Source organism: Vibrio gangliei, assembly GCF_026001925.1.
GTDB lineage: Bacteria > Pseudomonadota > Gammaproteobacteria > Enterobacterales > Vibrionaceae > Vibrio > Vibrio gangliei.
Genome location: NZ_AP021869.1, coordinates 980,414 through 1,211,099, shown reverse-complemented (window position 1 = coordinate 1,211,099; position 230,686 = coordinate 980,414). Strand labels below are relative to the sequence as shown.

Annotated in this window: 202 protein-coding genes, 1 pseudogene, 1 riboswitch and 1 other annotated feature (2 of these 205 cut by a window edge); of the genes and pseudogenes, 75 read left to right on the top strand and 128 right to left on the bottom strand. The window is 42.7% G+C overall.

Annotated features, from left to right (window positions below; translation table 11 throughout):
* Window positions 1–162, bottom strand: the 5' portion of a protein-coding gene (locus Vgang_RS05490; protein WP_105902680.1) for a LysE family translocator. The gene continues 480 nt to the left of window position 1, outside the view; only the first 162 of its 642 coding nucleotides appear in the window; its start codon is at window positions 160–162; the stop codon falls past the left edge of the window.
* A gap of 145 nt (window positions 163–307) precedes the next feature.
* On the opposite strand from Vgang_RS05490, the gene Vgang_RS05485 reads away from it, so the two are divergent.
* Window positions 308–1,792, top strand: a complete 1,485-nt coding sequence (locus Vgang_RS05485) for a carboxypeptidase M32 (RefSeq protein ID WP_105902681.1) — start codon at window positions 308–310, stop codon at window positions 1,790–1,792.
* A gap of 31 nt (window positions 1,793–1,823) precedes the next feature.
* Here the strand turns inward: Vgang_RS05485 and Vgang_RS05480 are convergent, their stop codons facing one another.
* The 6 genes from Vgang_RS05480 to Vgang_RS05455 all read right to left on the bottom strand — a co-directional run bounded on the left by Vgang_RS05480 (window position 1,824) and on the right by Vgang_RS05455 (window position 9,534).
* On the bottom strand, window positions 1,824–2,363 hold the full coding sequence (locus Vgang_RS05480; RefSeq protein ID WP_105902682.1) for a GNAT family N-acetyltransferase: 540 nt from the start codon (window positions 2,361–2,363) through the stop codon (window positions 1,824–1,826).
* A gap of 81 nt (window positions 2,364–2,444) precedes the next feature.
* The gene (locus Vgang_RS05475; protein WP_105902802.1) at window positions 2,445–2,981 is read right to left on the bottom strand and encodes a DUF924 family protein; all 537 of its coding nucleotides are present in this window, start codon (window positions 2,979–2,981) and stop codon (window positions 2,445–2,447) included.
* An 83-nt stretch (window positions 2,982–3,064) separates the two neighbouring features.
* A complete protein-coding gene (locus Vgang_RS05470) occupies window positions 3,065–3,841 on the bottom strand; it encodes an EcsC family protein (protein ID WP_105902683.1) in 777 nt (258 codons plus the stop codon).
* Window positions 3,842–3,940: 99 nt separating this feature from the next.
* The gene (locus Vgang_RS05465; RefSeq protein ID WP_105902684.1) at window positions 3,941–4,435 is read right to left on the bottom strand and encodes an outer membrane beta-barrel protein; all 495 of its coding nucleotides are present in this window, start codon (window positions 4,433–4,435) and stop codon (window positions 3,941–3,943) included.
* Window positions 4,436–4,765: 330 nt separating this feature from the next.
* The gene (gene hrpA / locus Vgang_RS05460) at window positions 4,766–8,701 is read right to left on the bottom strand and encodes an ATP-dependent RNA helicase HrpA (RefSeq protein ID WP_105902803.1); all 3,936 of its coding nucleotides are present in this window, start codon (window positions 8,699–8,701) and stop codon (window positions 4,766–4,768) included.
* Between the two features lie 143 nt (window positions 8,702–8,844).
* A complete protein-coding gene (locus Vgang_RS05455) occupies window positions 8,845–9,534 on the bottom strand; it encodes a sulfite exporter TauE/SafE family protein (RefSeq protein WP_406708302.1) in 690 nt (229 codons plus the stop codon).
* 183 nt (window positions 9,535–9,717) lie between these two features.
* Between Vgang_RS05455 and Vgang_RS05450 the strand changes: the two genes are divergently transcribed.
* From Vgang_RS05450 to purT, 6 genes are all read left to right on the top strand, one after another.
* Window positions 9,718–10,161: a tellurite resistance TerB family protein gene (locus Vgang_RS05450; protein ID WP_105902805.1), complete on the top strand. Its 444-nt coding sequence runs from the start codon at window positions 9,718–9,720 to the stop codon at window positions 10,159–10,161.
* A gap of 121 nt (window positions 10,162–10,282) precedes the next feature.
* Complete coding sequence (sbcB, locus tag Vgang_RS05445) at window positions 10,283–11,707, top strand: exodeoxyribonuclease I (RefSeq protein ID WP_105902685.1); 1,425 nt, start codon at window positions 10,283–10,285, stop codon at window positions 11,705–11,707.
* Between the two features lie 44 nt (window positions 11,708–11,751).
* Entirely contained in the window at window positions 11,752–12,132 is a 381-nt protein-coding gene (locus Vgang_RS05440) for a CidA/LrgA family protein (RefSeq protein WP_105902686.1), read from the top strand.
* Window positions 12,132–12,818: a CidB/LrgB family autolysis modulator gene (locus Vgang_RS05435; protein ID WP_105902687.1), complete on the top strand. Its 687-nt coding sequence runs from the start codon at window positions 12,132–12,134 to the stop codon at window positions 12,816–12,818. The genes Vgang_RS05440 and Vgang_RS05435 overlap by 1 nt, the downstream gene beginning before the upstream one ends.
* A gap of 275 nt (window positions 12,819–13,093) precedes the next feature.
* Window positions 13,094–13,990: a cytidine deaminase gene (cdd, locus tag Vgang_RS05430; protein ID WP_105902688.1), complete on the top strand. Its 897-nt coding sequence runs from the start codon at window positions 13,094–13,096 to the stop codon at window positions 13,988–13,990.
* A gap of 175 nt (window positions 13,991–14,165) precedes the next feature.
* Complete coding sequence (gene purT / locus Vgang_RS05425; protein ID WP_105902689.1) at window positions 14,166–15,341, top strand: formate-dependent phosphoribosylglycinamide formyltransferase; 1,176 nt, start codon at window positions 14,166–14,168, stop codon at window positions 15,339–15,341.
* A 64-nt stretch (window positions 15,342–15,405) separates the two neighbouring features.
* On the opposite strand, the gene Vgang_RS05420 is transcribed toward purT, so the two are convergent.
* The 6 genes from Vgang_RS05420 to pheS form a co-directional block, all read right to left on the bottom strand.
* A complete protein-coding gene (locus Vgang_RS05420; RefSeq protein ID WP_105902690.1) occupies window positions 15,406–16,053 on the bottom strand; it encodes a thiopurine S-methyltransferase in 648 nt (215 codons plus the stop codon).
* Between the two features lie 110 nt (window positions 16,054–16,163).
* Window positions 16,164–16,460 carry an integration host factor subunit alpha gene (ihfA, locus tag Vgang_RS05415; protein WP_105902691.1) on the bottom strand — a complete coding sequence of 99 codons (297 nt, stop codon included), beginning with the start codon at window positions 16,458–16,460 and terminating at the stop codon, window positions 16,164–16,166.
* 565 nt (window positions 16,461–17,025) lie between these two features.
* Complete coding sequence (locus Vgang_RS05410) at window positions 17,026–18,639, bottom strand: peptide ABC transporter substrate-binding protein (protein ID WP_105902692.1); 1,614 nt, start codon at window positions 18,637–18,639, stop codon at window positions 17,026–17,028.
* Between the two features lie 182 nt (window positions 18,640–18,821).
* On the bottom strand, window positions 18,822–19,394 hold the full coding sequence (locus tag Vgang_RS05405; protein WP_105902693.1) for a hypothetical protein: 573 nt from the start codon (window positions 19,392–19,394) through the stop codon (window positions 18,822–18,824).
* 84 nt (window positions 19,395–19,478) lie between these two features.
* Window positions 19,479–21,866, bottom strand: a complete 2,388-nt coding sequence (gene pheT / locus Vgang_RS05400; RefSeq protein ID WP_105902694.1) for a phenylalanine--tRNA ligase subunit beta — start codon at window positions 21,864–21,866, stop codon at window positions 19,479–19,481.
* An 18-nt stretch (window positions 21,867–21,884) separates the two neighbouring features.
* Window positions 21,885–22,865, bottom strand: a complete 981-nt coding sequence (gene pheS, locus Vgang_RS05395) for a phenylalanine--tRNA ligase subunit alpha (RefSeq protein ID WP_105902806.1) — start codon at window positions 22,863–22,865, stop codon at window positions 21,885–21,887.
* A gap of 363 nt (window positions 22,866–23,228) precedes the next feature.
* Between pheS and Vgang_RS05390 the strand changes: the two genes are divergently transcribed.
* A complete protein-coding gene (locus tag Vgang_RS05390) occupies window positions 23,229–24,395 on the top strand; it encodes a PQQ-dependent sugar dehydrogenase (protein WP_105902695.1) in 1,167 nt (388 codons plus the stop codon).
* Here Vgang_RS05390 and Vgang_RS05385 read toward each other — a convergent pair.
* The 7 genes from Vgang_RS05385 to Vgang_RS05355 form a co-directional block, all read right to left on the bottom strand.
* Window positions 24,377–24,874 carry a 5'/3'-nucleotidase SurE gene (locus Vgang_RS05385; protein ID WP_264923528.1) on the bottom strand — a complete coding sequence of 166 codons (498 nt, stop codon included), beginning with the start codon at window positions 24,872–24,874 and terminating at the stop codon, window positions 24,377–24,379. The two genes, Vgang_RS05390 and Vgang_RS05385, sit on opposite strands and share 19 nt — an antisense overlap.
* 14 nt (window positions 24,875–24,888) lie before the next feature.
* Entirely contained in the window at window positions 24,889–25,200 is a 312-nt protein-coding gene (locus Vgang_RS05380; RefSeq protein ID WP_264923527.1) for a 5'/3'-nucleotidase SurE, read from the bottom strand.
* Window positions 25,201–25,745: 545 nt separating this feature from the next.
* Window positions 25,746–26,240 carry a GNAT family N-acetyltransferase gene (locus Vgang_RS05375; protein WP_105902696.1) on the bottom strand — a complete coding sequence of 165 codons (495 nt, stop codon included), beginning with the start codon at window positions 26,238–26,240 and terminating at the stop codon, window positions 25,746–25,748.
* A gap of 91 nt (window positions 26,241–26,331) precedes the next feature.
* Window positions 26,332–26,718, bottom strand: a complete 387-nt coding sequence (locus Vgang_RS05370) for a tautomerase family protein (RefSeq protein ID WP_105902697.1) — start codon at window positions 26,716–26,718, stop codon at window positions 26,332–26,334.
* A 287-nt stretch (window positions 26,719–27,005) separates the two neighbouring features.
* Window positions 27,006–27,548 carry an NUDIX domain-containing protein gene (locus Vgang_RS05365; RefSeq protein ID WP_105902698.1) on the bottom strand — a complete coding sequence of 181 codons (543 nt, stop codon included), beginning with the start codon at window positions 27,546–27,548 and terminating at the stop codon, window positions 27,006–27,008.
* Between the two features lie 24 nt (window positions 27,549–27,572).
* The gene (locus Vgang_RS05360) at window positions 27,573–28,301 is read right to left on the bottom strand and encodes an SIMPL domain-containing protein (protein WP_105902699.1); all 729 of its coding nucleotides are present in this window, start codon (window positions 28,299–28,301) and stop codon (window positions 27,573–27,575) included.
* A gap of 22 nt (window positions 28,302–28,323) precedes the next feature.
* Window positions 28,324–28,722: a GFA family protein gene (locus Vgang_RS05355; RefSeq protein ID WP_105902700.1), complete on the bottom strand. Its 399-nt coding sequence runs from the start codon at window positions 28,720–28,722 to the stop codon at window positions 28,324–28,326.
* Window positions 28,723–28,837: 115 nt separating this feature from the next.
* Here Vgang_RS05355 and Vgang_RS05350 point away from each other — a divergent pair, with 115 nt between their 5' ends.
* The 3 genes from Vgang_RS05350 (at window position 28,838) to Vgang_RS05340 (ending at window position 32,460) form a co-directional block, all read left to right on the top strand.
* Window positions 28,838–29,557: a tRNA (adenine(22)-N(1))-methyltransferase gene (locus Vgang_RS05350; RefSeq protein ID WP_105902701.1), complete on the top strand. Its 720-nt coding sequence runs from the start codon at window positions 28,838–28,840 to the stop codon at window positions 29,555–29,557.
* A gap of 259 nt (window positions 29,558–29,816) precedes the next feature.
* Window positions 29,817–31,505, top strand: a complete 1,689-nt coding sequence (locus tag Vgang_RS05345) for an NAD-dependent malic enzyme (protein WP_105902702.1) — start codon at window positions 29,817–29,819, stop codon at window positions 31,503–31,505.
* A 262-nt stretch (window positions 31,506–31,767) separates the two neighbouring features.
* Complete coding sequence (locus Vgang_RS05340; RefSeq protein ID WP_105902703.1) at window positions 31,768–32,460, top strand: SanA/YdcF family protein; 693 nt, start codon at window positions 31,768–31,770, stop codon at window positions 32,458–32,460.
* Between the two features lie 8 nt (window positions 32,461–32,468).
* On the opposite strand, the gene Vgang_RS17065 is transcribed toward Vgang_RS05340, so the two are convergent.
* On the bottom strand, window positions 32,469–33,815 hold the full coding sequence (locus Vgang_RS17065; protein ID WP_105902704.1) for a GGDEF domain-containing protein: 1,347 nt from the start codon (window positions 33,813–33,815) through the stop codon (window positions 32,469–32,471).
* A gap of 264 nt (window positions 33,816–34,079) precedes the next feature.
* On the opposite strand from Vgang_RS17065, the gene Vgang_RS05330 reads away from it, so the two are divergent.
* The 4 genes from Vgang_RS05330 (at window position 34,080) to cydC (ending at window position 39,858) form a co-directional block, all read left to right on the top strand.
* Window positions 34,080–34,916 (top strand): DUF2797 domain-containing protein, encoded by an 837-nt coding sequence (locus tag Vgang_RS05330; protein WP_105902705.1) that lies wholly within the window; start codon window positions 34,080–34,082, stop codon window positions 34,914–34,916.
* A gap of 259 nt (window positions 34,917–35,175) precedes the next feature.
* Window positions 35,176–36,138, top strand: coding sequence for a thioredoxin-disulfide reductase (gene trxB, locus Vgang_RS05325; protein ID WP_105902706.1), 963 nt, complete (start codon window positions 35,176–35,178; stop codon window positions 36,136–36,138).
* 221 nt (window positions 36,139–36,359) lie between these two features.
* Window positions 36,360–38,144, top strand: a complete 1,785-nt coding sequence (gene cydD / locus Vgang_RS05320; protein ID WP_105902707.1) for a heme ABC transporter permease/ATP-binding protein CydD — start codon at window positions 36,360–36,362, stop codon at window positions 38,142–38,144.
* Window positions 38,137–39,858, top strand: coding sequence for a heme ABC transporter ATP-binding protein/permease CydC (gene cydC, locus Vgang_RS05315; protein WP_105902708.1), 1,722 nt, complete (start codon window positions 38,137–38,139; stop codon window positions 39,856–39,858). Before cydD ends, cydC begins: the two co-directional genes overlap by 8 nt.
* Window positions 39,859–39,965: 107 nt before the next feature.
* On the opposite strand, the gene serC is transcribed toward cydC, so the two are convergent.
* Both serC and Vgang_RS05305 read right to left on the bottom strand, forming a co-directional pair.
* Window positions 39,966–41,048 carry a 3-phosphoserine/phosphohydroxythreonine transaminase gene (serC, locus tag Vgang_RS05310; RefSeq protein ID WP_105902709.1) on the bottom strand — a complete coding sequence of 361 codons (1,083 nt, stop codon included), beginning with the start codon at window positions 41,046–41,048 and terminating at the stop codon, window positions 39,966–39,968.
* A gap of 211 nt (window positions 41,049–41,259) precedes the next feature.
* The gene (locus Vgang_RS05305) at window positions 41,260–42,522 is read right to left on the bottom strand and encodes a DUF945 family protein (protein ID WP_105902710.1); all 1,263 of its coding nucleotides are present in this window, start codon (window positions 42,520–42,522) and stop codon (window positions 41,260–41,262) included.
* 293 nt (window positions 42,523–42,815) lie between these two features.
* On the opposite strand from Vgang_RS05305, the gene Vgang_RS05300 reads away from it, so the two are divergent.
* Window positions 42,816–43,370, top strand: coding sequence for a hypothetical protein (locus Vgang_RS05300; RefSeq protein WP_105902711.1), 555 nt, complete (start codon window positions 42,816–42,818; stop codon window positions 43,368–43,370).
* A 241-nt stretch (window positions 43,371–43,611) separates the two neighbouring features.
* Here the strand turns inward: Vgang_RS05300 and Vgang_RS05295 are convergent, their stop codons facing one another.
* On the bottom strand, window positions 43,612–44,205 hold the full coding sequence (locus tag Vgang_RS05295) for a TfoX/Sxy family DNA transformation protein (protein ID WP_105902712.1): 594 nt from the start codon (window positions 44,203–44,205) through the stop codon (window positions 43,612–43,614).
* A gap of 498 nt (window positions 44,206–44,703) precedes the next feature.
* Between Vgang_RS05295 and Vgang_RS05290 the strand changes: the two genes are divergently transcribed.
* The 6 genes from Vgang_RS05290 to Vgang_RS05265 all read left to right on the top strand — a co-directional run bounded on the left by Vgang_RS05290 (window position 44,704) and on the right by Vgang_RS05265 (window position 51,575).
* Entirely contained in the window at window positions 44,704–45,609 is a 906-nt protein-coding gene (locus Vgang_RS05290) for a lysine exporter LysO family protein (protein WP_105902713.1), read from the top strand.
* A gap of 193 nt (window positions 45,610–45,802) precedes the next feature.
* On the top strand, window positions 45,803–46,342 hold the full coding sequence (locus Vgang_RS05285; RefSeq protein WP_105902714.1) for a hypothetical protein: 540 nt from the start codon (window positions 45,803–45,805) through the stop codon (window positions 46,340–46,342).
* A 103-nt stretch (window positions 46,343–46,445) separates the two neighbouring features.
* Window positions 46,446–48,092, top strand: coding sequence for a pyridoxal-dependent aspartate 1-decarboxylase PanP (gene panP, locus Vgang_RS05280; protein ID WP_105902715.1), 1,647 nt, complete (start codon window positions 46,446–46,448; stop codon window positions 48,090–48,092).
* 275 nt (window positions 48,093–48,367) lie between these two features.
* Complete coding sequence (locus tag Vgang_RS05275; RefSeq protein ID WP_105902716.1) at window positions 48,368–49,222, top strand: MurR/RpiR family transcriptional regulator; 855 nt, start codon at window positions 48,368–48,370, stop codon at window positions 49,220–49,222.
* 112 nt (window positions 49,223–49,334) lie between these two features.
* Window positions 49,335–49,598, top strand: a complete 264-nt coding sequence (locus Vgang_RS05270; RefSeq protein WP_105902717.1) for a GrxA family glutaredoxin — start codon at window positions 49,335–49,337, stop codon at window positions 49,596–49,598.
* A 294-nt stretch (window positions 49,599–49,892) separates the two neighbouring features.
* The gene (locus Vgang_RS05265) at window positions 49,893–51,575 is read left to right on the top strand and encodes an aspartate:alanine antiporter (RefSeq protein WP_105902718.1); all 1,683 of its coding nucleotides are present in this window, start codon (window positions 49,893–49,895) and stop codon (window positions 51,573–51,575) included.
* A 118-nt stretch (window positions 51,576–51,693) separates the two neighbouring features.
* Here the strand turns inward: Vgang_RS05265 and Vgang_RS05260 are convergent, their stop codons facing one another.
* The 11 genes from Vgang_RS05260 to rsuA form a co-directional block, all read right to left on the bottom strand.
* Window positions 51,694–52,191: an AAA family ATPase gene (locus tag Vgang_RS05260; RefSeq protein WP_105902719.1), complete on the bottom strand. Its 498-nt coding sequence runs from the start codon at window positions 52,189–52,191 to the stop codon at window positions 51,694–51,696.
* A 181-nt stretch (window positions 52,192–52,372) separates the two neighbouring features.
* Window positions 52,373–53,575, bottom strand: coding sequence for an enoyl-ACP reductase FabV (gene fabV, locus Vgang_RS05255; protein ID WP_105902720.1), 1,203 nt, complete (start codon window positions 53,573–53,575; stop codon window positions 52,373–52,375).
* A 212-nt stretch (window positions 53,576–53,787) separates the two neighbouring features.
* Entirely contained in the window at window positions 53,788–56,085 is a 2,298-nt protein-coding gene (locus Vgang_RS05250; protein WP_105902721.1) for an acyl-CoA dehydrogenase, read from the bottom strand.
* A gap of 51 nt (window positions 56,086–56,136) precedes the next feature.
* Window positions 56,137–56,766, bottom strand: coding sequence for a TetR/AcrR family transcriptional regulator (locus tag Vgang_RS05245; RefSeq protein WP_105902722.1), 630 nt, complete (start codon window positions 56,764–56,766; stop codon window positions 56,137–56,139).
* Between the two features lie 429 nt (window positions 56,767–57,195).
* Complete coding sequence (gene nhaA / locus Vgang_RS05240; protein ID WP_105902723.1) at window positions 57,196–58,350, bottom strand: Na+/H+ antiporter NhaA; 1,155 nt, start codon at window positions 58,348–58,350, stop codon at window positions 57,196–57,198.
* Between the two features lie 186 nt (window positions 58,351–58,536).
* Window positions 58,537–59,661, bottom strand: a complete 1,125-nt coding sequence (locus tag Vgang_RS05235) for a lipocalin-like domain-containing protein (protein ID WP_105902724.1) — start codon at window positions 59,659–59,661, stop codon at window positions 58,537–58,539.
* Window positions 59,661–62,114 carry an ABC transporter permease gene (locus Vgang_RS05230; protein ID WP_105902725.1) on the bottom strand — a complete coding sequence of 818 codons (2,454 nt, stop codon included), beginning with the start codon at window positions 62,112–62,114 and terminating at the stop codon, window positions 59,661–59,663. Before Vgang_RS05230 ends, Vgang_RS05235 begins: the two co-directional genes overlap by 1 nt.
* Entirely contained in the window at window positions 62,095–62,766 is a 672-nt protein-coding gene (locus tag Vgang_RS05225; protein ID WP_105902726.1) for an ABC transporter ATP-binding protein, read from the bottom strand. The genes Vgang_RS05230 and Vgang_RS05225 overlap by 20 nt, the downstream gene beginning before the upstream one ends.
* Before the next feature lie 183 nt (window positions 62,767–62,949).
* Window positions 62,950–63,597 carry a DUF2913 family protein gene (locus Vgang_RS05220; RefSeq protein WP_105902727.1) on the bottom strand — a complete coding sequence of 216 codons (648 nt, stop codon included), beginning with the start codon at window positions 63,595–63,597 and terminating at the stop codon, window positions 62,950–62,952.
* Between the two features lie 19 nt (window positions 63,598–63,616).
* The gene (locus Vgang_RS05215) at window positions 63,617–64,807 is read right to left on the bottom strand and encodes a Bcr/CflA family multidrug efflux MFS transporter (protein ID WP_105902728.1); all 1,191 of its coding nucleotides are present in this window, start codon (window positions 64,805–64,807) and stop codon (window positions 63,617–63,619) included.
* Window positions 64,808–64,919: 112 nt separating this feature from the next.
* On the bottom strand, window positions 64,920–65,618 hold the full coding sequence (rsuA, locus tag Vgang_RS05210) for a 16S rRNA pseudouridine(516) synthase RsuA (RefSeq protein ID WP_105902729.1): 699 nt from the start codon (window positions 65,616–65,618) through the stop codon (window positions 64,920–64,922).
* A 644-nt stretch (window positions 65,619–66,262) separates the two neighbouring features.
* On the opposite strand from rsuA, the gene Vgang_RS05205 reads away from it, so the two are divergent.
* The 10 genes from Vgang_RS05205 (at window position 66,263) to Vgang_RS05160 (ending at window position 76,839) form a co-directional block, all read left to right on the top strand.
* Entirely contained in the window at window positions 66,263–67,504 is a 1,242-nt protein-coding gene (locus Vgang_RS05205) for an outer membrane protein transport protein (RefSeq protein WP_105902730.1), read from the top strand.
* A gap of 180 nt (window positions 67,505–67,684) precedes the next feature.
* A complete protein-coding gene (locus tag Vgang_RS05200; RefSeq protein ID WP_105902731.1) occupies window positions 67,685–69,475 on the top strand; it encodes a DEAD/DEAH box helicase in 1,791 nt (596 codons plus the stop codon).
* 349 nt (window positions 69,476–69,824) lie between these two features.
* On the top strand, window positions 69,825–70,838 hold the full coding sequence (locus tag Vgang_RS05195; RefSeq protein WP_105902732.1) for a TRAP transporter substrate-binding protein: 1,014 nt from the start codon (window positions 69,825–69,827) through the stop codon (window positions 70,836–70,838).
* Window positions 70,839–70,912: 74 nt separating this feature from the next.
* A complete protein-coding gene (locus Vgang_RS05190) occupies window positions 70,913–71,464 on the top strand; it encodes a TRAP transporter small permease subunit (protein WP_105902733.1) in 552 nt (183 codons plus the stop codon).
* Window positions 71,457–72,779: a TRAP transporter large permease gene (locus Vgang_RS05185; RefSeq protein ID WP_105902734.1), complete on the top strand. Its 1,323-nt coding sequence runs from the start codon at window positions 71,457–71,459 to the stop codon at window positions 72,777–72,779. Before Vgang_RS05190 ends, Vgang_RS05185 begins: the two co-directional genes overlap by 8 nt.
* 54 nt (window positions 72,780–72,833) lie before the next feature.
* The gene (locus tag Vgang_RS05180) at window positions 72,834–73,340 is read left to right on the top strand and encodes a gluconokinase (RefSeq protein ID WP_105902735.1); all 507 of its coding nucleotides are present in this window, start codon (window positions 72,834–72,836) and stop codon (window positions 73,338–73,340) included.
* A gap of 8 nt (window positions 73,341–73,348) precedes the next feature.
* Complete coding sequence (gndA, locus tag Vgang_RS05175; RefSeq protein WP_406708301.1) at window positions 73,349–74,836, top strand: NADP-dependent phosphogluconate dehydrogenase; 1,488 nt, start codon at window positions 73,349–73,351, stop codon at window positions 74,834–74,836.
* Window positions 74,837–74,936: 100 nt separating this feature from the next.
* Window positions 74,937–75,953 carry a gluconate operon transcriptional repressor GntR gene (gene gntR / locus Vgang_RS05170; RefSeq protein WP_105902737.1) on the top strand — a complete coding sequence of 339 codons (1,017 nt, stop codon included), beginning with the start codon at window positions 74,937–74,939 and terminating at the stop codon, window positions 75,951–75,953.
* Window positions 75,954–76,100: 147 nt separating this feature from the next.
* Window positions 76,101–76,379, top strand: coding sequence for a 50S ribosomal protein L25 (rplY, locus tag Vgang_RS05165; RefSeq protein ID WP_105902738.1), 279 nt, complete (start codon window positions 76,101–76,103; stop codon window positions 76,377–76,379).
* A 250-nt stretch (window positions 76,380–76,629) separates the two neighbouring features.
* Complete coding sequence (locus tag Vgang_RS05160) at window positions 76,630–76,839, top strand: hypothetical protein (protein ID WP_105902739.1); 210 nt, start codon at window positions 76,630–76,632, stop codon at window positions 76,837–76,839.
* Between the two features lie 86 nt (window positions 76,840–76,925).
* On the opposite strand, the gene Vgang_RS05155 is transcribed toward Vgang_RS05160, so the two are convergent.
* Entirely contained in the window at window positions 76,926–77,189 is a 264-nt protein-coding gene (locus tag Vgang_RS05155) for a DUF1289 domain-containing protein (protein WP_105902740.1), read from the bottom strand.
* Between the two features lie 149 nt (window positions 77,190–77,338).
* Between Vgang_RS05155 and Vgang_RS05150 the strand changes: the two genes are divergently transcribed.
* Window positions 77,339–77,788, top strand: coding sequence for an META domain-containing protein (locus Vgang_RS05150; protein ID WP_211294076.1), 450 nt, complete (start codon window positions 77,339–77,341; stop codon window positions 77,786–77,788).
* 165 nt (window positions 77,789–77,953) lie between these two features.
* The gene (locus tag Vgang_RS05145; RefSeq protein ID WP_105902742.1) at window positions 77,954–78,745 is read left to right on the top strand and encodes a hypothetical protein; all 792 of its coding nucleotides are present in this window, start codon (window positions 77,954–77,956) and stop codon (window positions 78,743–78,745) included.
* A gap of 55 nt (window positions 78,746–78,800) precedes the next feature.
* On the opposite strand, the gene metE is transcribed toward Vgang_RS05145, so the two are convergent.
* A complete protein-coding gene (gene metE / locus Vgang_RS05140) occupies window positions 78,801–81,146 on the bottom strand; it encodes a 5-methyltetrahydropteroyltriglutamate--homocysteine S-methyltransferase (RefSeq protein ID WP_105902743.1) in 2,346 nt (781 codons plus the stop codon).
* A gap of 225 nt (window positions 81,147–81,371) precedes the next feature.
* On the opposite strand from metE, the gene metR reads away from it, so the two are divergent.
* Window positions 81,372–82,283: an HTH-type transcriptional regulator MetR gene (gene metR, locus Vgang_RS05135; RefSeq protein ID WP_105902744.1), complete on the top strand. Its 912-nt coding sequence runs from the start codon at window positions 81,372–81,374 to the stop codon at window positions 82,281–82,283.
* A 90-nt stretch (window positions 82,284–82,373) separates the two neighbouring features.
* Here the strand turns inward: metR and Vgang_RS05130 are convergent, their stop codons facing one another.
* From Vgang_RS05130 to elbB, 3 genes are all read right to left on the bottom strand, one after another.
* Window positions 82,374–82,568, bottom strand: a complete 195-nt coding sequence (locus Vgang_RS05130; RefSeq protein WP_105902745.1) for a DUF4250 domain-containing protein — start codon at window positions 82,566–82,568, stop codon at window positions 82,374–82,376.
* 96 nt (window positions 82,569–82,664) lie between these two features.
* Window positions 82,665–83,339 (bottom strand): hypothetical protein, encoded by a 675-nt coding sequence (locus Vgang_RS05125; protein ID WP_105902746.1) that lies wholly within the window; start codon window positions 83,337–83,339, stop codon window positions 82,665–82,667.
* 154 nt (window positions 83,340–83,493) lie between these two features.
* A complete protein-coding gene (elbB, locus tag Vgang_RS05120) occupies window positions 83,494–84,144 on the bottom strand; it encodes an isoprenoid biosynthesis glyoxalase ElbB (protein WP_105902747.1) in 651 nt (216 codons plus the stop codon).
* Between the two features lie 130 nt (window positions 84,145–84,274).
* Here elbB and Vgang_RS05115 point away from each other — a divergent pair, with 130 nt between their 5' ends.
* Together Vgang_RS05115 and Vgang_RS05110 are read left to right on the top strand one after the other, a co-directional pair.
* Window positions 84,275–86,608 (top strand): YgiQ family radical SAM protein, encoded by a 2,334-nt coding sequence (locus Vgang_RS05115; protein ID WP_105902748.1) that lies wholly within the window; start codon window positions 84,275–84,277, stop codon window positions 86,606–86,608.
* A gap of 247 nt (window positions 86,609–86,855) precedes the next feature.
* A complete protein-coding gene (locus Vgang_RS05110; RefSeq protein ID WP_105902749.1) occupies window positions 86,856–87,776 on the top strand; it encodes a 1-aminocyclopropane-1-carboxylate deaminase/D-cysteine desulfhydrase in 921 nt (306 codons plus the stop codon).
* A gap of 172 nt (window positions 87,777–87,948) precedes the next feature.
* On the opposite strand, the gene speB is transcribed toward Vgang_RS05110, so the two are convergent.
* Window positions 87,949–88,884, bottom strand: a complete 936-nt coding sequence (gene speB, locus Vgang_RS05105; RefSeq protein ID WP_105902750.1) for an agmatinase — start codon at window positions 88,882–88,884, stop codon at window positions 87,949–87,951.
* 85 nt (window positions 88,885–88,969) lie between these two features.
* Complete coding sequence (gene speA / locus Vgang_RS05100; protein WP_105902751.1) at window positions 88,970–90,883, bottom strand: arginine decarboxylase; 1,914 nt, start codon at window positions 90,881–90,883, stop codon at window positions 88,970–88,972.
* 254 nt (window positions 90,884–91,137) lie between these two features.
* On the opposite strand from speA, the gene Vgang_RS05095 reads away from it, so the two are divergent.
* On the top strand, window positions 91,138–92,826 hold the full coding sequence (locus tag Vgang_RS05095; protein WP_105902752.1) for a mechanosensitive ion channel family protein: 1,689 nt from the start codon (window positions 91,138–91,140) through the stop codon (window positions 92,824–92,826).
* A gap of 159 nt (window positions 92,827–92,985) precedes the next feature.
* Window positions 92,986–94,476 (top strand): diguanylate cyclase domain-containing protein, encoded by a 1,491-nt coding sequence (locus tag Vgang_RS05090; protein ID WP_105902753.1) that lies wholly within the window; start codon window positions 92,986–92,988, stop codon window positions 94,474–94,476.
* 5 nt (window positions 94,477–94,481) lie between these two features.
* Here Vgang_RS05090 and Vgang_RS05085 read toward each other — a convergent pair whose 3' ends face one another.
* The 22 genes from Vgang_RS05085 to aspS all read right to left on the bottom strand — a co-directional run bounded on the left by Vgang_RS05085 (window position 94,482) and on the right by aspS (window position 117,366).
* Complete coding sequence (locus Vgang_RS05085) at window positions 94,482–95,312, bottom strand: alpha/beta hydrolase (protein ID WP_157946033.1); 831 nt, start codon at window positions 95,310–95,312, stop codon at window positions 94,482–94,484.
* 170 nt (window positions 95,313–95,482) lie between these two features.
* Window positions 95,483–96,697: a 2-methylaconitate cis-trans isomerase PrpF gene (prpF, locus tag Vgang_RS05080; RefSeq protein WP_105902755.1), complete on the bottom strand. Its 1,215-nt coding sequence runs from the start codon at window positions 96,695–96,697 to the stop codon at window positions 95,483–95,485.
* A gap of 20 nt (window positions 96,698–96,717) precedes the next feature.
* Window positions 96,718–99,300, bottom strand: coding sequence for a Fe/S-dependent 2-methylisocitrate dehydratase AcnD (acnD, locus tag Vgang_RS05075; RefSeq protein WP_170066846.1), 2,583 nt, complete (start codon window positions 99,298–99,300; stop codon window positions 96,718–96,720).
* A 53-nt stretch (window positions 99,301–99,353) separates the two neighbouring features.
* Window positions 99,354–100,481 carry a bifunctional 2-methylcitrate synthase/citrate synthase gene (gene prpC, locus Vgang_RS05070; RefSeq protein ID WP_105902756.1) on the bottom strand — a complete coding sequence of 376 codons (1,128 nt, stop codon included), beginning with the start codon at window positions 100,479–100,481 and terminating at the stop codon, window positions 99,354–99,356.
* A gap of 238 nt (window positions 100,482–100,719) precedes the next feature.
* Complete coding sequence (gene prpB / locus Vgang_RS05065) at window positions 100,720–101,625, bottom strand: methylisocitrate lyase (RefSeq protein WP_105902757.1); 906 nt, start codon at window positions 101,623–101,625, stop codon at window positions 100,720–100,722.
* Window positions 101,626–101,654: 29 nt separating this feature from the next.
* Entirely contained in the window at window positions 101,655–102,347 is a 693-nt protein-coding gene (locus Vgang_RS05060; RefSeq protein WP_105902758.1) for a GntR family transcriptional regulator, read from the bottom strand.
* A 260-nt stretch (window positions 102,348–102,607) separates the two neighbouring features.
* Window positions 102,608–103,669 carry a quinolinate synthase NadA gene (gene nadA / locus Vgang_RS05055; protein WP_105902759.1) on the bottom strand — a complete coding sequence of 354 codons (1,062 nt, stop codon included), beginning with the start codon at window positions 103,667–103,669 and terminating at the stop codon, window positions 102,608–102,610.
* 140 nt (window positions 103,670–103,809) lie between these two features.
* Window positions 103,810–104,592, bottom strand: coding sequence for a tol-pal system protein YbgF (ybgF, locus tag Vgang_RS05050; RefSeq protein ID WP_105902760.1), 783 nt, complete (start codon window positions 104,590–104,592; stop codon window positions 103,810–103,812).
* A 14-nt stretch (window positions 104,593–104,606) separates the two neighbouring features.
* Window positions 104,607–105,122 (bottom strand): peptidoglycan-associated lipoprotein Pal, encoded by a 516-nt coding sequence (gene pal, locus Vgang_RS05045; RefSeq protein WP_105902761.1) that lies wholly within the window; start codon window positions 105,120–105,122, stop codon window positions 104,607–104,609.
* Between the two features lie 36 nt (window positions 105,123–105,158).
* The gene (gene tolB / locus Vgang_RS05040; protein WP_245879950.1) at window positions 105,159–106,472 is read right to left on the bottom strand and encodes a Tol-Pal system beta propeller repeat protein TolB; all 1,314 of its coding nucleotides are present in this window, start codon (window positions 106,470–106,472) and stop codon (window positions 105,159–105,161) included.
* Between the two features lie 72 nt (window positions 106,473–106,544).
* The gene (tolA, locus tag Vgang_RS05035; RefSeq protein WP_105902808.1) at window positions 106,545–107,513 is read right to left on the bottom strand and encodes a cell envelope integrity protein TolA; all 969 of its coding nucleotides are present in this window, start codon (window positions 107,511–107,513) and stop codon (window positions 106,545–106,547) included.
* 7 nt (window positions 107,514–107,520) lie between these two features.
* Complete coding sequence (gene tolR / locus Vgang_RS05030; RefSeq protein ID WP_105902763.1) at window positions 107,521–107,970, bottom strand: protein TolR; 450 nt, start codon at window positions 107,968–107,970, stop codon at window positions 107,521–107,523.
* Between the two features lie 2 nt (window positions 107,971–107,972).
* On the bottom strand, window positions 107,973–108,659 hold the full coding sequence (tolQ, locus tag Vgang_RS05025; RefSeq protein ID WP_105902764.1) for a protein TolQ: 687 nt from the start codon (window positions 108,657–108,659) through the stop codon (window positions 107,973–107,975).
* On the bottom strand, window positions 108,649–109,050 hold the full coding sequence (ybgC, locus tag Vgang_RS05020; protein WP_105902809.1) for a tol-pal system-associated acyl-CoA thioesterase: 402 nt from the start codon (window positions 109,048–109,050) through the stop codon (window positions 108,649–108,651). The genes tolQ and ybgC overlap by 11 nt, the downstream gene beginning before the upstream one ends.
* A gap of 495 nt (window positions 109,051–109,545) precedes the next feature.
* Entirely contained in the window at window positions 109,546–109,854 is a 309-nt protein-coding gene (locus Vgang_RS05015; protein WP_105902765.1) for a cyd operon YbgE family protein, read from the bottom strand.
* Window positions 109,847–109,954, bottom strand: coding sequence for a cytochrome bd-I oxidase subunit CydX (gene cydX, locus Vgang_RS05010; RefSeq protein WP_027697179.1), 108 nt, complete (start codon window positions 109,952–109,954; stop codon window positions 109,847–109,849). Before cydX ends, Vgang_RS05015 begins: the two co-directional genes overlap by 8 nt.
* 12 nt (window positions 109,955–109,966) lie before the next feature.
* Window positions 109,967–111,103 carry a cytochrome d ubiquinol oxidase subunit II gene (cydB, locus tag Vgang_RS05005; RefSeq protein ID WP_105902766.1) on the bottom strand — a complete coding sequence of 379 codons (1,137 nt, stop codon included), beginning with the start codon at window positions 111,101–111,103 and terminating at the stop codon, window positions 109,967–109,969.
* 14 nt (window positions 111,104–111,117) lie between these two features.
* Window positions 111,118–112,704, bottom strand: coding sequence for a cytochrome ubiquinol oxidase subunit I (gene cydA, locus Vgang_RS05000; protein WP_105902767.1), 1,587 nt, complete (start codon window positions 112,702–112,704; stop codon window positions 111,118–111,120).
* Between the two features lie 479 nt (window positions 112,705–113,183).
* Window positions 113,184–114,197 carry a Holliday junction branch migration DNA helicase RuvB gene (ruvB, locus tag Vgang_RS04995; protein WP_105902768.1) on the bottom strand — a complete coding sequence of 338 codons (1,014 nt, stop codon included), beginning with the start codon at window positions 114,195–114,197 and terminating at the stop codon, window positions 113,184–113,186.
* Between the two features lie 15 nt (window positions 114,198–114,212).
* Entirely contained in the window at window positions 114,213–114,830 is a 618-nt protein-coding gene (gene ruvA, locus Vgang_RS04990) for a Holliday junction branch migration protein RuvA (RefSeq protein WP_105902769.1), read from the bottom strand.
* A 110-nt stretch (window positions 114,831–114,940) separates the two neighbouring features.
* Window positions 114,941–115,462: a crossover junction endodeoxyribonuclease RuvC gene (gene ruvC, locus Vgang_RS04985; RefSeq protein WP_105902770.1), complete on the bottom strand. Its 522-nt coding sequence runs from the start codon at window positions 115,460–115,462 to the stop codon at window positions 114,941–114,943.
* Between the two features lie 116 nt (window positions 115,463–115,578).
* Complete coding sequence (gene aspS, locus Vgang_RS04980) at window positions 115,579–117,366, bottom strand: aspartate--tRNA ligase (protein ID WP_105902771.1); 1,788 nt, start codon at window positions 117,364–117,366, stop codon at window positions 115,579–115,581.
* Between the two features lie 374 nt (window positions 117,367–117,740).
* On the opposite strand from aspS, the gene cmoA reads away from it, so the two are divergent.
* The 5 genes from cmoA (at window position 117,741) to Vgang_RS04955 (ending at window position 122,974) form a co-directional block, all read left to right on the top strand.
* Window positions 117,741–118,469 (top strand): carboxy-S-adenosyl-L-methionine synthase CmoA, encoded by a 729-nt coding sequence (gene cmoA / locus Vgang_RS04975; RefSeq protein ID WP_105902772.1) that lies wholly within the window; start codon window positions 117,741–117,743, stop codon window positions 118,467–118,469.
* A gap of 74 nt (window positions 118,470–118,543) precedes the next feature.
* Window positions 118,544–119,515 carry a tRNA 5-methoxyuridine(34)/uridine 5-oxyacetic acid(34) synthase CmoB gene (gene cmoB, locus Vgang_RS04970; protein ID WP_105902773.1) on the top strand — a complete coding sequence of 324 codons (972 nt, stop codon included), beginning with the start codon at window positions 118,544–118,546 and terminating at the stop codon, window positions 119,513–119,515.
* Window positions 119,516–119,660: 145 nt separating this feature from the next.
* Entirely contained in the window at window positions 119,661–120,449 is a 789-nt protein-coding gene (locus Vgang_RS04965; protein WP_105902774.1) for an ATP-dependent zinc protease family protein, read from the top strand.
* A gap of 38 nt (window positions 120,450–120,487) precedes the next feature.
* Window positions 120,488–121,996 carry an inactive transglutaminase family protein gene (locus Vgang_RS04960; protein WP_105902775.1) on the top strand — a complete coding sequence of 503 codons (1,509 nt, stop codon included), beginning with the start codon at window positions 120,488–120,490 and terminating at the stop codon, window positions 121,994–121,996.
* 3 nt (window positions 121,997–121,999) lie between these two features.
* The gene (locus Vgang_RS04955; protein WP_105902776.1) at window positions 122,000–122,974 is read left to right on the top strand and encodes an alpha-L-glutamate ligase-like protein; all 975 of its coding nucleotides are present in this window, start codon (window positions 122,000–122,002) and stop codon (window positions 122,972–122,974) included.
* A gap of 216 nt (window positions 122,975–123,190) precedes the next feature.
* Here the strand turns inward: Vgang_RS04955 and Vgang_RS04950 are convergent, their stop codons facing one another.
* Both Vgang_RS04950 and cysS read right to left on the bottom strand, forming a co-directional pair.
* Complete coding sequence (locus Vgang_RS04950) at window positions 123,191–123,769, bottom strand: thymidine kinase (RefSeq protein ID WP_105902777.1); 579 nt, start codon at window positions 123,767–123,769, stop codon at window positions 123,191–123,193.
* Between the two features lie 106 nt (window positions 123,770–123,875).
* Window positions 123,876–125,258: a cysteine--tRNA ligase gene (cysS, locus tag Vgang_RS04945; protein ID WP_105902778.1), complete on the bottom strand. Its 1,383-nt coding sequence runs from the start codon at window positions 125,256–125,258 to the stop codon at window positions 123,876–123,878.
* Between the two features lie 243 nt (window positions 125,259–125,501).
* Between cysS and Vgang_RS04940 the strand changes: the two genes are divergently transcribed.
* From Vgang_RS04940 to Vgang_RS04925, 4 genes are all read left to right on the top strand, one after another.
* Complete coding sequence (locus tag Vgang_RS04940; protein WP_105902780.1) at window positions 125,502–125,996, top strand: peptidylprolyl isomerase; 495 nt, start codon at window positions 125,502–125,504, stop codon at window positions 125,994–125,996.
* Window positions 125,997–126,095: 99 nt separating this feature from the next.
* Window positions 126,096–126,818 (top strand): UDP-2,3-diacylglucosamine diphosphatase, encoded by a 723-nt coding sequence (gene lpxH / locus Vgang_RS04935; protein ID WP_105902781.1) that lies wholly within the window; start codon window positions 126,096–126,098, stop codon window positions 126,816–126,818.
* Window positions 126,819–127,029: 211 nt separating this feature from the next.
* Entirely contained in the window at window positions 127,030–128,262 is a 1,233-nt protein-coding gene (locus Vgang_RS04930; protein WP_105902782.1) for an EAL and HDOD domain-containing protein, read from the top strand.
* A 30-nt stretch (window positions 128,263–128,292) separates the two neighbouring features.
* Window positions 128,293–128,796 (top strand): YchJ family metal-binding protein, encoded by a 504-nt coding sequence (locus Vgang_RS04925; protein ID WP_105902783.1) that lies wholly within the window; start codon window positions 128,293–128,295, stop codon window positions 128,794–128,796.
* Window positions 128,797–129,135: 339 nt separating this feature from the next.
* On the opposite strand, the gene Vgang_RS04920 is transcribed toward Vgang_RS04925, so the two are convergent.
* From Vgang_RS04920 to Vgang_RS04865, 12 genes are all read right to left on the bottom strand, one after another.
* Entirely contained in the window at window positions 129,136–130,650 is a 1,515-nt protein-coding gene (locus tag Vgang_RS04920; protein WP_211294078.1) for an MDR family MFS transporter, read from the bottom strand.
* Window positions 130,651–130,666: 16 nt separating this feature from the next.
* The gene (locus tag Vgang_RS04915) at window positions 130,667–131,743 is read right to left on the bottom strand and encodes an HlyD family secretion protein (protein WP_245879947.1); all 1,077 of its coding nucleotides are present in this window, start codon (window positions 131,741–131,743) and stop codon (window positions 130,667–130,669) included.
* Between the two features lie 11 nt (window positions 131,744–131,754).
* Complete coding sequence (locus Vgang_RS04910; RefSeq protein ID WP_105902784.1) at window positions 131,755–132,177, bottom strand: MarR family winged helix-turn-helix transcriptional regulator; 423 nt, start codon at window positions 132,175–132,177, stop codon at window positions 131,755–131,757.
* A gap of 442 nt (window positions 132,178–132,619) precedes the next feature.
* Window positions 132,620–133,279: a bifunctional phosphoribosyl-AMP cyclohydrolase/phosphoribosyl-ATP diphosphatase HisIE gene (gene hisIE, locus Vgang_RS04905; RefSeq protein WP_105902785.1), complete on the bottom strand. Its 660-nt coding sequence runs from the start codon at window positions 133,277–133,279 to the stop codon at window positions 132,620–132,622.
* The gene (gene hisF / locus Vgang_RS04900) at window positions 133,276–134,049 is read right to left on the bottom strand and encodes an imidazole glycerol phosphate synthase subunit HisF (protein WP_105902786.1); all 774 of its coding nucleotides are present in this window, start codon (window positions 134,047–134,049) and stop codon (window positions 133,276–133,278) included. Before hisF ends, hisIE begins: the two co-directional genes overlap by 4 nt.
* Window positions 134,031–134,768 (bottom strand): 1-(5-phosphoribosyl)-5-[(5-phosphoribosylamino)methylideneamino]imidazole-4-carboxamide isomerase, encoded by a 738-nt coding sequence (gene hisA / locus Vgang_RS04895; protein WP_105902787.1) that lies wholly within the window; start codon window positions 134,766–134,768, stop codon window positions 134,031–134,033. Before hisA ends, hisF begins: the two co-directional genes overlap by 19 nt.
* 54 nt (window positions 134,769–134,822) lie before the next feature.
* Window positions 134,823–135,452 (bottom strand): imidazole glycerol phosphate synthase subunit HisH, encoded by a 630-nt coding sequence (gene hisH / locus Vgang_RS04890; protein ID WP_105902788.1) that lies wholly within the window; start codon window positions 135,450–135,452, stop codon window positions 134,823–134,825.
* A complete protein-coding gene (gene hisB, locus Vgang_RS04885; RefSeq protein ID WP_105902789.1) occupies window positions 135,452–136,519 on the bottom strand; it encodes a bifunctional histidinol-phosphatase/imidazoleglycerol-phosphate dehydratase HisB in 1,068 nt (355 codons plus the stop codon). The genes hisH and hisB overlap by 1 nt, the downstream gene beginning before the upstream one ends.
* 51 nt (window positions 136,520–136,570) lie before the next feature.
* Entirely contained in the window at window positions 136,571–137,611 is a 1,041-nt protein-coding gene (gene hisC, locus Vgang_RS04880; protein ID WP_105902790.1) for a histidinol-phosphate transaminase, read from the bottom strand.
* Between the two features lie 18 nt (window positions 137,612–137,629).
* Window positions 137,630–138,922: a histidinol dehydrogenase gene (gene hisD / locus Vgang_RS04875; protein ID WP_105902791.1), complete on the bottom strand. Its 1,293-nt coding sequence runs from the start codon at window positions 138,920–138,922 to the stop codon at window positions 137,630–137,632.
* A 6-nt stretch (window positions 138,923–138,928) separates the two neighbouring features.
* Entirely contained in the window at window positions 138,929–139,825 is an 897-nt protein-coding gene (gene hisG / locus Vgang_RS04870) for an ATP phosphoribosyltransferase (RefSeq protein ID WP_105902792.1), read from the bottom strand.
* 78 nt (window positions 139,826–139,903) lie between these two features.
* Window positions 139,904–140,031 (bottom strand) — a sequence feature (His leader region).
* Between the two features lie 236 nt (window positions 140,032–140,267).
* Entirely contained in the window at window positions 140,268–141,851 is a 1,584-nt protein-coding gene (locus tag Vgang_RS04865) for a Na+/H+ antiporter NhaC family protein (protein WP_105902793.1), read from the bottom strand.
* A 116-nt stretch (window positions 141,852–141,967) separates the two neighbouring features.
* Window positions 141,968–142,203: riboswitch (Lysine riboswitch) on the bottom strand.
* Window positions 142,204–142,640: 437 nt separating this feature from the next.
* On the opposite strand from Vgang_RS04865, the gene Vgang_RS04860 reads away from it, so the two are divergent.
* Window positions 142,641–143,057, top strand: a complete 417-nt coding sequence (locus tag Vgang_RS04860; protein WP_105902794.1) for an H-NS family histone-like protein — start codon at window positions 142,641–142,643, stop codon at window positions 143,055–143,057.
* 110 nt (window positions 143,058–143,167) lie between these two features.
* Here the strand turns inward: Vgang_RS04860 and Vgang_RS04855 are convergent, their stop codons facing one another.
* From Vgang_RS04855 to Vgang_RS04845, 3 genes are all read right to left on the bottom strand, one after another.
* Window positions 143,168–144,472, bottom strand: coding sequence for an inosine/guanosine kinase (locus tag Vgang_RS04855; RefSeq protein ID WP_105902795.1), 1,305 nt, complete (start codon window positions 144,470–144,472; stop codon window positions 143,168–143,170).
* Window positions 144,473–144,650: 178 nt separating this feature from the next.
* Complete coding sequence (locus tag Vgang_RS04850) at window positions 144,651–145,289, bottom strand: DUF2057 family protein (RefSeq protein ID WP_157946034.1); 639 nt, start codon at window positions 145,287–145,289, stop codon at window positions 144,651–144,653.
* A gap of 75 nt (window positions 145,290–145,364) precedes the next feature.
* Window positions 145,365–146,381, bottom strand: a complete 1,017-nt coding sequence (locus tag Vgang_RS04845) for a porin (RefSeq protein ID WP_105902797.1) — start codon at window positions 146,379–146,381, stop codon at window positions 145,365–145,367.
* Window positions 146,382–147,008: 627 nt separating this feature from the next.
* Between Vgang_RS04845 and dinG the strand changes: the two genes are divergently transcribed.
* From dinG to rsmS, 4 genes are all read left to right on the top strand, one after another.
* Window positions 147,009–149,090, top strand: a complete 2,082-nt coding sequence (gene dinG / locus Vgang_RS04840; RefSeq protein ID WP_105902798.1) for an ATP-dependent DNA helicase DinG — start codon at window positions 147,009–147,011, stop codon at window positions 149,088–149,090.
* 34 nt (window positions 149,091–149,124) lie between these two features.
* Window positions 149,125–149,895 carry a TSUP family transporter gene (locus tag Vgang_RS04835; RefSeq protein WP_105902799.1) on the top strand — a complete coding sequence of 257 codons (771 nt, stop codon included), beginning with the start codon at window positions 149,125–149,127 and terminating at the stop codon, window positions 149,893–149,895.
* Between the two features lie 80 nt (window positions 149,896–149,975).
* Window positions 149,976–150,539, top strand: coding sequence for a primosomal replication protein (locus tag Vgang_RS04830; RefSeq protein ID WP_105902800.1), 564 nt, complete (start codon window positions 149,976–149,978; stop codon window positions 150,537–150,539).
* A complete protein-coding gene (gene rsmS / locus Vgang_RS04825; protein WP_105902801.1) occupies window positions 150,529–150,699 on the top strand; it encodes a pleiotropic regulatory protein RsmS in 171 nt (56 codons plus the stop codon). The genes Vgang_RS04830 and rsmS overlap by 11 nt, the downstream gene beginning before the upstream one ends.
* A 148-nt stretch (window positions 150,700–150,847) precedes the next feature.
* Here rsmS and htpX read toward each other — a convergent pair whose 3' ends face one another.
* Complete coding sequence (gene htpX / locus Vgang_RS04820; protein ID WP_105902341.1) at window positions 150,848–151,714, bottom strand: protease HtpX; 867 nt, start codon at window positions 151,712–151,714, stop codon at window positions 150,848–150,850.
* 388 nt (window positions 151,715–152,102) lie between these two features.
* Here htpX and Vgang_RS04815 point away from each other — a divergent pair, with 388 nt between their 5' ends.
* Window positions 152,103–152,255 carry a hypothetical protein gene (locus Vgang_RS04815; RefSeq protein WP_170066838.1) on the top strand — a complete coding sequence of 51 codons (153 nt, stop codon included), beginning with the start codon at window positions 152,103–152,105 and terminating at the stop codon, window positions 152,253–152,255.
* 119 nt (window positions 152,256–152,374) lie between these two features.
* Here Vgang_RS04815 and bioD read toward each other — a convergent pair whose 3' ends face one another.
* The 4 genes and pseudogenes from bioD to bioB all read right to left on the bottom strand — a co-directional run bounded on the left by bioD (window position 152,375) and on the right by bioB (window position 156,230).
* Window positions 152,375–153,079 (bottom strand): dethiobiotin synthase, encoded by a 705-nt coding sequence (gene bioD, locus Vgang_RS04810; protein ID WP_105902342.1) that lies wholly within the window; start codon window positions 153,077–153,079, stop codon window positions 152,375–152,377.
* Entirely contained in the window at window positions 153,076–153,879 is an 804-nt protein-coding gene (gene bioC, locus Vgang_RS04805; protein WP_105902343.1) for a malonyl-ACP O-methyltransferase BioC, read from the bottom strand. Before bioC ends, bioD begins: the two co-directional genes overlap by 4 nt.
* Window positions 153,880–154,009: 130 nt before the next feature.
* Window positions 154,010–155,176 (bottom strand): annotated as a pseudogene (gene bioF / locus Vgang_RS04800) (8-amino-7-oxononanoate synthase); the annotation flags it as partial.
* Window positions 155,163–156,230: a biotin synthase BioB gene (bioB, locus tag Vgang_RS04795; protein ID WP_105902344.1), complete on the bottom strand. Its 1,068-nt coding sequence runs from the start codon at window positions 156,228–156,230 to the stop codon at window positions 155,163–155,165. The gene bioB and the pseudogene bioF, both read right to left, overlap by 14 nt.
* 119 nt (window positions 156,231–156,349) lie before the next feature.
* Between bioB and bioA the strand changes: the two genes are divergently transcribed.
* The 3 genes from bioA to Vgang_RS04780 all read left to right on the top strand — a co-directional run bounded on the left by bioA (window position 156,350) and on the right by Vgang_RS04780 (window position 158,900).
* Complete coding sequence (gene bioA, locus Vgang_RS04790) at window positions 156,350–157,669, top strand: adenosylmethionine--8-amino-7-oxononanoate transaminase (RefSeq protein WP_105902345.1); 1,320 nt, start codon at window positions 156,350–156,352, stop codon at window positions 157,667–157,669.
* A 171-nt stretch (window positions 157,670–157,840) separates the two neighbouring features.
* Window positions 157,841–158,410 (top strand): ATP-dependent zinc protease family protein, encoded by a 570-nt coding sequence (locus Vgang_RS04785; protein ID WP_105902346.1) that lies wholly within the window; start codon window positions 157,841–157,843, stop codon window positions 158,408–158,410.
* Window positions 158,411–158,558: 148 nt separating this feature from the next.
* Window positions 158,559–158,900, top strand: a complete 342-nt coding sequence (locus Vgang_RS04780; protein WP_105902347.1) for a cytosolic protein — start codon at window positions 158,559–158,561, stop codon at window positions 158,898–158,900.
* Window positions 158,901–159,117: 217 nt separating this feature from the next.
* Here Vgang_RS04780 and serS read toward each other — a convergent pair whose 3' ends face one another.
* The 5 genes from serS to lrp all read right to left on the bottom strand — a co-directional run bounded on the left by serS (window position 159,118) and on the right by lrp (window position 166,652).
* Entirely contained in the window at window positions 159,118–160,428 is a 1,311-nt protein-coding gene (serS, locus tag Vgang_RS04775; RefSeq protein ID WP_105902348.1) for a serine--tRNA ligase, read from the bottom strand.
* A gap of 84 nt (window positions 160,429–160,512) precedes the next feature.
* A complete protein-coding gene (locus Vgang_RS04770; protein ID WP_105902349.1) occupies window positions 160,513–161,862 on the bottom strand; it encodes a replication-associated recombination protein A in 1,350 nt (449 codons plus the stop codon).
* A gap of 26 nt (window positions 161,863–161,888) precedes the next feature.
* Window positions 161,889–162,485 (bottom strand): outer membrane lipoprotein chaperone LolA, encoded by a 597-nt coding sequence (lolA, locus tag Vgang_RS04765; protein WP_105902350.1) that lies wholly within the window; start codon window positions 162,483–162,485, stop codon window positions 161,889–161,891.
* Window positions 162,486–162,526: 41 nt separating this feature from the next.
* Window positions 162,527–165,862 (bottom strand): DNA translocase FtsK 4TM domain-containing protein, encoded by a 3,336-nt coding sequence (locus tag Vgang_RS04760; RefSeq protein ID WP_105902512.1) that lies wholly within the window; start codon window positions 165,860–165,862, stop codon window positions 162,527–162,529.
* Between the two features lie 295 nt (window positions 165,863–166,157).
* Window positions 166,158–166,652, bottom strand: coding sequence for a leucine-responsive transcriptional regulator Lrp (gene lrp / locus Vgang_RS04755; RefSeq protein WP_086961035.1), 495 nt, complete (start codon window positions 166,650–166,652; stop codon window positions 166,158–166,160).
* 154 nt (window positions 166,653–166,806) lie between these two features.
* On the opposite strand from lrp, the gene ald reads away from it, so the two are divergent.
* Window positions 166,807–167,922 carry an alanine dehydrogenase gene (gene ald / locus Vgang_RS04750; RefSeq protein WP_105902351.1) on the top strand — a complete coding sequence of 372 codons (1,116 nt, stop codon included), beginning with the start codon at window positions 166,807–166,809 and terminating at the stop codon, window positions 167,920–167,922.
* A gap of 9 nt (window positions 167,923–167,931) precedes the next feature.
* On the opposite strand, the gene Vgang_RS04745 is transcribed toward ald, so the two are convergent.
* Both Vgang_RS04745 and cysB read right to left on the bottom strand, forming a co-directional pair.
* Window positions 167,932–169,155 (bottom strand): methyltransferase, encoded by a 1,224-nt coding sequence (locus tag Vgang_RS04745; RefSeq protein ID WP_105902352.1) that lies wholly within the window; start codon window positions 169,153–169,155, stop codon window positions 167,932–167,934.
* A gap of 6 nt (window positions 169,156–169,161) precedes the next feature.
* Window positions 169,162–170,136 carry an HTH-type transcriptional regulator CysB gene (gene cysB, locus Vgang_RS04740; protein ID WP_105902353.1) on the bottom strand — a complete coding sequence of 325 codons (975 nt, stop codon included), beginning with the start codon at window positions 170,134–170,136 and terminating at the stop codon, window positions 169,162–169,164.
* Window positions 170,137–170,260: 124 nt separating this feature from the next.
* Between cysB and miaE the strand changes: the two genes are divergently transcribed.
* A complete protein-coding gene (gene miaE / locus Vgang_RS04735) occupies window positions 170,261–171,079 on the top strand; it encodes a tRNA isopentenyl-2-thiomethyl-A-37 hydroxylase MiaE (protein ID WP_211294034.1) in 819 nt (272 codons plus the stop codon).
* 119 nt (window positions 171,080–171,198) lie between these two features.
* On the opposite strand, the gene topA is transcribed toward miaE, so the two are convergent.
* Window positions 171,199–173,826: a type I DNA topoisomerase gene (gene topA / locus Vgang_RS04730; RefSeq protein WP_105902354.1), complete on the bottom strand. Its 2,628-nt coding sequence runs from the start codon at window positions 173,824–173,826 to the stop codon at window positions 171,199–171,201.
* A gap of 304 nt (window positions 173,827–174,130) precedes the next feature.
* Between topA and Vgang_RS04725 the strand changes: the two genes are divergently transcribed.
* Window positions 174,131–174,388, top strand: a complete 258-nt coding sequence (locus Vgang_RS04725; protein WP_105902355.1) for a YciN family protein — start codon at window positions 174,131–174,133, stop codon at window positions 174,386–174,388.
* Window positions 174,389–174,480: 92 nt separating this feature from the next.
* On the opposite strand, the gene focA is transcribed toward Vgang_RS04725, so the two are convergent.
* Window positions 174,481–175,323 (bottom strand): formate transporter FocA, encoded by an 843-nt coding sequence (gene focA / locus Vgang_RS04720; RefSeq protein WP_105902356.1) that lies wholly within the window; start codon window positions 175,321–175,323, stop codon window positions 174,481–174,483.
* A gap of 289 nt (window positions 175,324–175,612) precedes the next feature.
* Complete coding sequence (sohB, locus tag Vgang_RS04715) at window positions 175,613–176,674, bottom strand: protease SohB (protein WP_105902357.1); 1,062 nt, start codon at window positions 176,672–176,674, stop codon at window positions 175,613–175,615.
* Window positions 176,675–176,826: 152 nt separating this feature from the next.
* On the opposite strand from sohB, the gene Vgang_RS04710 reads away from it, so the two are divergent.
* Entirely contained in the window at window positions 176,827–177,579 is a 753-nt protein-coding gene (locus tag Vgang_RS04710; protein ID WP_105902358.1) for a YciK family oxidoreductase, read from the top strand.
* 124 nt (window positions 177,580–177,703) lie between these two features.
* Here the strand turns inward: Vgang_RS04710 and mlc are convergent, their stop codons facing one another.
* Window positions 177,704–178,918, bottom strand: coding sequence for a sugar metabolism global transcriptional regulator Mlc (mlc, locus tag Vgang_RS04705; protein ID WP_105902359.1), 1,215 nt, complete (start codon window positions 178,916–178,918; stop codon window positions 177,704–177,706).
* 271 nt (window positions 178,919–179,189) lie between these two features.
* On the opposite strand from mlc, the gene pyk reads away from it, so the two are divergent.
* A complete protein-coding gene (pyk, locus tag Vgang_RS04700) occupies window positions 179,190–180,635 on the top strand; it encodes a pyruvate kinase (protein WP_105902360.1) in 1,446 nt (481 codons plus the stop codon).
* A 112-nt stretch (window positions 180,636–180,747) separates the two neighbouring features.
* Here pyk and tagH read toward each other — a convergent pair whose 3' ends face one another.
* Both tagH and Vgang_RS04690 read right to left on the bottom strand, forming a co-directional pair.
* On the bottom strand, window positions 180,748–181,818 hold the full coding sequence (tagH, locus tag Vgang_RS04695) for a type VI secretion system-associated FHA domain protein TagH (RefSeq protein WP_105902361.1): 1,071 nt from the start codon (window positions 181,816–181,818) through the stop codon (window positions 180,748–180,750).
* Between the two features lie 211 nt (window positions 181,819–182,029).
* Window positions 182,030–183,211 carry a patatin-like phospholipase family protein gene (locus tag Vgang_RS04690; protein ID WP_105902362.1) on the bottom strand — a complete coding sequence of 394 codons (1,182 nt, stop codon included), beginning with the start codon at window positions 183,209–183,211 and terminating at the stop codon, window positions 182,030–182,032.
* A gap of 709 nt (window positions 183,212–183,920) precedes the next feature.
* On the opposite strand from Vgang_RS04690, the gene Vgang_RS04685 reads away from it, so the two are divergent.
* Together Vgang_RS04685 and Vgang_RS04680 are read left to right on the top strand one after the other, a co-directional pair.
* Window positions 183,921–185,393, top strand: coding sequence for a sodium-dependent transporter (locus Vgang_RS04685; protein WP_105902363.1), 1,473 nt, complete (start codon window positions 183,921–183,923; stop codon window positions 185,391–185,393).
* A 1-nt stretch (window position 185,394) separates the two neighbouring features.
* Window positions 185,395–185,490 carry a MetS family NSS transporter small subunit gene (locus Vgang_RS04680; protein WP_105902364.1) on the top strand — a complete coding sequence of 32 codons (96 nt, stop codon included), beginning with the start codon at window positions 185,395–185,397 and terminating at the stop codon, window positions 185,488–185,490.
* Between the two features lie 143 nt (window positions 185,491–185,633).
* Here Vgang_RS04680 and Vgang_RS04675 read toward each other — a convergent pair whose 3' ends face one another.
* The 16 genes from Vgang_RS04675 to yceD form a co-directional block, all read right to left on the bottom strand.
* Window positions 185,634–186,137, bottom strand: a complete 504-nt coding sequence (locus tag Vgang_RS04675) for a hypothetical protein (protein WP_105902365.1) — start codon at window positions 186,135–186,137, stop codon at window positions 185,634–185,636.
* A gap of 157 nt (window positions 186,138–186,294) precedes the next feature.
* Complete coding sequence (locus tag Vgang_RS04670; protein WP_105902366.1) at window positions 186,295–186,762, bottom strand: RDD family protein; 468 nt, start codon at window positions 186,760–186,762, stop codon at window positions 186,295–186,297.
* Window positions 186,763–186,766: 4 nt separating this feature from the next.
* Entirely contained in the window at window positions 186,767–188,380 is a 1,614-nt protein-coding gene (locus Vgang_RS04665) for a PTS transporter subunit EIIC (protein ID WP_105902367.1), read from the bottom strand.
* 240 nt (window positions 188,381–188,620) lie between these two features.
* Window positions 188,621–189,391, bottom strand: a complete 771-nt coding sequence (locus Vgang_RS04660; protein ID WP_105902368.1) for a TatD family hydrolase — start codon at window positions 189,389–189,391, stop codon at window positions 188,621–188,623.
* 108 nt (window positions 189,392–189,499) lie between these two features.
* Entirely contained in the window at window positions 189,500–190,459 is a 960-nt protein-coding gene (gene holB, locus Vgang_RS04655) for a DNA polymerase III subunit delta' (RefSeq protein WP_105902369.1), read from the bottom strand.
* Window positions 190,459–191,103, bottom strand: a complete 645-nt coding sequence (tmk, locus tag Vgang_RS04650) for a dTMP kinase (protein WP_105902370.1) — start codon at window positions 191,101–191,103, stop codon at window positions 190,459–190,461. The genes holB and tmk overlap by 1 nt, the downstream gene beginning before the upstream one ends.
* Window positions 191,103–192,125, bottom strand: a complete 1,023-nt coding sequence (gene mltG, locus Vgang_RS04645; protein WP_105902371.1) for an endolytic transglycosylase MltG — start codon at window positions 192,123–192,125, stop codon at window positions 191,103–191,105. The genes tmk and mltG overlap by 1 nt, the downstream gene beginning before the upstream one ends.
* Window positions 192,122–192,922: an aminodeoxychorismate lyase gene (gene pabC, locus Vgang_RS04640; protein WP_105902372.1), complete on the bottom strand. Its 801-nt coding sequence runs from the start codon at window positions 192,920–192,922 to the stop codon at window positions 192,122–192,124. The genes mltG and pabC overlap by 4 nt, the downstream gene beginning before the upstream one ends.
* Before the next feature lie 106 nt (window positions 192,923–193,028).
* Window positions 193,029–194,273 (bottom strand): beta-ketoacyl-ACP synthase II, encoded by a 1,245-nt coding sequence (gene fabF, locus Vgang_RS04635; RefSeq protein ID WP_105902373.1) that lies wholly within the window; start codon window positions 194,271–194,273, stop codon window positions 193,029–193,031.
* Between the two features lie 93 nt (window positions 194,274–194,366).
* Window positions 194,367–194,600 (bottom strand): acyl carrier protein, encoded by a 234-nt coding sequence (acpP, locus tag Vgang_RS04630; protein ID WP_004406112.1) that lies wholly within the window; start codon window positions 194,598–194,600, stop codon window positions 194,367–194,369.
* Window positions 194,601–194,782: 182 nt separating this feature from the next.
* Entirely contained in the window at window positions 194,783–195,517 is a 735-nt protein-coding gene (gene fabG, locus Vgang_RS04625) for a 3-oxoacyl-ACP reductase FabG (RefSeq protein ID WP_105902374.1), read from the bottom strand.
* 60 nt (window positions 195,518–195,577) lie between these two features.
* The gene (fabD, locus tag Vgang_RS04620) at window positions 195,578–196,504 is read right to left on the bottom strand and encodes an ACP S-malonyltransferase (protein WP_105902375.1); all 927 of its coding nucleotides are present in this window, start codon (window positions 196,502–196,504) and stop codon (window positions 195,578–195,580) included.
* 69 nt (window positions 196,505–196,573) lie between these two features.
* A complete protein-coding gene (locus Vgang_RS04615) occupies window positions 196,574–197,524 on the bottom strand; it encodes a beta-ketoacyl-ACP synthase III (RefSeq protein WP_105902376.1) in 951 nt (316 codons plus the stop codon).
* 5 nt (window positions 197,525–197,529) lie between these two features.
* A complete protein-coding gene (plsX, locus tag Vgang_RS04610; RefSeq protein WP_105902377.1) occupies window positions 197,530–198,555 on the bottom strand; it encodes a phosphate acyltransferase PlsX in 1,026 nt (341 codons plus the stop codon).
* Window positions 198,556–198,564: 9 nt separating this feature from the next.
* Window positions 198,565–198,735 (bottom strand): 50S ribosomal protein L32, encoded by a 171-nt coding sequence (gene rpmF, locus Vgang_RS04605; RefSeq protein WP_105902378.1) that lies wholly within the window; start codon window positions 198,733–198,735, stop codon window positions 198,565–198,567.
* Between the two features lie 39 nt (window positions 198,736–198,774).
* Complete coding sequence (yceD, locus tag Vgang_RS04600; protein WP_105902379.1) at window positions 198,775–199,299, bottom strand: 23S rRNA accumulation protein YceD; 525 nt, start codon at window positions 199,297–199,299, stop codon at window positions 198,775–198,777.
* Window positions 199,300–199,457: 158 nt separating this feature from the next.
* On the opposite strand from yceD, the gene Vgang_RS04595 reads away from it, so the two are divergent.
* The gene (locus Vgang_RS04595) at window positions 199,458–200,045 is read left to right on the top strand and encodes a Maf family protein (RefSeq protein WP_105902380.1); all 588 of its coding nucleotides are present in this window, start codon (window positions 199,458–199,460) and stop codon (window positions 200,043–200,045) included.
* Window positions 200,046–200,120: 75 nt separating this feature from the next.
* Here Vgang_RS04595 and rluC read toward each other — a convergent pair whose 3' ends face one another.
* Window positions 200,121–201,065, bottom strand: a complete 945-nt coding sequence (gene rluC / locus Vgang_RS04590; protein ID WP_105902381.1) for a 23S rRNA pseudouridine(955/2504/2580) synthase RluC — start codon at window positions 201,063–201,065, stop codon at window positions 200,121–200,123.
* A 648-nt stretch (window positions 201,066–201,713) separates the two neighbouring features.
* Here rluC and rne point away from each other — a divergent pair.
* From rne to cobO, 3 genes are all read left to right on the top strand, one after another.
* Window positions 201,714–204,734, top strand: coding sequence for a ribonuclease E (gene rne, locus Vgang_RS04585; protein WP_105902382.1), 3,021 nt, complete (start codon window positions 201,714–201,716; stop codon window positions 204,732–204,734).
* Between the two features lie 267 nt (window positions 204,735–205,001).
* Complete coding sequence (locus tag Vgang_RS04580; RefSeq protein WP_105902383.1) at window positions 205,002–206,561, top strand: SulP family inorganic anion transporter; 1,560 nt, start codon at window positions 205,002–205,004, stop codon at window positions 206,559–206,561.
* Between the two features lie 90 nt (window positions 206,562–206,651).
* Window positions 206,652–207,254, top strand: a complete 603-nt coding sequence (gene cobO / locus Vgang_RS04575; RefSeq protein WP_105902384.1) for a cob(I)yrinic acid a,c-diamide adenosyltransferase — start codon at window positions 206,652–206,654, stop codon at window positions 207,252–207,254.
* Between the two features lie 67 nt (window positions 207,255–207,321).
* Here cobO and Vgang_RS04570 read toward each other — a convergent pair whose 3' ends face one another.
* The 4 genes from Vgang_RS04570 to apbC form a co-directional block, all read right to left on the bottom strand.
* Entirely contained in the window at window positions 207,322–209,502 is a 2,181-nt protein-coding gene (locus Vgang_RS04570) for an AsmA family protein (protein ID WP_105902385.1), read from the bottom strand.
* A gap of 91 nt (window positions 209,503–209,593) precedes the next feature.
* Complete coding sequence (gene dcd / locus Vgang_RS04565; RefSeq protein ID WP_105902386.1) at window positions 209,594–210,175, bottom strand: dCTP deaminase; 582 nt, start codon at window positions 210,173–210,175, stop codon at window positions 209,594–209,596.
* Window positions 210,176–210,226: 51 nt separating this feature from the next.
* Entirely contained in the window at window positions 210,227–210,868 is a 642-nt protein-coding gene (gene udk, locus Vgang_RS04560) for a uridine kinase (protein WP_105902514.1), read from the bottom strand.
* A gap of 192 nt (window positions 210,869–211,060) precedes the next feature.
* Complete coding sequence (apbC, locus tag Vgang_RS04555; RefSeq protein WP_245879930.1) at window positions 211,061–212,143, bottom strand: iron-sulfur cluster carrier protein ApbC; 1,083 nt, start codon at window positions 212,141–212,143, stop codon at window positions 211,061–211,063.
* Window positions 212,144–212,439: 296 nt separating this feature from the next.
* Between apbC and metG the strand changes: the two genes are divergently transcribed.
* Entirely contained in the window at window positions 212,440–214,488 is a 2,049-nt protein-coding gene (gene metG / locus Vgang_RS04550) for a methionine--tRNA ligase (RefSeq protein ID WP_105902387.1), read from the top strand.
* A 110-nt stretch (window positions 214,489–214,598) separates the two neighbouring features.
* Here the strand turns inward: metG and Vgang_RS04545 are convergent, their stop codons facing one another.
* Entirely contained in the window at window positions 214,599–215,084 is a 486-nt protein-coding gene (locus tag Vgang_RS04545) for a hypothetical protein (RefSeq protein WP_105902388.1), read from the bottom strand.
* 510 nt (window positions 215,085–215,594) lie between these two features.
* On the opposite strand from Vgang_RS04545, the gene Vgang_RS04540 reads away from it, so the two are divergent.
* Window positions 215,595–216,419, top strand: a complete 825-nt coding sequence (locus tag Vgang_RS04540) for a hypothetical protein (protein WP_105902389.1) — start codon at window positions 215,595–215,597, stop codon at window positions 216,417–216,419.
* Window positions 216,420–216,445: 26 nt separating this feature from the next.
* Here the strand turns inward: Vgang_RS04540 and fadR are convergent, their stop codons facing one another.
* A complete protein-coding gene (fadR, locus tag Vgang_RS04535) occupies window positions 216,446–217,285 on the bottom strand; it encodes a fatty acid metabolism transcriptional regulator FadR (RefSeq protein WP_105902390.1) in 840 nt (279 codons plus the stop codon).
* 437 nt (window positions 217,286–217,722) lie between these two features.
* Between fadR and nhaB the strand changes: the two genes are divergently transcribed.
* The gene (gene nhaB / locus Vgang_RS04530; protein ID WP_105902392.1) at window positions 217,723–219,315 is read left to right on the top strand and encodes a Na(+)/H(+) antiporter NhaB; all 1,593 of its coding nucleotides are present in this window, start codon (window positions 217,723–217,725) and stop codon (window positions 219,313–219,315) included.
* A 150-nt stretch (window positions 219,316–219,465) separates the two neighbouring features.
* Window positions 219,466–220,014, top strand: coding sequence for a disulfide bond formation protein DsbB (gene dsbB / locus Vgang_RS04525; RefSeq protein ID WP_406708294.1), 549 nt, complete (start codon window positions 219,466–219,468; stop codon window positions 220,012–220,014).
* A gap of 96 nt (window positions 220,015–220,110) precedes the next feature.
* Here dsbB and Vgang_RS04520 read toward each other — a convergent pair whose 3' ends face one another.
* A complete protein-coding gene (locus Vgang_RS04520; protein WP_406708293.1) occupies window positions 220,111–220,737 on the bottom strand; it encodes a YecA family protein in 627 nt (208 codons plus the stop codon).
* A 202-nt stretch (window positions 220,738–220,939) separates the two neighbouring features.
* Between Vgang_RS04520 and dusC the strand changes: the two genes are divergently transcribed.
* The gene (gene dusC, locus Vgang_RS04515) at window positions 220,940–221,878 is read left to right on the top strand and encodes a tRNA dihydrouridine(16) synthase DusC (protein WP_105902394.1); all 939 of its coding nucleotides are present in this window, start codon (window positions 220,940–220,942) and stop codon (window positions 221,876–221,878) included.
* Window positions 221,879–221,957: 79 nt separating this feature from the next.
* Here the strand turns inward: dusC and Vgang_RS04510 are convergent, their stop codons facing one another.
* The 5 genes from Vgang_RS04510 to yfbV form a co-directional block, all read right to left on the bottom strand.
* Window positions 221,958–223,316, bottom strand: coding sequence for a sensor domain-containing diguanylate cyclase (locus tag Vgang_RS04510; RefSeq protein WP_157946023.1), 1,359 nt, complete (start codon window positions 223,314–223,316; stop codon window positions 221,958–221,960).
* Between the two features lie 535 nt (window positions 223,317–223,851).
* Window positions 223,852–224,646, bottom strand: a complete 795-nt coding sequence (locus Vgang_RS04505) for an ABC transporter ATP-binding protein (RefSeq protein ID WP_105902396.1) — start codon at window positions 224,644–224,646, stop codon at window positions 223,852–223,854.
* The gene (locus Vgang_RS04500) at window positions 224,643–225,545 is read right to left on the bottom strand and encodes an ABC transporter permease (protein ID WP_105902397.1); all 903 of its coding nucleotides are present in this window, start codon (window positions 225,543–225,545) and stop codon (window positions 224,643–224,645) included. Before Vgang_RS04500 ends, Vgang_RS04505 begins: the two co-directional genes overlap by 4 nt.
* Window positions 225,546–225,684: 139 nt before the next feature.
* Window positions 225,685–226,653, bottom strand: a complete 969-nt coding sequence (locus tag Vgang_RS04495; protein WP_105902398.1) for an ABC transporter substrate-binding protein — start codon at window positions 226,651–226,653, stop codon at window positions 225,685–225,687.
* A 197-nt stretch (window positions 226,654–226,850) separates the two neighbouring features.
* Window positions 226,851–227,300, bottom strand: coding sequence for a terminus macrodomain insulation protein YfbV (gene yfbV, locus Vgang_RS04490; RefSeq protein WP_105902399.1), 450 nt, complete (start codon window positions 227,298–227,300; stop codon window positions 226,851–226,853).
* 326 nt (window positions 227,301–227,626) lie between these two features.
* Between yfbV and Vgang_RS04485 the strand changes: the two genes are divergently transcribed.
* Window positions 227,627–228,823 carry an acetate kinase gene (locus tag Vgang_RS04485; protein WP_105902400.1) on the top strand — a complete coding sequence of 399 codons (1,197 nt, stop codon included), beginning with the start codon at window positions 227,627–227,629 and terminating at the stop codon, window positions 228,821–228,823.
* Window positions 228,824–228,912: 89 nt separating this feature from the next.
* A protein-coding gene (gene pta / locus Vgang_RS04480) for a phosphate acetyltransferase (RefSeq protein WP_105902401.1) crosses the window boundary here: on the top strand, window positions 228,913–230,686 show its 5' portion. Its footprint extends 368 nt past the window's final position; only the first 1,774 of its 2,142 coding nucleotides appear in the window; it begins with the start codon at window positions 228,913–228,915; the stop codon falls past the right edge of the window.

The following is a 230,686-nucleotide window of genomic DNA, read 5'->3' as shown; positions in this document are numbered from 1 at the left end:
AACAAACAAACCACAACAAATGCCCAAACTGGTGATACAGCCATCAATACTACCGCTACGAGAGGTATTACGAATCACTAATGCCGTATCTAGCCCCGGCGTCAGCGTTAGAATGGTAATGGCGATTAAGAATGCGCCGGTATTAACAATATAAAAGTCCATGATGTCCTTGCTCAAAAGCCATAAACGTTAGATGAGCTTTCGTTATATCAGTGAAATCAGCCGAAAGAAAGTGTTTTGCAGCCTTCTGTTCAAGATGCTATAAACAATGGAAACCTATGCCCTTAAAAACTGATAAAGGAAGATTATGAGCGACTATCAAAAGCTAGTTCAGCATTCAAAAAAATTAGCTAACTTTAACCACTTAGCCGCAATCTCAGGTTGGGATCAGGCAGCAGTTATGCCTGCAGGTGGTAATGAAGCTCGCTCCAACGCCATGGCGGAATTATCAGTATTAATTCATCAGCTCAGCACCGAGCCACAACTGGCAGACTGGTTTGCCGGTGCCGAGCAAGAAACACTTACATCGCAACAACAAGCGAGCCTAAGGGAAATGAAGCAGCGCTGGCAACAAGCGACCGTTTTACCGGAGAAATTGGTGCAAGCTAAATCGTTAGCGGGTATGAAGTGCGAACACGCTTGGCGCACTCAAAGGAAAGAAAACGACTGGCAAGGGTTTGCTAAAAACTGGCAACAAGTAGTGACATTGTCACAAGAAGAGGCACAAATCCGAGCGGAAAACTTAGGAACGACCCCTTACGATGCCATGCTGTCACTCTATGAGCCAGGAACGACAACAGATTCTTTAGATAATGTTTTCAACGATGTCAAAACTTGGTTACCAAGCTTGGTTGATCAAGTGATAGAGAAACAACGCCAGGAATCTTTTATTCAACCACAAGGTCCCTTTGCTACCTCGCAACAAAAAGCACTTGGGTTAAAAGTCATGGAGTTTCTACAATTTGACTTCAACCATGGACGCTTAGACGAAAGCGTGCACCCTTTTTGTGGGGGGGTTCCTACCGACGTGCGCTTAACGACTCGTTATGATGAGAATGACTTAGTCCAATCCTTAATGGGCACCATTCACGAAACTGGTCATGCTCGTTATGAACAAGGCCTACCAACAGATCTGGCTGGCTTACCCGTGGGTGAAGCTCGCTCAATGGGAATTCATGAATCACAATCGTTGTTCTTTGAAATGCAATTAGGCCGTAGCCCTGAATTTATTAGTCATTTGTCCTCCATGGCACAGCAAGAGTTTCAAGCCAACAGCAACCCAGCCTTTAGTGCGGAGAATTTCCAAAAACTCTACACGCGTGTTGAGAAAGGTTTTATTCGTGTCGATGCCGATGAACTCACCTATCCTGCCCATGTGATTTTACGTTACGAGATTGAGCGCGATCTGATGAATGGCAACATCTCATTTAATGATGTACCTGAACTGTGGGATCAGAAAATGCAGCAATACTTGGGCTTAACCACTCAAGGCAATTTTAAGAATGGCTGTATGCAAGATATTCACTGGACCGATGGCACATTTGGCTATTTCCCAAGTTATACATTAGGTGCCATGTACGCCGCCCAATTTATGGCCTCAATGAAGAAAACCGTGGATGTAGAAAGTGCAATACGTTCAGGCGATTTATCACCCATCTTTAACTGGCTATCAGCAAATATCTGGAGCAAAGGCAGCACACTCAATACAGATGACTTGGTCAAACAAGCAACGGGTGAGACCTTGAATACCAAGCACTTTAAAGCGCATTTAGAAACAAGATACTTGGGCTAATGATCCAATAATTTTCTGGGGCTAGACTAACTTAGCCCCAATTTTCTCGCTGCAAACCATAAACGGCATGATCAACAATACGACCATTGAGGTTTTCCGCTTGAGTAATAACCCCTTCTAACTCAAAGCCTAATCGCTCGCATACTTTTCTACTAGGTATGTTTTCAACAGCAACCGAGATTTGCACTTTGAGCATGTCCAATTCAGAAAATGCCACATTAATCAGCTTTGAAACAGATTTTGTGATAATGCCTAAGCCTTGATAGTCCTGACTCAACCAATAACCGATTTCGACCTTCTTTAATTGATGATTAATCGAGTTAAAACTGATATTGCCAACCAAGTTTTGCTGGTAGAAAACCGTACAGACAAGTGACTTCCCATCAGCATAATCATGCAGAGATTGTGTGATGAAACTTGCAAAGAAAGCCGCGTCTTTTGCGTGGGGTGGCCATGCTAGCCACTGACTTAAATAATCACGCTGTTGCGCCACAATCTCAAAATAATCGGCGGCAAATTTGGCTTCGACTAAAGCCAATTGTATTTCATCATCGACATCCAATGTGAACATGGTTTTTCCTTTCTAAACGCGTGCTTATATGCTTTTGTAACACGTTAAAAGAAACACGAACACCTTGTCTAGAAGAAGCCATCAAAAACCCGATCCCGGCTGCTTTAAAAACTCAATTTCAGCATCGGTTGAAGCTCTACCTAATACGTCATTACGATGTGGGTAACGGCCAAATCTATCAATAATGGCTTTATGTCGGTACTCAAAATCTAAATTGGCAGGCTTACCGAGTGAGGTGAACAGCCCCATAGCAATCTCATGGATAACCGCTGACTCGCTGTGCATATAAGGTAGGTATAAAAATAAACGTTCATCAGGGGTAAGGTGTTGATCAAAGCCTTGGCTTACTGCAACTTGAGCCAAAGCGAGCGCTTGTGCATCACTGGCATACGCTTTTGGTGTATCTCGATATATATTTCGAGAGAACTGATCAAGAATGATGATTTCAGCAAGTGCACCATGCGGTTCAGCGCGCCAAGTATAGAGTTCACCTTGTTCAGCTTGTAGATGCAAATTAGCAAACTTGTATTCAATCAGAGCGTCAAGTTCAGGATCTTTTTGCCACCATTGCTCCTGCTCTAGTTCATGAAACCAAAACTCTAATACTTGATCTTGCATAAATAGCGCCTCCATTTTGATATCCATTCAGTATAGGAAAGAAAATGCGGATGTTATCTAAGCCTTAAGTCGAACAAACTGGATTACAAGCGCTGATATTCCCCCTGAATGCGTTCTTTACCATATTGACGTTCTAATCGACGGACGATGAAATGCCCAGTTGCCATATCTTGATAGTGCCCAATAAAAATGGTATTGATGATAGCACCACCCGCCGCACCAATAGCAGGAATGGCCTGTGCAGCGGCCTTTTCGGTAACTTGAATGCCAAAACGTTTGGCAACTTCCGCCGTGATCTTAACAAGCAGCGGTGAACCTTTATCAGTAATGGCTTTTTTCGCGACAAACTCGGAGGCATCTAACACCGATTTAGCCAAGGCGGTACGCACAGCATAATAGCCGCTTTCACTGCCATCATCGTCTGTACTTTTGCCACCAAGCGCGAAGACTTCAATACACGCCAGTTTAGTGTTTAAATCTCGGATGCATTCCCCTTCAGCGCGAGCAATATCAGCAATCGAGCGCAACATAATCGTGGTTGATATAGGCAACTCAACGGCAATACCGGCTACGCCAAAAAATCCGCCCACACCGCCCGTTACCGCAACTCCGAGTTTATGCAGACGATTAGATGATGCACTACCGCTATCTTTTAATGTAAAAATAGCCGCGTCTGAAGCTTTAATGAGTGCTTTTTGAGTCAGGTCATTAATGCTGCTATTCCAATTTTTCGGTAACAGTTTCAATCCTTGTTCTATCGGTGAGCCTATCGCATTCGACATCTTCGCCGCTAAACCAGGGTTTTCGAGCAGTTGTTTTGCTTGAGCGAGACATTGTCTATCGTGAGAGGATAATTCCATTAGTATTAAGCCTTCTAATAAAAAACCGCTACCTAACGAAGATTAGATAGCGGTTACCATATTTCAACTGGATTCGGTATTAAACCGATTCAGTAGAACTTATAAGAAGTGGAAGGTTGCACTTAATGTATAAGTATTTGCATCCAGTTGGTCGAAACCAAAGTGGTTATAAGCTAAACCAACAGACAAAGATCCAAGAGGAATACCATCTAATACGGTGTATTCAATACCGGCACCGTACATGAAGTCGTAGCCATCGTCGTCTTTAAACTTCTCACCCGCACCTACGTCATATTTGTTGGTACCTAACTTACCATAAAACTCAAACGGACCAACATTGATGCTTGGTTTGATAGCAGCGTAAACTGTTGTTAAATCTGAACCTGCCGCTTTACCAAGATCCCAATAACCCGCTTCAACACCAATAAAAGGAAGAATACCTGTACCAATGTTTACACCATAGGTACCATCACTGCTGGTATCTGATTTGTTGTAATCGGCACTACCGTAGTTTACACCAGCGTAAAGCCAAGAATCTGCCAATGCAGGTGTCGCTGCTCCCATTAAAGCAAGCGCTAAAAGCGTCTTTTTCATTCTATTCCCTTCGAACATATCGAGTTTCAAATATCAAAGCCAATTAACCAGAAACCGTTTCATCGTTTCTCATACTACGCTATGCATCCATTGCTGATAACTAACAGCTGATTGATAACAAAGTAACTAAACCGATTCACCGAAACTAACCATTAGCTAGCTTTATATTAAATAATTATACGCATCATTAGTGAGATGCCCTGCAAAATCAAGAAGTAATTCTGTAAACCTTGCTAAATATGACAATTCCTTACAAAACCCATGTGAAAAATCGTACTTATCGTTGAATTATTAATCACATATTGATAACAAATTATCAGTGCAAACCGCTTAACAAGCATCAATCGCGTTCTTAATTCGCTTATCAGAAACTGGGTATGGTGTACCTAATTGCTGTGCAAAGTAACTCACGCGTAATTCTTCGATCATCCAACGAATTTCTTTCACATTGTCTGGCACTTCAACCCCTTTCGGAATTTTATTCAGCAGTTCTTTATAATCTTTGACCGCCGATTCCACCTTAAGCATATGCAAGCGGTCTTTATTCGGATCGATGGGCAATTTCTCCATACGGCGCTCAATGGCTTTCATATAACGCAGAATATCCGGTAATCGCTTCCAGCCACATTCAGTCGCAAAGCCTTTAAAAATGAGCCCTTCGATTTGCGCTTTAATGTCTGACAACGCAAACGCCATAGAGAAATCCACTTTACCTTTTAACTTCTTATTGATGTTAAACGCCGTCGTCAAAATGGTTTCTACTTGCTGAGCAATGTCGACAACCGTATCACCAAGCTCCGCACGTACATGCTCTTTAAGCGCTTCAAATTGTTCTGGTTGCCAAACTAAGCCGCCCTTTTCTTCGATTAATTTATCCACCCCACAGGCGATACAATCATCGATGAGATCCATCACTTTACCGTATGGATTAAAATACAGGCCTAACTTAGATTTATTCGGCAGATTACTGTGCAAATATTTAATCGGTGACGGTACGTTTAACAAGATCAGACGACGCTGACCAGATCGCATTGCTTGGTGTTGTTCCTGCTCGGTTTCAAACAGTTTGATTTCAACGCTGTCTTTAGCATCGACTAACGCCGGGAAGGCTTTTACCTCAAACCCACCACGTTTTTGCTGATACACCGTAGGCAATTCACCAAAGCTCCACGTATGTAGACCTTGTTGTTCGATATCGTCATCGGCCACTTTCGATAACGTTTCTTGCACTTTATCTTTTAGGCTTTCTTTTAACTCATATAAATCATAATGTTCTTTGAGTTTACGTTTACGATGATCTACCGCTCGGAATGTGACTTTTAAATGTTCAGGTATTTGCTCTAACTGCCAATCTTCACGTTTGATTTCTACGCCCGTCATGCGGCGCAACTCTTTTTCTAACGCATCCAGCAATGGCATTTCCATCGGTGTCACACGAGATAAGAACGCATCCGCGTAGTTTGGCGCTGGCACAAAGTTACGTCGTAACCCTTTTGGCAGCGATTTAATCAAACTCACCACCAGTTCATGGCGCAAACCTGGAATTTGCCAGTCGAATCCATCAGGGCTGACTTGGATTAAAATCGGCAATGGAATATGCACCGTCACACCGTCGTTATCTTGCCCCGGTTCAAACTGGTAGCTGAGTTTGAGTTTTAAGCCGTTTTGATGCCAAAAGTTTGGGTAATCCAAATCAGTGACATGGCTCGCATCGCCCTGTAGCAGCATTTCTTTTTCAAAATCGAGTAGTTCAGGGTTCTCTTTACTGGCTTTTTTCCACCAAGAATCAAAATGACGGCCAGAAACCACATCGGTGCTAACACGTTGATCGTAGAAGTTAAACAACTCATCATCATCGACCAAAATATCGCGACGACGAGATTTATGCTCCAACTCTTCCACTTCACGCAATAGCTTACGGTTTTGGTGGAAGAATTTGTGTTTGGTTTCCCAATCCCCTTCAACTAAAGCACTGCGTATGAAGATCTCACGGCTCACCACGGCATCAATGTTGCCGTAGTTCACGGTACGTTTCGGCACAATTGGAATGCCGTACAGCATGACTTTTTCGTACGCCATGACGGCAGCTTGTTTTTTAGACCAATGAGGCTCGCTGTAACTACGCTTAATTAAATGTGGTGCAAGCGGCTCAACCCATTCAGGTTGAATTTTCGCAATAATACGACCCCATAATTTCGATGTTTCCACCAATTCCGCAGACATCACCCACTTAGGTTGCTTCTTAAATAAGCCCGATGCAGGGAATATATGAAAACGAGCATTGCGCGCACCTTGGTATTCGTTCTTCTCTGCGTCTTTCATACCAATATGAGAAAGCAAACCCACCAGCAATGCGGTATGAACGGACTGATAGCCCGCCGCTTCCGTATTCAGTTTTGCACCCATTTCACGCATCGCTTGATGCAATTGGAAATACACATCTTGCCACTCACGCACACGCAAATAGTTTAAATAATCCTGTTTACATTGCTTACGGAATTGATTGCCTGTTAACGCTTTTTGCTGCTCTTTGATGTATTGCCACAAGTTCACAAATGTTAGGAAATCTGATTCCTCATGGAAGAAGCGTTTGTGCTTATCATCTGAACTTTGTTGTTTATCACTTGGACGTTCACGCGGATCTTGAATTGACAACGCAGAGGTAATAATCATCACTTCTTGCAAACAGTTGTATTTCACCGATTCCAACACCATGCGCGCTAAACGAGGATCAATAGGTAAACGCGCTAAATTGCGACCAATTTGCGTTAAGCGTTTTTTCGGATCTTTGGCATTCGCATTAATCGCGCCGAGCTCTTCCAGTAGACGCACACCATCTTGAATATTGCGTTTATCCGGCGCTTCAACAAATGGGAAGGCTTCAATATCGCCTAAACCCAGTGATGTCATCTGCAAAATAACTGACGCTAAGTTAGTACGAAGAATCTCAGGATCGGTAAATTCAGGGCGAGAATTAAAATCTTCTTCTGAATATAAACGAATACAAATACCTTCGCTTACACGACCACAACGACCTTTACGCTGATTGGCACTGGCTTGTGAAACCGGCTCAATTGGCAAGCGTTGAACTTTGGTTCGATAACTGTAACGACTAATACGCGCTGTACCTGGATCGATCACGTATTTGATACCAGGAACCGTCAGCGAGGTTTCCGCTACGTTGGTTGCAAGGACAATTCGACGCCCCGCATGCGGTTGGAAAATACGATTTTGCTCTGCCGAGGATAAACGTGCATACAAAGGCACCACTTCCGTATCGCGCAACTTTCGTTTCATCAGCGCATCGGCGGTATCACGGATCTCGCGCTCACCATTCATGAAAATCAAAATATCGCCAAGTCCTGGCTCATCACACAGCTCATCAACGGCTTGGAAAATCCCTTCAAGCTGATCGAGATCTTGATCAGCATCATCAGGATTAAGAGGACGATAACGCACTTCCACTGGATAGGTTCTGCCAGAGACTTCAATAATTGGTGCGTTATCAAAGTGATTAGAGAAGCGTTCAGGATCGATAGTCGCTGAAGTAATAATCACTTTTAAATCAGGGCGTTTTGGCAATAACTCTTTGAGATAGCCCATGATGAAATCAATGTTTAAGCTACGTTCGTGTGCTTCATCGATAATAATGGTGTCGTATTGATTCAAAAATCGGTCGTGTTGAATCTCCGCCAGTAAAATACCGTCGGTCATCAATTTGATTTGAGTGTTATCAGAAATTTGATCGTTAAAGCGAACTTTATAACCAACAAACTCACCCATTGGGGTTTGCATTTCTTCAGCAATACGACTGGCAACCGAACGTGCAGCCAATCGACGTGGCTGCGTATGACCAATCAACCCAGCACGACCTCGGCCTAGTTCGCTACAAATTTTCGGGATTTGCGTGGTTTTACCGGAGCCCGTTTCACCTGCAATGATCACCACTTGGTGATTGGCAATTGCCTCGGCAATATCATCACGCTTTTGACTCACCGGTAAATTTTCAGGATATTCAATATGTGGCTTATGCAAACTACGGTTTTGTACCATCATCATGGATTTAGCAATATCCATGGCGATTTCATCAAACACCGCCGCTTGTGATTCTGGCTTTTTAATCTTGCTTGCACCGTGAATACGCTTACTGAGACGAAAACGATCACGAATCATGCAGTCTTTTAAAGCGGCACGTAGGCTCTGAGCCGTATTGGCTTGAGCTTTTGGGGCTTTAGAGTCATGAGAAGTTGAAGATTGAGAGTCCAGTTGATCGCGATGATGAGATTTGGTCAAAACAATTCCTATTTGAAAGCAAGCTGTGGCGCGGTTGAGAATTTCGCACCCGAATCTATAAACAGCAATAATTGTAACACAGCCCGTTTAAGGCTGAATATGGTATATATCGCCCATTATTGTAAACCACGTACAATTGCAGTGGCTGCGCTGATTAAGCAAATAATGAGGGTCAGAATACGAATCCATTCTTTGGAGACATATTTCACAATCACTTGTGCGGCAACATAACCCAGCCAGCCCATTGGTAATAACGGTAAGGTTTTCAGCAACAAATCCCAGTGCAAGTAGCCGATAAAGTATTGCACAATCAAAGAAATCATGGAGCTAAACACAAAGAATGCCGCCAAGTTACCGCGTAACGATGCAGCATCTTGATGTTGCAAAATTAACGCCATTGGAGGTCCACCGATACTCGAACTTGTGCCCATAAAACCGGAGAAAAACCCGGCCACTGCCATGCGATTCGGTGTCGGCTCAAAACGTATAGGCAGTAAACTGATTAACACCGCGAGCAGTACCATCACCCCTAGCCACAAAGATAAGGCCGAGCTGGAAACATACAGCAGCAATACCCCACCAAAGATGGAGCCGGGTACTCGTCCATAAATGGCCATTTTCAAGCCGCCTAATGCAATATTATTTCTATACTTATAAGCATTAAACAATGAATTGAACAGAGCCACCATAACGATAGGCGCAGGTACATAATCGGGTGATACAAGGAACAACAAAGGTGCGGCAACAACGGCCAAGCCAAAACCAATGGCACTTTGAACAAATGACCCTAAAAACACAATTGCCATGGCCAGTAAAACAGTATGATCTAACCCTAACATCGCTTCAGCACCTTTAAAAAAACGCTTATTGTACACCATTGAGAAATCAGAAAGGTATAGTTTGAAATGGCAAACCGCTCATCTCACGGGACTTTTGTTGAAATTCATGGTCAAAAAGGTAGTGTATTAGGAAACTATGCAGAGGTATTTATGATCAAATCGTTGAAGACATTTTTTAATCAATTGATACAAGAGCAGCAACAAGATAAATCTGGCATTGACTCTCACTTAGCCATCGCCTCTTTACTTTGCCAAGTTTCGCAAGCGGATCACTCTGTGGATGAGCAAGAACAAGTCACCAAAACCCAAATGTTAGTCAAACTCTTGTCTATCACGGAAAATGAAGCGGTCAATCTACTGAATCAAGCTGCTCAGCTATCTAAAAACTCCGCTTCATTGTATGAGTTTACCGATCATTTACGTGATTTAGAGCATCAACAACGCTTTGATTTAATTCAGTCTTTATGGCAAGTGGCTTATGCAGACAATCAGCTCGATCCGGTTGAAGAAGCAATTATTCGTAAAGTGGCTGAGCTACTGTATGTCAACCATAGCGATTTTATTCGTGCTAAATTATCGGTCGCTCCAGAGTAATAAAGTACCGTTTTTATACGATACAAGCCTCATTATGGCTAAACTGTTCTCAAGCGTTTCTTTACACCTAGGTTCAAGGTAATATATCGCCTCTTAACCTATTCATATTTTGGAAGTTCCTATGAGCCATGACAACGCCCCAACCTTTTTCTTTTTCGATTACGAAACTTGGGGTGTCAGTCCAGCTAAAGATCGCCCAAGCCAATTTGCTGGCGTACGTACCGATATGGACTTCAACATCATTGGCGAACCTTTGGTGATTTATTGTCAGCCACCGAGCGATTATCTGCCTTCACCGGAAGCGGCATTAATCACAGGCATCAAGCCACAAAAAGCCGTAAAAGATGGATTACCAGAGCCTGAATTTATTCGTCGTATTCACGATCAACTCTCGACCCCCAATACCATTTCATTAGGCTATAACAGCATTCGTTTTGACGATGAAGTCACCCGTTATACGCTTTACCGTAACTTCTATGACCCGTATGCGTGGTCCTGGCAAAATGGTAATTCTCGCTGGGATTTACTCGACATAATGCGTACTTGCTATGCTTTACGTCCTGAAGGCATTAACTGGCCAGAAAATGATGAAGGCTTTCCAAGTTTCAAGCTTGAGCACCTATCCGTTGCCAATGGAATTGAACACAGTAATGCTCACGATGCGATGGCCGATGTGATCGCTACTATCGAGCTGGCGAAAAAACTGAAACAAGCGCAACCGAAATTGTTTAATTATCTCCTTAGCATGCGTCATAAGCGTAAGCTCAATGAGTTAGTCGATATCGTGAACTTAACCCCATTAGTGCATGTCTCTGGCATGTTTGGCGTGCAATGTTCTAACATCAGTTGGATTGTGCCGATGGCGTGGCACCCGACGAACAACAATGCGGTCATTACCGTCAACTTGGCTATGGACCCAACGCCATTGATCGAGCTAGATGTAGAAACATTACATCAACGTTTGTACACCAAGCGTGATGACCTTGCTCCCGATGAGTTACCCGTGCCGTTGAAATTGGTTCACCTGAATAAATGTCCTGTATTGGCACCGGCAAAAACATTAACCGCTGAAAACGCGGAGCGAATTGGGATTGACCGCGAGCAATGCTTAGCAAACCTTGCCAAGCTCAAAGCACATCCAGAAGTTCGAGAAAAACTGATTGGTATTTACAACATTGAACGTGATTACCCGCAAGATAATAACGTTGATACCCAGCTCTATAATGGTTTCTTCTCACCTGCCGACAAAGCAACGATTGATATTATTCGTGAAACTGAGCCAGAGAAACTCGCCGGGCTAGAGCTGTCGGTGAGCGATCCACGCATCGAACCACTATTGTTCCGCTACCGCGCTCGCAATTTCCCATGGACATTAACCGAAGCCGAGCAACAAAAATGGATGGCCCACTGCCGTGAATACTACGAAGACAATATTGAAGATTACATGTTGAACTTAGAAAACCTTGTTCACGAGCATGAAAGCGATGCCGCAAAAATGGATATTCTCAAATCAGTTTATCAATACGTTCAGTCTTTAATATCTTAGGTCCAATATCGATTTATACAGTTAGGAAGTTTGAGGAGTTACCGTTGTTCAGCAAGTTGCTCAATTATGCGCTGTCCTTTGCTCTGATTATGGTGAGCTTATGGGCAGGCAATGCCATTCAACACTTTTTTTCGTTATCGGTCCCCGGCAGTATTTTCGGCATGCTGATTTTGTTCGCCTTACTGGCTTCAGGCATAGTGAAAGTTCGATGGGTTAAACCTGGAGCACAATTTATCATTCGGTATATGATCATTTTGTTCGTACCGATCAGTGTCGGCTTAATGGATCACTTCCCTGTATTGCTTGATAACGCACTGTCCATTTTTGCTAGTAGCATAGGCGCAACGACTATTGTTCTGGTCCTGCTGGCTTTAGGCTTACAAAAAATCTTAACCGACAAGCCAAAGCATAAGGAGAAATCCTAATGTGGTTACTCCTTACCTTCGCCGTTTTTTTTGCTGTACGTTGGTTTGCTAATAAGGTGAAACATCCGCTCGCCAACCCCCTATTACTCAGTATTGTCATCATCATTCCGTTGTTACTCGCACTGGATGTACCTTATGAAGTGTACTACGCACAAAATAGTTGGATGACCTATTTATTACAACCCGCCGTCGTTGCTCTGGCTTATCCACTCTACGAACAACTACCTCAAATTCGCCAAAACTGGAAAATTATCTTTTTAGCTTGTGGCGTCGGCAGTGCAATGTCGATGTTAACCGCTGGGCTTATCGCCGTGGCACTGCATACCGACCCAACGTTAGTGGCGAGTTTAATGGGTAAATCAGTCACCACGCCAATTGCGATGGAAGTCGGTAAAAGTTTGGGCGGAGAGCCCGCCATTGCCGCAATTTTAGTGCTGATTGTCGGTGTGTTTGGCTCGGTGTTTGCCTATCCGATTTATTCAATGTTGGGTGTGACGCATCCGATTGCTCGTGGCTTAACCATGGGCACCGTCTCTCACGCCTTAGGTACGGCGAGTTGCGCTGAGAAAAATGCCGAAGATGCCGCTTTTAGCTCTTTAGCATTGGTAAGCTGCGGCATCATTACCTCCATACTTGCCCCGTTATTCTTCGCTTTTTGTCTTTGGGTTGGCGGTATAATTGGCTGATAGCCGCAGGTCCAGAGCCCTCTTTAATTCCAATTGATGAAATAAAAAAAACGTGACACATTCATTTCATCAGACTCAATAACAAAAAATGGGCATTCAGTTGCCCTTTTTTATCAATTCATAACAACAAATTCGACTCAGCTTGTACTTTTATACATTGATGATAGCTATCTTGTCACCTTGACCCCATAATTTGATTCAAAGCACATTAAAAATGAAATGGATAAATATAATTTCATAAAAGTGAGATATAAACCTTAAAGGAATTTCCTCGTATGACTCAACATATTCACCCTGAATCACTGAAAAACCTACCGCAAGCTGTTGTTTCTCAAATCACGTCTCTTATGCAAGCTGACGGTTTTAGTGGTCATTTTTCAGCACAGCAATACCAAACATTACTCGCCACCTCAAACATGACAGACACTGAATTCAAATTAGCCCTACTGCCTATTGCTGCAACACGAGCATATTGCGGGATTTCTCATTTTCATGTGGGTGCGATTGCTGAAGGACACTCTGGGAATGTGTATTTTGGTGCAAATATTGAAATCCCAGGAGTACAACTGAATCAAACCGTTCACGCCGAACAATCCGCGATCAGCCACGCATGGATGAAAGGGGAAACTGGCATTAAAAACATCACCATCAATCACACACCATGCGGACATTGCCGCCAATTTATGAATGAACTGAATCAAGTTGACGAACTTTCCATTCAACTGCCTAACCGCCCTTCTTATTCTTTAGCGGATTTATTACCTGAATCCTTTGGTCCTAAAGATTTAGACATTGAAGCTCGTCTAATGGATTCAACTCGTCAAAATTACCGCTTTGATAACGCAACATCAACTATTGTCAATGCCATTGAAGCATTAAACCTTAGCCATGCACCTTATACACATAACCACAGTGGTGTCGCTTTGCAAACTCAGTCTGGTGGGCTTTATTCTGGTGCTTACGCAGAAAATGCCGCATTCAACCCAAGCCTACCTCCTCTACAAGTGGCGATTAATTTATTGTTGCTCGCCGGTGAAAAGCTAGAACATATCACTACCGCGGTATTAGCTGAAAATGCGAATGGAAGCATCAGCCACTTAGCGGAAACCCAAACAACATTAGAAGCCATCAATCCCGATATTACGCTCGAGTACCTTTCACTCAGTCAATAAGTCGCACTTAAACCAACAAAGCTGCAACTTCAAGTAAGACAGGTAATAAAAGCCCACTGAACAATCAGTGGGCTTACAAATAAAATGTGACGCAACGCTTGCGCAAACGTTTGCCTGGCAGGTAAAATCCAACACAAATTTTATGTCTTTCTCTTTTCTATACAGGAATACACAAATGTTTGGTACTGCAACAGCTTCTTCTGCAACAAAAATTATGCTTCTAGGCTCTGGTGAATTAGGCAAAGAAGTCGCCATTGAATGTCAACGCTTAGGCTTAGAAGTCATCGCATTAGATCGTTATGCAAATGCCCCAGCGATGCAAGTTGCACACCGAAGCTATACCGTTGATATGCTCGATGGTGATGCGATTGAAGCAATTATTGCTAAAGAAAAACCAGACTATGTCGTCCCTGAAATTGAAGCCATAGCAACTGACAAACTGGTTGAATTAGAGCAAAAAGGCTTAAATGTAGTCCCTACTGCTAATGCCACCAAACTCACCATGAATCGTGAAGGTATTCGCCGTTTAGCTGCAGAAGAATTAAACATCCAAACTTCCCCTTATCGATTTTGCGATACTTTTGAAGAATTTGAGCAAGCGATTGAATTTGTCGGGATGCCATGTGTGGTTAAACCAATCATGAGCTCATCTGGCAAAGGTCAAAGTGTGATTAAAACCTCAGCAGACATGCAAAGTGCTTGGCAATACGCGCAAGAAGGTGGCCGCGCTGGCGCAGGTCGAGTGATCATTGAAGGGTTTGTTGATTTCGATTATGAAATCACGCTTCTTACCGTTCGCGCTGTTGATGGGGTGCATTTCTGTACGCCGATTGGACACCGTCAAGAAGATGGCGATTACCGTGAATCATGGCAGCCACAAGCCATGACTGAAACTGCATTAAAAGCCGCTGAACAAATGGCCGAAAAAGTGGTTAATGCTCTCGGTGGCTATGGTTTATTTGGCGTAGAACTCTTTGTGAAAGGTGATGAAGTCATATTTAGTGAAGTTTCCCCTCGCCCACATGATACCGGCATGGTGACGTTAATTTCACAAGAGCTTTCTGAGTTTGCTCTACATGTACGTGCTTTTACTGGACTACCGATCAATTCAATTGTTCAATATGGCCCTTCTGCATCGGCTGTCGTGCTAGCTCAAGGCACATCAAACAACATCCAGTTTTCAGGACTACAGGAAGCATTAGCGATGTCACAAACTCAAGTACGTTTGTTTGGTAAACCTGATATTGATGGCCGTCGTCGTTTAGGTGTGGCGTTAACCCGCCGTGAAGATATAACAAGTGCGGTTTCTGATGCAGTTGAAGCGGCAAGTAAAGTGAAGGTAAGTTTCTAGCAACTCGAAATTCGAAGGCAGTACCAGCTAGCGACTGCCTTCAAACAACCCCTCGGCCCTATCCTCAATCCGATTCGATTAACCACACTTCCTCAGCAAAGCGAGATAATCCTTTTTGAATACGTGGGTGAGTTTCATCAGCCTCGTCACGTTGTAAGTGAGTAATGTTAAATCCCGCAAACAAAACTTCAATTTCAGATTTGGGCACGCTAAATGGCGGTCCTTGCATTTCGGATTGTGGATAATCCAAGCTGATAAGTAAAATTTTACCGCCTGGTGCAAGCAAAGACTTAATCCGTTCAGCGTAGATAGCGCGCAATTCCGGTGGTAATGCTATTAATGCTGCGCGGTCATAAATACATTGATATTGAGTTAAAGGCGCGGTGAAGAAATCACCCGCGTAAATCGACAGTTCATCAAATTGATACAACTCATGCTGCCCATTGAGTGGGGTAACCATTGGGGTATAGAAATGTTCAGCAAAAAAAGCGCGTACCGCAATGTTGCTAAGTTCAACACCAGTGACTTCTTCATGCTTTTGCGCTAACCAGATAAGATCTTCTGACTTACCACATAAAGGGACTAACACATTATCTTGACGTGCCAGACCTAATTGAAGCCAAAATGCAGTGAGCAGAGGATTAACATCATCAAGATGAAAGCCTATTTGATTTTCCGCCCATTTATTGTGCCAAAACTCCTGATCTTGCATGGTTTATTTTTACTCCATAGATGCATAAACATAATGACGACAGCATAAAAACAAAAAGGCCACCTTAAAGGGCAGCCTTCTTTCTCTATTCCAGTGACTTCAACACAACGTTATTTTTCTATCTTAATATTTTCAACGCGTGCTTTCAGTTTTTGGCCCGGTCTAAATGTTACCACTCGACGAGCTGAAATTGGAATATCTTCACCTGTTTTAGGGTTTCGTCCAGGCCTTTCACTTTTATCACGAAGATCAAAGTTACCAAAACCAGACAATTTAACCTGTTCACCGTTTTCTAAGGCTTTACGAATTTCTTCAAAAAACACTTCAACGGTTTCCTTGGCATCACGTTTACTGTAACCAAGTTTCTCAAACAGGTTTTCAGCCAAATCGGCCTTAGTCAGCGCCATAAAACATCCCTCATTTAACACCACTGTGGTTGTGGCTTTTATAGCATTAGTACATAGTTAGCAAGCGTAAAGCTATTAAGTAACACCGAAAGTGTATGCCAACCGTATGATTTCCGCCAAATTTTTTTAATCATCCGCTCCTACACCCTGAGAGTAGACAGTCTTGAATATGCCAGCACCAGAGAAAAGAGCAAAATAAAATACTATTTAATTCCAATAATTTGGTTTTGAAACAAACAAAAACTTCATCAATCAAGCCATTTATAAAACATTAAACTTTTTTCTTAAAAGTAAAATTTATGCAGTGACTTCATAGATCCAGCAAGCAAGTCTGCAGGAATTATTCATAAAATTTATAATAACTCATATTGATTTTTTTAACCATCTGATTATTTAGTCCTTTTCAAAATTGAAAAGTTCTCCACATTCACCAGTGAGGTACTAAATACTATTCAGACACAGAAACTTGTTTCACCTCTCATCGCAACCCAAAAGAAGAATCTACCTAATCTGATTCTTTTCGTAGCAGAAAAGGTAGAATCCTTCGTGGTTACTTAGTTCGTGATTATTTGGCTAGATACAAATCGCGTGTGTAACGACGATCCGATGCATTATCGGTGCTGTAACCACCTACATGCGGATTCTTCAATACAGCGCGAGTATAGAAATAAACGGGAATAGCCGGCATCTCTTGGGCAAAAACTTGTTCTGCTTTTTGATAAAGTGCCTCACGCTCTTTATCACTTTTCGCTACAGAGGCTTGCTTTAACGACTCATCATAATCGGCATTGCTCCAACCACCATAGTTCAGACCAGAAGAATCGAAATAAGATAAGAATGTTGAGGCTTCATTGTAGTCCCCCATCCATGCATAACGAGCAACGGAAAAGTTTTTCGAAGATAGCGTTTGCAAGAACGTTTTCCACTCTTGGTTAGCAATCGATACCTCTGCGCCTAAATTTTTCTTCCACATCGACGCCATAACAATGGCTAATTTCTTATGTGCTTCACTGGTGTTGTATTCCAGTTCAAATTTCAAAGGATGAGAACTGTCATATCCCGCTTCTTTCAATAATTCTTTGGCTTTTTGATTACGATCTTTTTGTGACCATTCGGCCCAATCCAGTTTTGGAACATCAAAGCCCGCTACAGCAGGAGGAGTGTTGGTATAAGCAGGCAGTTGACCTTGGCCTAAAATTCTTTTGGTAATAACATCTCTATCAATTGAGTAGGCAAGCGCCTTACGGACACGCGGGTCATCAAATGGTTTCTTATTCATATTGAACAAATAGTAATAAGTACCAAGCGATGGCATAGTCAGCAATTCATCAGGGCGTTCTTTCTTGATGGTTTGATACAGCTCAAGCGGTACAACACTAGTAATATCAATTTCGCCGGTACGATAGCGGTTATATTCGGCATTCACATCCGAAATTGGCAAATACGTCACTTTATTGATTACCGTTTGCTTGTCATTCCAATACTCTTTATTGCGCTCTAAAACAATTTTCTCATTAATCACCCATTCAGATAATTTGTAAGCCCCACTAACGACAATATGTTCAGGTTTAGTCCAAGCTTCTTTGTATTGTTTGACCACTTTTTCTGGTAAAGCAAAAGTACTCTCATGAGCAAGCATCTTAGTAAAATATGGAACGGGTTTGGTCAAAGAAATCTGCAGAGTTTTATCGTCCAGTGCTTTTACACCCAATGAGTCAGGGGCTTGCTCACCTTTAGTGATCAAATCAGCATTCACAATGCTAGCCATAGAGACATACCACGAATATGGAGCACCAGTTTTAGGATCGACAATTCTTTGTAATGCAAACACAAAATCGTGTGCAGTAATAGGATCACCATTAGACCAGTTAGCATCACGTAAATGGAAAGTATATTGCTTGCCGTCTTCCGAGATATCCCACTTTTTTGCTAAAGCAGGAATGATATTGCCGTGAAGATCTTCGGTCACAAGACCTTCAAACATATCGCTGATCACGCGTGAACTTGCCGTATCGGATGACATAGTTGGATCCAGTGTTGGCACTTCATCGCCGTTGCCACGAACAATCTCTTGTTTATCTGCTAACTGCACATTATCTGGCACTTGGGCAGCAAAAGCTGAAATAGAAAATAACGCGCTTAACGCAAGCGCGAGACTTGATTTAGTCAATGTATGCATCTGTTTTATATCCTTATTATTGTTGATGTGCATCCTGTAAAATCACTCAGATTTAATTGCACATGTGAATCTCAATAACTCACATGCAATACATGTACCGAATTTATCAATACTTTTCTACAACTTAGAACGAAAAAAACCGCCTAGGTAAGCGGTTTAATGAAAAAGCTTGAAGCTAACCATCAATCTTGAATGCTTTCCACTATGCCTTGGCTGTTAAACAGCACATTCATTTTATTAAAGCGATTCTTCCAATACACCCAAGTATTGAGGTCAGTTGTTGGGGTGACATGTGCTGGTGGATAGCCAATCGCGTTCAATACGCCTTTTTTAGACATGCCTTTATACACTCGCCCTTCCTTAATCCCCTTTTGGTCTGTGCTATTTAAGCCAGTTAAGTTCGGGCATGAGGTACCAAAGTCTCTTAAGATCCCAGATTTAAAATCTCCTGTCGCTTTATGCCAAACATACATATATTCCAAACCCGTCTCTTGGATTTTAAATGTCATCACTTTACTGTTGGCTTCGATAACATCCACTTTAGTGCAACGAGGTATAAAGCCATCTTGTAAATAATTGAGGGTAAACAGTTTCTTTCTGGCTGCATCAGGGTGAAGGTTAACCTGAGTATAAATCGGTTGAGTGGTATTGATTAAATCGACATTATCGCTGGTGACTAAATCCGGGCTAGAAGCACAGCCAAACAGAGATAATGTCGATAAAATCACACTCGCTATAACAGTTTTGTTTTTCATACAGCCTCACAATCAAAAAGATAAAAAAAATCCACTCACCAAGTTTATGGCAAGTGGATTCATATTGCTCAGCTAAATATCACATTAGTCGCGAAGGCTTGCACCAAATTGAGAGCTCAACGCAGCAACAATGGCATCTACTGAAGCAGCAATATCCGCATCTTCTAGTGTACGCTCTGTTGACTGTAGGCTTAGTGCGATTGCAAGGCTCTTCTTACCTTCTTCCACACCTTTACCACGGTATACGTCAAACAATTTCGCGCCAGTTAATAGCTCACCACCGTTTGCTAAACATGCGTCAACTACGTCACCGCTTGCGATAGCGTTATCAACCACAACCGCGATATCACGACGGTTTGCAGGGAATTTAGATAGGCTTACCGCTTCAGGGATCACGCGCGTATCAATTGCAGACCATTCGATTTCAAACACAATAGTGCGACCATTTAGGCCAAACTTGCGCTCTAGTTCTGGGTGAACCGTACCAATCACACCGACAGGTTTGCCGTCAACGATGATAGCAGCCGCTTGACCTGGGTGAAGAGCTGGGTGCGAAGTTGCTGCAAATGAGTATGATTTTTCGTTCGCAGTTAATTCAAGAATCGCTTCCAAGTCACCTTTGAGGTCAAAGAAATCAACCGTATTCGTTTCGATATCCCAATGTTCTTCGCTGCGAGTACCAGCGATCACACCAGCAAGCATTGGCTCTTGGCGCATACCGTTTTCAGCAGTTTCACAAGGGATGAAACGTAAACCGTATTCAAATAGACGAACGCGTGGTTGTTGACGTTTTTGGTTGTGAACAACTGTGTTTAGCAAGCCTTGGATCAAGCCTAAACGCATTGCTGACATTTCCACAGAAATTGGGAAAGGCAGAATTAGTGGCTCAACGTCTGGCACGATCAGTTTTTGTTGCTCAGGCTCAACGAAGCTGTATGTAATCGCTTCTTGGAAACCACGGTCAACAAGCAGGTTACGAACACGTTTAAGAGGCAAGTTTGCTTCTTTGTGATCGTTCATGCTTAGTGCAGCTTTTGGTGCTTGATTTGGAATGTTGTCGTAACCGTAAATACGGCCTACTTCTTCAATCAAATCTTGCTCGATGGCGATATCAAAACGCCATGTTGGCGCAACAGCCGTCCAACCTTCGTTTGTAGACTCAACGGCCATACCTAGACGCTCTAGGATCTCAACCACATCACTATCTGCAATATGGTGACCTAGCAAGTTGTCTAGTTTAGTGCGACGTAGTGCTACTTTGTTTGGCGTTGGTAGATCTGCTTCAGATTCCACTGCAACAACAGGAGCGACTTCACCGCCACAGATTTCAACTAATAGCGCCGTTGCACGCTCCATTGCGCTCACTTGCAATGCGTAATCCACACCACGCTCAAAACGCATTGAAGAATCCGTATGTAAACCATAGCTACGCGCGCGACCACGGATGTGATCAGGTGCGAAGAAAGCACATTCAAGTAGAACGTCTTTAGTTTCAGTTGTTACGCCAGACTCTTCACCACCGAAAATACCAGCGATAGCTAGTGCTTTATTGTGGTCTGCAACAACTAGAGTATCAACGTTTAATTTCGCTTCAGTACCGTCAAGTAGAGTCAGTTTTTCATCTTGCTCAGCCATGCGAACCACGATGCCACCTTCAATTTTAGCGAGATCGAATGCGTGCATTGGTTGGCCTTGCTCAAGCAAAATGAAGTTAGTGATGTCGACCACTGGATCGATTGAACGAATACCACAACGACGCAATTTTTCTTGCATCCAAAGTGGTGTTTCAGCTTGAACGTTCACGTTCTTAACCACGCGACCAAGATAACGAGGACACGCTGCTGGTGCTTTCACTTCGATAGAAACTTTGTCTTCGATTGAAGCTGCAACGGCTTCTACAGAAGGTTCCGTTACGTCAGCACGGTTTAATACGCCAACTTCACGCGCCATACCACGAATGCTGAAACAGTCAGCGCGGTTAGCGGTTAGATCAACATCAACTGTTACGTCATTTAAGCCAAGGAATTCACGGAAATCGGTACCGATAACGGCATCTTCTGCTAGTTCCATGATGCCATCTGATTCCACATCGATGCCAAGCTCAGTAAATGAACAAAGCATACCGTGAGATGGTTGGCCACGTAATTTTGCTTTTTTGATTTTGAAATCGCCTGGTAGAACAGCACCAACCGTCGCAACCGCCACTTTCAAGCCTTGACGGCAGTTTGGCGCACCACAAACGATGTCTAATAATTCTTCTTCGCCAACATCTACTTTTGTGACACGTAGTTTGTCTGCATCTGGGTGTTGACCACATTCAACAACTTTACCTACTTTTACGCCAGTAAAGCTGCCAGCAACAGGAAGTACGTCGTCGACTTCTAGGCCAGCCATTGTAATTTGGTGCGTTAACTCATCGGTCGTAACTGCCGGGTTAACCCACTCACGAAGCCATGATTCGCTAAATTTCATTGTGATTAATCCTCTCGGTTACTTGAATTGTTTTAGGAAACGAAGATCGTTTTCGAAGAACGCGCGTAAGTCATTTACGCCGTAACGCAACATGGTTAAGCGCTCAACGCCCATACCAAATGCGAAGCCCGAGTATTTTTCAGGATCAATGCCAACGCTGCGAAGTACATTAGGGTGAACCATGCCACAACCTAATACTTCCAGCCATTTGCCGTTTTTACCCATTACGTCCACTTCTGCAGAAGGCTCTGTGAATGGGAAGTAAGATGGACGGAAACGCACTTGTACTTCTTCTTCAAAGAAATTGCATAGGAAATCGTTCAAGATGCCTTTTAGCTGTGCAAAGTTTACGTTTTCATCAACCAACATACCTTCCACTTGGTGGAACATTGGCGTATGCGTTTGGTCGTAATCGTTACGGTATACACGGCCCGGAGCAATGAAGCGGAATGGTGGTTTACCATTTTCCATGGTGCGGATCTGAACACCAGAAGTGTGAGTACGTAACATCAAATCAGGGTTAAAGAAGAAGGTGTCGTGGTCAGTACGAGCTGGGTGATCTTCTGCAATGTTCAATGCATCGAAGTTATGGAAAGCATCTTCAATTTCAGGGCCAGCTTCAACGTTAAAGCCAAGCTCACCAAAAAATTGTTCAATGCGCTCAACGGTGCGTGTCACTGGGTGTAGACCACCATTTTCAATACGGCGACCTGGTAGAGAAACATCAATGGTTTCTGCAGCCAGTTTTGCTTCAAGTTCTGCACGCTGCAAAGCCTCTTTACGAGCAGCAATCGCTTGTTGAACCGTGCCTTTCGCTTTGTTGATTTCTTGACCTGCGCTACGGCGTTCTTCTGGTGGAAGTTTACCTAGGCTTTGTAGTTGAAGCGTTAACTCCCCTTTTTTACCTAGTACCTGTACACGGACATCTTCTAATGCCGCAACAGAATCTGCCTGCTCTATTGCTGCCGTTGCATTGGCAATAATTTGTTCTAATTGCATCGTTTCCTCACCTACCATCCGGTAGTCCTGTGGGTAGTTCAGTTCCTAATTGGCCGCTATCAGCCATTTTGCTCAACATCTTACCGCTCAATTCAATAAACAATTAAGCCAACAACGTTTAATGTAAAAAGTTATGCAAAATGGCGACGCTTTACGTCCAATAAAAAGCCAATAAAAATAGCCCTATATAGTAATGAATACCGCCCATAAAGCCAAATCGAAATCCCACCAAATAAAACTTTATTTTGTCTAATATTCAATTTGTCATTTCCATTTACGATTTGGTGCTCGATTTTTGCCCATTCCCTGTCCAAAGTAGTCATATATACCCAAGTGACCTCAATACAAATCAAGGACGGTTCAATGCTGACTTCTCTTCCAAGCCTAAAACCCAGTCTAAAACGTCGCATCTATTCGACTTTACTGGTTGTCAGTGCCATCTCTGGCCTCTCAATGACATCGCACTCACTTTACGCACAAACAGAAACCGATAAGCAATACAACACTCAAATCATGGCAGACAGCTTAGGCGTCATTTGGGGAATGGATTGGGTGAATGATCGCCAATTGATAATGACTGATCGCAATGGCGAAGTGTATCTATTCGATATCAATACTCGCCAAAAAATTAACCTTGCAGGTCTGCCCGACATCAAAGTATCAGGACAAGGCGGCCTGCTTGATGTCGCTAGATATACCGATTCAAATCAGCAAACTTGGTTTTATTTTACCTATGTAAAACCCCTTGATGGTGGTAATTCGGCAACCACGCTTGCTCGTGCCCAATTAGATATCACCAATAAAAAACTGACCCAATGGCAAGATCTACTGGTCACTGATTCTGCCGATAGCAGCAGTAAACACTTTGGTAGTCGTATTACCTTTGACCAGCAAGGCCATGTCTATTTTGGTGTTGGCGATAGAGGCAATCGGGATAATGGGCAAAATAGCCAAAATCAAGCCGCGTCTATTCTGCGCTTAAATGTCGATGGTTCCATTCCTCAAAACAATCCATTTGTTGAAAATAAGAAAGGCAATCCTGCCGTGTGGAGTTTTGGTCACCGTAACCCACAAGGTTTAGTGTTTGACCAAAAGAGAAAAATCCTTTGGGAAGTCGAACATGGCCCGCGTGGTGGCGATGAAATTAACCTTATCAAACCCGGTTTAAATTTTGGTTGGGCGAAAACGTCACACGGCAAAGAATATTGGAACCCAATGGATGTCGGTGAAGCGAAAACCCTACCCGGAATCGAAGCACCCGTGATGGTGTATGTGCCTTCGATTGCGCCCAGCAGTGCGGTGATTTATCACGGTGAGGCGTTTTCAAGTTGGAATGGCAATATGCTCATTGGCGCGCTCGCCGGAACTCATATCAACATGGTGTCATTTGATGAGCAAAACCAACTAAAAGATGAAATTCGCTTAGTGGAAGATCTGAATGAACGTATACGAGACATCATTGTGGATGAAAAAGGCTTGATTTACTTTTCAACCGATAGCGGCAAGTTGTATCAACTCAGCCCTAAATAAAATTTAGATGAGGCATAGCCTTTTTCTAACATAGCTTGAGCAGCGTAAGCCACTAAATCATCGTTTTCAGATAAATCACCTGTAAACAACACTTCCATATTACCGGCATTCCAACCTACATCGGTATATTTATATCCTAGGTTGTGATTCATATCTTTTGGAGTATTAACATTTAAGCCAGTATAAGCAGGAAGCAATGGTTGACCTGCTGGTTGTGTTTCCACCAACTTGGCCACAATATCAACAACCGTCTGCGCAACCAATTTTGACTGCTGATCATCGGAAGCCGTTACTTGATCTGCACTCACCACAATCGCAGGAATACCGCGACTAAGCGCAATCATGGTCGCACCTAATGTCCCTGAGTTATTATTCATATAACCCAAGTCATTACCTTCATTTGGACCCGAAATAACCAGATCGGGTTCTTGCCCCCAAACTTGCTGTGCGGCCTGATCGATACCGTACAACACTGCCATCGCAGGAGTGCCCTCTACATACTCATCAAATCGTTTTGTCCCATCCGTTTCACCGACACAAAACATATTTTAGAGCTACGTGTATCATCCACCGGCACCGATTTCATAAAGATCATCGAACCGCCTTTACCACTTTGTGGGCCACAAGGTGCCGACATCACAACACTGTGCCCAGCAGATTCCAACGCTGACTTTAAGTTTTGAATATTTTGCGTTCTCCAACTGTCATCATTAGTTAAGACGATATTTAAAGCCATGGCAGATGGACTCAGCATTGCGCTTGAAAGTAATGTTGCGGTTAAAAGACGATTAAATGTTATGTTCATTGTTTTCCCTATCAATTTTAATTTTAGTTGTGCTGCATCCGCAGATGAGTAGCACTACTATCAAGAAAAACATGAATTTACTGTGACACATTAATGGCAATATGATGACGATTGATTTCAATGGCTTAGATTGTGAACACACACCAAAGCATCATATTTTGAATAAGTCATACTTGGGCATGAATGAATTGATTCAACTTTATCATCCCAAACATAAAACAACATTGGACAGCATTTCGAGTATTACAGGTAAGCCAACTCGGAGTTGGAAAAATAAGAATCACTCCCAGCCTCGTCATCCCGCACATGAGCCAAAGCGAAGAAGATGCGGGATCTCGCTTTCACGTAAGTTTCATTGGTGTGAGAGATTCCGGATAACTCTTGCCTCGTTTCCGGAATGACAGGTTTTGTGGGAGTCAAAGTTTTCAAACATGAATGAGCTAGAGAGATAATCTATCTCGATATTGGACAGAAATGATTTAGAGTTACTGAGCTAAACCATTTTTATCTGATTAGGTGAAGTATCTTGACAGCTTAAACGCTTGTTATGTGCGTGCTAAACGATATCGCCTTACAGTGCCCTCGCTTTCACTTGTGTAGTTGCCAAGATACTCACCGCCACTGTTTTCGATAACCTTTTGGGACGCTGGATTGTCAATTGAACAAGTAACAATAACTGAGTCAGTAACAACATGCTCTCGCACCCAAGCAAGAAGAAATGAGGCTACACCTTTACCACGAGCTGACGGTCTAGTTTCGTAGCCAACGTGCCCAATGACATTTTCTACGTTGGCATTAGTACCTTTACGAACTCGAATAGCGCCTAAGATTTCAGCGTTAGATACGCAATAATAAGTTGTGCTGGGTAAATAACCGTTTGGTAATTCAGAAGTTGCCTTAGAACGTTCAACCAAACCTGATAAATAAGCTTCAGGATCTTGTTCAACGCCGGAATATTTAGGGATACCCGACTCCAAACATTCTTTCGCGTAACTTGCTAATATTGGAGCCAAATCTGGACTCGCTTCTACTACTTCCATGTCAATTTTTCTCAAAAGCACATAACGCCCGCCATAAACGGCCGAGTGAAACGAGGTCCGACGACCGAAGGGAGCGAATTTAATGGCTTTGTTACACGTTGACTTTGTACTTGAGGTCATTTGCCTCATCCCCTGTCATCCCGCGGAATCCCCACTGATGCGGCTGCTGCTCCTTGATCGTAATTTCAACGTCAATTGGCGGTAAGGATAGCTGCGACTCGAGCTCTTGGAACAGTGACTTGATAAGAGCCTTTTGCGTCTCCGGCTTCCGGCCGGACATCATGTTGATTTCAATGACTGTATAGGCGTCGCTTCTGCCACCAGGGTAATAGAAATCCTCTCGTTCCAAGGGCACAAATCTATGCGCACGCTTATCTTCTGGCATACCTAGAACAGACTGCATGCAGCTATGAATGACATCCGATAGATTGGCCTTTATTGGATTTAGCTGGTCCTTGATTCCATAAACTACAATCATGCTATTTCCTTAATACGTGTAACAATTTAATAGACGGAAAAAATCCGTATAGTCTTTCCGTCTATCATTCCATTCGCTTTTTCAATCAACAAGCTAAATAGTTAAATTTCTTCATAAAGTAGGACTTATCTCATATTCACTCAGCATAAAATGCGGAAATAATCCGTCTAGTTCACCAAAGCCAACTCGTGACAAAGACCTGTGTATTTAACCAGTTCCAAACTAACCTAAAACAGGAACTCTATCTCTGCTTTATACATGCCTAGCTTTCTAACTAAAATGGAAATTTATGTGAGCAACCCCTTCAACTTCGCCAAGCCATAAGCGTTAACAGTGGAAGCATCTTTAATTTCACCCGCGATGATCATTTGCTCGAACGTTTTGAGTGACATTTTTTTTGCTACTAGCCCTTCTTCTTCCGCCTCTAACTCGGTTGATTGCTGAGTTAAATCCGTCGCTAAATAGATGTGGTAGCCTTGATTAGAATAGCCATAAGCTAAGTATTGACAGCCGACGTAAGTCATCTTGCCTGCGACTAGACCGGTTTCTTCTTTCAGTTCACCTGCTGCAAGGAGAACAGGATCAGCGTCTGGGTTACTCTCCCATGCGCCTTGTGGAAACTCTAATAAACGCTCACCGACGGCATAACGATATTGTTCAACTAAATACACATCGTCACCATCAACTGGCAAAATGACCACAAAATCTGGCTTTTCTACCACGCCATAAATGCCCTGCGCCCCGCTTGCTCGCTGGATTTTATCTTCACGCACTGTCATCCATTTGTTTTGATAAACCACTTCCGAACTTAGCGTTTCAATTTCTTTCATACTACAACCTAACGTATTTTTAAATTAATCAGATAAGTAATATTGTACCGTTGAAACTACACGTATTTTCTTGATATAAGGCGTGTTTTTATCACGTGGCAAGATGGTGAATTGCCCCTGAGAAGCACGTTTAATTTTGCCTAACTGACTATCAGAGTCTTTGGCAAATTTCTCCGCTACCACTCGCGCATTTTTTGTCGCTTCTTCTACCATCGCAGGCTTAATATCATTCAATTTGGTGTAAATGTATTCTGGCTGAGTAGCGTAACTGTCACCGCTAAATACAATGCCTTGCTTACCTAACTCCGACATTTCTGCCATCACATTGCGTACCACATCAATTTTATGCGAATACACGGTCACGGTTTGATTAGCAGAATAACGAAACTCGGCGCGAGAATTGTCGCCCCATTGCTGTGCGGATTTGTCGGTAATATTAGGCGCACTAAAGCTCATCTCTTCAGGTGAAACGCCTTTAAGAAGTAAAAACGCTTTAATTTTTTCACTATTTCTATCTACTTGGTTATACAGCTCTTGCAGGTCATTAGTGGCTAGAGTGAACTGAATCGGCCAAATCACTACATCTGCAGTGACTTCTTTTTCCGCCAGCCCTTTCACTGTCACGCTGCGTTCAAACTGTTTATAAGCAATCGCTGCAGACGATAATTGATAGCCTAAAATGGCTAAACCAATACACACAAAGAAACCCAGCAAAGCCGCTGGTATCCATTTTGTCGCCGTTTGATTTGTCATAACCTATCCTTTTTCTGAAAATCTATTTACGGTCGGCCGGATGGTTTACGCCATCACTAGTTTCAATATCGCCCAAATCAAATGGATTCACACCCTCAAGGCAACCCACATTGTAACCGTACTCACTAGGATCTGAACGTCGCTGATGATGAGTATAAATACCACATATAGAACAAAAATAATGTTTTGCTGTGCCCGTATTAAATTGATAAAGACGAAGCGCTTCATGCCCTTTGACTATCTTCAAATTATCCAGTGTCACAGATGCCGCAATGGCACCTCGACGACGGCAAAACGAACAATCACAACGGCGTGGCTTTTCAATGCCATTCGGTAAAGTGAGTTCCAACTCAACCGTACCGCAATGGCAGGTTGCTTTGTGCTTAAGTAAAATCGGTGTGCTCCCGACTTGTTTGATCATTCTTCCTCCTAACCTCGCTAGATAAATGTTATGACAGAGAGCATAACATTCCATTACAATGTCGCGCCTTTAAGTTACCTGCAATAAAAGCAGAAAATAGCATTCAACTGACATCATGAAATTAAGCCAACGTTTACAGCATATCGAACAAATGATCCCAACTCGTTACCAGCATATTTGGGATTGTTGCTGTGACCACGGATTTTTGGGCGCCGCATTATTAGAGCGTCAAGCTGCGCCATACATTCATTTTGTCGATATTGTTCCGACCTTGATAGCCGATCTTACCCAACGGCTTGAGCAATTCTTCCCTAATTCACCGTCGCAATGGACAACTCAATGTCAAGATGTGACGACGCTTGCTTTATCTCAATACCAAGGAAAACAGTTAGTGATTATTGCCGGTGTCGGTGGCGATTTAATGACAGATATGGTGCATGCTTTACATCAGCAGTTTTCTCATCTCGATATCGACTTTTTATTATGTCCGGTTTACCAACAATTTTTGTTACGGGATGCATTAATTAAGATGAATATGAGCCTTATTGAAGAAAAGTTGGTAGAAGATAAAGGTCGTTTCTATGAAGTGATGTTTGTTTCTCAACAAGCCCCTGTCGATTCATCAAATACGATATCCCCTGCTGGTCACCACATTTGGCAGGCCTCAGACGCAACACAACTCGCAATAGCAAATCGCTACTTAAACAAAACCCTAACACACTATCAACGCATGCAATTAAATGCGCCTAAACAGGCAAAAAAAGCGCTGAAACACTACCAAAAACTACTTACCAATAACGTTATGAGCGAGATCGAAACATCAAAACCGACATAAATGTATACAAAATTTAAAAAAATTGTATCGGAATAAAATATCAAATTTCAGCTTATTCAAAATGATAAAATCATTCAAAACAGAACAATAGTTAATCATTTCTCTAACTCTTTACCATTACCCCTTCTATTCTTACCTTTCAATTCTGTGCACTAAAGCCAAACATTTGGGAAAGATTGTTTACAATTATTAGAAGCAATTTATTATTACCCTATACTATGTTTTTCTCATTCTGCACGTTGAAAATAAGAGTCTGCTAATGAATAACGATAAACGTCCCCTGTACATCACCTACGCTGGTCCTGTTTTAATGGCAACACCGCTGCTTAATAAAGGTAGTGGTTTTACTTTTGAAGAAAGAAAAGAATTTAATCTCGAAGGCCTTTTGCCGGAAGCGACTGAAACCATCCAAGAGCAAGTTGAACGTGCCTATCTGCAATATAAAGCGTTTGAAAGCGATATGGATAAGCATATCTATCTACGCAATATTCAAGACACCAACGAAACGCTGTTCTACCGCTTAGTGCAAAACCACATCTCAGAAATGATGCCAATCATCTATACCCCAACGGTTGGCGCTGCATGTGAGAACTTCTCCAACATTTATCGCCGTGGCCGTGGGCTTTTTATCTCTTACCCAAACCGCGACCGCATTGATGACCTGGTGAACAATGCCACCAGCCAAAACGTGAAAGTTATCGTCGTTACCGATGGTGAGCGTATTCTTGGCTTAGGCGATCAAGGCATCGGCGGCATGGGTATCCCTATTGGTAAGTTATCTTTATATACCGCTTGTGGTGGTATTAGCCCTGCTTACACCCTGCCGATTGTTCTCGATGTCGGTACTAACAACCCACAACGTCTCGCGGATCCTATGTATATGGGGTGGCGTCATCCGCGAATTACTGGTGCTGAATACGACAAATTTGTTGAAGACTTCATGCAAGCAATTAAACGCCGCTGGCCTGATGCTCTCATTCAGTTTGAAGACTTTGCTCAGAAAAATGCCATGCCATTACTTGAGCGTTATAAAGACAAGTTCTGCTGCTTTAATGATGATATTCAAGGGACGGCGGCGGTCACGGTAGGGTCGTTAATTGCGGCTTGTCATGCAGCAGGAAGTAAATTATCCGAACAACGCATCACCTTTGTGGGTGCTGGCTCAGCCGGTTGTGGTATTGCCGAAGCCATTATTGCGCAAATGGTGTCAGAAGGATTAACCGATAAACAAGCACGTTCTCAAGTCTACATGGTGGATCGCTGGGGTCTATTACAACAAGGCATGAAAAACCTTCTCGATTTCCAACAAAAGTTAGTGCAAGAAGACAGCAACCTTGAACATTGGGAAGGCGAAGAGCAAGGCTATTCATTGCTGGATGTGATGCGTAATGCGAAACCAACGGTATTGATTGGCGTATCTGGTGTACCAGGTTTATTCAGTCAAGAAGTGATTGAAACCATGCACGCACATTGTGAGCGCCCTATTATCTTCCCATTATCGAATCCTACTAGCCGTGTTGAAGGTACGCCGCAGGACATCTTTGAATGGACACAAGGTAAAGCGTTAATTGCCACAGGAAGCCCATTTACGCCGGTGAAATATGAAGGCAAAGATTACCCAATCGCTCAATGTAACAATAGTTATATTTTCCCAGGCATCGGTCTTGGCGTGCTGGCTGTATCGGCTTCTCGCGTAACGGACGAAATGTTGATGGAATCAAGCCGAGCATTAGCAACTTGCTCTCCACTTGCTTTAAAAGGCAGAGGGGCGTTGTTGCCACCATTGGAAGAAATTCATTCGGTTTCTAAGAAAATTGCCTTTGCTGTCGCCAAGAAAGCCATTGAGCAAGGTGTGGCGCTTTCCATTACTGATGAAGCGATTGAAGCTGCGATTGATAACGGTTTCTGGCAACCAGAATATCGTCGCTATAAACGAACCGCTTTCTAATAAAGTCTGATCTGTTTGAAAATCAAACAAAAATGACAATGCTCTGTAAGCTCACTTTGATATTTTGTTAAAGTGGGCTTTTTTATTTTTCACTCTTCGGTTTGACTGTTATTATCAAAACACGCTTTCAGCAAGACGCACAATCGACATGACATGGAAACGCACATGATGAACACACAAAAAATACCTTCTTTTTTTTGTTTACCATTCACAATATTACTCGGCATCGCTACGCATGTCTGAGGAATTAAGCGTCCATACTATGTCTAGCTCCCCACTCCGACGTCAACTCATCATGAAATGGCTCACGCGCAGTTTAACGGTGGTAGCTATTCTGTTTGTGGTCTTTGCAAGTACGATTGTCCTGATTGATCGAATTATCAGTTGGCAAACACGCAGTTCTATCTACCATGACATCGCTAATGTGCCTAAATACGATGTTGGCTTGGTATTGGGTACCAGTAAATACATAGGCCATACTCTCAACACCTATTACTCACACCGTATTAATGCCGCGATTGAACTGCACCAACAAGGCAAAGTAAAAAACTTCTTACTCAGTGGTGATAATGCCCATCGTTCTTATAATGAGCCTTGGACAATGAAGCGTGATCTATTAAAAGCTGGCATAAAAGAAGAAAACATTCATCTCGACTACGCAGGGTTTCGTACACTCGATTCAATTATCCGCGCCAAAGAAATCTTTCTTGCCAACCATTTTTTGATCATTACGCAAGATTTTCACTGTGAACGAGCGCTATACATTGCACGCTATCATCACATTAATGCGCAATGTCTTGCTGTGCCTGGACCTCAAGATTCATCGGGATTGAGTATTCGGATTAGAGAAGTGTTTGCCCGCAGCAAGGCTTTCTTAGACTTGTATATTCTGCATTCTCAGCCGAAATTTTTAGGTCCAATCAAGCCCATTTGGGAAATAAAAGAAGCCGAATAACTGAACTGTTAAGCCAGTTTCAACATTACCTCTACACGGTTTCGACCATTATTTTTTGCTTTGTATAATGCTTCATCGGCACGCGCTGTCATCTCAATAGCATTTTCTCCAGATACCATTTCCGTAACGCCACAACTGCAAGTCAACGATCCAATTTCAGGCCACTGGTGTTGCTCTACAACCTGTCGAATACGTTCAGCTAATCTTGTTGCCCCTTCCAAAGGAGCATTAGGACAGAAAATAATAAATTCTTCACCACCCCAACGTACCAATTGATCATCATCCCGCAACTGCTCGTGAATCAGGCGTACAAACTCACGTAAAATCAAATCACCAACATTGTGACCAAAGGTATCGTTAATCGCTTTAAAATGATCCAAATCGACATAAATAATCGACAGTTTAGCCGTTCCCCAACGTACTCGTCGACTGACGTTGTCCAACCAATCACGAATACCAAATCGGTTAATCGCACCGGTTAACTCATCCGTCACGGCGAGTGCAGATACTTCCGTATATTTACTTTCTAAATCTTGATTCAATTGATCCAAATGTTTGGCGTGAGCGACGATTTTTTGCATTCTCTGGCGAGAGTGAAGCAATTCATACACCAAGAAAGTCAAAGCTGCGATTACCCAGATTGCAAGCAGACTGTACGCGAACCAACGAGGTTTTAAATACTGTCCTTTAAAAATGATCTTATTGACGGTAATGGTATGTGTGCCCATAACAGAACCCGAATCCGTGGCAATTTGGATCATGGGCACATTATCGAGTTTCACACCGGATTCTTCGATCGGCACATTGTAATCAAACAGCCACCACGTCAGCACTTGAAACTTATCAAAGCCAATATCTTTCCCACCCATACCAAAACCAGGGTGGTACTCAATACCATTATATTTCAGTGTGTTATCATCTTTTTGATTGAATACGGTTGGTTCAAAATTACGAACATTCACTCGTACACGTTCCGTTCCTGATTGAGGTCCTTGATAATCAATATCTAAAAACACGCGGTCAAAACTCGATAAGTCGAGCCCATTTTTAATATCGTCAGTTAAATTAATGGTGATTTCACAATATGGCCACGCATAGTCACTTGCTATTAAAGTACACGACATAATAGCTTTATCTTGATCAATAATTAAACGAGCTTGGCTTCGCCCCCCGACGACTTGATCTGACGCGACTTTGTAGTTGAACTTGTCTGGTGAAATGGTCAATGTTTTATTTTGCCCAACCGTGAAGTAAAAGCCTGCAAGTACAATATTGACGATAAAGAGCACCAATACAATTTTGATATAAGTTTTATTCAACATTGATTGTCCATTCGATTTTTCATTTTTTGCCATACTAACCACCCTACTCAAATTACCACTAAAGGCTTATTGGCAATATTGTTATTATCCAATGCAAAATAACTAATACAACATTTTATAGGTTTCTCTGTGGTGAAACTCCCATACAATGCATTTTATGGTGAATATTTGTTCAATTTTACACAGCAATGCGTTTATAACTGATTCCTATATCAACAGGTACAAAGGGAAAAGAAATTTAGATAGACTACACAAAAACACATACAACAAAGGTCAGCTGACCATAGGCAAAAAAGCATGTCACTAAACATCACTGGAACGCTTCAAAAATTACGCTCTGAATTTACTGTCGACAATGGCAATCAAGTTCAATATGCCATTCCCATCGGTGAACAATCCGTAGCACTTAATCCATATATCGGTCGCAGTATTACGCTTACACACACAGGTAATATTTTTTGCAGCGCTTGTGGTAAGAAAACTAAAAAAAGTTACTCCCAAGGGCATTGCTTTGTGTGCATGAAAAAACTCGCCAGTTGCGATATGTGCATTATGAAACCAGAAACCTGCCATTACGATCAGGGAACATGCCGTGAACCTGAATGGGGTGAAGCCAATTGTATGGTCGACCATTATGTCTACTTATCGAATACTTCGAGTTTAAAAGTCGGCATAACTCGTCACACTCAAATACCAACGCGTTGGGTCGATCAAGGCGCGACTCAGGGTTTACCAATATTCAAAGTGAAAACCCGCCATATTTCAGGCTTAATTGAAGTTGAGCTTGCTAAACATATCGCGGATAAAACCAACTGGCGCACCTTATTAAAAGAAGATGGCGATGATCTTCCCCTTGAACAGCATTTCGCTGAATTACTGCCATTAGTTGAACCCACTATTGCAGAGATAAAGCAACAATTTGGTGAAGATGCGATTGAAGTACTTTCAACCAACATCACGCCAATTGAATATCCCGTTGAACAACATCCCAAAAAGATTGTCTCTCATAACTTTGATAAAAACCCTATCGTGAGCGGTATATTGCAAGGCATAAAGGGTCAATACCTTATCTTAGATACTGGCGTAATCAACATTCGTAAATTCACCTCTTATGAAGTGACATTCTCTGATTAGATCCAAAAGTCTGGTTAGAGCTTAAAGTCTGATTAAATCAAAACTCACGGCTCTCGAAATAAGCTAGAGCTGTGAGTTATTGGATAAGCCAACTTCATTTTTAATGCCCTCGCCTCATACCCTGCTAGAAATTTGTTCGATTGCCACTTTTCTCACTAAATTGGAGCTCGAATCTCATCTATTACTTTCTTTAATGCGACATTTTCCATACAATCCAGACACAATCTATTGACCTTATCGCATTCAAGTTGGAGTTTTCATGAGCAACGTTAAGCATTGTAATTTACTGATCCTTGGTTCTGGTCCTGCAGGTTATACCGCAGCAGTTTATGCCGCTCGTGCCAATCTAAAACCTGTGCTTGTGACAGGTATGCAACAAGGTGGTCAGCTCACCACGACAACTGAAGTTGAAAACTGGCCTGGTGACGCGGAAGGCTTAACCGGTCCTGGCTTAATGGAGCGCATGAAAGAGCATGCAGAGCGTTTTGAAACCGAAATCATTTTTGACCATGTCAACGAAGTGGATTTTTCACAACGTCCATTCCGATTAAAAGGTGACTCAAACGAATACACCTGTGATGCATTAATCATTTCAACTGGCGCATCAGCCAAATACCTTGGCCTAGATTCTGAAGAAGCTTTTAAAGGCCGCGGTGTATCAGCTTGCGCAACTTGTGACGGTTTCTTCTACCGTAACCAAAAAGTCGCGGTTGTTGGTGGCGGTAATACTGCCGTTGAAGAAGCATTATATTTATCTAATATCGCCTCTGAAGTACATTTGATTCACCGTCGTGACACTTTCCGGGCTGAAAAAATCTTAATCAATCGCCTGATGGATAAAGTTGATAACGGCAACATCGTTCTTCACACAGACCGTACGCTTGAAGAAGTCGTGGGTGATGAAATGGGCGTAACCGGCGTTAAAATTAAAGATACTCAATCAGACACAGTGGAAACACTCGATGTAATGGGTGCCTTTATTGCGATTGGTCACCAGCCAAATACGGGAATTTTCCAAGGTCAACTTGAAATGAAAGATGGATACATCGTGGTGAAATCGGGTCTTGAAGGCAACGCAACTCAAACTAGCATTGAAGGCATCTTTGCTGCGGGTGATGTGATGGACCATAACTATCGCCAAGCCATTACTTCAGCAGGTACAGGTTGTATGGCTGCCTTAGATGCAGAGCGTTATCTAGACGCTTTACACACAACAAAATAATTCAATGACAGAGGGTATTTGATGCCCTCTTTTTTCAGCTGAACTCATATAATCCGATGAACCATCTTAATGATATCAATGGTTAAGCTGAACTAAACCCGACCGACTTTGTCATATCACTGCTATGCCTAACTTGGCATCTTCTCTGACCACAGTGTTTGTTTAAGCGGTCATAGGATCTCATCCTGTCCAATTCCACCCTAATGGGGAAAGAGTCTTACATGGATAAACAGCAAAGACGTCATTTAAATAAATGGCTGAAACAACAAGGTAAACTGGCCAAAACTTGGCTTTATGCCACTATCGGACTAGGTCTTCTTTCAACTCTATTTTTACTCGGCCAAGCGGCGTTTTTAGCCTCTATCCTGCACAGCATTGTAATCGAGCATACCGATAAACATCAGCTTATCAGTTCTTTCATTGGTTTAGCGGCCATGATTGCCGGTCGTGCATTGTGTACTTGGGGGCGTGAGATTGCTGGCTACCGTTGTGGTCAAGCAGTTCGCATTTATATCCGTCAGCAAATTTTGGATAAACTTCGTGACCTTGGGCCTGCGTATATTAAAGGAAAGCCTGCTGGTACTTGGGCGGCGTTGTTGCTTGAACAAGTGGAAGAAATGCAAGACTTTTTCTCACGCTACTTGCCACAAATGTCGTTGGCCGTTTTCATTCCTTTCTTAATTTTAGTGGTGGTCTTTCCATCCAACTGGGCAGCCGGGCTGATCTTCTTAATCACCGCCCCACTCGTACCATTATTTATGGCGCTAGTGGGCATGAAAGCGGCTGACGCCAATAAGAAAAACTTTAAAGCACTGCAACGTTTGTCTGGTCACTTTTATGATCGCCTACAATCCATGACCACCATTCGACTGTTTCACCGAGCAGAATCAGAAACTGAGCTGCTGCGTGGTGCGTCAGAAGTATTACGTAAAAGTACGATGGACGTATTACGTATTGCCTTCCTCTCTTCGGCGGTTTTAGAGTTCTTCACTTCAATTTCCATTGCTATCACTGCCGTTTACTTTGGTTTTAGTTACATCGGAGAACTGAATTTCGGTTACTACGGTGCTGGTATTACGTTGTTCACCGGGTTATTTATCCTGATCCTTGCACCTGAGTTTTACCAACCATTGCGCGATCTTGGCACTTTCTATCACGCGAAAGCACAAGCGTTAGGTGCAGCTGAAAGTATCGTGGAATTTTTAGATGCCGATGTTGAAGCGGCTCAATCAGGTCATACACCATTACCAACACCAGAGCGAGTGACCATTACCGCTGATAATCTAGAAGTCTTTAGCTCAGAGAAAACCAAACTGGTTGGCCCTATTTCATTTACGATCGATGCCGATCAAACCACTGCGCTAGTCGGCCCGAGTGGCGCAGGTAAAACCAGTTTAATCAACGCGATTCTAGGTTTTCTACCTTACACAGGCTCTTTACAGATCAATGGCGTTGAAGTGAAATTTCTCGACCTGGCTAACTGGCGTCAAAATATCAGTTGGGTTGGACAAAACCCGCTTTTGATCAACGGCAGCATTTATGAAAATATTGTTCTCGGCCAACAATCCATTTCTGAAGACGCTGTCAAAAAAGCGCTGCACGATGCCTTTGCGGATGAATTTGTTGCCAGCCACGGCCTTGATTATCACATTAGCGATCGTTCTGGTGGCCTATCGGTTGGTCAAGCACAGCGACTCGCACTGGCACGAGCCATGCTGCAAAATGGCCAATTCTGGCTACTAGATGAACCGACTGCCAGTTTAGACGCACACAGTGAAAAACTGGTTGCGAAAGCCATCAGTGACAATACGCAAGGTAAAACCACATTAATGGTGACCCACCAGTTAGATCATTTGCAACAAGTGGAAAAGATTCTGGTAATGCAATCGGGTCAAATCGTTCAGTCTGGTCAATATGATGAGATTAAAGATTCAGGTTTATTTGCTCGAATGCTGTCGTCTAAAGCTCAAAGCGACATCGAGAATAAGGGGAATTTAGATGCGTGAGTTAGCACCTTATCTCAAGTTATATAAGAAACATTGGTTTAGCCTATCACTGGGAATGTTCTTGGCATTTGCCACTTTAGTCACCTCGATTGGGCTGTTAACACTCTCTGGCTGGTTTCTCTCCGCAGCGGCAGTAGCGGGTTTAACCATAGCGCGCGAAACGTTTAACTACATGTTACCGGGTGGCGGCGTTCGTGGCCTAGCTATGGCTCGTACGGCTGGTCGCTGGGGTGAACGCGTCGTCAGTCACGATGCGACGTTCAAACTGCTTGCCGACTTACGCATTTTCTTCTTTAAGAAATTAACCCCGCTTATCCCTGGGCGTTTTTCTAAATTACGCGATGCCGACCTACTCAATCGCCTTGTGGCTGATGTGGACGCGATGGACCATGTTTATCTGCGCCTTATCAGCCCAATCATTGTTGGCGTGCTGGGGATTGTTTCTCTTACACTGTTTATTTGCTGGTTTGATATGACCATCGGGTTAACGCTTGGTGGTATTTTATTGGCACTATTGCTGCTATGGCCGGTCATTTTCTACAAACTGGGTAAACAAAACGGCACTACCTTAACGCAAAATAAAGCCAAATTACGTATCGCGACTTTAGATTGGGTTCAGGGCCACAGTGAGTTGGTTTTATTTGGTGCAGAGCCAAAATACCGTGATGCGATACATCAACACCAAGATGCCCTCATCGAAAATCAACTGAAAAACGCCCACTACACCGGCTTAGCTAGCGCACTCTTATTACTGGCAAACGGGTGGAGTTTAGTTCTGATCATTTGGATGGCAGCGGATGGTATCAATGGCCAACCACCAGGCCCAATGGTAGCAATGATGGCTTTCGCAACGATGGCAAGTTTTGAACTATTAATGCCAATCGCTGGCGCTTTCCAATACTTAGGTCAAACCCTAGAATCGGCTCGCCGCTTAAACGAAGTGCTATCGGCGACACCGGATGTAGTATTTCCTGAAGCAGGCACAGAAAGTGCTAACGACTATGATATTGAATTGGAAAATGTGCATTATCGCTATCAAGGTAGCCAAGCTGATGCACTCAAATCTGTGTCTCTATCTCTTTCAGCCGGCCAAAAAATGGCGATTGTCGGGCAAACGGGTTCAGGTAAATCGACCCTATTACAATTACTCACTCGCCAATTTGACGTAACGTCTGGCACGCTGAATATTGGTGGCTGCTCCATTACCGATTGGACAGAGAAAGGATTACGCCAAAGCATTTCAGTGGTAAGCCAGCGCGTGGATATTCTCAATGGCACGTTAAATGACAACTTACATCTCGCTAAACCTGATGCGACAGATGAAGAATTATCTGTACTCCTTACTGCGGTTGGCCTTGAGCACTTAAACCAAGGTTCAGGTCTTGATAGTTGGCTTGGAGATGGTGGCCGTCAATTATCCGGTGGCGAGAAACGCCGAATTGGTATTGCACGCGCAATTTTGCACGATGCGCCCATTTTATTACTGGATGAGCCAACGGAAGGTTTAGATAAACAAACTGAGCAACAAATCATGCAATTGCTTAGTCAACATAGTCAAAATAAAACCGTTGTGTTCGTGACACACCGTTTAGTCGGCTTAGAACAAATGGATATGATTTGTTTGATGGAACAAGGCGAAATTGTTGAACAAGGTAGCCACTCTGAACTGTTAGCTCAAGGTGGACTCTATCATCGCTTACATCAACGTATCTAACTCGCAGGCTAGTTAACCTTCGTTGAGGTTAGTTAACAAACAGCGATAAAAAACCCGTCACTCTCACAAGTCACGGGTTTTCTTTTATTTCACTTATTAAGTGTCTGTTAAGCGTTTTGTGCTTCAAATTCTTTCATGAAGTCCACTAATGCTTGTACGCCTTCAAGTGGCATTGCATTGTAGATAGAAGCTCGCATACCACCGACAGCACGGTGCCCTTTCAATGCTTGCAAACCACGAGCCTCTGCTTGCTCTAAAAACAACGCGTCTAATTCAGGTTTGGCTAGTTGGAATGGCACATTCATTAATGAACGGTTATTCGAATGCACATTATTACGGTAAAAATCTGACTCATCGATACATTGATAAAGTAAGGCCGCTTTTTCACGGTTTACTTTTTCCATCGCGGCAACACCACCATTGGATTTCAACCATTTAAACACAAGCCCTGATAAGTACCATGCATAGGTCGGTGGTGTATTGAACATCGACTCTTTTTCAAACAGCACTTTGTAATTCAAAATACTCGGCAGCTCATTACAAGCTAAATCCAACAAATCATCTCGTACAATCACAATACATAAACCCGCTGGACCAATGTTCTTTTGTGCGCCGGCGTAAATCACACCGTACTTAGAGACATCAATCTCACGCGATAAAATGGTTGAAGACATGTCAGCAACAATCGGCTTATCAGTGACAGGTAAATCATTAATTTCAATGCCATCAATGGTTTCATTTGGGCAAAAATGAACATAAGCGGCTTGCTCAGACAAAGGCCATTGTGAAGCAGGAAGAATTGCCGTTTTGCCATCAATTTCAGTGGATGCTTTGATCACGTTTGGTTGACAATATTTTTGCGCTTCATCCACTGCGCTTGCCGCCCAGTACCCACCGTCAATATAATCAGCTGTTTTGGCTTCACCGAGTAAATTCATCGGTACCGCTGCAAATTGTGCACGCGCCCCGCCTTGGCAAAACAACACTTTGTAATTGTCAGGAATAGACAATAGATCACGTAAATCTTGTTCCGCCTCTTCGGCTACTTTCAAAAAAGGCTTACTGCGGTGGCTGATTTCCATAACGGACGTGCCTAAACCATTCCAATTTAAAAATTCACTTTGCGCCTGCTGCATAACGGCTTTTGGAAGACTCGCTGGTCCAGCACTAAAGTTATAGACGGGTTCCATGATCAATGTTGCTCCTGCGTGATTAAAATAAAGGGTTTAAGAAAAATGTAACTACAGTAATACCATTTTTTATCAGATTGAGAAAAGCCATTTTTGAATAAATACAAAAAAAGAGGCCGACTTGGCCTCTTTACTGACTTAAGGATGAAAATAAAACAATTTCAGTCTTTTCTAATTGTAGAAATAACGGTAATTGTAGTAATAACGGTAATTATAGAAATAACGGTGCGATCACCATCAGTAAAGGCATAGATTTTCCACCTTTAAAGACCACATTGCCCGACTCAATGGTGCCATTAATATAATAGCCCTCGGCTTGTTGTGTCATAACACCTTGACGCATAAGATCATCTAGCCCTGGCTGAATAAATGGGAATTGTTTCACCATCTCATTTGAAATAAACGCATTCGCTCCACCTTGTACAGAAGACAAAATTTGCATCGGGTTCTTAGTAACTTGCTTGTCTGTTTTTGGGAAATCCAATTTCCAATCTGTATTAAATTTACCCTCTCGGATGGATGCTTTCATCTCGTTTAGCGACAGGTTGAAACCTTTAGCAAACAAGGCATCCACTGAATTCATCGCCTGCTTCATATCTTCAGCGCTAGGCGCTTGAGCCTTATTCTGATAAACACTCAGTAATTGTGAAAATGCCGCAATATCCAAGTTATTAAAAGACGCATCTAAGGCTAAGTCAGACACGGTTTCATCACTCACATTCACACTGTCTGCTGTCACCTTATGATGGCTTGAGAACGTACTGTCTGCCGAGTTTTCTTGCGTATTGAATTCATAATCAAATTGGTGAATATTGACCATACTCTCGCCTTGAGCATCGATCATATTGAACTCACCCATGGCAAGGTTTTGCTTCCCTAACCAAAACCCTTGTTTTTTCTCACCATGACCAGAACCACTCGCTGCATCAATGAGAATCGACTCTCCACTGCTAAAGTGACCATTAAAACCATCGAACTGATAATTGAACTCCACTTCGCCAGAACGAGTTATGTGAGCATTCAACTTGGCAGGAGAAAATTCTAGTTTCGAATTCAAATCGTTGGCAAAGGTAAACGCCATTTTTTGACTCGTTAAATCTAACGCCGTTGAGCCATTAAAATAGGTGACAGAATGAATATCGATTGGCAGCGTTTGATAGTCAACTGGCTTAGTATCGGTTGAAATACTGATTAAGCCATGACTGATATCATGATCAAGTACGAACTCTGTCGGCAAACCATCCATTTGCAGCTGTTGCTTTAATAGTGGATCAATCACTTTGATTTTCGTTTGTGCAGTTGAAGACAGATAGCCACGCTCGTAGTGAACCAATTCAACTTGGACTCCATCTTGATTAAGCTCAGCAACACCATTTTGAATAGTATTTTGCGCAAACTGCCCTACCGCCAATGGCCAACATGCAGCTAAAGCAACAAAACCACCAATAGCAGCAAACTTTTTCACGTTATTCATGTTAATCCTTCAAAAATAAAAATGAGTGCGACTAAGCACCTATCATCTATATAAATTACGATACCAATGTTTCAATCGACATATCATAACGCTAAGATGTCATCGATTCGTCAACTTTGATACGTCTTGTATCATATTCATAGTGACTTTGTTAATTTACATAGGGCTCTACTTCTGAGAAAATCGAGCCTTACAGACATTTATACTCAACATCATTGCCACTACTGCTTCTACGGTAAAGAGTATTTGCATTATTGCCAATAATTGATCACATAAGAAAAGGGTTTTCTTACATGCGCAAGTCTTTGATTCTAACAGGGTTATTACTAGCATCAAGCTCAGCTTTCGCCGCTAGCGATACCAGTGCTGCAAACATGAGCAATTTCAACTACGACTATATCGATGCTCGTATCGGTTTCAGCCCTATGACCTTTGGTGCTGGTATTAGTAAATCTATTCACCCTAACGCGCACGCCATTTTGTCACTTGATTCTGAATTTGATAGTGATTACGACCTATCCGCTGGTTTGGGTTTCCACGCACCGGTTAACAACTGGGCTGACCTAACAGGTGAAATGCTTTTCAAATTAGTTGATGACCGTAAAAAGTACGATAATGATCCAGGTATGGAAGTGAACTTAGGTGTTAGACAATGGCTTGGTCCACAATTCGAAATCGGTGGTAAAGTTGGTTATTACACCATCAATAACGAGCTCGATACCGATGAATGGTACGGTACAATTTCTGGACGCTTCCATGCAACAGAACTTTTCTCAATCGGCTTAGAAGGTAAACTGAACTATATCTATGGCGATCAAGTGATGGTAACGGCTCGCTTTAATTATTAATCACTTTTAATCGTCAATCCTTAGCATTGAGTCTAATTTTATCGATAACTGATTGTTTTTATTAACGGGTTGTTTTTATTAACGGATTGCTTTTATTAACAGATTGTTTTTATTTACGGATTTTCGTTGTTAACTGACTTTTAGATAATTGACGGTTATAGAGCAGATGACTAAAAAATAAGATATAAAAAAGCCTCGCATTCATAACAATACGAGGCTTTTTAATTGCACTTTGACTATCTTAATGATGCACACTGGATAAAAGTTGCTGCTTTCTAGGCTCTTGAATAAGTTTCCAATGACAACCATCAACGGCTCCGGCGAACTTCCATAACAACCGGATATCAACATCACCGCCATAAACTTCTTTGACTTTTTTAAATACATCTTCGGGTCCCATCTGCAAAAAGGTATTCACATCTGGAACGCCTGCTTTTTTCACCATACGCTCTAATGTTAGCTGCATATTTGGTAAGTCTCGTAATCTACGGCTATCGGCGGATTTTTGAAACGCTCGTTCTTGTTTAGAGTGTTCAATTGAACGCTGAACAATATCATCTAACTCTGCATCTCTTTCTGAAAACAGTTGTGTGATATCAAAATAATTTACGGTTGCCACGGTCTGCTTTTTCACATGCTTATATCTTTCACACCCCTTTTCACTCAAGATGGCATCTAACTCTTCACCACCACGAATAAAAATCGTATCATTCGAAAGCAAAGCATACATAGCATCGTCACTAAAAAGTCCAATACCTCCAAACATTGAACGCTTTTGAAATGCGCCAAACTTGGTCACATATTCCAAAAATGACCGTTCCATATTACTGCCCATTGTGTAACCTCCATACTTATGTTTAACCCCCCGATCAATACACAAGCGTCACTAACTGACATATTGTTTTAAAAACCAGCTTACACAACTATTCGTTCTCAATGACAAAGAGCGTTGATGACGTAAGTGGTTATAACTTCCATATTTTTGCGAGCGAGAATAAAAACCAGACATCCATTCACCGATTTTCTATGAACACGCTCTAATATAAATGATACTTCATGATAAAAATTAAGTAAGTACACAGCTCACATCAGCGTAAGAAAAGACTGACAAAAACGAGATGTGCATCGCATTAATTTCTCATTTTTGTCATGAAAGCGTAAAGTTATATCGAGACAAAAAATATCCTTATATTTAATAAGACTATCAATAAGCCGTTTTTAGCTTCTTATTTTCAATGAAAGTTTGACGTTCCTTTTTTTAATGAGGTGATTTTCATTCTCAAAATCATTAAGATAGCCCATCAATTTCTCTACGATCAATTTTGAGGTGTTTATGTATTCCGGCGTATTTATGATTTTTCTGCCGCTCGTGCTTGGTTACTTCATCACTCTCAAAAATGAAGATTGGCACCAAAAAATTAATAAGGCTGTTTCATACCTTATTTATGTGATTTTATTTTTCATGGGATTGAGTTTATCCTCACTGGATAACTTAGGCTCAAACTTGCAAACCATTGCTTTGTTTACTTTTACCTTCTTTATCTGTATTGGTACTTGTAACGTTGCCGCTCTCCCCTTAGTTGATAAATGGCTACCGATTGAAGCACACTCAAAAGCCGCCTCATTACCCATTTATGCTATGGCGTTAGAATCGGCAAAACTCATTGTCGTCGTAGGGGCTGGATTAGTGATCGGCTTGCTGGTTCCTTTCCACATTCCGTTTATTGCACAAATTAGTGAATCAATTTTACTTCTCTTGTTGTTCTTTATCGGTATTCAATTAAGAAACAGTGGGTTAACGCTACGACAAATCATTCTGAATAAACGAGGCATGATCATCGCCACCATTATTGTGGTCACGTCTTGGGTAGGAGGCATCATTGCTTCTTATATTTTGAATATTCCAATGACCAACGCTCTAGCGATGTCTTCAGGTTTTGGCTGGTATTCATTAGCCGGTATTCTCATGGGTGATGCTTATGGACCGGTTTATGGTGGTGCCTCATTTATGTTAGAACTGCTACGAGAGCTGGTTGCGTTAATTACAATTCCGATGCTAATTCGACGTTATCCGTGTACCAGCATAGGTTATGCTGGTGCAACCGCGATGGACTTCACCCTTCCAGTAATACAAAACACAGGCGGTGTGAAGTGTGTGCCTATTGCCATTGTGAGTGGTTTTATCCTGAGCTTATTAGTTCCAATACTCATGCTATTTTTTGTTTCACTCGGCGCTTAACAAACTGAGACAGTTTATGTCCACGAAAAGTGACAAAGGGTGACATCGAGCGCTGACGTTCATGTTCGACTTGTATAATATGTTTTATATAAAACTAATGTCTCTATAACTTGTATCTCTATAACTAATGAGACGTAAACATAGGTTCTACTGTTAGCTCCCTTTCGTAGAAAGTGCATATCAAGGAAAGAAAATGAAAAAATCGGTTCTGGCTTTATTATTTAGTGCAGCACTTGTCACTGTTACCAATACGGCGTCAGCCATTGAGGCAAACACCACCAATACCCGCTGTTTGGTTTCAAAATACGATGCTTATATCGATGCTTCGTTAACTTGGTATCAAGATCTTGTTTCTATCACCACCGACTCAAATCCTGAATTAAAAGAAGTGGGTGATTGGTTTTTACAAGGTAGGACTCACCACTTTGAACTTAATCGAGCCGCCGTTGATTATTATCTTGAGAATGAGCCTGCAAAAGTTGCTATTGATGAACAAGTTGAATCTTGGCTGAAACTCACTCAAGTGGATGTGAAAGCTCTATCCCAACGTGATGATGAATTAGGTTCAATTGCGAAAGCGACATTTGATGATCGTCAATCCATTCCAAATGAAAAGAACTACGAATTACGCTCAGCTTTCGCCGATTTACTCAGCCATCCGAGTAACATCAAGCCTGCACTCGATAAATACAATCAAGCCGTTGCGGCTGCTAACAAGATTCAGTGCCAATAAGCGTTTCAACCTACCGGCCTTATTTGAGCGAGACATGAACGATAATTTAGGCTAAATTGTCTCGCTCAGCTGTTGTATCCATTGAATAGAAGAAAATCGAGTTATGGGATCTGATGACAAAATTGTAGATGTCAATTTTGAGAGTTTGTTACGTATTTTTACCGTACCAGAAGCACCTGATTCAACATTAGGTCACATCGAACAAAAGCTCTCTCAAAATCTGAATGAGTTTCTAAGAGAGCACATCGTTGCAGAAGAAAAACCGTTATCAGAAATTGAAAAAGATTTCTCCGATGCCGCTATTCCTGAATCCCCTACTTTTGTTTCAAAACATACTCAGCATTTGCTTGATACTGTCGTGTCTCATTCTGTTCACACCTCAGCACCTAGTTTCATTGGCCACATGACTTCGGCATTACCTTATTTTTTAATGCCACTGTCCAAGATTATGATCGCGCTCAACCAAAACTTAGTCAAAATAGAAACCTCTAAAGCCTTTACGCCTTTAGAACGACAAGTTTTAGGTATGCTACATCGGCTAATCTATAGCCAAAACGATGATTTTTATCAGCAATGGATGCACAGTGCAGAACATTCTCTTGGTGCCTTTTGCTCAGGTGGCACGATTGCCAATATTACGGCTTTGTGGGTAGCCCGCAATAATGCCTTAAAAGCGGATGGCGAATTCCAAGGAGTAGAGGAAGAAGGCTTATTTAAGGCCATGATGCACTACGGCTACCAAGGTATGGCGGTGTTAGTATCGGAGCGTGGCCACTATTCTTTGAAAAAAGCCGCCGATGTTCTCGGTATCGGCCGTGACAGTTTGGTTGCGGTTAAAACAGATGAACACAACAGAATTTGTCCAAAAGCATTAGAAGATAAAATTGCCGAACTCAAAGCCAAGAACATCAAACCATTTGCCATTGTTGGTGTGGCTGGCACAACGGAAACTGGCAACATTGATCCTCTCAATACCATTGCAGACATTGCTCAGCGCGAAGGTTGTCATTTCCATGTTGATGCTGCTTGGGGTGGCGCAACCTTAATGTCGAATAATCATCGCTATTTACTCGATGGGATTGAAAAAGCGGATTCAGTCACGATTGATGCACATAAACAACTGTACATCCCTATGGGCGCAGGCATGGTGTTATTTAAAGACCCGAGAGCCATGCACGCTATTGAGCATCACGCAGAGTATATTTTACGTAAAGGCTCGAAAGATCTGGGCTCGCATACCCTTGAAGGTTCCCGTTCTGGGATGGCGATGCTTGTCTATTCAAGTATGCACATTATTAGCCGACCAGGTTATGAATTACTTATTGATCAAGGGATTGAAAAGGCACAATATTTTGCAGATTTAATTAAACGACAGCCTGATTTCGAACTCATCTCTGAACCTGAATTGTGCTTGCTCACTTACCGTTATGTACCAGAAAAAACCAAACAAGCATTACAACTGGCTTCTCAAGATCAGAAACAGCTATTGCATCAACTTCTTAACGAGTTGACGCAATTTATTCAAAAAACACAAAGGGAAACCGGCCTGTCTTTTGTTTCTCGTACTCGATTAACCCCACAACAATGGGATCGAATGGAAACCAGTGTTTTTCGTGTTGTATTAGCCAACCCACTGACGACACGCGACATTTTACATTCTGTCATTGAGGAACAACGTCAGATAGCACAAACCAGCCCGGTGGTTTTACCCAAAATTATCGCTCTGACTGAGTCGATTTTATCTTGCTAATTAGAAGCCAATACCTAAAATTCAAAGAGCTAAGGGTCAAATAACGCTCAATCTGTAACTTTGTTTCTGATTTCAGGGAATCAAACTACAGATTGAGCGTTTTTAAGTTCAATAAATTCAATTTATACTTACAAAACTGTAATTTAATTTGAGCTTTGTCATATTCTCACGACAAAATATCACTCCACTACATCCAATCCCATTCTGTCGTGGTTATACTCAGTGTCATACCCAATAAAGTAAGCAGAATTTGCCCCTATCGATTCGAGAGCAGTATGAATATATTAGAAAAAATCCAAAAGAACCTCGATATTTTCAGCAAATCAGAACGTAAAGTCGCGGAAGTGATTATCGAAGCGCCGCAAACCGCGATCCATTCTAGTATCGCCACTTTGGCGAAAATTGCCGATGTGAGTGAGCCAACTGTTAACCGATTTTGTCGTCGACTGGATACCAAAGGTTTTCCTGACTTCAAACTTCATCTTGCACAAAGTTTGGCCAACGGCACGCCTTATGTGAATCGTAATGTGGAAGAATCGGATGGCCCAGATGCTTATACGCACAAAATATTTGAATCGACCATGGCGTGTCTTGATGTGGCCAAAAACAGCATTGACCCATTTCAGATCAATCGCTCGGTTGACTTATTAACTCAAGCCAAACGAATTTCCTTCTTTGGTCTCGGTGCATCTTCAGCGGTCGCCAAAGATGCTCAAAATAAATTCATTCGTTTCAATATTCCTATCATGAATTTTGATGACATCGTTATGCAGCGTATGAGTTGCATTAATTCAACGGAAAATGATGTCGTGGTATTGATTTCTCATACAGGCCGCACCAAAAGCCAAGTAGAAATCGCCCACCTAGCGCGAGAAAATGGTGCCACGGTTATTGCCATCACAGCAAAAGATTCACCACTCGAAAACGCGGCGGATTTAGCCATCACACTCGATGTTCCAGAGGATACTGATGTTTATATGCCAATGGCAAGTCGTGTCGTACAAATGGTCGTAATTGATGTATTAGCAACGGGTTTTACTCTACGCCGAGGGTCAGGTTTTCGTGAAAACTTAAAGCGAGTTAAGGATGTACTCAAAGATTCACGTTACGACAAGATAAACCCAATCTAGACGCGCTTTAGTCCTAGAGGCTATTCATCATTCCTTTTATGACTAAATCACGCCTTTAAAAACGTTCTGACTTCAGGCATAGTTAACGCCATTAAGAACAAAGGAGAATACTATGTTTGTCGTTATTTTTGGTCGCCCTGCTTGCCCATACTGCGTTCGTGCTAAAGAACTTGCAGAAAAACTAAAAGAAGAACGTGATGACTTCAACTACCGCTATGTTGATATCAACGCTGAAGGCATCACTAAAGCGGATCTTGAAAAAACTGTAGGTAAACCAGTTGAAACTGTGCCTCAAATTTTTGTCGATCAAGACCACGTGGGTGGCTTTACTGAGTTTGAAGCATACGCAAAAGAGAACCTTGGTTTATACAGCTAATTAGATTGCTGTCGTCAGTCAGATTTGGCTGATAAAGACTTAAGAACGGTCAGAATTACTGGCCGTTTTTTTATGCACATTAACAATATTGAAATCTTTTTGAAGTAAAAACTTAACAGGTGAAAATTTCATCATCATTTTTCGTTTTTTCTCTTATTTCTTGTCAATTTATCCGATACACTTTGCACTTTAAACACCGACTTTTAGATCATTAGCGTCATTGATGACACGTATATTCGCCAGTATGGAGCAGGCTTTGATCTATTCTTGTATAAACGTCACTTGAGAAATACTGTGAATATAGACGTCTCTGCGCTGTTAAACCAAAACCCAATTTTATTGCTGTTTGTTGTGCTCGCCATCGGATTGTCGATTGGTAAAATTCGTTTTGGTAATTTCCAATTGGGTAACTCCATTGGCGTATTGCTTACCGCCCTATTTATGGGGCACCTAGGATTTGTGTTTAATGCTGAAGCGTTAACCATCGGCTTTATGCTGTTTATTTACTGTGTCGGTATTGAGGCTGGCCCTAACTTTTTTGGCATATTCTTCCGTGATGGTAAACATTATTTCTTCTTGAGTCTGATCGTTTTAGCCACAGCAACAACGCTCACGTACAGCCTTGGGCATTTCTTTGGATTAGATTTTGGCCTAACGTCCGGCATCATGGCAGGTTCCATGACTTCAACGCCGATTCTGGTTGGCGCACAGGATGCATTAAACTCAGGGCTAGGCACTATTCCTGAAAATATGCAGCTTTCTACTGTCTTGGATAATTTATCCGTCGGTTACGCTTTATCCTATTTGATTGGCTTAACCAGCATGATTTTATTCGCAAAATTATTACCAAAACTACAAAGCGAAAACTTAAGTGACTCAGCGCAGCGCATTGCTCAAGAGCGTGGACTTGGTGGCGCAGGTCAAAGAAAAGTTTACCTGCCAATTATTCGTGCCTACCGAGTTGGACAAGAGTTGATTGATTGGACGGGTGGTAAAAATTTACGTGAGCTAGGGATTTACCGTCAAACCGGTTGCTACATCGAACGTATTCGTCGTAATGGCATCCTAGCACACCCTGATGGTGATGCTATTTTGCAGTTAGGTGATGAAATTGCGCTTGTAGGCTACCCAGACAGCCACGCTCGCCTAGATCCAAGTTTTCGTAATGGTAAAGAAGTATTCGACCGTAACCTGCTTGACCTTCGTATCGCAGAAGAAGAGATCGTCGTAAAAAGTGACAGTATCGCAGGTAAAAAATTATCGGATTTGAACATCGCAGAATACGGCTGTTTCTTAAACCGTGTAGTGCGTGCTCAAATCGAAATGCCGATGGATTTGAACATCGTATTGGCTAAAGGTGATGTTCTACAAGTCAGTGGTGAAAAGAGCCGCGTGCTTGGCTTGGCGGAACGAATTGGTTTTATCTCTATTCACAGTCAAATCGCAGACCTATTGGCTTTCTGTAGTTTCTTTATCATTGGCTTGTTATTTGGCTTAATCACCATGACTTTCGGTCAGGTCACTTTTGGCCTTGGTAATGCGGTTGGTTTATTAATTTCAGGTATCACGTTAGGTTACCTACGAGCTAACCACCCTACCTTTGGCTATGTTCCACAAGGCGCGTTAAACATGGTAAAAGACTTGGGATTAATGATATTCATGGTTGGGATCGGTTTAAGCGCCGGTTCCAATATGCTGGAATACCTTAGCCAAATGGGTCTGAAAATTGTTGGAGTCAGCTTTATTATTAGCGTGCTTCCTGTTGTCGTGGCCTATTTATTTGGCGCTCATATTCTGAAAATGAACCGAGCACTATTATTCGGTGCCATCATCGGTGCGCGTACTTGTGCACCTGCCATGGACATTGTAAACGACTATGCGAAGTCAACGATTCCTGCGCTAGGCTATGCGGGTACTTATGCTATCGCCAACATATTGATGACGCTAGCCGGCACATTATTGATAATACTCAGTTAAATCGCTACAAATATTGGATAGAATATAATGCCAGCATCATTGCTGGCATTATTGTTTTCATCTGTCCAATAAGGACTAGTTAACCCGATCTCGGGATAAGAAAGTCCATTAAACACAGTTAGTTAGTTTTTATCTGCCGAACAGTGAAACCTTCATCTGGCTTCGGCGCTTCAAAATATTGAGTGACATACAAGAACATACTTTCCGTATCAAACTGCGCTCTCTCTGGTTGTTCTACTCGACGCTGTTTGAGACATTCCAGGCAGGTTTGGTCAGATACTTCAAGATAGATGAGCTCATGTTCTACTCTGGATGCCTCGGCTAATCGCGCAAACCATTCACGTTGTTTTTTGGTGTTGGCAGGAAAATCTAATACAACGTCAGCTCCAGACTCAAGGATATTTTTTACATGGTTAAACATGAGAGGTTTAATTCTTGAGGCAAATTTTAAATAGTCTTCGAAATTTGCAATAAGATCTGGGTAGAGAATACTGAGCCATTCATCTTCACTAATATGAACAGCATTCAACTCTTGAGAAAGGTGCTGAGAATAAGTGGATTTGCCCGCTCCCATTTTGCCAGCAAAAAAATACAGTTTCCCTAATGATTGCTGCATAGGCCTAACCTCTTAGTATGTGAATGTATACCCAAGTCTTAGGGGCTGTTGACCCTAGGTATAAACCAAGTACTTAGCTATAAACATAATCACTTAAACACACATGCACAACACCAACAACAAAAAAGCCAGCAAACTTATTAGCTGCTGGCTTCATTCAATACAAACAAATTAACTTTGATTAAATATCTTGTACGTCAAAGTTTACTTCTGGGTTGACGTCGGCTTCATAATCCACACCATCAACACCGAAACCAAACAGTTTCAGGAACTCTTCTTTGTACTCAACGTAATCTGTTAACTCTTTCAAGTTTTCAGTCGTCACTTGAGGCCATAGATCACGGCAATGCTGCTGAATATCTTCACGTAATTCCCAATCATCTAGGCGTAGACGGTTTTTCTCATCCACTTCTGGCGCAGAACCATCTTCTTTATATAGACGTTGAGTAAACATACGATGAATCTGCTCCATACAGCCTTCATGTACGCCTTCTTGGCGCATTTTCTTGAACACCATCGCGATGTAAAGCGGCATAACAGGAATAGCAGAGCTGGCTTGAGTAACCACACTTTTCAGTACTGCAACATTCGCTGTACCTTTGATACCGGCTAGTTTTTCATTCAATGCTGCTGCTGCACGATCTAAGTCCATTTTCGCTTGGCCCAGTGCGCCATCCCAGTAGATTGGCCAGGTTAGCTCAGTACCGATGTAGCTGTAAGCCACCGTTTTACAGCCTTCTGCTAGCACGCCAGCTTCAGACAAAGCTGCCATCCACAATTCCCAATCTTCACCACCCATCACGGTGACGGTGTCTTTGATTTCTTGCTCAGTTGCAGGCTCAACGCTTGCTTCAATGATCACGTCTTTATTGGTATCAACCGCTGTTGCTGTGTAAGTTTCACCGATTGGCTTAAGAGAAGAACGGATCACTTCACCGGTTTCTGGCATTTTACGTACTGGCGATGCAAGCGAGTAAACCACCATATCAATCTGACCTAAGTCTTGCTTGATAAGCTCGATGGTTTTTTGTTTTGCTTCATTTGAGAACGCATCACCATTTAAGCTTTTAGAGTATAAGCCTTCTTCTTTTGCGAACTTGTCAAAAGCCGCTGAGTTATACCAACCCGCAGTACCAGGTTTTTTCTCTGTGCCAGGCTTTTCGAAAAACACACCGATAGTTGATGCGCCGCCGCCAAATGCAGCTGCAATACGAGATGACAAGCCATAACCACTAGAAGAGCCTACCACTAATACGCGCTTCGGAGCGTTAGCAATAGGACCTTGCGCTTTGGTATAAGCAATTTGTTCTTTTACGTTTGCTTCACAACCCACAGGATGTGTCGTTGTACAGATAAATCCACGGATTTTCGGTTTGATAATCATATTCAGCTTCCTTTAAAAAACCCCTGTAGGATAAAAGTTTATCCCGTGTTTCGCATCTTATTTCTCAGATTTTTTGTGCCAAATCATGGTGGTTAGACCTCTTCTTGACCAATATTCACGCAAATTTTCATTCGTTATCCGCAGTTAGTTATAAGAAAACGCCACAGTAAAACTATGGCGTTGTTTGGGTAGATGTCAATCGCGCTTAAAACTTAGGCAGCGCTATTTAACTTTTTTGCTGATGTCACCTTTGTATCCTGATCGTGTGTGCGTATTTCACTAAAATCATGGCTAAAGTGATCAACTTGGATTGAGCGGTAACGAATTTCGTCTGCTTTTAAGATTTGGTCGACTTCATCTTGCGTTAAGATGTTTTGTTCTAACGCTGAAGCTAAACGCTCTTTTAGCACACCTGCTTTTGGTAATTTACCGTCTTTCACCGCAGACATGATCTTACGCTCTAAATGCTTCACGCCATACATAGCAATGAATGCACGTTCGATCAAACCAACGCTGTCGTTTTCATCGTCACCGATATAACACAAGTTGGTCAAACGATCGCGATGTTCCCCTGGTGTCATTAAACTTTCAGCCACTTTGGTTTTTTGCTTATCTGACGGCGCTTTAAAACGATTACCTAGTGGGAAAACTAATAGCTTCAGTACATTAGCAGCAACACGACTTGGCAGATTACGGTAGGCTTCAGATAAACCTTCTGCCGCTTTGCTTAGACAATGGTTCATTGCGTAATGCACATAGTCTAAATCGGCTTGCTGACGGCCTTCATCTTCATAACGTTTTAACACCGCAGAACCTAAGTATAAGTAGCTCAGCGCATCACCTAGACGAGCAGACAGCATTTCTTTACGTTTTAGCTCACCACCAAGAGTCAACATCGCAAAGTCTGTTGTCACCGCAAGTGCTTTACTTAGACGCGTCATATCACGGTAGTATTGCTTGGTTGGCCCCGAAGTATGCGACTTAGCAAAACGTGAGCCGGTTAATGCCATGGTAAACGCACCTAAGCTATTTTTAATCGCATAACCCATGTGTTTAAACAATAAATTATCGAATGCCTTCGCACCGGCTTTTTCATCTGGATTCGCTGCGGCTTCCATCTCTGGCAATACAAATGGATGACAACGGGTTGCACCTTGACCAAAAATCATCAAGTTACGCGTTAGGATGTTTGCTCCTTCTACTGTGATCGCCACTGGCGCACCGTAGTAATGATGAGCAAGATAGTTCATTGGCCCGGTTTGAATAGCACGCCCTGAGTGAATATCCATTGAATCATTTAAGATAGTGCGAGCCATTTCTGTCATGTGATATTTGGCAATCGCAGTCACAATCCCCGGCTTTTCACCCATATCAAGAGACGTTGTTGTTAAGGTACGTGCAGCTTCCAGCATATAAGTCATACCACCAATACGCGCCATGGCATCGGCTACCCCTTCAAACTTACCAATCGACATACCAAATTGCTTACGCACATAACCATAAGCACCAGTCGTTCGGCTCGTTAGATGACCAATCGCCGTGCCTAATGCGGGTAATGAAATACCACGACCAGCCGATAGACATTCCACCAGCATACGCCAACCTTTACCGGCGTAATCTGCACCACCAATGAGCCAATCCATTGGGATGAAAATATCTTCGCCACGAGTTGGGCCATTCATAAACGCAAGGCCGAGAGGATCATGGCGCTCGCCGATTTCGACACCTTCGTGATCTGCAGGAATCAAGGCACAAGTAATACCAAGGTGGTCTTTATCGCCAAGCAAATGGTCTGGATCATCCAGTTTAAATGCAAGACCAAGTACTGTCGCCACTGGTGCTAACGTAATGTAGCGCTTGTTCCAACTGAGTCGGATACCAAGTACTTCTTTACCATCATGCATGCCTTTGCACACCACACCTTTATCTGGAATCCCACCCGCATCAGAGCCGGCTTCTGGCCCCGTTAAGGCAAAACATGGAATATCCGTACCATCGGCTAAGCGAGGTAGCCAATAATCTTTTTGCTCTTGTGTTCCGTAGTGCGACAAGAGTTCACCAGGGCCTAATGAATTTGGCACCATAATCGTCACCGCAGCACTGATACTACGTGTGGCAATTTTAGTCACAATGGTTGAGTTCGCATGTGCAGAGAAGTTCAAGCCACCGTAGGCTTTATCAATAATCAAGGCGAAGAATTTTTCTTTACGAATGTATTCCCACACTTCTGGTGGTAAATCACGATCCTCTTGCACCACTTTATAATCATCTAACATGCCTAGCAGAGTTTCGACTTGATTATCAATGAAAGATTGCTCTTCTTGAGTTAACTGCGGCTTCGGATAATTGTGTAGTGTTTGCCAGTCTGGTGAACCAGAAAATAATTGCCCATCCCACCAGACACTGCCCGCTTCCATCGCTTCACGCTCAGTGCTTGAAAGTGGTGGTAATACTTGTTTAAACCATTTAAACGCCGGGTCACTGATCCATTTTTGTCTTAGTGAGCTCATAATTTATTCCTTTTCCACGTTATTTAGTGTCATTGTTATTATTAGATTTTCCTAGTCTTGCGCAGCTACACCGGCAGCTAAGAATGGGATTAATTGTTGAATAAGCACGTCTGAATCGACTTTTTTACCATAAGAGTTATAGGCAATTTCCGCCAATGCCTTACTTGAAGACATGGTGAACACGCATGTACCAAGCGTGAAGTGCAATCGCCAAAACAACGTCTCAGGATCGAGTTTCGGGTTGGCCTTTTGTACCGAACTTGAAAACAAATTCAGCACGCTGCTATAACGCGTGGTGATAAACCAACGCAAGTGCCCTTGTACATCGGTGTATCCACGGCCGGTCAATAACATAAATCGACTGGCACCATTTGGACGTAATTTATCCAAAGACAACAAAGGTTGAATTAACGTGTTAAACACATCCGTCATGGTATAGTTTTCTTGCTGATTCAATTCCGTTAGCGTTTTTTCCAGCGCGGGCATAAACGCTTCTAAGTAACGGTTTAGAACGGCACGAACTAACGTTTTCTTGTCTCCAAAATGGTAGTTCACTGAGGCTAAATTGACATTGGCTTTGGTGGTAATCGTACGTAATGACGTATCATTAAAACCATGTTCAGCAAATAGTGCCTCTGCAACATCCATGATTTTGGCTTTTGTTTTGTTTTTTGCTGTCATTTTAATTGCCTGTATTAAACGCTTGTTTGAAATATTAACAAGAAGTGCTCAACAGACAAGTGCCGTTGTTCACAATTGTGAAGCATTGCACTTACAATTTTTTAATTCCTTTATAATCAACCAGTTAAAAATCATTAAAATTAATTTGAAAAAAGATTGAACCGAATGGATAAAGGCCAGTCCTATATTACGTAGCAAGTGAAGAATGCAAATTTGCAAATCTCTTACTCATAGCTGAAAGAGCTTCACAATAGTTTCTACACCTAATTGCAATTTTTTTCATATACAACTCCTATATTGTTTTAGCCCATATCAAATTGATTTGGGCTTTTTTTTCGTCTGTTTTTTGTCATTCCGATAACTCCCAGATAATAAAAAAGGCCACTGTAATCAGTGACCTTCTACGAATTTTTTTGTTGCTGTTTTACACTAATTAGACTTGACAGACTTAGGTAGGAACATATTCAGCATAATGTAACCGAGTACCGCTGCAGTCGTTGAACCAATGAGTATTCCCAAACGGGCGTAAGTATCGAAGTCGGCATCTACGTTGGTAAAAGCCAATGATGAGATGAAAATCGACATGGTAAAACCAATACCGCACAATACTGATACCGCAAAGATCTGCTTGAAATTAATCCCTTCTGGTAATTTTGCCAGACCCGCTTTCACAGATAACCAGCTGAAACTAAACACACCTAATGGCTTACCAATTAACAAACCTAATGCAATGCCCATTGGAACGGTTGACGCTAGACCAGTCAGTGATACACCTTCTAAAGAGATACCCGCATTGGCAAACGCAAAGATAGGTAAAATAAAGAAGTTCACATATGGATGCAGTGCATGTTCTAGACTTTTCAGTGGTGACTTTTCACCTTCCTTGCCATTAAGTGGAATGGCAAAACCAATTAATACGCCAGCCAAGGTTGCATGCACACCTGATTTCAGTACGCTCACCCACAAAATGAAGCCAACGATTAAATACCAACGGGTTTTAGTCACATTTTTCATATTCATGATGAACAGTATTGCGGTTGCGATAAAGCCAACAAGTAGTGCTAAAGTCGAAAGGTCGCTTGAATAGAACAAAGCAATGATCACAACAACACCAAGGTCATCAATAATCGCAAGTGCCAATAAGAACACTTTTAGACTCACAGGCACACGAGGGCCTAATAACGCCATGATACCAAGAGCAAACGCAATGTCTGTTGCGGCAGGAATAGCCCAGCCGCCAACGGCTACAGGATCATGCAAGTTAAATACAAGGTAGATTAACGCTGGTGCAACCATACCGCCAATGGCTGCAATGGCGGGAAATACAGCTGTCTCTTTTGAACGTAATGCGCCAATCATCAACTCACGCTTTACTTCCAAACCAATCAACATAAAGAAGACGGCCATTAAACCATCGTTGATCCAGTGTGAAGCAGACATGCCTAAAATATAAGAGTGAAGCGCTTCATAATACACATAGCCGAATGATGAGTTGGCAACCAGCATCGCAATAACAGCGGCAATGACAAGAATGATGCCGCTTGCTGATTCCATCTTAAAAAAATTGATAACTTTATCTCGCATAACTTTTCCTTAGTTGGCGTGAAGTCAAATAAAACAAAACATGGTTTTATATTATATGGAAACTTTTAACCGTAAAATCGATTGTTTGGAGACTTTAGTTCGGTTTTTCCGAACATTTATAAGTTCTATAATTCGCATTAAAATAATCAAAAGAAAAAAACCACATAAACAATTGATTATTATAGATTAGTATCCCGTCAATTGCATAAAGCCAACACCTTTGTGGCTTCCTGTCACGACAATTGGGCCCTCCCATGATGGGATCCAGAAAGGTAGCCATAACTCGTTATTTAACGATTCTGTGATCAAGCTAACTTGTAGACGAGGAATTTCAATTACCCATCGCAGAGGTAAATCACGGCCATTAGATACACGATGTTTCTCAAGTGGATAAATTCTTACTTCACCATTCTTCAAATGTATTTTTGAGCCGTCACGGCCAGCGATAGACCCCGAAATATAGCGCATGTTTTGTGGATTGTGATATTGAGTTAGAGACAAAACCCTTCCATCAGAAAGATGAATACTGAAATTATCCCAACGTAAAGATCGGTCAGCAACAAGATGATTGCCCCACTCTTTATCTACCCAAGCAACACCTTCAACTTTAACTTTACGTCCATTCAGGTCTAACACCCCTTTAGTTTTAAGAAATGGTGCGCTGAAGGAATAAGACGCGGTCGACATTAAGTCATGCGTTCTTTTATAGCCATTATCACCATTTAAAACAAAAGGTCCGTAAGCAGCGTTATTCAATTTAAGTGAGAACTCATCTGCTTTAATATTCAGTTGGCTTGGAACTGCATAATTATTATTTGAGACCCAACTCCAATCATCAATCCATAAGCGGAATGGGTACATCATCACACCGGCTTGACCAATGCCACCACGAGATAAGCGCTGCTGTAGCCATGCATGTTCAGGGTTCGAAACCACCACTTGCGCGGTATAAACTTGAGTGTTTTTCCAGCCTAAGCCTTGTGAGTCGCCATTAGCCACACGATAAACAGTCCATTGAACACCGTATTCTTGGCCATCTTCACCTTTTAAATTCGCTTTGTAATGCCACACTTCGTTGTGGAAAGTTGGATGTTCCGCAAAATCTTGACCAAATTTTATGGTGTAATCCGGTAATACAGGATCATAGACCGATTTTGAATTATCTTCTTCAGGCACATATTGAGTCACCGGTTCTATTTCCTTTGCCACAATGTCTTTGACAAAGTGAGGCAAAAGCAGTCCTGCCAATACCACGAGCGATAACACGGCAACAGCACACTTTAGAACTTTATGGTGCTTTTGAGTTTTCATTACAACGAATCCCTCAAGAGTTTCATCGGTGTTGTCTTAACCATTAACCAAACCGGCCAAGCGCCAGCTACAAATAAAGCACTTAAAGACCATAAGAACGTGGAAATATATTGTTCGGGTAACAACGTAATTTGCATTGTCCAACCAAAGGCGCTTTTTAATACCACTTCCACCATAAGCTGAGCCAAAATAATCCCTAACGGCAACGCGATGAATGCCGTAAAGAGACCAATTGCTAATAATTGCAATGCCCCAAGCACAACCAACTCTTTACCTGAGATACCGAGACAGCGCAGTAAAGCAACCTGTTTCTGCCGCGATACCTCTCCTGCAACGGTGGAAACAAATAATCCGAAAACAGCTATAAATAACGTAATTTTGCCCAAGGTATCCGCCACTTTGAACGTCTGATTAAAAGCAATCATGGCTTGAGTATGTATGGCATTATTGTTGTATATACGTTCCGGAGACAAACTGTAACGTTTTTCCATCCTATGAATTAGCGCAGTGGAATCCGCTTTCTCATTCAGCACGACGCCAAGCGCAACATCGCCACTACCATGGAATAGCGCTTGCCATTGGTTTTGCGAAATGATCACCTGATTATAAGGGTTACCATAATCATAATAGACACCTAAAACAGGCCAACCGCCTCCCAAGGGCTCTGGAAGATTAATAATATCACCAGTGTGAAGATGTTCTTTCAGTGACATCGACTCACTGATCATCACACCTCGCTCATGGTGCAAACGATGCCAAAATTGCGGTACCGCCAATTTCACAGTTAGAGATTTACGTTCACCCTCTGACTGACCCGAGCTCACAACTTGAATAGTGTTGTTTTCCGTTTGGAGTGCTTTTTCCCAACGCCACCACACACTATTTACTTCTGGCTGCTCTTCAAGCCAATTCCCCATTCTACCGGCAGAAGAAGTGGTCGGCGTAATATATAAATCAGCCGATAAACGCTGTACTAACCATTGGTCCGTGGTTGCTCGGAAACTGCCCACCATGGTTTCAACCCCAATGTTGGTCGCCAAAGCCAACATAAAGGCCATCGCCGCAACACCGCGATAACTCATACTGGCAGCAATGTCAGCAAAGAACCAACGAACCTTTACCCAAGGCATAGTGAAAGAAAAACTAGAGAACAGCTTCCATAAACAATATGGCATCACCAAGCCGACACTGACGAGCATCAACGCAATTAGGGTAAAACCTTCTTCTTTAGATGATGGCGATTGATATAGCGCCACAGCCGCAACCGTACATACGCAGGCAACAAACGCTTGTAAGCCAAATTCACGCCCGGCAAAGCGAACCAATGATAAACGAGAAGCAAGTCGGATTGGTTGCGAGCGAATCAAACGAATCAGAGGCCAAAAACAAGACAGCAAACATCCAAAAATAGACATCAATAAACTGTATTGAATCCATTCCCAGTTCCAATCAATTTTTAGACCCACATCTGCATTATATAAATCACTCAAACTAGCAGAAACCGATGGCATCAACTTGTTGGCAAGAGCAAGCCCAAGAACGGTACCACTCAACCAGCCGACTAGAATCCAAGCAAAGATTTCCAGCAATAATGCTTTCGTTAACTGCCAACCAGACACCCCCGTTAAACGCAAAATGCCGACTAAAGGTTGCCTTTGAATGAAAGATAAAGACATCGCTTGATAGAAGATGAACAAGCCCACTAAAAATGACAACATTCCCATCGCCGTCAGGTTCATGTGGAACGCTTTTGTTAATGAACCGAGTTCTACACGGGTATTTCGATGCAGAGAAATCCCATTGGGTAAATAATTGCGTAACTGTTCCAGTTTATCGGGAGACATCGCTGCACAAGCGATCATATCAAAACCAGAACTGCGATTAAGTGAGCGAATGAGCGACATATCCGCAACAAGGCGTGAGCCAGAAATACGAGATTTGGTATCGACTTTAATTGGACCGATTTCATCACCAGAATTTAATGAAATGAAATCACCATCGTAGATGTCAAGGTAATTGGATAATTGCGCGCTGATCAAAATCGGATATGGTGGACGCATTAAATCCAACATATCCGCGGTTTTCAGATTCTGTTCCGATTGAAATGACATCATGGTAACAGGGTCAAAGCCGACAATATTCAATTGCATACCATCTTCGGTAACGACTCGGTAAGTATCAAATGGCGCACATTGATGAAAACCATTTCGTCTTAATTGAATATAAAAACCTTGTGGAATTTTGTTGCCAGCCAGTTTTGGCTGAATACGATACGGCAGAGGGTTAGAGAATAACTTCTCCCCTTGCGCATAGCTTTGTTTGGCGTGGTAATTGACAGCTAAAACACCAACGAATAACGATATGCCTAGAGTGAGCCCTAGCCAAACAAGAAGAATTTGAAATGGATGGCGGCGATAATGGCCAAGCAGAGCTTTAGCTACGGGCCATAACATTGAGCACGCCTCCTTGTAAACGCACACAACCATCCAAGTGTGCTGCTACTCGTTCACTGTGCGTTACGAGAAGCAATGTGCAATTCATTTGACTTGATAGGCTTGTCAATAAGCGCATGACCGCTTCAGCATTTTTTTCATCCAAGCTACCCGTCGGTTCATCGGCAAGCAGCAGAGATGGTTCCATGTACAAAGCACGTGCAATAGCCGCACGTTGTTGCTGTCCACCCGACACTTCTTCAGGATAACGTCCGAGTAACGGCATGAGATCTAAAGAAGAGAGAATTTGACGCCACAGTTTGGCATCTTCAGGTAATCCTTTAAGTTGACGACAAAAGCGGATGTTATCGGCAATGTTAAGCGTGGTGAGAAGGTTAAACTGTTGAAAAATCAAACCAATATTATTGCGGCGAAATGCAGTTCTTTCTCGGTCAGGGGCAGAATGCATGGGGAAATTGGAACAAATAATTTCACCAGAATCGCACTTATCTAACCCTGCGATCATGTTCAATAACGTACTTTTACCAGAGCCACTTTCGCCCATTAATGCTAATTGTGCGCCAGGTTCCAATGTCAATTCAGCCCCTTGTAAAACAGGGTTAAAAACGCCCCCGTCAATGTAGCCTTTACAAAGATTTTTTAAATCAAGCATGAAACCTGTACTCACTATCTAGAATAAGAGAAGAAATTTACACTAATTAACCTTAGGTAGAAAGGAATTTGAAGTTGATCATATTAATTGCGATTTTTCATCCATCAAGACAATACTAATACCTTGATTTAGTAACAAACGAACAATAAAAAATTAAATACCAACCGACCTTTCAATGTTTGATCAATAGTTAAACGGAATTTCTGCCAATTTTAAGCCAACATTATTGGGGTATATCAGGTATTCGCCGTGATATTTCACAATCGACTTATAATCCGTTTGCTTATGCAATAAGAACCCGTGTTCGGTCGCTTCAGTAATGAACTCGGCATGATTACCGCGCACATAAAAGCTCATCGGTTTAACGAGCCATTCCCCATCAAAGCAATCGTCACATTGTTTGGCACACAGTACAAATGAATTGGCTTGGTCGGCAAAAATTTGCGTCTTTTCTGTTAATTCAAATTCATTCACCACTTCCCAACCTTTATTTTCCATGTGATCCATAAAGGCTTCAATATCAGCATCTTTGACTGGCTTAGGCTCACCATCAACCGGTAAGAAAGTTTGATACAGTTTGGCAATACGCTCAAAAGTGGCTAACAGCTCACTCGCCGAACCTTTACTGCGACTGGCTTTTTGCCAACGGACCAAATCATCTTTCACACAACGATCAAATTGCTGACTCTTAATACTTTTTGTTACCCAACGCGCAATGAAATGGGTATTGGTGATCGGGGTATTGGCCAATTTGCCATTCTGATGCTGCTGTTTTAATTCGCTTAATGCTGTATTTACAACACGTTGAATTTCTTGTGAATATTGCATAATGAACTCAGATTAAGAAAGATTAAGCATTACGGCTCAGTAGCCAATACATACTAATAGATAACACACCACATAAACACATTGAAACGATCATCGGCCACACATTGCCACTCGGCATGACGGCTATCAACGCACTGATCGCCGCTCCCGTACCAAACCGCAAAGTCCCCGCTAAAGAAGACGCCGTACCAGCCATTTGCGGATAGCTACTTAGTAATAACCCCATTGAGTTACTACCAATGATTGAAATCGTCCCAACGAATAACACGACACATGGCACAATCGCCCATAAACCAAATCCGCATAGCCAGCTAATAAATAATGCAATGCTCGCCAAAAACTGACAACTTAGCCCAAATCTTAGCATCCAATGAGAACCCATTTTACGCACAGCACGGCCATTAAAGCTGGTCATGATCACCATACCCACGACATTAAGAGCGAACAAATAACCGAAATATTCCGGCTTTACTCCATAAATATCGATATAGACAAATGAGCCTGCCGTAATAAATGCAAACATCCCAGCGAAAGAAAACGCGCCGCAGAAAATCAAACCGAATGCTACTGGGTTCGTGATCAGGTGAAAATAATTACGCAACGTAGTACGAAAACGTAATGGTTGTTTGTTCTCTGGCGCTAAGGTTTCTGGAATTTTTATCAATACTGCAAGTAAGACAACAAATGAGACAATGGCGAGAGCAGTAAAAATTGAACGCCAACCAAACCATACGGCGAGATGACCACCTATCATAGGGGCAAGCAATGGAGATATCGTAATCACCAGTGTGATGAACGACATTGCGCGCGCAAATTCTTCTTTGTTAAACATATCCCGCACAACCGCTTGTACAATAACCGCAGCAGCAGCACCAGAAAAACCTTGAGCAAAACGTGTATAGAGCAAGGCTTCAATACTCGTTGTGGTCGCACAAATAACCGAAGCGATAGCAAAAAAAACAATGCCGGTCATTAATACAGGGCGTCGACCATAACTGTCAGCAAGTGGGCCATGTAATAACTGCCCTAATGCAAAACCTGCCGTATAAGCGGTTAATGTCCCCTGCACCATGCCATGATTAACCATGAGATCACTTGCAATAGTCGGCATCGCAGGTAAATACATGTCGATTGCAAATGGGGTTAATAAACCGATTGAGCCTAAAATCAAAAACAATAAGAAATTACTTTTTGGTAAGGCAGACTGTGGCATGAAGTGTCCTTTTAAAAGTGATAAAACAGAAAAGAAAAAAGCACAACAATGACATCTTGAACCAAGAACCCAAACGGTTGACTATGTTAAGGGCGTCATGCCTTTTCAATAATTATAAAATAGAATCAATTTCTTCTTGAGTTAGCGGACGATATTCACCAGGCTCTAAAGTGTCATCTAAAACAATGGCACCAATAGATTCACGGTGCAGTTGTTCAACTTTATTGCCTAAAGCTGCAAACATGCGTTTTACTTGGTGATATTTTCCTTCAGAGATAGTCAGCAGTAGCTCGTTTTGTGAATAGTCCACCACTTCCATTTTCGCAGGCAAAGTGAGATCTTTTTCATTACGCAGTTGAATACCTTGCGCCAATTGCTCTGCATAATCCTCACCGATCGCATCTTCCAACCACACACGATAGGTTTTTTCACACTTATGCTTTGGCGAAGTAATACGGTGTGACCATTTTCCATCATCGGTGATCAACACTAATCCAGTGGTGTCCACATCAAGACGCCCCGCAAAATGCAGCTTATCCATATTGACTTCATCAAGTAATACAAATGCGGTTGGATTGCTGCTGTCTTCATGTGAGCAGACAAAACCATCAGGCTTAAACAACATAAAATAGCGTGGACCCGGCATTGGAATATGGCGCTCTTGCCATTCAACGTGAGACTTGTCATCAACTTTCACAGAAGCAACTTTCACCGTTTGTCCATCCACGGTCACCTCACCACGTCGTAATAAAATGGTGGCTTCTTTACGAGTCACGCCTAAAGTCTCACATAAAAATTTATCTAAACGCATCAATACCTCAAATCTCGGCTAAGTGGTGTGCCATCAAACCCTGCATTATAAAGAAAGTTGCTTCATTAGTTGAGCTATTTCACAAATTTAGTCATTTGAACAGACAAAGAAGTCGCAAACGTGGCTTGATGATGAAACCAACATACCCTATTGATATTTTTAATATTAATAAGCAACCATCGCTCAATAAATAAACAAAATAAATTCCAAAACTCAATCTGGTTATTTATTGCGCGATTTTATCATTTTGTCACAATTTAATTTTAGCTTCTGTTTTGTACGAAATTCGCTCATATGTCGCGCTTAAAATAAGAAAAGATTATTCACGGCATAAATTAACCCCATAGACTTTAGTCTAAAATGAAATCAAATAGTTACAAACTGGTTAGACCAAAGTATTACATTCACTCCTCGCCATAATTCGCACAATAAATAAACAATTTTAAAACACTAAAAATATCAGCAACTTAAACTGGTCATACCTGATTTATTAAAAGAAATAAGATAAATTGCAAAAATATTAAGCTCGTAGCATTTTTTGCAAAATAAAATACAAACTCGCTACTTTTGGTAATAAAACTATTAACAACGCATCAAATACATTCGGTGCGAATAACAAGATTAATAGTGTGTAAGGGATAACCATGAAAAAAACACAATATTCGCTACTAGCAATTTCGATTGCTTTGGCCTCACAAGTACATGCCGCTGGTTTCCAAGTTGTTGAACATTCTGCTTCAGGTCTAGGCCGTGCATTTTCAGGCGATGGTGCTGTCGGTGATAACGCAAGTGAAATGTCTGCCAACGCAGCGTCAATGGTACTATTTGATCGCGCACAGTTTTCTGGTGCTGTGTCTTACATCGAACCTGAAATTGATGTGGAAAGTAATACATTCGGCGATTCTGCCGATGACATCGCACCATCTCAAGTAGTCCCAGCGATTTATTACGTTAGTCCGATCAATGATCAATGGGCTTGGGGTATTGGTATGTACACTGACTACGGTGTATCAACAGACTACCCATCCAACTTCTCTGCTGGTGACGCTTCTGGTCATACAGCATTAACTACATTTAAACTAAATCCAAACATTGCCTACCGTATCAATGACCAGTTTAGTGTTGGTGCAGGTTTAAATGTCACTTACGCGAAAGCAAAACTTGAAAGAAATCTTGGTATCGCGGGTGATATGGCAGGCTTACCTCGTTCTACTTCTCTGATCAAAATGGAAGGCGATACATTCGGTTGGGGTTGGAATGTCGGTGCTCTTTATGAACTGAATAAAAATAACCGTTTCTCCTTGTCTTATAAATCAGCAGTAAAACTAAAATTCAAAGATGGTGATTTTACTGATGGTACAGGTCAAATCACTGGCCAACCGGGTTCGACAAATGATGCCGATTTAAACATTGATCTACCTGATATCGTTGAACTGTCTGGTTTCCACCAACTCAACAATCAATGGGCTATTCACTATAGCTGGCAATGGACAAATTACAGTAAATTTTCTGAGTTAACCGCAACAGGTGATGCGTGTGTTGCAACAGGCGGTACATGTTTCACGAAACAAGAAAGCTATTCAGATAACCAACGGTGGTCTATCGGTACAACTTATGCCGTTAACGATCAATGGCTAGTACGTGCAGGTTTCGCTTATGATGAACAAGCTGGTAAAGCAACTTTAAGCATTCCTGATACCGATCGTTACTGGTATACCGCAGGTTTCACATACCTATGGACACAAGATCTATCAATCGATGCTGGCTTTGCTTACATCGATGGTAAATCAGGTACATTTACTGAAAGCGGTCTAGCTGGCCCACAAGAGTTCAAATCTTCAGGCCCAGCTTACATCGGCTCACTACAGTTGAACTACGCATTCTAAGTTTGACTTAAACGCCCAATCAAAACCCACCCATCGCGGTGGGTTTTCTATTTTCGAATTAATCGCCACTACAAAGTCTAGCCACAAGAAACGAAGTGCCCGAGATTCGAAAAAACGTAACTAGCATTTCCCGCCCAAACCGATTATCCTCTCACCTTCTTTGTCATACGCTTATTTACCATGTTCAATCTCCGACCCTATCAAGCCGACTCTGTAAAAGCAGTTATCCATTATTTCCGTCGCAGTAACGACCCAGCCGTGATCGTATTACCAACCGGTGCAGGTAAGAGTTTAGTGATTGCAGAATTGGCTCGATTGGCTAAAGGGCGCGTTTTAATGCTGACCCACGTGAAAGAGCTAGTGGAGCAAAACCACGCCAAATACGAAAGTTATTCCACCGAAGATAGACCACTTAAAGGCAGCATTTTTTCCGCAGGATTAGGTCGTAAAGAAACCGAAGAACAAGTGGTGTTTGCTTCCGTTCAATCGGTGGTGCGTAATCTTGATGCGTTCGCGAACCAATTCTCATTGCTGGTCATCGATGAGTGTCATCGTGTGCCTGATAACCCGAAAAGCAGCTACCGAAAGGTCATTTCACACTTACAGAACGTCAATCCGGGCATTAAAATACTCGGCTTAACCGCAACACCTTATCGCTTAGGTATGGGTTGGATTTATCAATATCAGGTGCGCGGAAAATCAGGCCAAGTACGCTCACAAGAGCCTCGTTTTTTTCGTGATTGTATCTTTGAACTCCCCATTCAATACTTACTCGACGAAGGCTTTTTGACCCCTGCCCGAATGATCGATGCCCCAGTATTAAGTTATGACTTTTCGCACTTAAAACCAGCATTGGCAGGGCGCTATAAAGAAGCGGACCTCGATTTAGTGATAGAGCAATCGAAACGTGCAACACCACAAATCGTTCAGCAAATTATTGAACTTGCCAAAGACAAACAAGGCGTCATGATTTTTGCTGCAACGGTTCGCCACGCGCAAGAAATTTTAAGCTTATTACCGCCTGAACAATCGGCATTAGTCATTGGTGACACTCACCAAAGCGAGCGCGACCGAATCATTAATGAATTCAAATACAAGCAAATCAAGTTTCTCGTCAATGTTTCAGTATTAACCACAGGTTTTGATGCACCACATGTCGATCTCATTGCAATTTTACGCCCTACCGAGTCAGTGAGCTTATACCAACAAATCATTGGCCGAGGGCTTCGCCTAGCGGAAAATAAACAAGAATGCTTAGTATTAGACTACGCGGGCAATAATTACGACCTCTATCAGCCGGAAGTCGGAGAAGTAAAGCCAGATCCAAATAGTGACAGCGTCACCATCCCATGCCCTGCTTGCGGTTTTAATAATACATTCTGGGGTAAACTCGATAGCAATGGCATGTTAATCGAACATTACGGCCGTCGTTGCCAAGGCTACTTTGAAGTACTTGATGAACACGAACAACCTACTGGTGAACGTGAACATTGCGACTATCGTTTTAAAGCTAAGTTTTGCTCTGAATGTGGTGCGGATAATGATATCGCAGCGCGTATCTGCCACCAATGCGATGCCACCCTAGTCGACCCTGATAAAAAACTGCGTGACGCTCTTAATTTAAAAGATGCTTTAGTGTTTGAATGTAAAGACATGGAGCTTAATGTCCATAAAACCCAAGATGGTAAGTCCCAGCTTAAAGTCACCTACTCTGGCGAAAGTAATGATGATCAGCCCCACGCATTAGTTCATGAGTTTTGGTCACTCAATACCAAAAAACAAAAACAAATTTTTGCCGAGCAATTTGTTCGACCACATCTTGCCGATAGACATCGCCCTTTTGAGGAAAGTACACCAACTAAAGTGGTTAATCATCAACATCGCTTCCGCTTGCCTTTGTTTATCATTGCGAGAAAATCAGGCCGATTTTGGAAAATTCGCGATAAGATTTTTGCTGATGAGCTTTCCTAAGGGCTGTTGATTTTCGTGATTAAATTTTGTTCGAGATAAAGAAATTTTAGGCGAGTCGATTGCTGCTTAGTTATTCTAAGTAAATGAGACTTAACGAAAGGTCAACAGACCCTAACATTTCGCACATAAATGTCGCCTTTACTATACCTTCCCAACCTATCCTTCTTATTTCCACCATCGATAACAGTGCAAGTTTTATTTCACTGAGTGATTTTTGTGATCAAGTTAATAGCACCAGGCTATAGTTACCGGTAACATCTTAATAACAAGTTACCGGTAACATTACACTTATAATCGGAACTTATACGCTATTAATAGTGTATGAACGTGCAACTAAAAGGACTATAGAATGAAATTTACACGAACTCTGCTTACTGCGGCTCTCGCTGGGATAGTTTCGACTTCCGCTCTTGCTGCTGACTTTAACCTTAAAATTCAATCCTCAGATCCCTCTGGCGATAAAAACTTTCAAGTTCAGCAAAAATGGGCAAAAAGTGTTGAAACTATGTCTGCTGGACGCATTAAAATTTCACTACTGCCTGTAGGTAGTGTGGTAAAAAACACAGAAACTCTGGATGCTATTCGCCAAGGCATCTTAGATGGACAACTTACTGCTACTGAGTATTTCTCAGGTAAAGATCCTGCATTTGGTTTAATCGGTAACATGGTTGGCGCTTGGTCTAATACAGGACAACTATTGCAATACATTAACTATGGTGGTGGTTATGAATTAATGACCGAGCTATACAAACCATACGGTGTGAAGTTTATTGGTGGTTCAACAACGGGTGTGGAATCATTAGTATCAAAAGTCCCTCTTGATGGTGTTGACGATCTAAAAGGTCTAAAAATTCGTGCGCCGGAAGGTCTTGTTCAGCAAGTTTTTGCAGCAGCAGGTGCTACGCCCGTTAACTTACCTGGTTCTGAAGTTTTCACAGGGTTAAGCAAAGGCGTTATTGATGCTGCGGATTACACCGTATTTTCAACCAATCAAAAAGCAGGCATGAATGACATTGCCTCTCATCCAGTCCAACCTGGCTTTCACTCTCTACCTTTAATCGACGTATCCATCAGCCAGAAGAAATGGGACAAAATGTCGCCAGATCTACAAGAAATCCTAACGGTATCTGTACGTGATTTTGCTAATGATATGACCACTGAGCTTCGTATTGCTGACCAAGCAGCCGTTGCACAAGCAGAGAAAGATCCAAACATCACCATCCACAATTGGTCAGCAGAAGAACGTAAAAAGTTCCGAGCTATCGCCAAAACACAGTGGAAAGTATTTGCTGAACGTTCACCTAACGCACAAAAAGTCTACGATTCAGTGACTAAATACCTTGAAGAAAATGGATTACTGTAACTCGTAAATCTCAATTCGGAGGGTTATTCTTCGCCCTCCTCATTTATCTTATTCGCTTTTCAATAGGTTGTTTTATGCAAGATGTTCCTAATTCTCATGAACATGATGAGGCGCCGAAAAACCGCCTAGATCGTTGGATCATAAAAATAAGCCATGCACTGAGCCTGCTATTTATTTTCACCGTGTTTATTTCTTTCTATGAAGTATTAATGCGCTATGTATTTGATGCACCAACGACCTGGGTTCATGAAACGGCTTCATTTGTCGGTGGCAGTTTATTCGTTATTGGTGGTATCTATGCTTTTGCCACAGATAAGCATGTCAGAGTGGTGTTAATCTATGACGCTGTATCAGCAAAAACACGTCGCGTATTAAATATGGTTCACCACATTGTTGGGCTAGCATTCTCATTGATGATGGCATGGGCTTCTTACACCATGACAAAAACTGCTTGGTTTACACCATGGGGTGAGTTCCGACTAGAAACATCAGGCTCTTATTTCAATCCCCCATATCCAGCACTGTTAAAGGCGCTTATCTTTATTATTTTTTGCATTCTTTCTGTACAGTTCATTCTTCATATCATCTATGAAATCAAGTCTTTAAGGAGTAATAAAGATGTTTGATTTGTCTGCTCTAGGTATCGGTTATGCCAGTTTACTCATGCTCGTTATGATGATTGGCTTATTACTCACTGGCATGCAATTAGCCTTTGTGACGGGTTTTGTCGCCTTATTTTTCACCTTAGGGTGGTTTGGAGTAGATGCTTTACCATTGATCTCTAGCCGCATGTTTAGCTTTGTTGATGGCTACATTTTCCTTGCTGTTCCCATGTTCGTACTCATGGCAGCATTACTTGATCGATCCGGCATTGCTCGCGATTTATTCGATGCGATGAAATCTGTTGGGCGTAAAGTCCGTGGTGGCGTTGCCGTACAAACTCTATTAGTCGCGGTCTTACTCGCTTCGATGTCAGGCGTGATTGGTGGTGAAACTGTCCTGCTTGGCATACTTGCTCTGCCTCAAATGCTTCGTTTAGGTTATGACCGCAAATTAGCCATTGGTACCACTTGTGCTGGCGGAGCATTAGGTACCATGCTACCTCCGAGTATTGTGTTAATCATTTATGGCTTAACAGCCAGTGTATCGATTGGTGACTTATTCAAAGCTTCATTCGTCCCTGCGCTGATTCTTGCACTGCTATATATTGCTTATGTTTTAATTCGCAGCTTTTTAAACCCTAGCTTGGCCCCCTTACCTACAGAAGAAGAATTAGCTGAAGACGCGAAAAATCGCCCTAGTTATTTTAAAGCCCTGTTTTTTCCAATTCTCTCTGTTGCCATTGTTCTTGGCAGTATCTATACCGGTGTGGCATCGGTCACGGAAGCCTCGGCATTAGGTGTAGTAGGTATCATGATAAGCGCCCTAATTCGAAAAGAAATGAATTGGAATATGCTGAAAGAGAGTGCCATCGCAACCATGCGTACCTGCGGCATGATTATTTGGATTGGTATCGGCGCGACTGCATTGGTGGGAGTTTACAACCTAATGGGCGGAATTGATTTCGTAGAAGAAACCATTCTCGCACTAAGTGGTGGGCATGCAATGGGTACACTACTCATCATGATGGTCATTCTACTGGTTCTTGGCATGTTCTTAGACTGGGTCGGGGTGGCGCTGCTTACTATGCCAATTTTTGTCCCTATCATCATCAATTTAGGTTTTGATCCTATCTGGTTCGGTGTGGTGTTCTGCTTGAATATGCAAGTGTCATTCTTATCACCACCTTTTGGTCCCGCCGCTTTTTATTTGAAGTCAGTAGCGCCTAAAGACATCAGCCTAGGTGAAATCTTCACCTCCTTGCTACCTTTTATCGGCTTACAAATTATCGCGTTATCACTGGTGATTATTTTCCCTCAATTGGCCCTATGGTGGCAGTAACTCCTCATATAACAACGCTAAGCCTTATTTCAAGGCTTAGCTAAGGCAGTAATTATGGATCATAAAAAAATATTAGTAATGGGAGTTTCTGGCTGTGGAAAGAGCCACATAGGCCAGCTATTAGCCCAAAGTATTCAATACCCATTTTTTGATGGTGATGATTTTCACCCACAGAGTAATGTAGACAAAATGCGCCAAGGTACGCCATTAACTGATGAAGACCGTATTGATTGGCTACACACATTAAATCGTCTTTTTATTGAAAATGAATGTGCAGTAGTTGCCTGCTCCGCACTCAAACCACAGTACCGCGATATTTTGCGACAAGATAATGAAGAGTTAACCATCGTTTATTTACAAGGCGATTTTGACACCATCTGGCAAAGGCATCAAAAAAGAGGAAACCATTGGTTCAATGGTAAATCAATGCTTGAAAGTCAATTCGAAACACTCATAGAGCCGAACCCAAATGAAGCCATATTCATCGATATACGCCCTACTGTCGAAGATGTTTTAAACACAATCAAACACAAGCTGAATATAAACAAGGAATGCGAATGAACAATTCAATTGCACCAACTCATAACCATATTGCGATGATTGGTTTAGGCGTAATGGGAAAAAGCTTAACCTTGAACCTACTTGATAACCAATTCAACGTCGCTGGTTTTGATGTGAATTCACAACATTTAGACCAGACAGCGCGAGAAGCAAAGCAATTAAATAAAGGGAGTTTTACCTACTGTGATTCATTAGCTGCGATTATTGCAAGCCTTTCATCGCCACGCATCATCGCACTATCATTGCCTGCTGGTAACATTGTTGACCAAGTCATTACCCAATTATTAGATGTTGGATTAGAGCCACAAGATATTGTGATTGATACCGGTAATAGTTTATGGACAGACACCATTGAACGTGAAAAGCAATATCAAGGAAAACTTGAGTTTTTTACAACGGCTGTTTCCGGTGGAGAACAAGGCGCTCGCTATGGCGCAGCGCTCATGGCAAGTGGTTCACAACAAGCTTGGAAACATATCCAACCTATGTGGAATGCTATTGCAGCGAAAGTGGACAACCAGGGCTTACCTGTTCCACCTCAACATTCCGGTGAACCTTGCGCAACCTATACAGGGCCGACAGGTTCAGGCCATTTTGTCAAAATGGTACACAATGGGATTGAATATGCCGATATGCAGTTAATCTGTGAGGTATACCATTATCTACGTGACATTCTAAAGTTAACTTCAGATGAAATCGGTGATATTTTTGCCCAATGGAATCAAGGTGTACTCAATAGCTATTTGATTGAAATTACAGCAGATATCCTTAAACAAAAAGACTTCGCTAGCGATCATGCTTTGGTTGAGATGATTTTAGATAAAGCGGGACAAAAAGGTACGGGGACATGGACCGCAATCAACAGCCTTGAGTTTGGATGCCCAACCCCGACCATCGCCCAGTCAGTATATGCTCGTTCATTAAGCAGTTTAAAATCACAGCGTACTTTGGGAGCAAAGTTCTTACCAGCTGAAACCCTGAGTAGTCAAAAGTTAGATCTCACATCAACAATCAATCAACTGCATGATGCGCTCTACTGTGCAAAACTTTGTGCTTATGCTCAAGGATTCGACCTTATGAGAACCCTATCAGCTCATAAAGATTGGACACTTAATTTTGTCAATATAGCTAAAGGTTGGCGGGCTGGATGTATTATTAGAGCGACTTTCTTACAAGATATTGCCAATGCATTCACTAACAATCCGAGTCTAGAGAATTTACTCTTTGACGAACATTTTGCGACAGAGTTATCCAACCGACAACTTAATTGGAGACACGTGGTGGCCAATACAAGCTTAAGCGGGATACCTATGCCAGGTATTAGCTCTGCACTGAGCTATTTTGACTCTATGCGATGCGAGACTCTACCTGCGAATTTATTGCAAGCGCAACGAGATTACTTCGGGTCTCACACCTATTCTAGAATCGACCAACCTGAATCGGAAAAATATCATGTTGAATGGAGTCAATCACCTAGAGTAGAAGTGAAGCGTTAATCAAAACCATAACCGTGCTATAGTCTTCCGCTATAGCTCGGTTCACTTAAATCTTAGACTTCCCTTTTCGTTTCTAACCGTTAGTAATATTAGAATTATCATGGTGACAAAAAACAAACGCCCAACCCTACAAGATGTCGCAGAACAAGTTGGCGTGACAAAAATGACCGTCAGCCGATGCCTTCGAGATCCTAATAATGTTTCACAAGCATTAAGGGAAAAGATTACCCAAGCGGTTGAAGACCTAGGGTATATCCCTAACCGAGCTCCCGATATTTTGTCGAATGCAAAAAGCCATGCAATAGGTGTTCTTGTCCCCTCTTTAACTAACCAAGTCTTTGCTGAAATTATTCGTGGTATAGAAAGCATAACCGAACCTGCTGGTTACCAACTCATGTTAGCCCACTACAGCTATAGCATTGATCAGGAAGAAAAAAACGTTGAGATGCTATTATCTTACAATGTTGATGCTCTCATTTTATCCGAAAGCCACCACAGCGAACGCACTCGTAAAATGATCAAAACAGCTGGCGTTCCAGTGATTGAGATCATGGATACTTCGTCGCCATTTTTAGAACAGGCTATTGGGTTTGATAATCACGCGGCAGCTAAAGCCATGACGAATGCCATGATTGAGCATGGTCATCACAACATCATTTATTTTGCCGCTCGATTAGATGTCCGCACGAGGCTTAAATTGGCGGGTTACGAAGCCGCAATGCTTTCTCACGGCCTGCAACCCGTTAGCTTGCAAACAACCCATGCTTCCTCATTTAGCTTAGGTGCAGACCTCCTGCATAAAGCACTAGAAGAACATCCAAATACCGACGGTATATTTTGTACTAATGATGATTTAGCCGTAGGGGCAATCTATGAATGCCAGCGCCTTGGTATTCAAGTGCCACAAGATATTGGTATCGCAGGGTTCCACGGTCATGACCTGTCTAACATTATGGTTCCTAAATTGGCGACGGTAGTGACCCCAAGAGAACAAATAGGCGTAATATCGGCTCAACAAATTCTCAATCGATTAAATGGCAAACCTATTGTCAATTCAACGATAGATTTAGGTTTTATCATTGAATTAAGAGACAGTATTTCTCATAAACCAGCATGACATTTCTATTGCTCAGAAACGGTTTGAATGATAGTATCCGCGCTCGTTTCAATGCTTTAATCTTTTAATGCTATTGAAACTGCGCTTAATCACTAGGTCGCTATGTGATTAAACATCTTTTAATTTACTAATTTGAGAGTAAATACTATGAAATTCGAAGCAGTAGTACGTACTGAACTAGGTAAGGGTGCGAGCCGCCGCCTACGTCACGCTGGTCAATTCCCAGCAATCGTTTACGGTGGTGAAGCAGCACCTGTTTCTATCGCTCTAGACCACGATGAAATTATCAACCAAATGGACAAGCCTGAATTCTACGAAGGCATCACTCTAGTGGTTGACGGCAAAGAGCTTAAAGTTAAGCCACAAGACGTTCAACGTCACGCGTTCAAGCCAAAAGTTGAGCACATGGACTTCATCCGTATCTAATTCCCCTACCAAGGAATTTTTCGGATAAATCCACCTTTTGCATAATATTGAACTCGACTTTACCAATCGAAACTCAATAAAAATTAGAAAGCCCGATGCTACCAACATCGGGCTTTCGCCCTTCTGACAAACCCTTTTCCTTTCTTCTTATATTTCAATACCAACCAAATTTTTTCGACCTACTTCAAATTTAATATCTATACTCCTAAAGATTACGTTGTACCTATCAACCATAAACAAGGAGATCCTTATGGCATCTTTAGATAGCAAATACGTTAACTTTAGCGAAGACCACGAACTCAATAACTGCCTACGTCATGCTGGGTTACGCCAAACAGCAGATAACCGCAAAAAACTGCAAGCATTAGGGGCTGAAACAAAGGCAAGGTTAGATAAAAAACGCCTCAGTCATGATGACTTATATGGCGCGATTGATATGTGTAAAAGTGATTTTGATTAAATCATTCCGTTTTTCGTGATACCGAAAACAATACAGTGGCGTTAGACTCTTCAACGCCACTTTTAAAAACCACTATTTACCTCTCATTAAAACAAATTCGTTTGAGGTGAATCATCTTTGCTTTCATCAATATGTTGAGTCGGGATTTGTTGTTGGCGCAAGGCTAAGCGTTTACGGTAATAACGCTGCTTACATAAGCGAATAATGTCACGCTGTTGAGCTGGCGTATAATTCAGCCAATTAAAGCGCTCTTCGCGTTTGCGCATACAACCTTTACAGTATCCTTTTTCATCGACAGTGCACACACCTACACAAGGGCTAGGTACAGTAAAAAACTCTAATTGTTCCATACGCCCTCCCGACTATAAAACGTTATAAATATGTTACACGCCATACGAAAATAGCGGAATCCACCACAATACGTCAAGAAATGTAAACATTTAAACTTTTATCAATCACTTCAATCTAATCTTTTGTTAATATTAGAACAAATACACCCATGGAGTTATTTATGAAAAAGCTGATCACAGCATTAAGCGTCCCTCTTTTACTTGCAGCTTGTTCTTCAACGGACAAAGCCGACTTCGTTAAACCAGCTGATTTACAGCATCATCATTGGGTTTTATCTCAAATTGACGGTGACGATGTGGCTAAAGGAGCTAACGGTTCTCAACCTGATCTTGAAATCGGTGAAAACATGATGTCTCACGGCAACGCGGGTTGTAATGGCTTCCACGGTAAAGCGGAAATTAACCCTGAAACGGGCCAATTCCGTATTGATAAAATGGCCATGACGATGAAAATGTGTATTGGCGACGCAATGAACACTGAAAGAGCGGTAGCAAGTACATTGTCCGCTTGGAGTAAAATTGACTTACAAAAAGACACACTCATACTTTCTAACGATCAACATACGCTAACTTACACATTACGTGATTGGGTTAATTAATCACGGAATGTTGAGTTAGAACAAGAACTGGATAAGCCCCAATCGCAAAATTTTTTGATTTGGTTGGGGTTTATACCCAACACATTATCCGTTGTCCTTTTGGGTATATTTCGCCTTTAAATAAGAAGTGTTGTAGCATAGCGCTAATTCAAATGGAGTTTGACTGTGCTGAAATCTGCCTTAATTATCTTACTGTTTTTTATCTCATTTTCTACTCAGGCTTGCCAAATCATTCCGTCTAATGTGAAGGATGAATACTATATTGGTGAGAACTGCGCACTTTTTCCTTTAGGCGCAGATAATGCCAACATTAATTCCTCAACCGCTTACTTTGTGCAATACCTTTACGCCAATAGTTTTCGTCTTTATGTCGATCTTAAAGGCGATATGCAAAACAAAATCACCTTCCCCGTTGCCAATCAACCCTACAATCATGGCTATCGGATGATGGTCGGGCCGCTGACACTCGATGACGCTAAATACGTGCTCACCTTAGTAAAAAAGATGAATTATAGCGATGCATTGATAAAGTCTTACACCCCGGAAAAGGAACCGACCTCAATCGCACTACCCGCTGAAGAAGAGCAACAAACTCAAGAAGAGAGCGAGTTAATATATCCGACCATGACACCCGTCTACTCTCTAGGTGCTTATACTGCCCTGTTACCAACCTATGATGATCAATACCAAGGGAAAATCACTCGTTATAACGATAGAAACCTTGGAAGCTTTACTTACCGTCAAGCCAAGGCAGTCTGTCAGGCGGCGAAAAGTCGAATTGCCAATGAGCAGGAATACAACATCATCTTGTCTAATATGAATTTTATGATGAAGTATGCGGTTAAATCTCAGTTTTGGCTAAACCGCTCTGAAACCGTGACCCGAATTCAAAACCACATTGCCGCCCGCAAACAAAGCCCAAACGCCTACTTTAATGTTATCTGTATTACCAAATAACCGACATTACAGATAACAAAAAAGCCAGAGTAGAATCTGGCTTTCGTTCAGCGATTTACTCCTGATATTGCTTTCTCAATGCTTTCGCCGCTTCCACCATGTTATGTAATGAGGCTTCTGTTTCTGCCCAACTACGCGTTTTTAAGCCACAATCTGGGTTCACCCACAATCGCTCGGTTGGAATTTTCTTCGCAGCCGTTTCGAGTAAACCCGTTATCCATTCTTGTGTTGGAATATTCGGAGAATGAATATCATACACGCCAGGCCCTATTTCATTCGGGTAGTCAAACTCTTCAAATGCTTTGAGTAATTCCATATTTGAACGTGAGGTTTCAATCGTGATCACATCCGCATCCAGTGCGGCTACTGAATCAATGATCTCATTGAACTCGCTGTAACACATATGAGTATGAATTTGAGTTTCAGGCTTGGCAATGGCTGCCGATACTTTAAACGCTTGCACCGCCCAGTCTAAATAAGCTTGATGATCTCGTTTCTTCAATGGCAAACCTTCACGAATAGCAGGTTCATCAATTTGAATAATATTAATGCCCGCTTTTTGTAGGTCATCGACTTCATCACGTAAGGCAAACGCCAATTGCTGAGCGATTTGTTGACGTGAAATATCTTCACGAGGGAATGTCCAACATAAAATCGTGATTGGCCCAGTTAACATGCCTTTCATTTGTTTTGATGTTAATGATTGTGCATACACAGACCAATCGACTGTAATTGGCTTTTCACGCTCAATATCTGCCACGACAATCGCTGGTTTAACACAACGAGAGCCATAACTTTGCACCCAGCCAAAGCGGGTGACTTGAAAGCCTGCTAAGTTTTCCGCGAAATACTCCACCATGTCATTTCGTTCAGCTTCCCCATGGACTAACACATCAAGATCGAGCGCTTCTTGGCGTTGAATCGCATCTTGAATGTGTTCTCTTAATGCTTGCACATAATCGGCCTCACTCAGTTGGCCACTGCGATAAGCACTGCGTTGCTGACGAATATCGGCTGTCTGAGGGAAGGAGCCAATTGTTGTTGTGGGCAGCAGTGGTAACCCTAACACTTCGGCTTGATGGTGAGCCCGCTCAATAAAAGGCGCGATGCGCTCGGCTAAATCAGTGGTGAAAGATTGCAAACGAGCTTGTACACTCGGTTTATTCACATGCGTAGCACTCAAACGCGCTTTAATTGGTTGGCTATAACTTTGGCAAGCTTCGATCGCATGTCCATTGCCGTCTAACGCTGCGCCCAGCAAACTGACTTCGTTGAGTTTTTGTTTGGCAAACGCAAACCAGCTTTTTACCTCTTGGCTTAATTCTGTTTCAAGCTCAAGATCCATTGGGCTATGCAGCAATGAACAAGAACTGGCGATCCATAACTTATCACCACGCTGTACTTTAATTGGCTGCAACTTTTCAAGCCATGATTGTAGATCGGCACGCCAAACATTACGGCCATTAATCACTCCAAGTGACAACACCCAATCTTGTGGTACAGCTTGGTTTACAACCTGTAATTGTTCCGCCGCTGCGGATAAATCAATATGTAAACCATCGACTGGTAATTCAACGATTTTGGCAAGATTATCTTCGACCGAGTCAAAATAAGTGGTCAGCAGTAATTTCACATCACCGGCTAGAATTTGATAGGCCAATTTAAACGCATTTGCCCATTTATCTTCTAACTCTAGGCTTAAAATCGGCTCATCAATTTGAACCCACTCTACCCCTAAAGCCGCTAACTTACCTAAAATCGCCTGGTAAGCAGGCAGTAAACGTGCGAGTAATGATAAACGATCAAATCCATTATCAACTTCTTCAGGGTTTACTTCTTTGCCTAGATATAAGTAACTTAGAGGCCCAAGTAAGACAGGTTTTACATTGTGTCCCGCTTGTAGCGCTTGGCTTACTTCATCAAATAACTGCGGCCAGCTCACTTGAAAACGATCATCTTGGCTAAACTCTGGCACGATATAGTGATAGTTAGTGTTAAACCATTTGGTCATGTCCGATGCAGCAGCGTCGCTATTTTCAGCTGGGTTTCTACAACCACAATCTAATGTCGGATCATTTACTGACTGACCGCGAGCGACTTTAAACAAGGTATCTAAATCTGGAAAACCACCATTAGAATGACGGGCTGGAACATGACCCACTAACAAACTGGTGGTAAGCACATGGTCATACCAAGCAAAGTCACCCGCCGTAACATAGCTAAGCCCACTTACGGCTTGATCATTCCAATGCCTGTGGCGTAATTGTGAACCGACTTGCTTCAGTTTATTTTGTGATATTTCCCCTTTCCAATATTTTTCTTGCGCAAACTTCAATTCACGTTTCTCACCAATGCGAGGATAACCAAGAATATGAGTCGTTGTTTTAGCCTGTTGTGTCATACCATCCCTACCTTAATTAAAATTCAGTTATATCCTTCTGGATGGCTAAATAATCACGCCTTGATTCAACACTAGCAATGTCTATTCATTCACATTGATTATGAAATTATTTCAATCAAATAAAGTTAACCATTAAAAATAGACGTCTAGACGTTTACAAAATGGATTTTCAGGCGTAGTTTATGAAGAAATCTAAAGGAAAATTTTTCATCATGAGGGTGAATAATGATAGAGATAAAGCATTTAAGGACAATGAGCGTATTACGTGATACGGGGTCACTGACGGCGACCGCCACATCATTGCATCTCACTCAATCGGCATTATCACACCAGTTAAAAGAGCTTGAGTCTCGCATTGGTGGCAAGCTGTTTTTACGAAAAACTCGCCCAATTAAGTTCACACAAGAAGGTGAAATCTTACTTCGTTTAGCCGATGATATATTGCCTAAAATTGCTAGAGCCGAAAATGACATTGCGAGCTTAAAAGAAGATGTGAATGGACGTTTGCACATGGCAATCGAATGTCACTCATGCTTTCAATGGTTAATGCCTGCGCTCAAGGAATACCAAATCGCTTGGCCGAGCGTGACCCTCGACTTCTCATCAGGCTTTGGCTTTGAACCACTTCCCGCACTGGTTGGCGGTGAGCTAGATTTAGTGATTACGTCGGATATTCAGCCTCGCTCTGAAGTTCATTATGAACCCCTCTTTGATTTTGAAATGCGTTTAATCACCGCGACCAATCACCCATTAGCTGAAAAAGAATGTATAGAGCCACAAGATTTGGCCACACAGACCATGTTGTCTTACCCGGTGCAAAAGCAACGTTTAGATGTGGTGAAACACTTCTTACAACCCGCCGGCATTGAACCAGCCAAGTGGAAACAAGCAGATAATACCTTGATGCTGGTACAAATGGTGTCAGCCGGATTAGGCGTTGCAGCCCTGCCCAACTGGGCCATCAGTGAGTTTTCACGCCAAGGATTAATTACCAGTAAACCGTTAGGAAAAGGCTTATGGCGACGACTATTTGCAGCAACAAGGCACGCAGAAAAAGATAAGCGTTATTTACAAGCGTTCTTTAGCACCGCCAAGCAGCAGTGCCAAAGTCATTTAGAAGGGATAAAGATAGTATAACCGTGGCTCGTTGCTAGAGCGTTTCACTTCTCGTTGCTAGAGACTGGATCTTTTCGAGTCACGAGTAACGAGCTTCCGAGCCCCGTTAACTCACCTTGCCTTGAACTGATTGGTCAACGGATCATATTGATAACCAAGCACATCCAGTTTACCGACCAGATCTTCGACATCCATTTCATACATGGTGACGAGTTCATCAAAGCTGTCGCATTCCAGTCTGAGCTTTTCGTTGACGATACCGAGTAAGATGACGCTATCCCAACGTTTGATATTACTTAAATCCATCCATCTACTCCTTTCCAAGAAATCCTTTAATAAGAGTAGAACGAGTTTCCGTGAATTTCTGTGATGAAGGGTAAAAAGTTCTTACCCAACTAGCGACTAAAATAAAAGAGACGCAAAGCCTACCATGGCAACAATGGTAAAGCTAAAGCCCATGGCCGGCTTCCATTTAGTGATGGTTTGCTGAGTGAAAATATGCCAAGTAGAACCAACCATGCCCAATAAAATCAAAGCAAAACACGCCACCAACCACCACACGATTTGATGCAAATAATTTAAGCTGTAATGTTGAGTCTGCCACAACACCGCAAGGCTGATCAGCATCGCGCCTATAATGCCAGCAACAGGCAGTAAACGATGAAATGCTTGTAAGCGAGTACGAGCAAAGGTCAGCAAAATATGGCTGAGTCCTGCCCCTAAGAACAAAATGCTAAATAAAATGAATAATGCCTGCGGTCGCTCACTACCAAGGATAAAGAAAATATTGAATGCGGCAGCTATACCTAGTGCTATTTTAAGCAACCAGGTTGGGCCTGAATCACGGGTTTTACTCACTTTAACTTGTGAAAAGAACGCTAAGATCAACACTCCAATAAGCGCTAGTTTCCAATATAAAGGGCTGATAGCTAACCATAACAACGCAATCACTGGCAATTGTTTATGAATACGGCCTCGCTGCCCCGGACAAATCTCGCCTTTTAACAACACCATTAATAAAACAAATTGCGCACCAAGTAGCATCGGCGGAATAACATTAAGTAAGTAGGAATACATGAGCATGACACATAAATTGACAAAGAAAAGAGGCGCATATTCTAGCAAATGCTCACGCCAAAATCTTGGATTACTGATCCGATTCACTTTCCTAAAAAACAAAACCCAACATAAGTCGGGTTTTGTTGAATCAAAGTACGGCAATAGAAGCTGTTTATATTGCTTCACATACCTTAGCAACTAACTTATCAATGCCTGATTTCGCTTGGATGATATTTTCAGCCAGCATATAAGCCGGAGTGGTGACCACCTTATATTTGTCATCAAACACTACCTGATCGACTTTAGCTTCAATATGTTCTCCGCCCATAGACGTAATGGCACCGGCCACATCGGCGTCATGCCCAATGGTACACTTCACCCCTTCAAACACTTTTGGTAAGAGAACAGGCGCAATACACATGTAACCGCCGATTTTCCCTGCCCCGTAAAACGCTTTCATGGTTTTACTTACGCACGGCAGCACATCTAACTCCGCCCCTTTAAACGCAAATGAAGAAAGGTTTTTTGCCACCCCAAAACCACCGGTCATAATTAGCCCGTCAAATTGGTTAACGTCTAATTCCGCAATATCTTTCACATTACCACGTACAATACGCGCCGCTTCTTGCAACACATTCCTTGTTTGTTGTTGCTCATCACCTGACAAATGGTTAAGTACATGAGTTTGCTCAATATCAGGGGCAAAACATTGATACTGAACCCCTTGTTGCTCCAGTGCTAACAAGGTCAACACCACTTCGTTAATTTCCGAACCATCAAAAACGCCGCATCCGGCTAAGATTACAGCAACTTGTTTCGACATGAAAACTCCTTGGCTAACGGTTTAAACCCCTATAATTATAAAGCTATGAGAGAAAAAATAGTTCCTTTTTATCCTAGTCGATCTTGTTTGATATCTGTATACTTTGGCATCCCAAATTTGAGGTGAATTTATGTACAGCGACATCCAACTTACTAGCAAGCCAACGCCTATCAACCAATATCCAAAATATTGGGCAGAGTGTTTTGGCCCTGCGCCATTCCTACCCACCAGCCGTAAAGAAATGGATGCGCTCGGTTGGGACAGTTGTGATGTCATCATCGTCACTGGTGATGCTTACGTCGACCACCCAAGTTTTGGTATGGCCATCATCGGGCGTTTATTAGAAGCGCAAGGTTTCCGTGTTGGCATTATTGCGCAGCCAAAATGGGACAATAAAGACGATTTCATGAAGCTAGGTAAACCGAATCTATTCTTCGGCATTACCTCGGGCAATATGGATTCAATGATTAACCGCTATACCGCGGATAAAAAATTGCGTCATGACGATGCTTACACGCCCAACAATGAAGGCGGAAAGCGCCCAGATCGTGCCACATTAGTGTATTCGCAGCGTTGTCGTGAAGCCTATAAAGAAACGCCAATTGTACTAGGCGGTATTGAAGCCAGTCTGCGTCGTATTGCCCATTACGATTATTGGTCTGACAAAGTTCGTCGCTCAGTTTTATTCGATGCCAAAGCGGACATTTTATTATTTGGTAACGCTGAACGTGCTTTGGTTGAAGTGGCCCATCGCCTTGCCAACCAAGAATCAATCAGTGACATGACTAACATTCGTGGCACGGCGGTTAATCTACCTGCTGTACCTGAAGGCTATACCGTGATTGATTCTTCTCGTATTGAAAAGCCAAGCAAAGCGGTCTTTGTGCCGATTAATCCGTATGAAGTGGAAAGCAACTGCGAGACACAATCAAAAGATCAACAAGCAGAAAATGCCGCCAACAACGCAGCGCAAGCGATTAAAATTCAACCGGCGTCTATCAAGCTTGAACGTAAGCCTCGCCACGATGCAAAACATACCGCGGTGCGTTTGCCTCCTTTTGAAAAACTCAGCAATGACCGAATTTTATATGCCCACGCTAGCCGTGTAATGCATTTGGAAACCAACCCATATTCTGGCCGTGCTTTGATCCAAAAACATGGTGACCGTGAATTATGGGTTAACCAAGCCCCGATTCCACTTTCAACAGAAGAAATGGATTTTGTGTTCGGTTTGCCTTATGCACGTCGTCCACACCCTATGTATGGCAAAGCCAAAATTCCAGCTTACGACATGATCAAAACATCGGTGAATATCATGCGAGGCTGCTTTGGTGGTTGTTCATTCTGTTCAATAACCGAGCATGAAGGTCGTATTATTCAAAACCGTTCACAAGAATCGATTTTGAATGAGTTAGAAGAAATTCGCGACAAAGTACCTGGTTTTACCGGCACCATCTCCGATCTTGGTGGCCCAACCGCTAACATGTACCGTTTAGGTTGTTCCGATCCAAAAGCCGAAGCCAACTGTCGCCGCCCATCGTGTGTATTCCCGGGTATCTGTAACAAGCTCGACACCGATCATCGCCACACAATCGATTTATACCGCGCGGCGCGTAAAGTTCCAGGCATCAAAAAAGTGATGATTGCCTCTGGCGTGCGTTACGACCTGGCAATTGAATCCCCTGAATATGTCAAAGAACTGGTAACACACCATGTTGGAGGCTATTTGAAGATTGCGCCAGAACATACAGAAAAAGGCCCATTGGATAAAATGATGAAGCCGGGCATGGGCACGTATGACAAGTTCAAGCAAATGTTTGAAAAATACAGCGCAGAAGCAGGTAAAAAACAATATTTAATTCCGTACTTCATTTCTGCTCACCCTGGTACAGAAGATGAAGACATGCTGAATTTGGCGCTATGGTTAAAATCAAACAATTTTGAATGTGATCAGGTACAAAACTTCTACCCATCACCAATGTGTAATGCGACTTCCATGTATTACTCAGAAACCAACCCGTTGAAACGTGTAAAGTATAAACAGCGTGAAAATGTGCCAGTGGCAAAAGGTGAACGTCAACGCCGTCTACATAAAGCGTTATTACGTTATCACGATCCAGCTAACTGGCCATTAATCCGTGAAGCCTTGATCAATATGGGTAAGAAACATTTAATTGGTGATAAGCCCAGCTGTTTAGTGCCAGCAGAAAATGCGGTTGATACCCTAATGCCTGCACAACGTCGTAAATCTGGCCGTCATGGTGCCAACCGCTTTGCGACCAAACATACTGGCGCAAAAGGTCAACCAGGCTTAGGTGGTGAACGCCCGCAAGGTAATCGTTCTAACGGAAATGGTAATAAAAAACCGGCTGGAGCGAACCGTAAACCTGCTGGGCAAAGTAATAAGCCAGGTGGTTTTAAAGGTAAGCCGAAAGGTAAACCGGCGGGTAGTCGTGCACGATAATTGTGGAGCGTAACGCGTACTTCGGGCGCTACGCTTCTCGTTGCTTGGAAAATATAAAGCACTGTTTGAGTGACGAGCCTCGAGAAACGAAGAGCCCAAGTAAACAGCGTCATCCTGAACAAGTGAGGCACGAACGCGATTCAGGATCTCCCACAATACGTGGCTCACTCAATTGAGTCTCAACACGCTGTAGGAGATCCCGTATCTTCACTCGCTTCGCTCACTGTACGGGATGACAGAGATCAAAATGAAACTAGCCGATACCCCTGTAACGCAACATTCCTTCAACGGTCATCCTTTTTATCTCAAACGGGATGACCTGCTTCACCCTGAGTTTTCCGGCAATAAAGCGCGTAAATTCATGGCGTTATTAGAGGGTGATTTTCCCAACGTTACTACACTCATTGGCTATGGTTCTCAGCAAGCTAACTCGCTTTATAGCCTTGCTGCATTAGCGAAATTAAAAGGCTGGCAACTGGAGTTTTATGTGTCACATGTTCCAAGTTGGCTAAAACACAATCCGGTGGGCAATTATCAAGCTGCGCTCAATCTTGGTGCGAATATCATTGATATGGCATCGATAGGTCACGATCTTCACCCTAATGACTATATTCAATCGATTAGAAAACCCGATGAAACGTGCTTGAGCGTACCGGAAGGTGGACGTAGTGCTATTGCCGAAATGGGTATTAAGCAACTGGCACAAGAAATTCTCGACTGGTATCAACAACAACAGCTGAAAAGCCTGACTGTCGCCCTACCGTCTGGCACAGGCACCACCGCGTTTTTTTTAAATAAATACCTTGCCCCGCATAACATTGAAGTGCTGACTTGCGCGTGCGTCGGTGGCAAAGACTATTTGATCGAGCAATTTGATGAGCTCGTGCCAAAGTTAAATTCAAGCGATGAACATCCAACGGTATTACACACATACTTAAAACCTAAGCATCATTTTGGCAAGCTCTACCCTGCCGATTATCAAATTTGGTTGGAACTCAGCCTGCAAACCGGTGTGGAATTTGATCTACTTTACGACCCATACATGTGGCAATGTTTACAGCCTTGGCTAGAGGAAAACCCCAACAAGCCGCTGATGTATATCCATCAAGGCGGCTTGTTGGGTAATGTGAGTATGGAAAAGCGATATAAGAGAAAGATTGAAGCGTGAGCCGAGAGCGCTTCTTGTTGCGAGCCGTTAAGGTTTCGCTTTAACAAACGTTAGTCTAATAAAGATCGAGCTTCGTATCTCGTGACTCCTTTCTCGTTTCTCGTTTCTCGAACGCATCTTTTTCTATCTTTTCCTAGAAACTAGCAGCGAAGCGCCCGAAAACCGAGAATCGTTATCCTAGCTTGTTCTGCTGTGTCCACAAATACAACAAATCTAACGCAATCGTCGCACCAGCCAGAGCAGTAATATCACTTTGATCGTAAGCCGGTGACACTTCCACCACATCCATGCCAACTAAATTGATATCTTGCAAGCTGCGGATGATTTTCAGCACTTTATCTGAAGTCATGCCACCACATACTGGTGTGCCTGTGCCCGGTGCAAATGCTGGATCTAAACAGTCAATATCAAAAGTTAAATAAACCGGCTTATCGCCGACAATCGCTTTAATTCGCTTCACGATGTCATTAGCAGACAAGTCATTGGCTTCCATGGCATTAATGACGTTAAAACCGTGCCCTTGTTGTTTATACTCGGTACGAATACCAATTTGCACGGAATGCTCACGCGAGATCAGCCCTTCTTTGGGCGCATGATAAAACATGGTGCCATGATCGTAGCGACTGCCATTACTGTAAGTATCAGTGTGCGCATCAAAATGAATGAGTGCCATTTCGCCGTATTTTTTGGCATGCGCGCGCAACAACGGCAAAGTCACGAAGTGATCGCCCCCTAAACTTAACAAGGTTTTACCACTGTCGAGAATCTCTGTTGCGGCTGCTTCCAAACGTTGAGTTAAGTCTTCCGCATCGCCGCAATCAAACACCAAATCACCGGCATCGACAACGTTAGTGTGTTTGAACAAATTGAAATTCCACGGAAATTTCTTGCTTTCCCACGCTAAATTCACAGAAGCGCGACGAATCGCATCCGGCCCCATGCGCGCGCCAGAACGCCCCGACGTTGCCATATCAAACGGCACACCTAACACCACCACATCCGCTTCTGCTGTCACTGGGTTTTGCACCATAGGACGACGCACAAAGCTCATTGAGTTTGAGTACAGTGAGTAATCTGGTTTGGTAAACAGATCATCAAATTGGCTCATTGTTATTCCTTTCAATACTACAAGATGAAATGGCAGTTTGACTCTTGGTTTAAGCTCAAAACCGCCATCTCAATTTAATAAAAGATTAGATGTCTTCTAAGTACGTGTAACCAGACAAACCCTGCTCTAATTCAGCCAAGATCTGCGCTTGTTCACCATTTTCGACACGACTTGCCACCAATTCACGGTAATTCTGACGAATGTTTTCAACGTCAATATGAACATAACGCAGCATGTCTTCCACGGTGTCACCCTCATTGATAGAGACGATTTCTGGCTCACCTTGCTCATTCACATTGACGACCACAGAGTGGCTATCACCAAACAAGTTGTGCATATCACCAAGGATCTCTTGGTACGCGCCGACTAAGAAAAAGCCCATCATGTACGGCGTATCTTTATCCCAACGAGGAACCGGCAATGTGGTTTCAATGCCTTGACCATCTACGTATTGATCAACGACGCCATCGGAATCACAAGTAATGTCTAACATGACCGCGCGAGTTTGCTCAACTTGGTTCAAATTCGTCAAAGGCATCACTGGGAAGACTTGGTCGATCCCCCACGCATCAGGCAATGATTGGAACAATGAGAAGTTGACGAAGAACTTATCCGCCAAACGCTCATTCAACTCATCCAAAATTGGACGGTGGAAACGGTTCTTATTGTTCAATTGGTTGCGCAATTCATGGCAAATACGCAAGCTCACTTGTTCAGCCCAAGCGCGATGCTGCAAATTAATCACACCGGTCGCAAATTGGCTGTGCGCTTCGGCTAAGTCACTTTGCGTGTCCTTATAGATTTCAATTAATGCACGGTCATCAGTACCTTGCGACAAAATTTCCCAGTTACGCCACATGTTATGCAACAAGGTTGGCGCATCTGGTTGTAGCTCGGTCACTTCTTCCGGCTTATAACTTTCCGTACCAATAACATTGGTGATCAATACCGCGTGGTGCGCCGTCAGTGAACGACCTGATTCTGAGATAATAGTCGGCTCTGGTTGGTTATATAATTGACATATATCTCCAATGGTTGACACGATATTGCGTGCGTATTCTGCTAATCCGTAGTTCATAGAGCTGTGTGATTGGCTACGCGTACCATCGTAGTCCACCGCCAACCCCCCACCAACATCGACGTATTCCAACTGAGCGCCAATATCACGCAATTCACAGTAAAAACGTGCCGCTTCACTCACGCCATTACGCACATCACGAATGTTCGCCATCTGAGAGCCTAAGTGGAAATGCACCAATTGCAGTGTTTCAAGTTGATCCTCTGCCTTTAAACGATTAATCACCGTCAACACTTGGCTAGCGGATAAACCGAATTTTGATTTTTCGCCACCACTCGATTGCCATTTGCCCGCACCTTGTGAAGCCAAGCGAATACGCAAACCCATGCGAGGTGTCACACCTAACGATTTCGCTTCTGACAACACCAGATCAAGCTCAGACAGTTTTTCTAAAACAATGAATACTTTATGGCCAAGTTTTTCACCAATTAATGCCAAGCGAATATATTCACGGTCTTTGTAGCCGTTACATACAATCACAGAGCTGGCTTGTTGCGCCAAGGCTAATACCGCAAGTAGCTCTGGCTTACTGCCGGCTTCTAAGCCAAGTTGCTTTTGCTCAAGCTCTTTTTGGCTGGCTAAAATTTCATCCACCACTTCTTTTTGTTGGTTAACTTTAATTGGGTAGACCAACAAGTAGCGGTTACTGTAGTTGTATTCTTCAATCGCTTGATTAAACGCATCGCACACGTTGTGAACGCGTTGATGCAGGATTTGTGGAAAACGAACCAAAGCAGGCAGCGTTAAATTTCGCGCTTCCATTTGCTTAACAATCGCACTTAATGGCACTTGAATATCTTCTTGGCCCGGGCGCGGTGATACCGTCATTTCCCCAGCATCATTAATACCGTAGAAGCCTTGGCTCCAGTGACGAACGTTGTAGTTGGCTCGAATTTGTTCTAAGTTCAAAGAATTTTCCACATCATTTCCTCTCGTTGAAAAGGGATTTCCATATTTAATCAATAAGTTATCACACTGATTCTGCACCAAGTGTGCGCTAGTTCACGCGCATTAACTTATAAAAGCTGAGCATAGTCCAACGAGAAAATTTTGTGATTAGAATAAATAAATTTACTGTCAAAACGTCAGCAAACCATCAGGACGGTTGCGTTTCATATTGAGTCAGTAATAATGGTAAAGACGAATTAAAACCCACCAACAAAAGTGGTGTAACCATGCGAAAATATTTAAGTTTTTTGCTCATCTGTTTGCTTTCGTTTTCAAGCTTCTCTTTCGCGCAAGAAGATTCAGCCAAGTCAAAACCGACTGAAAAAGTCGAAACCTTAAGCCAGTCTGAAATCACTCAGATCAGTGACAATATGAAAGTGCTGGCAGATAAAGCGAGAACATTAAAAGGCGACCGCTTAGCCATTGTTCAGCTTGAAATCTATAACACCAACGAAAACCTGCGTAAGGTTTTGCGTGCTGCCGTAGAGCAAGATGATCCGGATGTTGAATTTTTAAGCCATCAACTTCAATTACAGACTCAGTATTATCAGTTCTACCTTTCCTATGTCGAAAAAAAGCTCGATACCTTACAAACGGATATTGAACAAGCGAGCAAAGAAGACCGCTTATTAAAGCAGATCCCATTAAATGAACTGCGTATCGCACAAGCCAATTTATATGCTGAGCAATACCAAAACTACGCATGGCTACGAAAGTTGGGTAATGATGTACAAGAGCCGTTGAGCGCCTTTAAAGATAAACTGCAAGAATTAACCCAATTTACTTCCGCTGCGCTCAATTACTCATTAACACACCGTGATTCATTGCAAGGCCAGCTTGAAGGTTTACCGACCGATCAAGCTTCGCAACTCAAACTGGAAATATCCTATCTACAACGCGATATTGATACATACAGTAAAGGCTTATCTCGTTTAGCAGATACGGCTGACTCTCTTGATATTGATACGGTGCAATTTCGCCAAAAACTCTTTGTGGCTACTGGCGATATCACTCACGATATTTTGACTTGGGGCGTGATGAAATCCACCTTGATAAGTTGGTTTACTCAATTTAAAGCTTGGTTCATGAAAAGCAGCCCAAACATGCTACTTAATGTCTTTATGTTTGTGCTGATCATGGCTATTGCACGTGTATTTGCTCAGGTGGTTCACCATATCCTTAAAAAGGCAGTCAAAGCGCCCCACCTCAAACTGAGCAACTTAATGCAGCAGTTTATTTTGTCGATGTCAGTCAAAATCATCTTCTGCGTGGCATTATTGATAGCTTTAGCGCAAGTTGGCTTGGACCTCACACCGGTGATTGCAGGTCTTGGTGTGGCCGGTATTATCATTGGTTTTGCACTGCAAGATACCCTTTCAAACTTTGCATCCGGCATGATGCTGCTGATTTACCGACCTTTCGATGAAGGCGACTGGATTAACGCCGCAGGTGTTGAAGGTACCGTCAATGATGTCAGTTTGGTGAATACCACTATTCGCACTTTTGATAACGAAGTGCTCTTAGTTCCGAACTCTAAGATTTGGATGGAAGTGATCATCAACCGTACTTACGAAAAAGTGCGCCGTGTCGATATGGTCTTCCGCGTTGGCTACAAAGAGTCGGTGCCGAAAGTTGAAAAACTGTTCGAAGACATTCTTGCCGCCGATGAGCGAGTATTAAAAACCCCAGCGCCAATTATTCGAGTCAGCGCATTAGACGATTCTTCAGTCAGATTTATTGTTCGCCCTTGGGTAAGAACCGACGATTATGTGGATGTGTTATGGGATACCACCCGCGAAGTTAAACTACGCTTTGACGAACACGGCATTGTATTCCCATATCCTCAACAAGATGTTCATTTGCACACATCCAATGCGCAAGACTTATCGGTTTCAACCAAAGATAAAGCGGAGTAATACTTCATCTTCCCCGAGCTCAGCCCTTTTGTGCTCGGGGATTCACAAATCTCAACTTATCAGTTAAATATTCAAATATTTTTGATCTCGCCACGTACAAAATAGAGTCAGCATGCTATCCTTTTGCCTCATTAATGCCGCCATGTAAGCCTATTTCCCATGAAGAAAAAGCCGTTATCTATACTGCCAATTGTATTGCTTTCAATTGTAATAGTGATTGCTATCGGATACACAGTCAGCCAATTCTATAACGTAGAAAAACGCTTACACAGCGCCACCGATGCGATCTTTCATAAAGCGGTAGATGCTAGTTACGATATCATTGACACGACCATTAATGAGTCTCTTAAAAACTATCTACATGGTATCGCCTTTTCGACTCAGCAAGTCATTAACGTGACACATGATAAAAAGTTACATCTTGATGAGGTTTTAGTAAAAAAATCACTCGATCAGCTGATTTCAAATACCCACATTGGTGACAGCGGCTATATCTCGATTCTCAATTCAAGCGGCATTTATACTTCTCACCCATATTTACAAAATGAAGATGTCTCTGATTTAGATATCATTCAAAAACAACTTGCCGAACCAGAAACCTTTTTAGAATACCAATGGAAAAATCCAAATGATGAGCAAAGCCGACTAAAGTTTGCGTACTCTATCAAACTCTCTGACGGTTCAGTGATCAGCGCATCAGTTTATAAAGATGAAATGTTGTCTTTAGTCAATAAAGACCTATTGAAAGATAAGCTAAAACGTTACAACTTCGGCGAAACGGGCTACGTATATGTAGTGGATAGCCAAGGCAAGCTGCTTTTACACCCAACCAGTGAAGGTCAATCAATCCATACTCTGATTGGTGACAGCACCTACGCATTCATGAACCAAGTCAAAACCAAACCAGAGGGCTCGTTTACCTATCCTTTAAAACTGTCCAATGGTAAAACAGTTTTAAAAACGGTGGCTTACAAGTACTACCCTTACTTAGATTGGATCATTGCCGCAGGCATATCACAACAAGAATTAAGCCAGCCAACCGATCAGTTATGGCATAGCCTGATTATGGCTGGTATTAGCCTATTACTTGTCATTGCAGGTCTAATTTTAGGTCTGAATTCTCGCCACAAACGCCTCATTATGATCGAGCGAAAAGACTTTCTTACTGGTTTGAATAACCGTCGTAGCTTTATGGAGTCAGCCAGTGATTATGTTAAGAAATCAAACTCAGGCTATTCCGTCATTATTTTTGATATAGATAAATTCAAATCCATTAATGATACCTACGGTCACAATGAAGGTGATAAAGCCATTGTTGCTACCGCTGAAGTGTTAGCTAAGTTTGAATCTGACTATATCTTGGTGTCTCGACACGGCGGTGAAGAATTTGTGATGCTCTTACAAGATATGAATGCATCGCAAGCCTATTTAATGGCAGAAATCATCCGACAAAAAGTGACGCAAATTAATACATTACAAACTCGGTTTACCATCAGTGCTGGGGTATACGAAAGCGTTTACGGCCGCGATAACATCAGTGAAGCCATTTCACATGCCGATCATGCCCTCTATAACGTCAAACAAACTGGACGTAACAAAGTCATCATTTATCAACCCGAGCATGATCAACAGATCTTAAATAAACAGTAATGGAATCACTGACTAGACAAACTCCGCTTCAACCATGTGAAACATAGTGGTATCCACGGCTGAACTTGAGATTCTACCTTTAAGCCAGTCCCATCATCCGTGAGTGAGTTAGCTAACGACATACCATGTGGGCCAGGCTGGAATACGTGCAGTTCATAAGGAATATTGTGTGAATCTAACGCCGCAGCAAACTTCAAGCTATCTGACGAAGGTACTGATTTATCTTCCGTTGTATGAATTAGAAAGGTTGGTGGAGTGTGGCTACCAACGTTTTCACTGCAAGTGACGGTTTTGAGCATTTCAGGATCATCAAACTTTTCACGCAAAATATTTTTTAAGTTCGCTTCAATATCATGCTTCATCCAATCGGTTGTGATGACAGGATAAGCTAAGACAAGCGCGTTCGGCTTGTGCTCCTCGCCTTCAACATTAGCTAACTGCTTAAATTCATCACGGTTCCACAAAGTACCCACACTGGCCGCTAAATGCCCACCAGCAGAAAAGCCTAAAAGCGCGATTTTGTCCGGGTGAATATTGTAGTCCTGTGCATTCTCTCGAACATGTTTAATTACCTGAAAGGCTTCCAACATCGGCTGTGGAAACCCCGCATAGTGTTGAATGGAATAACGCAAAATAAACACGTTGTAGCCTTGCGCTAAAAAAGTAAGCGCCACCGGATCTGACTCTCGCTCAGATAACATTTTATAACCACCACCTGGGAAAATAATCACAGCAGGCAATGACTGTTGATTGGGTAGCTCACTACACTTGGGCTGAATATAACAAGTGAGATTGACACGTTCGTCATCAGAAAAATACACAGTTTGTTGCAGCATAAGTCTTCCATAAATTATGAAACCTAGAATTAGACTCAGTTTATCAAGTCTTGGGGTCATTGGAATATCGCAATTGTGCAAACCGCGTTTCAATTAACATTATAGATAGATATCTAGCACACTATCTGATGCTCAAAAAGTCCATCATATTAAGAGGAGCTACTAAAAATTTATCCACTTACCGGAACCCTCACCCATCCTTCCATGAGAATGCGTGCGCTGCGGCTCATGCTGGCTTTTTCGATTTTCCAACCTTTAGCACCATCAGGACCTTGACTATATACGGCTTTCGCCCCGACTTTGAGTGTGCCCGATGGATGTCCAAACACCACTGAATCGCGTTCTCCACCACCAGCAGCACGGTTGACAACCGTACCCGGAATACTCGCCGCCGAACCAATCGCCACAGCGGCCGTTCCCATCATGGCATGGTGTAATTTGCCCATCGACAGTGCACGTACAAGCACGTCAATATCGTCATCTTCAATCAATTGCCCGCTTGAAGTTACATAGCTTTTCGGTGGGCTAACGAAAGCCACTTTTGGGGTATGCTGACGTGTTTGTGCTTGCTCTACGCCGTCAATTAAACCCATTTTAACCGCGCCGTAAGCACGAATACTTTCAAACATTGCTAATGCTTTTTCATCATTATTAATGTCTTCCTGTAACTCTGTGCCGTGATAACCAATCGCTTCAGCATCAATAAAAATAGTCGGTATGCCCGAATTAATGAATGTCGCTTGAACGAGGCCCACACCAGGCACTTGCAAGGTATCAATCACATTACCGGTTGGAAACATCGAGCCTTCACCAGCGGCAGGTTCGATAAAATCAACTTGAATTTCAGCGGCTGGAAACGCTACGCCATCCAGCATAAATTCGCCCATTTCCACCACTTCGCCATTGCTTATAGGCACATGGGTCACAATCGCTTTATCAATATTGGCTTGATGGATCGTCACTTCAAACAGGCCATTTTCAGGAATTTTATCGGAATCAATGAGCCCCATGTGAATCGCGCACGCGCCCACCGCGGATGACAAATTGCCGCAATTTCCACTCCAATCAATAAATGCTTTATCAATCGACACCTGGCCAAACAAGTATTCAACATCAAAATTGGGATCATCACTTTTCGATAAAATCACCACTTTACTGGTACTGGATGTCGCGCCACCCATCCCATCAATATGTTTGCTATACGGATCAGGGCTGCCAATTATTCTCATCAATAATGCATCTCGTGCCTGTCCCACTTTTTGGGTTTCAATAGGCAAATCAGCAAGATGAAAAAACACACCTTTACTGGTCCCGCCTCTCATGTAGGTGGCTGGGATTTTTATTTGCGCCCCCTCAATCTGTGACGCCGTAACTAATTCATCCATGATATTTACCTCTTAAACCATCACTCTTGCATTAAAAAGTCCTGAGCAAAGCGCTGTAACACACCGCCTGCCTGGTAGACCGACACTTCATCTTTGGTATCTAAACGGCATGTCACCGCCACATCCAATTTTTCGCCATTACGACGAGTAATGATGAGCACCAAATCTGCACCAGGTTTGATTTCCCCTTTCACATCAAAGGTTTCAGTGCCATCCAGCTCTAACGTATGGCGTGCCTCACCCGCTTTAAATTGCAATGGCAGCACGCCCATACCGACTAAGTTAGTACGGTGAATACGCTCAAACCCTTCGGCCACGATCGCTTCGACGCCCGCAAGACGAACCCCTTTGGCTGCCCAATCACGTGATGAGCCTTGACCATAATCTGCCCCTGCGACAATGATCAAAGGTTGCTTGCGCTGCATGTAAGTTTCAATTGCTTCCCACATTCGAGTCACTTTGCCTTCTGGTTCAATTCGCGCCAAAGAGCCTTGCACGACTTGACCGTTTTTCATCACCATTTCATTAAACAGCTTAGGGTTGGCGAACGTGGCTCGTTGGGCCGTTAAGTGATCACCGCGGTGGGTGGCGTACGAATTAAAATCTTCTTCCGGCACGCCCATTTTCGTCAGATATTCTCCTGCTGCGCTGGAGGCTAAAATCGCATTGGATGGGGATAAATGATCGGTGGTAATGTTGTCGCCCAAAATCGCTAACGGGCGCATATTGGCTAAAGTACGCTCTGCCGCCAACGCCCCTTCCCAATAAGGTGGACGACGAATATAGGTACTCATTTCACGCCATTGATAAAGCGGCTCGCTTTGTTTCGCATGAGTTTGAGGCGCGAACATTTCCACATAGATTTGTTGGAATTGCTGTGGCTTCACATATTGGTTTACCGCAGCATCGATTTCTTCGTCACTTGGCCATAAATCATTGAGATAAATAGGCTCACCTGCGGAGTTGGTGCCTAATGCATCTTTTTCAATATCAAATCGAATTGTACCCGCCAATGAGTAAGCCACGACTAATGGAGGTGATGCAAGAAATGCCTGTTTGGCGTAAGGATGGATACGGCCATCAAAATTACGGTTACCAGAGAGCACCGCGGTGGTATACACATCGCGCTCGATGATTTCTTGCTGAATCTCAGGGGCCAGTGCGCCACTCATGCCATTACAAGTGGTACAGGCATACGCCACAATGCCAAACCCTAATTGTTCTAGCTCCGGTAGCAAACCTGATTCTTCGAGATAAAGTTTGGCGACTTTTGAACCCGGCGCAAAAGAGGTTTTTACCCAAGGCTTACGAACTAACCCCAACTGATTAGCTTTTTTAGCGACCAAGCCCGCAGCGACCACATTACGAGGGTTACTGGTGTTGGTGCAGGACGTAATGGCAGCGATGATCACCGCACCATCAGGCAATTCACCCTCAGACTCTTGCCAAGCACCGGCAATACCACGCTCTGTTAGTTGGCTGGTTGGCAAGCGGCGATGCGGATTCGATGGACCCGCCAAATTGCGCTGCACACTGGATAAATCAAATTCCAGCACACGTTCGTACTGCGCTTGGGCTAAATCATCCGCCCACAAACCGGTTTGTTTAGCGTATTGCTCCACCAATTTCACTTGCTCATCATCCCGGCCGGTGAGTTTTAAATATTGAATGGTTTGTTCATCAATGTAGAACATGCCTGCGGTCGCGCCGTATTCTGGCGTCATATTAGAAATGGTCGCGCGGTCACCAATGGTTAAATCACGCGCCCCTTCGCCAAAAAATTCTAAATACGATGACACCACTTTTTGCGAGCGTAAGAACTCAGTGATCGCCAAAACAATATCGGTCGCGGTAATACCCGGCTGCCGTTTGCCGTTAAGTTTCACACCCACAATATCTGGCAAGCGCATCATGGATGGACGCCCCAACATCACGGTTTCGGCTTCAAGCCCACCCACGCCAATCGCAATCACACCTAAAGCATCGACATGCGGTGTGTGGCTGTCTGTGCCCACGCAAGTATCAGGGAAGGCGATGCCCTTTTGCACTTGCACCACAGGCGACATTTTTTCCAAATTGATTTGATGCATGATGCCGTTGCCCGCAGGGATCACACTGACATTTTCAAACGCGGTTTTACACCATTCAATAAAATGAAAGCGGTCTTCGTTGCGACGATCTTCTATTGCGCGGTTTTTGGCAAATGCATCCGCTTCAAAACCGGCATGTTCCACTGCCAGTGAATGGTCCACAATCAATTGCGTTTCTACTACCGGATTCACCTTGGCAGGGTCACCACCTTGCGAGGCGATTGCATCACGCAGGCCGGCTAAATCCACCAGCGCGGTTTGACCTAAAATGTCATGGCACACCACACGCGCCGGATACCAAGGAAAATCCAAGTCTCGTTTACGCTCAATCAGTTGGATTAGACTGGCTTGCAAATCTTGCGGCTCACAATGGCGCACTAAGTTTTCCGCCAACACGCGCGAGGTATAAGGCAAGGTTTGATACGCGCCTGCTTGAATCTCTTCTACTGCCGCTTTGGCATCAAAATATTCAAGCCCCGTTCCTGGCAACACTTTACGATATTGGTTATTCATACAACTTCCTATGTTTTTAATCACTCACAGCGTTCTTTGCTCACTGACAGCGGTTAGCGTTGCTCAATCGGGACCCAAGTTTGGTGCCCTGGCCCAACATAATCAGCACTTGGGCGAATAATGCGGTTATTGGCGCGTTGCTCAAACACATGCGCCGCCCAGCCAGTTAAACGACTCATGACAAATATCGGAGTAAACAATTTGGTGGGAATATCCATAAAGTGATAAGCCGAAGCATGGAAGAAATCAGCATTACAGAATAGGCCTTTTTCGCGCTTCATTACCGCTTCTACCCGCTCAGACACCGCATACAAATGATCGTCACCGACATCTTGCGACAGTTTTTTCGACCATTCTTTGATCAGTGCGTTGCGTGGATCAGACTCACGATATATCGCGTGCCCAAAGCCCATGATTTTGTCTTTGTTTTCCAGCATACGCAGGATATTTTGCTCGGCTTCATCAGGGGTTTTCCAAGCTTGGATCATCTCCATTGCCGCTTCATTTGCGCCGCCATGCAAAGGCCCACGCAAGCTACCAATGGCGCCAGCCACACAAGAATGAATATCAGATAATGTTGATGCGCACACGCGAGCGGTAAAAGTCGAGGCATTAAACTCATGCTCAGCGTATAAGATCAGCGAGCAGTGCATCACTTTACGGTGCAACTCGCTTGGGGTTTTGTCGGTAACGAGTTTTAAGAAGTAACCTCCAATGGAGTCTTCACTGTGATCAAAAGTATCAACACGCACGCCATCATGACTAAAACGATACCAATAACAAATAATCGCAGGAAACAGCGCTAGCATACGTTCTGTCGCCGCTTGCTGCTGGCTAAAGTCTGCTTCTTGTTCAAGGTTACCTAGCACCGAACAACCGGTACGCATCACATCCATTGGATGGGCATCAGCAGGAATAAGTTCAAGCGCTTGCTTGAGTGCCTCAGGCAAACCACGTAAACCTATCAAGCGGGTTTTGTATTCATCTAATTCGGCTTGTGTTGGCAAGTGACCAACCAACAATAAATGAGCCACTTCTTCAAATTCGGCATGGTGAGCCAAATCGGTAATATCGTAACCGCGATAAGTTAACCCTGTCCCTGTTTTACCCACTGTACATAGTGCAGTTTCACCAGCCCTTTGTCCTCGTAAACCGGCACCGGATAATGGCTTGTTTGTCATGTTTGAACTCCTTTTCGATTTCACTGCATTTGCTCTTTTGGCAACAGCACTCATTGGCGCTTAGTTTTGTCAGTGAAATCCTTTCACGTTATGGATTTTTTCGTATCTCGTTACTAGGTCGCTACGCTTATCGTGTCTCGAGGTTGTTCTTTTCCGAATCACGAGCAGCAAGGCGCCCGAGACTCGAAATTCGACTACTCTTTTCAGCTCCCGAGCGTAGCGTCCTCGTAATCCAGCTCTATTTTTGTTCTTCAGAAAATAGTTGATCTAGCTTATCTTCATAATCATGGTATTTCAGATGCTGATACAACTCATTGCGGGTTTGCATACTGTCGAGCAACGCTTCTTGATTGCCTTCGGTAAGTAGATGCTGATACACCATTTCTGCGGCTTTATTCATGGCGCGGAATGCACTAAGCGGATACAGCACCATATCGACACGCGCTTTGGCGAGCTGCTCACAATTAAATAAAGGTGTTTGACCAAACTCAGTAATGTTGGCAAGAATAGGCACTCGGCGGCCGATGGCAGATTCTAGTGATTGCGAAAACTGCACGTATTGATCGAGTTGATTCATGGCTTCAGGGAAAATCATATCCGCGCCCGCTTCCACACAAGCAATCGCGCGTTCAATCGCTTTATCAATCCCTTCTACCGCTAACGCATCGGTTCGTGCCATCACGACAAAACTGTCATCACAACGTGCATCAACAGCAGCTTTGACTCGATCGACCATTTCTTGCTGGCTAACAATCGCTTTATTAGGACGATGACCACAGCGTTTTTGTGCGACTTGATCTTCCATGTGCACGGCACCCGCACCAGCTTTTTCCATCGCTTTAATAGTGCGAGCAATATTGAATGCGCCACCAAATCCAGTATCAATATCCACCAGCAGCGGCAAATCACAGGCATTGGTAATACGTTCTACATCCACCAGTACATCATTTAAGGTCGTAATGCCTAAATCCGGCAAGCCATAAGATGCATTGGCAATACCGCCACCGGATAAATAAATCGCCTGATGACCAATGTTTTTTGCCATCATGGCGCAATATGGATTAATGGTGCCGACAATTTGTAGCGGATCATTTTGCTTTACCGCTTGGCGAAACTTTTGTCCTTGAGTCAAGGCGTGTGACATGGTGTTCTCCCTATCATCCGTAATATTGGTTAATCAATTAATTGGATTTGCTGCTCGATCAATTTACGACTGCCAGAAATATGACGACGCATTAGCATTTCAGCCAATTCTTCATCTCTATTTTTTATCGCTTGGAATATGAATAAATGCTCATTCAACGCCTCAACGGGTCGGGAATGACTGCGCGGTGATTGATAACGGTACATACGCAGCAAATGATAAAGTTCATCGCACAACAAGCTTATAAGTTGCGTATTACGACTGGCTTTAATAATGCAGTAGTGAAAGTCAAAATCACCGTGTTGGTGAAAATAGGACTGCCCTTCCGATTGGTCGATGTGTTTCGAATGTGTCGACAATACTGATTCTAAGGCCTCTATCTCTTCATCAGTAATCAAACGTGCCGCAAGCCTAGCCGCCATCCCCTCCAGTGCCTCACGCACGGCATACAGATCAAGCAATTTTTGTCGCGAAAAGGTCGTTACCCGTGCACCAATGTGAGGAATACGTTCAATTAACCCTAAGCCCTCTACCCGCATAATGGCTTCACGTAATGGGCCACGACTGACATTAAAACGTCTCGCAAGCTCAGGCTCTGAGATCTTACTACCTGGTAATATTTGTCCATTCACGATGGCCTCAATCAAATATTCTGTCAGGTTTTCCGACTTAGTATTTTCTTTACATTCAACACTCGATTTATTCTCTGTAGCAACGTTCATTTTTCACCTTTCACTTTTGCGCACTATCTATTCAAGCAGCAAAGTGTCAACAATCTGGATTTTATGGTGATAAAATAGACAAGGATACAGAGTTCAGTCAACAGAATTGTCGACAATTCTGGTGTTGATAATAAAATTAATAGAGTTTGTGTGAGCGGCGTGGCAAAAAGTGGCTGTAAAAAAAAAGCATTCCGAGTTATTCACTCGAAATGCTCAATTTTTTTAGATCGAAGGTTAAGCCTAGTGGAAAACGCTAAACTCTACGCGTTTCCTTTCACTTTAAGATTTAAAGATTCAGCAAAGTCCAACATACGATTTAGCGGGATGAGTGATTTAACGCGAGTTTCCTCATCAACAAAGATCTCATGTTCTGCACCACCTTCTGATAATGCACTTTCAATCGCTTTCAAACCGTTCATTGCCATCCACGGGCAATGAGCACAGCTACGACAAGTTGCACCGTTACCTGCTGTAGGAGCTTCAACTAATTCTTTTTCAGGTACCAATTGCTGCATTTTGAAAAAGATACCTTTATCTGTTGCAACAATCATTTTTTGATGTGGTAGCTCTTTAGCTGCTTTAATGAGCTGACTGGTAGAGCCTACAGCATCAGCAAGTTCTACCACGCTAGCCGGTGATTCCGGATGAACTAATACGGCGGCTTCTGGATATAAAGCCTTCATATCTTTCAGAGCTTTTGCCGAAAACTCATCGTGCACAACACATTCGCCCTGCCAGAGCAACATATCTGCGCCGGTTTTCTTGGCTATGTATGAACCTAAATGGCGGTCTGGGCCCCAGATGATTTTTTTATCTTCTGAGTCTAAATGTTCAACAATTTCGAGTGCAATACTAGAGGTTACAACCCAATCTGCGCGAGCTTTTACTGCCGCTGATGTATTGGCATACACAACCACAGTATGATCTGGGTGAGCATCGCAGAACTCGGTAAATTTATCGGTTGGACAGCCAAGGTCAAGCGAACATTCAGCTTTTAACGTCGGCATTAAAATACGCTTTTCTGGGGTAAGAATTTTCGCCGATTCACCCATAAAGCGAACGCCAGCGATGATCAGTGTCGATGCAGAATGACGGTTACCAAATTTGGCCATTTCGAGTGAGTCACCCACAAAGCCGCCGGTTTCTTCTGCCAGTGCTTGGATTTCAGGATCGGTGTAGTAATGTGCAATTAATACTGCATCTTTTTCGATCAGAAGTGCTTTGATTTTTTGGATGTAATCAGCTCGCTCTTGCACCGAAAGTGGCACAGGCTTAGGAGGAAATGGATATACAGTGTCGATTGTGTCGTTGATATGCGCCATTGCTCTTACTCTACGCAGTTCTAATAATCAGGACATTGTACACCTATTAAATACAATTCTAAATTTTATGCGCTAGAAAAAATTAAACCACCTGTTAGCGGTGGCTTAATGACGATAATATTGCAATAAATGTTGGGTGATCACATATTACTTTTCGCAAGCTTAGCGGCAGAAGAATCTGGATATTCGGCAATCACTTGCTTGTAATATTTCTCAGCAGCTTGCGCGTTATTATTACGCTTGGCAATATCGCCTAGTTTCACTAGAGCATCGGCACGCTTAGATGAGTCTTTGTAACTCACAACTGCTGCAAAGCTTTTCGCTGAATCCACATCTTGCTTTTTAGCAAAGTAAAGTTGGCCTAACCAATAGTGCGCATTAGCTGCATAACCTGAATTAGGGTATTTAGCTTGAAAATCATTTAGCGCTGTAATTGCACCATCATAATCACGATCTTTTAAGATCAAATCGACAGCGGCTTGATAAGCTGCTTGTTCATCTTCTGAGGCATTAATAATTTCAGAAGAAGCCGCTACTGCTGCAGTTGCACTAGCTGCGCTAGATGATGTGGTACTGACACCTGTTTTTTTCAGGTCATTGACTTCAGTGCGAAGTTTGTCTAATTCAATGAAGAGCTGGCGCTGACGTTCCACCATTTGCTTCATATCGTAGCTATTACGCTCAATAGTTCCACGTAGTTTCGTTAATTCATCTTCTTGCAAATCGACTTGTTGCTGTAGACGAGCTTGTACACGATTGCTGTTATCTAGCAGACGTTGCAGTCGTTGAGCGGTAGTTTCAGAAGAACCGGAGGTTGGAATCGAGTCATTGAGGTCAGATACTGGAGCAGATGCAGCAAGCACTGGGCTTGCTGCACATACTAGTAACGTAAGCGTAATAACTCGCTTAAAGTTACCAAACATAATTATCGCCTATATTAGTAAACGACAACTGCACGACGGTTTTTAGAGTAAGCCGCTTCAGTTTGACCCATTTCTAGAGGCTTCTCTTCACCGTAGCTAACGATAGAGATTTGATCAGCTTGAACACCTAGCGCTTGTAGGTATTTAGATACTGCTTCTGCACGACGCTCGCCTAGTGCGATGTTGTACTCAGGAGTACCACGCTCATCAGCGTAACCTTCGATGGTTACATTGATATCTGCGTTAGTGCTTAGGAATTTAGCGTGAGCTGCTAGGATATCTTCGTACTCAGAAGAGATTTCAGAGTTATCGAACTTGAAGAAAACGGTTGAGTTTTCACGAAGTTGTTGTTCTAGTTGCTCTTGTTCAGATAGTGCTGCACTCTCATCCACTGGAGTTGCTACTGCTGTTTGCTCTGCAGTAGTTTGAGAATCTGATGCATTCGCTGCGTCATCGCTAGAGCTACATGCCGCTACAGTTAGTAGAGGTAGTGAAATAATTAGCCCTTTTAGAACTTTATTAAGTTGCATATTTTTTCTTCCTTATATTGTCAAAACTATCTTTTATTATAAATACGGCGACCAAGCCGGTGCTTTTACTCGCCCGTTGGTGGCCGGTAGTCTAGCTTTAAAACGCCCGTCAATTGAAACCATTGAAAGAACATTTTCTCTATTATACATAGAGCTATATATCACCATACTACCATTTGGTGCAATACTTGGAGACTCATCCAACTGTGTTTTTGTCAACACTTGAACTGCTCCAGTTTCTAAATCTTGTTTAGCAATATTAAAACCATTTGAATTTCGGTTTACCATTACAAGGAAACGTCCATCAGGAGTAATTTGCCCACCAAGATTTTGACTGCCTTGCCAAGTCAATCGTGTTGTAGATTGATCTGACAAATTCACTTTATATATTTGCGGTGAACCCGCTCTATCCGATGTGAAAATTAATGATTTACCGTCTGGTGCCCAAAATGGTTCAGTGTTGTTAGAACGACCAGAAGTGACTTGCGTTAATTTACGTGTCTGTAAATCTAAAATGTTCACCTGCAAGCTACCGGTTTTCGACAACACTAGCGCCAGTTTCTTACCATCTGGAGAAAACTCTGGTGCACCATTGTGACGAGGAAATGCGGTTAACACTTCCGTTTTGCCAGTATAAATGTCCATCATATAAAGCTGAGCACGCCCAGTTTGGAAGCTCACATACGCTAACTTACGTGCATCTGGTGACCAAGCTGGTGACATAAGAGGCTGTTTTGAACGTAAAACTAAGCGCTCGTTGTAACCATCATAATCGGCAATACGCAATTCGTACGGGTAGTTACTGCTGTTGTTCACTACAACATAAGCGATACGCGTTAAGAATGCGCCTTTTTCATCAGTTAATTGTTCATAAACGAGATCTGAGATGCGGTGTGCATATTCACGTAGACGTTTTGCTGGCACCACGGCACGCTTACTAAATAATAAATAATCTTTCGATAAAACCAGCTTACCATCTGAATTTAGCGCTTTACTTTGACCATTATTCAAGTGACCACGCACGATATCAGATAATTGATATTGAATTTCGTATTGGCCATTTTCAGCGGGTTTAATCGTACCGGTAACAACAGAATCTACACCCAACTTGTTCCAAGCTGAGAAATCTATCTCACTGTCGCTGTATGGTGTTTGCGGCATTTTTGATGTGGCGACTGGGCTGAATTTACCACTGCGCTGTAAGTCAGAGGCAATCACAGCGGATACATCTTGCGGTAGTTGTCCAGTACCTTCCCATTTAAACGGCACGACACCAATTGGGCGGGCTGAGTTCTGTCCTTCGGTGATCACCAACTCTAACGCTGCATTTGCCGTTTGGCTGGCGAGCATGCCGACACAAAATAATCCTAATAGAAAACGTTTAATCACTGAATATTCCTTTTTGGTGCTGATACCAATCTGCTATAGATCAACCGTCAGATTGATGTTCTTCAATTGATCTGCGACATCTTGTTCTTTTGGCATTGGGAAGTTGCCGACTTGTGCAATAGCACGTCTTGCAGCAGAGCATACCGCTGCTTCCCCATCCACAGGTGTCACTTTGCTAACAATTGCATCGCTGCCTGTTTGTACCAGACGAATATTGATTTTGCATGATTTACCAGCAAAAGAGTCGTCTGTTCTTAATTTATCTTGAATCATCTGCTTATAGATTGCCCCATAGCGATCCAATTCTGAAGCAACATATTTTTGTCGTGCCGATGAAATTTGTTGAGTTTCCGCTTCAAGACCGGAGAAAATGTCATTCAAAGCGGCTTCTTGTGCTTCTTTTTCACGTGCTAAACGTGCTTTCTCTGCTGCTTCTTTTTGCGCTTTTTCTTTGGCGCGTTTTTCAGCTTCGGCTTTTGCTTCTGCGGCCGCCTTAGCTTCGGCAGCAGCTTTCGCTTGTTCCGCTGCTTTTTTCTCTGCTGCCGCTTTTGCTATTGCCGCTTCTTTGGCTTTGCGTTCGGCTTCAGCTTTGGCAGCGCGTTCTTTTTCAATTCGAGCGCGCTCTGCTTCTTGCTTTTGTTTTTCAGCTAGCTGGCGTTGTTTTTCCGCTTCACGCGCTTGTTTTTCCTGCTCGACCTTTTGCTCTTGCAGTCGACGTAAGCGCTCTTCTTCTTTCTTGCGGTTTTGCTCTAACTGCTGAGCTTGCTGACGAAGCTTTTCAACACGTTGCTGCTCAGCTTTACGTGCAGCGTCGCGCTGATCTCTAATGCTTTTCGCTTGCTTCTCAATTGCTTTTGGATCGATAACTACCGCTTCCACCATTTGGTGTTTCGGCTTTTTATCTTCATCAGAAAACCATGATCCTCCCAAAAGCAGTACAAACAAAACAATATGCAGTACAACTGAGATCAATATAGCTGATTTGTATTCTTTATTAAGCATCAACAAATTAGCGATTCTCTTTAATATCCGTTAACAGACCGACTTTCTCGATACCTGATTTATTGAGCTGATCAAGTACCAGTACGATATCGGCATAAGCGGTTTGTTGGTCGCCGCCCACCGCAACCGGTGATTTCGGCGATAAAGCACGTTCCGCTTTCACTCGAGTGATCACTTCTTCCATGCTCAGACCGCGTTCCATATCTTCATCATTCACGCTAACGCCCAAGTTACCTTGTTTATCAATCTCGACAATAATGAAGCTGGCATCGCTATCACCGGCGATATCTGATGCCGGTTTTGCGGTTTCAGTCTTTGGCAACTCAACTTCCACCCCTTGAGTCACAAACGGTGATGTCACCATGAAGATGATCAGCAATACCAACATTACGTCGATATAAGGAACAACGTTAATCTCGGCTTTTAACTGGCGCTTTTTTCGAACGTAGCCGGTCATAATTAGTCCTTATGCTCCGCCATTACTTGACGGTGCAAAATGCTATGAAACTCTTCTGCAAAGGTCGCGTAGTTATGCTCAAGCTTGGCCACTTGGTTGCTCAAACGGTTGTACGCCATAACAGCAGGAATGGCGGCGAATAGGCCCATTGCGGTCGCGACTAGTGCTTCAGCGATACCTGGTGCCACCATGGCTAATGTGGCTTGCTTTACTTGGCCAAGTGCGATGAACGCCGTCATAATGCCCCACACCGTACCAAATAGGCCGATATATGGGCTGATTGAACCTACTGTGGCTAAAAATGGTAATTGGTTTTCTAGCTCTTCCACTTCTTTTGATAGCGTCACGCGCATTGAGCGGCCCGCCCCATCCATCACATATTCAGCAGATGCACCATTAGTGCGACGCAGACGTGCAAACTCCGTAAAACCAGCATAAAAGATTTGTTCTGAACCGATAATGCTGTTTTTACGTGCTTTCACTTCGTGGTATAGCTGAGATAGGTCAACACCAGACCAGAACTTTTCTTCAAAACTGGCGGCATTTTTAGATGCTTTGTTAAGCACTTTACTTCTTTTTAGAATGACGGCCCAAGAAAGCACTGACATTCCAAGTAGAATTAGCATGACAAGTTTAACTAATAAACTCGCTTGTAAAAAAAGGTCAAAAATTGAAATATCAGCAGACACGGGCAAACTCCGACATAATGTTGCTTGGGATGGCTTGAGGTTTCATCTGTTTAATGTTGACACAGGCTACCTTAACCGTTGCTTTACACAAGATTCTGCCCTCAAGATTGACTAACTCCTGACAGAATGTGATGGAAGCTTTTTTTAAATTGACAATTGAGGTTAGCACTTCTAATTGTTCATCTAATTTTGCGCCTTGGATGTAATCAATATCCATATGACGCACGACAAAACCGATTTCTTGCTCAAGAAGTGTATTTTGAATGATGCCTTGCGCACGTAGCATTTCAGTACGAGCACGTTCAAAAAATTTCAAATAATTGGAGTGATAAACCACACCACCCGCATCGGTATCTTCGTAGTAAATGGTAATCGGCCATTTGAAGATCATTTTGGTCTGTTCTGTCACTTTATTACCTATCCGTAGATATGATACCAATCGTACTCATTATTTACTCATTCTTGCTTGTTAAAAGACTCGATAACTGCGTTATAAATTTCGACTGTAGGGCAAGCTACTTATCGAAAATTTATGCCTTGTTCTCAAGCCTTTTTCCTACGCAATTTATGACTAACTAATAAGTGTGATTGGTATAAATAAAAATCAATACACCTAAACTTGAGCTAGATGTCTGAATGCTGCATTCCACTATACAACAAGTTAAGCCTTTGAATAATATCCCTCACGACTTTTTTTGTTTGTATTTGTATTAATTGTTCGATTCTCATTCAGCGGCTTCATTTATCCCTTGTTATAGAAACAAAATTACAGCAAAAAGTTCAAACCTCTATCGCGAAAATGTGTATTAAGTCTGATTACAGCCATAAAAAAACCACCTTACCTCACGAGATAAAGTGGTTTGAGTAGTCTGTCCAAACTTATAACTTAGCTATGTAGAAAATACATCCAGCTAAAGTAAATCAGGATCGGGCCTGAAATGTACGGGCTGAATAAAATCTGCCAAACCCACAAAATAGGCTTGAACCCCACCGAGTAAATCAGTGAGCTGCATAATGACCAAATAAATAACAACGTCACCAGCAGATTAAAACCGCCTATTTCTTGCGCGTAAGCACGAGGCTCCCACATGAACATGCTGATATGAAACACCGTAACGATAAAAAACAGGGCCCTAAGAAGAGCCCTATCCATTGGTGAATGTATATCAGTCATTTTTTGACTAATGTTACTCACGATCCTCATCCATCATTTCAGAGTGCTCTAACCAAAGAGCATTGATAATACCGAATGCACAGGCAAGCAATACGCCTAGAATCCAAGCAAAATACCACATAATCGTTGCTCCTTAGTAAAGTGAGTTTTTGTTTTCTTCGATGTACTTGTCATCAAGACGGCCAAACATTTTGTAGTAGGTCCACGCTGTGTAACCCAAAATGATTGGTACCATAACAAAGGCGACACCTGTCATGATTTCTAGCGTTAGTAGGCTAGAAGTCGAATCCCAAAGCGTAAAGCTTACATTTGGATCCAAGCTTGAAGGCATAACGAATGGGAACATTGCAAAGCCTGAAGTTAAGATAACACCGGCACAAGTTAAGCTTGATGCTAAGAATGCCAGTAGATCTTTTTCAGTTTTTGCTGCCACTACCGCAACAAGTGCCATCACTACACCAAGAATTGGTGCAATCCACATTAGCGGGTAAGTAGCAAAGTTGTTCATCCAAGCACCTGGCTCACGCACTACTTCTTTCAATAGCGGGTTAGACGGTGCGTTAGTATCAATTACGCTCTTCACAACATAACCATCAATGTTTTGTACCCAGAAACCTGCTGCAACAAACAGTACTGCAACTAATAGGCCTGAAATGATTGATACTTTACGCGCACGGTCATGAACGTCACCAGTGGTTTTTAGCTGTAGCCATGCTGAGCCTTGTAGTAAGAACATGAATACGCTAACTAGACCACATAGAATACCAAATGGGTTTAGCAAACCAAAGAAGTTACCGTGATATTGAGACATCATGAACTCGTTTAGTTCAAACGGTACACCTTGAAGTAGGTTACCAAATGCCACACCAAAAATTAGCGGCGGTACGAAACCACTGATTGAGATACAAATATCCCAGTTGTTACGCCATTTTTGTGTTTCAATTTTAGAACGGTAATCTAGCGCCACTGGACGAAGCCATAACGCAGCAAGCGTCACGATCATCGCAAGGTAGAAGCCAGAGAACGATGTTGCATAAACCATTGGCCATGCAGCAAACAGCGCACCACCCGCTGTGATCAACCATACTTGGTTACCATCCCAGTGAGGCGCAATTGAGTTGATCATGACACGACGTTGATTATCAGTTTTACCGATAATTGGCACTAATGCGCCTACACCCATATCAAAACCATCGGCGATAGCAAAACCAACGAACAATACGCCGATCAGTACCCACCAAATAAATCGTAGAGTTTCGTATTCAAACATGAATTATCCCCTGCTTATGCTTCAACTTCGCGAGAAACTTTACCTTCTAAAGAAGTATCGTTTTGCTCGAAGTGGTAACGTCCTGTTTTTAAGCTACTAGGACCTTTACGTGCGAATTTTACCATCAAGTATACTTCTGCGATCAGCAAGCAAGAATAGAATGCAATGATGGCAAAGATTGAAGTAAGAATTTCACCGCGTGATAGCGCAGATGCGGCAACGCTTGTTGGTAGAATTTCACCTACCGCCCAAGGCTGACGACCATATTCTGCTACGAACCAACCTGCTTCAATCGCAATCCATGGTAGTGGAATACTAAATAGAGCAGCTTTTAATAGCAGAGGGTGTTTCTCAATGCGCTGACGACAAGTTTGGATAAATGCGAATGCAAATACTGCAAGCATAATCACGCCACATGCCACCATGATACGGAATGACCAGAATAGAGGCCAAACTTGTGGAATTGAGTCTTTCACTGCTTTTTGAATTTGGTCTTCAGACGCTTGTGAAATGTCATCAACATAACGTTTCAATAGCAATCCGTAGCCAAGGTCTTTCTTCACTTCATCAAATGCAGCAACGTTCTCTTCAGAACGGTCACCTGCACGAAGTTTTTCAAGTAGGTTATATGCAATCATACCGTTGCGGATACGTGCTTCGTGCTCTACTTCAAGATCAGAAATACCTTTCACTTCTTTGTCTAAAGAACGAGTCGCGATAATACCTAATGCGTAAGGAATTTGAATCGCATAGTTGTTCTTCATTTCATCTTGGCTTGGAAGTGCAAATGCGGTAAATGCTGCTGGTGCTGGCTCTGTATGCCACTCAGCTTCAATAGCCGCGAGTTTCGCTTGTTGAACGTCACCTAGCTCATAGCCAGAGTCATCACCTAGTACCAACGTAGAAAGAATCGCAGCCATACCAAAAGAGGCGGCAATAGCAAATGAGCGACGTGCAAATGCAACATCACGACCTTTCAATAGGTAGTAAGCACTGATACCTAAGATGAACATCGCGCCACAGGTGTAACCTGAAGAGACAGTGTGAACGAATTTAACTTGCGCAACTGGGTTGAAGATCACTTCAGAGAAGCTCACCATTTCCATACGCATGGTTTCGTAGTTAAATTCTGCCCCTACTGGGTTTTGCATCCAACCGTTCGCGATCAAGATCCAAAGCGCAGAGAAGTTAGAACCGATGGCAACCAACCAAGTTACAACAAGGTGTTGACGCTTAGATAGACGATCCCAACCGAAGAAGAATAAACCCACCATGGTTGATTCTAAAAAGAATGCAATCAAGGCTTCAATGGCAAGCGGCGCACCAAAAATGTCGCCTACATAATGAGAATAGTATGACCAGTTTGTACCGAACTGGAACTCCATGGTTAAGCCTGTAGCTACACCTAGAGCAAAGTTGATACCGAAAAGCTTACCCCAGAACTTGGTCATATCCTTATAGATCTGCTTCCCAGTCATTACATAAACTGACTCCATAATGGCAAGTAAAAATGCCATACCCAAAGTCAAAGGAACAAATAGGAAGTGATACATCGCTGTCATTGCAAATTGCAACCGCGATAGATCAACAACATCAATCATGGTGACTCCTTTTTATGTCGCTATCCGAGCCTGCACTGGCTTCATACAACGATTAGGATGGTTAAAAATTAACACATACAACAAGACAAACTGCGCGTGTTGCAAAATTGTGTATAAATAGTTATTGTTTTGTTAAGCACTATCTAATATAGTTAGCGCTAATATTACGCATTAAGCACATATGTTTCAAAAGGTTTCTAAACTATTTTTGAATAAGCCTATAAATTTGACAAACTTTCTAACAGTTTAGTGCTGCGTTACATATTTTGCGTGCTAGTGACGATCATTTTTTATTATTTAATTTCAGCGAGAAAAGAATTTTTACCTTCTGGCTGATTTCTCTCAAGCCTCGACTTGATCAGTGCAGAGTATCTGTAACACGTAATAGCCGAAGGATTGTAGAGATCTCTTCTTGGTATGCAACCAATAAAAAAGGGTAACAAACACTTCGTTACCCTTTTGTACACTAACTAATCTATTCAAAGAGTTGGCTTATCTATACCAAAATGCAAATAAGCCCTATCACTGGCTATTCGACCTCTCGGAGTTCGTTGTAAATAGCCTTGTTGAATCAAATAAGGTTCGATGACATCTTCGATGGTGTCTTTTTCTTCACCGATAGCAGCGGCCAAGTTATCTAGCCCTACCGGCCCACCAGAGAATTTTTCCATGATAGCCAGTAGCAACTTTCTGTCCATATAGTCAAAACCTTGATTATCGACATCAAGCATGTTCAAGGCTTTGTCTGCGGTATCAGAACAAATGTGCCCATTGCCTTTCACTTCAGCATAATCGCGCACGCGACGTAATAATCGGTTTGCAATTCGTGGTGTACCGCGAGAACGACGCGCCACTTCCAGCGCCCCTTCTTCTTCCATCGATAGACCTAAACAGTCGGCGCTGCGTTTTACGATGTGCTGCAAATCTTTGACTTTGTAATATTCGAGGCGCTGAACAATACCGAAACGATCGCGTAATGGTGACGTCAACGAGCCTGCACGAGTGGTGGCACCAATTAACGTGAAAGGTGGAAGATCAATTTTAATAGAACGCGCCGCTGGGCCTTCACCGATCATAATATCGAGTTGATAATCTTCCATTGCTGGATACAAGATCTCTTCCACCACAGGGCTTAGACGGTGAATTTCATCGATAAACAAAATATCGTTTTCTTCAAGATTAGTCAGCAGTGCTGCTAAATCGCCTGCTTTTTCCAGCACGGGGCCGGATGTGGTGCGAATATTCACTTCCATTTCATTCGCTACAATATTCGCTAAAGTGGTTTTACCCAAACCCGGAGGACCAAATACCAATAGATGGTCCAAAGGCTCATGACGTAATTGCGCGGCTTTAATGAAGATTTCCATTTGATCGCGCACATGGTCTTGGCCTTGGTAGTCAGACAAGCGTTTTGGTCGAATCGCTCGGTCGATAACGTCTTCGTCACGAAAAGTTGGGTTGTCGGCTGCTATTAAGCGATCCGCTTCTATCATTTATTTAACCTCGGATTAAACCATTGATTTCAGTGCTTCACGGATCACCGCTTCGCTACTCATGTCTGCTTTGGCGACTTGCGAAACTACTTTAGATGCCATCGCTGGTTTGTAACCTAATGCAATAAGTGCACTAACGGCTTCATCTTCTGCATTGTGGCTAGTACGTGAATCAGCTGAGTCTATCGGCGCAGCATCGGTTGCCGGAGTAAAGAGATCGTGTGTTACCCAGCCTTTTAAGCGATCTTTCATTTCAACGACGAGACGTTCAGCGGTTTTCTTACCCACACCTGGCAATTTCACTAATGTGCTAACATCTTCATGCTCTACACAAGAGACAAATTGTGACGCGGTCATGCCAGATAGAATCGCTAAGCCAAGTTTCGGGCCTACGCCATTGGCTTTGATTACTTCGCGAAAGAGTGCACGCTCTTTTACCGTATTAAAGCCATACAATAGCTGAGCATCTTCACGCACCACAAAGTGAGTATAGATAATCGCTTCTTCGTTTACATTGGGAAGTTCATAGAAACAACTCATTGGCATTTGAACTTCATAACCCACACCCGACACTTCGATTAAAACTTCAGGTGGCTGTTTTTCAATTAATATTCCGCGTAGACGACCGATCACTTTTTTATTCCTTTTACCAACATAGCGAACGCCATGCCTTTCATTCATTTTTGGTTATTGGGCTATAATAATGACTAACTGGATAAACATCCAGTATGAGTGCCATTTATTTAGCGATATCGACCACGTCTTGCACTGCTTGCTTTCCCTGCCAACGCTATTAAGGTTTTATTGGTGTTGGCGTGACAGATAGCCACACCAAGTGCATCAGCCGCATCGGCTTGAGGTTTAGCCGGCAACTTCAACATGCTTTTCACCATGTGTTGCACTTGAGCTTTATCTGCCCCACCGGTTCCGACTACCGCTTGTTTAATTAACCTTGCTGCGTATTCATATACTGGCAGTTCGGCATTGACCGCTGCGACAATAGCACTACCACGAGCCTGGCCGAGCTTTAACGCTGAATCTGCGTTTTTTGCCATAAAGACTTGCTCAATCGCGAATACATCGGGCTGAAACTGGGTAATGATTTCAGAAACGCCCGCATAAATTTGTTTTAACCGACCTGGCAACCCCTCTTCTGAGGTACGAATACAACCACTGCCTAAATAATGCAAATGGCGGCCTTCTTGGCGGATCACGCCGTAACCGGTAATTCGAGAACCTGGATCAATTCCAAGGATAATGGACATTTAATCTCTTTCTTTTTATATGTGTATGTTTGAAGTATAACGAGCTGCACAAACAAAAACACCCACAGGATCAAATGTGGGTGTTTTTCATCATATCGATTTTCGAGCTCAAGATATTACTCTTGATTGTTCTCTGCTGCGTCTTTAGCCACAGTCACCGCAATCGCCAACTCTTCTAGCGCTGCTGGGTTAGCAAGGCTTGGAGCGTTAGTTAACGGACATGCTGCTGCTGTTGTTTTAGGGAATGCGATCACATCACGGATGTTATCAGTACCACAAAGCAGCATCACTAAACGGTCTAAACCGAATGCCAAGCCTGCGTGTGGTGGCGTACCGTATTTCAGTGCGTCTAATAGGAAGCCAAACTTCAAACGCTGTTCAGACTCATCAATACCTAAGATATCAAACACAGTCGATTGCATTTCAGAGTTGTGAATACGAACTGAACCACCGCCAACTTCGTAACCATTCAGTACCATGTCGTAAGCGTTAGAGTTTGCTGCCGCAGGGTTTGCTTTTAGCTCTTCTGCTGTTACACCAAGTGGTGAGGTAAATGGGTGGTGCATGGCGTGAAGGTTGCCTTCATCATCTTGCTCAAACATTGGGAAATCAACCACCCAAAGTGGCGCCCATGCGTTCAGATCTGTTAGCTCAAGATCAAGACCTAGCTTGATACGTAATGCGCCCATTGCTTCTGACACGATGTTGGCTTTATCTGCGCCAAATAGAATGATATCGCCCGTTTGTGCGCCGGTACGCTCTAAAATGCCTTTAATCACATCTTCATTTAAGAACTTAGCCACTGGAGACTGAATGCCTTCTACACCAGCGGCAAGGTCATTCACTTTTATCCAAGCAAGACCTTTGGCACCATAAATACCAACGAAGCTGCCGTATTCATCAATTTGTTTACGAGATAGAGACGCACCGCCTGGTACACGGATTACGGCTACACGGCCTTTTTCATCGTTCGCAGGGCCAGAGAAGACTTTAAATTCAACGTCTTTCACTAAATCGGCAACATCAACAAGCTCCAGCGGGTTACGTAGGTCTGGTTTATCTGAACCAAAACGACGCATCGCTTCAGAGAATGGCATAACTGGGAATTCGCCTAGGTCAACGTTAAGCAGCTCTTGCCACATATCGCGAACCATTTTTTCTGTTACAGCACGAACTTCATCCGATGTCATGAATGATGTTTCGATATCGATTTGAGTAAATTCTGGCTGACGGTCAGCACGTAAATCTTCATCACGGAAACATTTCACGATTTGGTAGTAACGGTCAAAACCCGACATCATCAACAACTGCTTAAACAGCTGAGGCGATTGCGGCAATGCGTAAAAGCTACCTTTATGTACACGGCTTGGCACTAGGTAATCGCGCGCACCTTCTGGTGTCGCTTTAGTCAGTACTGGCGTTTCAATATCAAGGAAACCATTGTCATCTAAGAAACGACGAACGAAGCTGGATGCTTTAGCACGCAATTTAATGCGATCACTCATTTCAGGACGACGTAAATCGATGTAACGATATTTAAGACGTTGCTCTTCCGAGTTAGTTTGGTTTGAATCAAGCGGTAATGGCTCAGAACGGTTGATGATCTCAAGACCCGTTGCGAACACTTCCACTTCACCCGTTGCCATGTCTTTGTTGATTTGGCTATCAGGACGTGCGCGGACTTCACCAGTGAATTTAATACAGAATTCATTACGCAGTTTATTCGCCTCAGCAAAGACTTCTGCCATATCTGGGTCTACCACAACTTGAACAATGCCTTCACGGTCACGCATATCAATGAAGATAAGCCCGCCCAAATCACGACGACGGTTTACCCAACCGCATAATTCAACACTTTGTCCTACTAGGGACTTGTTCAGGTGACCACAATACTGGGTGCGCATAATGAATTTCCCAATCTCTTTTCTAATGAATAATCTCGGTGGAGCGGATGCTCGAAACACCATACAAAAAATTTCTTCTCTTTATACTTGGAAACCAGATAAAAATCGACCATCTCAGCCATTATTTCTTAGCTTTTACTTCATTAAACAACGGAATTGATTCAATTTCGCTCATTCGTTGCATGCAAGTTAATTTTACCCAGTCTGAGCGCAGCCTATTTTTGCTCAAAAAGCCATCATCTAATGTTTAATTTGTCTCCGCTTAAGTCAAAGCAATGAAATAAACTCAATTAACTTGCAAACACAATAGCGCTACTTAACAAGTTCCCTTAAAATAACAGGGTGTTAAATTCTGATATATAAAGTGAGTGGCAATGAGCAAGCGTGATGTGATTTTTTCTGCGCCAATAGAAAAAATGGGTGATTTTACTTTTGATGAAAGAGTGGCAGAAGTCTTCCCTGATATGATCCAACGCTCCGTGCCCGGCTACAGCAATATCATTTCGGCTATTGGCATGTTGGCGGAACGCTTTGCCAAACCTAGCTCAAATGTTTATGACTTGGGTTGTTCACTCGGCGCGGCTACCTTATCCATGCGTCGTCATATTGACCAAGAAAACTGTCAAATCATCGCCGTTGACAACTCTCCGGCCATGGTGGAACGCTGCAAACTTCATATTAATGCCTATCGTTCAGATACACCGGTGCAAGTCATTGAAGCCGATATTCGTGATATTGAAATCGAGAACGCTTCTGTCGTGGTTTTAAATTTCACACTGCAATTTCTTTCACCAGAAGATAGATTCGCTTTATTAGAAAAGATTTACGCGGGCCTCCGTCCTGGCGGTATTTTGATTTTGTCGGAAAAATACGTTTTCGAAAATCAGCCTGCTCATGAGTTATTAATCGACTTACACCACGACTTTAAACGTGCAAATGGCTACAGTGAACTGGAAATCAGCCAAAAACGCAGCGCAATTGAAAACGTCATGCGCCCAGACTCCATCGAAGCTCACAAACAACGTTTCGAAAAAATTGGCTTTAGTAGCTACGAAGTTTGGTTCCAATGCTTTAATTTTGGCTCTATGTTTGCCATCAAATAATCAACGATACCCTCAGCTGAGCATGTTGTTCATTTGCTTGAACCCCATGAACTTAATTTTTAGAAATGAGTGCTATGTTTAATTTTGCTAACTTTTACCAATTAATCGCCCAAGACCAACGCCTGCAACCTTGGCTCAATATTTTGCCACAACAATTAACTGATTGGCAAAATGCCGAACATGGTGATTTCGAACGCTGGGTAAAAGCGCTCAATAAAATTTCAGGCGCTCAACCTGATAACATTGATATTGCTACCCAAGTCAGTATCACCAATGATGAGCCTTTAGCAATTGGCGAGCAGAAAAAACTCGAAAGCCTTCTGCGTACTTTCCACCCTTGGCGTAAAGGCCCATACCATGTGCATGGCTTAGACATAGAAACGGAATGGCGTTCAGACTGGAAATGGGATCGCGTTTTGCCTCATATTTCTGACTTAACGCATCGTTCTGTACTCGATGTCGGTTGTGGCAATGGCTATCACATGTGGCGCATGCTTGGCGCGGGCGCACGTCTTTGTGTGGGAATTGACCCATCACATTTATTTTTAATCCAATTTGAAGCCATTCGTAAGCTAATGGGTGGCGATCAACGTGCTCATCTGCTCCCTCTTGGCATTGAACAGCTACCCGAACTAAAAGCATTCGATACGGTATTTAGCATGGGTGTGCTTTATCACCGCCGCTCACCGCTTGATCATTTGTATCAACTAAAAAATCAATTAGTGCCAGGTGGTGAATTGGTTCTAGAAACCTTAGTGATCGAAGGCGATGAAAACGCGGTATTGGTCCCTGTCGATCGCTACGCTCAAATGCGCAATGTTTATTTCTTCCCATCCGCTAAGGCATTAAAAGTATGGTTAGAAAAATGTGGCTTCATCAACGTGCGCATTGTGGATGAAAACGTGACTAGTACGGAAGAACAACGTAGTACTAACTGGATGACGCATAATTCGTTACCGGATTACCTAGATGCCAATGATCCAAGCAAAACCGTTGAAGGCTACCCTGCACCTCGTCGTGCCATTTTAGTTGCCACAAACCCATAGGCTGGGCTGCGTATCGATTTTGTCAGTCATTTTTCTGTCAAAGCTGTATGAATTCTCTGAGCCTAATATGAAAGCGCTTCACTGCAAGATCCAGATACGCTAGACTTTACACAACAAATACTTACTGAGGTTACAACTGTTTAATATGCTCAAAAAATCATTAGGTCTTGCAGTTTTTGCCCTAGGTTCGCTTTCTGGCTGTGCATATATGACAGGAGAACACTACTCCAAGCAAACCATTAATGCGGTTAACCAAAGTGAAGAAAACCTGACTAATCGTATCGAAGAGCTTGATTCTAACCTAGATAAACAGACTGATTATATTGCTAGTCTAGAGTCGGAGATCATCAACCTGAGTAACGAAGTAGAAGTATTGAAACAACGTCAACACGCTTACTTCAATTCGGTACGAAAAGCCCAATCAAACTCTAACTCAGCCACCGTCACATCTAACATTACCGTGACTGATTTAGCAGAACCACAAACCCGTCCGGGTATGGTGACATTAGGTTCGTTAGAAAACGTCGGTATTGATATTGTCAAAACTGATTTCACTGCTCGCGTGGATACCGGTGCGACCACCTCCTCAATCAATGCAGTTGATTTACAAGAATTCGAGCGTAATGGACAAAAGTGGGTTAAATTTCATATATCTGATGAAACTGCCCCAGAAGACAGAAAATGGGTAGAAGCTCCAATCATTAAGCATGTCAAAATTCGCCAATCGAGTACCAATTCTTTAGAACGTAGACCGGTTGTTGAATTATGGATCAAGATTGGCAGTATCCATGAGAAAGCACAATTTACTTTAGCTGACCGTACGCAAATGGATTATCCAATTTTGCTGGGACGCGAGTTTATTCAAGATGTTGCTTATGTTGATGTGAGCCGAGAGTTCATTGAGTCACAAGCACCAAAGAAAAATTCAAAATAATAATTTAAATAACAAAATAGACAGGTTAAGGAAAAGTTATGACGTCTAGAGTGCCATTTTATTTTCTTATCGCCATACTTGTCATTACCGGGATCACTTTAAGCGTCATGCGTCATCAAGACTACGGCGTGCCTTGGGGACCGGGTGAAACACGACAAATATGGGATATTGAAGCTCGCGTTGAGTTTGTTGCTACAGGAGGTCCAGTCAAAGTATCGTTAGCTGCGCCGCATACTCAAGATGGCTTTACCCTAATCGATGAAAGCGCTTCATCACCAGGTTACGGCTTATCTTACATTAATACCGATACTGGTCGTCGTGCAGAATGGTCAGTACGAGATGCAAATGGCCCACAAACCATTTATTACAAAACTCAATTCTTAGTTGACCCTCAATCCCAAGCGGATGTTATTCCACCAGCAGACAGTGATTTAGTTGCCCCAACCTTTACTGCACCTCAACAAGCAGCGGTTGATGCAATCACTTCACAAGCCTCAGAACGTTCAGCGGACGACATTACTTTTGCTCGTGAACTCGTCAAACAATTTAATGATCCAGATAACCAAAACGCATCACTTTTGCTTGATGATTTCAGCAAGGTAGAAGCGATCGGTAACATCTTGTCTTCAGCGGGTATTCATAGCAAAACGGTTGGCGTTATCGAACTAGAAGATGGTCGCCGTCGTCAATCCATCATTCCGATGATTGAAGTATGGGATGGTGAACTTTGGCAGCTATTCAATCCTGAAAGCACAGAGCAAGGCATGAAAGCAAACATGCTGATCTGGGATGAATCGAATGTATCTCTACTGGATGTTATCGGTGGTAAACACAGTAAAGTGTTCTTCTCAATGCTTGCGCAAGATGTTTCTCCAAGCAATGCAACCAAGCAGAAAGTGGTAGCAGATAACCTACTCAACTTCTCTATTCATAGCTTGCCGCTTGAAGAACAGTCTATGTTCAAAACCATCATGCTGATCCCTATCGGCGCATTAATCGTGGTGTTCTTACGCGTATTAATTGGTTTGAAAACCTCTGGTACTTTCATGCCAGTATTGATTGCAGTCGCCTTTGTGCAAACCCAATTAGTACCAGGTATTATTGGTTTCTTACTGATTGTCGGTACGGGTTTGGTGATACGAAGTTACCTCTCCAAGCTTAACTTACTCTTAGTGGCTAGAATATCAGCGGTGATCATTACGGTTATCCTAATTATTTCCATGTTCACGATTGTGTCGTTCAATATTGGTCTAACACAAGGCTTAACCATCACTTTCTTCCCAATGATTATCTTGTCTTGGACGATTGAACGTATGTCTATCTTGTGGGAAGAAGAAGGCGCAAAAGAAGTGTTTATGCAAGGTGGTGGCTCATTATTCACCGCGGTATTAATTTACCTTGCAATGACGAACCCTTACGTTCAACACATCACGTTTAACTTTATTGGCACACAATTTATTGTGCTTGCTTGTATCCTAATGCTAGGTAACTACACTGGCTATCGCCTATTAGAATTGAAACGATTCAAGCCTTTAGCGGAGGAATAAACGATGTTTTTCTCTAACTTCACATCGCCTCAAAAGCTAAAAGCAAAGGGCATCATGGGGATGAACAAACGTAATGGCGCGTATATTTCGCGCTATAACGACCGTTCTCGCTATCCTCTGGTGGATGACAAGCTACAAACGAAGATCATTGCGCAAAAACACGGAGCAACAGTGCCTAAGCTCATTGGTGTGATTTCACAACAAGCTCAGGTAAAAAACATTCATCAAATGGTGAAAGAGTGGCCGGGGTTTGTCATTAAGCCTGCTCGCGGTTCGGGCGGTAAAGGCATTCTGGTGATCATTTCCCACAAAGATGGTGTTTACATTAAGCCATCGGGACAAGCGATTTCAGAACAAGATGTAGAGCGTCATATCAGTAACGCCCTTGCCGGTTTATTCTCACTCGGCGGCAAAAACGATGTGGCGGTTGTAGAGAACCTTATCAAATTCGATGATGTTTCTTTTGATGGTTACAGCTATGAAGGTGTGCCAGATATTCGCGTTATCGTATTTAAAGGTTACCCAGTCATGGCGATGATGCGTTGTTCAACAGCTGCATCAGATGGTAAAGCAAACTTACACCAAGGCGCGGTTGGGGTTGGTCTTGATATTGCAACTGGCCGTGCCGTCCGTGGTGTTCAATTTGACCGCCCTATTACCCACCATCCGGATACAGGCAAACCATTAAGTGGTCTTGTTGTACCTGATTGGGAAAAGCTGCTGATCTTAGCTTCTAGCGCTTGGGAAATGACCGGATTAGGTTACATGGGTACCGACATGGTATTGGATAAAGAAGAAGGCCCAATGGTTCTTGAGCTTAATGCCCGTCCTGGCCTGGCAATTCAAATTGCGAATGGCGCAGGTTTATTACCGCGTCTACAGCATATTGAAAGCCTAGAAACACCAATTGACTATCCAAAACCGGCTGAACGTGTTGCTTATGCTGCCAAGCAATTTGCGGCTAAACCTCAGTTCTAATCTACCTTAACGCTTACAAGTATAAAAAAGGCCGCGGATATTCACTATCAGCGGCCTTTGTTTTCTCTACCAGTTGATGCTAAAACGAAGTATCTAATATCAGGTAGTTAGCTTAGCGTTCAATAAGTTAACTTAGCGAGCAATAGGTTAACTTAGCGAGCAATAGGTTATCTTAGCGACAACTACCGACCCAACGATTCAGCCTACCTAACACGACTACTTACCTAGCGCTTCTTTGTAATGCAAGCGGCACACCGATTCGTAACGATCATTACCACCAATCGCAACCTGATCCCCTTCTGCAATGGCTTTACCGGTTTCATCCATACGGATCACCATATTCGCTTTGCGGCCACAATGACAGATGGTTTTCAGCTCAATCAGTTTATCAGCCCATGCTAATAGGTATTGGCTACCTTCAAACAGCTCACCTAAAAAGTCACTACGTAAACCATAACAAAGGACTGGGATATGTAGCTTATCGACCACCTCGGTTAACTGATATACCTGTTCTTTGTTTAAGAACTGGCATTCATCGATCATGATGCAATGAATTTTTTCATTTGCGTTTAACGCTTTCACAGCAACATATAAGTCAGTTTCGGAATTGTATAAATGCGCATCAGATTGTAAACCAATGCGAGAGCTCACTTTACCAACACCCGCTCGATCGTCGATTTCAGCCGTAAAAATCACAGGATTCATACCACGTTCACGATAGTTAAAGGAAGATTGAAGCAAAGTGGTTGATTTACCCGCATTCATTGCCGAGTAATAAAAATACATCTGAGCCACAGTAAAGCGCCTTTAGTAGTTGAGTTTCGAGTTTCGAGTTTCGAGAAAAAGGCTTGCAGCCTCTATATAAACCGCAAGCCCTATTGAATCAATTCATCGTTATTTATTATTTACGACGCCAAGTTGTGCCTTCTGCTCCGTCTTCTAAAACGATGCCTAGCTCATTTAACTTATCACGCGCTAAATCGGCGTTGGCCCAATCTTTCGCTGCGCGAGAATCGTTACGTAATTTGATCAGCGCTTCAATTTCCGCAACTTCATCATCACTGCCCGCTTCGCCTTGTAAGAAAGCTTCTGGGTTTTGATAGAGGATACCGATCACATCAGCTAACTCACGCATCAGTGCGCCTAATGCTGAAGCTTTGTCCATATCAACGGTTTTCAGACGGTTAACTTCACGCGCCATATCAAACAACACGGAATAAGCTTCCGGTGTATTGAAATCATCATTCATCGCGGCGGTAAAGCGTGCCACAAACTCTTCGCCACCAGCAGGTGACGCTGACATATCAAGGCCACGCAATGAAGTATATAGACGCTCGAGTGAAGCACGGGCTTGATTTAAGTTCTCTTCACTGTAGTTCAGCTGACTACGGTAATGACCAGACATCAAAAAGTAGCGAACCGTCTCAGAATCGTAATGTTTCAATACATCACGAATGGTAAAGAAGTTACCTAAAGACTTAGACATCTTTTCACGATCAACCATGACCATTCCGCTGTGCATCCAAGTATTCACATACTGAGTATCGTGCGCGCAGCAAGATTGAGCAATTTCATTTTCATGATGTGGAAACTGTAAATCTGAGCCCCCACCATGAATATCAAAATGGTGACCTAAAATGGAAGAGTTCATTGCTGAACATTCAATATGCCAACCTGGACGACCTGGGCCCCAAGGCGATTCCCAAGTCGGCTCACCTGGTTTCGACATTTTCCAAACCACAAAATCCATTGGACTACGTTTTGCGCTTTCAACATCGACACGGGCACCGGCTTGCAATTGCTCTAGATCTTGGCCTGACAGCTTGCCGTATTGTTCAAACTTTTTCACTTCAAACATCACATCGCCATTATCGGCAACATAAGCAAAACCGCGTTCGATCAAACGTTCAACGAGCTCAATAATTTCTTTAATGTAATGAGTTGCACGAGGCTCAACATCCGGACGCTTGATATTCAACGCATCGAAATCCGCGTACATTTCTTCAATTAAACGTTCGGTTAATGCTTCACAAGTTTCATTGTTTTCAGCCGCACGTTTAATGATTTTGTCATCAATATCAGTAATGTTGCGCACAAAAGTAAGGTCGTAGCCTAAGAAACGCAAATAACGAGAAACCACATCGAAAGAAACGAAGGTACGGCCATGGCCAATGTGGCACAAATCATAGATAGTCACACCACAAACATACATGCCAATTTTTCCAGCATGAATAGGTTTAAATTCCTCTTTTTGGCGGGTCAATGTGTTATAAATTTTTAACATGATCTCTATCTACGTCCGGTGAAAATTATAATTTTTCGATTATACCCAAACAGGCAATGAAGTCGACCTCAAGCCTATTTTTAGTCGTGTATTCGCGTGATAAAACGACAGTTCGCATGATTGCATTTGCTTTCACTATGAGTTGCGATAAAATTGGCGATTCTATTTGCTTGGCACTTTTGATCAAAGCAATCAAAACAAGCGAATCGCTCAACATTAAATCCAATGATAAAGGACCTAACCATGATCATCCTTCACACTAACTTTGGCGATATTAAAGTTAAATTAAACGAAGAAAAAGCGCCGCTTACAGCCGCTAACTTCCTACAATATTGCCAAGAAGGCTTTTACGACAACACGCTTTTCCACCGTGTTATCGATGGATTTATGATTCAAGGTGGTGGCATGACCTCTGGCCTAAAAGAAAAAGCCACTCGTGCAACCATCAAAAACGAAGCAAACAACGGCCTAAGCAACAAAGTCGGCACATTGGCAATGGCTCGTACTATGGAACCTCATTCGGCCAGCTCTCAGTTCTTCATCAACGTGAACGACAACACTTTCCTTGATTTCAAATCTGAATCAATGAACGGTTGGGGTTACTGTGTATTCGCTGAAGTGGTTGAAGGCATGGATGTTGTAAACAAAATCAAAGCGGTAAGCACAGGTTCTTACGGCATGCACCAAGATGTACCACTGGAAGATGTGGTTATCACTGGAACTACAATCGAAGCATAATTAACACTTGGTATGAATTAAATACCGACCGTATGCTGTAAACTGAGGGAGATACGTTCTCCCTTTTTTATTATTTTGATTGTTATAGTACGAGATTTCATGACCACCTTATTCATTGCTGATCTGCATTTATCGCCCCTTCGTCCTGATATCACGGATTGCTTTTTACGCTTTATGCAACAAGAAGCACCGCAGGCCGAAAAACTATACGTGCTCGGTGATCTATTCGAATTTTGGATTGGTGATGATGACAACTCCCCTTTCAATATTTCCATAAAAAATGCGTTTAAAACTTTAACTCAACAAGGTGTTGAATGCTTTTTTATTCAAGGTAATAGGGATTTCTTATTAGGTAAACGCTTCTGTGCTGAAACAGGAATGACCCTACTGCCCGATACCGCTGTGATTGACTTATACGGTACGCCAACATTAATACTGCATGGTGACACCTTATGCACTCGCGATGAGAAATATCAAGAATTTCGCAAAACCGTGCATCAGAAATGGCTGCAAACCTTGTTCCATTGGATACCTTTGTTCATTCGTCGAAAAATTGTGTCCAACGTTCAAGCGAAAATTAAAAAGCAAAAGCGTCGTAAACACATGGATATTATGGACGTCACGCCAGAAGAAGTTGTCCATGAATTAGAAAAAAATAATGTGATACACATGATCCACGGTCATACCCATCGCCCGGATATTCATCAACATAAGACAGCAAACGGAATGGCAACTCGGATAGTTCTCGGTGATTGGTATGAGCAAGGCTCTATTTTAGTGTGTAATTCAACCGGATGTGAGCTTCAACAAAGGCCACTTTAAGTATTTCACCTACCCCCTATAGCCTGACGTGCTCAGTACAACAAGTTTCAATTACAAATTTTGTTAGTTAACCTATCCTTATTGGATAGATCTCACCATTTTAATATTTATATCAACAATTTTGTTACAAACTCTCTAGCCGCAAAAAGGAATTTCGGATATTGTGAATCACTTGTTTATCATTCAAGCCTATAAGGTAAGAGTCTAAAAGATGTATTCTTTTATTGCGCGTCAGCCGATCGTAAATGCCAACGACCGCATTGTGGCCTACGAGCTATTATTTCGAGAAGGATTTAAAAATAAATTTCCTTCTATTGATCCAGAACAGGCTACAAGCCGGCTTCTCACCGAGCATTTCTTTTTAACTAATGTTCAAGGCTACGATAACACCTTATATTTTGTAAATTTCCCCTACCAAAGCCTTGTTGAACAAATCCCTACACTCTTTACAGCTAACCAATTAATGATAGAAATCTTGGAAAATTGTCCACCCAGTGATGAGCTTTTTTCAGCTGTTAAGTCGATGTACGCAAAGGGCTATAAAATTGCGCTTGATGACTTTGTTCCTTCAGAAAGTTGGGAGCGATTTCTTCCTTATATCACGACGGTTAAATTCGATATCAAACAAATTTCTATTGAAGATGCGCAAAAATTTATTCACCAACATAAAACGTTGCCGCTTTACTATCTTGCAGAAAAAATCGATACCAAAGAAGAATTAGAGGCTGCACGAGCCGCTGGATTTGATTATTTTCAAGGCTATGAATTGCATGAACCTGAAATCATCAAACGCAAGCGCATTGAATCCTCCCCTTTTACTGTGGAGCAACTTGAAATAGCCATTAACCAGACGCCGATTGATTATCAATTGATTGAGCGTTTGATCCGTCATGACGTAACGATGTCTTACAAGTTAATGCGCTATGTTCACGCCCACCTCATTGATAGTACATTTCATTCTTTTGAAGAAGTATTTCACGCACTTGGCTTTGAACAAATTCGACTTTTTATTGCTTTGTCTCTTACCGCGGCTTACGACACAGACCCAAGCCATTATTATGAAACGTCGATGCAAAGAGCACATTTTTGTGAACAAGTCGCCGCTCTACAGCAATTCGATATCAATATTGAACATGCTTACTATGTAGGGATGTTTTCTCAATTAGATAAGTTACTGGAACAACCCCTATCCCATTTGATTGAAACACTACCCTTGGGAAGGCCCGCCATCGATGCTTTGATTGCACAACAAGGCGTGTTAGGTGATATGCTTGCGCTTGCCATTGCTTATGAGAAACAAGATCTATCCAACATTCAGTGGTTAACGAGCAAACTCAAACTAGATCCTAGTCAAACCGAGCATTTTTATCGCAACGCTGTTGATTGGTCGACCCCGGAGTATCATCATCGAAGACTGGACGGTAAACTGTCTCACCAATGCTAACTTATCATCAACCGAAGAATACCTTTATCAATGCAAGAAAATAGTCTATGTCCCTGTGGTAGTAAGCAGGTTTATGCACAATGCTGCCAACCGATACACGCTGATACAAAGCAGGCAATTCAACCAGTGCAATTAATGCGAGCCCGTTACAGTGCCCACGTATTAAAAAATGTCGATTTTGTGATTGCCACTTATCACTCATCATGCCAAGCCGCTTTGCAAGCTGAAGCGATTGCCGAGTCTGTTGACAGTCATTGGGTTGAACTCGACGTCTTAGATGCGCCTACTCCGAAAAATACAGAAGAAGGCTATGTTGAATTTAAAGCCTATTTTGAAGAAGACGGACAACGTTATTGCCTGCATGAACGTTCGCGCTTTATAAAAGAGAATAAAGAGTGGCGTTATATTGATGGCATCATGCCCGAAGAAAACATCGATCCTCGACTGAATCAAACCATCGCAAAAACAAAAATTGGCCGCAATGATCCTTGCCTATGCGGCAGCGGAAAAAAGTTTAAAAAGTGCTGTGGGTAAAACCTATGCTCCACTTTTAACAAAACTCTAAATAACCTCAGCTGTGGATAAGAGTGCCACAATAATAAATTTAATCCATTGATATGAAAAAGATAAAAATATCTATCAGAAATCTAGGGTTGATGACTTTCTTTCAATGCTGCAATTTGGGATGGATAACAAGGCAAAATCATAAGTCAATAGCTGGCCTATTGCGTTGATTTTAACGAAGTTAGACGCCCAAAGTGCGGTATTGAATGGCTTCTAGTTATCCGCAGCTGAGGTTAAATACTAAAAAGCTCGATCCAATTGATCACTGGCTCGAGCTTTTTTATTGGTGAGTTCGTTAATTTTTTACTGTTAGCGACCTTTCTTAAACAAGAAAATCATTGGTAGCATGATCAAACAGACAAACATCATTAAGCGATAGTCTTGCAAGTAACCCAATATCGCCGCTTGCCGATTCAGTTCTGCATCAATCGCATATAAACCGGCTTGAGTAGTAATATCATACATGCCCTTTTCCGCTGCCATATGTAAAGGGCGACTAAATGGCGTAATGTACTCACCAAATACTGCATGATTATACTGGATTCGATGGGCTAGATACGTTGTCACCACTGAAATACCAATACTACTACCGATATTACGAATTAAGCTATAAAGCGCCGTTCCCTCGGTTCGAAATTTTGGCTCCAGAGTAGAAAACGCCATCGTCGATAGCGGTACGAATACCAGACCAAGACCTAAACCTTGAACCACACCAGTTCTCACGATATCCCAAGAGCTGACTTCTGCATTAAACAGTGTCATTTCCCAAAGAGATAAAATCATCAGTGACGTACCAATCACCATCAGATAGCGCAAGTCGACTTTACGTGCCACCCGCCCAACAATCAGCATGCCAGCCATGGTACCAAAGCCACGTGGGGTTAATAGGAAACCGACATCGAGAACCGGATAGCCCATTAAACTTTGCATAAATGGCGGCAAGAGAGCCATGGTTGCCAATAACACAACCCCCATCATAAACCCGATGGTAATCCCGACAATGAAGTTTCTATCGGCAAACATTTTCGGATCTAGAAAAGGACGCTTGGCAGTAAACATATGTACAACAAACATATACAGCGCAATAGCAGCGATTGCAGTCTCAATAATGACCTCCATGCTGGAGTACCAGTTTTGAGATTCGCCTCGGTCTAAAAATAGCTGCAACGAACCAATCGCAAATGCAATCAAAGTAAAACCAAACAGGTCGAACTTCCTATCTGCTTCAATCGCCGTTTCTTTTACGTACGCGGCAATACCAAACCAAGCAAGGGCACCAAAAGGAATATTAATATAAAACACCCAGCGCCAGTTGTAGTATTCCGTCAACCAACCGCCGAGGGATGGACCTAAAATCGGCCCAACCATCACACCCACTCCCCACAAAGCCATTGCAGAACCGTGTTGTTCTCTTGGATAGGTATCAAGTAAAACGGATTGTGATAGCGGTACTAAACTCGCACCGAAAACACCTTGCAACAAACGGAACAAAATAATTTGATCAAGCGATTGCGCCGCGCCACACAAAATAGAAGCAATGGTAAAACCGATGACCGAATAGATGAACAAGCGCTTACGACCAATTTTAGCCGCAACAAACCCCGTTAGTGGCATTGCAATGGCCGACGCAACGATATACGAAGTCAGAACCCATGAAATCTGATCTTGAGTCGCGCCCATCGCCCCTTGCATATGTGGTAACGCAACGTTAGCAATCGTCGTATCCAGCGCTTGCATGATGGTTGCTAACATTACCGAGAAGGTAATCATCAGCCTTTTGCCGCTTTCTTCCTTCTCATTAGCTTGTAATGTAACTTCACTCATAGCAAAAATGCCTTAATTACAGAGATAAATGACGTTTGTGCTTAGTATCCACCGTAACAATGGCACTCATACCCGCTCGTAATGTCGGCATATCATCTTTTGCTTCAATAGAAATGCGAATAGGTAAACGCTGAGTAACTTTCACCCAGTTACCTGTCGCGTTTTGCGCTGGGATCACTGAATATTCAGAACCCGTTGCAGGACTGATACTCTTCACGTGCCCCTTCCAGGTGTAACCCGGTGCATAATCGACTTCAATATCAACTTCTTGACCGACTTCCACATTGGTCATTTCTTTCTCAGTGAAGTTAGCTTCAACCCACAAATTCTTATCTGCAACCAACAACATTGTGGTGGTGTTCGAGGTAATGTATTGACCATCTTCAAGCACTTTAGACACAATGCCATCCGCCGGAGCATACACATTGACATGATCTAAATCGTTTTTCGCTTGCTCAAGTTGCGCCGCCGCAAGTTTAAATTTCGGATGTTCTTCTACAGGCGCATTAGGATCACCACCCAAGCTTTCTGCCACTTGTTTTAAGCCCTTTTCCAATGCGTTGATTTGCAATTCAAACAGCAATGTTTTTTGGCGGGCTGAATCGTATTCAGCTTCAGAAGAATATTTTTTATTGCGGAGGTTATATTGACGTTTTTCTTCAATACGAGCGTAATCTAACTGACTTTGTGCCACCTCAATGTTTGCCAGTTTATTTTGATATTCCGCTTTGAGCGTTTCAAGATCCGTACGCACGTCAGCAAGATTAGCTTCCGCTTGAGCCACCGCAATTTCATAAGGCTTAGGATCGATCTGAACCAATAAATCGCCTTTTTTAACGTGTTGGTTTTCAATGACAGGCACGTTGATAACGCGCCCAACCACTTCAGAATTAATTGGGGTTTTATCTGCTTTCACATAGGCATTTTCGGTTTCTACATAGCGACCGCCATTCAAATAAATAACAACGCTTCCCACAATAAGAAGAAGTGGAATAATGAATAGTAGTACGAAACGTTTGGATTTTAATTTGGATTTTTTAACCAATGATTGAAGTTGCTCTTCAGGCATTGGTGAATTTGATTCATTGGTCATATCGTACCTAGTTAATCTTGTAATAAGTTGCGATGAATATGTTCGAGCGTTTGAATGAATTGTTCTTTTTGCTCAGCAGATAAACCTTGTAGCCCGGTTTCCCAAACTTTTTCACCTACCTTTTGCACAATTCCTAATCGCTCTTTCGCCGCGGGCAGCAAATAGATTAAGTGAGCTCGTCGATCAGAAGGGCTAGCACAACGTTCCACTAACCCCTCTTCAACAAGTTGATCAATCAATCTCGCTACTGTCATTGGTTTGACTTCAAGGAGTTCAGCTAAGGCCACTTGTTTGATTCCCTCATGTCGGGCAATCGTTTTTAGGGTTTTAGCTTGAGCCAAAGTAATGCTGCCTATCTCAGGATCATTCTGAAATGTTTTGCGAACCAGACGTGATACATCAGACAGTAAATAACCAACAGAAGTGTGGCCCATAATTAACCTTTATAACGATGACAAATAGCAGAGAAGATTGATCAGGCCGATATAGTAAGCCTTACTTACTACTTTAGCAATAGATTACTATACATTTGTGCAGTAAAATTTATAACTTAACCTCAGCTGCGGATAAGAGTGTCACAGCAACCACCCTAACCCACTGATATAAATAAGATAAAAATAACCAAAAGGTATCTAGGAAGTAATGAGTTTCTTTCAATGCTGCAATTTGGGATGAATAACAAGGCAAAATCATAAGTCAATAGCTGGCCTATTGCGTTGATTTTAACGAAGTTAGACGCCCAAAGTGCGGTATTGAGTGACTTCTAGTTATCCTCAGCTGAGGTTAACTTGCTGAAAATAGAGTTTTTATACATAAAAAAACCGAGTCAGATTGGACTCGGTTTTAAATATGCTTTCGCCCTTTTGCTTATTGTTACTACTTATGGCGCTCTTTCAATTTGTTAATCACATCATTGAAAGAGAGGCCTTGGTCTTGCAGAAGAACGAATAAGTGATAGATCAGATCCGCCGATTCACACACTAATTCCGCCTTGTCACCCGACGTTGCCGCAAGCGCGACTTCAACGCCCTCTTCGCCCACTTTCTGCGAAATGCGTTTTGTGCCACGAGCATAAAGACTGGCGGTGTAAGAGGATTCTGGGTCGGCACTCTTGCGGGCAGCCAATAGCTGCTCAAGTTGATGAAGCCACACCAATTGGGTTTCGTCCTGCTTATCTGCGTCAAAACACGTGGTGGTTCCAGTATGACAAGTTGGGCCAATAGGATTGACCTTAGCCAATAAGGTATCGTTGTCACAATCTAAAGACAGGTTAACTAAGTTCAAGCTATTGCCAGACTCTTCGCCTTTGGTCCATAAGCGCTGCTTAGTTCGAGAATAAAACGTCACTAAACCAGTATCAGCGGTTTTTTGCAGCGCATCGCTATTCATGTACCCCATCATCAGCACTTGGCTAGATTGGTAGTCTTGCACGATTACAGGCACTAAACCGTCCACTTTTTCCCAATCAATTCGCGCCGCAATGGCTTGAATGTCTGACACTTTAAACGTGGTTTGTTCTGTTACTGCTTCACTCATAAACGTATCTCCACGCCCTGTTGTTTTAAGTATTGCTTCAATTCACCGATATTAATCACTTGCTTGTGAAAAACCGAGGCCGCCAGTGCCCCATCCACATTGGCTTTGTGGTAGGCTTCCGCAAAGTGCTCCATCGCCCCTGCGCCACCCGAAGCAATCAATGGCACATGACACACTTCACGCACCATGTTCAATTGCTCAATATCATAGCCATTACGTACGCCATCTTGGTTCATCATATTCAATACAATTTCACCTGCGCCACGCTTTTGCACTTCTTGTACCCAATCGCGAGTTTCCCACGCTGTGGCTTTAGTGCGCTCTTCATCACCGGTAAATTGGTAAACTTGATATTTACCCGTTTCCTTATCGTAGTAGGAATCAATACCGACCACGATACACTGGACACCAAACTTATCCGCTAAATCAGTAATCAACTGAGGATTCGCCAAAGCCGGTGAGTTGATTGAGACTTTATCTGCGCCAAATTCCAAAATACGTGCCGCATCTTCAGCCGATTTAATACCACCCGCGACACAAAATGGAATATCAATCACTTCCGCTACACGGGCTACCCAACTTTTGTCCACCACACGGCCGTCACTCGATGCGGTAATATCATAAAACACTAGCTCATCGGCACCTTCTTCGGCATATCGTTGTGCGAGTGGGACAATGTCGCCAATGATTTCATGATTTCGAAATTGCACGCCTTTAACGACTTGACCATCTCGAACATCAAGACAAGGGATTATTCGCTTTGCCAACATGAGAATGCCTCCTCTGCGGTAAACTTGCCATCTAATAGTGCGCGTCCAACAATTACGCCAGCAACGCCTGTGCCTTTCAATGCAGCAATGTCATCTAAGCTACCAATACCACCAGAAGATTGGAATTGCACTTGCGGATATTGTTTACAAAGGTCGACATACAACTCAACGTTAGACCCGGCTAATGTGCCATCACGAGAGATGTCGGTGCATAAAACGTGTTTTAAGCCAACCGTGAGATAATCTTCAATCAGAGCTTCAATAGTGACACCGGAATCTTCTTGCCAGCCAGAAATAGCCACACGACGAACGCCTTGCTCATCAATGTTGATATCGAGCGCCAATACGATCTTTTCAGCGCCGTATTTTTCCATCCAACCTTTCACTAATTCAGGCTCTTTAACAGCCGTAGAACCGACAACTACACGTTGTGCGCCCGCTTCCAGTAAATCTATAACATCTTGCTCGTTACGCACACCACCACCAATTTGGATATTCGCAGGCGTACTGGCGAGTAATTTAGCGATTAAATCAAGCTGACGAGCGGAGGTGTCTTTTGCGCCAGTCAAATCAACTAAATGCAGCCAATTCGCCCCGGCTTGGTGATAAAGGTTAAATTGCTCAGCAGGGTCAACTTTATATTCTGTTTTTTGCCCGTAGTCGCCTTGAAATAAACGTACTACCTGGCCATCAATTAAATCTAATGCGGGAATAATCAAACTCAATTCCTTTTTCTTTATCCATTCTGTTCAAATAATTTACAGCTTTAAAAACTAGAGCTCTAAAAAATTCTGAATCAACTTCGAGCCCGCCTTAGACGAACGTTCTGGGTGAAATTGTACCCCATAATAATTGCCATTTTGGACCGCAGCGGTAAATGGGTTGCCATAATCGCAACTGGCAATGGTATAATCGCCGACAGGCATCGCATAGCTGTGTACAAAATAGAAATAGCTATCAGCCGGAATGTCTTTAAACAATGGATGACCCGCTTTAGGTTGAATGGTATTCCAACCCATGTGTGGCAATGGCAAATCCCCGGTATCCATTAAACGGACTTCACCATCGCACAGGCCTAAGCAATCCACAACCTCATTGCCTTTCTGACCTTTTTCTTGTGATAAACGACCGAGTAATTGCATCCCTAGGCAGATACCAAGTAGTGGCTTTTCTACTTGCTTGACCAATTCAATCAAGTTGCGCTCTGCCAGGTTTTTCATCGCTTCACTTGCCGTACCCACTCCCGGCAAGAACAGTTTATCCGCTGCTAATACCACTGCCGGATCTTTTGAAATCGAGACTTGGTAACCCAGACGTTCAATGGCAAAACGAACCGAAGACACATTGGCACAGCCAGTATCAATAATGACGACTTTTTGTGTTTGCGTTGCACTTTGTGACATTACAACACCCCTTTACTGCTTGGCAGTTCATTGCCTTCCACTTTAATCGCTTGACGCAAAGTACGACCAAACGCTTTAAACAAACTTTCAATAATGTGGTGATCGTTATCGCCAGTTGACGATAGGTGCAATGTACAAGCAAGCGTATCAGTTAATGAACGGAAGAAGTGCACCACCATTTCAGTTGAGAGGTCACCTACTTGAGGGCGGCTAAACTTGGCATCGAATTTCAGATATGGACGACCCGATAGATCCAATGCACATTGCGCTAAACACTCATCCATCGGCAGGCTGAATCCAAAGCGACCAATGCCACGTTTGTCACCTAGCGCTTCTTTCAGAGCTTGACCAAGTGCCAGTGCGGTGTCTTCAATGGTGTGGTGATCATCGATATGCAAATCACCATCGACTTTAGCAATCATTTGGAAACCACCGTGGGTCGCGATTTGATCGAGCATGTGATCAAAAAAGCCCATGCCGGTTGAAATTTGATTACCACCTTGCTCATCTAAATTCACGCGAATTTTAATGTCGGTTTCTTTAGTGGTACGCACGACTTCGGCAATACGTGGCTGGGTAGTCAAATCTTTTAAGATATCTAACCAATTCATGGTTTGAGGGTTGTACTGAATACCGCGAATCGCCATGTTTTCTGCCAATTGCAGATCCGTAACGCGGTCACCAATGACAGCCGAGGTTTTAAAATCCACTTTGCCTTGTTGCAGATAATCTTTCACTAAGCCCAATTTTGGCTTACGGCAAGAACAATTATCCGCGTCAAAATGTGGACAAATCAACACGTCATCGAACTTCACACCTTGTGAGGTAAAAATATCCATCATCATGTTGTGTGGTGCGTCAAAATCCGCTTGTGGGTAACTGTCAGTACCGAGGCCATCTTGGTTGGTCACCATCACTAAACGGTAGCCGGCATCTTGCAGTTTTAACAACACAGGAATGACGTTAGGTTCGAATTTCAATTTATCTAAACGATCAACTTGAAAATCTTCTGGTGGCTCGACAATTAAGGTGCCATCACGATCAATAAAAAGAATTTTTTGGCTCACATTGCTTTCCTTTTCTGAGCAGCCGCCAAAACATACCTGGCGGCTTAAATCTTATTGCAGAGTATTTCGGATAAAACTCAGTGTTTTTTCACACTCTTCTCGGTTACCGATACTAATGCGGACGCAGTTTGCAATGGGTGAATTACGCAAAATGATGCCATTATCCCAGGCAGCTTTAAATACTGCGTCCCCATCTTCAAATTTCACTAATAGATAATTGCCCCAGCCATCATAGACGGTCACACCATTAAGCATACTTAAACCTGCTTGTAAGTAAGAACGGTTCGCACTGATGTCTAATACTTGATATTTCATACGTGCTAAGCCTGATTCAGACAAAGCTTGTACCGCGATATCAGCGACTGGAATCGGCACTGGATATGGCGCAATCACTTTGAGCAAAACGTTGATAAGCTCTTCATTTGCTAGAGTGAAACCACATCGCAAACCCGCTAATGCAAAGGCTTTAGACATGGTGCGCAAAATCGCAAGATTCGGATATTGTGCCAGTAAATCTACCGTTGACGCTTCAGGACAAAAATCAATATAAGCTTCGTCCATCACCACAATGGCGCGGTCTTTGGTCATTTCAAGTAAAGAAATGATATCTTCACGTTTAACTAAATTGCCGGTTGGATTATTCGGACTACAGACAAAGACAAGCTTGACATTATCGAGGCTGGCTTCAATGGTCGGTAGATCCAATTGCCAATCAGACGTTAGCGGCACAACTTTGCGCTCCACACCTATAGTCTCCGCACTGATCGCGTACATACCATAAGTGGGCGGACAATATAGAATCGCATCTTGATTGGGTTCGCAGAATGCACGAATCAATAATTCAATTCCTTCATCTGCACCGCGCGAGGTTAGCACTTGCTCAGGCTTAACACCGGCATAAGCGGCGTAACTCTCAATCAACGCTTTCGGCTGACATTCACTGTAGCGATTGAGGCGAGTATAAGACGTTTTATATTCATTATCGAACGGCGATTCATTGGCATTGAGCCAGACATCACCAGAGCCACCAATTCGGCGTGCAGACAAGTAAGGCGTTAACGCTTGAACTTGCTTACGGGCTAACTTTTCCATGTTAATTCCTTACTTAACTTATTGCTGATTAAGCTTTTCGATACGAATCGTCACGGCACGCTTGTGAGCATCAAGACCTTCCGCTTCCGCCATCGTGACCACGGTTGAGGCCAAGCCTTGCAAACCTTCTTTACTCAATTCCTGTACCGTCATACGTTTAGAAAAATCCGCCAAACCTAGGCTTGAATATGTTCTCGTGTAACCATACGTTGGTAATACGTGGTTGGTGCCCGAGGCATAATCGCCCACCGATTCTGGTGACCATTGACCTAAGAAAATGGAACCTGCGTTATCCAATAAAGGCAGTAATTCGCGTGGATTTTTCGTTTGAACAATCAAGTGTTCAGGGCCATAGAAGTTGGAAATCGACACACATTGAGTGAGTGACTCAGTAATCACAATCAAACTCGAGCCCAAGGCTTTTTCTGCAATCTCACTACGAGACAGTAGTTTTAATTGCTTTTGCACTGCTTCCGCGACTTGATCAGCAATCATTGGCGACGGTGTAAGTAAAACCACTTGTGAATCGGGCCCGTGTTCAGCTTGAGAAAGGAGATCTGCCGCCACAAAATCGGCATCCGCCGTCTCATCAGCAATCACTAACACTTCTGAAGGACCCGCTGGCATATCGATTGCTGCGCCACGAAAATCATTACTGACTTGACGCTTCGCCTCGGTTACAAAGGCGTTGCCAGGACCAAAGATTTTATCGACTTTGCTGACGGTTTCAGTACCATAAGCCATGGCTGCAACGGCCTGTGCCCCACCGACGTTGTACACTTCATCAATGTTACATAGCTTAGCGACGTACAAGATTTCATCTGCGATAGGCGGTGGTGAACATAACACCACTTTACGACAACCCGCAATTTGCGCTGGAACGCCTAGCATAAGCACAGTTGAAGGTAATGGCGCGCTGCCACCGGGAATGTATAAACCCACTTTGTTGATCGCGCGAGTGACTAATTCACACACCACGCCTGGTTGAGTTTCTACGCTTAATGGCTGCGCTTTTTGCGCTTTATGAAACGCTGAAATATTTTTATGAGCTTGCTCAAGTGCTTGCTTCATTTCATCTGATAAGCGCGCTGAAGCTTGCTCAATTTCTTGCTCGGAAACACGAATTGATTCAGGCTGCGCTTTATCAAACTTTGCTGTTAATGCTTTAAGAGCCGCATCACCCTCTGCTTTAACTTGATTGAGCACGTCAGTCACGATCGATGTTATGTTAGCACCGTCACTGATTGCTGGACGCTCAAGTACTGCACTTTGTTGCTCTTCACTTAATGATTGCCAGACCACCGTTTTCATCTTGCTTTACTCCATCATTTTCTCAATTGGCAGCACTAAGATAGAACTTGCGCCAAGCTCTTTTAAGCCTTCCATCGTCTCCCAAAAAAGATTTTCAGTACTGACAAGGTGAACGGCTACGCGATTTTTTTCTTGAGATAATGGTAAAACCGTTGGGTCTTCTGCGCCTGGTAGCAGTTTTTTGACTTGCTCTAGCTTATCCGTTGGTGCGTGCAGCATGATGTATTTCGACTCTTTCGCTTGAATCACGCCCTGCATACGAGTCAGTAGTTTATCAATCAGAATAGAGTGTTCGGTTGAGAACTCACCAATACGTTGGATGAGGGTTGCTTTAGAGCGGAAGATCACTTCCACTTCTTTTAGGCCATTGGCCTCTAATGTTGCACCGGTTGAAACTAAATCGGCGATGGCATCAGCAAGCCCTGCACGTGGTGCGACTTCAACAGAACCGGTTAGCATACAAGTGCTGAAATTGATACCTTGTTCATCCATGTAGCTTTTCAATAAGTGAGGGTATGTGGTCGCAATACGTTTGCCTGCAAGGTCTTGTGGGCCGTTATATGCTTCGTCTTTATCAATCGCAATTGACAAGCGGCAACCACCGAAATCTAAACGTCGTAGTGCCTTAAACTCACAAGGAGCGCCTTCTGTTTTACGGTCTAAGCGAACTTCCTCAAGTTCATTTTCACCAATGAAACCTAAATCAACCACGCCATCCATGATAAGTCCTGGAATGTCATCATCACGTACCAACAGTAGATCAATCGGCATGTTTTCGCTGTGAACCACTAGGCGCTCGCCAGCAATATTAAATTTAACGCCGCATGTTTTAAGTAGTGTTTGGCACTCTTTACTCAAGCGACCTTTTTTCTGAATGGCAATTCGAAGACGTTTGTTTTGCATTTCTCAATCCCTGTATTAATTACTTAATTCGATTGGCGAAGACCCTGATACGAATTTCGCCAAATATTTAGTCCTAAAATGAAAAAACCCCCGGAGAGAAAACTCTTCCGAGGGTTTGAATCTTGTCACTGATTCAGCGCCGGAAGAGATATCTTCCGGATGCACATACTCACCCGCAAGATATTACAGGATGATGGTGATGATGAATGTTCATATCAAATGTGCGCATGTTATTTCAGTATCTCAATCAGTTTCTATGTCTTCACACTAACCAAGCTGCCTGTATTTTTCAACCCTTTATTTTAATTATTTTCAAAATAAAATGTTGAGCTGTATTTCACTAATTGATCGTCTTTATTAGCTCAAGCTCTCTTATCGGTAAAGCTAATAAAAATCCGAGTCGTTTCCCACTCGGCTGTTCGACATTGCTCAGTTTATGACGTTATGCTGCCGCTTTTTTCATTTTAGATTTTGAAATCGCTGACATAACCGCACATACCACCACAAAGGTCACAGTCGCTGCGCCAAAGCCTATCGCAGAAGAGTCTGTTAAACCAAGGACGATAAAGCCCACACACGCGACTAATGCGGTCGCTAGCGCATAGAGTAACTGCGTTGAAACGTGATCAATATGATTACAGCGTGCACCGGTTGAAGACAAAATCGTGGTATCAGAAATTGGTGAACAGTGATCGCCAAATACTGAACCCGCTAATACTGCACTTAACATTGGTAACATCAATGCAAGGTCAGTGGCACCTGCTAAGTCACCTGCTATCGGTAACATAATGCCAAACGTACCCCATGAAGTACCGGTTGAGAACGCCATCACGCCAGAAAGAATAAATAGCAATACTGGCAACCAATGTACGTCAATATTACCTTCCACTAAGGTAGATAAATAAGCCCCTGTTCCCATATCTTTGATAACCGAGCCAATGGTCCAAGCAAAGGCCAAGATCAAAATCGCGCCAAACATGGATTTTGCGCCAATCCATAGCGTGATCATGGTGTCTTTGGTTGGAATTTTTTGCTTAAAGACGGTGGCTAAAGCACAGATAAGGCCAATTAACGCGCCATAGAAAAGTGATTGGCCTACGTTAGTGTTCTCAAATGCTTTTAAAATAGAGAATGGTTGTCCATCCGCAGCCAGTGCATCGGCACCAGAGCTGATCATGAAATATACCGTCGCAACGATAAGCGCAACAATTGGCAGAATAAGGTTCGATACCGTGCCATCTTTACTTTCGTTGATTTCTGACTCTTCTGTTAAATCAACGGCGTTGTCATCGTTATCATCAGTTCTGCCTTGATTAGCGGCAATTTCATGGCGACGCATTGGACCAATATTCAAATCGAACCAAACAACAGCAAACACCATTAATAGCGCAAAAATCGCATAATAGTTCATTGGCACTAAGCGCATATATGCACCTAACGCGGTATATTCCGTAATACCATGAGAGACAAGGATGCCACTGACTACCGTCATAATGTAGGCACCCCAGCTAGAAGCCGGCATGATCACACACATTGGGGCGGCGGTAGAATCAAGAATGTAGGCCAATTTCGAACGAGAAACGAGGAATCGGTCTGTTACAGGTCGAGAAATGGCGCCCACGGCTAAACTATTAAAGTAATCATCAATAAAAATGAAAACGCCTAACCAAGCTGCCAGCAATTTAGCACCACGTTTACTTTTAATGCGCTTTTGAGCCCATTCAGCAAAGGCATAAGTACCGCCTGATAACGTCAGCAACGCTGTCATCATGCCGAGTAGAATTAGGAAAAGTAAGATAAAAATGCTGTCCCAATTCAAACCACCATCGCTAATAAATACGCCAACCACAGTAGAACTGGTGTAGCTTAAAGTATCAAGCAATGAAAAATCGGTTAGCAACAATGCGCCAAGGATGATGCCCAAGCCAAGCGAAAGTAAAACACGTCGCGTGATAATTGCCATGGTTAAGGCAAGCGCGGGCGGTAACAGCGACGCGGCTGAAGAAGTAAAATCGATTAAGTTCATGATCAAAAAAACCAAAATTGGTTAGAGATCTACTGCAGAAAGGATATTGTTGAAGAATGGTTCGTAAAACAATAAAACATCTTGTTGATAAACGTTGAAAGCCAATACTTTCATGTGTCTACAGTAGCGCTCCATAGCCTAAATAAACCACATATCGATTAAAGTATATACGATATGCAAACTATGGCAGTGTTACACTTATTTAATGTAACCCCAGCAAGTGGCTGTGATAAACCGTAACCAACCAATACGCACCAGTTGGCCCTCACTTCGGCAATAGTTCCTTTCATACGCTCTCAAAGGCATCACCCTAAAACGTATTACTGATAAATATTGCGCCTCTACATCAGACTAAAACATTCGCCTTATAAATAGCCTTTTAATAGGCCATTCACAAAGGGTTCTAGCAAGATTTGGCACATTGTAATGATCGAAAATCAAATGGCAAGAGAAAACTCGACAATTTCATCCTCGAAGATTTCACCTACCAACATTTATTGGTAATTTTTAATCACTAAATTCATCTAAAAATAAAGTGTTCAAACAAGAGTTTATACCTAAAATTTTTAAGTCTAGGGAACTAATAATTAAACACTCGGTCTAGAAACAACATTGATGGTATCTTTTAAATTATCACAGCAAACTTAACTGGAATCTAAATCCAAATTTTAGTTATTTTTTTAATATGCTTTTGACTAACAATCGGTTCGAATATAAAATTAGCTAAAATTTACTTATGAGCATATTATTAGTGAATCAATTTGAGCATTTTATTGCAAGGGACTTTATATGTCGGAAATCAAAAAATCAGCACTTTTAAATATTCGTAGCCTTCGTGCATTCACTCGTGATGAATTTACACTGCAAGAAGTTGAAGAACTATTAGAAAAACTCACTACTGTTGTTGAAGAAAGAAGAGAAGCAGAAGAAAAAGAATTAGCAGAGCAAGCTGAACGCGAAGCTAAACTAGCAGAATATGCTCAAATGATCGCAAAAGACGGTATTGATCTGGAAGATTTAATTGCAGCAATGAGCGGCTCTGAAACCAAATCTAAATCACGTAAAAAGCGTACTCCTCGCCCAGCAAAATATGAATACATGCTAAATGGCGAACGTAAAACTTGGACAGGTCAAGGCCGCACGCCTTCTGTTATCCAAGATGCGCTGGATGCAGGTAAATCAATTGATGAATTCTTAATCAAATAAGTTTTATTGATTAGTGAAAAGGGAGCGTAATGCTCCCTTTTTCGTTTTATATGCTTAAGTTAATGCAAGATTCACTTAAGCATAAGGCTAACTCACCTATCGAGGTATGATTACCTTTCCCAATACGCTTCTTCTAAGCTGTCTTCTTTTTCAGGTAAACCACGTGACAAACGAGGAGAATGCTGTGCCAGAACTTCATAACTTACTCGGTTTGCATATTTACATACCTGAGAAAAAGAGGAATAAGTTAAAAACGGATGTTCATGCTTACTCGAATTAGGGATATTTTCTTTGTGATATTTATTTGCCGCCATGTCATGCAAAATAGCAGACAGTGCCGCATCACCTGCCCCGTTGGTATTTTTGATTTTTTCAGGGCCCCCCATATAAGGTGCAATATGAGAATAAACTTTAATAGGCTCTTTACACTGAGAACGAATGGTTGGACGACTAAACTCATATTGATTGAATTCTGCAATTGAGCCCGGCAATAAAGGTAGAGTTGTCTGACGTTTCGCTTCATTTTCCGTATAACCTGCCATATATAAGCCAACAGGTCCTGCAGTACACAATACCAAATCAACCCACTCTAAAGCCGCGTCAGAAGCTAATAAAGGATCATGTTCACCAGTTAAGGCTTCAGCTTCTTCTTCATTCATTGCAAGAACAGAAACATGTTGTGCAATAAAATCACGCCAATATTCAGGATCATCTTGAATCACATATTTCGTACCGAGTGTGAGCACAACAGGCACATCATATTTTTTGGCGTATTCTATGGCTTTCATTGTTGCTTCTGGCATCGGATCACCAGGTTTACAACGAACTAAATAAGCGGTCAAAACCAAAGCAGATGCACTTTCAAAAATAGACTCAGGAATGCTACTTGGTAATAACTGGTTCATCTTACCTTCACTAATCGCAAAAGTTCGCTCACCATTCTCACTGATTAATGCAAAACAGCGACCAATCGCCCCTTCGACTCCTTGCAAATAATTTAAATCCATACGGCTTGAGGTATTACATAAATAACGGTAGCCATAACTGCCGATTTTGATGTTATTACTCATTACGCCTAATAAGGTGGAACGATCATCAGCTAATACAGAATAATTGTGCAAAGTATTACCAATGGTGCCACCAGCAAACTCATCCGTAATTAAATCAAACTGCTTTAATTCGTCGTACAAGGCTTCCGCTCTATCATCATCAATAACCAGTGAGTGCCCTTTACTTAATTGGTATTTTTCAATGAACTCATCGCTTACATTCGCTTCAATATCCACTAAAGTTTGATCGATACCAATAATATGAGTTAGTGACATTTGTTTGCTTTCTTGAGCTTGGCTCACAAGTGGATCACGAGCATCAACAGGAAAGTAGTGTTTGGATTTACGTTGGCCAGGGAATTTCATAGTCGTTGTATATATAGTGGACAGGAAAAAGAATTGTAGCCATCAATCTGCATTGCAGCAATATGACAAGCAATAGCAACCGTTTGCACTCATCAGAAATTTGTTTTTAGGCCAAATGATAAGTTGAGTGATAAAAAAAGCGACACATAGGCCGCTTATTTCACCAAAATATAAAGGGTTACTTTTGATCAATTAACCATACTTGAAAGGCTTTTTTCTCTTGCGGTGTTGCCTTTATATACCATGCTTTTAATTGAGCCACATTTTCTGAATCGGCTTGTCGTTGAGCTTCTACCGGTAAAAATTTAGTGGCTACCGATGCTGCCCCAATCGCTGCAACACCGCCACGTAGATTATAATCCATAACATCTTCGATAAAGTTGCGGCCGAGTTGTACACCTTCAGCAGATAGAGGCTCTTGCTTAACTTCAACTTTATTTTCAGCACTATCAACTAAAGACCATTCAAAATCCGAAATACCATTACGTGCTTGGTTCAAATCTCGATATTCAGGTAACACAAACTTCAACTCATCATCTTGAGCAGTAAATTTAGCCACAATCACGTCACTGTATACTTGGCGTAAGGTGTCATTTTCCATCACACTTGGCTCAAACTTAAACACGATTTGGCTTTCACCATCAGGTAAGACCAGTGTATTTTGACCAAATAAGCCACCCTTTTCTATTTTTGGTTTTAGTGAGTTAACCACCAACAAATTAATACTATCTGGAATTGGAATCTTAACCTCAGCATGTACCAATTGACTCACTAATAATGCAATGCAGCCTACTGCAGAAAATAGTTTCTTACTCATATACATCCCTTTATTTATAAACAAAAAAGCCCGGTAGAAACCGAGCTTTTATACTATCACAAGTTCTAGACTTGATTACCAGTAGAAACGAGCACCAAGACCGAAGTTTGTTTCGCTGTCCACTTGCTGTGCTTCAACTAGTTCTTGGTCTGTGTTGATGAAGCCTAAAGTTGTACCATCTGCATAACCTACTTCAGCAAATACGCGAGCCCAGCTAGCAAATTTGTACTCTAAACCAACGAATGCGTTGTTACCATGTTCACTTAGATCTGCATCATCTTCTTGTTGGTTTACGTATTCATAACCTGCGTATAGAGACGTTTTCTCAACGAATGTCCAGTAACCACCAACTGAAATAGCATTTTGGTCAATTTTATTATTGCTAGCATCACTTTCTAATTGAGAACCGTAGTATGTTGCACTCAATTGAAGAGCATCTGTTACATCGAAAATACCAGTTGCTTCGTAGTAAGTGTTGCTAAGGTCCATTCCATTAAAATCATGATTGCGGTTATAACCACCACCAGCATAGAAACTAAATGCACCAAATGATGCACCAACAAACCCTTCAAGGAAATCTTGATTACTTGAGCTATCATTGAAGCCGTATGCTGCTTTTACCCACCAATTATCTAAATCTAATGAGTATTTAATTTGAGAATCATTCAAAGCATCATTCAATTGTCCGTACAGGTTACCTGTACCACCAAAGAAGTAAGAGTAATCGGTACCACCTAAATCATCCGATACTGTCCAATCTTTACCAAATTGAATCGTACCGAAATCAGTTGCAAAACCAACCATGTGACGGCGAACGGTTACATCATTGCTATCGTTAGCTGGAACACCCACTTCAACTAAACCTAACACAGCAAAGTTGTCACTTACATTGTACTTAGCATCAACACCTGTGCGAGATGAACCTGTAGAAAGATCACCGTTATAATCGTCAGCATCCATGAATTTCATTTCTGTACGTAATTGACCATAGAAATCAACTGACGCGTCGTCGCTACTGTATATCTCTGCAGCGTTAGCTGCACCTGTGAATGCTGCTGCTGATACAGCAAGCGCTAAAAGCGATTTTTTCATAATAATCCACTGCCTTTTATTAATTTGAAATTCCCTTTGGGATTCCTTTCTTTATTGTTTTGTTACCTACCAGCAACCTGCCAGTAAGTAGTACATCTGATTCGCAAGCAAAGATTGCAATAAGTTCCCCAAAACTGTCAAATTTAATAAAAAAACCTAAAACCGATCACATAAAAAACATAAAAACAAACAAAATCAAACCCTTAAGAAAAATTCACCTTATTAAAAAACACTAAAAACACCAAAAAACTAAGCCTGCAAACTAGTTCTCATCATAAAACAACAGACAAGAAAGCTAAAAAAAACTAAAAACCTCATACTTTTAATCCAACAAACACCCTGTTTTCAGTATAAAACTCTAAATTGGACGGAAATCATACAAACAATCCATGCTCGTGATATTTCTGATTATTTTTGTGAACTTGGTCTTGTTTTTCATTACAAATAAATGAACGAAAGATTAATTTTTCGATATTTACTAGAAAATTACGGATCAAGCTCGCAGCTTTAAATGAAACGGATACAGTGTATTTTCTCGACATTTTGACTCAATAAATTGCCCCTCATTCAGGTTACTTAGATTAACCACTGTGATAATATCCAGTTGTTCAAATTTGAGAGTCCAGCATGTTATCCAGCAATATTCAAAAAGCCATTAAGCAAAGTTATCAAAATCTGTCACATCAACTTGATGGTTTTATTCCACGGCGGGCTCAAAATTACTTGGTTGCAGAAATTGCCAAGACCTTAGCGGGCACCTACCACAAATCAAATCGTATCATCGTGGCTGAAGCAGGCACCGGAATCGGCAAGTCTTTAGCTTATCTAATGGCATCCGTGCCCTTTGCTCAATTTAGTGAAAAGAAAATCATCATTTCGACGGCAACCGTGGCATTACAAGAGCAATTGATTAATAAGGATATGCCGTTATATCGCCGTTTAGTGGAGGCACCTTTTACCTTCATCTTAGCGAAAGGACGTCAACGGTATTGCTGTGCTGAGAAACTCATGCTGGCTTCTGGCAGCCAACAAGATGGACAACAGATAGCGATGTTTGAAACTAAACCAAAGAAAAATGACATCAAACAATTGAAAGATCTTTATGACGCCCTAGCGAACCAGAAGTGGGATGGGGATAGAGATTCTTGGCCAGAAACCATCTCTGATGATATTTGGAAGTTAATCGTGAGCGATAAGCACAGTTGTAATAATTCTATGCCGGCACATCGTGACTACCCTTTCCAAAAAGCGCGTGCCGATCTAGATAAAGCCGATGTCATTATTGCCAATCACAGCTTAGTTATGGCGGATGCCGATCTGGGAGGCGGTGTCATCTTGCCTGAGCCGGAACAAAGTATTTATATTTTTGATGAAGCCCATCACCTACCCCATGTTGCGCGAGAGCACGCTTCGGCTTCAGCGAGCTTAAAAGGTGCATCTGGATGGTTAGAAAGCTTGAATAAATCCGTAACCAAAATCGCAAACCTGACTGATGCAAAGCGTAGCTCACGTTTTCGGAATGAATTACAAGATTCTATTCAACAGCTTATTCCAGCGCTCACTCAACTGAGCAAACAATTAGCCAATAACGAATTTAAAGAACGCATTTATCGCTTTGAACATGGTGAATTACCAGCTTGGTTAGAAGAAGAATCAAAATCTCTCAAGCAATTAAGTAAGAAAGCTCACCAGGCAATGAATAAACTCGCAGACTTAATTTCAGAGCGTGTCAAAGATGGTGAAATATCTTCTCGTCTTGCTGAGCCGGCCCTTACTGAAGCGGGATTTTATTTGCAGCGCCTAGAGAACTTATCCAAAGTTTGGCACTTAATGGCTGAACCAAACCACGATAAAGGTGCCCCGCTAGCTCGTTGGTTTGAAATTAGCCCTGAGCGAGAAGATGACTACATTATCAGTGTTTCACCATTAGAAGTGGGCTGGCAATTAGATCGCCAACTATGGAGCCGTTGTTCAGGTGCCGTTTTAGTTTCAGCGACTATGCGAGCATTAAATTCATTCCAATACTTTGCCATTCAAGCGGGAATCAGCCAAAAACAGGAAGACGCCACGCAATTTTTAGCACTGTCTTCTCCGTTTAATTATGCTGAAAATGCAGAGTTATTGATTCCAAAACTGAAATATGAACCACAACATCCAGACTTTACTCAATATCTAGCAACCCTTTTGCCTGAGTATATTGAGCCTAATAAAGCGAACTTGGTGTTATTTTCTTCTTACTGGCAAATGAATCAGGTAGCAGAAAAACTCGCCACCTTAGCTGAAAAAGAAAAATGGAACTTACAGATTCAAGGTAAGCGATCGCGTGGTGAAATATTGAATAAACATCGTGCCTATTGTCAATTTGGGCAAACAAGTGTGATATTTGGTACGGGCAGTTTCTCAGAAGGATTAGACTTACCAGGCAAACTATTAGAAAACTTAATTATTACCAAAATACCTTTCGGAGTACCAACATCCCCCGTTGAAGAAGCGCATTCGGAATACATTGAGCAAAAAGGCGGAAATCCGTTTTTACAAATTTCCGTACCCGAAGCGAGTAAGAAATTAATTCAATCGGTTGGCCGTTTACTGCGTAAAGAGCAAGATTCTGGTAGAGTCGTGATTCTCGACCGCAGGCTAGTGACAAAACGCTATGGAAAATCCTTACTCGACTCGCTGCCGCCGTTTTCCCGTAAAATTGAATACTAGCCGATAACAGTCGGCGAAAAAGAAGAAGAACTCTATGGAAATGTTAGACCCAACGATGCTTATCATTCTGGGTTGTGTTGCTTTTGCTGCGGGATTTATCGATGCGGTTGCTGGCGGTGGTGGAATGCTAACGGTTCCTGCGTTGCTTTCGATTGGCCTTCCTCCTCATTTAGCATTGGGCACAAATAAATTATCCGCGACATTTGCGTCTTCAACTGCGGCGTTTACTTACTATAAAAAAGCACTGTTTACGCCTCGGTTCTGGTACCGCTCTTTTATTGCCACTTTCATCGGAGCGATAGGCGGCACACTCGCGGTCAATCTGATTAGCACCGATTGGTTAGACAAACTTCTCCCTCTGATCATTCTTGCTACGGCGATCTACACCATTTTTCATAAATCGCCTAAAGATAATCACAGCCTAATGCCTAATTTCGATGTGAAAACACACAAGAAACAAGTCATTCAAGGTTTGTCGCTTGGGTTCTATGATGGGGCGATTGGTCCTGGAACGGGCGCATTTTGGACCGTGAGCAACATGGTGTTGTACCGAATGAATATTCTGCTGTCTTCGGGTGTTGCTAAAGCCATGAACTTTACTAGTAACTTTACCTCTCTCATTACTTTTGCCATTTTAGGTCATATCAATTGGGCTCTAGGTTTCACTATGGGGCTATGCTTAATGGCAGGGGCTTATGTAGGGGCGCATTCTGCAATTCGGTTTGGCGCAGCATTCATTCGTCCGGTTTTTGTTACTGTGGTCTGTGTCATGGCGGTTAAATTAGCTTATGAAGCTTGGTTTTGATAAGAAAAGTTTTGATGAAAAAAGTTTTTATAAGCAGCGGTTTTATGGCTAAAAAGATTATGTTTTGATCGAGGAAATAAATGGCTCAATTTAATCAAATTGCACAAAAGCTAGAAGACTTATCTAAACAGGCGGCGCAAAGAGACCGCTTCAAAGGCGAACACCATCAACCACTATTTGATGAACATCTGTTTAGCGGTCGTTCTCGCCTGTTGGTGCCTTGCGTATCAGAAGCAAAAGCCACCTACGACAATATTATCCGAGAGCAACAAGCAAATCGTTTGACTCAATTACGAGCCGAGCATTTAACGCAAAAACTGGTCGCTCAAATGGAGGCAATTCAACGAGAGCTTGCCACCAGTAATATTCGCAATAACGAAATCAAGCACAGCAGCCATTATCGCAAACCCATTAATGAACTCTACCAAGATCTTGCCCAGCATCAAGAGTGGGAAATTCGATTAAAAGATCTAGTATTGAAAAAAACAAGCCAGCTAGAAAACTGTAGCAGTTTAGAGCGTTCCAAAGCACAGCAAGATCTCTTGGTAGCCGAACAGCGCTTAGAACGCTGCCAAGCTGCTAAGTTAAAAATAGAAAAGCAGATCACATTCAGAGAAAGACACAACCCAAGTAATGACTACTAATTCAGAATCACCTAGCCCACTAGATCATGCCCCGGCAGAGGTAAAACTCGCTGTCGATTTGATTTATTTACTCGAATCCAATGACATCGATCCAAATGTTGCACTTAAAGCATTAAAAATGGTTGAAACGGATTTGCAGAAGAAAATAGAAAAGAGATAGAGCCGAGAGCCGAGAGCCGAGAGCCGAGAGCCGAGAGCCGAGAGCCGAGAGCCGAGAGCCGAGAGCCGAGAGCCGAGAGCCGAGTATTTTTAGACTGATGGATCATCATGTCAAATCATTCTCGGCTCTCAATTAAATTAATGCATGTTTAGTTTGAATTACGTAACGCCGCAATACGTTTATCTAATGGCGGATGACTCATTAACAGCTCCATCATGGTACGTTTGCCATTGATACCAAATGCCATCATCGAACCTTCAAGCTGAGGTTCATGGCTCATTTTTAAACGTTCCAATGCAGCGATCATTTTATGCTTACCCACTAAATCAGCTGCACCTGCGTCGGCATGAAATTCACGATGGCGGCTATACCACATGGTAATAAAGCTTGCTAAGAATCCAAATACCACTTCAAGTACCATAGAAATCAAGAAGTAGCTCATCATATTGGTGCCACCACCTTCTTCGTTATCACGCGAGCTCATCATATTCGCAATCGCTCGTGATAAGAAAATAACAAAGGTATTCACCACGCCTTGCATCAAGGTCATTGTCACCATATCACCATTAGAAATATGGCTTACTTCATGTGCCAGTACCGCTTCAGCTTCATCACGAGTCATGTTGTGCAGTAGACCAGTTGACACTGCCACCAGCGCATCATCTCGTTTGGCTCCAGTCGCAAAAGCATTGATATCGGGAGAGTCGTAGATGGCAACCGTTGGCATACCAATACCGACTTGCTGTGCTTGACGACTCACTGTTTGTAATAGCCAATGCTCTGTTTCATTACGTGGCGATTCAATCACTTGGCCTCCAACGGAACGCAATGCCATTTTTTTCGACATAAGCAATGAAATGAATGAGCCACCAAAACCAAATACAGCAGCCATCACGAGCAAACCAGACAAGCTACCTGGCTGCATTCCGGTTACTGCATAAACAATATTTAAAACAACACTGAGCACTAGCACAACAGCTAGGTTGGTTGCTAAAAATAACATCACTCGTTTCATTCTTTAACTCTCCAGTGAGATAATAACTTGCTTAAACATATTGAGATCGTTGGGTTCTTTCAATCCAAAATACACCTGACGACATTGATTTTAGATGTATAGTCATTCATTTTAACTTCAAGGTTAAGCAGTAAATTGAAACATTTAATTTCTTATTAACATTTAAAATGCCGCTCAACTTTTATGGCTTATCTAAACTTGTTTGGTTTAAATGTGATCAAGCTCTCATGATGAAACTTCAACCTAACTAATACAAGCGACTGAATTTTATCACCAATATGCATTCTGTCTGCAATTTATCAAGACATATTATACTTTAGTCTTATTGCTCAATATTCGTCCGGAGCATAAGTTATCAGCATAAATTGTGTTCAATAAGGATGTTGGTATGGCAGATAAAGAAAATTACCAAATGGCGATCGATTTATTATCGTGCCATTTAGGGTTATCAGAAGAAGAAGCAAAAGAACGATTAGGCTTGAAAGAAAAACAAGCCGACCAATCAACAAAGCTAGTACCGGAGCAAAATCCGAACCGATGAGCAAGCTGTTATACGCAGCGGTCATGAACAACTAGAAATACTTTAAGAGCCACATGTAACGATGTGGCTCTTTTCCTTTATTTAGTTCTTACCTGTTTCAGTTTGTGATCTCTTCGCTGTTAATCGAGTTGAGAAATCAATTTTTCGATATCAAGCCATTGCGGTATTTTTTCTTCTCTTGAAGATCCAATAAATGGAATTTCACCTAACTGAGGTGCTGAAATATGTTGTTGTAAAAACGCAATGTTTTCCTCAATATCCTTGAATTCACTATCTACACAATTGGCGATCCAACCTAATACTTTCACGCCATCTCTTTTTAACGCTTCCCAGGTAAGAATGGCATGATTCAAACAACCTAAGCGGATACCCACCACTAAAACCACAGGGATCTGCTGTTGCTGCACCCAATCGGATAAATAGGTTTGGTTTGCCAGTGGCACTCGCCAACCGCCTGCCCCTTCAATCAATGTCATTTCTGCCAATGATTTATGAGTAGTTAAAGCCTGATTCAGACGAGCAAAATCAATCGTAATATCGTCGCACTGAGCAGCAATATGGGGTGAGCTAGGTTGGCGTAAAGAATAGGGATTCACATCAACATAACGCATCGGTACGTTGGATGCTTGCTGCAGGGCTAACGCATCATCATTCACCCACACGTTTTGTTGCAGTTCACTTTGTAGTCGCTCACAGCCTGCTGCAATCGGCTTAAAACCAGATACTCGAAATCCTTTTTCTACCAGCGCTTTCATGAGCCGCTGAGAGACGAATGTTTTGCCGATTTCCGTATCGGTGCCGGTAATAAAAAAACTGCGGTTCATAAATACACTTCTCCTAACGCAACTTGGTAGGTTGCAGGTAATAATCCATTTAAGTCTGAGAATGGTTGATAAGCCATTTCTAACTGCTGTATGACGCTGGGCTTTGTTAACCCTCGTGCTCGACCTGCTCCGTGAGTCGCCCCAATACCTTTAAGATCTTTCATTAACGCCAATGCGGAAGGATACCAACAACGATGTGCGTAAACGTTCAAGCTCGCTTTAGATATTGCTTTAGATACTTTAGACAGATTGGATATCGCACTGTGTATGCCCGATTCAGAATGAAAATTATTGATATGCCGGTGGTTGGAATCCACGACTTTCCACGCGCTATCGAGCTCATGCAACGAGCCTTGTAGTAAAGTAGAAAATAAAAATCGACCATTTGGATTCAGGTATTGAACGGCATCATGAACGATGGGCGCTAAATCGTGACACCACTGCAATGCCAAGTTAGAAAACACAAGATCAAAACAAGACGACTCAAACGGTAAGTGCTCCGCATCTGCCACCAAATATTCCACCTCGTATTGCGAGCAACGGCTCCGGCACACCTTGAGCATGTCTGGAGACAAATCGAGTGCCACAACCTGAGCGCCTCTTTCTGCCAATAAATAAGTAAAGTAACCAGTGCCACAACCTAGGTCTAACACTCGCCAACCGGTTAAATCTTGTGGCAAACCCTGCATTAATTTGGCCCCCACATCGCGTTGAAAGGCAGCATGTTGATCATACGTTTTTGCCGCCCGACCAAAAGCATGTGCCACGGCTGACTTGTTATAAGCCTGAAATTCAGCCATGGTCTACTTCCTCACTCTTCAACTTAGCGTAACCGTACCCTACTCGCCCTCTCTTAACTGACTGGCTTTGAACGGGCTTGCTTTGAACAGACTGGCTTTCAACTGATTTACGTTCAACGTCCTGAAACAGTTCATGCTCGTAATAGCGCTTAATACAGCAAGCCAGTTGCTTAACTTCTGCTTCACTGTGGTTAGTATTCAGAGTCATTCTTAAGCGTGACGTATTGGGAGGCACCGTTGGAGGACGGATAGCACTCACCCATAAACCTTGTTGCTGTAAATAGTTCGATAAATGAATCGCTTGCTCGCTACTGCCGCATAACCAAGGATGGATGGCTGAATCACTTGGTTGCAATTGTGTGTAATCATTGAGTTCAGCTTTCAAAACCTCCGCCAATGAAGCTAATTTATCTCGCCTCCACCCTTGTGTTTGGGTCATAGAAATAGCTTGCGATAGGCAATAAGCTTGCGCAGGTGGCATCGCCGTCGAATATACATAATGACGAGCAAACTGAGTTAGATAATCGCCTAACGCTCTATCACATAAGATAGCGGCACCCGCCACACCTAAAGCTTTGCCAAAGGTCACAATCAAAATATTGGGCTTTTGCTGAACCTCTTCACACAAGCCCCCGCCCGTCTCACCGAGCACTCCAATGCCGTGAGCATCATCTAGAGCTAGCCAAGCGCGATGCAAGTTTGTAATGCGCGATAATTCAGCCAATGGCGCACTGTCACCATCCATGCTGAACACCCCTTCGCTTACAATGATCTTATTCGCCGTATTTGTAGCTTTAGCTAAAATTCGCTGCAAATCATCTGTGCTGTTGTGTTTAAAGCGCAGCATTGTAGCGGGAGATAACACCCCCGCTTCAATCAATGAGGCATGGTTGAATTTATCTTGTATGAGTAGATCGTCTTTCTGTAACAAACTAAACAACAAGGCTTGATTGGCGCTAAATCCAGAATTAAACAGTACCGCTTTTTCAAACCCTAACCATTCACATAATTGTGCTTGTAGGTTTTGATGTGGCAGGCTTGCCCCTGTCACCATAGGAGAAGCACTGCTACCGCAACCGTAGGCATCAATTCCGTGCTGCCACGCTGCTTTTAATTGCTTATCCGTAGCTAAGCCTAAGTAATCATTACTAGAAAAATTAATATAAGGCTGGCTACCAACGGCAATAGAGCCCGCCTGGCGTACAAAATAACGCTGCTGACGATACAAACCATCCGCTTGCCTTTGCTTTAAGGCTTGTTGAATTCGAACATCAAAAGCCATGTTAGCGGCCTGCATCATAAAATAAATCTTCTGCACTCGGTCTTGAAAGCACTTGAGTCGCCACTTGGGTTAATAATTCGGCCTCATGCTCAGCATCCGGTTTTAGTGTGCTTGCTTTTCGATTAATCCCCAGCTTACTAAACAACTGCATGTCGCTGTCTTCTTCTGGGTTCGGCGTGGTTAACAATTTACAGCCATAAAAAATAGAATTTGCACCCGCCATAAAACACAAGGCTTGCATTTGTTCATTCATATTTTCACGGCCAGCAGAAAGTCTTACCGCTGATTGAGGCATCATGATACGCGCCACGGCAATTAAGCGAATAAAATCAAACGGCTCAACATCTTCAACCGATTCCATTGGTGTGCCTTTCACTTTCACAAGCATGTTGATTGGGACACTCTCAGGCTGGGTTGGTAGGTTTGCTAATTCCACCAGCAACCCTGCTCGATCACTGACACTTTCCCCCATCCCAATAATGCCACCAGAACAGATTTTCATACCTGAATCTCTTACGTGCGCCAAAGTATCAAGACGATCTTGATAAGTACGCGTGGTAATAATATTGCCGTAAAACTCAGGCGAGGTATCAAGGTTGTGGTTGTAATAATCCAGGCCAGCCTCAGCCAATTGTTCAGCTTGCTCGGCGGATAGCATACCTAATGTCATACAGGTTTCGAGTCCCATGTCTTTGACGCCTTGGATCATGGAAATCAAATGTGGCATATCTCGCTGCTTTGGGTTCTTCCAAGCCGCGCCCATACAAAAACGAGTTGAGCCTGAGTTCTTCGCTTTTTGTGCCGCTTGTAATACCTTTTCCACTTCCATTAAACGCTCTTTTTCAATATCCGTTCGATAATGGGCACTCTGCGGACAATATTTACAATCCTCAGGACAAGCGCCGGTTTTGATCGACAATAGCGTACTGACTTGAACATGGTTAGCTGGGTGATATTGACGATGAATCGTTTGAGCTTGATAAAGCAAATCCATAAATGGCAGATCCAGTAATGCCTGAACTTGCTGAACGGTCCAATCGTGTCTGATGCTCTGATTCGCCTTATCCATAATTTTTGTGCTCCGGTGTATTGTTTGCATGACCTATTTATTTGGCCGTAATTAATGCTTGGCTAGTCTACGGACAGGCATTAACATGTCAACCAAATAAGAACACAATGGTTTACACAATGAATTTTCAATCACTGGATTTTGATCAAAAACACCTCTGGCATCCCTACACCTCAACCACTAACCCGCTTCCTTGTTACCCTGTTTCGAAAGCACAAGAGGTCTATATCCATTTATCGACTGGCGAAACCTTGATTGACGGAATGTCATCGTGGTGGTCTGCGATTCATGGCTACAATCATCCGTTGCTCAACCAAGCCGCGCATCAGCAAATTGAAGATATGTCGCATGTCATGTTCGGCGGGTTAACTCATCAGCCGGCGGTTGAACTCGGCAAGCGATTATTAGCCATGACACCGGATAACATTCAGCATATTTTCTTAGCCGACTCGGGGTCTGTCAGTGTTGAAGTGGCACTAAAAATGGCGCTGCAATATTGGCATAACCATGCAGCAAAACGAGGAGAAGTGAGTCAAAGAAGCCAGTTTCTGACCCTATCACATGGCTATCATGGTGATACCTTCGCAGCGATGTCGGTCACCGATCCGGATAACTCGATGCATAAAATGTATAAGGGATTTTTACCGCAGCATATTTTTGCTCAATCGCCCGCTTGCAGCCAAAAAGTGGAAGGAAAATGGCCTGAATATGATCCTAGTGATTTGGCGGATTTCGAAATAAAAATCGAACGCCACCATCCACATCTTGCCGCGGTAATATTAGAGCCCATAGTCCAAGGCGCAGGTGGAATGCGAATATATCACCCTCAATGTTTATCCAGAATTCGTGAACTCTGTGATCAATACGGACTGCTGCTTATCCTTGATGAGATTGCCACTGGTTTTGGCAGAACTGGCCGATTATTTGCTTTCGAACACGCTAACATCGAGCCCGATATTTTATGTGTTGGCAAAGCATTAACCGGCGGTTATATGACACTCGCGGCCACCCTTACCACTGAAAAAGTGGCGACTGGTGTGTGCGATGGTGAAGCAGGCTGCTTTATGCATGGCCCCACTTTTATGGCAAACCCATTAGCCTGTTCGGTTGCAAACGCAAGCTTATCGCTGTTACAACAAAACCATTGGCAGTCCCAGGTTCTCACTATAGAAAATCACTTTGAACAAGAATTACCACTGTTGCTCACCCATCCAAAAGTAAAATCTGTAAGGTGGTTGGGGGCGATTGGTGTGGTCGAAACCCATCAGCCCGTCAATTTAGAAATCATCCAGGCTAAATTTGTTTCTCAAGGTGTTTGGATTCGCCCTTTTGGCCGACTTATTTATATAATGCCGCCCTACATTTGCCAGCCAGAACATATTAAAGCCCTGATCAATGCAATACGTGTTGCAATAGAAGATGACGACTGTTTTTATTAAAATCAAAACCGCATAAAAGTATTGCAAAAAACAGGCAAAATCAGGCCCTTGTTATGCTTTAATCGATTAAAATTGTGCTATACCCAAGTAACGTCAAACTCGCATCTTGACGTCACTTGGGTATAATGAGGCTCAAATATTTCGCTCAATAAACATTAAGGCTTATTTAATATGTTTAAATGGTTACTTATCGCTTTGTTCTCATGCTCTTTCAGCACTATCGCAGCAGAACAAACCCAACCGGTTAGTAAGGTAACACCTCAAGAGGTCAGTATTGACACTCATACCAAAAGTGGCGACCTAGTGTTGGGTGAAAAAGAGTGGATATACGTAAAAGAGCTGAACAGGAATATTCTTTCTCGTGTTGATACAGGGGCGACATCCTCATCAATCAGTGCTGTTGATATCAAAACTTACAAGAAAGACGGTAAAAATTTCGTCGATTTCAAATTGGCGCATAAAAAGTGGAAGAGTAAGACGCTCACTTACCCTGTGACTCGCTGGGTTGAAGTGGTGCAATCTACAACAGATGAGCCATCAGCATCTCGCCCTGTAGTACAACTTGATGTGCAACTTGGTGATTACAAAACCAAAACCGACTTTACTCTGACCGACCGTACCCACTTACAGTATCCAGTACTGCTTGGTCGTACTTTCATTGATAATGTTGCGATTGTAGATGTTTCACACAAATACATTCAACCACGTGTGAAAATCGAAAAACCAGCAAAACAAGATTAAGTAGCAAAAGTCGATAGCGAAGAAAAGTCGACAGAAAAGTAATCGCTGACTACCGCTAGATAGCTATAGAATCACTTTCAAAAATCAACCGAAGCTCGATCATATTGGCTTCGGTTTTTTGTTATAGAGAAAAGTAAAGAGCAAAACTATGTTTATCCACCACGTTAACGATATCGACTGGTTAGTGATTACCGCTTTTGAAGAATTGAAAACCCTGTTTATCGAAGATGCAGGCACAATCCCTTCAAGCTTTTCAACGACCAGCGAGCTAAGCCTGATTGATCAAGCTAAGCGCACTTACGGATATTTACCTACCTTGCGCGGCGTGATAACCGACACAGGTACTTTTCAAAGCCAAGATAATGAAGAAGATTTACAGCCTCAGCTTGCCTGTTTAGTCGAAGGGCGTGGTCGGGTGTTTATCTATCACGGCGGCTTTGTGGCTTTTGTCGATGACGAGCAAACCTTTATTACTCGTATTATTGAGTAAGTTGGATGCAACAAATTGCATGAAGCAAGACTTGGATTTCAGATAAGTTTCATTGAGATGACAAATTCCGCATAACGCCTACCTCATTTCAAGAATGACACGCTGAGAGTAGGAAAATCGTGCGATCTTAGCGCTGACTAAAAGTAATAAAAAAGCGGCTGAGTTATAGGACTCAGCCGCTTATTTTTAGTTGCTTTAATACAACAACCTTAAGGGATTAACCACCGATGTGAGTTAAACCGTTCATGTATGGGCGCAGCACTTGTGGAATCTCGATACGGCCATCCGCTTGTTGGTTGTTTTCCAAAATCGCCACCATAGTACGGCCAACTGCTAAACCAGAACCATTTAGTGTGTGAACAAGCTCAGGTTTTTTCTCACCTTTACGGCGGAAACGAGCTTGCATGCGACGTGCTTGGAAATCACCACAGTTAGAACACGAAGAAATCTCACGGTAAGTTTGTTGCGCAGGTACCCAAACTTCTAAGTCGTAAGTTTTGGTTGCGCCAAAGCCCATATCACCAGTACATAGAATCACTTTACGATATGGCAATTCTAGTAGTTGTAATACTTTTTCAGCATGACCAGTCAATTCTTCCAGTGCATTCATTGATTCTTCTGGTTTCACGATTTGAACCAATTCGACTTTATCGAACTGGTGCATACGAATTAAACCACGAGTATCACGACCGTAAGAACCCGCTTCTGAGCGGAAACACGGTGTATGTGCCGTCATTTTAATCGGTAAATCCGCTTCATCGGTGATCGTATCACGAACCATATTCGTCACTGGAACTTCCGCTGTTGGAATCAGTGACAATGTTTTCAGCGGTTCATCGCTCACTTGCTCAGTTAGAGGACGTGTATGGAATAAATCTTCACTGAATTTTGGTAGCTGACCGGTACCGAATAAACTGTCTGAATTCACTAGGTACGGTACGTACATTTCTGTATAGTCATGTTGTTCCGTGTGCAAATCCAGCATAAATTGAGCAATAGCACGATGAAGACGCGCAAATTGACCTTTCATCACAATGAAACGAGAACCCGTTACTTTTACTGCGCTAGCGAAATCTAAACCATCACCCATCTCACCAAGATCAACATGATCTTTTAGTTCAAAGTCATAAGTTTTAGGTTCGCCCCAACGTGCCACTTCTACGTTGTCTTCTTCATCTTTACCATTTGGCACAGAATCATCAGGCAAGTTTGGCACCGCAGAGGTAATTTCATCGAGTTGAATCTGTAGCTCAGCTAAAGCAGTTTTTGCTGCATCAAGATCCGCACCTAAGGTTCCTACTTCCGCAAGAATACGTTCTGCTTCTTCGTGATCGCCTTTGGCTTTTGCTTGACCGATGGATTTCGAACGGGAGTTACGCAATGCCTGTAAGTCTTCTGTTTTCACTTGTAGCGACTTACGTTGTTCTTCAAGGCTGCGGATGCTTTCGACATCCAGCGTAAAGCCACGACGGGCTAGTTTTTCAGCTGTAGTGTCCAGCTCTGTTCGAAATAATTTAGAATCAAGCATTGCTAATCCTGTTGTCTAAGTATGATTTAAAATAAGGTTGCGTTGGCCCCTGCCACACAACAATAAAAAGATACCCAAAAAGCACTACTTTTGATAGCGCTTTTGTGGGCTTTTTGCATCTAATTCAGCCAAATACTCTAGCTTGTCGTTAATTTTCGCTTCTAAGCCACGGTTGGTGGGGAAATAATAACGAGTATCGGCCATTTCTTCAGGAAAGTAATTCTCTCCAGCTGCATAAGCACCCGGTTCATCGTGGGCATATCGGTATTCTTGCCCATAGCCCATATCTTTCATTAAATTGGTCGGTGCATTGCGTAAATGCAATGGAACATCAAATTCTGGTTGGTTATGCGCATCGGTTAGCGCTTGCTTCCATGCCGTATATACCGCGTTACTTTTTGGAGCGCATGCAAGATAAACAATCGCTTGTGCAATAGCACGTTCACCTTCTGCTGGGCCAATCCGAGTAAAACAGTCCCAAGCCGAAATCGCAACTTGCATGGCTCGTGGATCGGCATTACCAATATCTTCTGATGCTATCGCTAATAAACGCCGTACAATATATAAAGGGTCGCATCCTGCCGTCATCATTCGCGCTGCCCAATATAACGCGGCATCTGGATTGGAACCGCGGATCGACTTATGTACCGCAGAAATTAAGTCGTACCACATGTCGCCTTTATTATCGAAACGAGCAATTTTCTCGCCAGCCACCTCCGCTAATAATGCCAAGGTAATGGCTTTTTCTCCTTGCGCATTTTCTTCGGCAAGATCGTACAAAAGCTCAAGGTAGTTCAGTGACATACGGGCGTCACCATTGACTAAATCCACTAAGCGTTCAAGAGTTTGCTCTTCAAAGCTGGCTTTGATTTTCCCTAAACCTCGCTCCGGATCATCAATCGCTTGGCGCAAAACCGCCATAATATCATCGTGATTAAGAGACGTAAGTTTATAAACACGAGCGCGAGATAATAATGCGTTGTTCAGTTCAAATGAGGGGTTTTCGGTCGTTGCGCCAATAAAGGTGACAGTGCCATCTTCAATATGAGGTAAAAATGCATCTTGTTGGCTTTTGTTAAAGCGATGCACCTCATCCACAAATAGCACGGTTTTTCGGCCAGATAGTTTATGCTCTTTGGCTTTATCAATTGCTAAGCGGATATCTTTAACACCAGAAGTAACCGCTGAAATACGCTCCACTTCGGCATTGGCATAGTTAGCAGCCACTTCAGCTAATGTCGTTTTGCCTGTACCAGGTGGCCCCCACAGAATCATGGAATGCAAGTGACCGGCCTCTAACGCACGACGAAGTGGTTTATTCGGGCCTAAAATATGTTGCTGACCGCAGTAGTGCTCAATCGATACTGGCCGCATACGAGCGGCCAGTGGTCGAAAGTCTTCATCAGCAGAGAAATCTAAGCTGTAATTACTCATTCTTCTTGCTCTAGGCTCTGTTGGCCTTAACGCTGATCATCAACCTCAACGCCTTTCGGCACTTTGAAACTAAACAGTGAAGATGCCGGTTTCTTCATCGTGAAGTTAGTGAACACAAATTGGCTTTGTTGACCGTCTTGTTCAATCACATTAAACGCTTGTACCACACCTTGAGGCGTGATTTTAATTTGGAACGTACCAACTGTGCTGTCTTTCGCCGCAGGTTTTAAGGTAAACGTATCATTTGATTGTGTCACCGTGTAGTTCGCCCAATCACTCGCACGGTTACGCGTTAGTAACACAAATGGTGTTTGAGCAGTCGCTTGTTCTTGACTCAAAATAGTCACTTGCTCGACAAACGGGCTGTAATACCACACCGTTTTACCATCGGAAACGAGTAGCGTTTCATCCGGCGACGTGGTTTTCCAACGGAATAAGCTAGGACGAGAAATATCCGCCGTCCCTTGTCCATCGAGTAACACTTCACCTTCAGGGCTAGTGACTTTTTGAGTGAAATTAGCACTGAACCCATCATTTTTAGTTAGGCGGGTATTTAATTCATCTTTTGGCGCGGCAAGCACACTTGCACTCGCAAATAACAACACTAGCAACCAGTTTTTCATATCTATCCTCGATGTTAAAAACTTAGACCAACCCGTTTCGATTAATCGAATTGTTTGATCGGTGGTGGAGCAATAACTTCACGGTTTCCGTTATGCCCCGGTGCACTTACGACACCTTGCGCTTCAAGTTGTTCCACAATCCTTGCCGCACGGTTGTAACCTATTTTGAAACGACGTTGAACACCTGAAACTGAACCACGGCGAGATTCTGTTACAAATTCAACCACTTGGTCATAAAGTGGGTCGACGTCTTCTTCACTTTCTAACTGTTCACCTGGTAACAAGCTTTCTGCTGTTGGTTCACCATGAACAATTTCATCAATATAAACTGGCTTACCACGCGCTTTCCAATCGTTTACAACTGCGTGGACATCATCATCCGATGCGAATGCACCGTGAACACGTATGGTATGGCTAGAACCTGGTGGTAGATATAGCATATCACCCATACCCAATAATGATTCAGCACCACCTTGGTCAAGAATGGTACGCGAGTCGGTTTTGGTTGATACCGTAAAGGCAACACGCGTTGGAATGTTGGCTTTAATCAAACCCGTGATCACATCTACCGATGGACGTTGTGTCGCTAGGACAAGGTGAATACCGGCTGCACGCGCTTTTTGAGCAAGGCGAGCAATCAACTCTTCCACTTTTTTACCAACCACCATAATAAGGTCAGCAAACTCATCCACGATCACTACGATATAAGGTAATTTTTCCAATAGAGGTGGCATTTCATCCATGCTATCACCTGGTTGCCATAAAGGATCGTGAATTGGGTGCCCTGCTTCTGCTGCCATTTTCAGCTTTTCGTTGTAACCTTTTAAGTTACGCACACCAATGGCTGACATCAATTTATAACGACGCTCCATCTCTCCAACACACCAACGTAGTGCATTCGAGGCATCTTTCATATCCGTCACAACTTCAGAAAGAAGATGAGGAATACCTTCATAAATCGACAATTCGAGCATTTTCGGGTCAATCATGATGAATCGAACATCTTCTGGCGTTGATTTATACAACATACTCAGAATCATCACGTTTACGCCGACAGATTTACCTGAACCCGTCGTACCGGCAACAAGAACGTGAGGCATTTTCGCTAAATCAGCCACCACGGCTTCACCCGCAATATCTTGCCCTAATACCACCGCAGTTGGTGATTTATTATTCTGGAAGGCTTCGCTGCTGATCACATCCGAAAGGTATACGGTTTCACGGCTCATGTTAGGCAATTCAAGACCAACATAAGGTTTCCCCGGGATCACTTCCACCACGCGAACAGCCATCGCCGAAAGCGATCGAGCCAAATCCATCGATAAACCAGAAATGCGGCTTACTTTAACACCGGGTGCAAGATCCAATTCAAAACGAGTAATGACAGGACCTGGGAAGATATCCACTACTCGTGCTTCAATTTTGTAATCTGCTAATTTTGATTCCACTAAGCGAGCAATTTCTTCTAGCGCTTCACGATCAATATTGTTCTCACGCTTTTCAGGGTGATACAAAAGCTCCAATGTCGGCATTGGCGAAGTCGGTACCGGTAAATTCACATCGTTTTGTACCAAGAATGGATTCTGTGAAGCCAATGCATTGGCTTGAGCTGCTGCAACCATCGTTTGGAAGGCAGCGGAATCTTGGTCTTCGGATTCTGGCGCTTGTGGTGACGTTGCGCCGTTATCTGCCTGTTCTTTCGGTTCTTTTGGTGCTGTTGCTTCAACTTGAGGCTGTGACTCACCTGTTTCTTGTGCAGATGCTGCTTGTTCATGTGGTGCAACTCGAGACTCAGCATTCGAGGCAGATACCGCTGGGTTATTCCCCGATTGTGATTCAGGTTGAGTGCGTTCAGTAACGACAGACGTTGACTCTTGCGTAACGCTGTCCGTTGCATTTGACTCAGGCGCAACATTTAACTCAGCCGAAACAGTCGGAGAAGTATGTGATTCTGTAGGCATTGATAAAGGTGCATGAGTGCTCGGCTTCTCATCATCAAGAATTGAATCCAGATCGCCTAATACTGGGCCTTGTTCATCATCTTCAACTGGAGTGTCTTGTTCAACTGGAATAACTTGGCTAGCTTGTTGCGCTGCAGCATTTTGCTGAGGCATCTCAACCGCAGGAGGAGTTTGCATACCCTGTGTACTCATTTTCTCAGGGGCGTCTTGATCGACAAAATCATCTTCCGATACTGCTTTCTGATCCAATTCCGCGATCGTCGCATTCGGATTTTGATAACGGTCTTGTGTACGCGTAAATTCAGAAGCGGCGGTATTCGTCTCCAGCTGAACGTCTGAATTTAATGGTGATTGCTCAGCAAGTGATTGAGGTTCAGAGCGTAACTGTGATGGCACTGCAACTGGCTCAGATTTAGGTGCTGGTGTCGGCGCAAACAGAGGATCATTCATGTCCTCTTCGCTAAGTTCAAAGTTATCTTCAACTTTCGGAGTCGCTTGAACCTTCTCGGCTTTGCTCGCTCGACGCGGGAAATGAATATTGAAGCGTTTCTTCTTCGCTTCTTTTTCATTGCTGTGTTCACCATCCCCTACTTGCTCATCATCCACATCAAGATTGTCGGTACTCATGCGAGGGATATCACCAAGCTCATCTTGTTCTTGTTCAGCGGCAAGGGGCTTTAACGACAATGCATCGTCATCAATTCCATCTACACGCATTTGACTTAATTCGGCTTGTTGGAATTGGTTGGCTGATAAAGTGGTTGGCTCACTATGACGAACACGGTTGAATAAACGTTGAGTAAAACGCAATGCCGCCTGGCCAAGGTGTTCAACAATGCTCAACCAAGAAATGCCCGTTAATAGCGTAAAACCTGCGCCCCACAGGAACATGAACACCAAAGTGGAACCGAGAATATTTAATGCTGGCGTTGCAATCGAAGTGAGTACATCACCAATAACACCACCAGATGAGAAGTACCAGATATCATCAAAGTTGATATCGGCTAATCCACAACTGGTAAATAGCATGATAACTAGGCCTAAAAGGCGGGTTCCCCATAAGAGAAAATCAATCGTTTCGCCTTCATCGCGTGAACGGAAAAACGCCCAGCTTGCGCCAAGAATAATAAAAGGAAGTGGGTAGGCAAAAACACCAAAAGTAAAGAACAGTGTGTCCGCAAGCCATGAGCCAATATAACCACCAGCGTTATGTACGCTACCGCCCCATGCAGTTTGAGACCAGGAAGGATCGGCTGGGTTAAATGAGAAAAGCGCAACCATCATCAAAATAGCGATAAGTAGGCCAAGGATCAGGCCACATTCTTTTAAGCGTTGTGAACCATTAAGACGTGGTTTCGCCTTAGATTCTTTTGCTTTAATGATTGTGATGGTTTTCGACTTGCCTTGCTTGAAAATATTTTTACTGTACGTAAACAAAACGTTCCCCTATTCCGAGTGGTTATTGGGCGTTTATTCTTATTTAGAGATAAGTTGCCAAAGGGTGCATCCTTTATAAGGTTAGCAACTCTGATGTGAAATAAGAATAATTCACTCGGTGGTCCAAAATACAACGAGCGGCCCTAGGACAAAGCCTCGACCGCTCGCTAGACAACACTCGATACAATAACCGAAATAGGCGGAAAAACCTATACCCAAACGATGCCTAGAGTCAGATTTGAACACATCTTGACATCGTTCGAACAGATTTTGATTATCGAGTTTGAATCACCAGTTGATTTGACTGTTTAACTTCTTCCATAACTACGTAAGTACGGGTGTCGTTCACACCTGGAAGACGCAATAACGTATCACCTAGTAACTTGCGATATGCACCCATATCCGATACACGCGTTTTAAGTAAATAGTCAAAATCACCTGAAACAAGATGACACTCTTGAATATCATCCAGCTTTTGTACTGCAGTATTAAATTGCTCAAATACATCCGGCGCACCACGGTTAAGCGTGATCTCTACGAACACTAACAATGATGCATCAAGATATTGAGGATTTAAAAGTGCGGTGTAGCCAGTAATGTAACCTTGACGTTCAAGGCGTCGTACACGCTCTAAACATGGCGTTGGAGACAAACCTACACGCTTTGAAAGCTCTACGTTTGAAATTCGACCATCTTTCTGCAATTCATTTAGAATATTGCGGTCAATCCTGTCCAAGTCCTTTGATGGCTTTTTATAATTATCTGTCATTGATATTCACCTTAATTACTTCCCTGCAAAAATATATTCTACATTCTCTTTATATTCAGAATCAAATATTACCAAATCATAACTACACTTTACATTAGCCCGGCGAATGTGCCTTAAGCCAGACATAACAACCACTAATGTAAGAGGGTTCAGAATGAAAATTGGTGTCCCAAAAGAAATCAAAAATCACGAATATCGTGTCGGTATGATCCCTGCGAGCGTAAGAGAAGTTGTCTCTCACGGTCACCAAGTGTTTCTCGAAAGTCAGGCCGGAGCCGGAATTGGCTTCTCTGACCAAGATTACATCGCCGCAGGCGCGTCCATTCTTCCCACTGCAAAAGAGGTGTTTTCTACTGCAGATATGATTGTTAAGGTTAAAGAACCTCAATCCTCCGAGCGAGCTTTGCTCAAAGAAGGGCAAATATTGTTCACTTATTTGCACCTAGCGCCAGATTTCCCACAAACGGAAGACCTAATCCAGAGCAAAGCCGTCTGTATAGCCTATGAGACTGTAACAGATTATATGGGTCGTCTGCCACTATTAGCTCCAATGTCCGAGGTTGCGGGCAGAATGTCAATACAAGCTGGCGCACAAACTTTAGAAAAATCTCATGGTGGCAGTGGCTTACTCCTCTCAGGTGTACCTGGAGTGATGCCAGCTAAAGTCCTCATTCTCGGTGGCGGGGTCGTGGGTTCCAATGCAGCGAGAATGGCCGTTGGCTTACGCGCAGATGTCACTATCTTAGATAAAAACACCGATACCCTACGCCGCTTAGATGAAGAATTTCAAGGTACAGCTAAAGTCGCTTATTCAACTCAAGAGCTGCTTGATCAGTTAATCAGTGAAGCTGACGTAGTGATTGGCGCTGTACTGATCCCTGGTGCCGCAGCCCCTAAACTTGTTCAACGAGAACATTTGAAACGCATGAAGCCCGGCTCGGCTTTGGTGGATGTCGCCATTGACCAAGGTGGATGTTTTGAAACATCAAAACCCACGACCCATGCTGAACCCACTTATATTGTTGATGATATTGTGCATTACTGCGTAGCAAACATGCCTGGAGCCGTGGCAAGAACGTCCACTTTTGCGCTTAATAATGCCACCCTGCCCTATATTCTCAAACTCGCCAACAAAGGGTATCGACAAGCTTTACTCGATGATCCGGGCTTCTTAAAAGGGCTAAATGTTATTCATGGTCACCTTACTATTAAAGAGGTCGCTGAAGGGTTTAATCTCCCGTTCATGGATGCGAAGCAAGCGTTGAGTTAAGACCTAGCGTTAAATCTGAATCGCTTGAATTAATATATTCCGTGGCGTGATGTCTCGCGAACAAAAAATGCTGAGGGAGACATCATAGCCGCTTTGCTGTAAACGCAATGCCTTGTCGCACACGAGCCACATTTCCAGCGGCCGACGAAACACTTGTTGGACGAGACTCAACCTTTCCATTTGTAAAAACCGTGTCTGACCTTGCTCAAACCAATATGTGAGTGTATTGGGTAGCTCAACATTCAACTGTTTTTGCTCTATGGCCCAATGGCAGAAGAATTCAAACCCTTCACTCAGTAACGACTTTTTTATACTTGGAATAGGTAGATACTCATCCGTTTGCTGAAGGTGCTTTAACAGTGAATCAAAAGCTAAACGATACGTCATTTCCAACTCGCGATGGCGAGACACACGTTCACCACCCGTAACGGTTTCTTGCAATGGGATCCGCAAATCATGCTTTGACAAACACAGCTGAGATTCTTGCCCAAGTTGTGACAATGGTTGGTAATGATCAGTTTGAATTAAGTGGTAGCAACAAGGAGAAATCGTTGCACCTGCCAGTTTAAAATCGCACACATGCTGAATGAGATGAGCATGCAAATCCCCGCACGCATGCAATGCCACCGCATGTTGTGTCGGTTCAAATACAGAAGTACACTGCTCAGAAAGAGCATCACCTTGTACAAAAGTCATCGGCAAACCATGCTTATCAGCTAAGTCTTGCCCCGCTTCACACAACGATTTCTGCCATTCAAAACTGACAACTGGCTTAAACGATTGTTGCGCAAGCCACTGACCTAAATAGCCTTTACCTGCACACCATTCAAGCCATGAGTGATGATGTGTTATGTGTAAAGCCGCCATACCCATTGCACTAATTTGCTGCCACTTTCTACCAGGTATGCCTACGCTGAGATGTTGAGTATTAGGGTGATGTTGAATATTGGGGAGCTCTCGCGACTCAAAACTTGGCAACTCACATTGTTGCCACATGTATTGAAGATCGGGAATATACGGTTCTAACGCTGATATTAACGCGTCATTATTGGTTTTGTATTTTTCAATATCAGCCGCAGTGAGCGTTTGTATAAACTCAAACAGATCACCATGTTCTGGCCACGGTGATTGTTGTTTTTCACTCAAATGAAAAGGCTCGATACGCCAGAAATGTTGCTGAGCCAGCAGCGCTTGATCTAATGACCTGAAGCGCTGCTTAAGATTACTATCCATAAATCGTTAACGGACAGGCAATTGAATGTCTTTAAACATGGCTTCAATTTCTTGATTATTTTTCAAACCAATCGCTTTTTCTACTACAGGGCGAGTCAAATGAGGAGCGAAACGTTCCATAAAGTCGAACATATAACTTCTCAAGAAAGTACCGCGTTTAAATCCAATACTGGTGGTACTCGCCCCAAAAATATGGCTTGCATCTATCGCAACTAAATCGCTGTCTTTGTCTTTATCGATTGCCATACTCGCAAACACACCTACCCCAACCCCTAAACGGACATATGTTTTAATGACATCAGCATCCGTTGCAGTAAACACGATTTTGGGCTGCAGACCTGCTTGGTTAAAGGCGGTATCTAATTCCGAACGACCGGTAAAGCCAAACACATAAGTCACTAAAGAATATTGCGCAAGATCTTCAATGGTCACTTGCTCTAGCTCTGTCAAAGGATGCCCTTTTGGCACCACAATCGAACGATTCCAATGGTAACAAGGCAGCATAATAGCATCTTGATATAAATGCAGTGCTTCCGTAGCAATGGCAAAGTTTGCCGTCCCTTTTGATACCGCTTCTGACATTTGGCTTGGTGTGCCTTGATGCATATGAAGGGAGACTTTTGGATATCGCTTAGTGAAACCTTTGATCACATCGGGCAAGGCATAACGAGCTTGAGTATGAGTCGTAGAAATATTCAAAGTACCGCATTCGGGGTTAGTATGTTCCCCCGCAACCGCTTTAATACTCTCAACACGCGATAAAATTTGCTGAGAAATACGCACGATCTCTTGGCCAGCTGGGGTAACCTGCGTCAAGTGCTTACCGCTTCGCTCAAAAATTTGAATCCCCAATTCGTCTTCTAACAAACGAACTTGCTTACTGATCCCTGGTTGAGAGGTAAATAAATTTTCTGCCGTTGCCGACACATTCAAATTGTTATTAACGACTTCAACAATATATCTCAGCTGCTGTAACTTCATCTGGCTTCCCTCTCCATCAGCGTAATACGGTTACTTATAAGGTTTAGTTATAACGTGTCTGCCGGCATTTTCCTAGCATAATCACGATAAAAAGACAGTGTGAGTACGGATTAAATTACTTTCTATGATAAAATCCGCTCAAAATTGTCCTAAGCTCAAACTGTCATCTATGTACCAAGAATTACTTAAACCTATCCATACTTTTCTCCAATGCACCACGCCCGATGCTTGGATAGAAAAAGCGAAACAACCAGAAAATCTCAATGCTTTATTAATTGACCACTGCAACTGTGAGCTGAAAGCCGCGCAAACTGCCATGTTTATGGTGCGTAAATATGCGGTTGATGGCGCCAGTGGTGACACTTTAATGCAATGGGCTAAACCTTATGAAGACTACGTTTATAAATGCATTCGAGATGTCAAATTCCCTGAAAAAAGCATCATGCAATCAAGTAGCCTAACGGTGAAAGCTGGTTTCGAGCATGGCCAAGATCTGGTTGATAAAATGGTTCGCTTGATCAAAGAAGAGTTCCACCATTTCGAGCAAGTGCTAGAAATCATGGAAAGCCGTGATATTCCGTATCAAAACCTCACTGCTGGTACGTATGCCAAAGGCTTGATGAAAATGGTGCGTACTTATGAGCCTGCCGCCTTGATCGATAAGCTGATTATCGGCGCATATATTGAAGCCCGTTCGTGTGAACGTTTTGCTAAATTAGCCCCATTTTTAGATGAAGAGCTGAATAAGTTCTATGTTTCCCTGCTTCGCTCAGAAGCGCGTCATTATCAAGATTACTTAGCCCTTGCCGAAGCTATTGCCGGAGAAGATATTTCAGAACGTGTACGCTTAATTGGTCAACGTGAAGCCGAATTGATTGAGCGAGAAGAAGTCGAGTTTCGTTTTCATAGCGGTGTACCTGTAGAAGCTACCGTCCTCGCCTAACGAACCAGGAACCAGGAACCAGGAACCAGGAACCAGGAACCAGGAACCAGGAACCAATGTATACAAAAAGAGCTTAATGCAAACACATTAAGCTCTTTTTTATGCGTTAATTCAGAGAATTACTTTTTCGCTTTTTTGCGCTTATCGGTAATTTCCCATTTACCGTCTACGTACAGCGCCGTCCAGCCTGATGGTTTACCATCGACTTCAGAGCGCACGTAATGCTCTTTCGATTTACGGCTAAAGCGAACAACCGTTGGCACACCACCTGGATCAGCAACCGGTGCGGATGCTAAGTAATGGAATTTCTCTGGAATACGCTCTTTGTATTCTGCCATTTCCGCAACAAGTGGCGCGCGGGTTTCACGTGATTTAGGGAAGTTACTCGCCGCCATAAACAGGCCAGAAGCACCATCACGTAGAACAAAATACGCATCAGAGTTTGAACATGGCAATTCAGGGAAATGCACAGGATCTTCTTTCGGTGGTGCGACTTCACCGTTACGTAAGATCTTACGAGTATTTTTACATTCCTCGTTAGTACAGCCCATATACTTACCAAAACGGCCGTTTTTCAGCACCATGTCTGAGCCACATTTGTCACATTCAACCAATGGGCCATCGTAACCTTTAGGCTTAAACTCACCGTACTCAACCACGTAACCTTCACAGTTCGGGTTATTACCACACACATGCATTTTACGCTTATCATCAATTAGGTAAGCATCCATTGCCGTTTCACAAATTGGACAACGTTTCTTAGCACGTAATGCCGCGGTTTCAACGTCTTCTTCTAAAACGTTAATGACACCCTCTTCGTCACCCAAGTTAATGGTGGTTTTACAACGCTCTTTCGGTGGCAACGCATAACCGGTACAACCAAGGAAGACGCCCGTTGAAGCAGTACGAATTCCCATTGGACGAGAACAGGTTGGACATTCAATATCGGTTTCGACAATCTTGTTTGGCATCATGCCACCTTCCGATTCATCGAGTTCCGCTTTTTCTAGATCGGCGGTGAACGCATCAAAGAATTCGTTAAGCACGTCTGTCCAAGTTAACTGGCCTTCGGCTATTTTATCGAGCTTCTCTTCCATACGAGCGGTGAAGTCATAATCCATAAGATCGTTGAAACTTGCGTCCAAACGATCTGTAACGATTTCACCCATTTTTTCAGCGTAAAAACGACGCTGATCAACTTTCACATAACCACGATCTTGAATGGTGGAAATGATGGAAGCGTAAGTCGATGGGCGGCCAATGCCACGTTTCTCAAGCTCTTTAACCAATGCAGCTTCGGTATAACGTGCTGGCGGCTTAGTAAAGTGCTGCTTAGGATCCAATTGTTTCAATGACAACGTATCGCCAACTTTCACTGCCGGCAGAATTTGGTCTTCATTTTTACCCATTGGACGCTGAACACGAGTCCAACCGTCAAATTTCAAAATGCGACCTTTCGCTTTTAGAGTAAAGTCATCCGCTTTAACACTCACCGTCGTTGAGTCGTATTTAGCTGGCGTCATTTGACAAGCAACAAACTGATTCCAAATCAAAGCATACAATTTATGTGCATCCGCTTCCATACCTTGCAAGTCGTCGGCTTTCACATCAACGCTTGAAGGACGAATCGCTTCGTGCGCTTCTTGAGCACCTTGCTTGCTGCCATAGGTTAACGGATTTGCAGGTAAATAAGCGTCACCAAATTCAGATTGAATAAGCTCACGACAAGCCTCTACAGCTTCTTTACTCAAATTAGTTGAGTCAGTACGCATGTAAGTGATGTAACCGGCCTCATAGAGCCTCTGAGCCAGCATCATGGTCTTCTTAACACCGTAGCCTAAGCGGGTACTTGCCGCTTGCTGCAGGGTTGAGGTAATAAATGGCGCTGATGGCTTACTTGAGGTTGGGCGATCTTCGCGCTTACACACTTCGTAAGTCGCTTTTTCCAATACTGTTAATGCAGCTTTGGTTTCTGCTTCATTAACAGGTTTAAACGTTGCACCATTTTTCTGTGCAACTAATAAACGAAAATCTGTATTATCCAGCGTGGTGGTATCCGCGTGAATATCCCAGAACTCTTCCGGAATAAACGCATTGATTTCACGTTCACGTTCCACCAAGAGTTTTACTGCCACAGATTGTACGCGACCGGCAGACAAACCTCGTGCCACTTTCTTCCACAGAAGTGGTGATGCCATAAAGCCCACTACACGGTCTAAAAAACGACGTGTTTGTTGAGCATTTACGCCATCAAGGTTCAACTCACCCGGAGTTTCAAAAGCTTGTTGAATCGCATTTTTGGTAATTTCGTTAAAGACTACTCGTTTATAGCGCGCGTCATCGCCACCGATGATCTCACGAAGGTGCCACGCAATAGCTTCCCCTTCGCGGTCCAAATCGGTCGCGAGATAAACGCAATCCGCATCTTTTGCGAGTTTTTGTAATTCAGCAACGACTTTTTCTTTACCCGGTAAGATCTGGTAGTTTGCTTCCCAGTCGTTATACGGGTTAACGCCCATCTTTTTGATCAGCGCTGCTTTGTCTTTTTCTTTCTTAATACGAGCTTTTTCTTCTGGGCTCATACCTTTGGTCGAAATTGCCGCTGCTTTCTTTCCACTGCTTTGGCCAGCAGTAGGCAAGTCACGCACATGGCCAACACTCGATTTCACAACAAAGTCTTTTCCAAGATACTTATTGATCGTCTTTGCTTTGGCTGGTGACTCCACAATAACAAGAGATTTACCCATAACCGATTCTAAACATCCTCATCAGGTGCTTTATCATGCAGCACGCTGTTTATAATTAATTTGCTTCTTTTTTTACTATCGAGTGAGTTTTAAATAAGATCAACCTGTTTTTTTACTTTTCATTCTGACTGAATGACATATCGCCAATTTATGAAACAAGATCTTAGGCTATTTTTCCGTTAGATCCTGTTTGCTGTTAGGTATAAACTTACCTTCACTCTGGATTTGAACGACGCGGACAATACCGCCTAATTTCAATAGATTCAACCCAACCTTATTTTCCAATACAAGTGAGTAGGCCAATATGAGCAGTAAGAAAGCCATTTCTGAATTTGAACTTCTTCTTATCGCAAACCAAGTGATTCAAGACCATGCCGACTACGTAGAAGGCATGCGAGCCACATCGGTCACGGAAAAAGACGATGTCCTTATTTTCAAAGGTGAATATTTCTTAGATGAGCAAGGGTTGCCAACGGAAAAAACTACCGCAGTATTTAATATGTTTAAATACTTAGCACTGCATTTATCCAAAGAGTTCACGCTCGAAAATACCGTTCATTGATCTTTATCCTCCTACATCTATAGATACAAATAGATTGATACAAAAATGCCCTAGCTTTGAACTAGGGCATTTTTATAGCGATAACTTTACACTTATTTGCGTAAGAAGATAGACCAGAACCATAGGCCTACAAATACACTACCACCGATAATGTTACCGATAGTCACCGGGATTAAGTTGTTCATAACAAAATCCGCTAGGTTTAAATCTGCAAACTGGCTCGCTGTTGTACCCGTCATTTCCCAGAACTCAGCTGGCGCAAATGTTTTAATGCCAATCGCAAATGGAATTTGGAACATGTTTGCGATGCTGTGCTCAAAACCTGACGCAACGAACATGGCTACAGGCAAAATAAGGATTAACATTTTATCGGTCAGAGTGCGGCCAGAGTAAGACATCCACACTGCAATACAAACTAATAAGTTCGCCATAGTGCCTAATGCCACTGCAGAAGCAAAAGAATGGTGCATTTTATGTTGAGCGATGTGCATCGCGTTAATACCAATGCCGCCGTTATCACTCATATATTGTTGAGCCACCAGCATAATACCGACCAAAATGATACAACCAACAAAGTTACCAAAATACACTTGAACCCAGTTTTTGAACAATTGGCCCCAGCTGATCATGCCACTCGCTTTCGCTACCACAACAAGGGTTGAACTGGTAAACAACTCACTGCCTGTCACAACCACTAGGATTAAACCTAAGCTGAATGCCAAACCGCCCACTAAGTGAGATAAACCCGGTGCAATAGACTCAGTACCGCTCGTCACTGTGGTGTAAAAAATAAAAGCGATACCGATTTGCATACCTGCCGTCATCGCAAGCATAAAAGTTTTAAAGAAAGGCTTATTAACTTTATACACACCGGTTTCAGCGGCTTTTTTTGCCATATCAGCTGGCATTAACGATTCAAATTGATTGTTGTCCATTTTGTTCTCTCGTAACAATTAGATACAAAGTAAAGGAAGATGGCCGAATATTGCTTTTAAATGTGATCAAATTCAAGCTTCCTGAACATAGTAAATTTCTCAATTCTCGCCAGGTTATAAAAATATAACTTAGGTAAAAAGGTAGATATCAGCTGACATCTCCGTTTAAAAGTGGCACAAAATTCATCAATTCCGAATTTTATTTAAATAAAAATAAAGCCCACATGACGTGAGCTTAATTCAATAAAGATTGATGTAAATCAGTTCTTAGTCCTGAAAATTTGTCGACTTAAACAATGGGTCGCTGACCGCGAGAAAGCAGCTTCAGCAATACACTGTCTACGGTCTTAGCGGCGCTGCCTGAAATCTTGTCAGACAGTTTCTTTTTACGCACATAATGTAACGCCAATACCGATTTCTCTTTCGCCGCTTCCACAATCAAGTCATCAGAGGTTTTGATCTCATCTACCAAGCCAAGTTCTTTCGCTTGGGCACCAAACCAATGCTCGCCTGTCGCGACTTTATCAAGGTCTAATTCAGGACGATGTACACGAATAAAGTCTTTAAACAGCCCGTGGGTTTCTTCAAGCTCATGCTTAAACTTTTCGCGCGCTTTATCGGTGTTTTCACCAAACATAGTCAACGTGCGCTTATATTCACCAGCGGTCAGTTGCTCAAACTCAATATCATTCTTTTTCAATAACTTATTAAAGTTAGGAATTTGAGCAATCACACCAATAGAACCGACAATGGCAAATGGTGCTGAGACAATTTTGTCTGCTACACACGCCATCATATAACCACCACTTGCCGCTACTTTATCGACCGCAATGGTCAGGGTTATGCTGGCATTTTTCAAGCGATCAAGTTGAGATGAGGCTAATCCATATCCATGGACCATCCCGCCCCCAGATTCAAGCCTAACTAACACTTCGTCGCCTTCTTTTGCGACCGCTAAAATAGCCGTCACCTCTTCACGTAATGAGGTCACTTCTTTTGCATCAATGCTGCCATGAAAATCTAATACGAATAAATGTGGCTTGCGCTTATCTACCAATTCACCTGATTTCGCGGCTTTTTTGGCTTCTTTAGCCTGTTGTTTATTCTTTTCTTTTTGCTCTTTTTCTTGTGCTTTATGACGCGCTTTTAAATAAGCCTCATCATGTAAATGCCCTTCAAGTTGGGCAATCGTTTCTTCATGTTTTTCAGATAAATTGGTGACTTGTAACTCACCTTTTGCCTGGTTGCCTTTCGAACCCAATACTTTAATACCAACCACAACAGCAATAACCGCAACAACAAAGGTCACGACTTTGGCTAAAAACAGCCCATAATCCAGCAAAAATTCCAATATCATTCCCTCAAGTTTGATGAACTAGTGTATGGTAAAGCCCTTCGTTTATGCCTACCACTTAACTGCAAATTCTGTTGCATTATGGCATAAACCTATCAGTGACATAAAGTTAGATTCAGTGACATAACGTTTGATAAGGATTGTATACTGTGAATTATTCTGTGACCCCCAATGCGCTGACTGGAAAAACCATTTTAGTTACTGGTGCCGGAGATGGCATTGGTAAAGAAGCTGCTCTGCATTACGCTCAACATGGTGCAACTGTGATTTTATTAGGCAGAACGGTGAGCAAGTTAGAAGCCGTTTATGATGAGATCGAAGCCAAAGGTTACCCTCAAGCGGCTATCGTGCCACTGGATATGAAAGGGGCAAGCAAACAAAATTATTTAGATATGGCTGACACCATTAATGAGCAATTTGGTCAATTAGATGGACTACTGCATAACGCCGGTCTATTGGGCTCAATTACCCCATTTGAACAAATTGATGAAGCCAGTTTTGATGAAGTCATGCAAGTTAATGTCAAAGCCCAGTTACTCATGACTCAAGCCTTGTTGCCATTACTGAAAAAATCACCCGATGGCCGCGTGGTATTTACCTCTTCGACTGTCGGTCATATTGGACGTGCTTACTGGGGAAGTTACTCGATTTCGAAGTTTGCCACCGAAGGCATGATGCAAATTCTCTCCGACGAATTAAGCGATACCTCGGTTCGTGTTAACGCGATAAACCCTGGCGCCACACGCACTAAAATGCGCGCTTCAGCTTACCCGGCGGAAGATGCCGAACTGTTAAAAACACCACAAGATATTATGCCGTTGTATGTGTATTTGATGGCTCCGGAAGGCCAAACTGTACACGGGCAATGCATTGATGCCCAACCAAAACGCAAGCCGGTTTAATCATCATCGGAACTGAATAAAGCATTAGAAAAACAAAGCCAGTAGCATGAGGTGGCCCACCATCATTGTGCACTGGCTTTTTCATTTCACACTCATTTCACCTTGGTTTAAACAAGGGTTGAACTTAACCTTCGACAACTTTCATCAATAAAGAGCCATCATAGAGCGCTTGTTTGATCAGTGCTGCCCCTGGCATGGTTGTTTGGGTAAAGTACTTACACTCGACGATGGGGATATTCTTTTCATAAAGAGAGTAATTTTCCTGCTGCAATACTTGCTCTATCACTGGAAATAAAATGGATTTGGCCTTGGTTAAAGCGCCGCCAAGCAAAATTTTCTCTGGACTAAAAATATTCACCATCAGCGCAATACCCTTACCCAAGTCTTGACCTAGCTTTTCGATGGCTTGTTTCGCTAAATCGTCACCTGATATTGCCGCAGAGCAAATTTTATCCATAGTCAATTGCTCGGCAGATAACGTAGTAGGCTCGCCTTGCTCAATACGAGATGCCACCGAGCGACAAACGGCCTCTGATGATGCCACCGTATCTAAACAACCTCGTTTACCGCATTCACACAATTCACCATTAGGATCAATCTGGACATGCCCAAGTTCACCCATATTGCCGAATCGATTATAAGCAAGGCGTCCATTTAAAATCACGCCAGCTGCCACACCTTGGTGGTTACTGACCAAAAGTGAATTATCCACTTCTTGCGACTGACCAAATAAGAGCTCAGCCAACGCCCATGCGCTGGTATCATTGGCAATAAATACAGGAACCCCGGTTTTAGCATAAATCGCAGGGCCTAACTCTAAATTATGAATATTAAAGTAAGGCATTTGCAGCACCGTACCCGCAGAGAAATTCACTTTGGCAGGTAACGTCACGGCAATACTGGTCATTCGTTCAACTGAACGTGCATTACGCACGAAAAAACCATCTATTTCGTCCAAAATACGCTGCTGGAGCTTATCTTGATCTAGCTTTTCTAGTTCAACCTTAGCATCAACAATAATCTCACCACCGAGTTCATGTAATGCCAGTATGAGGTAACCTTTCCCCAAACGTACAGATAAGAACTGCCAGCCAATATTATCGGTTTGCAAACCTACCGCCGGACGACCACGGCTTAATGATTCTTGTACGACTGTTTCATGGATAAGGTGGCCTTCCATCAATTCACGCGAAATTTTCGTGATACTCGCAGGCGCTAACCCGCTTAATTTCGATAAGTCAATGCGTGAAATTGGGCCAAACTGATCGATCAATTTATATACGCGACCTGTATTGATTTGCTTAATTTGATCAATATGACCAGGTTGAGCCATGTACATGATGTACTCCTTTTTAGAAACAGACTGTAATTTTTTTACACCCCAAACTAATTGTGAAGCGCACTCCCCCCGTTGCGTGACAAATATCACGCAGAAATTGCCATTTGCGTCTATTCTATCCAATTTAGAAACAAGAAAATTACCTGACCACGCAGATATTTAAAAAAATTGAAACACTTTTTCAGTTGAATTTGCGAGTCAATTAATGAAATGCGACATCATTTAGTGATACCGTTGAAAAAATTTAAGTACTTTATAGATGGAGTTATGCATGTCTAAACGTTTAAGACGCACAAAAATTGTTACCACCTTGGGCCCCGCTACGGACAAAGAAGGTGTGCTTGAAGAAATCATTAAAGCGGGAGCGAATGTGGTTCGTATGAACTTCTCTCACGGCTCAGCAGAAGACCATATTTTACGCGCTGAAAAAGTACGTAACATCGCAGCAAAACTTGGCATCCATGTTGCTATTCTTGGTGACCTACAAGGGCCTAAAATTCGCGTATCAACGTTTAAAGATGGCAAAATCCAACTCAATATTGGCGATAAATTCACACTAGACAGTGACTTACCTAAAGGTGAAGGTGACCAATTTTCTGTCGGCCTTGACTATAAAGAGCTACCTAAAGATGTCGGCCCTGGAGATATTCTTCTACTGGATGATGGCCGCGTGCAACTGAAAGTGACAGGGGTCGATGGTAATAAAGTTCACACAGAAGTGACCGTTGCAGGTCCATTATCGAACAACAAAGGCATCAACAAAAAAGGTGGTGGCCTTTCTGCTGATGCACTGACAGACAAAGATAAACAAGACATTCTCACCGCCGCAAAAATCAAAGTAGACTATCTTGCGATTTCATTCCCTCGCAATGGCGAAGACATGAATTACGCACGCAGTCTTGCCCGTGATGCTGGCTTAGAAGCAAAGTTAGTCGCCAAAGTGGAACGTGCTGAAACGGTCATAAATGAAGAAAGTATGGATGATATTATTCTTGCTTCTGATGTTGTGATGGTGGCGCGTGGCGATCTAGGTGTTGAAATTGGCGACGCAGAATTAGTCGGTGTACAAAAGCAATTAATTCGCCGTGCTCGTAGCCTAGACCGTAACGTGATCACCGCAACCCAAATGATGGAATCGATGATCAACAGCCCGATGCCAACTCGTGCTGAGGTAATGGACGTCGCTAACGCCGTTCTAGATGGTACCGATGCCGTGATGCTGTCTGCTGAGACCGCCGCTGGTAGCTTCCCTGTGGAAACGGTGAAATCGATGGCGGAAGTGTGTATTGGCGCAGAAAAAATGCCAACAGTGAATGTATCGAACTACCGTCTGGATCGTAAATTCCAGTCTGCTGAAGAAACCATTGCTATGGCAACCATGTACGCCGCAAACCACATGGAAGGCATTACTGCTATGATTTCGATGACGGAATCTGGCCGTACGCCTTTGATGATGTCACGCCTAAGCTCTGGCCTACCTATTTTTGCTCTATCTCGCAACGAAAGCACACTGAACCGTGCAGCACTTTACCGTGGTGTAACACCGGTTTACTTTGAAAACGACGCGGGCTCGGGCCTACCATGTGCACTAGCGGCAATTGAAACGCTAAAGCAAAAACACTTACTGAGCGCTGGAGATAAAATTATTATTACCCAAGGGGATGTCATGGATCTCGTCGGCTCCACTAACTGTATGCGCATCATCACGGTTGAATAAAAATCAGATAACGCTATAAGTTATCGGTCTATATATTCTTGCCGTTTCACCTATCGAAAAAAGGCTCATCAAATCAATATGATGAGCCTTTTTAGTATCTAACACTTCTCCGCTATGACGATTGCTGACGCTGCAAGCTATCATAGGATTGTTCAAACACTTCCCAAAATTGCTTCTCAAAACCTTTTTGACGGCCAGAAGTCAGTTCTGAAAAATACGATTGATACATCTTCCATGCCCAAGCATCTGGGTCCATATTTTCAGGTGCGTTTTTACGATAGGTTTGAAAACGCTTCAATAAGGTTTCCGGTGACAATTCTGATAATAAATATTGTAATGCCACAACTGTCGCTTGATGCATTCTTTCGCTGTGAGATTCAATGGATTTCAAGCTACTTTCAATGGCTTGTGTTGGCTCTAGATGGAATAAATTTCGTTCTTTAGCGAATAATAACTTTTCCGTTTCCTCTACGCTTAATCCCATCTGCAACGGGTTATCCTGGATTGGCTGAAAACTGCGGTTCAGTAAATGAAAGTAACTGTCTTTACGGTTGTGTATTGCTAATAACCCCGCAATACTTGCCGATAATAGAGCTTGCGTGTCACTAGACGATTCAGTGGTAGGTGACAACATCCTTGATTCCTCTTTCCTTTCTATTAACTCGAAATCATCTTCTGATTGGCTAATAGATTCTGATTTATTGATAGATATTGCCTCGCTATTCGATGCTTGAACTTCTCGCGCTTCAGGCAAATCAATATCGAGTTGAGGAATATATTGTTTTTTTTCTTCTTGTACGCTCGCCCCTGCCATTTCAGCGACGCGATAACGTTCTTGAGCTTCTACTTCGACGACTTTGAGGTGGGCTCTTATTTGATATGAGCCAATCCTAAATATATCGCCATTTTTCACTGTTACTTTTCGCTGTTGCTCAAACTGAGCAGGTTCATCATTTATCCCTATCCCACCTTGAATATCAGTGAGACGATACTCACCATCTTCAAATGTAATTTCACAATACGGCGTGATCAGCGCATTATTGGGGTCAGGTAATACCCAATGGCAGCTATCATCATTACCGATCAAGCCTCCCTCTTGCTCAAACTGATGCGATGCCGCACCACCTGTTTTTAAAAGGCGAGTATTCATTACAACAAAAGTAAGAAATAATTTTTCTTCCATGACCACTCCATATACAACAGCAAATGAAAATTAGGCCATTCTTCATCATCAGCAAAAGCACAGTAAAAAAGCGATGCCTATAAACAGGGATACTTTTCCGATAAAGAATAAACCAAGGGAAATAGTGACGAAAAAATAAGAAATGAACACGTGCGAAAGGAAAAATTGCGATCAGGTTAACTTCTAACCTGACCGACTTATCAACAAAAGATTAAAAATGTTTGTAAGCATCATCATGGATCGCATTTGGCTTACGGTTTAAAGCAAGATATTGCTCCATATACCTTTTCCCAGCTTGTATACCCTGCAGATAATCAAACTCTAAATCCTCTGCTTTACTCAGTAAAGGAGATGAGCGGAGTGGTGCTTCAGGCGCAATTTGCAAAATGTAACAATCATCAGGTGGATTCATCATAAAATTATGCGTTAACGTGAAGGTTTGATGGTGGACCAATAGCATATCCATAATGCCTGCATCAAATTGATCACCTAACAAATGACACAAACGATATACATCACTACTGCCAAATAACCACCGACCGCCATTTAAAGTCGGCTTAACCAATTCTTTTTCGACTTGCTTTGAACGTTCGATTCTCTGCTTAAGGAAATTATCAAAATCAAGTCGCCACGTGGCTGCCCTTGCTGCAATCCGAGTTTGAATCGATTCAATATGATGCTCTATTCCAACTTTATTCAAAAAAGCATTTAATGCTGTTGAACTTTGTTCTTGCTGCATTTCATCACTGAATGTGACTGGTTCTGTGCGAATCACACTGATTAAGCGTGAACCTTGTCGCCAGGCTTCTTGAGCAGGGATCGCCGCCGATACCCCTCCATCAACATAAAAATGATCTTCAATTTTAACTTCATGTCGATACAAAGCCGGAATGGCGCAGGTCGCCTTTAAAGTATCGGCCCAATGTTGAGTAAAGATGGGTAGGTAGGCGTCGTGTAAATTATCCATATTGGTTACAGCAGCAAAGGCTTTCCTTTCACCTAGAGCATAACGACCCGCATCAATATCAAGCCAATAAGGAGGTTCTAATAGACGCTCAAAAGCCCAATCTAAATCCAGACGTTGCTTACGACGAATATGCTTAAATAAACGGAAAAATTCAGGTTGAGTCGTGAGCTCACTAATAAAAGCTTTACCTAACCCCTTTTGACGACAAAGATAAGACGTAATATTCAATGCTCCGGCAGAAGTGCCATAAAAGACATCAAATGGGTCAAACGCAGCTTCTAAAAAGCTGTCAAGGACGCCAGCGGTAAAAATGCCTTTTTGCCCACCGCCTTGAGCAACTAAAGAGTGCCGTCCGTTGGCATACTTGTTCAGTGTAGTGAGATCAACAGACATACCTTGGTCGGTAATGATTCCCGTATTGTTCACTCACTTTCTCCTTGAAATTATTTCTAAATTGCTATGCTCTACATTCAATTATCGCATCTATTAATGCGTCACTACGATAGCAGCAAAAATAGATAAAACGATAACAATTGAACAAATAATAACAGCTGAAATTTTAAGATCTGTACTCATAACGCATCCTCTATAGATATATGCATTTCGATTCTAACATGCCTTAGGAATCTAAATGCATGAAATAAAATTAAACAACAATAAATTCATCAAACTATCTTGTTTTACATTCATACTGAAAATAAATATCTAACAAACATCTCCTTCAAGAATCTGTTTTAGAACAAAATATCGTACTCGGTCATAAAATTGCACATTAAAACAGCACTCAAAACTCATTCACCCACAACATTAATATCAACTAATACACTTAATGATTAGAGATAATAACCAAATATAAAACTTATAGCAGTGATATCTAGCATAATGATAAATATATCAAGTTTTATCCAACATTTAACAGCGCAGTTACATTTGCTTTCATCTATTGCGTTCTTTTTATTGAATATGTAATCTCGCAATATGCACAGGTGAAAGTTTCACCTTTTGCAAACACACATTGATAAAATCAGAATAATAATCTGGAATTTAACAAGTTGAACAGCATTTTACACCTAAGAATAACGCGCTGTTTCAACCTTGTTAATACTCCAAAGTCGCAGTTACAGAGGATTTGTACATGAAAAGAGAACAGTGGGGCTCCCGTGCGGGGTTTGTTCTAGCTGCCGTAGGATCGGCGATCGGCTTGGGCAATATTTGGCGCTTCCCATACATGGCGTATGAAAATGGTGGCGGTGCTTTCTTTATTCCATACCTTTTTGCCATGCTAACAGCAGGCATCCCTTTTATGATTTTAGAATTTACCATGGGACATAAATTCCGTGGTTCTGCACCAAAAACCCTCGCCAAAATCCATTCCAAATTTGAATGGCTAGGCTGGTTCCAAGTCATGATCGCTGCCGTGATCGGTGTATACTACATCGCTATCATTGGTTGGGCGATCTCTTATGTTGGCTTGGCATTTAACCAAGGCTGGGGGAGCGATCCAAACGCATACTTCTTTGGGGAATACCTACAACTAGGTGGTGATAATTCACCAAGTCAACTGGGTAATATTCAGTGGCATATTGCCATTCCAATGATTGTTGGCTGGTTAGTGACTTTCGCAGCCCTATTCGGCGGTGTTAAAGGTGGTATCGAGCGCGCAGGTAAAATCATGATGCCTGTACTATTTATCATGGTACTCGCTTTAATTGCCCGCATGGTCTTCCTACCAGGTGCTGCTGACGGTTTGAACTACATGTTCAGCCCAGACTTTAGCCGATTAACCGATCCATCTGTCTGGTCTGCTGCTTATGGTCAAATGTTCTTCACCTTATCAGTCGGCTTTGCCATCATGTTGGCTTACTCAAGCTACCTACCTGAAAAGTCAGACATCAATAACAATGCAATGATGACGGTATTGATTAACTGTGGCTTCTCAATTCTTGCTGGTGTCATGATCTTCTCCGTTTTAGGTTACATGGCTCAAGAACAAGGTAAGCCGCTGACTGAAGTTGTTTCATCAGGTGTAGGTCTAGCGTTTGTGACCATTCCTGCCGCAATCAACCTACTACCGATTCCATACATTCTTGGTCCACTATTCTTCCTAGCACTAGTGGTTGCAGGTTTCAGCTCGCACATTTCAATCATGGAAGCGGTTACTTCTGCCTTCATCGATAAACTGAAATGGTCTCGTCGCAAAGCTGCAAGTATTGTCTGTGGTGTAGGCTTGGTCGTCTCACTGGCATTTGCAACCAATGGCGGCTTATTACTGCTTGATCTAGTCGATTACTTTATTAACAACATTGCCCTACTTGGCAGCTGTTTAATTGAGCTAGTACTTGTAGGTTGGTTATTCAAAGTAGCCGATATCCGCAAACACGCGAATGCGGTATCTGATTTCACTATCGGGGTTTGGTTCGAACTATGTATCCGCTTTGTCAGCCCAATCATGATTGCAATCATTCTTGCTAATAAGATCATTGCGACCATTACTGATGGCTACGGTGGTTACGCAATGGCAGAACTGATGACCTTTGGCTGGGGATTACTTGCACTGATGCTAGTTATCGCTATCGTTATTAATATGAAAAAATCTCAGGAGGCTTAATATGACTACTGGTGCAATCATCATGATGATTATTGGCCTTGGCATTACTTGGGGTGGCGCTGCTATCTGTATTCGCCATGCGATGAAAAGCAAGTAAATACAACGCTTAACTTTAACAGCTAAAAATCAAAGCCCGCGACTTATATCGCGGGCTTTTTCATTTATCAAATTGTCCCATCCTGAAATTTGTTTTCATATCTCGAACGAGACTAAACAACGAAAAATAAACACGCCCTAATATTAAAATGAATATCGGATACCAATCGCGGCCTGAAAATCCACATCAAAATCGTCAGGAATATTAATCACAGGAGCAAGCTGGGCATACGTATCCCACTGCCGAGCAAAATTCCAATCCACGCCAATCGGCATACGTACACCATAATCGTTAAAATAGTGATCAGAATCACGGTTAACGCCACAACCATCATGACACTCATCATCCCAGTCATAGAATGCACCCGCTCCAATGTACCAAGTAAACGGCACCGACGGGCTAAATTGACCATTCAAAAATAAGTAATCCGCCGCAATGCCATCATCACCTAATGACAAGTTCACTTTATTATAAAGCTGCCCTACAACACTAAAGCCACGGTCAAAACCGAATCCAAGCTTATAATCTGAGTTATTGGTGTATGAAGGGAGTTTCGTATTGTTTCTCACGCCTTCTTCAGCCAATACTGAGCCACTTGCTAATAAAGCGAGACATACGATACTTCGGCTTAAAATCCCCTGTTTCATCCGCCCTCCTAGGCTTTCCTTTAATCAAAAACAGTAAGAATTTAAGCATGAACAATCACAAGATATATATTGTCAGCGTCAATCATTCGCTAATTTTATGTAAAAAAAAGCCAGCTGAGGGAACTCAACTGGCTTCAAAATATTTGGACAAAATAAATTAGTAATCAACTACGTCAGTCGAGAACTTTTTATCGTGCCACGGTGCATGACCATGTACTAAGAACTGTGCTCCGTTGTAAAGAACGTACAATCCTAGGGTTGCCACACTAAAGTATATTTTTTGAAACTCGCGCTTTAAATAACGAGATTCTGTCATTGGTTCGTCTGAAGTAGATTCAACCGACAGACGTAAAAAATAACGAGAGAACGAGTTTTTAAGCAAGCGATAACAAATCCAGTGATATCCCATGTACACGCCGATAGTCACAATCATGACACCAACGATAATCATCAATAATACTGGTAATGCAATTGCATCATTAAACGAGAAGGCAACTCCTGTTCCTTGAGATGCATAAGCTAGCACCCCAAGGTAGATATCTCTTGCGATCATGGCAAACATTTGCACGATTGCCATATCGATAACAAAAGTACCTACTCGTTTATATTTATGCTTAAAGCTCATTCAATTACATGCCAAGCTTAGAGTTAATCGCAGCTTTATAGCCTGCAGCTTGTGCACCGTAGATAGCTTGGATACCAGTACCACCTACTTTCACTAGACCTTTAGCACCAAGTTGCTGTGTCCAGTAATCGTTATCTTGTACTTTATCGCCGTCTTTAACAGAGATACGTAGACGAGTGATACATGCATCAACAGATACAATGTTATCTTTCCCACCTAGAGCTTCAATCATGCTGTCAATAAGCGCATCGTTGCCGCCTTTACCAGATTTCGCATCACGGTATTCTTGCTTAGACACTGTTGCTACCGCACTACCTTTACGACCTGGTGTTTTAACATCGAATTTCACGATGTACCAACGGAATAGGAAGAAGTAGATAGGCGCATAGATAGCACCAACTAGTGGAATGTAGTACCAGTGGTTTTCTGTACCTGTTAGGCCAGGAAGCATACCGAACAAGCTGAAGTCGATGAAGCCACCAGAGAATGTCATACCAACTTTAACATTCAACAAGTCCATTAGCATGAAAGAGATACCTGCTAGTGGCACGTGGATGAAGTAGTAAAGTGGTGCAGACAAGAATAGGAATGTGAACTCGATTGGTTCAGTGATACCTGTCAAGAATGCCGTTAGTGCAACAGAGAACAATAGACCGCCCGCGGCTTTCTTATTGTTGTCATCAGCTAGCGTGTACATTGCGAATGCCGCTGCTGGTAGACCAAACATCATGAATGGGAATTTACCTGTCATGAAGTTAGTTGCAGAGAACTGAGAGTAATCGCCGTTTGCTAGAGAAGCAAAGAAGATGTTTTGCGTACCTTTCACTAATTGACCAGCGATTTGAGCTGTACCACCGATCTCACTTTGCCATAGTGGCAAATAAAATACGTGGTGAAGACCCACTGGGATCAATGAACGTTCAATGATACCGAATACAAATGATGCGATGAAACCGTTACCTGATGCAGATAGCGCACCTAGTGCCGCACCTAGAGAACCGAATAGAGCACCGATGTAAGGCCATACGAATACTAGCGCGATACCGTAGAACAATGCAGAGAATGCAGAGATGATTGGTACGAAACGTGCGCCAGCAAAGAAGCCTAGGTAATCAGGTAGGACAACATCGTGGTATTTGTTGTGTAGAACAACGGTGATACCACCAGCAATCAGACCACCAAATACACCCATGTTAAGTGTATTAGTAATACCTAGCATGTTGCCTAGGATACCTGCGTATTCAGTACCCATTAGCACAACATTGCCGTCATGAACCATACCTGCAACCGCTAAAGTTTTAGCAATTGACACGTTCATAACTAGGAATGAGATTGTCGCAGCCAGTGCAGCAGCACCTTTTTCAGCGCGCGCAAAACCAATGGCAATAGCCAGAGCAAATAAAAGTGGCAAGTTACCGAAAACGATATCGCCCGCACCTGTCATAACTTGTAAAAAGTTATTTAGGATTGTGCCTTCTTGCAGAATTGAAATGTTGTATGCTTCAACCATGCTTTGGTTGGTGAAGCTCCCCCCGATACCCAGCATGATACCTGCAGCTGGAAGCAGTGCTATCGGAAGCATTAATGCTTGCGACAGTTTACTAAAAAAGGCCTTCATAACCCCTACTCCTTTGATTTGAATTTTTGTTTTACTAAAGTTTACAATTCTAATTATTGTGGGCGCACATTAGCTGCGACCGTATTTCTTGTCAATCTGAACGCGACTTTAACACCAACTTAGTGAAAAAAATTTGATCTTGGCAGAATTTTCTGTTGCATATATTTCAATGCATAAAAAAAACAAGTGCAATTTTGATCTTTTTTTAATTTTTACAATTGTTAATTTGTATCAATAAAATTAACCATTCAAAAACAATCTCTTAAAGTTATTCGTGGTAATCTCCTCCACTTCTTTAACATCTCGCTGCTGCAATTTAGCAAGAAATTTCGCCACATCCGCAACATAGGCTGGCTGATTTTCTTTCCCTCGATGAGGGATGGGTGCCAAAAATGGAGAATCAGTTTCTACCAGTAATCGCTCCAATGGCAATTGCTTAACCACATCTTGCAACTCAGTCGCTTGTTTAAAAGTGATAATGCCAGACAACGAAATATAAAAGCCCAATTCCATCGCCGCTTTTGCAAAAGCAAGGTCTTCTGTAAAACAATGAATTACCCCACCACAACGCTCAGCATGACCATTGCGTAATACATCGAGTGTTTCCTCACGCGCATTACGCGTATGAATAATCAACGGCTTGCTCAATTCATTTGCAACTTCAACATGCTGTTCAAACAACTCAACTTGACGCTTAGCGGTTTCTGGCTGATAGAAAAAATCCAGACCGGTTTCCCCCACTGCCACCACTTTCTCATGGGAGGCATATTGTTTGAATAAGCCTAAATCGAACTCACTTTCACAATCTAAAGGATGCACACCGCAAGAGGCATGAATTTGATCAAATGTTTCAATCATAGACAACATTTTCGGAAATGCCTCTAAAGTCACACCTACTGTCAGCATTTCTTGCACACCGACCTGTTTCGCCTTGTGCAGGACATCCGCAACATCTATATGAAGATCCTCGTAATTAAGTTTGTCTAAATGGCAGTGTGAATCAATTAACATAGTCGATCTCCTGAGATTTAGTTGTCATTGTATGGTGGTAAAAAAGTATGAAATTCATCTATTCGTAGTGCGAATGCAAAAAGTAGTAAACCGATGATGCTTTACCAATTAGGACTGGATGAAGCCTAAGTACCAATCAAGAATCAGTAATTCCGCGTTCAAACCGGAAGCAGTGTGTAATGATCGATATAGTTTCTGAACTTGCTGATAGTGGTGATGCGCTTTTTCGTAAGAAACTTCATGGATTAAAGATTCAAATTGTGATGGAAATGGCCCGTCACAGACCCCAAAATGCGCTTTTTGTAAGTCATTAAATAAGTAAAGTAACCACGTCAACTTTTCTAAAGGCTCTTCTTTAAAAAAAGTTTGAACCGGATTGAGTGAGGCCTCTGGTTGCGTCAGACCTTGGCTTAATAACTCCAGCAAATTTTGCCATTGTAGATGCTTATCTTGTTCAATGAACTCAAGCGCTTGTAGTGGTGATTGAGCATACATTTTGATGCAAAACCAATCGCTTGCTGCCGACTTGCTCGATTTTTGTGTCAGCCATTCTAACAGCACCGTTTTCTTAATTATCGGTAGTTGCCAGTGCTGACAGCGGCTAGTAATGGTTGGAAGCAACTTATGTTTATCTTCACTTAATAAGATAAACACACAACGTTCTGGCGGTGTTTCCAGCGTTTTCAAAAGCGCATTTGATGCTGATTCATTCATCGCTTCTGCCGGATGAATAATAATGACTCGTTTACCGCCCAGTTGTGACGACTCGATGGCATAACGATTTGCATCTCGAATCTGATCAACACTGATCGCTTTACCATCCTTTTCAGGTTGTACCCAATGAACATCAGGGTGATGTCCACTCTGACTTAACTCACAGCTATGACAGAAACCACAAGCCTCATCGTCTGCGTTTTTACAGACGATAGCGGCAGCAAGGCGAGATACCAACTGCTCCATACCCGTACCGACTTTGGCATTACAAAGCATGGCATTAGGTATTGCATGACGAGTCAACATTAACTGCCAACGCTGCCACATTGGCTCTAACCAAGGGTACAATTCCATTATTTAACCTGTTGTTCGTTATCAAACCAACCTTGCAAGGCCAGTTTCAAATCCTGTGTCACTTGTTCAAGGTTCTGCTCAGCATTGATGGTAATAATAGTCGGATCAGTTTGAGCGGCGTCTAGATAACACGCACGAGCTCGCTCAAAAAAACTCAAATCCATTTTTTCAATTCGGTCTAGTTCACCCCGCCCACAAGCACGTTCCAAGCCAACTTTAGGATCAATATCCATATACAAGGTTAAATCCGGCTTAAAATCCCCTAAAGCGGTTTGTCGAAGGTTTGCCATCACGGTTGGTGAAATTTGACGGCCACCACCTTGATAGGCTTGTGAAGAAAGGTCATGGCGATCGCCCAACACCCATTGCCCACGCTCAAGAGCCGGCTTAATGACATTTTCTACTAACTGGACCCGAGCTGCGTAAATCATTAACAATTCACTGATGTCGTGTAGATGCTCGCCTTCATGCTCTTCTTTAACCAAAGCTCTTAATTTTTCTGCAAGAGGCGTCCCGCCCGGCTCACGAGTTTGTACTACTTCACCAACGTTATTGTGGCTTAATACCTTAAGGATGGTTTTAATAGCTGTACTTTTACCAGCTCCCTCTAATCCTTCTACGACAATAAATTTTGCTGTATTCATTATTGGCTCTTATTCGCTCTTAATTGTTTTAAATAACGCTGTACAGCACGGTTATGCTCTGCAAGTGACTGACTAAACACATGGCCACCATTACCACTGGCAACAAAATACAAATAATGACTGTTCTCTGGATTTAAAGCCGCTTGAATCGACTCCACACCAGGCATCGCAATCGGTGTCGGCGGTAAACCATTAATCACATACGTGTTATACGCTGTCGGTGTGGAGAGATCTTTTTTACGAATATTGCCATCATATTTATCCCCCATTCCATAAATGACCGTGGGATCGGTTTGCAGACGCATGCCTTTGTTCAAACGATTAATAAACACAGAAGCGATACGCTGACGTTCAGACTCTATCGCCGTCTCTTTTTCAATAATCGATGCTAAGATCAATGCTTGATAAGGGCTTTTCAGAGGCAAGTTATCCTGCTTTGATTGCCACGCTTTATCTAATTCTCGAATCAGGGATTGATGAGCACGCTTTAAAATATCGAGATCTGACATTCCAGCTGTGTAGTGATAGGTTTCGGCAAGCAGTAAGCCTTCTAGCTTTTCATGTTCTTCACCTAATGCTTTAGCAATATCGGCCTCTGACATCTCTTGCGTTGCTTGTTTAAGATCTTTTGCTAGCGCCAATTGTTGGCGCCATTCATCGAAACGACTGCCTTCAATAAAGGTAATGGTAAACTGATATTCTTGTCCTGACACCATGGTTAGCAATGCTTCTTTTAATGTCTGCCCTGGCACTAACTCATAAGTACCCGCACGAATATGGACCACTTCAGGGTGTAAGCGTGGTAATAAACGTGAGAAAGAATTCGACTTAATCCAACCTTCTTTTTCTAATGTCCACAAAGCACTGTGCAACGTTTTACCATGCTCGACCGTGAACAGCTGCTTTTGCTCAATGTTTAAAGGCTGTTGCAAATAATTCTCCACCTGTGACTTTGCATAAAAAAGGGAACCAGCAGCAATAATAAGAAGAACAAGGAAGATAATCGTTATTTTTTTTATCACGGGTTGAGTTTCTCCTGCAGAGCGCGTGTGATTGCGCCAATAGTAAATGTTGTATTTTGAATTTTTTTGATCGGCACAATCGCATGTAAGGCATTGGTCATAAACACTTCATCCGCTTGAAGTACATCCTTAAGCTTATAATGACCAACCACTACGGATTGCATACCAAGCACTTGAGCACGCATCACCCCCTCCACGCCATTAAGAGTTAAATCAGGGGTGTAAATCTGCCCATTAATTACCCAAAACAGATTGGCAGCACACATCTCCACTACCGTATTTTGGCAGTCTAACACGATGGCGTCTTGGTTCTGTTGGTGCTCAATATCTTGTTTAACCAAAATTTGTTCTAAACGATTATTATGCTTAAGCCCGGCAAGAAGAGGATTGATCCCCAATTTTACTTGGCTTACACCAACCTCAATACCATACTGCTGCCAATCATTATAATGGTTTGGATAATCAAATGAAGACACGGTCACTTGGCTACCTACCAGCCCTTGGCAGCTATACCCTCGCCCTCCATGACCTCGACTAATATGGATTTTGATACCACTTAAAGTAGAAAGAGGTGAATGTTGATCTATCGCCTGAGTCACCCACTGTTCGATTTGTTGCCAATCAGGCAATTCAATGGCTAAACGCTGACAGGTTGTTTGCAGCCGATTTCGATGCGCTTCCCAGTACATTGGAAGACCATTTTTTACTAACACAGTCGTAAAACACCCATCGCCATACTGAAATGAGCGATCGGTAACTTGAGTATGTTCTTGCGGCTTTCCGTTTACAAAAAACATGACTGTGTCCGTAGTTCAAATAAAAAAACGGCCTAATGCTATAACATTAAACCGTTTTATAAAATGCTTAATTGATTTTGCTGGCTCAGAAGCCGTCAATCAACATCTAAATGCGCTTGAAGATTAACGAACCGTTCGTACCACCAAAACCGAATGAGTTACAAAGCGCATACTCCATATTCTCAACTTTACGAGCTTTGTGCGGAACGTAATCCAAATCACAACCTTCCCCTGGGTTATCCAAGTTAATGGTTGGTGGCACAATTTGATCCACTAGAGTCAATGCAGTAATGATGGCTTCGACTGAGCCTGCAGCACCAAGTAAGTGCCCTGTCATCGACTTGGTTGAAGAAACCAAGACTTTCTTAGCCGCGTCTTCACCTAAAGCACGTTTGATGCCTAGTGTTTCGGCAACATCACCAGCGGGTGTTGAAGTACCGTGTGCATTCACATAACCAATTTGATCGCCAGTAATGCCAGCATCACGAATTGCGGCTTCCATCGCCAGTGCGCCACCAGAGCCATCTTCGCTTGGTGAAGTCATGTGATACGCATCACCACTCATACCAAAACCAACGATCTCACAATAGATTTTAGCACCACGCGCTTTTGCATGTTCGTATTCTTCAACCATCATGATGCCAGCACCATCACCTAGCACAAAACCGTCACGGTCTTTATCCCAAGGACGAGACGCCAATTGAGGCTCATCATTACGGCTAGAAAGTGCTTTAGCAGCGCCAAAGCCACTCATTGCTAATGGGGTTGATGCTTTTTCGGCGCCACCAGCTAACATGGCGTCAGCATCACCGTATGCAATCATACGGGCAGCATGACCTATATTATGCAAACCAGTGGTACAAGCGGTTGAGATTGCGATATTCGGACCACGAAGACCTTTCATGATAGAAAGATGGCCAGCAATCATGTTAACAATAGTTGAAGGCACAAAAAATGGGCTCATGCGGCGTGGGCCTTTATCACGAAGTACATGTGAAGCTTCTTCGATGATACCAATACCACCGATACCTGAACCAACAGCAACGCCAATGCGAGTAGCGTTTTCCTCTGTCACTTCAAGACCAGAGTCGTTAAAGGCTTGAATACCCGCAGCAATACCATATTGGATAAATAAATCCATTTTGCGGGCTTCTTTCTTTGGCATGTACTCTTCACAGTTAAAGTCTTTAACTAAACCTGCAAAGCGAGTAGAAAAATTGGTTGCGTCATAGTGCTCTATATTAGAGATACCACTTTGACCAGCTAAAAGGGCTTTCCAAGAGGATTCAACAGTGTTGCCTACCGGTGACAACATCCCCATGCCTGTAACAACTACACGACGCTTGGACACGATTCTTTCTCCGGAGATTATAATATTGAGAGTAGTAAGGTTGGATGATTCTAGAAAAACTCAGGCGGTCTGGGAGACCGCCTGGGGGTGTTATTACTGTGCGCTGTTTACGTAGTCGATTGCAGCTTGAACAGTAGTAATTTTTTCAGCTTCTTCATCAGGGATTTCAGTGTCGAATTCCTCTTCTAAAGCCATTACTAGCTCTACTGTATCTAGAGAATCAGCACCTAGATCGTCAACGAAAGAAGCTTCGTTTTTCACTTCTGCTTCGTCTACACCTAGTTGTTCAACAATGATTTTTTTTACGCGTTCTTCGATGTTGCTCATTTTTCTTTTCCTATTACAGAGAGTTCGCTTAAATGCGATGTTAGCCGTAGTTTATTCAAACTTTTCAAAGTTGCAAGGCTGTCCTTGCTGGTCAAACCACAAATTTCATGTTTTTCACTGAAAATTGGTACATTTTTGACCTAAATCATGCAAAGCGCTAATAAAAAAACACTTTAACATATTTAGACCATATACATACCACCATTTACGTGAAGTGTTTCACCTGTGATGTAGGCTGCTTCGTCTGATGCTAAGAAGGCAACAGCTGAAGCAATTTCACGTGGATCACCTAATCGACCTGCAGGCACTTGTGAAAGTGTAACAGCACGTTGGTCATCATTCAGTGCTTTTGTCATGTCAGTCTCGATAAAACCCGGTGCAACTGTGTTCACTGTCACACCACGAGAAGCGACTTCACGTGCCATTGACTTCGTAAAGCCAATCACCCCTGCTTTCGCTGCTGCGTAGTTAGCTTGACCCGCATTGCCCATGGTGCCCACTATAGAGCCAACATTAACAATACGACCATGACGTTTCTTCATCATGCCTCGAAGAACCGCTTTAGACAAACGGAAAATCGAAGTTAAGTTAGTATCCATGATATCTTGCCATTCGTCATCTTTCATACGCATCAACAAGTTATCACGAGTGATACCGGCATTATTCACTAAAATGTCAATTCCACCGAATTCATCAGTAATGGTTTTAATCGTTGCTGCCACTGAGTCTGCATCAGTAACATTTAATGCTAACCCTTTACCATTACTACCAAGGTAGTCACTGATTGCTTGTGCGCCTGACTCACTGGTTGCTGTACCAACAACCGTTGCGCCACGCTCAACAAGTAGTTCTGCGATTGCACGACCAATACCACGACTGGCACCAGTAACTAATGCAATTTTACCTTCAAGATTCATTATAAATCCTCTTTATGACTGAAATTTTTAAACTTAGGCAGATAAATTATCGTCTAAGTTTTAGCCACGAGCGGCTTCAAGAGACGCAGCATCATTCACTGCTTGTGCGCTCAGGGCTTTCACAATTCGTTTTGTTAAGCCAGTTAATACTTTTCCTGGGCCAAACTCTAATAGAGATTCAACACCTTGTTCGTGCATTGCCGTCACACCTTCAGTCCAACGAACTGGGCTGTATAACTGACGAACAAGTGCATCTTTAATTTTTGCCGGATCAGTTTCTGCAATAACATCAACATTGTTGATGACTGGCAATGTCGGTGCATTGAATTCAATGCTTTCTAGCGCTTCAGCAAGTTTGTCAGCCGCAGGCTTCATAAGAGCACAGTGTGATGGCACAGAAACTGGTAATGGTAGTGCACGCTTAGCACCAGCTGCTTTACATAGCTCACCCGCACGTTCTACCGCTGCTTTGTTACCCGCAATCACCACTTGTCCTGGTGAGTTGAAGTTAACTGGAGAAACCACTTCGCCTTGAGCGGCTTCTTCACAAGCTTTAGCAATAGCATCGTCATCGAGGCCAATAATTGCAAACATAGCGCCAACACCTGCCGGCACAGCTTGCTGCATTAATTCACCACGTAAAGCCACTAATTTAATCGCTTCTTTAAAATCAATCACGCCGGCGCAAACTAACGCAGAATATTCGCCAAGGCTGTGACCGGCTACCAGCTCAGGCTGCTCGCCACCCACTTCTTGCCATACACGCCAAATGGCGACAGATGAAGCAAGTAATGCAGGCTGAGTGCGGAAAGTTTCATTTAAATCTTCTGCTGGGCCATCTTGTACTAACGCCCACAAATCATAACCAAGTGCTTCAGATGCTTCAGAAAACGTTGTTTTAACAACATCAAATTGCTCACCAAGCTCAGCTAACATACCAACAGTTTGAGAACCTTGACCTGGAAAAACAACAGCAAACTTACTCATAGTAAATTCCTTGAAATAAAAATAACTTGGATTATGCCACCTGAATATACCTGTGGCACAACTGAAAACTTAAAATTTGACGAGGGCAGAGCCCCATGTGAAACCGCCGCCAAATGCTTCAAGAAGCAACATTTGACCGCGCTTAATTCGTCCATCACGCACCGCTTCATCCAGTGCTGTCGGTACGGTAGCGGCAGAAGTATTACCATGTCGGTCAAGAGTCACAACGACTTGATCTAGTGACATAGCTAACTTTTTGGCAGTAGCAGAAATAATACGTAAGTTTGCCTGATGTGGAACTAACCAATCCAATTCAGTCTTCGCCATATTATTTGCTTCAAGCGTATCTTTCACTAGTTTAGATAACTGAGTGACTGCAACCTTAAATACTTCGTTGCCCGCCATGTGCAACCAAGCATCAATATACTCACCTCGTTTCGCTTCTTCTAAACTTAATAGCTCACCAAAACGACCATCGGCATGTAAATGAGTAGAAATAATACCCGGCTCTTCACTGGCACCGAGTACCACTGCGCCGGCAGCATCACCAAACAAAATAATCGTTGAACGATCTTCTGGATCGCACATTTTTGATAACGCATCTGCACCAATCACTAACACGTTTTTAGCCATACCAGTCTTTATATGCTGATCGGCAATAGATAGCGCATAAACAAAGCCTGAACATGCCGCTGCCACATCAAACGCAGGACAGCCCTTTATGCCTAAAGCGGCTTGAACTTGGCAAGCAGAAGACGGAAATTTGTGGCTACCACTCGTAGTCGCAACAATGATCAGGTCGATATCATATTTATCAATGCCCGCCATTTCTATCGCGTTGACCGATGCGTGATATGCCATATCTGCAACAGATTCATCAGGGGCGGAGATGCGACGCTCACGGATACCAGTACGAGTAACAATCCACTCATCACTAGTATCTACCATTTTCTCTAAATCGGCGTTCGTACGCACTTGGGTCGGTAGGTAGCTACCTGTTCCTAAAATTTTGCTATTCATGAAGACTAATAGTGCCTCTCGAGTAAAACCGCTTCTAAACGATCGCTTATGCGGCTTGGAACCTGCTGTTTAACTTCATACACTGCTTCACCAATTGCATTGATCATAGCAGATGCATCAGCTTGTCCGTGGCTTTTAATAACAATGCCGCGCAATCCTAACAAACTTGCGCCGTTATACTGGTCGGGGTTCAGTGTTTTTAACTCATTAAATAAATGAGAGAGCAATTTTCGAGCAATCCAGCCTTTAATGTTAGACGACGTGAAGTAACTCTTTAATTTTTGATGAAATAAATGTGCGACACCTTCGCAGGTTTTCAAACACACATTACCGACAAACCCGTCACAAACTATCACATCTGCGGCATCATAAAAAAGCTGATTTCCTTCAATATAGCCACAATAATTAATTTCTTTGGTTTGACTAAGTAATTCTGAACAACGTTTAACCAAATCGTTGCCTTTAATTTCTTCTTCACCAACGTTAAGAATCGCCACCCTAGGAGAGTAAGGAAGGTGGACTTGAGCTAATGCACTTCCCATTACGGCAAACTGGAACAATGTGTCTGCATCAACAGAAACGTTAGCGCCAAGATCAAGCATCCAAGACTTTTTGCCCGATACAGTAGGCAGAGCACTCACTAAAGCGGGACGCTCAATACCCGGTAATAATTTAAGACGAAATTTTGATAAAGCCATCAAGGCACCAGTGTTACCGCCACTGACACACGCATCAGCCATGCCATCAGCGACATGATCCAGTGCGATACGCATAGAGGTACCCGCGCTATTTCGTAATGCTAATGATGGTTTTTCGGTATTAGAGATGCATCTCTCACTATGTTTAATGATGAGACGAGGAGTCGGAGTAAATCCGAGATGTGTCAGTTCTTTCGTGATTTGTTCACGATCACCAACCAAAATAACTTTCAGCTCTGGGAAATGTGACAATGCCTGCACGGCGGCAGGCACTGTTACGCGAGGACCGAAATCCCCGCCCATTGCATCAAGTGCAACGGTAATAGTTTGCAAAGGTCAACCTTACTTGTTGATAACCTTTTTGCCACGGTAGTAACCGTCAGCAGTCACGTTGTGACGTAGGTGAGTTTCACCTGAAGTTGCGTCTACAGACAATGCTGCTGTAGATAGCGCATCGTGTGAACGACGCATGCCACGCATTGAACGTGATTTTTTGCTCTTTTGTACGGCCATGACCCTACTCCTTCGTTTTTAAACCCTAATGCTGATGCACTAGCGCTTCAAATTTTTTAAAACGTCAAATGGATTCGGTTTTTCTTCTAAAACTTCTTTTGGAAGATCACCAAACACCAAATTGTTTGATTGTACGCTACATTCAGATTCGTCATGCATCGCAATTTGAGGTAATTCTAGAATGAACTCGTCTTCAACTAGTTTAATCAGATCCAACTCACCGTACTCGTTCAGATCTACCAAATCGTACTCTTCCGGTGCGTCTTGTTCACTTTTCTCGTTGTAATACGGAGTACAAGTGAATTCAACTTCGCACGAATGTGCGAATATCTCATTACAGCGTTGACATTCTAAATCGACTTCGACGTTAGCTTTACCAGAGATAACGACTAATCGTTGTTCATCCAACTCAAAGGACAATGATACTTCTGCGTCGCGTTTGACGCCTTCAGTTGACTCGGCTAATCGCTTTAATAAACTCACCTGAATTATGCCTTGATAATCCAAGCGTTTTTGCGCTGATTTTGCTGGGTCCACTGTACGCGGTATTTTTACCTTTTGCATAGGGCGCGAATATTATCCTCCAAAATGAATTTAGTCAAAGAAAAAGGCAAAAAAGTTACACTTTCTCATATGAGCTACAATGCGCTTTCTACATGACGCATAATTTCAATTAGTTTAAAGTGTGTTGCTGAATTTTCTAAATAAAAAAGTAAACGTTTATGACGCCAAAATTGATTTTAGCTTCCACTTCAAGCTACCGAAAACAATTATTAGAAAAACTTTCGCTTTCTTTTGAAACCAAACAGCCGAGTTGTGATGAAACGCCACTTGCGGGTGAAAGCGCTGAAGACTTGGTGCTGCGTTTAGCTCAGTTAAAAGCGAAATCCTGCGCGTCTAGTCAGCCTGTGCGGGAATTCATTATCGGTTCCGACCAAGTCTGCGTGATCGACGATAAGATTATCGGCAAACCGCATACACGTGAAAAAGCCATTGAACAATTAACCCAAGCCAGCGGCCAAACCATCACCTTCTATACTGGGCTCGCGCTATACAATAGCCAGACACAAAAATGCGATGTAAGACTTGATCGCTTTAATGTGCATTTTCGCCACTTAACTCGCCAACAAATTGAATACTATGTTGACGTTGAACAACCATTTAATTGTGCCGGTAGTTTCAAAAGTGAAGGCCTAGGGATTGCTCTATTTGAACGCTTAGAAGGCAAAGATCCTAACGCATTGATTGGTCTACCGCTGATTACCTTAGTTGACATGCTGTCGCAGCAAGGCATTCAAGTGCTGTCATAAATAGATAGAGAACTATGCTATGCGTTTGATAAATGCCTGCATAGCCTGAATGAATCCATTTATTAAGTGCGTAAGCTATTGACTACGTAAGCCTGCCAATACCTTTTCAAGTTTGTCTTCCATCTGTGCGGAAATATCCATCGGCTTTTCAGTCGCAGGATGAATAAACTTGATATTGGCAGCATGCAAGAATAAACGGTCAAGCCCCACCTGCCCAGTATACGCATCAAAGCGACGATCACCATAACGGTCATCCCATGCAATTGGGTGGCCAGTATATTGACAATGCACACGAATTTGGTGAGTGCGCCCCGTAATCGGACTTGCTTGCACTAACGTTGCCTGATTAAATTTCTCAAGCACCTTGTATCGGGTTTCTGAAGGCTTACCATTCGGATTAACACGCACAATACTATTGACTTCATTTTTCAACAATGGCGCTTTAACCACTTTACAACTCGCCTTCCACTCTCCCATCACCAATGCAAAGTAATACTTCTGGACGGTTTTATCGCGAAACTGAGCTTGCAAATGACGTAATGCTGACCGTTTCTTCGCGACCAACAAAATACCTGAGGTATCGCGGTCAATACGATGCACTAATTCTAAAAATCGAGCTTGCGGACGCAATGCACGTAGGGCTTCGATTGCACCAAATTTCAAACCACTGCCGCCATGTACCGCAGTACCGGATGGTTTATTCAGGATCAGCATGCTGTCATCTTCAAAGATTATGCAGCTTTCGAGCTCTGACACTTTATCTAGCTTTGTACTCACTGGCGCGGCATATTCCTCAGCCGAAATTCGGACTGGTGGGATTCGCACAGTGTCACCCGCTTGTAACTTGTATTCAGCTTTAACGCGTTTTTTATTGACGCGCACTTCTCCCTTGCGCAAGATTCGATAAACCATGCTTTTAGGGATCTGTTTTAATTGATTACGTAAAAAATTGTCAACTCGTTGTCCCGCCATATCAGCGTCAATATCGACAAATTTCACTTCAGTTTTAATCTCAGTCATGGCGCGTATTCTAACACTCAAACACTAAACTTTGGCACAAGATTCGTAAAATTATTATCACCATTTTATCCCCCATATCCGTTAGAAAAACGCAAATGACTAAAAACCCAACAACTTTCAACCTAACAGGCTGAAATATCAGCAAATGTCAAATTATTAACCATCAATATCAACCTTAGCTAGTGTGAGTTAATCACAGGTTTTCCTATTTATTTGTCCAGTTTGATGCAAAGCTGATTGCTGATATTTCTTGGCGCTGCTATAGTTCACAGCTGCAATGGTTGTATTGAACATTTTCCATACAAATTTAATGTCTTCCATTTGCGAAATGAGTAGAAGCTTCCGATGTCTGTGCAGCATTAGGCGTAAGACACAACGAACGAAGACCAACTTATCGCCTACTCACGTAATCAATGCAGAAGTAATACCGACTCGAATTCGGACCAAGCATTTCCATTTTGCTCTCTGTGGTTGAAGCCGTCATTTGGCTTCCCTACCTAGCATGGCATGAATGTTTGGTGGCTATTGTGTCCTAGTGCATCCCCTATACAGCCGTGAGGTTGAAGCCAAAGCCATGGGATCTGACACCTTTGATGCGACAAAAGCGATAAGCGATTATCACGAAGAAAAACAACGAGAATTTAAAAAATGAAAAGAATGTTGATCAACGCAACTCAAAAAGAAGAGTTGCGCGTCGCATTAGTTGATGGTCAACGACTGTTTGATTTAGATATCGAAAGTCCTGGTCATGAATCTAAAAAAGCAAATATTTATAAAGGCCGTATCACACGCGTAGAACCAAGTTTAGAAGCTGCATTTGTAGACTATGGTGCTGAGCGTCACGGTTTCCTCCCTCTTAAAGAAATTGCCCGCGATTACTTCCCAGCAGGTTACACCTACCAAGGCCGTCCGAACATCAAAGAAGTTCTTAAAGAAGGTCAAGAGGTTATTGTACAAGTTGAAAAAGAAGAACGTGGTCAAAAAGGTGCGGCACTAACCACCTTTATCTCACTGGCTGGTAGCTACCTTGTATTAATGCCTAATAACCCTCGTGCTGGCGGTATTTCTCGCCGTATCGAAGGTGATGAGCGTACACAATTAAAAGCAGCACTCAGCACACTTGAACTCCCTCAAGGTATGGGCTTAATTGTTCGTACTGCGGGCGTAGGCAAAAGCGCTGAAGAGCTTGAGTGGGATTTGAATATTCTACTTAAACACTGGTCTGCGATTAAAGAAGCCGCTGACACCGAAGCTGCGCCTTTCTTGATTCACCAAGAAAGTAATGTGATTGTTCGTGCAATTCGCGACTATTTACGCCGTGATATTGGTGAAATCCTCATCGATAGCAATACCATTTTTGAACGTGCTAAAGCGCATATTCAATTAGTGCGTCCAGATTTCGTCTCTCGCGTGAAGAAATACGACGGTGATGTGCCATTATTTAGCCATTATCAAATCGAAAGCCAAATTGAGTCAGCGTTCCAACGTGAAGTTCGTTTGCCGTCTGGTGGTTCAATCGTTATCGACCCAACTGAAGCACTGACCTCAATCGATATCAACTCAGCTCGTGCAACTAAGGGCGGCGATATCGAAGAAACCGCACTTAACACCAACCTAGAAGCGGCGGATGAGATTGCTCGTCAATTACGTCTGCGTGACTTAGGTGGTCTAGTGGTGATTGACTTCATCGACATGACACCAGTCCGTCATCAGCGCGAAGTTGAAACTCGTATGCGTGAAGCCGTTCGTATGGACCGTGCTCGTGTACAAATCGGCCGCATTTCTCGCTTTGGTCTATTAGAAATGTCGCGCCAACGCTTGAGCCCATCTCTGGCAGAAGCAAGCCATCATATTTGTCCTCGTTGTACTGGCACCGGTGTAATCCGTGACAATGAATCACTCGCACTGTCTGTTCTTCGTCTTATTGAAGAAGAAGCACTAAAAGACAACAGCTCACAAGTCTTAGCGGTGGTTCCAGTCCCTATCGCCTCTTACTTACTCAATGAAAAACGTCGTTCAATCCAACACATTGAAAAACATCAAGACGTTAATATCATTGTTGTGCCAAACGCAGACATGGAAACACCTCACTTTGAAGTGGTTCGTCTACGTGATGGCGAAGAGCATCAAATTCTGTCTTATTTAATGCCGAAGAAATTAGAAGCATTTAAAGAAGCAGAAGATCCAGCCTATGCAGATATCAAACCTCGTCGTATCGAGGAACCGGTATTAAAAGGTTTTGCACCATCAAGCGCCCCAGCGCCTACCCCTACTCCGGCAGTAGCAGAAGCTCAACCAAAAGTAGAAAAAGTAAGCAAAGAAAAATCGGGGGGGTTCTTCAAAGCAATCGCTAACTTCTTCTTCGGAAGTAGTCAGGTTGAAAAAGAAGAACAAGTGCAAGAAGCGAAGCCAGCTCAAAACACTCGCTCTCGTAATGACCAGCGTGACAATAACCGTCGTCGCAATAATCGCGATCGTAATGATCAACGTAACAATAAACGCCGCAAACCACGTAATGCCGATTCAGCAAACGCTGATAAAGTAGAAGCAACGGCAACAGCTCAAGCTGAAGTGCGTAACGATAAAAAACGCAAACCTAAGCAAGAGAAAAAGCCAGCGAAGAATACGTCGAAAGTGGCGGAGCAAGGCCAACAAATTGCCGCAGATGCACAAGGTAAAAACACCACTTCTGCTGAAGAAAAAACAACGCAAGTAAAACAGCGTCGTCAACGTCGTCAGATGAAAAAGAAAGTGCGTGTTAACCAACAAGCGACAGAAGAAGCACCGGTTCAAACCCCTGCTATTGAAAAACAAGCGATGGCAAATCAAGCTCAAAGCGAAGCTGTGACTCAACAGACTGAAGCGGTAAAACAAGCTGACATCGCAGAAAAAGAAGTCACCGGAAAAGATGAAAGTCAACAACGTCGCAACCGCCGTTCTCCACGTCACTTACGTGCCAGTGGTCAGCGTCGCCGTCGTACACGTGACCGTCGTCCTAATCCGTACCGTCTACGCAGTGGTGGTGTAGCCTCTCCTGAGATGGCAATGGGTAAAGTATGGCCTAAATATGTGCCTGAAAAACCAGCAGCTAAAACATCTAAGTCAGAAGTAGAAACGTCGACTTCAGTACAAGGTGGTTTTGCTTTCCCTGAGATGTCGATGGGTAAAATCATTGTTTGGTCTGCAAATGCCTCTCAAAGTAAAGCAGACGAAATCAAAGTAGAAACGCCAGTAGTTTCTTCTCCGAAGAAAAAAGCACCGAAAAAGCCTGAAGCGAAGAAAGCACAGGAAACCATCACCGAGGTGAGCGAACCTGTTACTTTGGATACGCCTCAAGCTGAAATGCAGCCATCTCATGTAGTGGCTCCAGCTCAAGAAACACCAGCTGTTGCTGATAATAACGCTGTCGTTACAGCGCAAGATATCGTTGCCGCTAGCACGCCAAAAGCACAAGTCGCGAAAACACCGAAATCGGTCAAAGTGAAAGCAGCGAAAGCCTCTTCGCACGTGAGTGCGCCAATGGCGAAAGCTTCTGGTACCGGTGTTTTAAATGACATCACAGTCGTGGCAGCACCTTTCCGTGAATCGACATTCAGAGGTAAAGTTGCAGGTAGCCAAGCGGCAACCAGTCAAGCAAAAGCAGACATGTCGAAAACGCTGAATGATTAATTATCATCCAAAGCTTTAATTTCAAGAGGGTCACAGTAGTGGCCCTTTTTATTTGTTTTTCATTTATGGTTTCTTAATCTACCCAATACAGAATAGGTTGAAGAAAATTCAACCATTCTGTAACATTCGCCAACCTTATTATTCGTACTCTAATCTTTAAAACCCTTTTATACCTGAGAGTGAAACGTTAAATTTCTCCTTCAAAGCGTATAACAACTCACTTTACTAGGATTAGAGCTAATTTGTTTTATATCTAACTGAGTGCTCATGTTCGAATTTCCACAAGTTTCTGGTCAATCTGTAAAAAATGATGTGTTATCTGGCCTAACGGTTGCTCTAGCACTGGTACCAGAAGCCGTTGCTTTTGCCTTTGTTGCGGGTGTTGATCCAATGATCGGCTTATATGCCGCGTTTATCATGGGATTGATGACCTCTATCTTCGGCGGTCGTCCTGGTATGATTTCAGGGGCAACCGGTGCCACCGCGGTTGTCATGGTCAGCCTAGTAGCCGTTCACGGTGTGCAATACCTTTTTGCAGCCGTACTTTTAGTCGGTGTGCTACAAATTACCGCCGGCTTACTCAAACTGGGTAAATTTATCCGTATTGTCCCTCACCCAGTAATGATTGGCTTTGTAAACGGGCTTGCTATCGTCATTTTTATGGCACAACTTGGTCAATTTAAAGCACCGGATATTAATGGCATCATGGATTGGTTACCTCAAGGCCAAATGATGATCATGCTAGGTTTAGTTGCCCTTACTATGGCAATTATTCACTTTTTACCTAAATTAACGACCGCAGTTCCCTCTTCTCTTGTCGCCATCGTTGGTGTGACTGCACTATGTCAGGTACTCGATTTAGATACCCGTACTGTGGTGGATTACCTACGCACTATGTCTGGTGATATGAATTCAACGCTTGCCGGTGAACTGCCTACTTTTGCCTTACCCAATGTGCCTTTTAACCTTGAAACACTGAAAATAGTGTTCCCGTATGCACTTATTATTGCGGCAATAGGCTTAATTGAATCTTTACTTACACTCACCGTTGTCGATGAAATGACCAATACTCGTGGTAAAGGTAATCGCGAATGTATCGGCCAAGGTTTGGGGAACTTAACTTGTTCCGTTTTTGGGGCAATGGGTGGTTGTGCGATGATCGGTCAATCGATGATCAACATTAACTCAGGAGGCCGTGGTCGTCTGTCGGGCATCACTGCGGCGATTGCGCTATTGTGCTTTATCCTATTTACTGCCACTTGGATTGAAATGATCCCTCTAGCGGCACTGGTTGGCGTGATGTTTATGGTCGTTATTGGTACATTTGAGTGGGCAACCTTCAAACTCGCTCGCCGCGTACCAAAACAAGACTTTTTCGTAATTATTTTGGTAACGGTTGTAACTGTATTAACTGACTTAGCCGTTGCGGTAGGTGTCGGTGTCGTCGCTTCTGCGCTGATGTTTGCGTGGCAACATGCAAAACACATCAATGCAATCACAAGCATCAATGAAGAAGGATCTAAGGTTTATCAAATCAATGGTCCAATCTTTTTTGGTTCAGCGACTAACTTTACTGAATTATTCAACGCTTTTGATGATCCGCAAGATGTCATCATAGACTTTGCTCAATCTCGAGTGGTGGACCATTCTGCCATTGAAGCAATAGAAACCGTTGCTGACCGTTACTCGAAACTAGGTAAGACCCTGCATCTACGCCACTTAAGCCAAGATTGTCGTACTCTTCTGCATAAGGCGGGTAGCTTGGTTGAAATTAATGTTAAAGAAGATCCAAGCTATAAAGTCGTGACTGATTTATTGTCAGACTAATCACTGCTTTGAGATCACTGCTTTTAAATCGCGCCCATGATCACTTATGATGATGGGCGCTTTTTTTATTCCCACTTTCAATCAGGAAGAATGATGTCAGAACAAAAACAGGATAAGCACCAGCAACGCCAGCAGAAACTAAAACAGCAGGTTGATCAACGTATCGATGCAGCACAGGAAGAACGTGGCCTTTTACTTGTGATCACCGGCAATGGTAAGGGAAAAACCACATCAGGCTTTGGTATGATTACCCGAGCGCTTGGGCACGGACAGACATGCGCTGTCGCTCAATTTATCAAAGGAACTTGGGATAATGGTGAAAAGAATCTACTGGAAAAATTAGGCGTGACCTTTCATGTTATGGCAACCGGCTTTACATGGGAAACTCAAGATAAGCAAAAAGATACCCTTGCTGCGCAGAAAGTATGGCAACAATGCAAAACACTATTAAGTGATGATTCAATTGATGTGATTCTGCTTGATGAACTGACCTACATGGTCACCTATGGCTATATTGAGCTTGAAGAGATTGTTCAAACACTAGAAAACCGCCCCTCTGAACAGTCTGTCATCATCACAGGCCGTGCAGCGCATCGCACTTTGTTAGAAATGGCTGATACCGTTTCAGAAGTACGCAACGTTAAACACGGCTTTGAGGCCGGTTTAAAAGCGCGTAAAGGGATTGATTGGTAATCATTGCCCCATAAAAAAGCAGCTTAAGGTCCTCACCTCAAGCTGCTTAATCCGAGTTAACCGTTAACTATTTTTTGAATAGGTTATTTAACAAATCACCAGCGGCTTTTTTGACATCATCCTTTTCTTTGGAATCATCATCACCAAGCAATTTGTCTAATCCTCTATCGACTTCTTTTTGCGCTTTTTCTTTAGCTCGATCTACTTCTGCCTGTACTTTTTGCTTAGTTTGATCATCTAACGCTGCGTTGAAGTCAGGTACAATTTTAGGTTCAGCCCAGCTCCCTTTAATGCGAATTGGTAAGGTAATATTTTTAAGTTCTTCGGTTTCTTTACCTTCTTGACCTTTTAAAGTCCCTACAATCGACGCTTTCACTAAGAAATCGACCGTTTCATTCACATAGTTAGCTTGTCCGTTTCCTAAGACACGTAATAGTGGAGATTTAACCGCAAGGTTGTCGGTTTTCATCACCCCTTTGGATAAATTCAGTGTTGCCGTCAATGCACTAAAATCGGTTTTCTTAGTCGTATCTGCCGCGGCTTTTTGCCCTTTAAATATTGCTTGAACCGAGCGAACTTCATGCGCCACGTTCACACCATATAACGCCCCATCAGCAAAATTGATTTTCACAACACCAGCAAGATTTTGCTTGGCTTTATCCACAATCAAGCTTTTACCATTCAGGTCAGCGGTGATGTTTCCTGTGCCCGCGATAAAATCCAATTGCGCAACATCGGTAAGCATAGGTTGAACTTGTACACCTTTAATTTCTTTATGGACGCTATATGTTGGCGTTGTCTGGCGGGCATCAATTTTTGCATTCGCCAGTACAGAACCTTGGTACAAATTAGCGGCAAATTTCTGCAAATCAATCACACCACGATTAACTTTAAATTGGGTCTGTACGTTTTGCATTTTGGCATTGCTTGCCGTCAATTTATCAATGGTGACCTTACCTGTTACGTCTAAATCCTTAGTAGCACTCAAATCCGGCTCTATCTCAGTGGTCGCTTTAGCAGTAGTCGCCGCCGCTTTCCCCGATTCAGAAGACGTTGTATTTCCCGCAGCGGATTTAGCGTCACCTTCCATCTGTTTCAGTAAGTTATCAACATTAATTTCAGGACTGTGAATATCAAATACTATCTTAGGAATACTAGATGCAAGACTCACTTGGGCAGAACCATCAAATTGCAAATCATTCGCCGCTAATTTTTTCAATACCACATCTAAATACTGCTTAGATAAATCAAAACTCACATCAGAGGCCATCTCTATATTTAATGGGTTCAAAGGTAAAGCTTTGCCATCAACCTTACCACTGACAGTCATATTATTAAGCTTCACCAAAGTGATAGCTTTATTCACTGCCAGCGTAGCCGATTGTTTAATATCGAGATTCATATCCGCAACTTTACCTTTCACCGTCACAGCCATGTTATTCGCTGTGTCAAATTGGAAGGTATCTAATTTCAATGTCGCATTTTGAATATCAGTAGAAGGATCTTTGAATTTAGCCTGTACATCCGTATTTCTCAGCTGATAGTCAGCCAAATCTTGAGAGACTTTAAATTCTGTTTTACCCGCCGCCGAAAAATGCTGTTGATTATTCTGGCCTGTGATATTGAACTCAGCGTTACTCCATTCATCAAAGCTAAACTCAGAAAGAGAGAAATTCACATCAGAAAGCGTTAAGTTAGATCCAACACTGTCATCTAACATTACTAATTTAGCATTATTAACCGTGATACCAGCTAAGTTAACTTTCCATCTGCTTTCAGCCGCCGGTGTAACAGGCTCACCATTCTCAGTTTGTGCTAACTGTTCTGAATCTTGAGCGGCTTGCTGCTCAGCTGACTTTTTGACGATATCGAGGTTCGAGCGACCATCTTTTAATTTCTGGATAAAGATATCTGCGCCACTCAATGTCACGTTACCAATATTGAGCTGACTCTCAAGTAAAGGAAGAACGGAAACATCTAAAGCCGCTTCGTCAAATTTGACCACCTGCTGCTGTTTAAAGTCTTTACTTGGGTTCAATACTTGCGTTTGACCAATAGAAAAACCGAGGTGCGGGAAGAAACTCCACGAAATGTCGCCATCAATCACCAAGTCAAAGCCTGTTTGTGCTTTAGCTTGTTCGATAATGAGCGGTTTAAATTGATTTGGGTTGACAAATAGAACTAGAGCTAAAATCGCAATCACGATGGCAGCAATAGGAACAGAAAGGAACAGTAGTACTTTTTTCATGACGATCCCTCAGTAAAAAAGAAAAAGTGGCAACACAGACGAGCAGCCACCTTTTTGAATCCAATATCAAAAGTCGCGAAAATACGCGCGACTAATCTTCATTTATGCGGCTAGCAACAGCACCTTGTTGATTTTTATACTTCGCATTATCTCGTTTATTATAGGGTTTTTCAGCATCACCGGATAGCACTTCAAAACTTAACGCCCCAATGGGCATCATAGGTTTTAATGCCAATGGTAAACGGCCTGAGTTATAAAACTCTAGCACGATACGGCCAGACCAGCCTGGATCAATTCGGTGTGCCGTCACATGCACCATCAAGCCCAAGCGAGCTAAAGATGAACGCCCATCAAGCCATCCGACAATGTTTGCTGGTAAATCGACAGATTCATAGGTCACTGCAAGAGCTAATTGACCTGGGTGCAAATAAAACGCTTCATCATCGGCAATTTCAATCTCATCACTCATCACTTTTTCAAGCTGAGCGGCAACTTGCTCTTTTTTGCCAGATAAATCGATATAAGGCGCACTATGGTCACTAAATACACGGAATTGATGTCCTAAACGAACATCAACCGTTAAACCACTAATACTGTCTTCAGAGGGCGCAGGGCTCATGGCAATTTTACCTTCGGCCAAATATTTTTTTATGTCCTTATCACACAATCTCACAAATGGTTCTCCTCGGGTGGCGATGACATGCCTCCCCGTCCTCAATATTAATTATGATTTTAAAAGTTTCGCAATGTGCGCTTTCAATACATCAATTGCAATTCGGTTTTTACCACCACGCGGCACAATAATATCAGCATGTTGTTTCGAAGGTTCAATGAACTGTAAGAACATTGGACGTACCGTCTTCTGATATTGCTTCAATACCGACTCCATAGTCCGACCACGCTCTTCCACATCTCGTTTCACACGGCGTAACAGACAGATATCAAGAGGGGTATCCATAAAAACAGAGGCGTGCATCAAATCACGGAGACGCGGTTCAGTCAGCAATAAAATACCTTCCAAAATGATGACTTTTTTGGGCGTCATTAACGTCGTGTTTTTAGTGCGGGTATGTTCTGAATAGCTGTACTCTGGAATTTCAACTGACTCACCTTGAATCAACTTTTCTAGTTGTTCACACAGTAAATCATGGTCTAATGCACTCGGATGGTCGTAATTGGTTTTAACTCGCTCTTCCATGCTCAAATGGCTTTGATCGCGGTAATAACAGTCTTCTGTAATCACGCCGATCTGATTATCACCCACTTTGGCACGTAATTCTTTATAAATGGTGCTTGCAATTAAGCTCTTCCCTGAAGCCGATGCGCCGGCGATTCCTACAATGACGCATTTGTTTTTTTCAGGCATGTTTTGTTGTTCTGACATGTAAAGCACCCAAGCTCAAAAGTGACAAGGAAAACCCAAACCGATGTCGATGGTTTCATCTCATCAAAATGGGTATTTAAACCGCTTGATTATATACCTAAACGTAACCGTGGTGCGAGTTGCAAAACGCATTTATTAATGGAATCAAACAATAGATGCCTATTTCTCAATCAATTAGTTCACCTCGACAAACATGATGTCGTCTACTCTCGGTTTTCCTTGCCAAAAAAGATTGGTTGAAATATTGGAAGCCAACTGAAAATAAATCGCACTGTGCTCACTATCTGGCCTTGAAGTAACGGTTGGGCAACCATTATCAATGTCAGTACGTAGATCGATATGTAGTGGGATTTGCGCCAAAAGAGGCAATTGCATATCCTGAGCCATCTTGTGAGCGCCACCCTGCCCAAAAATAGCTTCATGATGACCACACTGAGAACAAATGTGATAACTCATATTTTCAATCAAGCCTAAAACCGGCGTATCGACTTTTTCAAACATCGCCACCCCTTTTCTGGCATCAGCAAGTGCAAGATCTTGTGGCGTGGTCACCACTAAAGCAGAAGTAACCGGTACTTGTTGAGCGAGCGTTAATTGAATATCACCTGTACCCGGCGGCATATCCATGACTAGATAATCCAACTCAGGCCATAACGTTTCATTAAGGATCTGATTCAAAGCTTTAGATGCCATAGGCCCGCGCCAAACTGCGGCATCTTGATCATCAATGAGGTAGCCAATGGAGTTGGTATATAATCCATGTGCTTGTACGGGCAGCATCCATTTATTATCTCGTACCTCTGGCTTTTTACCTTTCGTGCCCAACATTAACGGCACGGATGGTCCATAAATATCGGCATCGAGCAAACCGACTTTTGCTCCAAGTGCATGCAAAGCTAATGCAAGATTCACTGCCGTTGTCGATTTACCTACCCCACCTTTTGCCGACGTGACAGCTAGAATGTTTTTCACGCCTTTAACCGGCTGAGCTAACTTGGTTTCTAAAGGTTTAATCTTAGTCGTGACCTCCACAGTAGGAAAACCCAATGTCGTCTGCTCATCGCACCATGCTTGCATGGCTTCGGTCAGACCTTGATAAACAAAAGGTAAATTGATGATCACATGATTATCTTGGTTAATACCGACCATATTTGGTGTGTCAGCCCAACCATCAACGAGCGCCTCATGCTGAAATTGATTTAAGTGTTGTATGCATTGTTGCTGCATAGTGAATGCTTCAGAATCACGAGTAGACATAATTTCCCTTACCAAACGGTTTCAACCTGCAACTATGCTAACAATATTTCGCTTACATCAAAATAGCGTCACCAAACAATAAAAATTAAGCCGGGCCTTGTGCTATAGGTGAATGGCAGCATAAAAATCCTTTTCTTACACGGATGTTTTCTTGAAGTTAGTTAGGTATCGGGTAGAATCATTGCCAATATAATGATGACGATAAACCCACCTTTAACACCTGAATTGATTTCATGTGTGGCTTGGGCTTTCCCCATCTTCAAAAACATCTTAAAGAATAAGAAGCGAAATAGACTATGGCAACTGACCCAAGAAAAATTTTGGTAACCTGCGCACTTCCATATGCAAATGGCTCAATTCACCTCGGCCACATGCTTGAACACATTCAAGCTGACGTTTGGGTTCGTTATCAGCGCCTACGTGGTAATACAGTAAACTTTATTTGTGCTGATGACGCACACGGCACGCCAATCATGTTGAAAGCGCAACAGCTTGGCATTAAACCAGAAGATATGATTGCCGAAGTCCAAAAAGAACACGAGCAAGATTTCGTCGGCTTCAACATCAGCTTTGACAACTACCACAGCACTCACAGTGAAGAAAACCGTGAGTTAGCTTCGCTGATTTATCTGCGTTTAAAAGAAAATGGTTTTATTACTAGCCGTACCATTTCGCAGTTATTCGACCCTGAAAAAGAAATGTTCTTACCAGACCGTTTTGTAAAAGGGACTTGCCCGAAATGTAAAGCCGAAGACCAATACGGTGATAACTGTGACGCTTGTGGTGAAACATACAGCCCAACCGATCTTATCAACCCAAAATCAGCGGTTTCTGGTGCGACACCAGTCATGAAAGATTCTGAGCATTTCTTCTTTGACTTACCTCAATTCCAAAGCATGCTAAAAGAGTGGACTCGCTCTGGTTCTCTACAAGCCGAAACTGCCAACAAAATGCAGGAGTGGTTTGAAGGTGGCTTGCAACAATGGGATATTTCTCGTGACGCACCCTATTTTGGCTTCGAAATCCCAGGCGAGAAAAATAAGTTCTTCTACGTATGGCTCGATGCACCGATCGGTTACATGGGGTCATTCAAAAACCTATGTGACAAACGTGATGATTTAAACTTTGACGATTACTGGAAGCAAGACAGCGATGCAGAGCTTTACCACTTCATCGGTAAAGACATCGTTTACTTCCACAGCCTATTCTGGCCAGCCATGCTAGATGGTGCGGGTTTCCGTAAACCAAACAACGTATTCGTTCATGGTTATGTAACGGTTAATGGCGCGAAAATGTCTAAATCGAAAGGCACTTTCGTAAAAGCAAGCACTTACTTGAAACACCTAGACCCTGAGTGCTTACGCTATTACTACGCGGCAAAACTCAACAGTCGCATTGATGATTTAGACTTGAACCTTGAAGACTTTACCCAACGCGTAAACTCAGATGTGGTCAACAAAATAGTAAACCTTGCGTCCCGTAATGCAGGCTTTATCACTAAACGTTTTGAAGGCAAGTTATCAACGCAATTTGCTGAACCAGCACTTTATCAAGAATTTGCTGATGCGGCTGATCGTATTGGTGAGTTATACGAAACGCGTGAATTTGGCCGTGCTATTCGTGAAATCACAGCGCTTGCCGATAAAGCCAACCAGTACGTTGATGAAAAAGCCCCTTGGGTGGTAGCGAAAGAAGAAGGTAAAGACCAAGAGCTGCAAGACATCTGTACTGTCGGTATTAACTTGTTCCGTGTATTAATGACTTACTTGAAGCCTGTCATGCCTGAATTGGCCGCTCGAAGTGAAGCCTTCTTAAATGAAACATTAACTTGGGAAAACATCGCGCAACCATTAGTGGCGCATGACATCACTAAGTTTAAAGCTCTATTTAATCGTATCGATCCTAAACATGTTGAAGCCATGATCGAAGCCTCTAAAGAAGATGCGGCAGCAGAAATGGCAGCGAAAGAACAAGCTGAACAAGCCGCGCAATCTGAACTGGACAAAGAGCCAATCGAAGCCGAAATTGAATTTGATGATTTCGCCAAAATTGATCTACGTATTGCCAAAATCATTTCATGTGAAGAAGTACCAAAAGCAAACAAACTGCTTAAGTTCCAACTCGATATCGGTGGTGAAACTCGCCAAGTATTCTCTGGTATTAAAGCCGCTTACAAGCCAGAAGATTTGGTTGGTAAGTTAACCGTAGTCGTTGCGAACCTAAAACCACGTAAGATGAAGTTTGGTATGTCAGAAGGCATGATTTTAGCTGCTGGCCCTGGTGGCAAAGATTTATGGATTTTAGAGCCGCATGAAGGTGCTCAACCAGGTATGCGTGTGATGTAATTCGCTTCACCTTCCATCATTCAAAATAAACACAGGGCGCTCATCATTATGATAAGCGCCCTGTTTGTTAATTGATTTGTTAATTTCTTAACTTTATTAAATTTCTTAGCTTAAAACTTGTATTCAAAGCCAGTTGAAAGAGCAAATACCGTGTTATCTTCAAACGATGCATTGGGTACATATGGGTTATCAACCGGTTTGGACACCCCATCTTTTAGCCAAATGTAACTGCCCACCATAAAGAGTGAGAAATCACCAATATCATAGCTACCACCTAATTTAAAGGTTGTAGTGCCGTTACCCGGAGCGAATGGATTTACAATGCCATCTTCCCCTACACTTTCGCCGTATACCCCTTCAGTGAACATGACAAATTTAGGTGTAAATTGATAAGATAAACCTAAGCCATAATCAAAAGTGTTATTCGCAAAGGTTACAAATGGGCCACCATACATTGGCTTAGTAGCCTCCGTTTCAATGGTGTGCGACTCCCAGTTTCGCCAGTGGATATTAGCAAGCAGCAAGGTTTTTGGTGCAATACCGGTCTGGATCATTCCCTGTCGGTTGGCCATCTGAACTTGTACCAGCAATATCATAAGTAAACCAAGTGTAGGCAGCAGAGATCTTAGTATCTTTACTGTAAAGATTCGTATAGTTGAACCGAGCAAATTCATATCCTGCACTCCATGCTGGTGCACTAAGAAGAGGCAATAACGCACCAATAAGGATCTTTCTTGTCGTATTCAGCATCATTTTATGTACCTCTCCATGTACTTTTATAATAATTTCGATACTTCTCATGGCAGGTAATTGAATTGAATACCTGTCTTGTGTTCAAAATTACCACTATTGATACTTCTATCAAGTAAAGCCTTGATCGTAGACTTGGACTCTCCCCCAAAGAAAAAATAAAATTAATGATTTAAATTCAAATAATTCATACAAGTTTAAAGGTTGTGTTACTTTTAATTGCGCTTATTGGCTTTTCTATCAAAAGGAGATGGCGGTAACATTTTTTTACATCGCTCTATCGGCAGTAAAAATGTGATCTTGGTTCACTTCTTGCTTACTTATGAGTAAACATTCATGGAAGAAGGAGGTCATTGATGTTTATTGCCATCAGCTTATTATTGGCGATTGGGGTTATCGCCAGCCTTTTTTATCTGAATATTATTCGAGAAAAAAGCCATCAATATCGCTATCACTTAGTTAACCAACTTCGCCAATTGATTTTTCATGTACGCGAACACCGAGCATTAAGCCATGCTCACCTCGCTTCCCATGAATATTCAGTTCAATCACTAAAACAGACGAATATTGCTATTGTCGATATATTGCAAAGTTTAAAAGCCAGTGCAGGAGCCGATACGGGCCCAGAGATTCGTGTACTTTTTGATAAAACTCAAGCCGTGCTACTCAATTGGACTGAATTTAATGTTGCCAAAAATCAGCTTGAACACGGTAAGTTAATTCGTCAGATGATGTTTTTAACCGATGAAGTGATGATCAAATGGTTAATTGATACTCGTAATGATGAAGTCGCAATGGAGTACCATTTTCGCTGGCAAAAAGTGCTGGATACTTTAGAAAGTTTGACCCGCTTTAGAATCTGTATTCAAGACATCGAATCAGCAATGGGCAAACAACGCTTTCGCCATCACGCGGTTATGCTTGGCCGTAGAATGAATCAATTATCCCTTATTTGCCCTTTAATCATCGCCGATAATGATAGAAATGGATTAATTCACAAATTAAAGCAATGGGAAGAGGTAGAAGTGATTGAAGACGATGTTGAAACTTTATATCAACTATCACTCCAAGCCTCATACCTTATCTTCAACGTTTACGACCAAATTCTGTCTGAAACATGTGAAGAAATTTATTTACCACTAGAAGCGCTTTCTATAGGTACAAAAAAGCCTGCGTATTAAGCAGGCTTTCCTTTAATTAGAGCAACTTAACTATCATCTTCTGTGAAGTTACTTGGTAGGTTTTGCTTCATTTGCATCCAAATTTGACCACTTTCAATACCGTAGCGACGAATCGCAGTCGGTAATTCATGGTATTCACCTTGTTCACAGAGATTCAATAGATCTTTATAAAACTGTAATGCTGACGTACGAGCTTGTGGATTTGAGAAATAAAAACTGCCCACACGGTCATACAGCTTTTTAATCCCATTAAAGATCAAACCGTAAATTTGGTTACCAGAATGGAATGCCAATCGTTGGAAAAGCATGTAATCGTAGAAATTAAAGGTCTTGGCAAACAAGATATCATCACGCTTAGATTCATCTTGCTCGTTATCCTCTTTGACTGATTGCTTAATCTTTTCCGCATAAGGCGATTCGGCAATAAAGGATTCCCAAGAATCGTGAGACAGCAAAGTCTCACATGAGCTGATCACACGGTTAAGGGTTTTAATACACGCTTCAGAATTATGTTTAAAGGCATAGCGCATAAAAATTGGGCTGATACTAGTGCGAACTGCCAATAAATCTTCAACAATACTGGTAGCGTTATCGGTATCCAGCGTCATTAAAGTATCAAGAATATGCAGGCTCGATGTTTCCATGAAGTTATTTACTTTTGTTGGCTTACCATGCTGAATCGTCAACCAACCATCACGGGCCAAACGCTGCAATACTTCACGTAAAGTCGTACGCGTAACACCAATTAATTCAGATAACTCTCGCTCTGCAGGTAAAATAGAGCCGGGTGGAAATCGGCCATTCCATATACTTTCTATAATGTACTTTTCCGCAAATCCTGCTGGGCTCTTTGCCTTAATAACCATGTATTCACTTTACTTAATTTAGAATTCGAAATTGCACTCATCATACCACTACTATCAACAGACTGAAAACCTGCAATCGAAGTTAAACGAATTTGTCACTATTTGTATTTATGAAATGAATATATGACATAGCACTCGAACTGCTCAGTTTTTTACATAAAAACCTAGCATAGTTCCACTTATTTCAATTTTTCTATTTACTATCAAGCATGAAACTGTATTGTTTTTGCCCAAACAAATATAACAAGCACAGCACACATTAGCCCATAATGCTCAACAAATAACGATAGTGACCAACAATCAAAGACTTTTCTTTTACATTTTTAACTATCGGATATATTTGTTTAGTCATTAATTTGATGGTTTTCACATATTGAAATGAAAATCTCGGCATACTGTGCATTGGTTCAAACTTTTGGAGTGGAAAAAGTAAATTCATGAGTATGTCTTTAGGAAACGCTTTCGTTAAAAACTTCCTCGGAAAAGCCCCTGACTGGTATAAAGTGACAATTGTCGCTTTTTTAATCATTAACCCGATTGTCTTTTTCTGGGTTGACCCTTTCACCGCGGGTTGGTTGCTGGTGGTTGAATTCATCTTTACCTTAGCGATGGCACTTAAATGTTACCCTCTACAACCTGGTGGCTTATTAGCCATTGAGGCGGTCGCTATTGGGATGACCAGTGCTGAGCAGATCAAACACGAACTTGCTAACAACATTGAAGTTCTGTTGCTTCTTGTCTTCATGGTTGCAGGTATCTATTTCATGAAGCAACTGTTGTTGTTCGTGTTTACCAAAATATTACTTGGCGTTCGTTCTAAAGTTTTACTCTCCATTTCATTTTGTGTCACTGCGGCATTTTTATCTGCATTTTTAGATGCTTTGACCGTGATTGCAGTCATCATTAGTGTTGCGATCGGCTTTTATGCTATCTACCATAAAGTCGTATCTAATCCAGATTCTAGTGCTCATCACGACCATACGACGGATGAAATGATCCCAGAAATCACACGTAATGACTTAGAAGATTACCGTGCTTTTCTACGTTCTCTACTCATGCATGCTGGTGTCGGTACAGCGCTTGGTGGTGTAATGACCATGGTCGGTGAACCACAAAACTTAATCATTGCTGACCAAGCAGGTTGGCAGTTTGGTGAGTTTATTCTACGTATGGCGCCCATCACTTTCCCTGTTTTCATTTTTGGTGTTCTCACTTGTATTGCCGTTGAAAAATTCAAAATCTTTGGCTATGGCGCAAAACTACCAGATAACGTTCGTAAAATTCTGATCGAAGTGGATTATGAAGAACAGCAAAAACGAACCAAGCAAGATGTAGCAAAACTTTATGTTCAAGGTTTCATTGCCATCTGGTTAATCGTAGGCCTTGCCGGTCACCTTGCAGCCGTTGGTTTGATCGGTTTATCCGTGATTATTTTAGCCACCGCTTTCACTGGTATCACAGAAGAGCACGCCCTTGGTAAAGCCTTCGAAGAAGCTCTGCCCTTTACTGCCCTGCTAGCGGTGTTCTTTGCTGTCGTTGCTGTGATTATCGATCAGCATTTATTTAAGCCAATCATTGAAGCGGTATTAGAGCTCGAAGGTGGCCAGCAAATCAGTATGTTCTATATCGCGAACGGTTTACTTTCTATGGTTTCCGATAACGTATTCGTTGGTACGGTCTACATCAATGAAGTAAAACTTGCGCTACTTGAAGGCACAATCAGCCGTGACCAGTTTGATTTATTGGCTGTCGCAATCAACACAGGTACTAACTTACCGTCAGTGGCAACACCAAACGGACAAGCCGCATTCCTATTCCTGTTGACTTCAGCACTTGCGCCGTTAATTCGTTTGTCATACGGAAAAATGGTATTGATGGCATTGCCGTATACCATCGTATTAGCCGTCGTAGGCTATCTAGGCATTAATTTCCTACTCGAGCCGGTCACCGCCTACTTCCATGCCATGGGTTGGATTACCTCATCGACAATTGAAATTGCCACTCAAGCCACTCCGATTGTAGGCCACTAAATATAAAATGTTGGATAAGGCTTAAAAAATTTAGCGAGAATAGAGGTTTACACGCTTCTATTCTCGCTTCATAATTTTGAACTTCTCTCAACTTTAACGTTCTGATGTATCAGACATTATCCTGCTATATGCCTATGGATAGTTTGACTATTGTTTAAATTAAAAGGACTGCTTGTGGCCTGGTTATCCGCTGTTCATTCATTTTCACAAAAACGCCTTTCTTGGCTACTGCTTCTCTCCTTCGTTGTTTTCTTCGAGCTATGTGCTCTCTATTTTCAACATGTTATGTTACTTGCGCCTTGTGTTATGTGTGTATACGAGCGGGTGGCAATGATGGGAATGGGTGTTTCCGCTCTTATTGGCTTATCAAAACCAAGTAATAAATGGATTCGCTGGGCAGGGCTTGCTAGTTGGGGATATACAGCTTATCGAGGATTACAGCTTGCAATGGAACATGTCGGCTACCAGTTTAATCCTTCTCCTTTCGCTACTTGCGATATTTTTCCTAAATTTCCAAGCTGGGCGCCACTCAACGACTGGGCCCCCTGGATGTTTGAGCCAACCGGTGATTGCTCAAAGATTGTTTGGCAGTTTTTGACCTTATCCATGCCACAATGGCTGGTTGTGATTTTCAGTGCCAACTTAGTGATTTTAGCGGTTATCGTATTGGCTCAGTTTGTTAAACCTAAAGCCGCTTAATTACCCCAAAGCGTCTTACCCAACAAACACCAAGCAGCGAGCACTAAGAAAATTGAAAAGAGCAAGGCAAAACTGGCCTTGCTCTTTTGCTTAACATTAATGTAGGCGTGCACCACAACACTGCTTAAATTTCTTACCACTGCCACATACACAAGGATCGTTTCTCCCCACATCTTTATACGGGTTCACGCTTTGTGCTTTCATGCCTTGCTGCGCATCATCTGCCGCTTTAGCGACTTCATTAATCATCAAATCAAGTTGCGGTAGTAAACTCGCCAGTTTTGGTGGTTCTGTAATACCGGTTTGTTGCATTTGTTCATGTGTGGTTTCTTCATCAATGGCTAACATCATGCTTGTCAACAACGCCTGTAACATGCGAACGGTTCCATCAGCTAAAGTATCCACTTGGCTCCAATTTGGCTCGATCACTGGCCATACCGTCATAAAACCTTCAGCGAAATCGGCTAAACGCTCTGATTGATTTTCCCCCGAACAAAAGGTAGTTACACATTCATACTGACAAGACATAAGCAAGGCATATTGCTGTTCATAATGGCGTGTCAGTTCACTTTCAGCTTGTTGCTTATCGAGTTCAAGTAATGGTGCAATCCAAGTTTGAGCAGCCATTGCTTTCGGATTCATATTGGCTGCCAGCACTGCCCCTTCAATAAACTCTGCGGTGTAATCGGTAAGGCTCAGTAATTCAGTTTCAATTAATTTCATTTAAAATCGCCATCGCATAAATTTCGCTTAATTATTTTCCTAGTCTACCCAGATGTCTTCCATCTGCCAAATCATCCATCTGCCACATCAACACTCAATCCTACCGGCATAATAGTGACAATTCAGCCGTAAGCCACTACAATCTCGCCCCACTCTTTATTACTTCAATGAACTTTTTATTGCATTTATCTTGGGAGACGGCATGCGACTGATTCTCGGTCCGATGGAAGGCGTATTAGATCACTTAATGCGTGAACTACTGACGGACATCAATGACTATGACCTTTGTGTCACAGAATTTGTACGTGTTGTTGATCAGCTTCTCCCTGAACATGTATTTACCCGCCTTTGTCCCGAGTTAAAGCAAGGCTCAAAAACCAAATCTGGCACCCCAGTTCGATTGCAGCTTTTAGGTCAGTCTCCTGAATGGATGGCGGAAAATGCGGTACGCGCGGTTGAACTTGGCTCACAGGGGATCGATTTAAACTTCGGTTGTCCAGCTAAAATGGTCAATAAAAGCAAAGGTGGCGCCGCTTTATTGCAACACCCAGAATTGATTCACAATGTCGTTTCTGCTTGTCGTAATGCCGTACCAGACAATATTATCGTCTCGGCCAAAATTCGCTTAGGCTGGGAAGACCCAAATGATTGCTTCGAAATTGCCGATGCCATTGAACAAGCAGGTGCCTCAGAGCTGACTGTACATGGACGAACCAAAATGGGCGGCTATAAAGCCAGTGAAATTAAGTGGGAGTTTATTGAGCAAATTAAGCAGCGCAGCAAAATACCCGTTATCGCCAATGGTGAAATCTGGAATTATGCTGATGGGCAAACCTGCTTAGCGCAAACCAAAGCAGATGCCTTAATGGTATGTCGCGGCGCGTTTAACCTGCCAAACTTAGGCAATGTAGTCAAATACAATCAAGCTGCTATGCCTTGGCAAGACGTCGTCACACTTATGCTGAGGTATTCTCAGTATGAAATTGAAGGTGATAAAGGGCTTTATTACCCAAACCGTATTAAGCAATGGCTTGCCTACCTACGCCACGAGTATGAACAAGCTGATGACTTATTCCGTAACATCCGCCGTTTCAACCAAGCTCAACCAATTGTGGATTATATCCAATCCATTCAAGAATAAAGATTCTCCTCAAATAAACAATAAGCCACTACATCATCATGCAGTGGCTTATTCCGTAACAACACAGCTAAAGTTTTACCTATATCGCAACTCGGTCTTTCCCTTGACGTTTCGCATCATACAATTTGCTATCAGCATCTTTGATCAAATCTTCTAATGTACTCTTTTTACTGGTTAACTGAATTGTCATACCAGCAGAGACCGTATAGCCTTGCTCAAGCACTCGTTCGGATAATCGCCCTATCTCTTTTTGTACGCGCTCTATCGCTTCGAGCATCTTATCGGTATTGTTACCTTGCATATAAATAACAAACTCTTCACCACCGAATCGTGCAACCACATCCGTCGCACGGGTATTACGATTCAAAGTATGCGCTACCGCACAAATCACATCATCCCCAATATCATGGCCATAGGTATCGTTAATCTGTTTAAAGTCATCAATATCAAAAATGGCTAATGCTTCGTAGTTCTGTCCATTAGTCCCTTTATAAGCCACTTCAAACCCTCGTCGATTCAACAGCGACGTCATAGGATCTCGTTGCGATAAGTTTTGAAAGTGTTTCTTTTCACCGCTAACTTTTAAATAAATCAAACTAATCATGGCAATGACATAAAGGATCACAAGCATAAGCAAAGAAACCATACGTTTTTCTACAAATGCTCTAATTTCATGCAGCCAATTCCAATCAAAATACATCATTTGATTGGTTTGAACGCCATCAATCAATATTGCGAGTGGACGCCAGCCCGTTGATGGAATTTCAGAGTTTGAAAGCTGAATAAACTTTATTTTCTCACCAATAATTGAACCTTCAGTAAATAATTTGGACGTGAGAATATCCAGCGCAACAACACCCCGAAACTTATCCTTATCGAACAAGCCCGCTGAAATGGTTAAAATACGCTTACCAGTGGCGATATCTTCAAACGGACCATTAACCCGAATAGTACTAATACCATTACTGGCTTCTTGCCAATATTCTCGCTTTTTTATAATCGAAGAGGCATCTATGTGTATTTTATTAACAAGATGCGTAGGTGAGCCGATGAGGTACCCTTCAGGTGAAAGGTAATAAAGCCCCAAAATGAAATCAGATACACCATTAAGAAACGAGAATGTGGGAGCGAGAACCACACGCTTTTCAATATCTTGATACAGTTGAGTTTCTGGATCACATGCTTCTGGTAAACCTTTAACGGCATAATCTAACTGCAAAACTTTGCGAGCATCAGCACGATAAGCAGATTGAATCTCACGTTGTTTAGGAAGCCACACGCACAATCCATCTTTGCCGATAGATTGAGTGTGTTGAATTTGTTCGGAGCCAATATGACTTCCGTCAGTAAAGTACACTGCGAAGCTGTAGTCCATACCACTAAGTAGCTTGACTGAATGGGCAAGATTTTTATTGATATTTTTGTATTCAGTATTCAAGTCATCACTAAAATTTTTTGCGTAACCTAATACCATGAAAATTAATATGGTAGAAATAAGAGCTAATGGAGCAAAAAAAATTAATTTATATGTGATGCGAGAACGATACGTCATGTAATCTGAGCCGAGTCCGAGGGTCTGTTGACCTTTCGTGGTTAAATTTTGTTCGAGATAAAAGCATTTTAGGCGAGACAAGTCGATTGTAGCCTAGTTACTCTAAGTAAATGAGACTTAACGAAGTATAAAATGCTTTTAGCCGAACCCTTCGGGCAGCGTTTGTTGGGTATTTGTACTGCGTTATCGGCCCCTCGTGTAGGCTAGCTACACCACAGAGCCTCTGCCTTGTTCAAATACCCAACAATTCGCTGCAAAAATCATCACGAAAGGTCAACAGACCCTAAATACTGCAAAATAAGGTCGGCTATTTTACGTGCTATACACTCTAATGTAAAACCACAAAAAGAAAAGGGCTAACATTCTTTTAGGCTAAAGCCCAACGAGATGTAACCCTTCAATAAAGCAAAAATGAAATCAATTAACCCAATAACAGGCTGTCATCAGCTAGTTCTTCACCACGCACTTTACTAAACATTTCTAATAAGTCAGAAACTTGCATGCCTTGTCTTTCATTGCCATCGACATCCAACACAATTTCACCTTGGTGCAACATGATAGTTCGATCACCACAATCTAAGGCATCTTTCATTGAGTGCGTTACCATCATGGCAGTAAGGTCGAACTCTTTAATCACGGTTTTAGTCAAATCGATAACGAATGCTGCCATACGCGGGTCAAGCGCAGCTGTATGCTCATCAAGCAGTAATAGTTTACTGTCTGAAAGTGTCGCCATGATCAAACTCACCGCTTGACGCTGACCACCTGACAGTAAACCGATATTGTCACCTAGGCGGTCTTCTAAACCTAATCCTAGGATGCTGATTCGCTCTTGAAATAATTTACGACGCTTATTAGTCAAAGCCATCGTCCAACCACGACGTTTACCTCTCATATAAGCAATCGCCATGTTCTCTTCAATAGTCAAATCACCACACGTACCAGCCAGTGGGTCTTGGAACACCCGAGCACACATATTGGCTCGTTGATCGACACTACGTTTAGTCACATCCACATTATCGATGATCACATTACCACCAATCATGGGTGTTTCACCGGTTACAGCACCTAATAGCGTCGATTTACCCGCACCGTTCGAGCCAATCACAGTCAAGAATTGGTGTTGTGGTACATTCAGAGACACTTTGCGTAATGCGCGATTCTCAAGCACAGTACCCGGGTTAAACGTCACTTCGATATTCTTTAACTCGATCATAGTGCCGCCCCCTTCGCTGCTTTCTTGGCTTTCATATTACTTTTGATTTTTGGTGCAACCAAAGCAATCGCCACCAAAATAGCCGTGACCAGGTTCAAATCAGACGCCTGCATACCGAACATACCGGTATTTAAAGCAAACTGAATCGCGATACGATATAGCACCGAACCGACAATCACTGCCACAACCGCTACCCATATTTTACGACTAGGGATTAATGTTTGACCTAAAATCACCGCGGCGAGACCAACAACAATGGTACCCGCACCTGCCGTTACATCAGCAAAGCCGTTAGTTTGCGCCAAAATCGCGCCCGCAAAGCCCACTAAGCCATTCGAAAGCGCCAAACCAAAATAAGTATAAAACCCTGTACTCGCACCTTGTGCTGCCACCATACGCGCATTCACACCGGTTGCGCGCAACGCAAGGCCAAAGTCACTGTTTAATAAACGGATAATGATGATAGCTGAAATCAAAACAATAATAGCGACCGCTAATGGTCGAATGAACAAGGCTCCACCTAAGGTGTCCAGTGGCGTGAAGATAGTATCTTCGCCTAATAGAGATAAATTAGGACGCCCCATGATACGGATATTGATAGAGAACGCCGCAAGCATCGTCAAAATGGAAGCGAGAAGATGAAGAATCCCACAACGCACCGCTAAAAATGCCGTCACTAAACCGCTAAGACCCCCGACAACGAATGCCATTGCAGTCGCGATCCATGGATTAACACCCGCCACCAATGCCGCCGCAGCCACTGCCGCGCCCATTGGAAAACTGCCATCAACCGTTAAGTCAGGAAAGTCTAAAACTCGAAATGTTAGATAAACGCCTAATGCCACTAAGCCATACACTAGGCCTAGCTCTAAAGCGCCATAAAAAGCAAAAGCAGACATACACACTCCCTCGCTGCTTAGCTCTACGACATCGAAATACTCATTTTTGCTATTAAGATGCCGTAGAATTCCTCCTATCCACAGGAAGATTGAATCAAAAACAAAAGGTAAGCAGTCGAAACGACTTACCTTCTACTACTTATTTTTTGAATACTTCAGCTCGATCAAGGATAGACTGAGGAATTTCAACACCAAGTTGTTTTGCTGCTTGCTCATTAATAATCAGATCAGAAGCTTTCGCCACCTTCACAGGCAACTCACTAGGCTTTTTACCTTCAAGCACTGCCGCAACGTAATCCGCCGTTTGGACACCGACTTGATAGTAATCTGCACCTAAGCCGATAACCGCACCACTTGCAATGTACGTTGTTGATGCAGCAAAGACAGGTTTCTTCGCTTGGTTTGCTGCTGCGACCATGCCATCAATCGCACTGGCAACCGTGTTATCGATCATGGCATAGATCACATCCGATTTAGCCACAATAGCTTGTGTCGCTGATTGGACATCCGCACTCTTGAGCGCAGTACTTTCCACCACTTGAACATTGCGAGATTGCGCTTCTTTTTTCAGTAAGTTAATCAAAGCCACCGCATTCGCTTCACCAGGGTTGTAGACCACACCAATGGCTTTCATGTTAGGTAGCAACTCTTTCATTAAATCAATATGCTGACCAACAGGAGAAAGATCCGACAACCCCGTTACGTTACCTGAAGGCTTATCCATGTTTTTTACAAGTTTAGCTTCTACAGGATCCGTTACCGCGGTAAAGACAATAGGGATATTTTTGGTGGTCGCGGCTAAAGCTTGCGCAGAAGGCGTTGCAATACCCACTAATACGTCAGCACCTTCACCAACGAATTGACGAGCGATTTGTGATGCAATAGCGGGATTTCCTTGAGCCGTTTTATAAACAAACTCAAGATTTTTGCCTTCCACGTAACCTTTGGCTTTTAACCCATCCAAAAGGCCATTTCGAGAGGCATCTAAAGCTGGATGTTCCACAATTTGTGACACTGACACTTTGTAAGTTTCAGCCATAGCACCTGCAGTAGAAAATAACGCTGTCCCTGCAATCACTGCGGTCGCGAAAAGTTGTTTTGCTTTCATCTTGACTCCTTGATTCAGCAATAAAATGTTGTGTTTATATTATTATTTTCAGTACGACTGCCTTTTACAGTCATCCCATATACTTACCAGTTAATTTCAGTAAAAGAAAGAAGCAGATAACAAAATAGCAACAAAGCCCTAATAATCACTTATTAGGGCTTTAATTTGAACTTAAAGAAAGGCTTACAGAAGTAAACTTAAAACCAGCGTTCTAATGCGGTTTCATCAAGCTGTCGAAAAGCACGCTTGAGCATCAGAGCGAGTTCTTTATAGCGAGGTTTCGATTTAATCGGTTCTTGCGCTGCACCCGACTCTGCAACCTTTTGATACAATTCTCGATACCAACTGGCCAAACTTGGCGGCAGTAACGTATTTGCTCTTGTACCAAGCCACCAAATCCCTTGCAACGGCAAACTAATCGCAAACAAAGCAATCACGATCGCTTGTGGCATGGCGCCATAATTCTGCAAACTCATTTGCATCAAAACACTGATTGCAGCTACCGCTGGCATCACTTTGATACCAAATTTAGTGGCTTTAATGATGCGTTGTTCTGGAAAAATAGGAGCGAGCTCTTTACGGACCGGCCAAAGATCCATGTACTGCTGACCATCTTTAAAACGATGTATGAAACCTTTTTGACTCATAAGCCCTCCCGCCACTAAAATATCTCAGCAAAAAATCAAAAAAAACTGCAATAAAATTGACTAAAGTTAATATTGATTAAAAATTTTTTGTTATCTTGAGATATAATCGTTATTCTTTGCGCACTTTTGGTCTCTCTCGCGGTCTGATTTCAGAACAATTAGAGAGATACGTCGCATAAAACCAATTTTCGCCTTGTTTTAGCTATGCGCATGCAAAGAAAAGCACGGCACCTTTAAAGAATAATACGTCGATCTAAGATTGTCGTCTATTCTTGAAATTGTTTTATTTCATTATAGTCATTTTGAACGAATACAGGTATTCACTCATGTCAAAACTAGTCCTAGTTTTAAACTGCGGTAGTTCTTCACTAAAATTTGCCATCGTTGATGCAGAATCTGGCGATGAGCTTCTAACTGGCCTTTCTGAATGTTTAGGTCTTCCTGAAGCACGTATTAAGTGGAAGTTAGATGGAAAGCATGAAGCTCAGCTAGGTAACGGCGCAGCTCATGCAGAAGCATTGAAATTTATCGTTGAAACTATTCTAGCCTCTAAACCTGAACTAGGTGAAGGTCTTGGTGCTATCGGTCACCGTGTTGTACATGGTGGCGAGAAATTTACTTCATCTGTATTAATTGATGACTCAGTAATGCGCGGTATCGAAGACTGCATTACACTTGCACCTCTTCACAACCCAGCGGCTGTTGCAGGTATTGAAGCTGCAAAACTGGCTTTCCCTGGTCTGAAAAACGTAGCGGTATTTGACACTGCGTTCCACCAAACTATGCCAGAAGAAGCGTACCTATACGCGCTTCCATACAGCTTATATAAAGAAAACGGCATCCGTCGCTACGGCATGCACGGTACTTCTCACCTATTTATTGCTCGTGAAGTTGCGGTTCAACTCGACAAGCCAGCTAACGAAGTAAACGTGATTAACTGTCACTTAGGTAACGGTGCTTCTATCTGTGCAATCAAAAACGGTCAATCAGTTGATACTTCAATGGGTTTAACGCCTCTTGAAGGCCTAGTAATGGGTACTCGTTGTGGTGACATCGATCCTGCGATCATCTTCCACATGCACGATGCACTAGGTTACTCTGTTGAGAAAATCAACACTATCCTAACGAAAGAGTCTGGCCTACAAGGTCTAACTGAAGTGACTTCTGACTGTCGTTTCGTTGAAGACAACTATCAAGACAAGCCAGAAGCAGCACGCGCAATGAACGTGTTCTGTCACCGTCTAGCGAAATACATCGCTGGTTACACAGCAACACTTGATGGCCGTCTAGACGCTATCGTGTTCACTGGTGGTATCGGTGAAAACTCTGCGCCAATCCGTGAGCTAGTTCTTAACCGTCTTGCGCTTCTAGGCGTTGAAGTCGATAGCGAAGCAAACCTTAAAGCTCGCTTCGGTGGCGAAGGTGTTATCACAACTGAAAACAGCCGCGTACCAGCTATGGTTATTTCAACCAATGAAGAGTTGGTCATCGCAGAAGACACTGCACGCCTAGCAGGTCTTTAATATTCACAGGCTAACGTAAGTTAGCCTGTTTTCTTTCCGGGTAAGGAAAGCGTTCTTTACCCAATTAAATAGTTAGAGGAAATTTGTCCATGTCTCGTACTATTATGCTTGTTCCTATCAGCTCTGGCGTTGGTCTTACTAGCGTGAGCCTTGGCGTACTTCGCGCAATGGAACGTAAGGGTGTAAATGTTTCATTCTTCAAACCTATCGCACAGCCACGCAGCGGTCAGGATACTCCAGATTTAACGTCATCGATCATTTCTGCAAGCAGTGACATGAAAGTGGCTGAGCCAACGCCAATGTCTGAAGCAGAATCGTTGATCAGTAACGAAAAAATGGATGTGCTTTTAGAGCAAATCGTTGAACGTTACAACACGATCAGCAACGCATCTGAAGTGGTTCTAATTGAAGGTTTAGTCCCTACTCGCAAGCACCCATTTGCAAACCAAGTGAACGCAGAAATTGCTAAAACACTTGGCGCTGAAATCGTATTCGTTGCGACTCCAGGTACTAACAACCCTGCGCAGCTAAAAGAGCGTATCGACGTTGCTTGCTCAAACTTCGGTGGCACTAAGAATAAATCTATCTCTGGTGTTATCATCAACAAATTGAACGCACCAGTTGATGAAGCTGGCCGTACTCGCCCAGATCTTTCTGAGATCTTTGATGAGAAAAACAATGCGTCTCAAGCGAACATCGAGGTAATGCAAATCTTCAACTCAAGCCCGATCCGCGTACTAGGTTGCGTGCCTTGGAAAATTGAGTTAATTGCAACTCGTGCTATCGACATGGCTAAGCACTTAAATGCTGACATCATCAATGCTGGCGAAATCAACACTCGTCGCATTAAGAGCATCACTTTCTGTGCACGCTCGCTACCAAACATGATTGAGCACTTCAAACCAGGTTCATTGTTAGTTACCTCTGCGGATCGTCCTGACGTTATCGTTGCAGCGGCACTGGCTTCAATGAACGGCGTAGAAATCGGCGCAATCTTGCTAACCGGTGGTTACGACATTCCTGAGCAAATCGTTGACCTATGTAAACCTGCATTTGAAGCCGGCCTACCAATCTTCAAAGCGCAAGGTAACACATGGCAGACTTCATTGAACCTACAAAGCTTCAACCTAGAAGTCCCAGCTGACGATAAAGAGCGTATCGAATTCATCAACGATCACGTTGCTAGCCACATTGATGGCCCTTGGATTGATTCTCTGTCTGAAGGTACTCAAGGTATTCGTCGTCTAAGCCCACCAGCATTCCGTTACCAGTTAACTGAATTTGCTCGTCGTGCTGGCAAGCGTATCGTTCTTCCTGAAGGTGATGAGCCACGTACAGTAAAAGCAGCAGCTATCTGTGCTGAGCGCGGTATTGCAACGTGTGTACTTATCGGTAACCCAGAAGAAATCCACCGTGTCGCAGCGCAACAAGGTGTTCAACTTGGTGCTGGCGTTGAAATCATCGACCCAGAACAAGTTCGTGAAAACTACGTTGAGCGTCTCGTTGAGCTACGTGGCGCGAAAGGCATGACTGAAGTTGTGGCGCGTGAAAAACTAGAAGACTCTGTGTTCCTAGGCACAATGATGCTTGAGCGCGGCGAAGTGGATGGTCTTGTTTCTGGTGCGGTTCACACCACTGCAAACACTATCGTACCTCCGTTCCAAATCATCAAAACAGCACCGGGTGCGTCTATCGTATCTTCTGTGTTCTTTATGCTACTACCTGACCAAGTATTGGTTTACGGTGACTGTGCAATCAACCCAGATCCAAACGCAGAGCAATTAGCTGAAATCGCAATTCAATCTGCGGATTCAGCTAAAGCATTCGGTATCGACCCACGCGTTGCGATGATCTCATACTCGA

Excerpts from the sequence above, each read along its gene's own strand:
- Vgang_RS05485 (WP_105902681.1), top strand. The coding sequence starts at position 308 with ATGAGCGACTATCAAAAGCTAGTTCAGCATTCAAAAAAATTAGCTAAC.
- Vgang_RS05480 (WP_105902682.1), bottom strand. The coding sequence starts at position 2,363 with ATGTTCACATTGGATGTCGATGATGAAATACAATTGGCTTTAGTCGAA.
- Vgang_RS05475 (WP_105902802.1), bottom strand. The coding sequence starts at position 2,981 with ATGCAAGATCAAGTATTAGAGTTTTGGTTTCATGAACTAGAGCAGGAG.
- Vgang_RS05470 (WP_105902683.1), bottom strand. The coding sequence starts at position 3,841 with ATGGAATTATCCTCTCACGATAGACAATGTCTCGCTCAAGCAAAACAA.
- Vgang_RS05465 (WP_105902684.1), bottom strand. The coding sequence starts at position 4,435 with ATGAAAAAGACGCTTTTAGCGCTTGCTTTAATGGGAGCAGCGACACCT.
- Vgang_RS05455 (WP_406708302.1), bottom strand. The coding sequence starts at position 9,534 with ATGGCAATTGTGTTTTTAGGGTCATTTGTTCAAAGTGCCATTGGTTTT.
- Vgang_RS05450 (WP_105902805.1), top strand. The coding sequence starts at position 9,718 with ATGATCAAATCGTTGAAGACATTTTTTAATCAATTGATACAAGAGCAG.
- sbcB (WP_105902685.1), top strand. The coding sequence starts at position 10,283 with ATGAGCCATGACAACGCCCCAACCTTTTTCTTTTTCGATTACGAAACT.
- Vgang_RS05435 (WP_105902687.1), top strand. The coding sequence starts at position 12,132 with ATGTGGTTACTCCTTACCTTCGCCGTTTTTTTTGCTGTACGTTGGTTT.
- cdd (WP_105902688.1), top strand. The coding sequence starts at position 13,094 with ATGACTCAACATATTCACCCTGAATCACTGAAAAACCTACCGCAAGCT.
- purT (WP_105902689.1), top strand. The coding sequence starts at position 14,166 with ATGTTTGGTACTGCAACAGCTTCTTCTGCAACAAAAATTATGCTTCTA.
- Vgang_RS05420 (WP_105902690.1), bottom strand. The coding sequence starts at position 16,053 with ATGCAAGATCAGGAGTTTTGGCACAATAAATGGGCGGAAAATCAAATA.
- ihfA (WP_105902691.1), bottom strand. The coding sequence starts at position 16,460 with ATGGCGCTGACTAAGGCCGATTTGGCTGAAAACCTGTTTGAGAAACTT.
- Vgang_RS05410 (WP_105902692.1), bottom strand. The coding sequence starts at position 18,639 with ATGCATACATTGACTAAATCAAGTCTCGCGCTTGCGTTAAGCGCGTTA.
- Vgang_RS05405 (WP_105902693.1), bottom strand. The coding sequence starts at position 19,394 with ATGAAAAACAAAACTGTTATAGCGAGTGTGATTTTATCGACATTATCT.
- pheT (WP_105902694.1), bottom strand. The coding sequence starts at position 21,866 with ATGAAATTTAGCGAATCATGGCTTCGTGAGTGGGTTAACCCGGCAGTT.
- pheS (WP_105902806.1), bottom strand. The coding sequence starts at position 22,865 with ATGCAATTAGAACAAATTATTGCCAATGCAACGGCAGCAATAGAGCAG.
- Vgang_RS05390 (WP_105902695.1), top strand. The coding sequence starts at position 23,229 with ATGCTGACTTCTCTTCCAAGCCTAAAACCCAGTCTAAAACGTCGCATC.
- Vgang_RS05385 (WP_264923528.1), bottom strand. The coding sequence starts at position 24,874 with ATGGCAGTGTTGTACGGTATCGATCAGGCCGCACAGCAAGTTTGGGGG.
- Vgang_RS05380 (WP_264923527.1), bottom strand. The coding sequence starts at position 25,200 with ATGAACATAACATTTAATCGTCTTTTAACCGCAACATTACTTTCAAGC.
- Vgang_RS05375 (WP_105902696.1), bottom strand. The coding sequence starts at position 26,240 with ATGGAAGTAGTAGAAGCGAGTCCAGATTTGGCTCCAATATTAGCAAGT.
- Vgang_RS05370 (WP_105902697.1), bottom strand. The coding sequence starts at position 26,718 with ATGATTGTAGTTTATGGAATCAAGGACCAGCTAAATCCAATAAAGGCC.
- Vgang_RS05365 (WP_105902698.1), bottom strand. The coding sequence starts at position 27,548 with ATGAAAGAAATTGAAACGCTAAGTTCGGAAGTGGTTTATCAAAACAAA.
- Vgang_RS05360 (WP_105902699.1), bottom strand. The coding sequence starts at position 28,301 with ATGACAAATCAAACGGCGACAAAATGGATACCAGCGGCTTTGCTGGGT.
- Vgang_RS05355 (WP_105902700.1), bottom strand. The coding sequence starts at position 28,722 with ATGATCAAACAAGTCGGGAGCACACCGATTTTACTTAAGCACAAAGCA.
- Vgang_RS05350 (WP_105902701.1), top strand. The coding sequence starts at position 28,838 with ATGAAATTAAGCCAACGTTTACAGCATATCGAACAAATGATCCCAACT.
- Vgang_RS05345 (WP_105902702.1), top strand. The coding sequence starts at position 29,817 with ATGAATAACGATAAACGTCCCCTGTACATCACCTACGCTGGTCCTGTT.
- Vgang_RS05340 (WP_105902703.1), top strand. The coding sequence starts at position 31,768 with ATGTCTAGCTCCCCACTCCGACGTCAACTCATCATGAAATGGCTCACG.
- Vgang_RS17065 (WP_105902704.1), bottom strand. The coding sequence starts at position 33,815 with ATGGCAAAAAATGAAAAATCGAATGGACAATCAATGTTGAATAAAACT.
- Vgang_RS05330 (WP_105902705.1), top strand. The coding sequence starts at position 34,080 with ATGTCACTAAACATCACTGGAACGCTTCAAAAATTACGCTCTGAATTT.
- trxB (WP_105902706.1), top strand. The coding sequence starts at position 35,176 with ATGAGCAACGTTAAGCATTGTAATTTACTGATCCTTGGTTCTGGTCCT.
- cydD (WP_105902707.1), top strand. The coding sequence starts at position 36,360 with ATGGATAAACAGCAAAGACGTCATTTAAATAAATGGCTGAAACAACAA.
- cydC (WP_105902708.1), top strand. The coding sequence starts at position 38,137 with ATGCGTGAGTTAGCACCTTATCTCAAGTTATATAAGAAACATTGGTTT.
- serC (WP_105902709.1), bottom strand. The coding sequence starts at position 41,048 with ATGGAACCCGTCTATAACTTTAGTGCTGGACCAGCGAGTCTTCCAAAA.
- Vgang_RS05305 (WP_105902710.1), bottom strand. The coding sequence starts at position 42,522 with ATGAATAACGTGAAAAAGTTTGCTGCTATTGGTGGTTTTGTTGCTTTA.
- Vgang_RS05300 (WP_105902711.1), top strand. The coding sequence starts at position 42,816 with ATGCGCAAGTCTTTGATTCTAACAGGGTTATTACTAGCATCAAGCTCA.
- Vgang_RS05295 (WP_105902712.1), bottom strand. The coding sequence starts at position 44,205 with ATGGGCAGTAATATGGAACGGTCATTTTTGGAATATGTGACCAAGTTT.
- Vgang_RS05290 (WP_105902713.1), top strand. The coding sequence starts at position 44,704 with ATGTATTCCGGCGTATTTATGATTTTTCTGCCGCTCGTGCTTGGTTAC.
- Vgang_RS05285 (WP_105902714.1), top strand. The coding sequence starts at position 45,803 with ATGAAAAAATCGGTTCTGGCTTTATTATTTAGTGCAGCACTTGTCACT.
- panP (WP_105902715.1), top strand. The coding sequence starts at position 46,446 with ATGGGATCTGATGACAAAATTGTAGATGTCAATTTTGAGAGTTTGTTA.
- Vgang_RS05275 (WP_105902716.1), top strand. The coding sequence starts at position 48,368 with ATGAATATATTAGAAAAAATCCAAAAGAACCTCGATATTTTCAGCAAA.
- Vgang_RS05270 (WP_105902717.1), top strand. The coding sequence starts at position 49,335 with ATGTTTGTCGTTATTTTTGGTCGCCCTGCTTGCCCATACTGCGTTCGT.
- Vgang_RS05260 (WP_105902719.1), bottom strand. The coding sequence starts at position 52,191 with ATGCAGCAATCATTAGGGAAACTGTATTTTTTTGCTGGCAAAATGGGA.
- fabV (WP_105902720.1), bottom strand. The coding sequence starts at position 53,575 with ATGATTATCAAACCGAAAATCCGTGGATTTATCTGTACAACGACACAT.
- Vgang_RS05250 (WP_105902721.1), bottom strand. The coding sequence starts at position 56,085 with ATGAGCTCACTAAGACAAAAATGGATCAGTGACCCGGCGTTTAAATGG.
- Vgang_RS05245 (WP_105902722.1), bottom strand. The coding sequence starts at position 56,766 with ATGACAGCAAAAAACAAAACAAAAGCCAAAATCATGGATGTTGCAGAG.
- nhaA (WP_105902723.1), bottom strand. The coding sequence starts at position 58,350 with ATGCGAGATAAAGTTATCAATTTTTTTAAGATGGAATCAGCAAGCGGC.
- Vgang_RS05235 (WP_105902724.1), bottom strand. The coding sequence starts at position 59,661 with ATGAAAACTCAAAAGCACCATAAAGTTCTAAAGTGTGCTGTTGCCGTG.
- Vgang_RS05230 (WP_105902725.1), bottom strand. The coding sequence starts at position 62,114 with ATGTTATGGCCCGTAGCTAAAGCTCTGCTTGGCCATTATCGCCGCCAT.
- Vgang_RS05225 (WP_105902726.1), bottom strand. The coding sequence starts at position 62,766 with ATGCTTGATTTAAAAAATCTTTGTAAAGGCTACATTGACGGGGGCGTT.
- Vgang_RS05215 (WP_105902728.1), bottom strand. The coding sequence starts at position 64,807 with ATGCCACAGTCTGCCTTACCAAAAAGTAATTTCTTATTGTTTTTGATT.
- rsuA (WP_105902729.1), bottom strand. The coding sequence starts at position 65,618 with ATGCGTTTAGATAAATTTTTATGTGAGACTTTAGGCGTGACTCGTAAA.
- Vgang_RS05205 (WP_105902730.1), top strand. The coding sequence starts at position 66,263 with ATGAAAAAAACACAATATTCGCTACTAGCAATTTCGATTGCTTTGGCC.
- Vgang_RS05200 (WP_105902731.1), top strand. The coding sequence starts at position 67,685 with ATGTTCAATCTCCGACCCTATCAAGCCGACTCTGTAAAAGCAGTTATC.
- Vgang_RS05195 (WP_105902732.1), top strand. The coding sequence starts at position 69,825 with ATGAAATTTACACGAACTCTGCTTACTGCGGCTCTCGCTGGGATAGTT.
- Vgang_RS05190 (WP_105902733.1), top strand. The coding sequence starts at position 70,913 with ATGCAAGATGTTCCTAATTCTCATGAACATGATGAGGCGCCGAAAAAC.
- Vgang_RS05185 (WP_105902734.1), top strand. The coding sequence starts at position 71,457 with ATGTTTGATTTGTCTGCTCTAGGTATCGGTTATGCCAGTTTACTCATG.
- Vgang_RS05180 (WP_105902735.1), top strand. The coding sequence starts at position 72,834 with ATGGATCATAAAAAAATATTAGTAATGGGAGTTTCTGGCTGTGGAAAG.
- gntR (WP_105902737.1), top strand. The coding sequence starts at position 74,937 with ATGGTGACAAAAAACAAACGCCCAACCCTACAAGATGTCGCAGAACAA.
- rplY (WP_105902738.1), top strand. The coding sequence starts at position 76,101 with ATGAAATTCGAAGCAGTAGTACGTACTGAACTAGGTAAGGGTGCGAGC.
- Vgang_RS05160 (WP_105902739.1), top strand. The coding sequence starts at position 76,630 with ATGGCATCTTTAGATAGCAAATACGTTAACTTTAGCGAAGACCACGAA.
- Vgang_RS05155 (WP_105902740.1), bottom strand. The coding sequence starts at position 77,189 with ATGGAACAATTAGAGTTTTTTACTGTACCTAGCCCTTGTGTAGGTGTG.
- Vgang_RS05150 (WP_211294076.1), top strand. The coding sequence starts at position 77,339 with ATGGAGTTATTTATGAAAAAGCTGATCACAGCATTAAGCGTCCCTCTT.
- metE (WP_105902743.1), bottom strand. The coding sequence starts at position 81,146 with ATGACACAACAGGCTAAAACAACGACTCATATTCTTGGTTATCCTCGC.
- metR (WP_105902744.1), top strand. The coding sequence starts at position 81,372 with ATGATAGAGATAAAGCATTTAAGGACAATGAGCGTATTACGTGATACG.
- Vgang_RS05130 (WP_105902745.1), bottom strand. The coding sequence starts at position 82,568 with ATGGATTTAAGTAATATCAAACGTTGGGATAGCGTCATCTTACTCGGT.
- Vgang_RS05125 (WP_105902746.1), bottom strand. The coding sequence starts at position 83,339 with ATGTATTCCTACTTACTTAATGTTATTCCGCCGATGCTACTTGGTGCG.
- elbB (WP_105902747.1), bottom strand. The coding sequence starts at position 84,144 with ATGTCGAAACAAGTTGCTGTAATCTTAGCCGGATGCGGCGTTTTTGAT.
- Vgang_RS05115 (WP_105902748.1), top strand. The coding sequence starts at position 84,275 with ATGTACAGCGACATCCAACTTACTAGCAAGCCAACGCCTATCAACCAA.
- Vgang_RS05110 (WP_105902749.1), top strand. The coding sequence starts at position 86,856 with ATGAAACTAGCCGATACCCCTGTAACGCAACATTCCTTCAACGGTCAT.
- speB (WP_105902750.1), bottom strand. The coding sequence starts at position 88,884 with ATGAGCCAATTTGATGATCTGTTTACCAAACCAGATTACTCACTGTAC.
- Vgang_RS05095 (WP_105902752.1), top strand. The coding sequence starts at position 91,138 with ATGCGAAAATATTTAAGTTTTTTGCTCATCTGTTTGCTTTCGTTTTCA.
- Vgang_RS05090 (WP_105902753.1), top strand. The coding sequence starts at position 92,986 with ATGAAGAAAAAGCCGTTATCTATACTGCCAATTGTATTGCTTTCAATT.
- Vgang_RS05085 (WP_157946033.1), bottom strand. The coding sequence starts at position 95,312 with ATGCTGCAACAAACTGTGTATTTTTCTGATGACGAACGTGTCAATCTC.
- prpF (WP_105902755.1), bottom strand. The coding sequence starts at position 96,697 with ATGGATGAATTAGTTACGGCGTCACAGATTGAGGGGGCGCAAATAAAA.
- acnD (WP_170066846.1), bottom strand. The coding sequence starts at position 99,300 with ATGAATAACCAATATCGTAAAGTGTTGCCAGGAACGGGGCTTGAATAT.
- prpC (WP_105902756.1), bottom strand. The coding sequence starts at position 100,481 with ATGACAAACAAGCCATTATCCGGTGCCGGTTTACGAGGACAAAGGGCT.
- prpB (WP_105902757.1), bottom strand. The coding sequence starts at position 101,625 with ATGTCACACGCCTTGACTCAAGGACAAAAGTTTCGCCAAGCGGTAAAG.
- Vgang_RS05060 (WP_105902758.1), bottom strand. The coding sequence starts at position 102,347 with ATGAACGTTGCTACAGAGAATAAATCGAGTGTTGAATGTAAAGAAAAT.
- nadA (WP_105902759.1), bottom strand. The coding sequence starts at position 103,669 with ATGGCGCATATCAACGACACAATCGACACTGTATATCCATTTCCTCCT.
- ybgF (WP_105902760.1), bottom strand. The coding sequence starts at position 104,592 with ATGTTTGGTAACTTTAAGCGAGTTATTACGCTTACGTTACTAGTATGT.
- pal (WP_105902761.1), bottom strand. The coding sequence starts at position 105,122 with ATGCAACTTAATAAAGTTCTAAAAGGGCTAATTATTTCACTACCTCTA.
- tolB (WP_245879950.1), bottom strand. The coding sequence starts at position 106,472 with ATGCTCGCCAGCCAAACGGCAAATGCAGCGTTAGAGTTGGTGATCACC.
- tolA (WP_105902808.1), bottom strand. The coding sequence starts at position 107,513 with ATGCTTAATAAAGAATACAAATCAGCTATATTGATCTCAGTTGTACTG.
- tolR (WP_105902763.1), bottom strand. The coding sequence starts at position 107,970 with ATGACCGGCTACGTTCGAAAAAAGCGCCAGTTAAAAGCCGAGATTAAC.
- ybgC (WP_105902809.1), bottom strand. The coding sequence starts at position 109,050 with ATGATCTTCAAATGGCCGATTACCATTTACTACGAAGATACCGATGCG.
- cydX (WP_027697179.1), bottom strand. The coding sequence starts at position 109,954 with ATGTGGTATTTTGCTTGGATTCTAGGCGTATTGCTTGCCTGTGCATTC.
- cydB (WP_105902766.1), bottom strand. The coding sequence starts at position 111,103 with ATGTTTGAATACGAAACTCTACGATTTATTTGGTGGGTACTGATCGGC.
- cydA (WP_105902767.1), bottom strand. The coding sequence starts at position 112,704 with ATGATTGATGTTGTTGATCTATCGCGGTTGCAATTTGCAATGACAGCG.
- ruvB (WP_105902768.1), bottom strand. The coding sequence starts at position 114,197 with ATGATAGAAGCGGATCGCTTAATAGCAGCCGACAACCCAACTTTTCGT.
- ruvC (WP_105902770.1), bottom strand. The coding sequence starts at position 115,462 with ATGTCCATTATCCTTGGAATTGATCCAGGTTCTCGAATTACCGGTTAC.
- aspS (WP_105902771.1), bottom strand. The coding sequence starts at position 117,366 with ATGCGCACCCAGTATTGTGGTCACCTGAACAAGTCCCTAGTAGGACAA.
- cmoA (WP_105902772.1), top strand. The coding sequence starts at position 117,741 with ATGAGCAAGCGTGATGTGATTTTTTCTGCGCCAATAGAAAAAATGGGT.
- cmoB (WP_105902773.1), top strand. The coding sequence starts at position 118,544 with ATGTTTAATTTTGCTAACTTTTACCAATTAATCGCCCAAGACCAACGC.
- Vgang_RS04965 (WP_105902774.1), top strand. The coding sequence starts at position 119,661 with ATGCTCAAAAAATCATTAGGTCTTGCAGTTTTTGCCCTAGGTTCGCTT.
- Vgang_RS04960 (WP_105902775.1), top strand. The coding sequence starts at position 120,488 with ATGACGTCTAGAGTGCCATTTTATTTTCTTATCGCCATACTTGTCATT.
- Vgang_RS04955 (WP_105902776.1), top strand. The coding sequence starts at position 122,000 with ATGTTTTTCTCTAACTTCACATCGCCTCAAAAGCTAAAAGCAAAGGGC.
- cysS (WP_105902778.1), bottom strand. The coding sequence starts at position 125,258 with ATGTTAAAAATTTATAACACATTGACCCGCCAAAAAGAGGAATTTAAA.
- Vgang_RS04940 (WP_105902780.1), top strand. The coding sequence starts at position 125,502 with ATGATCATCCTTCACACTAACTTTGGCGATATTAAAGTTAAATTAAAC.
- lpxH (WP_105902781.1), top strand. The coding sequence starts at position 126,096 with ATGACCACCTTATTCATTGCTGATCTGCATTTATCGCCCCTTCGTCCT.
- Vgang_RS04930 (WP_105902782.1), top strand. The coding sequence starts at position 127,030 with ATGTATTCTTTTATTGCGCGTCAGCCGATCGTAAATGCCAACGACCGC.
- Vgang_RS04925 (WP_105902783.1), top strand. The coding sequence starts at position 128,293 with ATGCAAGAAAATAGTCTATGTCCCTGTGGTAGTAAGCAGGTTTATGCA.
- Vgang_RS04920 (WP_211294078.1), bottom strand. The coding sequence starts at position 130,650 with ATGAGTGAAGTTACATTACAAGCTAATGAGAAGGAAGAAAGCGGCAAA.
- Vgang_RS04915 (WP_245879947.1), bottom strand. The coding sequence starts at position 131,743 with ATGACCAATGAATCAAATTCACCAATGCCTGAAGAGCAACTTCAATCA.
- Vgang_RS04910 (WP_105902784.1), bottom strand. The coding sequence starts at position 132,177 with ATGGGCCACACTTCTGTTGGTTATTTACTGTCTGATGTATCACGTCTG.
- hisIE (WP_105902785.1), bottom strand. The coding sequence starts at position 133,279 with ATGAGTGAAGCAGTAACAGAACAAACCACGTTTAAAGTGTCAGACATT.
- hisF (WP_105902786.1), bottom strand. The coding sequence starts at position 134,049 with ATGTTGGCAAAGCGAATAATCCCTTGTCTTGATGTTCGAGATGGTCAA.
- hisH (WP_105902788.1), bottom strand. The coding sequence starts at position 135,452 with ATGTCACAAAGTGCAACGCAAACACAAAAAGTCGTCATTATTGATACT.
- hisC (WP_105902790.1), bottom strand. The coding sequence starts at position 137,611 with ATGGAAAAGTTAGCCCGTAAGCAAGTTCAAGCGTTAACGCCTTACTTG.
- hisD (WP_105902791.1), bottom strand. The coding sequence starts at position 138,922 with ATGAAAACGGTGGTCTGGCAATCATTAAGTGAAGAGCAACAAAGTGCA.
- hisG (WP_105902792.1), bottom strand. The coding sequence starts at position 139,825 with ATGCAAAACAAACGTCTTCGAATTGCCATTCAGAAAAAAGGTCGCTTG.
- Vgang_RS04865 (WP_105902793.1), bottom strand. The coding sequence starts at position 141,851 with ATGAACTTAATCGATTTTACTTCTTCAGCCGCGTCGCTGTTACCGCCC.
- Vgang_RS04860 (WP_105902794.1), top strand. The coding sequence starts at position 142,641 with ATGTCGGAAATCAAAAAATCAGCACTTTTAAATATTCGTAGCCTTCGT.
- Vgang_RS04855 (WP_105902795.1), bottom strand. The coding sequence starts at position 144,472 with ATGAAATTCCCTGGCCAACGTAAATCCAAACACTACTTTCCTGTTGAT.
- Vgang_RS04850 (WP_157946034.1), bottom strand. The coding sequence starts at position 145,289 with ATGAGTAAGAAACTATTTTCTGCAGTAGGCTGCATTGCATTATTAGTG.
- Vgang_RS04845 (WP_105902797.1), bottom strand. The coding sequence starts at position 146,381 with ATGAAAAAATCGCTTTTAGCGCTTGCTGTATCAGCAGCAGCATTCACA.
- dinG (WP_105902798.1), top strand. The coding sequence starts at position 147,009 with ATGTTATCCAGCAATATTCAAAAAGCCATTAAGCAAAGTTATCAAAAT.
- Vgang_RS04835 (WP_105902799.1), top strand. The coding sequence starts at position 149,125 with ATGGAAATGTTAGACCCAACGATGCTTATCATTCTGGGTTGTGTTGCT.
- Vgang_RS04830 (WP_105902800.1), top strand. The coding sequence starts at position 149,976 with ATGGCTCAATTTAATCAAATTGCACAAAAGCTAGAAGACTTATCTAAA.
- rsmS (WP_105902801.1), top strand. The coding sequence starts at position 150,529 with ATGACTACTAATTCAGAATCACCTAGCCCACTAGATCATGCCCCGGCA.
- htpX (WP_105902341.1), bottom strand. The coding sequence starts at position 151,714 with ATGAAACGAGTGATGTTATTTTTAGCAACCAACCTAGCTGTTGTGCTA.
- Vgang_RS04815 (WP_170066838.1), top strand. The coding sequence starts at position 152,103 with ATGGCAGATAAAGAAAATTACCAAATGGCGATCGATTTATTATCGTGC.
- bioD (WP_105902342.1), bottom strand. The coding sequence starts at position 153,079 with ATGAACCGCAGTTTTTTTATTACCGGCACCGATACGGAAATCGGCAAA.
- bioC (WP_105902343.1), bottom strand. The coding sequence starts at position 153,879 with ATGGCTGAATTTCAGGCTTATAACAAGTCAGCCGTGGCACATGCTTTT.
- bioB (WP_105902344.1), bottom strand. The coding sequence starts at position 156,230 with ATGGATAAGGCGAATCAGAGCATCAGACACGATTGGACCGTTCAGCAA.
- bioA (WP_105902345.1), top strand. The coding sequence starts at position 156,350 with ATGAATTTTCAATCACTGGATTTTGATCAAAAACACCTCTGGCATCCC.
- Vgang_RS04785 (WP_105902346.1), top strand. The coding sequence starts at position 157,841 with ATGTTTAAATGGTTACTTATCGCTTTGTTCTCATGCTCTTTCAGCACT.
- Vgang_RS04780 (WP_105902347.1), top strand. The coding sequence starts at position 158,559 with ATGTTTATCCACCACGTTAACGATATCGACTGGTTAGTGATTACCGCT.
- serS (WP_105902348.1), bottom strand. The coding sequence starts at position 160,428 with ATGCTTGATTCTAAATTATTTCGAACAGAGCTGGACACTACAGCTGAA.
- Vgang_RS04770 (WP_105902349.1), bottom strand. The coding sequence starts at position 161,862 with ATGAGTAATTACAGCTTAGATTTCTCTGCTGATGAAGACTTTCGACCA.
- lolA (WP_105902350.1), bottom strand. The coding sequence starts at position 162,485 with ATGAAAAACTGGTTGCTAGTGTTGTTATTTGCGAGTGCAAGTGTGCTT.
- lrp (WP_086961035.1), bottom strand. The coding sequence starts at position 166,652 with ATGACAGATAATTATAAAAAGCCATCAAAGGACTTGGACAGGATTGAC.
- ald (WP_105902351.1), top strand. The coding sequence starts at position 166,807 with ATGAAAATTGGTGTCCCAAAAGAAATCAAAAATCACGAATATCGTGTC.
- Vgang_RS04745 (WP_105902352.1), bottom strand. The coding sequence starts at position 169,155 with ATGGATAGTAATCTTAAGCAGCGCTTCAGGTCATTAGATCAAGCGCTG.
- cysB (WP_105902353.1), bottom strand. The coding sequence starts at position 170,136 with ATGAAGTTACAGCAGCTGAGATATATTGTTGAAGTCGTTAATAACAAT.
- miaE (WP_211294034.1), top strand. The coding sequence starts at position 170,261 with ATGATAAAATCCGCTCAAAATTGTCCTAAGCTCAAACTGTCATCTATG.
- topA (WP_105902354.1), bottom strand. The coding sequence starts at position 173,826 with ATGGGTAAATCTCTTGTTATTGTGGAGTCACCAGCCAAAGCAAAGACG.
- Vgang_RS04725 (WP_105902355.1), top strand. The coding sequence starts at position 174,131 with ATGAGCAGTAAGAAAGCCATTTCTGAATTTGAACTTCTTCTTATCGCA.
- focA (WP_105902356.1), bottom strand. The coding sequence starts at position 175,323 with ATGGACAACAATCAATTTGAATCGTTAATGCCAGCTGATATGGCAAAA.
- mlc (WP_105902359.1), bottom strand. The coding sequence starts at position 178,918 with ATGTACATGGCTCAACCTGGTCATATTGATCAAATTAAGCAAATCAAT.
- pyk (WP_105902360.1), top strand. The coding sequence starts at position 179,190 with ATGTCTAAACGTTTAAGACGCACAAAAATTGTTACCACCTTGGGCCCC.
- tagH (WP_105902361.1), bottom strand. The coding sequence starts at position 181,818 with ATGGAAGAAAAATTATTTCTTACTTTTGTTGTAATGAATACTCGCCTT.
- Vgang_RS04685 (WP_105902363.1), top strand. The coding sequence starts at position 183,921 with ATGAAAAGAGAACAGTGGGGCTCCCGTGCGGGGTTTGTTCTAGCTGCC.
- Vgang_RS04680 (WP_105902364.1), top strand. The coding sequence starts at position 185,395 with ATGACTACTGGTGCAATCATCATGATGATTATTGGCCTTGGCATTACT.
- Vgang_RS04675 (WP_105902365.1), bottom strand. The coding sequence starts at position 186,137 with ATGAAACAGGGGATTTTAAGCCGAAGTATCGTATGTCTCGCTTTATTA.
- Vgang_RS04670 (WP_105902366.1), bottom strand. The coding sequence starts at position 186,762 with ATGAGCTTTAAGCATAAATATAAACGAGTAGGTACTTTTGTTATCGAT.
- Vgang_RS04665 (WP_105902367.1), bottom strand. The coding sequence starts at position 188,380 with ATGAAGGCCTTTTTTAGTAAACTGTCGCAAGCATTAATGCTTCCGATA.
- Vgang_RS04660 (WP_105902368.1), bottom strand. The coding sequence starts at position 189,391 with ATGTTAATTGATTCACACTGCCATTTAGACAAACTTAATTACGAGGAT.
- holB (WP_105902369.1), bottom strand. The coding sequence starts at position 190,459 with ATGGAATTGTACCCTTGGTTAGAGCCAATGTGGCAGCGTTGGCAGTTA.
- tmk (WP_105902370.1), bottom strand. The coding sequence starts at position 191,103 with ATGAATACAGCAAAATTTATTGTCGTAGAAGGATTAGAGGGAGCTGGT.
- pabC (WP_105902372.1), bottom strand. The coding sequence starts at position 192,922 with ATGTTTTTTGTAAACGGAAAGCCGCAAGAACATACTCAAGTTACCGAT.
- acpP (WP_004406112.1), bottom strand. The coding sequence starts at position 194,600 with ATGAGCAACATCGAAGAACGCGTAAAAAAAATCATTGTTGAACAACTA.
- fabG (WP_105902374.1), bottom strand. The coding sequence starts at position 195,517 with ATGAATCTTGAAGGTAAAATTGCATTAGTTACTGGTGCCAGTCGTGGT.
- fabD (WP_105902375.1), bottom strand. The coding sequence starts at position 196,504 with ATGAGTAAGTTTGCTGTTGTTTTTCCAGGTCAAGGTTCTCAAACTGTT.
- Vgang_RS04615 (WP_105902376.1), bottom strand. The coding sequence starts at position 197,524 with ATGAATAGCAAAATTTTAGGAACAGGTAGCTACCTACCGACCCAAGTG.
- rpmF (WP_105902378.1), bottom strand. The coding sequence starts at position 198,735 with ATGGCCGTACAAAAGAGCAAAAAATCACGTTCAATGCGTGGCATGCGT.
- yceD (WP_105902379.1), bottom strand. The coding sequence starts at position 199,299 with ATGCAAAAGGTAAAAATACCGCGTACAGTGGACCCAGCAAAATCAGCG.
- Vgang_RS04595 (WP_105902380.1), top strand. The coding sequence starts at position 199,458 with ATGACGCCAAAATTGATTTTAGCTTCCACTTCAAGCTACCGAAAACAA.
- rluC (WP_105902381.1), bottom strand. The coding sequence starts at position 201,065 with ATGACTGAGATTAAAACTGAAGTGAAATTTGTCGATATTGACGCTGAT.
- rne (WP_105902382.1), top strand. The coding sequence starts at position 201,714 with ATGAAAAGAATGTTGATCAACGCAACTCAAAAAGAAGAGTTGCGCGTC.
- Vgang_RS04580 (WP_105902383.1), top strand. The coding sequence starts at position 205,002 with ATGTTCGAATTTCCACAAGTTTCTGGTCAATCTGTAAAAAATGATGTG.
- cobO (WP_105902384.1), top strand. The coding sequence starts at position 206,652 with ATGATGTCAGAACAAAAACAGGATAAGCACCAGCAACGCCAGCAGAAA.
- Vgang_RS04570 (WP_105902385.1), bottom strand. The coding sequence starts at position 209,502 with ATGAAAAAAGTACTACTGTTCCTTTCTGTTCCTATTGCTGCCATCGTG.
- udk (WP_105902514.1), bottom strand. The coding sequence starts at position 210,868 with ATGCCTGAAAAAAACAAATGCGTCATTGTAGGAATCGCCGGCGCATCG.
- apbC (WP_245879930.1), bottom strand. The coding sequence starts at position 212,143 with ATGTCTACTCGTGATTCTGAAGCATTCACTATGCAGCAACAATGCATA.
- metG (WP_105902387.1), top strand. The coding sequence starts at position 212,440 with ATGGCAACTGACCCAAGAAAAATTTTGGTAACCTGCGCACTTCCATAT.
- Vgang_RS04545 (WP_105902388.1), bottom strand. The coding sequence starts at position 215,084 with ATGATATTGCTGGTACAAGTTCAGATGGCCAACCGACAGGGAATGATC.
- Vgang_RS04540 (WP_105902389.1), top strand. The coding sequence starts at position 215,595 with ATGTTTATTGCCATCAGCTTATTATTGGCGATTGGGGTTATCGCCAGC.
- fadR (WP_105902390.1), bottom strand. The coding sequence starts at position 217,285 with ATGGTTATTAAGGCAAAGAGCCCAGCAGGATTTGCGGAAAAGTACATT.
- nhaB (WP_105902392.1), top strand. The coding sequence starts at position 217,723 with ATGAGTATGTCTTTAGGAAACGCTTTCGTTAAAAACTTCCTCGGAAAA.
- Vgang_RS04520 (WP_406708293.1), bottom strand. The coding sequence starts at position 220,737 with ATGAAATTAATTGAAACTGAATTACTGAGCCTTACCGATTACACCGCA.
- dusC (WP_105902394.1), top strand. The coding sequence starts at position 220,940 with ATGCGACTGATTCTCGGTCCGATGGAAGGCGTATTAGATCACTTAATG.
- Vgang_RS04505 (WP_105902396.1), bottom strand. The coding sequence starts at position 224,646 with ATGATCGAGTTAAAGAATATCGAAGTGACGTTTAACCCGGGTACTGTG.
- Vgang_RS04500 (WP_105902397.1), bottom strand. The coding sequence starts at position 225,545 with ATGTCTGCTTTTGCTTTTTATGGCGCTTTAGAGCTAGGCCTAGTGTAT.
- Vgang_RS04495 (WP_105902398.1), bottom strand. The coding sequence starts at position 226,653 with ATGAAAGCAAAACAACTTTTCGCGACCGCAGTGATTGCAGGGACAGCG.
- yfbV (WP_105902399.1), bottom strand. The coding sequence starts at position 227,300 with ATGAGTCAAAAAGGTTTCATACATCGTTTTAAAGATGGTCAGCAGTAC.
- Vgang_RS04485 (WP_105902400.1), top strand. The coding sequence starts at position 227,627 with ATGTCAAAACTAGTCCTAGTTTTAAACTGCGGTAGTTCTTCACTAAAA.